The organism is Loktanella sp. D2R18 (assembly GCF_003318235.1).
Classification (GTDB): domain Bacteria; phylum Pseudomonadota; class Alphaproteobacteria; order Rhodobacterales; family Rhodobacteraceae; genus Yoonia.
Genome location: NZ_QOCG01000006.1, coordinates 57672 through 285803, shown reverse-complemented (window position 1 = coordinate 285803; position 228132 = coordinate 57672). Strand labels below are relative to the sequence as shown.

Here is a 228132-nt window from a genome sequence, read left to right as displayed (position 1 = left end):
GCGGATCGCCTCAAAAAGCCCGGCGATTAAACCGCCTGTGGCAAGGGCCGACCTTCGTCCCATGCGATAATATTATCAAGCGCCATTTGGCCCATTGCTTCGCGCACTTCCAACGCGGCCGTACCAAGATGCGGCAACAGCACCACGTTTTCCATCGCACGAAACGCATCAGGAACGGTGGGTTCGTTGGCAAACACATCAAGCCCCGCACCTGCGACCTGCCCCGCTTGCAGCGCCGCGATCAGTGCCGGTTCATCCACCACATCGCCGCGCGCAATATTGATGAAAATGCCGCGCGGTTTCATCTGGGCGAGCAAACCCGCATTGATCATGCTCGCATTACCGCCGCCGCCTGGCACGGTCACTACAACGATATCCGCCCGCGTCATCAACGTAGCAAGGCTATCCACCTGCTGCGCCGGGAAATCAACGGTCTTTTCTGAGCGGTTAAAATAGATCACAGGCATCTCAAACCCAAAATGGCAGCGCTTTGCCACCGCCTGCCCAATACGGCCCATTCCGACGATGCCAACGGTCTTTCCGGTGACATGCGTGCCTAGCATCTGGGTCGGCGCCCAGCCCTCCCATTTATCGGCGCGCACAAGCCGCTCACCTTCGCCCGCGCGGCGACAGGTCGAGAGGATCAGGGTCATGCCGATATCGGCGGTGGCATCGGTGACCACATCAGGTGTGTTCGACAGCGCGACGCCCGCAGCCTTGGCCGCATCTGCATCAATATGATTATAGCCCACACCAAAATTAGCCAGCACGCCGCAGCGTAATGCGCCGTCAAACGCGGGGGCGCTAAAATCATCGCCCAATGTTGTCAGGATCGCGTCATAAGTTTTTAACGCCGCGTTGGCCTCGGCCGTGGTCATGCCTTTGGGGTCATCACGCAGGGTCACATCATAGCGCGCCCTAGCCGCAGCAATCGTGGCTTGCGGAAACACGCGGGTCAGCAGTAGCTTTTTCAATGTAATCTTCCCCCAACAGGAACATTTTGATCCGGCCCAACCAAGACAACCGCGCCATTGTTATCGGGCATACCCAACACAAGAACCTCGGACATGAATTTACCGATCTGACGCGGCGGGAAATTCACCACGGCCAAGACCTGTTTCCCAACCAAGGCTTCGGGCGTGTAATGCACCGTGATTTGCGCCGATGTTTTCTTTTCGCCGATGTCGCCGCCAAAATCGATCCAAAGCTTGATGGCAGGTTTGCGGGCCTCTGGATAGGGTTCGGCGCGCAGAACAGTGCCGACACGCACATCGACTTTTAGAAAATCGTCAAAGCTGATCTCATCCACGGCTCAATTCCTTTGACCGATCCGCAGCCGCCGACACAGCGCGCTGTAACAACGCTGGAAAACCAGCGTCTTTATCCATCAAGACCTCAAGCGCGGCTTGGGTCGTTCCATTGGGTGATGTGACGTTGACGCGCAACTGGGCCGGGTCTTCGTCCGCCGTTTCAGCCAATTCGCCTGCGCCGCCAACGGTTGCTTTGGCCAATGCCATCGCCAGATCAGCAGGCAATCCTTGGGATACACCCGCTGCAGCCAGCGTTTCGATCAGATGGAATACATAGGCGGGGCCGGAACCTGACACGGCGGTCACCGCATCCATTTGGTCTTCGCTGTCAAGGCGCACAACTTGGCCAACAGCGGCAAGCAAAGCCTCGGCCATATCCATATCGGCACTACCCGTGGCCGCATTACCGATCAACGCCGTAATCCCGCGCCCAATTGCAGCGGGCGTGTTTGGCATCGCGCGGATAATTGGGGTGTTGTCGCCCAGCATGTGTTCGAACATCTTTAGTGGCGTACCCGCTGCGACGGATATGACCAATGTCGCGCCGCCGCCCAATGATGTGACATCTGGCAGCGCCTCGGCCATCATCTGCGGTTTAACAGCGACCACAACAATCGCAGGGGATTCCGGCAGGTCTGCGCCGATATTCACGCCTTGCATTTTCAACCAGTCTGACGGGTTCGGGTCGATCACCCAAACTGACGCAGCGGGCAATCCATTGCGCAACCAACCCGCAAGCATGGCCGAGCCCATCTTGCCACATCCCAAAAGAACAAGGCCGCGCTTTGCGACGTCATGCATATCCATCATCTGTACCTAACTGTTTGATTGGCACAAGATTACGCAAAGCGGCGCAGACGTGAAACCCCCAAACGCGCCAGACTTAGGCGCGCCCGTAGGCCCCACCAATGGCAATCTGCACCGCCTCTGCGGGGGTGTTATCCGCCCATGTGACCAGTTGAATGGCTGGATAATACTGTTCGCAGGCATTCACAGCAGCGTTAATCATCGTATCGATTTGATCGGGGCCAGCCACCTGATCGCCCGCGAGCATCAAACCATAGCGATAAACCATTAGTTTTTGCTCGTCCCACCATGTAAACGATCCGGCCCAACAACGATCATTGATCGTGTTCAAGGTCTCGTAAAGCACTGGCAAGCGATCCGTCGGCGGTTCCATATCATAGGTACAAATCAAGCGCAGCGTTTCATCATAGGCGGACCAAGCAAGCGTGATGGAATAGTTGCGCCACTGGCCTTTGACCAACATTGCAATTTGGTCATCATGGACGCGATCGAACTCCCATTGGTGATGCTCTGCAATATGTTCCACCAGATCAATCGGGTGGGCATCTTCGGCCTCAAGATAGTGCTCGGAAAGTGCCATTGTGCCTGCCTCGCTACGTTGGCGCAAAGGTAATGGCAGTCACCTAGCGCTATGTACCTACTCAAGGGGCTGTGTTGTTCATGTTTATCCCCCACTACATATCGTTGCAGCGGATTCAGATTCTGTAAAGGAGATTTTCGGGGATAAGTCGGGGCGCACACGTAATTGTTGTGGATAACAAGACTAAAGTATGCATTCTTAGGTCATGCAACATGCACCCAAACAAGCATATCATGCCAACGCGGCGCCAAACAAAGCGCCGGCAATGACACGGTCGCATCCGGGCAGTGTTTCTCTTCGTGCACTGGCAGATAGTTCGAAGACCAGTGCCGCCACCCAAAAGCTACAAGCTTTACAACAACGTTCAAATCAAAGCAGTATTATTCAGCGGCGCATTAATATCCGCGGAGACGAACGGAGCTTCGATTCTTATGGAGGCAACGCAACTAAGGCGTTGGTCAAAGAAATCGATGAAAGCGGCGTAGCCATCAAACGCGGCTGGAAATCCGAACTACGAGAGATGGCGAAAAGCAGGGTACTCAATAAATTTCCATCGTTAAATGGACTTATCGCAGAGCTTGTTAAGGTGTACCCCCCGCAAACACAAAATGGGCCGTACGGACGCCCGAATTTTTCGCAACGCGCATATAACCTCGCCAAAATTTCAGCGTCGCTGTCTTATCGCGTGGACCTTTTGGATATTGCGCTTGCCGCCAACGATTTAGCATTACCACACCGCATGTCATTCCGCGACATCCGCGAAAGCACACGGCGTTTTGCCGAAAACCAAGAGGATGACGGCGACCTCACACGCTGGACTGAGCGTCTGATCGACGGCACCCTTGCGCGAATAGAACAGTCAACCAACGCATTCGCTGATATCAAATCGGATAGAACTCTCAAGGCTGTATATAAAAAGAAGGCGCAATACATGCGCGATGCGCACTTGTCGGTTAGCAACGCCAAAGCCGCGCGCGACGAACTGATAAAAGCGACGAAGGCAAACGACGACCCTCGAAAAAATGCAGCGATCAAAGAGTTTCTAAAGGCGTTCAATGAAATTCATGGTAACATTCCTGATGTCGGACAGCACACGGCGGTTAATGTTGTTGTTAGCAGTGCGGCACATCTTCACACGCAAGAGAGACAAGGGCGATCACGCACCCGGACCGCCCACCATTCCCAAGAACGCGAACTTACGCCCGGATCTAGGGCTGTACGCGATATGTCGCCGCATCGCCTTGGCCGCGGTATCGCGTTCGACAGTACCGGGCAATCAATCGTCGAGACGAGCGGAAGGCTTTTCACCGATAGCCAACTCAGTCGTGACAGCCAGAAGAAACTCAGGAGACATGCTTACAAGAAAACAAATGTCACGAAAAAGCGTCTAGACGCTGATAGCAAAAAGCGAAAACGCGATTCTTCGTTTGATCCCTCTCAAAGTTCGAGACCATTCAAAAGACGACGCAATATCAATTCTTCGAGCTAATCGCTCCTCATTACGTCGGAACCTCTCAGACGCAGTTGCAAATCGGAAAATTGGCCTTAGGGTTGCCAAAACCTAGGAGCCCCCATGAATACCGACCTACTCAAACGTCTATGTGAAACCTCTGGTGTGCCTGGCAACGAAGACCGGGTGCGTGACCTGATTACATCTGAAATCGACGGGCTGTTTGATGAAATAACGGTTGACCCGATGGGCTCGCTTTTGTGCAAACGCAGCGCAAGCGGCACGGACCCGCTGAAAATCATGCTGCTGTGCCACATGGATGAAATCGGCTTTTTGGTCAGCCATATCGACAAGAACGGCTATCTTTACCTGCAGCCTGTGGGCGGGTTTGACCCGCGCAATCTGTTTTCGCGCCGCGTTTTGGTGTGCACCGACGACGGCGACTATAAGGGCGTGATGAACCCGGGCGGCAAGCCCGTCCACATCGCCTCGCCCGAGGACCGCAAGAAAATCCCCGCCGTGGGTGAATTTTTCGTCGATCTGGGCATGGGTGCCAAGGCGCATGATGTGGTGAAGGTTGGCGATTTTGTCGTGATGGATGAACCGTTCTTGGAAATGGGCGATAAATTCGTGTCCAAGGCGCTTGATAACCGGATTGCCTGCTGGCTGGGTATCGAAGCGATCCGCCAGCTGGGTGACAAAGGCCGCAGCGCCGAAATCCACGTCGCCTTTACCTGCCAAGAAGAGGTCGGCCTGCGCGGCGCACGCACGGCATCTTTTGCAATCAAACCCGATATCGGGCTTGGCATCGACACTACGCTTGCTTGCGACACGCCCGGCATCCCTGAAAAAGACGCAACAACCCTGCAAGGCAAAGGGTTCGGCCTACATATCCGCGATAGTTCTTTCATCGCAGACAAAGCCTTGGTCAAAGAAATCGAAGCTTTGGCCGTAAAAAATAACATCCCCTACCAGCGCACCATGCTTGCCGCAGGTGGCCAAGACGGCGCCGCCGCACAGCAAGCCGCCGCAGGCGCACGCGCGGTCGGGATCGTGGTTGGGACACGTTATATCCACACCGTGACCGAGATGATCGAAAAAGACGACCTCCAAGCCGCATTGGATATTTTGGTGGCTTATTTGTCAGAATACTAAGTTAGGTGGCGAACTGGAACGCGGGCTAGAGCAGTAGGGTTCTCCTGACTTGATTTTTCATCAAGGCGGGCGCACAACACACTGGTCGGCCTTCCTTTTTTTGGGAAGGCCTTTTTAATAGGACGATATAATATGAAACAATTTTTATGTACTTTACCACTCATGGTCTTGGCGCAAACAGCGGCTGCGGAAATCGTTGTGCCGACATATGAATGCCAAGAAAAAGAAGCCGTACAAGTCGCGGATAGCACCTTAAACGCATACAATGATGAACTGATGCTTAGCGAATATGGTCGACCGACGGATGATCATGTCGTCTTGGTGACGCAGCTTGATGCGGCGGTGTGGATGACACTGCCCGAAGTAGAAACATTTTGTGCCACGCCTGAGTATGTCACGGCAATGCAATGCGGCCCTGATGGTGATCTATATCCCTTGCAAATCGTTGCCGGCGACATCACAAAAATGGCAGAACTTGGCATTGATCGGTTTGCGCCAGCAGACGGGCAACGCATATCCGTTGACCCAACCGGAAGCGGGCGCTGGACAGCCGAAACTGATGCGCAACTCGATGAGATATGCGTAGAACAAGACATAATCGCGTTAACGAAATACTTTTGCAACGCAGAAGGCGAAATTCAGACCTTTGTTCAGAACGGAACAAAAGGCCAATTGGAAGCATGGAACTATGCACCTGACATGCCGGATAATGCCACAGGCCTATATTATGACACCCAGGGCCTGATCACGTGGTCAATTTTGTCCCCTCTCGAAATGGCCGTACTTTGCGAAGTTAGCGTTGCGCCAGAAGCCTATGACGGAAATTGGAACATCACGGTCGCCGATTTTGATGGTGGGTCCTGCCCCGCCGAAGTCATGGCCCAAGCGCAAGCGCAGATGGCAACAGGAACTGTCACCCGTAACATTACTTGGCCGTCCCCGTGGTCGCCAACACCATTGCTTGATGACAGCAACGCAATGGGTGGATCATGGCGCAAGGGTGCAGATAGCTGGCATGTCACAATGGTTGACATCCAACAGTCAGGCGCCAACGTCCGGGTGTCGTCAACACTTGATGTGATCAACCCAGAGCAGATCGAATACATGTTGGTTGTTGATATTCCACAGATGAATTGTCGCGCGGAAATAAACGCAACCGCGCAATGGGTATCCGAGTAACCCCGATAAAACGATAAATCCGCCCTTACTTAATCAGTGAGGGCGGGTAACGCTTTGATCGAAAAGATTGCCCCCCTAAAGATCAAGAATGACATTCCTGACCAGCGGATCATACTCGCACCACGCGCGCACGTCGTCGGAATTTTGGTTGGCACCCGCTAGTACGTCACAGTCACTGAGATGATCGATAAAGACGATCTACAAGCAGCATTGGATATGCTGGTCGCTTCCTAATCCTTTGCCAAGCCCAGCAACAGGCAACATACTGATAATAATGCAAATTTCTGTCAAATGGCCATTGACTAAGGACCAGGAAAGCACTGTTAAGTCAGTTGTGCGCAAAGAACATAGATTAAAGTTCGCCTACTCACATTTCATTCAACATATTCATCTATTGGAACATGGCAAATGTAACCACAAATTGCCAAACAAACGATATGGTAGCCGTTAAAATCATTGCGAGCGTCCAGCCAAGCTTTCTGCGGACACCGCAAGAAAAAGCACAGACCCAAGCAATAAACCCGCCGATTACGCAAAAGAAGTATATATAAAGAAACCAGCCCTGCTCTTGGTAAAAGACGACATGTCCCGAACCACTTTTCAGTCCAGTCATTACAGAATGGACAAGCCAGATACCCAGATTAAAAACTGTATCGAACGCGGGTAAAAATATGGCTGCTAAACCCAAAAACCTTAGAATCGTCGCCTTCAGATTCTGAGGCTTTTCATCAATATTATCTGACATTTTTCGTTCACAAATTTTTCTTGACGATCAAATCGTTCTCGCGAGCGCCAATACCCGCAGCCTAAGAAGACTTCCCTTCAAGCGTTGCAATCCGCGCTGCCAGTGCTTCGTTTTCTTCACGGGCTTTTTGGGCCATGGCGCGCACTGCGTCGAATTCTTCGCGTGTCACAAAATCGCGGTCAGCAAGCCACCGGTCCATCATCGATGACATCGCGGTTGATGCCTCATCCTTAGCCCCTTGGGCGACGCCCATAGCGTTTGTCATCAACTGGCTAATATCATCAAGCATTTTATTCTTAGATTGCATCGTCTTCTCCGATCAAGTTGCATCCTATATGGGGCCTGAACAGCCCGTGATCAAGCACCCAAGCTGGTTGACTTCGTCGCAGCCGCGTTAGAGGAATAGCCCCATGTTCGCAGCAATTCCTTTTCCCGATATCGGGCCCGAAATCGTCTCGGTCACTTTGTTTGGCCGCACCTTAGCGCTGCGTTGGTACGCGATGGGCTATATCGTCGGTATTTTCTTAGGCTGGCAGCTGATCAAATACGCGCTGCGCCGCGCCGATATTTGGCGCAACGATCCCCCCATGCAGACCAGCCAGCTAGAAGACCTGCTGACCTATATTGTGGTCGGCGTGATCGCAGGCGGGCGGCTTGGGTATGTGTTGTTTTACAAGCCCAGCGATTTCATCGCCCATCCGCTTGATATCATCAAAATTTGGGAAGGCGGGTTATCATTTCACGGCGGTTTCTTGGGTGTCATCGTTGCGGTTTACCTGTTCAGCCGCCGCAATAAGATTGCCCTTTCAGAACTGGCCGACATCATCGCAGTCGCCGCCACCCCGGCCATTTTGCTGGTGCGCTGCGCGAATTTCGTCAATGCGGAACTTTGGGGCCGCCCGACCGATTTGCCGTGGGGGGTGATCTTTCCGGGGCAAGCTGCGCAATCATGCGCGACGCTCCTCGCGGATTGCGCACGCCACCCATCGCAGATTTATGAGGCCGGGCTTGAAGGCTTGCTGCTTGGCACCGTTTTGATGTTTTTGGCCTTCCGCTTTGGCGCGCTCAAGAAACCTTGGCTTTTGACGGGCGTGTTTTTCGCAGGCTACGGTATGGCACGGTTTCTGGTCGAATTCGTGCGTCAGCCAGACGCACAATTCCAAAGCGTCGGCAATGAATTGGGGCTCGCGTTCCATTACAACGGATGGGGGCTGACGATGGGGCAGACATTGACCCTGCCAATGATCGTCATCGGACTTGCTCTTGTGGTGCGGGCCCGCAGGTCGTGACCCCGCTTGGCACGCAGATGATTGCCCGGATCGGGCGTAGCGGACCGATCACATTGGCCGACTATATGGCTGATTGCCTGATGCACCCTGACCACGGTTATTACGCAACCCGCGACCCGTTTGGCGCAACTGGCGATTTCACCACCGCCCCTGAGATTAGCCAAATGTTTGGCGAATTAATCGGGCTGTCGCTGGCACAAAGCTGGCTGGATCAGGGCGCGCCAACGCCAATCACCTTGGCCGAGCTTGGCCCCGGACGCGGTACATTGATGGCCGATATCTTGCGGGCGACGAAATCGGTGCCCGGCTTTCACGCGGCGCTCACGGTGCATTTTGTTGAAACTTCGCCCGTGCTGCGCAAAGCACAAGCTGCCGCCGTCGCGGATGCCACTTGGCACAATGATGTGACCACCCTGCCCGATCAGCCGCTTTGGTTGGTCGCAAATGAATTCTTTGACGCGTTGCCTATCCGGCAATTTGTCCGCGATGCGGATGGATGGCGCGAACGGATGGTTGGTGTGGCTGATGACGCGCTGACGCTTGGGCTGTCCGCTGCGGCGCCGATTGATCTGCTTGACCACCGGTTGGCCGATACCAAAGCGGGCGATTTGGTCGAGCATTGCCCCGCACTGTCAGGTATCGTGCAACAAACCGCGGATAAGATCGCACGTTTTGGCGGTGCCGGGCTGATCATCGACTACGGGGACTGGCAGTCGCTGGGCGATACGCTGCAAGCGCTCTCGGCGCATGAAATGGTCGATCCGCTGGAGCAACCCGGCCAAGCTGATCTGACCACCCATGTCGATTTCGCTGCAATTGCGGCCCATGCAGCCCCCGCCAAATACAGCCGCCTCACGCCACAAGGCGTCTTTCTAGAACGGCTGGGGATTACGCAACGCGCCCAAAGATTGGCGCAGAAGCTACAAGGCGACGCGCGTGACGCGCATATCAAAGCACATCGGCGCTTGACCCACCCTAGCGAAATGGGCGACCTTTTCAAAATTATCGCCCTTTACCCAGCCACTGCAACACCACCCCCCGGATTAGAACCATGACGCTTGATATCATCACCAGTCCTGATCTTGATGGGGTGACCCACGGCTTTTTTGGTCGCAAAGGTGGCGCATCGTCGGGCGTGTTTGCAGGGCTAAACTGCGGTTACGGGAGTTCAGACCAGCATGAGGTCGTCAACATCAACCGCGCCCGGGTCGCGGATGCAATGGCGCTCGATCCGACACAAATGGTTGGGGTGCACCAAGTGCATTCAGCCGATGTTGTTGCGGTCGAAGCCCCCCTTGACCCACAGCCCAAAGCCGACGCGCTTGTCACCGCCACCCCAAATGTCGGCCTGTCGATCCTGACCGCTGATTGCCAACCCGTGCTATTCGCAGATCGCAAGGCAGGCGTTATCGGCGCTGCCCATGCAGGTTGGAAAGGCGCGTTGAACGGCGTCCTAGAAAACACCGTCGCATACATGGAAACCCTTGGCGCGCGGGCCAAAGATATTACGGCAGTGATCGGCCCCTGCATTAGCCAACGTGCGTATGAGGTCGGGCCGGAATTCATGGATCAATTCCTCGCGAAAGACCCAAAATTTGATCGGTTTTTTGTCGCTGGTGAAGGCGACCGAGTGCACTTTGATCTGCCCGGTTTTGGGCTTCATAAATTGCAGGAATCCGGAGTCAGCACCGCGCGCTGGACGCACAATTGCACCTATACAGATCCCGAACGTTTCTTCAGCTATCGGCGCAGCGTACATCAAAAAGAAGCTGATTATGGCCGGTTAATTGCGACAATCCGGCTGTAGCCAAGCGGATTATTCACGACTACGCCGTAAAAATGCCCATTTTACAACCAATGCTGATAGGCGCAGGGTCGCACGGGCTGCCCCGCGCAACCTAGGAGCATCTTGATGGAGCAACGCTGGCGAAGGGCTATATGCGGCAAACCTAGCACTTTCACTCGCACGTCGCAGGCGGAAAACGGCCAAAAAAAATCAAAACTTTTGACAATTTAGCCGCTAAAGACTTTGAATGAGATAGGAAATTAACCAGTCAGCAGAGCAGCTTGGCTTGCGAAAGCGATTTTGAAAATGATGGGCACGCAAATGAAGACATCCTCTGACACGGAGGCAGACACAACGGTTCAGACGCCTCGGGCATCAGGGGCTTCGACGGCACGCCGTGGATTGCAGCATCAAAACAAAACGCCCACGCGCAAATATGAAATCATCTATCGGAATGCCGCAGGTGAAATTGTTGAAATGGCGCGCGTAGCTCCCGCGCAGCCGACATTTGAAAACGCATTTGGCGCGCTTGGGCGTGGGGCAATGGTTTCGACCGATAATGGCCCGATGACCGTCGAAGACCTATTACCGGGAGATCGCATTCGGCTTGCCAATGGCGAGCTTGAAACGTTGCTATGGCGCGGATCAATGGTGATACGTCCCGACGATCCAAATATAAATTCGGAACATAGCTGCCTGATCCGCATCACTGCCGAGGCGCTTGGGCCAACCCGCCCGATGCCTGATCTTGTCCTTGGGCCAACGGCACATCTGTTGCATCGCGCAGCTGGCGTGCGGACCCTGACCGGTAAGCGCGCCGCCTTTATCCCAGCCCGTGATTTTGTCGATGGCAACCAGTTTATTGCGCTGCGCCCGACAATTCCCGTGCAGGTCTATCAGCTTGGCTTTGACCGGCAAGAAAGCCTACTGGTCAATGGAATCGAGATTGAAAGCCTGCACCCGGGTACATTTTTCGGACTGGGGCTGCGTGGCGACATGCTTACACAATATCTGGCGCTCTTCCCGCATAAGCGAGATTTGCAGGATTTTGGTGAAATGCGAAACCCGCGCTTGCGAATGCGCGACTTAGAATTGCTTGGGTAGACGCATCCAGAACCGCAAGTTCAGCAAGACAGAGGCCACCGCGAGCCCCACAACCAGTCCAAACCATAGACCAATTGCGCCATAGCCGAACCAGAACGCCAAAACATAGCTGGTTGGCAGACCGATCATCCAATAGCTGACCGTCGCCATCACCATCGGCACCGCCGTGTCTTGGACCCCGCGTAACAGCCCCAGTGCCATCACCTGTGCGCCGTCAACAATTTGGAACAAGGCGGCGACAAAGACCATCTGCACACCGACTGACAACAGCAAGCCTCGTGCGGGTTCTTCTGGATCAATAAACAGGCTCACCAAAAATTCAGGAAACAGCATAAACAGCGCGGATGTCGCAAGCGCAAAGATCCCCGACATGGCGCTCGCGGCAATGCCGCCCCGGCGCAACCCAATACGGTCTTTGCGGCCCAGCGCGCGGCCCGCACGCACGGTCGCCGCTTGGCTAAATCCGATGTGCACCATGAACGTCAGGCTTGCCAATTGGATCGCGATCCCATGCGCGGCCAGTTCAATCGCGCCAATCCAGCCCATCATCACAGCACTTGCGCTAAACAGCCCACCTTCGGCCAAAGAGGTCAGCCCGATAGGCCAGCCAAGCATAAAGACCCGGTTCAAAATTTCGCGGTCGCTGCGCCAAAAATTCTTGAAAAGTTGAAACTGCGGCAAGACACGCAGCGTGTAGCCTACCAAGACCAGCATCGACACGATCGTAACCGTCACCGATGCAATCGCGGCCCCGCGGATCCCCAATTCTGGCGCGCCCCAATTGCCAAAGATCAGCGCATAATTGACGAAAATATTCAGCACCGCCGCACCAATCGTCGCCCACAGCAAGATCGCCGTATGCTCAAGCGCCGAAAGAAATGATTTCAACGTCATCACGATCAGCGCCGGGATCATCTGCCAAATTGTGATCTGTAGATAGAAATGCGCAAGCTGTGCCACATCCGCATCTTGGCCAATGGCGATCAAAATATCTTCGGCCCACAAAAACGGCAGGGTCACGCACAGCCCGTAGAATATGGACAGCCAAAGCCCCATACGCGTGACACGGCGCACTTGGGTTTCGTCATCCTCTTCCGCCGCTAGGGCCACCAATGGCGTCACCGCTTGGGCAAAGCCCGCGCCGACGATGAACACCACAAACAGCAGCGTCCCCGCAATCGTCGATGCCGCAAGCGCCGTCACATCATACCAGCCCAGCATGATCGTATCGGTCATATGGATTGCGAATTGCGCGACGTGACTTAGAATCAATGGCATGCCCAATTTGGCAATCGCTTTGACATGTTCCGGGTATGATTGGGTTTGGTGTTTCATTTGCAAATGCTTAGGGGGGATTTGACACCCCGTCCATAGACATCGGCAGCTGCGCCATGACAAGATCGTTGCAAGCAGGAGAATACAATGGGAAACGACATCCAAACACTGGTCAGCGACGCGCAACGGTTTTATGCCCGGCTTGCCGCAAACAACACGCGCGACTGGTGGAATGACAACCGAACCACCTACGATGACCGTCTGAAACCCGGTGCGCTTGCACTTCTTGATGAATTGATCACACCTCTGACAGAGCTTGTGGCCACCCCCGTCAAACCCAAACTTTTTCGTCCCCACCGCGACGTGCGCTTTTCCAAAGACAAAACGCCTTACAACGCTCACCTGCATATGATGTGGCAAATCCAGTCAGACGCCCCGCAAAACCCGGTATTTTTCTTCGGCATCGGGACCGATTATGTCAGCGCGGGCGCCGGGTTGATGGGGTTTGAAAAACCAATGCTCACCAACTGGCGCGAAATGCTTGATCTGGATACCAAACGGATGCTGGGTGTTCTTGAAGGGCTAGAGAAAAGCGGATTTGAATTCCGTGAACCCGCGCTGAAACGAGTGCCATCACCCTATGACAAAGACCACCCTGCCGCGCATTTCCTGCGGATGAAGGGTATCGTTGGCAGCCGGCCGGTGCCCGCAGATGCCCCCCTTGTGCCAACGCTAAGCGACACATTCGCGGCACTTTGGCCGCTAAACGCCTTGTTGATTTCAATCGCCGAAGCTTGACCGCGGTGGATCAAGATCCACCCTACGCCCCGTCACGCGCGAGCCAGCCCCGGTAATGAACGACCGGAGCGCCGGTAAAGGGCGCATGAAGCGCCACGTCAAAATGAAACCGCCCGTCTTTTTCATATTCATGCGACACGCTTTTGGGCAGTGCAAACCCCGGTAACGGGATCAGCCCGATACGCCCGGCAGTCACGGGGAAATGCAGCTGACCATCCGCCACATGCAGCCCAAGCGTAAATTTGAACGGTCCAAACCGTTCGGTTAGCGTATTTTTGTGCTGTCGCAGGTATGATCGGAACTTTTGCCCGTCAAAGTCGCGCTCCCACCGTTCACCGCCATTGAAAGGCGTCATCGTGACCGTTACCGGAATATCGGCGGCGTCGGCTGGAAACCGAAACAACGCACCAAACAGCCGGGACAAGACAGATTTTCCGCGCGTCACCGATCCGCGCCCAACCCACCGTCTTGGCCCGTAGACATCGTGTAAGTCGCGCACCTGCACCGGTAACGTTTCATAGTCTGCCTTCAGGTGGCGGGCGAACAACGGGTGGATATCTTCGGTCACGCATTCGGTTGTGACCGCAAGATCAGACATTCCCTGCGCGATCGCATCTATCGGCATAATGGCCACGGCAGGCCTTGCCCCCTGCAGGATCGCATCGATATCGCGCAAGACGACACGCGCAGCCACTGCCGGGATAAATGGCCCCTCCCCATCCGTGGCGACCAGACGCCAAATACGGCGCTGCCAGCCGTCATCCGTTTGCACGGTCACGGCCACGGACATCCCGCCTTCGTCCGTGCCAAAGCGGTACAGCAGCTTGGCGAGCCAAAGCAAAAGGCTGACCAACCAGCCCGGAATTGGAAAGCGCCAGAACCCGCGCAGCCATGAAAACACGGCCAGTGACCAGTTCATGACGCCGAGTTCCAACCCCGCGCGAAACAAGACTGATCGTGCGCCAAAAGCGTCCGCAAACAAACGGTGATCAGGGACTTCGATCATCCATCCGGGGCGCACGATCCCTTGGCCGATGTGAAACTTTGCTGGGCGTGACCAACTGCGCATCGGGACCTTTGCGCCATCAATCGGCACGTCAAAATCGACCCCACATTGGTGCAAAATACTCGCGACAACTGACCGCCCGCGCGGCGCGCGGTTACCCGGTAAGATCGCGGTGCTGATCGTGTCGATCTGCGCGGCCCCGGCCAGCGCCGCCACCGCCGCCGAAGAAATCGCAGGCACGCTGGACACACCTGAAAGGGCGAATACCCCCGCCGCTTTTGCCTCTGTATCCAGAGCCGTAATCCCCGCGCAAAACGCAGGATCATCGGCCAGATCAAGGTAATGCACCCCCTGTACAATGCAGGCCCGCGCAAAGGCATACGGATCGTCACCATAAGCATGAAATGGCCCGGCCGCATCCACGACAGCATCGGGGTTCGCGGCCCAAAGCGGGGCAAGATCACCGCCGCGGTCGACGACCAGTGGCGTTGCGCCAAATTGCGCGGCAAGTTCTGTAGCCTTTTCCAATGACCGCCCGGCGACAACCACTTCATGCCCATCGCGTGTCAGCAGATCGACCAATTTAGCGCCGAACACGCCGTAGCCACCTAAGACGATAATTTTCATGGGGTTTCACCAACGGGTTGCGCAACGACGCGGCACTTACGCAGGCCAAAACGGCGCGTCAGCTTGGCGGCCTTTAGTGCCTGAACAAGCGCATCGCTCATAAAAAATATGTCCAACAAGCTTGGATCAATCCATAGACCGACACCCTCCAAGGCTGATTTATTGACGGCCGTGTCACCATCGGAAAGTGTAAAATTCAGCCTCCAATATCCGTTTGGTTTAGGGTTCCGCAGAGCAGAAGCGACCCTCACATCCGGCGTTTCATCAGGTTCAAACACGTTTTTCACCTCACCAAAGGCGAGGTGAAAATAATCTCCCTCAACCCGCGTTTTTTTGTCGTACTGAAAAATTTCAACCGGATATAATGCAGTTTGCCCTAGGTCGAACTGGCACAACACGTCCGCGCACGCCGCTGAAACAACCCAAAAGCCGCCTGCCAAGAAAATATCGGGCAGTTTTTTGATATGAACATCCCGGTATTCCCCATGAAGGCGCTTTGGAAAGCGATCTGCCGGCATCGGCTTGCCTTTCCTGCTATTCTCCATGGTTTCGATAATGGGATCGGGGTCGGTTTTAAGCTCATCACAAGTAATCGCTTTGACCAAGGTCGAGTCACTCATCGCGCGACTGACCCAAACGGTTTCTTTTTTCATCAAATTCATCTTTCAAATATCCGCGTTGATAGCGGCGGAAATCTCATGACAACAACCTCGCGCGAAATTTCGGATCGGGCAAGGCGCACATGTCGCCGCGTCCGAACATAGCGTAGCGATTGCGCGCAACCCGGGCATACAGCCAATTGCGGATCGGGCGCGGGATTATCCAGAGCACGGCAAACAAATGCCCAAGCCCACCCGAACGCTGGCCAACACGGATCAACGCATCAAAATCGCGCCACACCCTGCCATTTTCGATAAATAACCAAGTATCCGGGTCCAAAGGGTCCAACCCATTGTCGCGCATCAATGCCGCCCCGGTTTCAGATTGGATCGGGGCGATCTTAATCTCGCCGGTGCGGTCCAATAGGTGGATCATCCGCGCGCCCCAACTGCACAATGTGCAAGAGGCGTCCATGACGGCGATGGGATGATCTTGGGCTGTCATACTGCATCCACTTCACGCAACTTATGGGATGCATTGGCCAAGGGTGCAATGGGCCACAATAGCGCGGGCGCCCTGCCCTTAGATCGCATCCGCCGGGATCTGACGCGGCGATCCGTTATCATCCAACGCCACAAAAACAAATTCGGCCTCGGTGACCTTTGCGCCGGTTTTCCCATAGCGCCCCCGTGCCCAGACATCGACATGCACTTTCATCGAGGTACGGCCAACATGCGTCAGGTTCGCATAAAGCGTGACCTCATCGCCGACCTTTACTGGGCGCAAGAAATGCATGCCCTCAACGGCAACCGTGGCGCTTCGCCCTTGCGACACACGCCCCGCCAGATTGCCTGCCGCCAAATCCATCTGCGACATGATCCAGCCCCCGAAAATATCGCCCGCAGGGTTGGTATCCGCAGGCATCGCAATCGTGCGAATAACAAGCACGCCATCGTCTTGCTGACGACCATGCGAGGCGCGACCTTTGGCCTGTTCAAGCGTGATTTTCATGTCGATGGTCATTTGTGTGGCCTTTTAGGTTGGAATGAAAACAGTAGTAAGAATTCGCTTGGATAATCACAATGCTACTAAGAGGTTCCGACTTCCATGCGACTAGCGCCAAGCAATCGCGATTACATGCGTCCTGCGCGTACACCTGAAAACCAAATCACGCAGTTGACAATGAACAATCCCTTCGGTTGAGTTAACACTTGAACTTGCACACAACTTCCTACTCTATGCCTTGAAATCACGATAGCGCCAGTGCCGGCGCTTAGCACACATCAAAGATCCATTGTTCATGACATTTTCCCGCATCTCAATTTTGGCGACCACCGCAATTGTTTTCACTGCAACAGCCGGACAGGCAGAATGTGTCACTTTAGATCGCTCTCAGACCTACTCGCTGACCCGACATGATCCGTATTTTAGCGTCACGAACACTGTTTCAAATGACGGTACGGTCAGAGAAATCCGTGAATCCCAAATGAACGGAGTAACTGCGCACGTCGAAACGATATATTGGAATGGTGTCATTGCCATCGACCGCCAATCAGACACAAGCCATATTCAAGTTGTTATGGACTCAAGCGCTCAATCGGCGGACCTTAGTCGTGCTTCGCAGGCATATTCCTACCCGATGACACTTATGGTGAATGGCGCGACAGTGGATCACGGTACGTTCACAATGGAAACCATTGAACAAACCTCGCTTTACATTGGCGACTGCGCCTATCCCGTCATGATTGTACGCACGACAATGGAAAGACAAAACGGGTCTCCTATAAATGAAGAAGCTCTTCTCAGCGTGGAAGCGGGAATGCTGTTGGGCAACGTGGCCATGACCGCCGACTGGCAGCCTCGTCATGGCGTCTTTTTTGATGAAATCGCCGTAAAATGATCAACGTGAGACATTACCCTAACACATCGCGCCACGAATGTTGCGGCGCAAAGCCGACCATCTCTTTCGCTTTATCGTTGGCATAAAATGTCTCATCCGGGCGCATTTTGCGTTTTTGCGGCACCCCTTCGTAGAACTGCGCGATAACCGCGTCGGTGGTGATGCCCACGGACATATCGTCGTTGGCCACGTTGAATATCTGATAGCCCAGCCCGTCTGTTTTCAGACAACAATCCACCATATGCCCCAGATCGCGTGCGTCGATATAGGCGAAGATATTACGCCGCCGGCTGGCCGGGTTTTCCATAAACGCGGGGAAGTTTTGCGCGTATTCATGCGGCTCGATCACATTATTGATCCGCAGCCCATAGATATCAATGCCTGAGCGGGCCTGAAACGATTTGGCGGTGGCCTCGTTACAGACCTTCGACATGGCGTAGCTGTCGTGAGGCACCGTGGGGTGGTCTTCGTCGATGGGGATGTAAACTGGCTTGATTTCACCATCCGCAAAACAGACGGCATATGTGGTTTCTGAACTGGCAAAAATCACCTTGGGGATGCCAAGTTTTACCGCCGCTTCGATCACATTGTAGGTGGTGATTGTGTTCTGCCGAAAGCACTCAGCATCCGTGCCAATCATCACCCGTGGAACGGCGGCGAAATGCACGACGGCATCATATTTTGGCACACCGGTCCCCGCGTCCAATTCATGGAAATCGGTGAATTGCGACATAGCCCCAATGACTTGCCCCGCGTCGGTCAGATCAATCAACAGTTCGGACACATCCAAACCTGATGGCACAATATCCGCATTCACTACAGTATGCCCCTGCCCCTGCAAATAGGTAATCGCGTGTTTACCCGCCTTACCGCTACCGCCCGTGAAAAAGACCCTCATGATATGAGAGCTCCTTCTTTAAATTTTGTCTGCAAATCTTCGCCCCAAACGACCACCCCCTTCTGGACGGTACCGTAGCGCAAAGGCAACCAATTGCCTGAAATACAAGAAAGGAGCATTTCCGTAAGATAAATGAAGCGCTCTTGCTGCTCGCGACTTTCGAACGTTTTGAGGCCCCCTAGTTTTTTTATAGGTAAAAAAACGGCCATATCAGCCCATGGGTACGCATCAAAATCAGGCACATCAAGCTGATGAAGGATACTATCAATACGCCAAATTTGGCTTCCGTCAGGTGCCTTATCTTGAAAACTATGAGAAAACATGTGATCCGATTCACGGGTGATAGTTACCTTAACACCATCAAAATGAACGATGAAATAAAAGTGCGAGTAGTCCACATAACTTGCTAGATGGAAGGACAACCAGACATCAGAATTGCTAGTGCAGACTTGATGGTACCGCAGGCTAGGCCAATATTCCAAACCATCGGAGGTAAAGTGGTGTACAACCTTGCTTTCATCGACGGAAGGTGGTTGCTGCTCTACCCAGTCATCCGGCTTTTGGGGCGGAGAGAGAATATCATGAACATTTTTGGATTTCATCTGAGCTTCCTACTAACTGAGATCCCATATTGTCGTTAGACGCTAGAGATCGACGTCGCTCGCGACGGCTTTCCATGACGTAAAAAATGGCGCACCTGCGGCCTCAAAGGCATCATGTAACGCGTCTGACATGGCGTATTCTATTTCAGGTTTGCTATATCGCTTTTCCCGCCAAAGATGGTGACCAGCAGTAACGGCTGGATCAAACGTCAATCGGTGTTGTTCCCGATTCCGCCAGCGGATTTCCATATAGTCGCGCGTACCCGGAAAAGGGTCAGTCTTTATCGCGACCGTTGAACGCTCATCGATGATACTATCAATTGTTTGCGTAACGTTCAGGAAATAATAGTTCCCCTCTGCTGGGGTGCCATCGCGAAACATCACTTCGATTGGAACAATCTGATGTGTGTCAGGCTCAATGCGGCCCAGAACGTCTTTGACGGTTTGGTGAATGATGATTGCGCCATCCGCGACACTCCAAGTTGGCGCAAAGCTTTTCAACCGGTCAGGAAAAATACTCAGCACGCAGTCTTCTGGTATTTCTTCATTAGACAGTATGCGTGATCCGTTCTTAAATACGTTAGAGATTTCGCTGGCGCGCTTTATCCGCACCATTTCTTCTTCGGTCGCCCGAATGCCCGGCCGACTTTGACTGCCCAGAATTCTTTGGCTCCAGCGCGTTAGGTCACTTGGCATATGAAACCGTTCAGGGTCTTCATAGGGGATTTCGACGATGTAAGGCACGGATGCGGAACCTCTTACTTGTTTGTACCAACACGCATGACCAGACGCGTTTACGGCGCTTCCCGCAACCCTAATGTTCCCAACCGCAACCGCAATGGCCGATAAGACGCCAATCCGCGCCCTTTGCCAATTGCCCCAACCGCCGCCGCCTGCCATTATGGCCCAAACCAAAAGAATGAGCAGCACCATGGCCAATGATCTTCTCTCTGGGGGCACAGCAGCGCCCGACGACTATAACGCAAGCAGCATCGAAGTGCTTGAGGATATGGAGCACGTGCGCCTGCGCCCCGGTATGTATATCGGCGGCAAGGACGAACGCGCGCTGCACCACATGGTCGCGGAAATCATCGACAACTCGATGGACGAGGCCGTCGCGGGCCATGCCACTTGGATCGAGGTCGAGCTGCACGAGAACGGCCATGTCACTGTGCGCGACAACGGGCGGGGCATCCCGACCGATCCGCACCCCAAGAACCCCGATAAATCCGCACTTGAAATCATCTTTTGCACGCTCAACGCGGGCGGTAAATTCTCGGGTGATAGTTACCAGACATCAGGCGGTCTGCACGGGGTTGGGTCATCGGTGGTGAACGCGCTGTCAGATCACCTGCGGGTCGAGGTCGCGCGCAACAAAGAACTGTTCATGATGGAATTTTCGCGCGGGGTGCCACAGGCCCCACTGGCGAAAATCGGCGCAGCCCCCAATCGGCGCGGCACAGCGGTGACATTCCACCCGGATGAACAGATTTTCGGGAAACTCACGCTCAAACCCAAAACCCTGTTCAAAATGGCGCGGTCAAAGGCTTATCTGTTCTCGGGCGTTGAAATCCGCTGGAAGACCGGGATCAACGATGGGGACACCCCGCTTGAGGCGACGTTCAAATTCCCCGGCGGCTTGGCTGACTATTTGACCGAAGTCTTCGCGGGTGCCACCACCTATTCCGAAGCCCCATTCGCCGGGACCGTGTCCTTTGCCGATAAATTCAACGTGCCGGGCAAGGTCGAATGGGCCATCAACTGGACGCCCACGCGCGACGGGTTCATCCAATCCTACTGTAACACCGTCCCCACCCCCGAAGGCGGCACGCACGAGGCCGGGTTCTGGTCCGCGATCCTCAAAGGCATCAAAGCCTACGGTGAACTGGTCGGCAACAAAAAGGCAGGCACGATTACGCGCGAAGACCTGACCACAGGCGCAGGCGCGCTGGTATCTTGCTTTATCCGCGAACCCGAATTTGTGGGCCAAACCAAAGACCGGCTGGCGACAACGGACGCGCAGCGCATGGTCGATGCCGCCGTGCGCGACCATTTCGACAACTGGCTGGCCGCCGATACAAAATCCGCAGGCGCGATCCTTGACTTCCTTGTGCTGCGCGCCGAAGAACGGTTGCGCCGCAAGCAAGAAAAAGAAACATCGCGCAAATCCGCGACCAAAAAACTGCGCCTGCCCGGCAAGCTGACCGACTGCACCTCCAAAGACCGGATCGGGACCGAACTGTTCATCGTCGAGGGCGATTCCGCGGGCGGGTCCGGCAAAGGCGCGCGCGACCGCAAAACCCAAGCCCTCCTGCCGCTCAAGGGTAAGATCCTCAACGTGCTGGGGGCCGCGTCAAACAAGCTGACCACCAACGCCGAAATCAATGACCTGTGCGAAGCATTGGGCGTTGGCATGGGCACTAAGTTCAACGTCGATGACCTACGCTATGAAAAGATCATCATCATGACCGATGCGGATGTCGACGGGGCGCATATCGCGGCGTTGTTGATGACATTCTTCTTTACGCAAATGCGCCCGCTGATTGACCAAGGGCACCTATACCTCGCCTGCCCTCCGCTCTACCGGCTGACCCAAGGCGCGCGACGCGTCTATGTCGCCGATGACGCCGAAAAAGATGCGGTGTTTGAAAAGGGTCTGGGTGGCAAAGGCAAAATCGACGTGCAGCGGTTTAAGGGGCTGGGCGAAATGGACGCAAAAGACCTCAAAGAAACCACGATGGACCCCACCACCCGCAAGCTCATCCGCGTCACCATCACCGACGATCAACCCGGCGACACCGCCGATCTGGTAGAGCGCCTCATGGGCAAAAAACCCGAACTGCGGTTCCAGTATATTCAGGAAAATGCGCAGTTCGCGGAGGAGTTGGATGTTTGAGTGACACAAATATAGTACCAGTAGATTTAGACCCAAAAAATTCGAAAGTTGCCCGCAGAACGTTGCTTACCACCGCATATTTCACTCTAATACTTGCGAATTTGAATATCTTATCTGAACAAGTTTCATTCTTCGGAGTGTCAATTGAACTCGATCAAGACAAACTAATTGCTTTGGGTCAGGTATCTACCTTTGCCTTGTTCATAGTTTACATCGTCAAAGAACTGCCGAACCTTAACGTCCTTCTTCATGTACGTACGACAAGAAGAATAAATGCCAGCCATAAGTTCGCACGTAATTCATTGTCCGGCCGTCTAGAGATGGAATATCGTCAACCAGATCAATATGATGACTTACCCAATAGCGATATCCAGGCATTAGAAATACAACTAAAGAATGAAAAGGAATCCGTAGATCAACGCGCAGCAAATCGTTCGGCCAACTTAACGTTCATCTCAGATGTGTTTAGTTGCTATATTGTGCCAGTTTTGATGGCTATACCTGCAATTTCATGCCCAACGTCACTTGGTCAACTTCTTACGTACATCAGTAAACTTTGAGCTCGTATAGAAGCTGTCCAATTCCCAAATGAGGGCGGCGCTCGGACCTCGGGGTGGGTGCGAAGCGCCCTCCCCATGGGGGAGGTCCGGGCGCTGCCCGGCGATGCCGGGCAGGATGTGGATTAGGCAAAGCGGTCCGTTTTCAACCCACCCATAGCACGCACCGTTAACCGCACAAATGCCAGACAAATGCCCGACGCAAGTCCGACGCGCGGCCGACAGCCCAAACCCCATAAAATACAGGCGTTAACCTGCGATTCGTTCGCCGCACCGCGTAGGGTGGGTTTTAACCCACCTGCCCCGCATCACCGCAGATCAATCGGGCCAAGCGCTGCGCGAATAATGCTATCGGTATCGTCGCTATCCGCTGACACGGCCAAGCCAACCAACGCACCCGGCGCACCACCAAAGGCCGCCGCGTAATCCGCCGCCAGATCAACGTTTTCGCTATGTGATCCGGTGCCTGCTTGGCGCAGCGCAATCGTCGCGCCTTGGCCCGCAGGACCATAAGGCGACGGGATCACTTGACCGCGCGCGTGGTTACCGCCCCACGCATATTGGATGATGCGCACCTCATCATTTCCAAGCAAACTCCTGATGTTCGCCCCTTCACTCGCGGCGGCGGATGCCTCGGGTAGGAACACGAAATAGACGGAAACATTACGGTCATCGCCACCCTTTTGGGCAAGGCTTGTTGCAGGCACCGATTGATCCACACGCCAGCCCCAAGACGCATTGCGCGCGCCCCACTGGCCCCGCCCAACCCGCGTCCACGCCAATGAAACAGAGCCTTCAGACACAATCCCAAGATCAGATCCAAAGCTATAATCGTTCGAGCTAAACAACTGTAACCGCTGTTCAGCCCAACCGCTTGAAAACGGCACAGGCTGCGCGATGGCAGGGGTGGCGAGGGCAAAGCAGGCGGCAAGGGTCAGGTAGCGCATGAGAAACTCCAATCACTCAATTGACCCCATGCATACCCCCCAGCATCGCCTGCGCCCACGTGCAAATTCACAATCTCACGCGATTGTCAGCCATTGCTACTGTTGCAATAATTCGATGTAATCTGTCAGCAACAGCAACTTGGTTGGCACAGGCGTGCCTAGGCCGTTATTTTCAACGATCACCGTCTCACCCAGATCACCTGCCCCGAACTCTGGCATGGCAGCGCTAAAGTGGGCGTCGCGTTGCAGCCCATCGATCGTGCTCATGACTTGATCGCGCGGGAACACCCCGCCATTGCGCGCAGCAATCGTGGTCAGATCAGGCGGCGCTGTTTCCAGCCCCCGCGCGTAGGGTCCATCGCCACGCGCATCCGCGCCATGGCAACCCGCGCATTCAGCCTCATACAACTGCGCGCCGCTTTCAGGTTTCTCAACACAAGCGGCCAATGTGAGCGCCGCCACTATCATCATATACCGCATCTGTACTCTCTCCTGTTTTCATCACGCTAGCAGGGCTGCGCGCGATGGCATTGATCTAAATCATTTCTAGCGTGCCGGCGGTCAGCCGCACCTGTCGGTCCATCCGCGCGGCAAGCGTCAGGTTATGGGTCGCAATAACAGCGGCCAGCCCCGTATCACGTACCAGCCCCATCAGCGCATCGAACACCTGATCAGATGTATCGGGGTCAAGGTTGCCTGTCGGCTCATCCGCAAGCAAAAGGGCGGGTTCATTTGCCAGCGCCCGGCAAAACGCCACGCGCTGCTGTTCTCCACCTGACAAGGCAGCGGGGCGGTGTGATGCCCGATCCGCAATGCCAACCCGATTGAGCAGATCAAGCGCGCGCGCATGGGCTGCCGCATCACTTACCCCATTTGCTAACTGTGGAATCACGATGTTTTCGACAGCGCTAAATTCAGGCAGTAAGTGGTGGAACTGATAGATAAATCCAACAGTGCCACGGCGCACGGCCGTGCGTTTACGATCAGACAGATTTGTCATATCGGTGCCGCCAATCGCAACTTTTCCCGCGTCCGGCGTATCAAGCAGCCCTGCGATATGCAGCAGGGTTGACTTGCCAGCCCCCGATGGCGCCACCAGCCCCACGACCTCGCCGGGTTTAACCGCGAGCGATACACCTTGCAACACGCGCACTTCGCCGGGTTTTCCTGCGTTATAGGTCTTGGTCAGATCGCTGACCTCCAGCGTGAAATCATTCATAGCGCAGCGCCTCAACCGGGTTCATCCGGGCGGCACGGCGCGCGGGAAAGATTGTAATGATCCATGACAGACCCAGTGACAGAGAGACGGATTTCAAGACGTCCGACAGGTGTAATTCTGCGGGGATCGCGTAGATTCCGCGAATGGACGGATCCCAAACCCCGCCGCCAGCAACGAAATTCACAAAGCTGAAAATCGTGTCGATGTAGACCGCAAACAGACACCCAAGGATCACACCACAGATCGTCCCCACTGTCCCGATCCCGGCACCGCAGATAAAGAAAATCCGCATGATGGACCCTTCGGTCAGCCCCATCGTACGCAAAATCCCGACATCGCGGCCCTTGTTTTTGACCAACATGATCAGCCCTGAAATAATGTTCATCGATGCGACTAAGACAAGGATCGACAAGATGATGAACATCACGTTGTCCTCGATGGTCAGGGCGCGCAAATAACGACGCACACGGTCCTCCCATGAATAGGCCCATGTGCCTTCGCCCGCCGCATTTGCAATAGACTGCTTAAGCCCTTCGGACAGGGTGATGTCATCAAGCTGCACGGCCAACTCATCGGCCACACCGTCGCGGTTAAAGATAAACTGCGCGACGTCGAGCGGCAGATAGGCGCGCACCTCGTCGATTTGGTAGCGCCCGGTCGAGAAGATAAAGACGACGTCGTAGGCATTGCGCCGCGTCGATTGCCCCATTGGCGTTGACGCCCCGGCGCGGGTTGTAATTTCTATCCGGTCGCCAATTGTCACCCCAAGGTTCGCCGCCAATTCAGAGCCAAGCGCGATCCCATTTGGCAGATCGTCAATATTGCCGTAGCTACGGTCGCTTTCAATGATCGCGTCTGATCTTTTTAGATCCTCAAGTTTGATCCCATAGATATCCGCAAGGCCCAACCGCCCCGACGCGCTTGCCATGGCTTGCCCGCGGACAAGCGGGAACACATCAGTCACATGGTCTTCAGCGCGGACACGGTCGGCGACCACCTCAAAATCATCGATGGTGCCACCGGGTTGCTGCACGGTCACATGCGCATAAGCGCCCGCGATTGTATCAACGAATTCGGCACGAAACCCTGACCGGACGGCCAATGTCGCGATCAGCGCCCATACCGCAAGCGTCACCCCGATCAGACTGATCCAGGTCATCACGCTGATGCCGCCTTCGGCACGTTTGGCACGGATATACCGCCAAGCGATCATCCATTCGAATTTAGCAAAAGGTCGGGTGGACATTTATAACGTCTCTTTCTTGGGAACAATTACCAGTGATTGCCGGCATTTTGGAATTGAGACGGGTCGCGGCCTTGGGCCGCTGATTTGCTTTGCGCAGCCCAAAGCAGCCCACGTTTGATCATCTCGAAGGCCGGACCATTCGCAATCACGGATGCCTGATGGCCCAGCGCATTATAATACACGCGGCCCAACCCCCATTCACGGGTCCATGCGACAGGCATATCTACCGGGCCATTTGCGCTGTGATACCACGTCACGACATCCGTGCGCGTCGTGGCAAGAACCATGTTGGCGGGATCGACGTGCAGATAGTATTGTTCGGTTTCGACATCAAAATCGCCGATCCCGGCAACCAGCGGATCGTCGGAAATGATGTTTACTCGATGTTTCACCCCGTCGCCCCCCGGATGGCCAACCCAATTGGCCCCAGTCATGAACTGCCACAAGGGCGATCCGCGAAACGCGTCGCACATGCCGCCATGACAGCCTGCGATACCCGTGCCCGCCGCGACGGCCTCTGATACATTTGTGGCCGCTTCGCGTGATAGATCGCTCATGGTCCAGACGGGCACGATCAGATCATAGGTTTTCAACTCCGCGCCATCATCAAAACAAGCGAGACTATCCGTGACGGTGGTTACGATCCCGGCATCGTTTAGGATTTTATCAAAAATCGCTGCGACTTTATCTGGTTCGTGACCATCCCAGCCGCCCCACGTAATCAATGCAGTTGTCATCGTTTTGCTCCCGATAGTGGGCGAATGTGGCTTTGTACCTCTGATCGGGGCGTTGGCCGCGCGACCGGAGGATCAGCCTTGATCCGCGCTAGTGTCTGTTTCGGCGCGACTGTGCGTTGGTTGCGCCGAAACGGCAAGGTCAGCAATGACAAAATTGTGCCGATCAGCGCCCAACCACCAATAAACCCGCTGCCTGCAGCGGCGGCCCCTGCGGTGCTGATCGGAACGGCCGGGGTGAAATCCTGCCAAGCCGCCTGAAATGTCTGAACATCAGCCATTCTGTGCGGCATCAACATCCGTTGCATCGCAGAGGCGTCGCGCAAGGCGGCCAGATTGTCACCCAAGCGCACATGTCGCGCAATGGTACGGCGCCACATCGCCTCTTGCCTCTGCGTCAACGGCACCTCGGCCATCGCCTCTAACATCTCTTCGCGCCCAAGCCCGTCTTCGAGCGCCGTCGCATCGAACTCTTTAACCTGACGCGCCAATTCATCGACCTGCCCGCCGAGGCGCTGCATATATTGCTGCGAAAACTCAGGATATTGGGACAATCCCGCAGCCCCAGCAACGCCGCCCACAAGGCAAAGCACCCGGATCATATCCGGCCTTCCTTCATTTCATTGCGTGTCATTTACTGCCTCAACACATTATTTTGGACGCAGCATACCATCAAATGTGCGCGCCGTTAACGCATCATGTAAAAAATGGGCGTCGATCCGCAAGGATCGCGCCCATTTTCAAGTTCACATCGTGGTGTTTTACCTATGCGATACCCTCATAAATCGCGACGATTTTGGCAATTGCTTCTGCAGCGGGCATCTCGGTCGCTTCACCGGTGCGACGACAGGTGACTTCGACAACGCCATTTTTGATCCCGCGTGGACCAATCGTAATACGCCAAGGCAGACCGATCATATCCATCGTTCCGAACTTGGCCCCTGCCCGTTCATCGCGGTCATCATACAGTGGCTCTAGGCCAGCAGCGGTAAACTGTTTGTAAAGGTCTTCGCAAGCCGCATCACAGGCTTCATCGCCCGAACGCATATTCAAAATACCAACATGGAACGGTGTGACACCTTCGGGCCAGATGATACCTTTGTCGTCGTGGCTGGCTTCGATGATCGCGCCCAACAGCCGTGACACGCCGATCCCGTGCGACCCCATGTGGACAGGCACCTTGCCGCCCTTTCCATCATCGACCATCGCGCCCATGCTTTCGGAATATTTAGTGCCGAAATAAAAAATTTGGCCGACCTCAATCCCACGCGCAGTGCGTTTGCGGTCTTCGGGAACCTCGGCGAACATAGCCTCGTCGTGGGTTTCATCGGTGCGTGCGTAGCGGCTGGTGAATTCTTCAAGGACGGCGGCACATGCGGCCTTGTCATCATAGTCGATCTCACGGTCACCGAATTTCAGATCGGTGATCTCGCTGTCATAGAACACTTCGGATTCGCCGGTTTCAGCCAGCACAAGGAATTCATGCGTATCATCGCCACCAATCGGGCCTGAATCCGCGCGCATCGGAATCGCCTGAAGCCCAAGCCGTTCATAGGTGCGCAGATAGCTGACAAGATGGCGGTTATAGGCGTGCAGCGCATCCTCTTTGGTTAGATCAAAGTTATACCCGTCTTTCATATAGAATTCGCGACCACGCATGACGCCAAAACGTGGGCGGACTTCGTCGCGGAATTTCCATTGAATTTGATAAAGCGTAAGCGGCAAATCTTTGTAGCTGGTCACATGCGACCGAAAGATATCCGTCACCAGTTCTTCGGCCGTCGGCGTAAACAACAATTCACGACCGCCGCGATCTTTGATGCGCAGCATTTCTTCGCCGTAAGCATCATAGCGACCAGATTCACGCCACAGATCAGCCGATTGAATTGTCGGCATCTGAATCGCGATATGGCCCGCGCGCGCCTGTTCTTCATGCACGATATTTTCGATCTTACGCAGAACTTTGAAACCTAATGGCAACCACGAATAGATGCCTGCACTGGCTTGTTTGATCATGCCTGCCTGCAACATATAGCGGTGGCTGACGATCTGTGCCTCGCGGGGCGTTTCTTTGAGAACGGGAAGAAAATAGCGGCTCATGCGCATGGGATCGGCCTTCTTGGGATATTCAGTTGCTTTGGGTTTAATCTGGGTGGACGGCCCTCGCAAGCGCAGACATATGCGCAAACGGGTCGCAATTGCACGTTATTTCATCCACAACCCTTGCAAGAATGCGTGTCATACCGCATCTAAATGACCAAGCAACAAGAGGTATCACATGGCGCTGCCGGTCCAACAGCAAGCAAAATACTGGGGAATCGTCACGGCGGTTTTGTTGGTGATCCTGTGGTTTTTAGGCGATGTGATATTGCCCTTTGTCTTGGGCGGCGCGATTGCCTATTGCCTTGATCCCATTGCAGACAGGCTTGAGGCAATGGGGCTCAGCCGCGCCGTGTCGGTCACTATCATCACTTTAGTCGCGGCGCTGGTATTCATTCTTTTGATCTTACTCGTGATTCCGACACTGATCGAACAAACAAGTCAGTTGGTCGATACCGCGCCTGAGCTGTTCAATCGCCTGCAAGCGGCATTGACCGAACGCTTCCCGTCACTGTTGGATTCGGAAAGCACGATTCACAAGCAGCTGCTCGCAATTGGCGAGGCAATCCAATCGAAGGGCGGCGAATTAATGAACAGCTTGCTGAGTTCGGCGATTGGTTTGCTCAATGTTGTCGTTCTTTTGGTCATCGTGCCTGTTGTCGCATTTTACCTACTGCTGGATTGGGACCGTATGACCGCACGCGTTGACGAACTTTTACCACGTGATCACGTTGAAACCGTGCGTAGTCTGGCGCGTCAGATCGATAACACGCTGGCGTCTTTCATCCGCGGTCAAGGTACTGTTTGTCTGATTTTGGGCACCTATTATGCAGTCGCCCTGATGATTGCCGGGCTCAAATTCGGGCTGATCGTTGGATTTATCGCGGGGCTGGTGACTTTCATTCCCTATGTTGGGGCACTTGTCGGTGGCGTTTTAGCAATCGGGCTAGCGTTATTTCAATTTTGGGCAGGCACCGAACAGATTGATGGTGAAACTGTTGAACAGGGAACTAACTGGCTACGCATTGGGATAGTCGCAGGTATTTTTATGCTCGGACAGTTCCTGGAGGGTAATGTGCTAACCCCTAAATTGGTTGGCAATTCGGTCGGGTTGCATCCGGTTTGGCTGCTCTTTGCGTTGTCGGTTTTCGGGTCCCTGTTTGGCTTTGTTGGTATGTTGGTCGCCGTTCCATTGGCAGCGATCATCGGTGTACTGGCTCGCTACGCAATTGAGCACTACAAAAGCGGCCTGTTGTATCGCGGGCAATCGTCGGACGAATAATGATGGCGGAACAACTGACATTTAACTGGCCAACAGGTGTTGCGCTGGGGCCAAATGATTTCTTTGTCTCGGCTGCGAACGCTCAGGCGTTTGCAATGCTGACTGCGCCGCAATCCTGGCCGGACCGCAAGCTGGCCATCGTTGGGCCAAAGGGTTGCGGCAAAAGTCATCTTGCACGAATTTTCCAAATCCAATCTGGCGCGCAAACGCTGAACGCCAAAACGATGCCCGCAGATTTTCAACCAAGCGCCGATTGCGTGATTGTCGAAGATATGGAGACGCTGCCAGACACCGCGCAAGAGGCGATGTTCCACCTGCACAACCATCTGCGCAATACCGGCGGCACGCTATTGATGACCGCGCAAGATGCGCCGACCCGATGGCAAATCCCCCTGCCTGACTTGGCCAGCCGGATGCAAGCCACCACAATCACGCAAATCGCCAACCCCGATGATGCTTTATTGTCAGCGCTGATTATGAAGCTTTTTGCCGACCGTCAAATCATGCCCGGCCCACCGTTGGTGCAATATTTGACAACGCGGATTGAACGCTCATTCGCTGCGGCTGCTGATATTGTCGCCCGGCTTGACGCGGCGGCCTTGGCCCAAGGACGCAAGATCAACAAGGCGCTCGCAGCGGACCTTCTGGACAAGTAGGCGGCAGAGCGCAATAATTGTCACAAAGCCGCAACAACTGTGGCGCATAAGGCCGCTATGAATACCACAAATTTTCTCGAAGGCGCGTTTCCCGCACCGACCGAACTCGACATTGATCTGGCGACACCAGCCCGTTTTGTGAACCGCGAACTCAGCTGGCTTGGCTTTAACTGGCGCGTGCTGGAAGAGGCCGAAAACCCGCGCGTACCGCTACTTGAACGCCTGCGGTTCCTGTCAATTTCAGCTGCAAATCTGGATGAATTTTTTAGCGTCCGCGTTGCGGGGCTGCGCGAATTGGCGAATGCAGGCAATGCCACCCCCGGCCTTGATGGGCTGACACCTGCAGAACAGCTTGTTCTGATCGACGCAGATGCCCGCAAACTAATGACGCGCCAGCAAACCGTATTTACCGCATTGCAAACGGAAATGGGTACGCAGGATATTCACCTGCTTACGCGCGCCGACCTGACCAAAGACGAAGTCCGCTATCTTGAAGATGTGTTTCTTGAACAAGTATTCCCGGTTCTGTCACCGCTGGCGATTGACCCTGCGCACCCGTTTCCGTTCATCCCCAACGAAGGGTTTGCGCTCGCACTGCAGCTTGAACGGACCGGAGATAAACGTACCCTGCGCGCGCTATTGCCTGTCCCCGCGCAGATCGATCGTTTTATCCCCCTCCCAACCGAAGATGGGCAACGTTTTTTGCCGCTCGAAGAACTGCTTTTGCTGCATATCGGTCAGCTTTTCCCGGGCTATAAGGTCAAAGGCAACTGCGCCTTTAAAGTCCTGCGCGACAGCGATCTAGAAGTCGAAGACGAGGCCGAAGATTTGGTGCGCGAATTTGAAACCGCACTCAAACGGCGCCGCCGCGGAGAGGTTGTCAGACTGAAGATTTCCGCAAAGGCCCCAGCCGCGTTGCAGACCCTTGTGATGTCCGAATTGCACGTCACATCCGAAGCCGTCGTCGAAGTTGACGGCATGATCGGTATCGCAGACCTGAGCGAACTGGTCTTGGACAACCGCCCCGACCTATTGTGGCCATCTTTTTCTCCCCGTGTGCCTGAACGGGTCCAAGACCACGATGGCGATATGTTTGCTGCGATCCGCCAAAAAGACATGCTTTTGCACCACCCCTATGAAACTTTTGACATGGTTGTCAGGTTCCTCGCGCAGGCCGCGCGTGATCCCGATGTCGTCGCGATCAAACAAACGCTTTACCGCACATCCAAACGATCGCCCATCGTCGAGGCCCTGTGCGAAGCCGCCGAAGATGGCAAATCCGTCACCGCCTTGGTTGAACTCAAAGCCCGTTTTGACGAAGCTGCCAACATCCGCCAATCGCGCCGTCTCGAACGGGCTGGCGCGCACGTGGTTTACGGGTTCTTGAACTACAAAACCCATGCGAAAATCAGCACCGTCGTGCGCCGCGAAGGTGACAAACTAGTGACTTATACGCATTTCGGCACAGGCAACTATCACCCGATCACGGCGCGGATTTATACCGATCTAAGCTTCTTTACCTGTGACACTAAATTGGGCCGCGACGCGACCAAAGTGTTCAACTACCTCTCAGGTTACGCCCAGCCCGAAACGTTAGAAAATCTGGCGATTTCGCCGATTAGCCTAAAGCAGTCCTTGCTTGATAGTATCGCGGCAGAGGCAGAAAACGCCCGCAACGGGAAGCCCGCCATGATCTGGGCCAAGATGAATTCACTGATTGAATCGGATGTGATCGACGCGCTTTATGCGGCCTCGCAAGCGGGGGTGAAAATCAGCCTGGTGATCCGTGGCATTTGCGGGCTACGCCCCGGCGTCAAAGGGCTGTCCGAAAATATCCGCGTGAAATCCATCGTCGGACGGTTTTTGGAACATTCGCGCATCGTGTGCTTTGGTAATGGGGCAGAGCTGCCGTCCAAAAAGGCGCGGGTCTTTATCAGTTCCGCTGATTGGATGGGCCGGAACCTAAACCGCCGGGTTGAAACGCTGGTCGAAATCAAAAACGCCACTGTCAAGGCGCAGATCGTCGGGCAAGTCATGGCTGCCAATATGGCCGATGTCGCGCAAAGTTGGGTCATGGCCGCCGACGGCAGCTTTACCCGGGCCGAAATCCCCGAAGGCGAATTTGCGTTCAACTGCCACCGTTTCTTTATGGAAAATCCGTCCCTGTCTGGTCGTGGGTCAGCAGGCGCATCCGATGTGCCTACGCTAACGCACACCGACGATTAACACTATAGGCCGCATGCGATGCGCGCGGCTTTAAAGCCTTCATACCCGCGGTAGGGGCGGGAAAACTTGCAGCCAAATGCCCCGTTGTCACGCGACATTTTTTCGAACAAGTCAGCTAAGGCTTTATAATCAGATGACTGGTTATGATATGCGCCACCCTTGATGGCAGCATTCACGCGGGCATGCATATGCGCATTAAACTTGAAATGGCGCAACGGCAAAATAACCTTTTGTGACGCGATTAGATCAACTGCATGAGGGCTTTCCATGTAGGCACCTTTGCGCCAACGCAAAAACGAAGGCTTGCGGATCGCATGTGCGCCAGGTGGTTTTAACCCCATTTTACGCCTAATATTGCGCTTTAACCAATTTCCGCGTCTCTTTACATCATACTGGAATAACAAACGTGATCGACTTCCAGAATACACCATACGTGGTATCGGCCGCCCACTTAACCCAATGTGTTGCCGTGCGTCAAAAAACCAGTCGGCATTCAAATCAATAACTTCATTTTTCTGCGTAGCCGGAAGATCGTTAAGCCGCTCAGGATACAATTCTATCATCACAGCCCACAGCATCTCAACGCCCTCGGCCTCTGCTACGTTAACGAGTTTCTGAACATTCATACCATCCGGTAAGTCTAGAAATTCATCTACGTCGACATGAAGCGCCCATGTGTCACAGGCGAATTTTTCTTGAATCAGCATGCGCCACATAATTTGCATGCGTCTGTTGTCGCTTGGTGGCAGCCATGGCACGTCGACAGACGGGACCTTATCGCCAAAACGCCGCCCTGATTTTAACACAACAACATCATTTTGCGCCTGTAAAAACGCGCGTGAACCATCGTCTGATTGGTCGTCAATAAATACAAAACGATCAACACCTAACCCGCGGTAGTATGGCAAAAACGCAGGTAAAAAATGCATTTCGTTGCGAATAAGGCCAGTAAGTGTAAAACTACTAGGGCGTGCCAAATCACCTGAAATGAGCGAGAGATCATCGAATTTTTGTAGTGGTCCCTCAATCGGTGCCAGTTGCATTTATACTGTCCTTAAAAACGGCGACGTGACATGAGGTTGCAGTATAAGTGAAAACAGAACAGCTAGCAATTGACGGATGGGCCTATTGGCTTCATGATGAACGCTGCAAAACGACGGGGACATCATGACACAGCAACCCGAGACGATTGATTGGGGACCGTTTGGGCGCCCGTTGTTTGACGATGCCGCCGCCAGAGGGTTGAGCCGCGTGGGTGTGATTGATGTTGGCTCGAACTCTGTCCGGTTGGTGGTGTTTGACGGCGCGGCGCGGTCCCCAGCTTATTTCTACAATGAAAAAATCATGTGCGCATTGGGAGCGGGGCTGTCGGAAACCGGGCATCTCAACCCGCAAGGACGCGTGCGTGCCCTATCTGCGATCCGTCGGTTTGCGGCCCTTGCCGAAGGAATGGGCATCCTGCCCCTGACCGCCGTCGCCACAGCCGCCGTGCGCGAAGCCAGTGACGGGCACGATTTTCGTGAAGAGGTCTTGCGCGAAACAGGCGTTAAACTCTGGATTATCGACGGCAAAGAAGAGGCCCGGCTTTCGGCGCAAGGCGTGTTGCTTGGCTGGCCCGGCAGCTACGGGTTGGTCTGCGATATTGGCGGATCTTCGATGGAACTTGCTGATCTATCTGATGGGCGCGTCGGGCAGCGTGTGACCTCGGCTTTGGGCCCACTCAAGCTGCGCGAGATCAAAGGTGGCAAGAAAGCCGTCAAAGCATTTGTCCGCGAAACCATTGCCCGGCTTCATGATGAAATGGGCAATGAAACCGGCATGCGCCTGTTTTTGGTCGGCGGATCCTGGCGGGCCATCGCGCGGGTTGATATGGAACGGCGGGGTTATCCGCTTACGGTTTTGCATGAATACCGCATGTCATCACGCCAGATCAGCAAGACAGCCAATTATATCGATAAGTCAGACCTGCAAGAGCTCCGTACACGCTGCAGTATTTCGGAAAGCCGCGTCGCGCTTGTTCCGCTAGCATCGGTGGTGCTACGCGAATTGATGCGGGTGTTTAAACCCAAAGACGTTGCTGTGTCGTCTTACGGTATCCGCGAAGGGATGCTGTTCGAACAGATGCCGCGCGACCTGCGGGAACGGGACCCGCTAATTGAGGCCTGCCGCTTTGCCGAAGCTAAAGATGCGCGCATGCCCGGTTTTGGCAGGTTACTCTATGACTTTGTAAAACCGCTGTTTCCGCGGGCCAATTGGCAGCGCATTCGAATCATCAAGGCCGCCTGCCTGCTACATGACGTCAGTTGGCGCGCGCACCCCGATTACCGCGCCGAAGTCACATTCGATAACGCCACCCGCGCCAATCTTGGTGGGCTCAAACACTATGAACGGGTGTTTTTGGGCTTGGCGCTGATGCACCGCTACACCAGCAAAACCGACAAAACTCGGTTTGCGCCACTTTTTGCCATGCTAGATGAAGCACAAATCAAAGAAGCACAGATTTTAGGGAAAGCCATGCGTTTGGGCGCAATGCTCTGGCTGTCGGCGGATGAACCGCCGGGCAAGCTAAAGTGGAACTCACGCAAACGCACGCTGACCTTGGTGTTAACAGAACACGCCCGCCCCCTGTTCGGCGAGGTCGCGGAAAACCGCTTAAACGGGCTGGCTGCGGCACTTGACGCGACAGTCGCAATCAAATTTAAAAAATAGAATATGCGATGGCCATGATTTTGCCATTGGGTGTGCATCTGTTGGACAAGTTATCCTTTTAGGATTGTTGAAATACATGCGTTTGAGGGGCTCTACGTGGCGGATACAGATCAAAGCTTAAAAGTAGCATTCCGCTATGACATGGCGACAACAACGCACCAAGGTGCGCGGGACTATCAAGAAGATGCGCTTTTGTCCCAAGCGGCGGGGCCCGATGTTCTTGGAAGCGTGGTGGTTGCCGATGGGCTTGGCGGCCATGCTGCGGGTGACGTCGCCAGCGGCATTGTCAGCGCGGAAGTGTTTCGCCAAATTACCGCACAAAATTCCGACCTGCTGGCCTGCAAGGCGGACATCCCTGCCCTACTGACCACCGCTGCCCGAACGGCGAATACGCAGGTCGGGGTACATGCGAAAGCCCACGCTGAAACATACGGTATGGGCTCGACGCTTTTGGCAACAATCATTGTCGATAACGCATTGTCATGGGCTTCGATCGGGGATTCACCGCTGTATCTATATCGTGACGGCGCGTTGCAACAACTCAGCGCGACGCACTCCATGGCTCCGCAGATTGATATGCTTGTCAAAATCGGCGCACTATCTGAACAAGAAGGTCGCGATCACCCCAGCCGCCATACATTGACCTCTGTCATTCGGGGCCGTGACATCAAGGCAATCGATTGCCCAAAAACGCCCACCATGCTGTGCGATGGAGATATCGTCATCGTCTCAAGCGACGGGCTGCAATATTTGTCAGACCCGCAAATCAGCGACATTTTGGATGCAACATCCCAACAATCAGCCCAAAAAATCGCGGATGCGCTTTTGGCAGCACTCGAAAACCTAGGCGACCCTGAGCAAGACAATATTGCCTTTGCCGTCATTAAATGTGCGCGAGACTAGGTTCTTTTGTTCGGCAATTCCAAAACCACAGGAAAATGATCAGAAGCCTGCAACAGCGCTGCCTGTAGTGACTTGTTTTCATAGCATTCGGGGTGATCGAACGGGTGCCAAATCTGCCATTCAGGGTTCTGTGCACGTAGCCCCGGTGACACCATTATGTAGTCTAACAGGGCCTGAAGATAGGGCTGCCCTTTGCGTTTAAACCGCGAGGTTGTCGGTGCTGCGCCCAACCTGCGGCTTAGCGCCTGCCGCGCGTGCGGATCATACATTTGTGCAGCGCTCCCTTCGCCCAAAACGACTTCGACGCTAGAGCGGCCAAACAGTTTTTCATATTCATCCAGCCCCGGCCCGTCATTAAAATCTCCCAAAATGATCAGGTCATCGCCCTGTGCAAGGTGGGCATCCACCCGACCACGCAGCCATATACATTGGGCCAATTGTTTGCGCCTGTTTTCAATCGAGATGCGGATGGCTTCGGCATCAGAGGTCGCACCATGTGGTGCCTTTGATTTCGCGTGCACACCGATCAGGCGCAACGGCCCCGCAGGCCCATCAAGCGCCAATTCTAGCGGAGGTTTCGACCAGCGTATCGGGTCGGGGGAGGCATCGACATCCAAATCCATCGCAAAGGTCTGGTCAAAACGCGGGTATTTATCATCGCTCAGCGGATCATGGGTGACTTGGACGACATTCGGATCATACAGCAACGCGATTTCTTGCTGGGTATCATTGGCGAAACCGACAATTGCCGCGCTGGCCCGTAGTCCAAAATGGCTGGCAAATGCACCCAGCGCACGCACCGCGCTGCGGGTTGGGCTGGTATCGGGGGCCTCAATGATCATGACCGCATCTGCGTCAAGCGCCTGAAATACCGCGCCAAGCGCCGCCGTCTGCTGCGCCTTGGTCACATCCCAGCGGGCCGACCAGCTGTCGTCGTCAATCAATCCGTCATCATCGTCAAATAGGCGATCAAACCATTCTACATTATAGGTGGCGATCCTCACGCGCGTGCGCCTTGGATGTCTTCCCACGCACGATTTATGGCAACCATACGGCGTTCTGCCAGCTTAACCGCCTCGGGAGGGACGCCGCGCGCGATCATCTGGTCGGGGTGGGTTTCGCGGACCAAATTGCGCCAAGCTTTGCGCACTTGATCCATTGACGCATCAGGGGAAACCCCAAGCACGTCATATGGGTCGCGATCCGCGTCCTTCACAAATTGCGCACGAATGCCGCGAAATCGCCGTTCGTCAAACCCAAAGATGTTTGCGACATTGTGCAAAAAGTCATCTTCGTTCGGGTGGTAGAACCCGTCTGCCATCGCAATTTGAAACAGCCCCTCCATCAGATGGCACAACGGTGTGTCATCATCGGCAAACATTGCTTTGATTTGGCGCGCGTAGGCCTCGTAACCGGCCACATCTTGGCGCGACAGGTTGAACACCCTTGCCGCGTTATCTTCTTCTTCGGGGGGGATCGTGAAGACTTCACGAAAGGCGACAACTTCGTCGCGGGTCACTTGCCCATCTGCCTTCGCCATTTTCGCCCCCAAGGCGATGACAGCGATCGCAAAGGCAACCGTGCGGTCGGGTGCCGTGCGCAATTTTTCAAAAACGGCTGTCAGCCCCTCGCCCGCAGTCAATGCAGCAAGCGCGTCCGCGATACGTGCCCAGATCGACATATGCGTTCCTTTCAGAGCTGTTTTTGCATCAATACCAAATCGATCCAACGATCAAACTTGAACCCGACTTGCCTCAGGGTTGCAACCTCTTCGAACCCAAGTGCGGCATGAAATGGCACAGCACCGGGATTTTCAGCACTGCATCCGGCAAACATTGTATGCATACCAGCGTCTTTGGCATCGGCGCAAAGCGCGGCCATCAAATTCCGCCCCCCGCCCTGCCCCTGCCCGTCGGGGTGCAACATGATCGTATGCTCACAGGTAAACCGATACCCGGCCCCACCGCGAAACTGAAAATAGCGCGCAAAACCCAACATGCGACCGCCCTGTTCCCAAACGAAACAGGCGTTAGCGGTTAGTGACGCGACTTCCGCGACCGATTTTTCGTCAGGGTTAAACGTAATTGTCGTTTCACGAATGGCAAAATTCCAAATATCGGCGATTTGGCTAGCGTCATCTGCGGTTGCCGGACGGATCAACCCAGCACCTTTGTGCCATCGGGCCCTTCAAACGTTGCCCGAAACCCAACAAGACCAGTTTCAAAGCGAATACGTGGATCATCAAGCGCCACCTTGCACCCAATTTCGCGCGCCAAAGGGTTTGAGATACACAAATCAACGAGCTTCAATCCCGTTTGCGGAAGCGACGATGAGGGGTGAACCGTGCCCTCTGCCCAGCGCAGCAATGTTGGAAACGCCCCACCATAAGGCAGACCACCGTCATCAGGCACCGTGATATCCCAATGTAAATCGCCGCGTTGCAGTGCCTGTGCTGGGCCAGAAATCGCCTTATACGCCGCCAAGTCATCAGCCCGACAAATCCAATTCGCCACACGCGGAGCCCCGTCAAATTGATCAAGCCCAAACCAACTGTGCCCGGCTTCGGCGACACAAGCCGGATCTTTTGCGATCACTTCAAGATACAGCCCATCTGCCAGCCCAAGTAGCATGTTATGGGTCCCGTAACGCGGATGAACCCCACCGGGTTCCAGCGTGACACCCAGTTGAGACTGCACCCAATCCACGCCGTGCTGCAAATTGGTCGCGGCTACCGCAATATGATCAAGCGTAAACATGGTGTATCCAACTCGTTAATAAGTATTAACGTCAAGAAAACCCCATTTTTCTCTTGATGCAAGCCCAACAGCTATTAGATGATCACGCAGATATTAGAAAATTAGTCAGGAAACACCAATATGGCACTTCGCGCCGCGCTCGATCGCTTTTTTCGTCACGACGCATTTGGCGGTATATTATTGATGGCATCGGCCGTTGCGGCGCTTATTGTCGCAAACTCGGCGCTGGCACCGTACTATGACCGCTTTCTCGGGGCTTATCTGGCCATCACCGTAAATGGTGAAGGATTAGAAAAACCCGCGATCCTATGGATCAACGACGGTTTGATGGCGATCTTCTTTTTCTTGATCGGGCTCGAGCTAAAGCGCGAAATTCTAGAAGGGAAACTAAAAAACCCACGTGATGTGATTTTGCCGGGCATGGCCGCCGTGGGCGGGATGATTGTGCCAGCGGTCGTGTTCATCATCTTTAACTGGGGCAACGCGGCCACCATCAACGGTTGGGCGATCCCCGCGGCGACAGATATTGCCTTTGCCCTTGGCGTTCTCGCCTTGGTCGGCACGCGCGCGCCTGCATCGCTCAAGGTGTTTTTGCTGACGCTCGCGATTTTGGACGATCTTGGGGCCATCGTGATTATCGCGCTGTTTTATACCGCTGATCTTAAGGTCGATTACCTCTTCTTGGCGATCCTGCCGCTGATCGGGCTAATCGTCCTGAACGCACGCGGCGCCCACCGCCTTGCTCCGGCAATTTTGCTCGGCGCGATCATGTGGTTCTTTGTGCTGAAATCTGGCGTCCATGCGACCCTTGCCGGGGTGATCACAGCGTTTCTTATTCCGATGACGGACCGCTACGGCAAATCCCCCCTTCATGCGCTAGAGCACGGGCTCACCCCTTATGTGCTCTATTTGATCGTACCGATCTTTGCTTTCGCCAATGCGGGTGTCGTGTTGACGGGGCTGTCATTCAGCGACCTGTTTGCCCCCTTGCCCTTGGGCATTGCGTTGGGGTTGATCCTTGGCAAGCAAATTGGCGTCTTTGGGGTCAGCTTTGCGATGGTCAAACTAGGGTTTGCACGCCTACCACATGGCGCAAGCTGGGCACATATCTATGGGATCGCCTGCCTTGCAGGTATTGGGTTTACGATGTCGCTGTTTATCGGTTCGCTTAGCTTTGACGACCCGGAACTGATGAACCAAGTCCGTTTGGGCGTGCTATCAGGCTCTTTGGTATCCGGTGTCTTGGGCTATGCGATATTGATGCTCGCATCAGGCAAAGACGAAGCTGACGATCAGGCGTGACGCGCGATTTTCTCCGGCTCATAGAGTGGTCGCTTGTTTTTAGTGATGCGCGCTAGAAGCTGTTTGGCTTTCTTACCGTCAACGACAGGGCGGGCGGTGGTGATAGGCGTGCAAACACTCTTCATTGCCCCTCCTCCTCCAGCGATGCCTTTCACGTAGGACGTCAGCAAAAGGGTTTCGACAAGCGCGCCATTCGCCGAAATCAGTTCGTGCTGGTCGCATAAGATATGTACATAAGTGATATCCTCGGTTGGGGTCACCACATCAACCCCGTCGCACCCAGCGAGCTTTGCGGCGGGCACAAGGACCTCTCCTGCGTCAACCATGCGCTGTGCAACGGGCGAGGCGATCAGCATACGGTGCTGCCGCGACACAATAAGATCTGTTGCAGGGTAACCGCCCCCCATGCACCCCGCCTTGAACCGAATGGGCTGCTGGTCGCGGTGTTCGGCCATAACATCGGGCGACAATGTCGTTTGGCCAATCCACCGGATCGGTTGAAATCCATGGTCTGCTGTCCAGACCTTATCACCCACGACAAGGTCTTGCGCACACACGTCGCCCTTATCAGTCGAAACGTGCGTCCCGCCTTCAATGCAAAGCACGGAATCGCCATCGTCAATCGTAGCGTAGGTAAGGTTGCCGAAAATATCCCACTGATAGCTTTCACCGTTGGCGACATTTGTGTGCTCAAGAATACTTTCTGAAGTCGCCGTACCGGGTAAGCTTGCGATGTAGGCAGCACCTTCGGACACCGTGAACGCGGGGATATTATCAGCACTATAGAATGACAGAACCGTGCCGCTATCAACATTGGTCAGTGCAATTCCGCTGCCTTCGTCACTGTCGCTCGCCGCATTTCGCACCCCTACAGAAATCACGTAGATCGTAAAGTCAGGGTCGTCGGGGTGTTCCACACCGGTCAGCGTACCAAGGTTCACTTCGCCCCCTACGATGCCCGCATTAGTGTGCAACGTGCCATCGTCGTCATAGACCGACACAACAAAATCGTCCGGGTCGTCATCAGGGCCAAGGGTAATTTCAACGAATTCGCCTGAATTCGCGACACCTGATCCCCGAAAATGTATTTCTGAAATGAACGCCATTTGGCGACTCCACACTGTGAGGCAAAGATCTCTGTGCAGCTATCCTAACGGCAAACCAGCTGTAGCGCGATAGGTTTATCGCGACAACCGGTTTGCCCTGTTTACCCCTTATCGGCAGAAAGCAATTCCAAAATTTCGCTTGCGGCTTTGGGGATATTGGTGCCCGGCCCAAAAATGGCTTTGACGCCGCTATCGTAAAGAAACTGATAGTCTTGCTGCGGGATCACGCCACCGCAAATCACGATGATGTCTTCGGCATCGGCATCCTTAAGCGCCTGCACCAATTGCGGCGCAAGGGTCTTGTGACCCGCTGCTTGGCTGCTAATCCCAATAACATGCACGTCATTGTCGATGGCATCTTGCGCCGCCTCGGCGGGGGTTTGGAACAGCGGGCCAACATCCACATCAAAACCGATATCCGCGAAAGCGGTCGCAATCACCTTGGCCCCACGGTCATGCCCATCTTGGCCCATTTTTACGACCAACATACGCGGACGGCGGCCTTCGGCATCGGCGAAATCTTCGACGTTGCGTTGAATTTCAGCAAAACCTTTATCGCCTTCATAGGCCGCACCATAGACACCCGCCAAGGTTTTGACTTCGGCGCGGTGGCGCCCAAATGTTTTCTCCATCGCCATGCTGATTTCTCCGACTGTGGCGCGCGCGCGCGCGGCTTCGATTGCGGCTTCGAGAAGGTTACCACCTTCGGCAGAACGCCGTGTCAACTCTTCCAATGCAGCGGCAACAGCATCTGAATCACGGGCCGCTTTTGTATCGGCGATCCGTTTGACCTGCCCGATGCGGACGGCGTTGTTATCGATATCCAAAATATCAATCGGGTCTTCTTTGTCTTTACGGTATTTATTCACGCCAACGATCACTTCGGACCCACGGTCGATATCGGCCTGACGGCGGGCAGCGGTTTCTTCGATCCGCAACTTTGGCATGCCCGATGCGACGGCTTTGGTCATGCCGCCCATTTCTTCGACTTCTTCGATCAACGCCCAAGCCTTTTCGGCCAGCTCATTGGTCAGGCTTTCGACGTAATAGGACCCCGCCAGCGGATCTACGACATTGGTAATCCCGGTTTCTTCTTGCAAAATCAGCTGCGTGTTGCGAGCGATGCGTGCGCTGAATTCGGTTGGCAGGGCAATTGCTTCGTCCAAAGCATTGGTATGCAAGGACTGTGTCCCGCCCAATGCCGCCGCCATCGCCTCGTAAGCTGTGCGGATCACGTTGTTATAGGGGTCTTGTTCTTGCAGTGACACGCCAGAGGTCTGGCAATGCGTGCGCAACATGGATGATTTGGGATTCTTTGGTTCAAATTCTTCCATGATCTTAGACCACAGCAGACGGGCTGCGCGCAGTTTCGCGGCCTCCATGAAGAAGTTCATCCCAATGGCAAAGAAGAACGACAGACGGCCAGCAAAGGCATCCACATCCATACCCCGCGCAATCGCAGCGCGCACATATTCACGCCCGTCCGCCAAGGTATAGGCCAGTTCTTGCACAAGGTTCGCGCCCGCCTCTTGCATGTGATAGCCAGAGATCGAGATTGAGTTGAATTTCGGCATCTCATTTGAGGTATATTCGATAATATCCGCAATGATCCTCATCGAAGGTTCAGGCGGGTACACATAGGTATTACGCACCATAAACTCTTTGAGAATATCGTTCTGAATAGTCCCCGAAAGCAGCGCCTTATCGTGCCCTTGCTCTTGACCCGCGACGATGAAATTCGCCAAAATCGGGATCACCGCGCCGTTCATTGTCATTGACACGGACACTTTATCAAGCGGGATACCGTCGAAAAGGATCTTCATATCTTCGACGCTGTCAATCGCCACGCCCGCCTTGCCGACATCACCTTCGACGCGCGGGTGGTCACTGTCATAGCCCCGGTGCGTTGCCAAATCAAAGGCAACCGAAACGCCTTGCTGCCCCGCATCAAGCGCCTTGCGGTAAAACGCATTGGATTCTTCGGCCGTCGAAAACCCTGCGTATTGACGGATCGTCCACGGGCGGCCTGCGTACATCGTCGCCTTCACGCCGCGCGTATATGGTGATTGGCCGGGAATGCCGCCCATATGCGGCAGATCGGCCGTGTCATCAGCCGTATAGAGCGGTTTGACGGCGATGCCTTCAAGCGTATCCCATGTCAGCGCATCAAGCGGCTTGCCACGCAGTTCTTTGGTAGCGATCTGTTCCCACGTTTTCTTATCGGTCATTGTGGCCTCCGGCTTTGCGCGAAATTTATTTCGCTGATTTGCGCTTCGCCCTTAGTATTTGGGCAAGCAGGCGCTATATCGATTGGTATGAAGTTACTGACAAACATTGGGCTTTGCGCCTTGTTCATCGTTTTTGGTGTGGCCACATCCGCCCAAGAGCAAACTGTGCTAGAGCGTTGGGAGGCAGACCGCACCGCGATCTTTGATGCCAGCGACATCACGCTGGATGATTTCCAGTGGCTTGCGCGGCCGCTGATCGTCTTTGCAGACAGCCCCAATGACCCGCATTTCCGCCAGCAAATGGACCTGCTGGCGCTAGGGCTTGATGATCTGGCCGAACGCGATGTGATCATCATTACCGACACAGACCCCGACGCGCAAACATCCGTGCGTTTGGCACTGCGCCCACGCGGGTATTCGATGGTCTTGCTGGGCAAGGACGGGCGCGTCTCATTTCGTAAACCGTCTGCATGGAATGTGCGCGAAATTTCACGCACCATCGATAAGATGCCCCTGCGCCAACAAGAGGTCGAAGATCGACGTCGTATATCGGCGCAGTAAGTCACTTATTCGAACTCCATGATCACTTCGTCAACCGCGAGGCTGTCACCAGCCGCCGCGTTGATTTTCTTGACCACGCCTTTGCGTTCTGCGCGCAGGATGTTTTCCATTTTCATCGCTTCCACGGTGCAAAGCGCTTGGCCCTCTTGGATTTCATCACCAGCTTGTACGTCGACTTTGACGATTAATCCCGGCATCGGGCAGAGCAAGAATTTCGACGTATCCGGCGGCATCTTTTCGGGCATCAGTTCGGCCAGTTCGGCCTGACGCGGGCTGCGCACGTGGACCTTAATGTCGGCCCCACGGTACCGCACGCGGAAACCGCCTGAAATCTTTGCAACTTTCATCACCAGCGGTGTACCATCGACGGACAAACGCGCAAGCGGATCACCCGGTGTCCAATCGCTTTCAACGCGCAACGTGTTATCTCCGATGATGACGTTCGCACCGTTTTGATCGGCATCAATTGTCACCGCGTGCGACGCGCCTTGTAAGTTCACGACCCAATCGGTCCCAACCCGGCGCTCATGGTTCCCCATTGTGCCAGAAATACGGGTGCGTCGAATTTCACCAACCCGGTGCATCGCCGAGGCCGCAGCCGCAATGCGCACGCAAGTGTCGTCGTCCAGCGTCACACCGTCGAACCCATCGGGGAATTCTTCCTCGATAAATGCGGTGGTCATGTTGCCGCTGGTGAATTTCGGGTGGTCATATACGGCCGCCAAAAACGGGAGGTTATGACCAATACCTTCGAGCTCAAACCCATCAAGCGCCAGACGCATTTCTTCAATCGCCGTGGCGCGGTCTGGTGCCCATGTACATAGCTTTGCGATCATTGGATCATAGTACATGCTGATCTCGCCGCCTTCGACAACGCCGGTGTCATTACGTACGGCGCGGTTTTCAAACGCTTCTTCGGCAGGCGGACGGTAGCGGGTCAAACGGCCAATAGACGGCAAGAAGTTGCGATAGGGGTCTTCGGCGTAAAGCCGGCTTTCCATCGCCCAACCGTTGATTTTCAAATCACCTTGGGCAAAAGGCAGTTTTTCACCTGCGGCCACGCGGATCATCTGTTCAACCAGATCAACGCCCGTGATCAATTCGGTCACAGGGTGTTCCACCTGCAAACGGGTGTTCATCTCCAAGAAGTAAAAGTTGCGGTCGCCATCCACGATGAATTCGACGGTGCCTGCGCTGGTGTAGCCAACAGCCTGCGCGAGCGCGACAGATTGTTCACCCATCGCCTTGCGAGTGGCCTCGTCCAAGAAGGGGCTCGGAGCCTCTTCAACAACTTTTTGGTTGCGGCGCTGGATCGAACATTCACGTTCATGCAGATAGACGGCATTGCCATGCCCATCGGCCAAGACCTGAATTTCGATGTGGCGGGGTTGGGTGACAAATTTTTCGATGAAAATCCGGTCATCGCCAAAAGAATTGGCTGCCTCGTTCTTGGATGATTGGAACCCCTCGCGGGCCTCTTGATCGTTCCACGCGATGCGCATGCCCTTCCCGCCACCACCGGCTGATGCTTTGATCATGACCGGATAGCCGACTTCGTTGGAAATCTTGACCGCTTCTTCGGCGTCTTCAATCAGCCCCATGTAGCCCGGTACGGTGGACACGTCAGCGTCTTGGGCGATTTTCTTGGACGTGATTTTGTCGCCCATCTTCTCAATCGCGCCTTTTGGTGGCCCGATAAAGGCGACGCCCGCTGCGGCCAGTGCTTCGGCGAATTTCGCGTTCTCAGATAGGAACCCATAGCCCGGGTGCACTGCTTCGGCACCCGTTTGTTTGATGGCATCCATCACCTTGTCGATGACGATGTAAGATTGGTTCGCGGGGGACGGGCCTATGTGCACGGCCTCGTCGGCCATTTTCACATGCAGCGCATTGCGGTCAGCGTCAGAATAGATTGCAACCGTTTTGATCCCCATCTTGCGGGCAGTCTTAATAACCCGACAGGCAATTTCACCACGGTTCGCAATAAGGATTTTCTTAAACATTAGTTTTCGTCCCCCAAACAAAAAATCGCCGCCGGGGTCCTGCCCCAGCGACGATCCAAAGATTTTAGACGCGCCGGAATGGCACGTGAATTTATACTAGTTGCAGATGCCTGCGTCGTCGCAAAACACGCCTGCGGCTGCGCCAACAGCGGCTGTGCCAACTGGGTCTGTGCCCAGAATTTCAGCGGCGACAAGACCTGCACCCGCGCCTGCAACAGCACGTTCGCCGTCGGTGTCGATACAGCCTGCAAGGCCAAAAGCCGCGACCGCAGCCAGAAGAAGAGATGATTTTTGCATTTTTTACTGCCCTTTAGAATTGTGTTGCGCGGCCAAGAATTGGCCTCTTTCACGCGTAAAGCAATATGCACAATCACGTGATATGCAATAACAGACATTTTTTCGCCGATCCTCGGTTTCGGTCCGCCCTGTGAGAAGGCGAACCGAGAAGGGGAAGGATCAGTATGATAAGGTGGGTCGGCGACATCAAAAGAAGTCTGGCTTATCGCACAGCTTATGATGTCGCCAAAAACTGTCGTTGCATACCCGCGTGTTTGATCCCCCCATTTTTGGGAGGATATCCGCCGTCCAAGCAGCATAGCGCGCCTATGATGTGCAACCAATGTCATTTCTACTTTGTAAAAAGCTCTGGGAAACTGACGCGCGCGACATCGATATCGACACGCAGCATGGCTTCGTAATCAGCTGGATCAAACGGGTCTTCGGCGGGGATCACTTCACGCCCAAACAGCCAACTCAGACGGCCCGCATCCAGATTGCCGCGCACAAATGGTTCATCGCCAAAATTTTCCAACAAAGCCTGCATAAACCCGACATCCGCACGTTTGTCTGGCGGACGGCGATCTGGGTAGCGCTCCCGTTCGGTCAGCGCAGTCGCGCCATCTTTATTCGCGCGCCGCAGAACGAACTGAAAATCAGTCCCGGGCAAGCGTCCCGGAAAGCCGCGATGTTTATCCATATATGGCAGGGCCATGTCATACCTCGGTTATTGTGATCCATCGGGTCGCGATAGATCACGCCAGGCGCTTTGCGACCAGCGTGAACACTCCAGTTATAGCGGAATATTGTCGTGTTTTTTCCACGGATTTTGCAACTGCTTGCCGCGCAAGCTTGCAAAGGCCCGGCAGACCCGTTTGCGTGTGGATTGCGGGCGGATGATTTCGTCGATGAAACCTTTCTCAGCCGCAACAAACGGGTTCGCAAAGCGATCCTCATATTCTTTGGTCTGCTCCGCGATTTCCTCGGCTGATTTACCACGGTGAATAATCTCGGTCGCGCCTTTGGCGCCCATCACAGCAATTTCTGCAGTTGGCCACGCATAGTTGAAATCACCGCGCAGGTGTTTTGACGCCATCACGTCATATGCACCACCGTAGGCCTTGCGCGTGATCACTGTCACCTTGGGCACGGTGGCTTCGCCGTAGGCAAACAGCAGTTTAGCACCGTGTTTGATCACGCCGCCATATTCTTGGCTGGTGCCGGGCAGGAAGCCGGGCACATCGACAAGCGTCAGGATTGGAATTTCAAATGCATCACAGAACCGCACAAACCGTGCTGCCTTGCGAGAACTGTCAATATCGAGACAGCCAGCCAGCACCATTGGCTGGTTGGCAACAACACCAACAGTCGATCCCTCAAGACGGATAAACCCGGTCAAGATATTCTTGGCAAACTCTTGTTGGATCTCGTAAAAATCGCCTTCGTCGGCAAGCTTATGGATCAGCTCTTTCATGTCGTACGGCGCGTTCGGGTTGTCCGGGATCAACGTATCAAGACTGTCTTCAAGACGATCCACATCGTCAAAGAACGGGCGCACGGGCGGTTTTTCGCGGTTATTGAGCGGTAGAAAATCGATCAAACGGCGCGCTTCAGCCAAGGCTTCGACGTCGTTTTCGAACGCACCATCTGCGACACTGGACTTCTTAGCATGGGTCGATGCGCCGCCCAGCTCTTCGGCCGTGACGACCTCATTGGTGACGGTTTTCACAACATCAGGGCCAGTCACAAACATATAACTGCTGTCTTTGACCATAAAGATAAAGTCGGTCATCGCGGGGCTATAGACCGCACCGCCAGCACATGGCCCCATGATCAGACTGATCTGCGGCACCACGCCAGAGGCCATAATGTTGCGCTGAAACACTTCAGCATAACCAGCAAGCGACGCGACACCTTCTTGGATACGCGCACCCCCAGAATCGTTGATCCCAATCACAGGCGCGCCGTTTTTCATCGCCATATCCATGATTTTGCAAATCTTTTGTGCGTGGGTTTCCGAAAGCGAGCCACCAAAAACAGTAAAATCCTGAGAGAACACATAGACCATGCGGCCGTTCACTGTGCCCCAACCGGTGACAACGCCGTCGCCAGCGGGGCGTTCAGCCTCCATACCAAAATCGGTACAGCGGTGGGCCACGAACATGTCAAATTCTTCAAACGACCCTTCGTCAAGCAATAGGTCAATGCGTTCGCGTGCGGTCAGCTTGCCTTTACTGTGCTGCGCGGCAATCCGACGTTCGCCGCCACCAAGACGCGCAGCTTCGCGCTGCGCTTCTAGCTCTTGTAATACATCCATCAGATCGCCCCCAATTCGGTTCTTTGACCAACCCTAGCCCAAGGCAGCCATTTCACGAAGCGCGAATGGGAATATTTGCAAATACCACCATTAGCAAAATCTACAAATTGCAACATTGCAAATCGTATCCATACAATCCCAAGGATAGACAAGACCAGCGTTGCACCCTACCCCTAACCCATGAGCAACTTACCCTTCATCCGCTTTCTTGATCGCAGCACCCCGCCACACATCATGACGCTGGTGCTAATTACAGGCATGTCTGCCCTTAGCATGACGATTTTTTTGCCGTCGTTGGCCAAGATGACCGCCGATTTCGAAACAGATTACGCGATAATGCAGATCGCGCTTTCAGGGTATTTAGCCGCGACAGCGGTGTTGCAAATTTTCGTTGGCCCGATTTCAGATCGCTACGGACGGCGGATCATGATCCTTGGCTCACTTTCGATTTTCATCATCGCATCCATTGGCGCAATGCTGTCTCATTCGATCGAGCTATTTCTGTTTTTCCGCATTCTTCAGGCCGCGGTTGCCACAAATATGGCACTTAGCCGCGCGATTGTGCGTGACATCGTTTCGCAAGAAGAGGCCGCATCCTTGATGGGATATGTCACCATGGGCACCGCATTGGTACCCATGTTTGGCCCGATGATCGGCGGCGTGCTGGACGAAGCGTTTAACTGGCACGCCACTTTTGCGTTCTTAGCGCTTGCCGGGACCGCCACGCTCGTACTGGTCTATTTGGATCTGGGCGAAACCGTCGCCAAGGGCGGTGTTAGCTTTCGCGACCAGATCAAAGGCTATCCTGAGCTCTTTCGGTCGCCGCGATTCTGGGGCTATGCGCTTTGCAGCGCTTTTTCATCGGGTGCGTTCTTTGCGTTGCTTGGTGGCGCCTCGTTTGTGGGCAGCACAATCTTTGGCCTCTCTCCGATGTGGAGCGGTATCGCCCTTGGCGCGCCCGCCGTTGGTTATTCGGTTGGTAACTACCTGTCAGGTCGGTTTTCAGTACGCTTGGGCATCAACACAATGGCCATCATCGGCACAGGTATAACTATCGTCGGGCTGAGCATATCCGCCATTCTTACCATGTCCGGCGTGGCGCACCCGCTCAACTTTTTCGGATTTTGTATATTTTTGGGACTTGGCAATGGGATCGCCCTGCCCAACGTCATGGCGGGGTCCATTTCAGTACGTCCGCATCTGGCGGGCACCGCAAGCGGGCTGAGCGGTGCGATCATGATCGGTGGCGGCGCAGCGCTGTCGCAATTTGCGGGCGGCATGCTGACGGTTGAAACGGGCACCTTGCCGCTGCAACTGCTGATGCTGGGCACCGGGGTGCTTGCGTTGCTTTCAGTCCTGTTTGTGGTCTGGCGCGAATCCCGCATTACTTGACCGCAGGTTTGCAGCAGCTAATCTAACTTAGCTAAGTTGCAAAAGGTGCGTAATGGCCGTTCAAAAACTTTATGCGGGGGCAAAGCTGCGCGAATTGCGCGGGCGGCTGTCGCTGACCCAAAAGGATTTCGCGGCAAAGCTTGGAGTCTCGTTGCCCTATCTGAACCAAATGGAAAACAATAACCGCCCCGTGTCGACCGCGGTGGTGTTGGGCCTCGCGCAGGAATTCGGGTTTGATGTCACTGAACTACAAGCCGGTGACGAGACCCGATTGGTGAGCGACATGCGCGAAGCGATGGCCGATCCGGTGCTGTCAGGCCCCGCCCCGGCGCTTGCCGACTTACGGTTGGTCGCCGCAAACGCCCCTGCCATTGCACGCGCATTTTTAGACCTACACAGCGCCTACCGCCAAACCCATGAACGGCTTGCATCACTCGACGAGGCATTGGGCCGCGAAGATGTCCGCCTGCAACCCAGCCCTTGGGAAGAGGTGCGTGACTTCTTTCATTATTGCGACAACTATATCGACGCGGTTGACCGCAGCGCAGAACGATTTGCGATCCAGCGCAAACCGGATGAAACAATAACCCAAGCTGCCGTTCGCGCACTGTCCGCGCAAAACATTACCGTCACTTTTACCGATAGCAAAACGCTACGCCATTTTGATCCGGCCAGCCGCACCCTGTCGATGTCGCGCGACAGCCATCCTGCGACCCAGTGCTTTCAATTGCTATTGCAACTGGCCCTGATCACCCAAAGCGATCTATTGGACGCGACATTGGATCTGGCGCGGTTTCAATCACCCGAGGCCCGCAGTATCGCCAAGGTTGGTCTGGCCAATTATTTTGCGGGCGCCGCGCTGATGCCTTATGGCGCGTTCCTAAAGGCGGCCCAATCCGACCGCCACGATCTAGAGCTATTGGCAACCCGGTTTGGCGCCTCGATTGAACAGGTGGCGCACCGCCTGTCCACGTTGCAACGCCCCGGCGCAAAGGGCATCCCGTTCTTTTTTGTGCGTGTCGATCAGGCGGGAACGATCACCAAACGCCATTCGGCAACCACGCTGCAATTTGCACGATTTGGCGGTGCTTGCCCGCTATGGAACGTGCATCAGGCCTTTGCCAACCCCGGACAGTTTTTGCGCCAACTTGCCGAAACACCCGACGGGGCACAGTATTTTTGCCTGGCACGCGATGTCAGTAAATCCGGCGGGGCCTATAATGTGCCGACCCGGCGCTATGCGATTGGGCTTGGCTGCGAAGTGCGGCACGCGCCCGCCCTTGTCTATGCTGATCATATGGATTTGGGCGCGCCAAGCGCCTATGCCCCAATTGGGATTTCATGTCGCATTTGCGAACGGCGCGATTGTCATCAGCGCTCAGTTCCGCCGCTTGAACGCCAGCTTAGCGTTGACCCGAACACCCGTGGTGTCCTGCCCTACCAGCTGGATTGAACGGCAAGGGCGCGCACGCCCCTGCCAAAATACTGCTTAGGCCGCTTTGGCCAAAATTCCGGCGATTTCATCCTTGAGCGACATGCGCTGTTTACGCATTTCGGCCATATACAAGTCATCAGTCGGTTCAACATCGGTTTCGGCCCGGTGAATTGCGCGATTCACAACGTGATACTCTTCATACAGCTTTGCGAAATGGGCATCTTCAGCCTTAAGCGCATGCATCGCATTATGCTGATCTGGAAATTCTTCAAGCAGTTCGTGCGGGGTATGTGACATCTTTTTATCCTTAAATAGCTGTCTTGGCCAAAGCTTAGGATGCAGAGATTCGTCCCGCATTGATCCCGATCAACAAATGGATTTTCTTGTTCCTACCGCTGCGCAGTTTCCCAATTTGGATTGATCCACGGCTCAACGTTTTCAGCAGGCAGTGGATGACGTTGCAGCACAAAATCCGCGATTTTTTCGCCGACCATGATCGACGGCCCGTTCAAGTTACCATTGGTAATCCGTGGGAAAATCGAACTATCGGCAACGCGCAAACCTTCAACCCCGATTACCCGCGCCTGTGGATCAACCACGGCCATCGGATCATCGGCCGCGCCCATTTTACAGGTGCCGCAGGGGTGATAGGCGCTTTCGGCGTGGTCGCGAATGAAATCATCCAAGGCCTCATCTGATTGCGCGGCCTCGCCCGGCTGAATTTCATGGCCACGATATTCGTCAAACGCCGCTTGCCCGAAAATTTCGCGGGTCAAACGGATGCATTTACGGAAATCCTCCCAATCTGTGGGGTCGGACATATAGTTGAACGCAATCTTTGGGTTCTCATTGGGATCATTTGATCGCAACGTGACCTGCCCGCGCGACACAGACCGCATCGGGCCAACATGCGCTTGGAACCCGTGCCCTTCGGGCGCGACTTTACCATCATAACTGACCGCAATGGGCAAGAAGTGGAACTGAATATCGGGATATTTCACCCCTTTGTCAGAGCGAATAAACCCAGCGCTTTCGAACTGGTTGGATGATCCTAAACCGGTTTTCCAAAGCAACCATTCGAGCCCAATTTTCGCCTTGCCGCGCAGATTCCAATAGGAAAACAGCGTGACAGGTTTTGTCGCAGCTTGTTGGATATAAAGCTCAAGGTGGTCTTGCAGATTTTGCCCGACCCCCGGACGGTCCGCGACGACATCAATCCCGTGTTCTGCCAAGTGATCTGCCGGGCCAACCCCCGAAAGCATCAACAGCTTTGGCGAATTAAGCGAAGACGCAGCCACAATCACTTCGACGTTTGCCTTGATGATTTCGACCTTGTTGCCGCGGCTGATCTCTACGCCAACAGCACGCCCATTTTCGATCACAATGCGCCGCGCAAAGGCACGGGTGATGTTGCAATTGGCGCGTTTCAGCGCCGGACGCAGATATGCGTTGGCCGCTGACCAGCGATACCCTTTGTAGATCGTCGCATCAAACGGGCCAAAGCCTTCTTGTTGCTGACCGTTGTAGTCACCAGTGACCGGATACCCGGCTTCTTCGCCTGCTTTGACAAAGGCGCGGGTCAATGGGTTTTTGCGCGGGCCGCGCGTGATGTGCAGCGGGCCGTCTTTGCCACGCCAATCGGCGTCGCCGCCGTGGCCACCTTCGTGCCAATGTTCCATCCGTTTGAAATAGGGAAGCACATCTGCATAGGACCAGCCCTGTGCGCCGCTTTCGGCCCAGTAATCGTAATCACAGGCATGACCGCGCACATAAATCATCCCATTGATCGAAGAAGACCCCCCGATCACCTTGCCGCGCGGGGTTACCAGCGAACGCCCTCCAAGATGCGGTTCTGGTTCGGTCTTGAGCCCCCAATCATACATTTTCATGTTCATAGGATAAGACAGTGCCGCAGGCATCTGAATGAACGGCCCCCGGTCTGACCCACCGTGTTCGATGATCAGCACTTGCTTGCCAGCTTCGGCCAGACGGTAGGCCATTGCACACCCTGCTGAGCCCGCCCCGATAATTACGTAATCAGCTTGCATTGAGATACCCAATCGTAAGTGAGATAAAAGCACCCACATGCACAACCATGATCGCACGGTCTTTCCACATAAAGCCGACGGCGAACCACAAGAAAATTCCGACGAGAAATGCATAGACGTTCCACGGCGTATAATTCAGACCCGTGAGCCCGTAACCAATCAGTTGAATAACCGTCGCAACCCACTTGACATAGTCGACGGGTTGCAACGGTTTGTGAGTTGTCGTGGTGGTCATTAAAATGGTGCCTCCACATCGCCCATCGCCACATAGACGCCTTTGATCTGGCTGTAGTGCTCGATAGCAGCTTTGGAGTTTTCACGCCCGACGCCTGACATTTTAGAGCCGCCAAAAGGCGCTTCGACCGGGGCAAGGTTATAGGTATTGATATAGCAGGTGCCCGCCTCAAACCCTGCGGCCATCCGGTGCGCACACGTCAAATCAGCGGTAAAGACGCCCGCAGCAAGCCCAAAATCAGTGGCATTTGCACGTGTCAGCGCCTCTTCTTCTGTTTCAAAATCAAGCACCGACATGACCGGGCCAAAGATTTCATCACGCGCGATCGTCATGTCATCTGTGACATCCGCAAATACGGTGGCTTCTAGAAAGAACCCGTCGCCCGCGACGCGTTTGCCACCAGTGACAAGTGTCGCGCCTTCTTCAATGCCTTTGGCAATGAAACCTTCGACGATTTCGCGTTGGCGTTCAGACACCATTGGCCCGTAGTTCACATCTGGGACTTGCGGGTCGCCCATTTTGATCCCGGCGAGCCGTTCTGTCAGGCGCTTAAGAAAGGCGTCTTTGATACCTTTTTGGACAAACACGCGCGTGCCGTTTGAACAGACCTGACCCGACGAATAGAAGTTGCCCAAAATCGCGCCAGATACGGCGTTTTCAAGATCAGCATCATCAAAGACAACCATCGGGGATTTGCCGCCCAATTCCATTGTCACATGGCGCAGACCTTCAGCGGCGGCGGCATAGACCTTTTGTCCTGTCGGCACTGACCCGGTGAGTGAGACCTTATCGACCCGCGTATCTGTGATCAGCGACGCGCCGACAGCGCCGTAGCCTTGGATCACATTGTAGACACCGGCGGGTGCGCCTGCTTCGACCAAAATTTCTGCGACTTTCAACGCGCAAAGCGGCGTTACTTCGGATGGTTTGAACACCATTGCGTTGCCGCACGCCAATGCGGGGGCCGCTTTCCAGCAAGCGATTTGGGTCGGATAGTTCCATGCGCCGATCCCAACACAGACACCCAAAGGTTCGCGGCGCGTGTACACAAAATCATCACCCAACTGGATGTGTTCGCCGGTGATGCTGGCGGCCAAACCGCCGAAATATTCAAGCGCATCGGCACCAGATGTGGCGTCGGCCACAGATGTTTCTTGATAAGGTTTGCCCGTGTCAAAGGTTTCCAAGATCGACAGATCATGGTTGCGGTCACGCATGATGTCAGCGGCCTTGCGCAGCACGCGGCCACGGTCGGTGGCGGTCCAGCTGGCCCATTCTTTTTGCGCGCGCTCTGCCGATGCAAGCGCACGGTCTACAATTGCGGGCGTGGCCGCGTGCAGGGTCGCAATGACCTTACCGGTATAGGGGTAGATTACCTCAATCACCTCTCCGGCGGTATCTTCGACATATTGGCCATCGATAAAATGGCTAGCGGTGGGTTGTTGGGTCATGATGCGCCTCCGGCGAGAGCAATTGAGGGAAAAAGTTATTCGCCACGCGGAAAGCGTTGGCCGTCTTCAAGAACGTTCAGATCCATGTGATTGCGCATGTAGCGTTCAGACGCTTTTTGCAGCGGTTGATAATCCCATGGATAGTAGTTTCCGTTGCGCAGGGCCTCGTAGACGACCCAGCGGCAGGCTTGGGAATGGCGCACATCGGCGTCGAATTTTTCCAAATCCCAGCGCGCTTCGGATTTGGCACGTAGTTGGGTGATGGTCCCTTGGTGGGCAGGGACATCCGCCAGATTGGTCAACTCGTGTGGGTCGGCATCCATGTCAAACAGTTGCTCCGCATCAAGCACGCAACGGTTATATTTCCATTTACCGTATCGCAGCGACACCAGCGGCGCATAGGACCCTTCGGCGGCGTATTCCATTGCCACAGGCGTATCGCGGGCGCCGCCCTGCCCCAGATGCACAAGGCTTTCGCCAGATGTCCAAGGCATGACTTCGGACATATCCACGCCTGCAATGTCACACAGCGTTGGCGTCACGTCGATACTGCTAACGGGTGCTTTGACCAGCCCCGGTTCCATATCTGGGCTAGTGATCATCAGCGGCACGCGGGCCGAGCCGTCAAAGAACGACATCTTAAACCACATGCCGCGTTCGCCCAGCATATCGCCGTGGTCCGACACAAACATGACCGTCGCCTCTTGGCGGCTGTCTTTGAGCGTTTGCAGAATTTCACCGATCTTATCATCGAGGTAGCTGATATTCGCGAAATACGCCTGACGCGTCCGACGGATATGATCGGGCGTAATATCGAAATTTTTCGCATCCATCGCGTCATACAGACGCTTCGAGTGTGGATCGAGGTCCTCATACGCAATCTGATCCACGGTCGGATCAAGGTGCGCGCAATCATTGTACAGATCCCAATATTTCTTGCGGGCGACGTAAGGGTCATGCGGATGCGTAAAGCTAACAGTCAGACACCAAGGACGTGGATCATGGCCACGTGACAGGTCATAGATTTTGCGGGTCGCATTATACGCAACCTCGTCATCATATTCCATCTGATTGGAAATCTCGGCCACACCAGCGCCAGTCACCGAGCCCATATTGTGATACCACCAATCAATCCGTTCACCAGGTTTGCGATAATCAGGGGTCCAGCCGAAATCGGCGGGATAAATATCCGTAGTGAGCCGTTCTTCGAACCCGTGCAACTGGTCGGGACCCACGAAATGCATCTTCCCCGACAGGCAAGTTTGATACCCTGCCCGGCGCAGGTGATGCGCATAGGTCGGAATGCTGGATGCGAATTCAGCGGCATTGTCATAGACGCCATTGCGGCTTGGCAATTGGCCTGACATGAATGCTGCCCGCGCAGGCGCGCACAAGGGCGAGGCCGTATAGCAGTTTTGAAAACGGGTTGAGCGTGCGGCAAGCGCCTTGAGGTTTGGTGCATGTAGCCAATCAGCAGGACCATCAGGGAATAATGTACCGTTCAACTGGTCGACCATGATGATCAGGATATTAGGGTGATCCATTAAAGCGCTCCCAATTCATCATGCAGTAGCACCAAAACATGTGTGGTGGCATCACGCCCTGCATCGTCGCCTCGGTCAAGCCCTCGGCGGAGATAAAGCCCATCAATCAGCCCCGCGATTCGTTCCGCCACACCCGCGGCACGTTCAGCGACCAAAGGACGTAAGTTATAAATCAGATTGCTGCGCAAACGGCTTTGATAAACATTTAATAGACGGCGCGCATCTGGGCTGGACTGCGCCAGAACATAAAAATTCAACCAAGCGGCGACCACCTCGCGGCGGAAATTTGAATTGGTAAAGCCTGCGCGAATAATCGCTTCAAGTCGGGACTGCGGGCTATCTGCCATCGCAAGGGCACCGCGCACCTCTGCCCCATAAACCGTAAGCGTATGGCGCATTGCAGCCAAGAAAATCTGATCCTTGCCGCCAAAGTAGTGATGCGCCAGCGCCGATGACATGCCCGCCCGCTTTGCGATCTTACTGACCGTGATATCCAACGTCCCCGATGCCCCGATTTCATCAATCGTTGCTTTCACTAGGGCCGCGCGGCGGATAGGTTCCATCCCAAGCTTTGGCATCAAAATCTCACTGTAAGGTTGCCAAAGCAGATTAGATCGTTCTTTATTGACTCGTCAATCAAGAAAAAACGCCACCAACACGGAGAATACTTATGAAACTCAGATCTACTCTTTCTGCTCTCGCGCTGTGCGCAGCCACACCTGCATTGGCTGATTGCGAGCTCGTCACGTTCTCAGACGTGGGCTGGACCGACATCACGGCAACCACTGCGGCAACCAGCGTAGTGCTTGATGCGCTTGGCTATGAGACAGACATCAAAGTCCTCTCCGTGCCGGTGACCTACATCTCGCTTGCCGAGGGTGACGTTGACGTGTTCTTGGGCAACTGGATGCCAACAATGGAAGCCGATATCGCCCCCTACCGCGAAGCAGGCACCGTTGATATCGTGCGCACCAACCTTGAAGGCGCAAAATACACATTGGCTGTGAACAAAGCGGCAATGGAACTGGGCATCAATGACTTTGCGGATATCGCGGCCCACGCAGACGCGCTTGATGGCGAAATCTACGGGATTGAGCCAGGCAATGATGGCAACCGCCTGATCCAAGACATGATCGACAGTGATGCGTTTGGCCTGTCCGGTTTCGAAGTCGTCGAAAGCTCTGAGCAAGGCATGCTGGCGCAAGTTGACCGCAACTCATCACGCGATGAGCCGATTGTCTTCTTGGGCTGGGAACCGCACCCAATGAACGCCAACTTTGAAATGGGTTATCTGTCAGGTGGCGATGATTATTTCGGACCTAACTTTGGCGGCGCGGTTGTCGATACCAACACCCGTGCAGGCTATGTGGCGGAATGTCCAAACGTCGGCAAACTGTTGATGAACCTTGAATTTTCCTTGGCGATGGAAAATGAAATCATGGCAGCGATCCTTGACGATGGCGAAGATGCAGACGTCGCGGCGACAGCTTGGCTTGCCAATAACGCAGATGCGTATACCGCATGGCTTGATGGCGTGACGACCAAAGATGGTGGCGACGCCGTTGCGGCTGTTACAGCAGCGCTTGCTGAATAATCAAAGCCACGAAGAAGACATACCGCCCGGTTTCATCGCCGGGCGGTATGCCGTTGCGCAAGGAGCCTATGAACAATGCTAGACTGGCTAACTGAAACCAAAATCCCCGTCGGGAAAACTGCGAAAGCAGCGTTTGAGTGGTTGCGCGATAATGCGCAGTGGCTTTTCGACGGCGTCGAGAACGGGGCAAACGTCTTGATTGACAGTGTCTTGGCCGTGTTTCAATATCCGCACCCGTTGATTGTGATCGCTGTTTTTGTCGCGATTACATGGGGATTGCAGCGCAATTGGAAAACCTGCGCCCTTGTCGCGCTCGGATTCCTATTTGTTGTGAACCAAGGCTATTGGGAAGAAACCACAGAAAGCCTCACCCTGATCTTTTTTGCTTGCGTCAGCTGTATGGCCATTGGCGTGCCAATCGGCATTGCCGCAGCACATCGCCCGAAATTGTACCGCGCGATCAGCCCAGTGCTGGATTTGATGCAAACCCTGCCCACCTTCGTCTATTTGATCCCAATGATCGTACTCTTTGGGATCGGCATGGTGCCGGGCCTTGTGGCTACCGTTATTTTTGTACTGCCTGCACCGATTCGGCTGACACATTTGGGGGTCTCATCCACCCCACAAGCGTTGCTAGAGGCGGCTGAGAGCTTCGGCGCCACGCCGCGTCAGACCCTTTTCAAAGTCGAATTGCCCTATGCATTGCCGCAGATCATGACCGGGCTGAACCAGACGATCATGCTGTCGCTATCGATGGTCGTGATTGCAGGCCTCGTCGGTGCAGACGGGCTGGGTGTGCCAGTTGTGCGCGCGCTTCAGCAGGTCAATGCGGCCAAAGGGTTTGAAAGCGGATTGGTGATCGTGGTTGTCGCGATCATTCTGGACCGTATGTTGCGGGTGAAAACACAATGAGCGCTGTAGAATTTGACAATGTATCCATCGTTTTTGGTGACAAACCGGAGACCGCCCTGCCCCTAATGGACGCGGGCCAAGACCGGGCCGAGGTGCGCGCAGCCTCTGACCAGATCCTTGGCGTGCACAATTGTTCGCTCAATGTCGAAGAAGGCGAGATTCTGGTTCTCATGGGGCTGTCGGGTTCTGGGAAATCGACGCTATTGCGGGCGGTGAACGGGCTGAACCCGGTGGCGCGCGGTGATGTGCGCATCAAAACCTCTGAAGGTATGACATCTGTCACAAATGCCGACAAAAGCACCCTGCGTGCCTTGCGTCTGCGCGATGTGGCGATGGTATTTCAACAATTTGGCCTGCTGCCGTGGCGCACCGTGCGCGACAATGTTGGGCTGGGTTTGGAGCTAGCCGGACAAGATAAAGCGACACGTAATCAACGCGTCACTGAAGAACTTGCGCTGGTTGGCCTTGATGACCGAGCTGATGCGCTGGTCGGCGAACTATCGGGCGGGATGCAGCAGCGCGTGGGGCTTGCCCGTGCCTTTGCGACCGATGCGCCGATCTTGCTGATGGACGAGCCGTTTTCGGCGCTTGATCCGCTGATCCGTACGAAGTTACAGGATGAATTGCTTGATCTGCAACGTGATCGCAACCGCACGATTGTCTTTGTGAGCCATGATCTGGATGAGGCGTTCAAGATCGGTAACCGCATTGCAATTATGGAGGGCGGGCGCATTGTCCAATGCGGCACTCCGCGCGATATTTTCACCAATCCGGTTAATGAGTATGTTGCAGAGTTTGTCGCACATATGAACCCGCTTGGGGTGTTAACGGCCCGTGACGTAATGGTGGATGGGGTCTGCGATGGGCCGCAGGTTGATATCGAAACCCCCGTCAGCGAGATCATCGCGCGGATCGATGCAAGCGCGCTTCAGGTCATGCAAGATGGCACGCCTGTTGGACAGATCACGCAGGCCTCTCTATTGGCAAGACTGGCACCGCGGGCGGCTTAAGCTAAACTTTGGTAGCGTTTGGCGCTGGCGTCACCTGACGTCGGGCCACGGCCTCGCGCCATGTGATAAAGCTGACTGAGGCCATAATCACAGCGCCACCAAAGACGACCCAGCTATCCACGGCTTCGCCAAAGACGACGGCCCCCAAAATCACAGCCCAAACGAGCTGCAAGAAGGTGACAGGCTGGGTCACTGTCAGCGGAGCGGCTGCAAAGGCGAGCGTCATCGCGTAATGCCCAGCCGTCGCAAAACAAGCGACCAAAAACAACCACCCAAGCTGCGCCAACGTCGGTGTTACCCACACAGCCAAGGCCGCAGGCGCAAGCCCAATTGTCACTGTGATAGATAACATGCCCACCACCACGGCAGCAGAGACTTCACCCGAAAGCTGTTTCGCGATGAGATAGCCAATTGCAAAAAAGACCGCAGTGCCAAGCATCGCAATATGCCCCGGCTCGACTTCCCTAATCCCCGGACGCAAGATGATCAGCGCACCAATCAAGGCCATGACCACCGCCGCCAAACGGCGCGGCGGCAAACGTTCCCCCAAGAACAATGCAGCCCCGATTGAGACATAGACTGGCGACAGGTAATTCATCGCGGTCACTTCGGCGATGGGAATGCGTGCCATCGCAAAGAACCAAAGGATCACTGCACATGTATGCACAACGCCACGCAGCGCAAAGAGCTTAAGCTGGCGGCGGCTGAGATGAGCATCCAAAATCGGTTTGATCATTGGGACCAAAAACACGAAGCCCAACAGATAACGCAAAAAGGCGGCTTGGGCTGCAGGCAAATCGCTACCCACATGTTTGACCACGGCCGTGACGCAGACAAACATCACCCCGGTAAAGATCATCCAGCCAACCCCGATCAACGGGCGTGATTGCGTTGGTTTTTCCATTGCATCTGCGTCGCAGTTTGGCGAAGCAATGGCAATAAGGGACCGCAATGATTTTTTAGCAAAAAATCATCTGGTGGACCCGTCGCGATCCGCATAACAACGTGTGCATGAAAATACTTTTCCTTGGCGACGTGATGGGCCGCGCGGGCCGTGCCGCAATTACCAAAGACCTGCCGCGCTTGCGGGCAGAATGGAATCTCGATTTCGTGATCGTGAACGGCGAAAACGCAACCGCTGGCATGGGGCTTTCGGGTGATCATGCAAAGATCATCCTTGATGCCGGGGCCGATGTTGTCACGCTGGGTGACCATGCGTTTGACCAAAAAGACATGCTGACGTTCATCGCAAACGAGCCGCGCATCATCCGGCCGCTAAATTTCTCCAAATCGGCGCCCGGAGTTGGTGCACGTGTGTTCAACGCACCGGGTGGACGTAAGATTTTGGTCGCGCAGGTCTTGGGACAAGTCTTTATGAAGCGCCCTTTTGACGATCCATTCTCGGCGCTTGATGGCGTGCTCAAACAATTTCCGATGGGCGGTCAGGTCAACGCGAGCCTCGTTGATATCCACTGCGAAGCCACCTCTGAAAAAATGGCCACCGGGCACTTTTGTGATGGCCGCGCAAGCATTGTGGTCGGCACCCATACCCATGTCCCTACGGGTGATGCGATGATCTTGCCGGGTGGCACTGCCTATCTGTCTGACGCGGGCATGTGCGGCGATTACAATTCGGTGATTGGCATGGATAAAGCCGAACCGATGCGCCGCTTTATCACGGGTATGCCTAAGGCCCGGTTTACCCCAGCGGCGGGCGATGCGACCCTTTCAGGGCTTTACGTCGAAACGGATGATCGTACGGGCAAGGCAACCCGCGTAGAGATGGTGCGTCAGGGCGGGCGGCTCGCACAATCTGGACCTGCATGAATGCGCAAACACTTGCGCCGCGCGCGTCAACCCGCAAGACTGTAGCGTATGGGTAATTTTATTCTTCTCAGCCAAGGGCAATCGGCCGTCTTAACCATGGTCGTCGTCGCGGGCATGTTTATCATGTTCCTGCGCGAGGCCTATCCGACCGAAGTTGTCGCGATGATTGGCGTCTCAATCTTGTTGGTTTCAGGGGTGCTTCCCTATGATAGCGCGGTAGCGGTTTTGGCCAACCCCGCCCCTTGGACCATCGCGGCGATGTTTATTATCGTGGGCGCACTTGTGCGAACCGGGGCGCTGAATGCGATGACCCAAGTGGCAGAACGCCAAGCCAAGATCAGCCCTGCCCGCGCCATTGGCGGTAGCTTGATCTTCGTGGCCTTCGCCAGTGCGATCATGAACAACACGCCGCTCGTGGTCGTTATGATCCCGGTTTTCGTGCAACTCGCGCGCACCTTGGGCACATCGGCGTCAAAGCTGCTGATCCCGCTGTCTTATGCCGCGATTGTCGGTGGTACGATGACCCTGCTGGGCACCTCAACCAACCTTTTGGTTGATGGGGTCGCGCGTTCGTCAGGGATGAAGCCTTTTGGGATCATTGAAATTCTGCCCGTCGGCCTTGTGGTTGTCGCGTGGACATTCGCCTATCTTTATTTTGCAGGTCCCCGGCTTTTGCCGGATCGCACCAGCATGGCAACGATGTTGTCAGACCGATCTAAAATGCGGTTCTTTTCAGAGGCTGTGATCCCCCCAGACAGTAACCTGATCGGACGCGATGTGACCGGGGTTCAGCTATTTAAGCGCGAGGGCGTGCGCCTGATTGACGTGGTGCGCGGTGATACATCCCTGCGCCGCAACCTCAAAGACGTAACGCTAAAGGTCGGCGACCGCGTTGTGTTGCGCACCGCGATGGCAGAGCTGTTGTCGCTGCAAGCCACCAAAGACCTGCGCCGCGTCGATCAGCTTTCTGCGGTGGAAACCACCACGGTCGAGGTTCTGATTACCCCGAACTGTAAAATGGTCGGGCGTAGGTTAGGCACATTGCGGCTGCGGCGGCGGTACGCGGTCTATACGTTGGCGGTGCACCGGCGTGACACCAATCTAGGCCAGCAGCTTGAAGATATGATCGTGCGCGTTGGGGATACTTTGCTTTTGGAAGGGGCACCCGAAGACATCCAGCGCCTTGCCGAAGATATGAACCTTGGCGATGTGTCTAAGCCGTCACAGCGTGCCTATCGCCGCGGCCATGCACCGATTGCGATTGGGGTTTTGTTGGCCGTTGTCGCGCTTGCCGCTATGGGTGTCGCGCCGATCCTTATGCTGGCGATGATCGGTGTCACGCTTGTGCTTGCCACTGGCTGCATAGATGCGGACGAGGCCTTTTCGACCATTGACGGGCGGTTGCTTGCATTGATTTTCGCAATGCTTGGGGTTGGGTCCGCGCTTCAAAGCTCTGGCGCGGTGGCGATGATCGCGGATACGCTTTCGCCGGTGATGCTGGTGCTGCCGCCATTCTTTGTCGTACTGACGGTTTACCTGCTGTCGTCCACATTGACCGAGCTTGTATCCAATAACGCCGTAGCGGTCGTGATGACGCCGATTGCAATTGGGCTAGCCGGGGCATTAGGCGTTGATCCTCGGCCCTTGGTTGTCGCCGTGATGGTCGCAGCAAGTGCAAGCTTTGCCACGCCTATCGGTTATCAAACCAATACACTTGTCTACGGGCCAGGGGGATATAAATTCGCAGACTTCCTCAAATTCGGCATCCCACTGAACCTGTCGCTGGCGCCGATTGTTTCCTTTGTAATACCCCATATCTGGCCACTCTAGCCAAGGGTTGCAGGGCCCCGCCCCAATGCCGTATAGAGACCCAAATTCAGATCGATAAAGACGAGGTTTCCAATGGCTGGCCACTCCAAATGGGCGAATATTCAGCACCGCAAAGGGCGTCAGGATAAACTGCGCTCCAAGCTGTTTTCAAAGCTAGCCAAGGAAATCACCGTGGCCGCCAAAATGGGCGACCCGGACCCCGATAAAAACCCACGTCTGCGGATGGCTGTGAAAGAAGCCAAATCCAGCTCTGTACCAAAGGATGTGATCGACCGCGCGATTAAGAAATCGCAAGCGGGCGAAGGCGAAAACTATGACGAAATTCGCTATGAAGGCTACGGCCCCGGCGGCATTGCTGTCATCGTCGAAGCCATGACCGACAACCGTAACCGCACCGCATCAACCGTGCGTTCAACGTTTTCTAAAAACGGCGGCAACTTGGGCGAAACCGGTTCTGTCGGGTTTATGTTCGATCGCACCGGCGAAGTGGTTTATCCCGCGTCTGTGGGCGATGCTGATACCGTGATGATGGCTGCAATTGAAGCTGGCGCAGACGATGTACAAAGCGACGAAGAAAATCACGTCATCTATTGCGCGGACACCGATTTGAATGACGTATCAACCGCGCTTGAGGCCGAACTGGGCGAGTCAGAATCGACCAAACTGATCTGGAAACCCAACATGACCACCGAAGTGGATGTCGAAGGGCTGACCAAATTGATGAAGCTGATCGACCTGCTTGAAGACGATGACGACATCCAACGCGTCACCGCCAACTTTGAAGCCTCAGACGAGGTGATGGCCGCGTTCGCCGAAGAGTAATCTTTAGCAGAGCACGATTACCGGTTCATATGCGATCACAACACCACGGCCGCGCAGCAATTCATGCTGTGCCGCCAAAGCTTCGTCGCCGCCGGGATCGGATATACCAAGCCGTTTTAGGTTCCGCACCTCTAAAAGCGGCGTTAAGTCCGATATGGGTGCATAGCCCAACTCAAGCGTTTCAAGTGCAGGGTGCCCACGCAAAGCGCCCAAACCGGGAAGGTCCGCATTTGAAATATCAAGGGTTTTCAATTTTGGTAGGCTTTGCACAAAACTAATATCCGCAAAGTGCGCTTGGCCAATCGCCAATTCTTCGAGATTGCGTAACGACGTTAGGCCACCGATATCCGTAAAATCGGTGTTCTGAACATGCAACACGCGCAAGTTCGCGAAGTTTGAAAGTGGCGTGAGGTCGGACACACTTGTCGATCCGATGTGCAGCTCTTCCAGCCCAGTCAGCCCGGCGATATCATTCAAATCATTGAAATCCGTGTAGCTGATCATCAGTACCTTCAGGTGACTCATGTCGTTCAGCACTGTATAGTCAGGGATGCCGGCGCCGTCTAAATCCAGTGTTGTACACTGCACGGCAGCGCAGTCCGTGACCTTTGCCATCGCTTCTTCGGCGCGCTGCGCAGCACGCATTTCGACAGTCTCTTCTGGTTGGCAAGCGGCCAAAAATATCACTGCGCCCAATAGGGGGAAATATCGCATATCAAATCCTCGCATCCAAAATATGCAGCGATATTAGCGTGAACCCGGCGTAATGATACCTTTTTCGGTGACGATCAGGTCAAGTGGCTGGTCTGTGGACTCTAACGGCAGTGCGCTATCCTCTTGCGCGGCATAGGCAAATCCGATGGCCATTGTCGGGCGCTGACTGCGCAATAGTTCCAATGTCCGGTCGTAAAACCCACCGCCATACCCCAACCGCCCACCATGCGTATCAAAGGCGACAAGCGGCACGATTACGATTTCGGGCTGCATCCATGCCCCTGTTTCAGGAATTTGCGCGCCAAAGGCCCCTTTGACCATCGCGCAGCCTGGTTCCCACAGCCGAAACTGCAATGGTTGACCATCTGCGATAATCACGGGCACGCCAACCGGCCCATGTGCGGCGGCTTCGTCCATTGCGGGCAGCGGGTTTATTTCGGTGCGCATCGGCATGTAGCCCGCCAACGGCACACCGCGGTAGCCTGCCAGAACTTCGCTCAAATATCCTGCGCTTGCTTTGGCGTTGGCATGTGCGGCTTTGCGCCGTGCAAATGCGGCTTGGCGGGCGGCTGATTTATCCATCAGAGCAACCACATCGCGGCAAGTCCGAGGAAGGCAAAGAACCCAACCACATCAGTGACAGTCGTCACAAAGGCGCCAGAGGCCAAGGCAGGGTCAATGCGAAAGCGTTCTAGCATCACTGGTATCACTGTACCCGCAAGCCCGGCGATCACCATATTGATCACCATCGCAACCCCAATCACCGCACCAAGCATCGGCGAACCGAACCAAAGAACGCCGACCACCCCCATCACGAGAGCAAAGATCAGCCCGTTAATCAGCCCCACTAGTACCTCGCGTCTGATCACCCGCCAAACGTTAGCACCGGTCAAATCGCGGGTCGCAATCGCGCGCACTGCCACCGTCAAAGATTGCGTGCCTGCGTTGCCTCCCATCGACGCAACAATCGGCATCAGTACAGCCAGCGCAACAAGCCCGGCAATCGTATCTTCGAACAATGAAATCACCAGCGATGCAAAAATCGCCGTGACCAAATTCACAGCCAGCCATGGGAACCGCTGTTTGGTCGTCTCTATCACACGGTCTGACAGCGACCCTTCGCCGACACCCGCAAGGCGCAAGATATCTTCTTCGGCTTCTTCTTCCAAAAACGCCATCGCATCATCAATGGTAATCACCCCGACAATCCGCCCGTCGTCATCGACAACAGGGGCGGTAATCATGTGGTAGTGGTTGATCGCCTGGGCCACGTCTTCGACGTCTTGGGTGACATGGAAGGTGCGGAATGTATCTTCGACCAAATCAACCAAGGGCACATCGCGCGCATGGCTCAGGATACGGCCAAGCGTGACGTAGCCGACCGCCTTAAGCCGCGCATCGACCATGATCACATGATAAAATTGATCCGGCAGCACAATGTCCGAACGCATATAATCGATCGCTTCGCCAACCGACCAATGTTCAGGCACGCGCACCAATTCGGATTGCATATGCCGCCCGGCGGATTCTTCGGGGTAGGACAGCGCCTGTTCGACGACCACCCGGTCACCAGCGTCAAGCGCCTCAAGCACGGCCTCTTGCTGGTCATCACCCAGATATTCGACAAGATCTACGACATCATCGCTTTCCAGATCGCGCACCGCGTCGGCCAATTCGGCGGGCGCAAGTTGTTCGATGACTTCTTCACGCAGGCTTTCGTGCAGTTCTGATAGGGTATCCCCATCAAGCCCGCCTTTCCAAACCGTAAGCAAATCGCGGCGATCTCGACCGTCGATCTGTTCGATCAGGTGGGCAATATCGGCTGGATGTAGCGGGTCAAGCAGCGCATCAACGCTCTGCGCATCCTTAGCCTCAACCGCTGCAAGTACATCGGCCAGCAGACGATCGGTGATACCAAAGGTTTCGTCTTCGGAGATATCGGTTTGCTCTGCCATGATCTGCCCTCGCTACCGCGTTCAACATAGCCGATCACGACAAGTCCGCAATGTCATTTCAGCGATTTACCCGGCTCTGGCGCGCCCTTATGGTTGAGCCATGACAAAACAACTTCTTCTTGGCCAAACGCTTGGCTTTTCGGGTAATCCTTTGACCGGGGATTGGCGCGACGCTGTAAATTTCGACAGCGCGGGTGCGGTGCTGATCGAAGGCGACCGGATTGCGCAAATTGGCCCCGCCAGCGCCCTACGCGCTGCCCACCCAGATGCCGCTGTCACCGATTATGGGGATGCGCTGATTAGCGCTGGATTCGTTGACGCGCATATGCACTATCCGCAAACAGGCATGATCGCGAGCTGGGGAAAACAGCTGATTGATTGGCTGAACACCTATACTTTCCCCGAAGAGGCGCGGTTCGGTGATCCGGCTTACGCTGACGATATCGCCGGACGCACGCTTGATCTCGCACTTGATCACGGAACCACCACACTGACCAGTTTTTGCACGATCCACCCTGCAAGTGTGGATGCGTTTTTTGGGGCTGCAGCCGCGCGCAATATGGCCGTGGTCGCCGGCAAAACCTGTATGGACCGCAATGCCCCCGACAACCTGCAAGACACGCCGCAATCGGCCTATGACGATAGCAAATCCCTGCTTGAGAAATGGCACGGCGTCGGGCGCGCGCAATATGCGATCACCCCGCGATTTTCGCCGACATCTACGCCCGATCAACTCGCCACCTTGGGCGCGCTTTGGACAGAGCACCCAAATTGCCTGATGCAAACGCACCTAAGCGAACAGCTTCCTGAAATAGAATGGGTTCAAGGGTTATTCCCGGATGCCCGTGATTATCTGGATACCTACGAATCCTTTGGACTACTGGGTGAAAGGGGGCTGTACGGCCACGCCATCCACCTAAAGTCACGCGAAATTGACCGCTTGCGCGAGGTCGGTGCCGCCGTGGTGCATTGTCCAACGTCGAATACATTTATTGGGTCGGGCCTGTTTGATCTCATGGGGCTGGCAAAGGCCGGACTATCGATTGGGCTGGCGACAGACACTGGTGGCGGATCGTCATTTTCGATGCTGCGCACCATGGCTGCAGCCTATGAAATCGGGCAATTGCGCGGCATAGCACTGCATCCGGCACAGCTGATGTGGTTAGCCACCGAAGGGTCCGCGCAATCGCTACATATGTCTGGGAAAATCGGCCATTTGGGCGCCGGGGCCATGGCCGATATTGCTGTGCTTGATCTTGCCTCGACGCCAGCAATCACCCAACGCCATTCACGCGCCACTGATATATGGGACGCCCTGTTCCCGACCATCATGATGGGCGACGACAGGGCGATCAGCGCAGTTTATGTGGCTGGGAAACAGCGGGCTTAGCAGCCTGCCGCAAAGACAGTAACCCAAGTATTGCCCGCGCGACCAAGACCGTAGCGGATGTAGCGGTTGCCTAACATGTTGGTACGGTGGCCCGCAGAATCGCGCCATGCAGCAAAGACGCTTGCGTCAGTTTGTTGGCCTTGGGCAATGTTTTCAGCGGCGGCTCCCGGGCGACACCCACCAGCACGCATCCGTTGCGACAAGGTCGCCCCATTTGGACCGCCAGGTGAAGCATGTCCGAAGTAATTGCGGCTGACCATGTCTTCGGCATGGGCTTGTGCAATCGCAGTGAGCATCGCGCTCGCATGGATTTCAGCAACGCCATTGGCCGCGCGAAACTGATTCAAATCGCTATGAAATTGTCCCGATACTGGGGCCGACCGGGTCGAAGCCGCAGTGGTTGGTGCGGAAACAGTACAGGCCGCAAGCGATGCAACGGCACATGCCAACAACAATTTTTGAAAAAGCAATGCGCTCTCCTAATCTAGTAGCTTTCGCGCCAAATCGTTTTGACGACGGATCGTCGCGCCCAGATTAACGGTTGTCATTTGACCATCTGACACGACTTGTTTTCCTTCTACAAACAAATCGCGGGTTTTTTGTGGCCCTGCTAATATAAGTGCAGCAGGGTCCCAAGATCCTGCATTTTCAACGGCTTGCGCATCCCAAAGTGCGATATCTGCACGCATACCTACCGCAATCTGGCCACAATCATCACGCCCTAAAACCTGCGCGCCGCCACGCGTCGCGATTTCAAGCGCCTCGCGCGCTGACATCGCGTCGGCCCCGTTTTGCACCCGTTGCAACAGCATGGTTTGGCGGGCCTCTCCCACCAGATTTCCGATATCGTTGCTCGCGGATCCGTCGACGCCCAGCCCAACATTCACGCCCGCGTCGCGCATCGCGCGCACAGGCGCGATGCCAGACCCAAGCCGACAGTTAGAGCACGGACAATGCGCGACGCCCGTGCGACTGCGGGCGAACAGATCAATCTCTTGCCCGTCAAGCTTCACGCAATGGGCGTGCCAGACATCATCCCCTGTCCAGCCAAGGTCTTCGGCATATTGGCCGGGACGGCAGCCGAATTTTTCAAGAGAATAGGCAATATCTTCGTCGTTTTCGGCCAGATGCGTATGCATCATCACGCCCTTGTCACGCGCCAAGATCGCCGCATCGCGCATCAGATCACGGCTGACGGAAAACGGGCTGCAAGGGGCCACGCCCACGCGCACCATCGCACCGGGATTGGGGTCGTGAAACGCGTCAATGACCCGGATACTATCTTGCAGGATGGCGTTTTCATCTTCGACCAAACTATCGGGCGGCAACCCACCGTCGCTTTCGCCAATGCTCATCGCGCCACGCGTCGCGTGGAACCGCAAACCGACCTCTTGAGCAGCGGCAATCGTGTCATCCAACCGCGACCCGTTGGGGTAAAGATACAGGTGATCAGACGTGAGCGTGCAGCCCGACAGCGCCAATTCGGCAAGACCAATTTGGGCCGACACAAACATTTCCTCGGGCCCAAAACGCGCCCAGATCGGATAGAGCCGTTGCAGCCAGCCAAATAGCAGCGCATCTTGCGCGCCGGGTACCGCACGGGTCAACGTTTGATAAAGATGATGGTGCGTATTCACCAGCCCCGGCGTCGCGATCGTGCCACTGGCGTCAACGGTCCGGCCATGCGTTGATAGACCCTGCCCGACCGCCGCAATCACACCATCCTTGATCAAAATATCTGCGCCTTTTAATTCGCGGCGCGCATCATCCATCGTCAGAATGATGTCAGCATTTTTGATCAGCGTTTCAGCCATCGATTGCTTCCTGCAAAATTGCCAGCGCTTGCGCATGGATTTCCAGGTTCGCTGCGGCCAGAACCTGACCACCTTCATGCACAGGATTGCCGGTCCAATCGGTGACAATCCCGCCTGCGGCGTGGATCACTGCAATCGGGGCCTGAATATCATAAGCGTTCAGGCCCGCTTCGATTACCAGATCAACTTGCCCTGCGGCCAACAGCGCGTAGCCGTAACAATCCATTCCGTAACGGGTCAGCTTGGCGCGTTTGGCAACGGTGTGAAATGCTTTTGCTTCGGCCTCAGTACCCACTTCGGGGAAGGTGGACAAAAGGATCGCATCAGACAGTGCGCGCGCGGGCAAGGTCGCAAGCGGTTGGGTGCCCATAGGCCCGGCAACTTCGGCGACACCAAAGCCTCCAGCAAAACGTTCGCCAATAAACGGCTGATCAATCAGCCCAAACAAGGGGCCGTTTTCATCTGCAACTGAAATTAAAACTCCCCAAGTCGGGGTACCACTAATATAGCCGCGGGTGCCATCGATTGGGTCCAAGACCCATGTCAGCCCAGATGTACCAGAGGTTGCACCAAATTCTTCGCCCAAGATCGCGTCACGCGGGCGTTCAGCTTTCAGGATCGCGCGCATTGCTTGTTCAGCGGCACGGTCCGCAACCGTAACGGGATCAAACCCTTGCACGCCCTTGTCTTGCGCAACCAATCCGGGCGTTCGAAAGTGCGTCAGAGTTTCAGGTCGGGCCGCATTCGCAAGCAGATGTGCGACGCGGATTAGCTCGGCCTGAAGGTTGCTATCAATCGTCATATGATCGTCCCGTCTGCAGCTATTGTCACCAAAGCGGTAACGCGCTGCAGATGGGCAGGTCAAGGCGGCTTTAGGCCGCTTCGCTAAGAACGCGCGCCAGGTCAAACAGGCGACGGCGCTGGTTTTCAGGAATTGCATAGTAAGAACGCAGCAATTCAAGCGCTTCTTTATCTGTCAGAATATCGCCGGGCATGTTGCCATTGGGGGCGTCAGCGTCTGCTTCTTGCTCAAGCCCTTCAAAAAAGAAGGAAACAGGCACATCCAGAACATGTGCGATATCCCAAAGCCGCGACGCGCTAACCCGGTTCATACCAGTTTCATATTTTTGGATTTGTTGGAATTTGATCCCAACATTTTCAGCCAATTGTTGCTGTGTCGTACCGTTCATCCAACGGCGATGGCGAATACGCTTGCCAACATGTACATCTACCGGGTGTTTCATCAATCGTTCCTTCGTGCGGTTTTCTGCGGCAAATCACTAACCGCGTTATGAATCTGGAGCGCAATGCAGACGAAAGAACGTCCATATTTTGTCTCCGATACCCATGCATTGCACCTTCAAACAAGAACACGCAACGGTTGCAGCACCCATCCTTACCTTAAGGACAGGTTCAACCAGAAGAATTAGTTACCAAATGGTAAAAAACTGAGCGAATTGAAGAGAGCTCCTTCGGTCTGATAAGCAAGATTTGTTAGTTCATGGGAGTGATTCGAAGTCAGATGCGCGCTTTTCAGGTCAATTCACACCAACAACCGCCACAAATCATCGAAATCCCTGTGCCAACGCCCCAATCTGGCGAGGTTTTGCTCGATATTGCGGCTTGCGGTTTGAATTTCGCTGATCTGTTGATGGCAAAAGGTACCTATCAAGACACCCCCACCCTGCCCTTTACCCTTGGGATGGAGGTTTGCGGTACCGTCATTGCCCATGGTCCCGGCGTCACAAGCCCCGCCATTGGTACCCGCGTTACCGTATTTGGCGGTGCGGGTGGGCTAGCCGAAAAGGGTGTCTTCCCTGCACATCTTTGCACACCGATCCCTGATGCAATGCGGTCCGAGGTCGCAGCCGGATTTATGGTTGCCTATGGTACGTCCCACCTTGCGCTGACCCGGCGCGCCCAATTGCAAGCCGGAGAAACGCTTTTGGTGCTTGGCGCGGCCGGCGGCGTTGGGCTCACTGCGGTTGAAGTTGGCAAAGCAATGGGCGCGACAGTTATTGCGGTGGCGCGCGGTGCAGGTAAATTAAAGGCAGCAAAGGACGCTGGGGCCAACCACCTGATCGACAGCACGTCAGATGACATCAAAGAAGCCGTCAAAGCGCTTGGCGGTGCGGATGTTGTCTATGATCCGGTCGGTGGCGATCTTTTCAAAGCGGCTTTCGGCGCCTGCAACCGCGAGGCCCGCATTCTCACCATCGGATTTGCGAGCGGCGCGGTCCCCCCTATCCCTGCCAATATCTTGATGGTCAAAAACATCAGCGTCATCGGGTTTTACTGGGGTGGATATCTCAAATTCAATCCCGAAGCGCTGACAGACAGCCTGCGCACGTTGATGGAATGGCAGATCGCCGGGCGGCTGAAACCGCATATCAGCGATGTCCTGCCTTTGGCCCAAGCAGCGGATGCGCTTGATTTGCTGCGCACGCGCAAATCTATTGGCAAGGTTGTCGTTACGCCATAGCCGGCGCGCGCATTGTCGCAAATCCATCGCGTATAAACCCCGCAAGGTCCCGGATGACAGGTCCATCATCAAGGCGCGCCTGATACATATTGACGTTCATACTGCGTAGCGTCGGCAAGCTGCCTTGATGATTGATCTGTTCGAAATGACGCGGTTGTGTGCCTTCAAGCATGGTATGCACGGCCATATCGGCACTGACAGTTGCTTCAATCGTGCGGCTTGAATTGCTTTCGACAACCATATCCCAAGGGATTCCGGCTTCGTCCAGACGGCGCTGCACGAATTTGCGGAAAATGCAGTGTTCTTCATAGGCCAGCCGCAACGGCCGTTGCTTCCAAATCTGTCCGCCCGGCGCGCCAACCCAAATCAATGGGATTTGCGTCAATGTTTCGCCGCCCGCGTCCACGGTGTCTTCAGTGGTCAAAATTACATCGACCTTACCTTGCTTAAAATTGGCCACCAATTCGCGGGTGAAGGACGATACAAGATGCACACGCACGCGCGGGTAAGCGGCTGAAAACTGCTTCAGAACGGTAGGGATCACCGGGTAGACAATATCATGTGGCACCCCAAGCGTAATTTCGCATTCATACTGCGTGGCGGTCAGCTTTCCGTATATCTCGTCGTTCAGCGTGAGCATCCGCCGGGCGTAGCTGAGCAATAGCTCGCCCTGCGACGTCAACCCAATGGTGCGTGCAGAGCGGTCCAATAGAGACGCATCAAGCGATTCTTCAAGCCGCTTTAGCTGCATTGAGACAGCTGATTGTGTCAGGTTCAAAAGCCCGGCCGCCTTTGTCACCCCGCCGGTATCAGCCACAGCAACAAACGACCGCAACGCCGTCAGATCAAGATTTCGCGCCATATCAATTTCCTTGATGTGTTATAACTCAAACATTCATTTCCATAATGCACATAGAGCGGGTACTCATCAAGCATAGAAATACAAACACCGCCAAACATCACGAAAGGACATATGATGTCACACGCACTGAACCACACCGCCACATGCCACCCGCGCCAACGTGTTAGCCTGCTGGCACACATCATCACCGCCTTTGGGGTTGCACGCCAACGCCACCAGCTGCGGAATCTTGACGATCGTCTGTTGCGCGATGTCGGCATTACAAGGGCCCAAGCCATGCAAGAAGCCAGCAAAGCACCCTGGGACGCGCCACAAAACTGGAAAAATGGCGACATTTAATCCTGTGATTGTCCGGCATTGCCCTTGAAAAATCGTGCATAGCTGCCAATATTGCCAACAACGGCTCTATTTCCCAGAGCCCAGACATTATTTGGAGGCCACCATGGCAGAATACGATTGGGCAAATGCTGGCGCACAGACGCGCAGCAACGCGATAGACGAAGGTCTGCGCACGCACATGAACAAAGTTTACGCGACCATGTCCATCGGCATGGTCATCACTGCATTGGCCGCTTGGGCGATTGCTGGGCTTGCCGTCACTTCTGACCCAGCGGGAGCACAGGTTGCATTGCGCGAAGGTCAGTATCTGACTGAACTTGGTCGTTTGATTTACACAACACCACTACGCTACGTCATCATGTTCGCACCTCTCGCTTTTGTCTTTGGCCTGAGCGCGATGATCAACCGCATGTCATCTGCAACTGCGCAGCTTGTGTTTTACGCATTTGCAGCCGTCATGGGGCTTTCGCTTAGCTCTATCTTCCTAGTCTACACTGGCGCGTCCATCGTGCAGATCTTCTTGATCACAGCCATCGCATTTGCGAGCCTCTCGCTCTATGGCTATACCACCAAAAAAGACCTGTCCGGCATGGGTACGTTCTTGATGATGGGTCTTGTTGGATTAATCGTTGCGATGGTCGTCAACATCTTCTTGCAGTCCCCTGCGATCATGTTTGCGATCTCTGCCATCGGTGTTCTGATCTTTGCGGGTCTGACAGCCTATGACACGCAGAAAATCAAAACGGACTATATCGCGCATGCCGCCCACGGCGACAGCGAATGGTTGGCCAAAGCCGCAATCATGGGTGCGCTGAACCTGTACCTTGATTTCATCAACATGTTCATCTTCTTGCTGCAGTTGTTCGGTAGCCGCGAGTAAGTTCAGATACATATCTTGATCAAAGGGCTGGCGGAAACGCCGGCCCTTTTTTGTATGTTTTGAACCGCGTTTTTGCGTTCCCTTCTTGGGATCGCGTTGCCATAGTTGAATGGACCGCAAGAATAGGAGCAACACATGCACATTGCAGAGATAGTCGATTTGGACGCTTATCCGCTGAATGATCGCGCGTTCCTTGACCGCTGCAATTCGACCTTGAACGAGGTGGGTGTGCTTGTGCTTGCGGATTTCATTCGCCCCGCTGCGCTCTCTGCTTTGGTTACAGAGAGCCTTGCAGGTCAAGATCAGGCCTATTTTTGCGCCCAAGATCATTCGGTCTATCTGACACCAAACAATCCCGCCTACCCGGCGGATCACCCGGCAAACAAGCAGGTTGTTTCTTCCAAGGGCTGTATCTGCGACGATGTGATCAGTCCGACGTCGCCGCTACGCACCCTATATGATGATCCGTCATTTCGCGATTTCATCAAGCACGCCACAGGTGAAACCGCCCTACATCCCTATGCGGACCCATTGTCATCTATCAACATCCACTACGCCAATCGCGGCCAAGAGCTCGGGTGGCATTTCGACAACTCATCCTTTGCGACCACGCTGCTGATCCAGAAACCCGACGCGGGCAGTCGTTTTGAATATATCAAAGACCTCAGAGACGCCGACGCCGGGGAAATGAATTACGACGGCGTTGCCGCGTTGCTCAATGGTGAGGTCCAGCCAGAGATTCTATCGATGAATCCGGGCGCGCTTGTTCTATTTCGCGGGCGCAACGCAATTCACCGGGTTTCGCCAAATGAAAGCGACAAAACACGCATGCTGGCCGTGCTTGCATATAACGCGGAACCTAGTGTTTCCCTGTCTGAAAGTGCGCGTATGACTTTCTATGGGCGGCTTGATTAATTATGGCTCAGTCGGCTGCGCTGCGCCCTCACGGCACCTGTGACAGCGCTCTCATGATCAACGGGCTGGTAAAAACTCTGTCTTTTCAATTTGCAAAGGTCCACATATGCCCATCATCCGCGCAGCCAAGGCCACGACAGAGCAGCCTGAGCATCCCCACCCAGTTCTGGGTAATTATACCGCCAAGCTGTTCAGCGACAGCGGTGGGCTAGACCAGTTCGGCGCATTCACAGAAACCCTACCGCCCGGATCGAAATCATCGCAGCGCCATTGGCACCAAAACGAAGACGAGATGATCTATATGCTGTCCGGCATGGTCATCGTCCACGAAGGCGATGCAGCGACCCCACTGCACCCCGGCGACAGTGCGGCGTTCAAAGCGGGTGTGCCAATCGGGCATTACCTCGAGAACACCAGCGACTCAGCCGCCACCTATCTGGTCATCGGCACCCGCGCGGACAGCGACGTGGTGACCTACCCCGACCATGACTGCGTGCTTCACTTTGACCGGACAACAGGCGAACGGCGCTATGTGACGTTGGATGGGCAGCCGACTGTATCACCGTATTAAGTCTGGGTTTCACTAACCAGCGCCAGAAGCTCGTGTTCAGATCCGAAGCATGCGCGGGTATCACTTGATGCCGCTGAAACGAATGTCAGCCCCGAGCCCGAATGGCCATTTTTTGCGTTGCGCGAATGTCGGTTATCGCGACGACCGGCCAACGGACATTTGGGCGATGATAAGCCAGCGAACACCGCTGGCCTTTCACTAGTCAGAAACGTTTAACAACGCCCATTGGGGCTACCTGCCAATGCTTGCGCACTTGCTGGGCCATAAATGCCATCAGGCACAAGACCATAAGCACGTTGGAAGCGTACGAGAGTGTTCTGAGTCTGATTTCCCCAAACACCGTCAGCAAAATTTGCAGGGAGGCCTTTGCAGTGCTGTCGTAATTGGGTCTGTATTTCTATAATAGATGTCCTGCTTTTTACGCATGATTGGTTGCTTCCATGGCATTGAACCCGGGCACCTGTATCCGGAGCATTAGCCGGTCGGTTTTGCGCTATGGATTCGGAAGCCATTATAGCTAGTAAAGCAGCGACAATCGTCGTGATGGATATTGTTTTCATTTTGTCATCTTTCGTAACACTCATCTGACTATTCAGATTTTTTTAACCGATCGTTATCTTGAACGATGTTGTCACGAGTTTCCGTCGACCTTTCTGTAAGAAATGCGGGAGCATGTGTTGCAGCGATCAGTTGAAACCACACCGCAGAGCAGACATCAACAAACGCGCTTAAAACGAAAAAGGCCACGCGATTGCGTGGCCTTCAATTCCGTCAAAGTGGCGATCAATTACTTGATTTTGCCTTCTTTGTAATCCACGTGCTTGCGCACAACGGGGTCGTACTTTTTGATGACCATTTTTTCGGTCATTGTACGTGCGTTCTTTTTCGTGACGTAGAAGTGCCCGGTCCCCGCGGTGGAGTTCAGGCGGATCTTGATGGTGGTAGGCTTCGCCATGTCTCATCTCTCCTGGTTGCGGGCCATCATTGGCGCTTCGCATAAATCTATTGAAGCTGCCTTTTACGCCAGCCGTGCCCCGAGTCAACCGCAAAGACGCCGAAATCAGGGATGAATATGCGCGGACGGCTTATAAGCCGGATTTTGTCCTTTGGGTTGCCCCAAATGGATGACCATTCATCTAGACCGCCTGTTACCAGACGGCCTCTAGCTGCCAACCCGGACTGCTCGGGCTCAAGCCCCCCTGCCTTGCGGCGCGCAGTCCCTATTTGGCATTGCTCCCGGTGGGGCTTGCCGTGCCGCTTACGTTGCCGCTCGCGCGGTGGGCTCTTACCCCACCGTTTCACCCTGACCACGACTTTGACGAATGCGCACCATAGGTGCGACCGTGGCGGTCTGTTCTCTGTGGCGCTATCCCTAGGGTTACCCCCGCCGGGCGTTACCCGGCACCGTGCTTTTTGGAGTCCGGACTTTCCTCGGACGTTACCGCCCGCAGCCATCCAGCCATCCGCGCAAGCCCGCAATTAGGCCCAAGTGGCGTTCACGTCAACGGGGAAACGACGGGCAAGTTCGGTGACCATCCCTGCGTCAATATCATCCAGCGGGCCCGTAGCCCAAGGCCGGAACCGCATACGAAACACCGACAGTAGCAGATCAGGATCATCGCTGGCCGTATAGCCAAAGGCCCGCATTTGCGGCACGAACTGCGCGATGTCCTGCGGGGGCGCGTTCTGTGGCCAGACCCCATGCCCCAAACGCGCGAGCCGCAGCCAGTCAAACCGCGCCCCCGGATCAATCTTGCGTCCCGGCGCCATGTCTGAATGGCCAATCACCCGTTCAGGCCGAATTCCCCAGCGCGCCTTTATCCCATCAAGTAGGGTGCACAGTGCATCCATCTGCGGCGCTGCAAAGGGGCTGAAGCCGTCATTCGCGATTTCGACCCCAATGCTATGGCTATTCACGTCGGTGACCGCCCCCCAGCTCCCAGCGCCCGCATGCCAAGCACGCAGTGCTTCAGGCACCAGCGACATGACCTCGCCATCTTCAGCGATCAGATAGTGCGCGGAAACTTCGTTTGCGGAGTTACATAGGGTATCACGCGCGGACGCGGCCGTTTTCATCGCGGTGTAGTGCAGCACGACCATATCCGGGCGCACGCCCCCGCGTCGCGGCCCGCAATTGGGCGAATTATATGTGGTCAGTTTCAGGTGCCCAAAACCTATTTGAACGGGGCTGGGTCCCAGCCGCAGGCGAAACCATCGCCATCCGGATCAATCCCACGCCGGTCACGTTCTGGGCCACCGCGTGCAAGAAAATCTCGCTGCGCATCATCAGCGGTCACGTAATCGGCGCAGTTCCGGCGATACCGATTTTCACTCGATAGCAAGGACCGACTGTACCATTCCTGCCCCTTCACATTAGGCGCATTCACCGCATATTCAACGATGTTTGGCCCTGTGTTGGCGGGGCGCTCTGGCACGGCAGTCGCGGCGATTTGCTCACGAGCGGCGGCTTGGGCCTCGCGGCGTGCGGCGTCACTTTCAATCGTTTCACGGCCAGACACGGCATCAAAATTTTGCTCGTCTGAAATACCCGTGTTGTTCGTCGGCGCGACCGGGGGTACCGCTGCCGCTGTCGTCGGCAAAGGTGTGACCCCCTGTGTGGGAGAAACTGTTGCCTCGAACTGTGTCTGACCAATCCCAGCATTGGCTAAATCCGACGATGAAACCCCTGGTGCCGATGAGGTTGTTCCGGGAATAACATTCACGCGGGCGGGTGGAATGATCGATGTCTGGCCTGATACCAAAGCCGCTTCGCGTTGCGCGCGTTCCAATTCGTAGTTTGAATAATCATCAAAGCCGACACCGCGCGCGCGTGGTTCATTCGACGTGCATGCACTTAATACCAGCGCGCCTAGCGCGATTCCGACGGCTATTCTCATTGATGCTTACCTGCTACTTCGCGTCTTCTTTTCTTGATACTTACCACCACTTGTTCGGTTTGGCTACAAAGCCTGCCGATTGCTCAAGACTATAAGCCACATTCAGCAAATCGGCCTCTTCCCATGGACGCCCGATCAATTGCAAACCTAACGGCAAACCACTGGCATCCGTGCCTGTTGGCACTGCGATACCTGGCAATCCGGCAAGGTTCACGGTGACCGTAAACACATCGTTAAGATACATTTGGATCGGATCGGCATCGATCATTTCACCCAAACCAAACGCTGCCGAAGGTGTTGCTGGTGTCAAAATTGCATCGACCCCATCCGCAAACACGTTGTCAAAGTCACGTTTGATCAGTGCCCGCACGCGGCGCGCGCGGTTGTAATAAGCGTCATAGAACCCGGCAGACAGCACATAGGTGCCAACCATCACACGGCGCTGCACCTCGTGGCCAAATCCTTCGGCGCGGGTCTTTTCGTACATTTCGGTAATGCCATCGCCTGCGGCCAGTTGGGCACGGTGTCCAAAGCGCACGCCATCGTAGCGCGCCAAATTCGAAGACGCCTCTGCTGGTGCGATCACATAATAGGCGGGCAGCGCATATTTGGTGTGCGGAAGGGTGATGTCTTTGATCACAGCGCCAGCATCTTTCAGCATCGCAGTGCCATCTTCCCACAGCTTTGCGATCTCGGCGGGCATGGCGTCCATGCGGTATTCCTTGGGAATGCCGATCACTTTGCCTTTGATATCGCCTGTCAGGGCCGCTTCGAAATTTGGCACGGCCAGATCGGCGCTGGTGCTGTCTTTGGGATCGTGGCCGCACATTGATTCGAGCATAATCGCCGCGTCACGCACGTCTTTGGTCATCGGGCCCGCTTGGTCCAGCGAAGAGGCAAAGGCAACAACACCCCAACGTGACACGCGGCCATAAGTCGGCTTCAGCCCCGTGATACCTGTAAAAGCCGCAGGCTGGCGAATGGACCCGCCCGTATCGGTCCCCGTTGCCGCAAGGCATAGATCAGCCGCCACAGCCGCGGCCGACCCACCGGATGAGCCACCCGGCGTCAATTCACGGTCGTCGACCTTCCAAGGATTCACGGCATTGCCATAAACAGAGGTCTCGTTCGACGACCCCATCGCAAATTCATCCATGTTCAGCTTGCCCAGCATCACGGCACCCGCGTCAAACAATTGGCTGGTCACGGTCGATTCGTATTCAGGTTTGAAACCTTCAAGAATGCCAGAGGCAGCTTGTGACGGCACACCTTTGGTGCAAAACAGGTCTTTGATGCCCAGCGGGATGCCACACATATCCGGCGCATCGCCCGCTTTGATACGTGTGTCAGCGTCGGCAGCTTGTGCGTTCGCGATCTCGGGGGTGTTATGCACAAATGCATTTAACGCGCCGGAGCCTTCGATTGCGGTCAGACAGGCTGCGGTGATTTCCGCGCTGGAAGTATCACCCTTGCGCATGGCGTCGCGTGCGCCGGCAATGGTCAGTTTCGTCAGATCAGTCATTATTCTACTACCTTCGGCACAGCAAAGAACCCTTCGCGGGCATCAGGTGCGTTTTTCAAAACAGCGGCTTGCTGATCGCCATCGGTGACCACGTCTTCGCGGCGTTTAAGACGCTGCGGGGTCACGGATGTCATCGGCTCAATGCCTTCGACATCGACCTCGTTAAGTTGCTCAATAAAGCCAAGGATCGCGCTAAATTCAGCGGCCAAAGCTGGCAATGCATCGTCTTCCACCTGAATGCGGGCAAGTTTCGCCACGCGGCGGGCGGTTTGAGTGTCAATCGACATGGAACGCTCTCCGGTAAATCTTTCATCCGCGTTTATCGCTACATGCCGCAGGTCGCAAGCATGTGCCTGCGGAATTAGAATGATCGTAGCGCGATCAGCGGCGCGCCGCAAAAAAATCCAACAACAATGTCTCACTTTCAGTCGCGGCGATCCCGTCATATATCTCTGGTTTATGGTGGCATTGCGGATGCACAAACACGCGCGGCCCTTGGGCGACGCCGCCCGATTTTGGATCCCCTGCCCCGTAATACAGCCGCGCAATCCGCGCATTGCTGATCGCCGCGGCACACATCGGACAAGGTTCTAACGTCACATACAAGTCATACCCCCCCAACCGTTCTTGGCCCAAAGCAGAACAGGCGGCACGGATCACAAGCATTTCGGCATGGGCAGTCGGGTCATTTAATTCGCGTGTCCGGTTTCCGGCCCGTGCAATCACCCCATCTGGCCCCGCAATCACGGCACCCACGGGCACTTCGCCGCGCGTCGCGGCCGCGCGCGCCTCTTTCAAGGCGATATCCATGTAACTGCGAAAATCCATGCCAATGTGATGCCCCGGCAATGCACCCACTGGCAAGGGCCGATCAAAGCCGCTATGGGCAGTAGTATGACCAATGACACACCTTCGGGCGATCGCATCGCCAAAGTCCTTTCTCGCGCAGGTATTGCCAGCCGCCGCGAAGCTGAACGCATGATTGCGGATGGCCGCGTGACCGTGAATGGCAAGACAATCGACAGCCCAGCGCTGAACGTCACATCCAGTGACAAAATCACTGCTGACGGCAAGCTGGTCGGCGAACCTGATCCACCCCGCATCTGGCTGTATCATAAGCCTGCTGGCCTTGTGACAACCGAACGCGATGAAAAGGACCGCCCGACAGTATTTGGCGCCCTGCCCGAAACCATGCCGCGTGTCATGTCAATTGGACGGCTTGATCTGAATTCCGAAGGGCTGCTGTTGCTGACCAATGATGGCGGCGTGAAACGCAAACTTGAACTGCCCGCTACCGGCTGGCTGCGCCGTTACCGCGTGCGCATCAACGGGTCCGTTAGCGAAGCAAAATTGGACCAATTGCGCGCAGGAATTGTCGTGGACGGGATCAAATACCAACCTATGATCGTAACGTTTGATCGCCAACAAGGCGCAAACGCTTGGCTGACTGTTTCGATCCGCGAAGGTAAAAACCGCGAAATTCGTCGCACAATGGAAGCTATCGGCGTGACTGTGAACCGTCTGATCCGGGTCAGCTATGGGCCGTTCCAATTGGGCGACCTAAAACAAGGTGACGTAGAGGAACTCAAACAGCGTGTTGTCCGCGATCAACTGGGGATTTCAGGCAAACCAACGCCAACAAGGGTCCGGAAACCGGTTAATCGGCCGGCCAAAAGAAAAAATCAGCGCAGCTGAACCCTTGTCCTGTTACAATCGTTGTGCATGCTAGGCAGCAGAGAATTTTCCAAAGGATTTTACCTTGACCGACCTGCTGACACTTGAAAACGCGACCAACCTGCTCATGCTTTGCTTTTTGCAGGCTGTTTTGGGATTTGATAACCTTCTTTATATCTCAATCGAGAGCCAACGCGCGCCCGTTGCGCAGCAAAAATCGGTACGCACATGGGGCATTATCGTTGCCGTAGCACTGCGGGTTGTGTTGCTGTTTGTAATGATCAAACTGATCGATGCGCTTTCCGCGCCGTTTTTCATCATGGATTGGGTCGGCATACTTGAGGGCGGCGTAAACTTTGCGACCATCGTGTTCGTCGTGGGTGGGGTGTTTATTATGTACACCGCCGTTAAAGAAATTGGTCACATGTTGTCGATGGACAACCTTGGCCACGATGTGAGTGGCAAGTCAGGGAAATCGGCGACACAAGTTGTGATCATGATCGTCATCATGAACCTGATTTTTTCGTTTGATTCGGTCCTTTCTGCGCTGGCGATTACCGATGTGTTCCCGGTTTTGGCGATTGCGATCATCCTATCAGGGCTTGCGATGTTGCTTCTGGCGGATGGCGTCACACGTTTCTTGGAAAAGAACCGTATGTACGAGGTGCTTGGCCTTTTCATCTTGTTGATCGTTGGTGTCGTTCTATTAGGCGAAGCTGGCCCTGCCGCGGCACATGCCGTGCATGATGATACGCTCAACATCAAAGTATTTGGCAAAGACATTATCCCAATGTCCAAATCCACATTCTACTTTTCAGTGTTGGTGCTGGTCGCGGTTGAGATCATTCAGTCCGGTTATAGCCGGAAACTGGCTGCTCAGCGCCAAGCCGAACAAAAGCACTAACCCACCAAGGACCCCCTATGCCTCAGACATTTAAGCGCATCAGTTACATCGTCCTATTGATCTTAATGTTTGGCGTTACGTCAGGCTGGCTGGGGGCGTCCTAATGGCAAAACGATTTGGTGGAAAACATAGCCCAGACGGCACAAATGACGCCCCGCGCGAAGCGGTGATCGATGTGCGCCAAGCGCGCGCTGCAAAATCGCCCGCGCGTTTGTTGTTTGTACCAGCCATCATCTTGGTTGTGACCTCGTTGAACGATGGGCCAACCACGTTGGTCACGGCATTGATCGGCGGGGCGATCCTGACGTTGGCCGCTTGGCTACTGCAAGAAGGGTTGGTCGCGCAGGCGGCGTATGACGCACGTAAAGTCGCCCGCCGTCCTGCAATCCCACGCAAGATGATGGCATCAGTGCTGACAGGCATCGGCATCACGATTGCAGCCTATACGGGTGACAGCGGGATCATGGGGTCTGTCCTTTATGGCGTCGCGGCATTGGGGCTGCATGTTGCCGCCTTTGGCATTGATCCGTTAACGGATAAACGCATGGATGGCATTGATGATTTCCAGCAAGACCGGGTTGCGCGGGTTGTCGACAAGGCCGAAGCGCATCTGGAAACCATGCAAGAACAGATCGATATTCTGGATGATCGCAAACTGACAATGCGGGTCGCGACCTTCCAAACGTTGGCACGCAAAATGATCCACACAGTCGAAGAAGACCCACGTGATCTGTCGGGCGCGCGCAAATTCCTTGGGATTTATCTGCAAGGGGCACGCGACGCGACTATCAAATTTGTTGATCTTTATCAACGCAAACCCGACAGTGATGCGCGCGCAAATTACGATGCCTTGCTGGACGATCTAGAAACAAATTTTGCTGCACGCACCGACGTGATGATGCGCGATGACCGCAGCGATATGGACATTGAAATCAACGTATTACGTGATCGCCTCCAACGCGAAGGCGTCGCCATGCAAAACAAAGGAACTGACACATGACCGAGACAACCCGCCAAAAAGCCGAAGCCGCCCTTGCGGATGTCGCGAAAATCACCGCCGTTGTGCTGCCAGAACCAAAGGGTGAGTTGGTCACGTTAGAGGCAGCAGATGCGCCGACAAGTGCAGAAATCACCCGCCGCATCGCTGAAATTGACGTGACAGATACGAATTCCATCGTGTCGTTTGGGTCATCCGCACAGGCCGAATTGCAAGTCATCAGTCAAGAAATGCTGGCCGGTGTACGCAACAAAGACGTGGGTCCAGCAGGTGACAGCCTGCGCAATATCGTCACTACGATCCGTGGCTTTTCTATCTCTGAACTTGATGTGCGCCGCAAGCGTAGCTGGTGGGAAAAACTTCTGGGCCGCGCAGCACCTATGGCAAAATTCGTCGCCCAATTCGAAGACGTGCAGGGACAGATCGACAATATCACTGATGATCTTTTGGGCCACGAACATGTGCTACTTAAAGACATCGAAAGCCTTGATGTGCTTTATGACAAAACGCTGCAATTTTATGACGAACTCGCGCTATATATCGCCGCGGGCGAGGCCAAGATCGCTGATCTAGACGCGACAACCATCCCCGCAAAAGAAGCCGATGTGCAAGCAGCCCCCGAAGACAAAGCCGTGATGATGGCGCAAGAACTGCGCGATATCCGCTCTGCGCGTGATGATCTTGAACGCCGGGTGCATGATCTGAAACTGACCCGTCAGGTGACAATGCAATCGCTACCGTCGATTCGCTTGGTGCAAGAAAACGACAAGTCACTGGTCACTAAGATCAATTCGACCCTCGTCAACACTGTGCCGCTTTGGGAAACCCAATTGGCCCAAGCCGTCACAATTCAGCGGTCTTCTGAGGCCGCAGAAGCCGTGCGTGATGCCAATGATCTGACCAATGAACTGCTGACTGCAAATGCGCAAAACCTACGCCAGGCCAACCGCACAATCCGCGAAGAAATGGAACGCGGCGTGTTTGATATCGAGGCCGTGAAAGAAGCGAACGCCAATCTAATCGCGACAATCAACGAAAGCCTTGAGATCGCGGATGAGGGCAAACGCAAACGGTCTGAGGCAGAAGCCGAGATGAAAAAGATGGAAGCAGAGCTCAAAGATACGCTTGCCGCCGCCAAGGCCAAACAAACAGGTCTGGGCGACAACGTTGGCACTGCGGTTAGCGACTAAATCGAATGGGGTTTGGGGGCATCATGCAGCGGTTTGGCGTGCTTGCCATTGTGGCGGGTACTTCGGCCTGCGTGACGCCCCCACCTGAACCTACCCCTACGCCGCCAGTTGTCGAAGCCCTGCCCCCGCCGCCAGTCGCAGCCACGCCCAGCGCCGAAAGCCAGCGGCTCGCTGTATATTACAATCGTCTTCAGAATGACCTGTTGACCCAAGGCTTGCTGCGTGGCGATGGCGGCGGCCCAGACACCACCTTCACCGACACGATCCTTGCGCGCAATTTCATCCGCATCGCACTGTTCAATGAATACCGCGACGATAGCGATTTTCGGAACGCGCAAAGCACCGTCTCCAACCTGCGTCGTTGGGCACATCCGATCCGCATGAAGATTGAGTTCGGCGACACCGTCCCCTATCCCCAGCGCGCCCAAGATACCGCCAGTGTCGAATCCTACGCCGCGCGCCTTTCGCGGGTGACGGGCGTCCCGATTTCTTTTGATCAACCGCGTCCAAACTATCACGTGCTGTTCTTGGGCGAGGACGACCGCAAAGCGATTGAGCCGCGACTGCGTGAATTAATCCCCACGATTTCGACGGCAACTGTGCGCGCCATTGTTGACCTACCGCGCGATCAGCTTTGCGTCGTCATTGGCACCTTTGATCCCGGCGAATCCACCTATAGCCAAGCCATCGCAATCATCCGCGCCGAGCATCCAAACTTGATGCGCGCGGCCTGCATCCACGAAGAATTGGCCCAAGGCATGGGGCTTGCCAATGATAGCCCCGGTGCCCGCCCGTCGATCTTTAACGATGACGAAGAATTCGCACTACTGACGACGCATGACGAAATGCTATTGCGCATGCTTTACGATCCACGGCTTCAGGCAGGTATGGACCCTGCGACAGCCGCCCCAATTGCACGCCAAATCGCACGCGATATGATGGCCCAAGGGGCCAGTTAAGACTTATAACCACGGAGACCATAACAGATGGGCATTTTTGATTTTCTAACCGGCGAATTTATCGACGTCATTCACTGGACGGACGATACCCGCGACACAATGGTCTGGCGGTTTCAGCGTGAAGACCATGAAATTAAATACGGCGCAAAGCTGACAGTGCGCGAAGGTCAGGCGGCTGTGTTCGTGCACGAGGGCCAATTGGCTGATGTTTTCACTCCCGGTTTGTATATGCTTGAAACCAACAACATGCCGATCATGACGACCTTGCAGCATTGGGATCACGGGTTCCAAAGCCCGTTCAAATCGGAAATCTACTACGTCAACACGACCCGGTTTTCGGACCTAAAGTGGGGCACTAAAAACCCGATCATGCTGCGCGACCCTGAATTTGGACCAACCCGCATTCGGGCATACGGCACCTATACGATTAAGGTCGCAGACCCTGCCGTGTTCCTGCGCGAAATCGTTGGGACCGACGGCGAATTCACCATGGATGAGATCAGCTATCAAATCCGCAATATCATCGTGCAAGAATTCAGCCGCGTGATCGCGTCATCGGGCATTCCTGTGCTGGATATGGCCGCCAATACCGCTGATCTGGGTAAACTTATTGCCACGGCAATTGACGAAACCATGAAGCAATACGGGCTATCAATCCCAGAGCTTTACATCGAAAATATCAGCCTGCCACCTGCGGTCGAGGCCGTGTTGGATAAACGCACCTCGGTAGGGCTTGCTGGAGATTTGGGCAAATACACGCAGTTTTCTGCAGCAGAAGCCATGACAGCCGCTGCCAGCAATCCTGCCGGAGGCGGGATGGCCGCTGGTATGGGGGCAGGCATGGGGCTGGCGATGGCAGGGCAAATGGCCCAAGGACCGTGGGGTGCTGTGCCTGCCGCCGCACCTGCCGCCGTTGCGCCACCGCCACCACCTCCGCCCGTCGAACATGTTTGGCACATTGCCGTCGCTGGCGAAGTGTCCGGCCCGTTTTCAAAGGCTGCGATGGGACGCAAAGTCACCGATGGCACCCTGTCGCGCGACAGCATGGTCTGGACCCAAGGCCAAGACGGCTGGATGAAAGCGGGTGACGTTATGGAACTCGCACAGCTTTTCACCATTCTGCCGCCGCCGCCGCCGGGTGCATAAGATCTAGTGCGGCACCTACACCGGTGCCGCACATTCTCAACGCATTTTAAAAAGTGATTGTAATGAACTCCGAACCTAATTCCGAAGCCGAACACCGGTTTCCGTGTAACAGCTGCGGGTCTGATTTGCGGTTTGACCCAGCGGCGCGCCAACTGACCTGCGACCATTGTGGAAACTCGCAACAAATTCGATTGGCGGGCGGCATAATCGCCGAGTTGGATTATCTTGCAGCCAAAGACAATGTCCTCGGGGCCGAGGACATCGCGGAAACCCGCGTCACATCTTGCCCCAATTGCGGGGCGCAAACCGAATTTGACGCAGATTTGCACGCGACCGAATGCCCATTTTGCGCCACCCCTGTTGTCACGGACACAGGCACCCATCGCCAGATTAAACCGCAAGCTGTGTTGCCGTTCGGATTGGATGAACCGACCGCGCGCGCCGGGGTCACAAACTGGCTGGGCAGCCTGTGGTTTGCGCCAAATGGGCTTAAGGAATATGCACGTAAGGGCCGAAAACTAAATGGTATCTACGTGCCTTACTGGACCTTTGATGCTGATACAAAAAGCAAATATTCAGGTCAACGCGGCACACATTACTACGAAACCAAAACCGTCATGCGAGATGGCAAAAAAACCCAAGTACGCGTGCAAAAAACACGTTGGAAGCCCAAATCAGGCCGGGTTGCACGGTTTTTCGACGATGTGCTTGTACTCGCGTCCAAATCCTTGCCCAAACACTACACTGATGGGCTGCAACCTTGGGATCTGTCTTCGTTAGAACCATATCAGCCGGAATATCTGGCCGGTTTTCGTGCCGAAGGCTATCAGGTCGAAATCAATGACGGCTATGCAGAGGCCCATGCCCATATGGATGCCATCATCCACCGTGATGTAAAATCGGACATCGGTGGGGATGAACAACGTGTCGACAAGGTCAAGACAAACGTTAGCGACGTAACCTTTAAGCATATTCTGCTGCCTGTCTGGCTCGCCGCTTATAAATACCGTGGAAAAACCTACCGATTTGTTGTGAACGGGCGCACAGGTGAGGTTCAAGGCGAACGCCCCTACTCTATGTGGAAGATTGCGGCGCTTGTTGCGGTTATACTTGCCATTATCGCAGGAATTGTTATCGCTAACAGCCAGTAAATATTTTGGAGACCCCTATGATCATCTGCTGTGGCGAAGCCCTTATTGATATGTTGCCGCGCCAGAATGACGCGTGCGAACCCGCGTTCGCCCCGCATGCTGGCGGCGCTGTGTTTAATACCGCTGTGGCGTTGGGACGGCTGGGCAGACCTGTGCAGTTCTTTTCGGGTATCTCGAACGATCTATTTGGCGATATTTTGCGCGAACGGTTGGCAGAATCGTATGTAGATTCTAGCCCTGCCGCCCTATCTGACCGCCCGACAACTTTGGCATTTGTGACCTTGACCGATGGTCATGCCTCATATGCATTTTATGACGAAAACACGGCCGGGCGCATGTTAGGGGTTGATGATCTGCCTGCACCCGGTGCGGATGCATTATTCTTCGGCGGAATCAGCCTTGTGGTCGAACCCTGCGGTGCCGCCTATGAAGCGCTGATGCTACGCGAGGCCCCAGCCCGCGTCACCATGATTGATCCCAATATACGCCCCAGTTTTATCACCGATGAAACCCGCTATCGCGCGCGATTGACCCGCATGTTAGGCGCCGCTGATATCATCAAATCATCCGACGAGGATCTGGAATGGATAACCGGCAATACCGATGGGCCTGCCCTTCTGAAAGCCACAGGCGCCAAAATCATCCTGCTAACACGCGGCAGCGAAGGGGTCACAGTTGTCACGCCGACGGACCAATTTGACGTGCCCGCGCAAAAAGCCACGGTTGTTGACACGGTGGGCGCAGGCGACACGTTCAGCGCCGGTTTCTTGGCCGAATTGGATAGGCGCGGGCTTTTGACCAAAGAGACATTGCACAGCGTCACAAGTGACGACCTAAGAGCCGCCACCGCCTTTGGCGCGCGGGTCGCTGCGATCACCGTCAGCCGCGCAGGTGCAAACCCGCCTTGGGCCGCTGAGCTATGAGAGCACTGATCCAGCGCGTTACCGCAGCATCGGTGCGTGTTGCCGGCGAAACGATCGGAGAAATCGACCAAGGGCTGCTTATCCTGATCTGCGCAATGCAAGGCGATGACGCGACAAAATCGGCGCAAATGGCGGCCAAGATCAGCAAACTACGCATTTTTACCGATGACACCGGCAAAATGAACAGATCGCTTGTCGACACAGGCGGATCGGCCCTGATTGTGAGCCAATTCACTTTGGCCGCGGATACATCACGCGGCAACCGCCCCGGATTTTCGACAGCTGCGCGCCCTGCTGAAGGCAAAGCGCTTTATGAACAATTCATCAAAGACATGGGTGCATTGGGGATCAATACCGCTACGGGCGAATTTGGGGCCGATATGGCTGTGAGCCTCACCAATGATGGCCCCATTACGATTTGGTTGGATATTTAGCAGCGTTTTGCAACGACCATGACCCAATAAGGGCCGTTTTCGCCTTGGGAAATGCCGATACCGAATTCTTCGATACGCGGGTGCAGCATGATTTCGCGGTGACCGGCCGATTGCATCCACTCTCGGATGATACGCGCCGATTCCGGGTATCCCCAAGCAAGGTTTTCACCCACAAGGCATTGCCGATATCCGGTGTTTTCAACCCGCACCAAAACAGTTGATCCGTCTGTTCCTTGATGATCAAAGAAATCATGTTCCATCATGTCACAGGCATGTGCTGCCGCAGCGCGGCCCAATCGACGGTTGATCCGCAACGTGCTTTCACCGTTTGCGCGCCGCGTGGCATTTACGCTTGCCGCAATCTCATCCACAAGCGCATCCGCGTTTTCCGGCACGGCACAATTGCTTGCTAAGGCAGAATGCCCAAATAGCGTTAGAAAAAGGATGCTGATCGCGCGGATAAGATTCGTCATTTTAGATGCCTTAGAAGTCCTGATGCGTCGTATCATAGCAACCAACAGGGCATGATCATGACGACGCCGTGGCAATTGACGGCGCAGGGCCATTTTCGACGCGGTGCCGAAATATCAGATCAGCCCTTCGGCACGCAGCCAGTCGGGGATCTTGCCAATATCGCGCAATACCACATCAGCAAGTGGCGCCAATTCAGCCTGCGGTGCGGGCCCAGTGAGCACTCCAATCGTCTTCATGCCTGCCGCGCGCCCGGCGATCAAATCATGGGTACTATCGCCGACCATTGCACAATGGGCTGCGGCAATCCCGGTTCTCGCACAAAATGCGTCCAATTGGCCCGCATCTGGTTTTGCGCCAAAACCGCTGTCATAGCCTGCGATAAATTCGAAATAATCGTTCACGCCAGCCTGTTCCAAATGTTGCAGCGCCGGGGCCTCTGCGTCATTTGTGGCAATCCCTAGCGTCAGGTTCATCCTCGCAAGTGATGCGAAATATGCGGCCAGCGGCACTGCCTCTTGCTGCGCGACCTGTGCCGCGCCCGTATTCATCCGCGCAATCAACGCGCTCTTGTCCATATCCCCCAGGACCGACAAGATATGGTCCGCCACAATATCCACGGTCGAGGCGATCACGATGCTACCCGGCACAAACCGGTTCGTCTCTGCGTCATATCCCAAGACATCGGCTAGCGCGTCAAACTTAGCACGATCACCGCCCGCTTCAGCGGCAAGCATCTGCCGTGTCCAAGCGCCCCATGTCGCGTTGAAATCGAACAAAGTCCCGTCTTTATCGAAAATGATGCCTTTGATCATGTGCAGCCTCTTTGGGTAATTTCCGCCACATCACCTTGGCCAGAAGGTAAAGTCAATCGGGGACTAAGTCCAATGCACGGCCTCGGCGCCCGGCAGTGCATAACGTGCGTGCAGCGGTTTTTCATAAGCCAAATCAACACTATCGCAAAAGGCCACGACCCAAGCATCATCCATTGTGATGAATTCCAACACCGCTGCCAAAAACGCAGGATCGCCTGCGCGGGCGCGTAGATCATCAACGGACCCGCCTGTTGCGCCCAAGAACACTGGGCAAAGTTCATCATTGCCAACCAACCATGCCAATGCCTGTAATGCGATGACCTGTGCCTGTTCGTGATCCATCTACAATCCTTAATTCTACAGAAACTGTTTCTTAACCAATACCGTTCAAATTGTCTGCATGAAATGGGCGACCTCATGGAGGGTTTGAAAATGCCGGGACGTATATTGATCATCGATTCTGTTGCGACCAATCGTATTGTGATGAAGGTTAAAATGTCCGCCGCGCAGTTTCGCGTAAACACCTGTGCAAGCCGCGCCGAAGCAGATGCCCATATCCTCAAACACCGCCCCGATCTCATACTGGCCAGCTTTGGCAACCCCGCGTTGGATCTAGAAAGCTATTGCCGCTCCCTGAAATCAAATCCGGACACGCAAAACATCACGATCATCGCAATCGGGGTCACCGACTCAAGCCAAGCCCGGTTCGCAGCGCTTAATGCCGGAGCCGATGATGTCATGCCGCGCCCGGTAAATGACGGGCTTCTGCTGGCACGCATCCGCAGCTTGCTACGGGTTCACAGCACCCATCAAGAATTGCATCTGCGCGAAGGGACCAGCAGCGCCCTTGGCTTTGAAGAGGCGACCACTCCCTTTGAGACTGCGGCAAATGTCGCGCTTTTGTCAGCGACCCAACAGCCTGATGGCGCGCTTTTGGCGGCATTGACCCATTGTTTGGGCCATGTTGTACGTGCTATGGATCCCGACCAAGCGCTGCGCACCAGCAAGACACAGCCTTCACATGCGCTTTATGTCATTGACGCAAGTGCCCATATGACGGCCCCGGCGCGTTTTTTCGGGCTCGTGTCCGATTTGCGGGCCCGTCCAGACACCCGTCAATCAACGCAGCTTATTGTCGTGCCTGACGACGCGCCTGATATGGCTGCGATGTTCTTGGATTTGGGTGCTGATGACGTTGTGATCGTCTCTGCATCCGCTGATGAAATCGTTTTGCGGGCGCGCAAACTGATCAAACGCAAACGGTTGCATGACCGATTGCGCGATACGGTGCGTGACGGCTTGCAAGCCGCCGTGACCGATCCGCTAACAGGGCTTTTTAATCGGCGCTACGTTGACCCGCATTTGGCGCGCATGGCGCAACACGCGCAGATGTCTGGGGACGCTATGGCGGTGATGATGGTCGATATTGATCACTTTAAATCCATCAACGACACCTATGGCCATGCCGCGGGTGACAAGGTGCTTAAACAATTGGCAAAGCGGATAAAAGATAATATCCGCGCGGTTGATATGCTGGCGCGTGTGGGCGGCGAAGAATTTCTTGTCGCATTGCCAGACACCACAGCCGCCCAAGCACAAATGACCGCAAATAGGATTCTTTCCCTTATCAACAGCACGCCATTCGACATCGGCGAAGCACACCCTCCGTTACCTGTCACTATTTCGGTTGGCGTCGCGATTAGCCGCGCGAAGCAAACAAAAAACCCACGCGCAGAAACCATCTGCGCGCAAGCAGATGCCGCACTGTACGCAGCGAAGTCCGCTGGGCGTGATCAGGTCGCAATGGCAAGTTAATTCCGCTCTGGCCGTGGGCGCACTTTGGTCAGTTCGTCCTGCAACCTATCCGCAAAAGCAACGCGGCTTTCGTCGGACATCGTTGTGATGTGATCGATCACGACATCTTGGGCCACGTTTTGAATCTGCGTGCCGTGCTCGGCTTGCTCGACAATCAGATCACGCAAAGCTTCCGGGTCAAAAGGCGTCGCGCGCAAGGTCGCGATCATCAATGTGACTTGCCGCCGCGGGTTATATTCACCCATAGGGCGCGCGTGGCGCAACGCGGTACCGATTTCGCGCCGATCTTCTGGCGCCAATGCGCGTGACATCGGGCCAAGCCCAAGATCAAAGCTACGAGGAGGTCCATCCCCAACCCTGCCAGAGGCAAATGACCCGGCAACAAGCCCCACCACAGCAAGGTTCAGCGCCAATGAAACCACCAGCACGATGCGCAAAACACGCCCGTTTTTTGTCTTTTCATCAGCCATCAAAAAAATCTCCTGTCGCGAAAATCGCATCCTCGCTAAATATACTGACGTTGATTTCATCGCCGAAATACGTTGCGGTATAGTTTTCAACCGAAGCAGGCGGTGCAACCCCGATCCAAACCCCTGCGCAGGTCGCAGTGACCAGTCCACTGACTGCCGTCCAACCACCTAAGAGATCAAGCACTTGCTGACCCAGACTGCGGCGCGGCGCGGGTTGTGGTACCGCTTGCGGCACCGTAGCCCCGGCCATCACCCGCGCGATCAAATCATCTGACGGGACCGGTGCAACGGCACGGGCCTGCGCAAAAATATCTTCTAGGATGTCGTCGTTTAGATCAGTCATCATCATACCCCAGTTCTGCCTTGCGCCCGGCCATGATTGCAGCCAGCGCCCGTTTCCCGCGTGCTGTCAGGCTTTCGACTGACCGCACATTTGTGTCCATAATTTCCGCGATCTCAGGGTTGGACAGCCCCTCGAGATGCCGCAAGGATACGGCCTGTGCCTGACGTTCGGGCAAAGCCGCGAGCGCGTCTGACAGCGCCTGCATCCGCGCGTTCGTTTGCATTTTCTGCACCACGCTTGGTGCGCCATCTGTTGGTTCGGCGATCTGATCAAGCGAGACCCCACCGCGCCGTTTACGCAAAATATCGGTGCAAAGGTTTGACACAACGCGGTAAAGCCATGTGCTGACCTGTGCTTCGCCTTGCCGCCAATCGGGTGCCTGTTTCCACAAGCGGATCATCGCTTCTTGCGCAACCTCTTCGGCCTCGGCCTGAATGGCTAGCATCCGCGTCGCTTGCGCCAGAACCCTTGGCAATAACCGTTCGGTCAACGCCTGCGCGGCCTGTGCATCGCCATTGGCAAATGCAATCAGTAGCGCCTCGTCGGGGGCGCCAGCAAAAAGGTCGGGCATCGCGTTCATGAAGTGTAGTGCTACCGATATTTACAGCGCTTCGCAATTGGCGAGGAGAAGCCCCCCCCGCCAAAGCATTTGATTTAGTTGTTGTCGCGACCATGGCCTTCGCCATGACCTTGGCGACGTTCACCGCGTTCTTGCATCTTTTCTTGCGCAGCTTCGAATTCTTCCGCGCTAATTGTGCCATCTTCGTCGGTGTCCACACGCTCGAACATCCGCTCCATGTTACCTTCGCGGCGTTCACCGCCACGGGGGTTCATTTCGTCGGCTTGGATAAGACCATCTTCGTTCTCATCCATACGTTCGATCATACGGGCCACGCGTTCTTCAGAGCGTGCGTTCGCTTGGGCGGTCAGCTCTTCAGCGCTCAATGCGCCGTCGCCGTCCGTGTCAGCCTCTGCAAAGCGCGCTTCGCCGCGTGCTTGCAGTTCTTCCATTGTCAGCGCACCATCGCCATCAATGTCGAGTGTCGCAAAATCTGGGCGTTCACGTTGTTCCGGCTGTGCCGAAACCGCGCCTGCAGTCATCACGACGCCTGAAAGAAGTACTGCCATCAAAATAGTCTTTTTCATTTTCATTCCTCACTTAAGGTTTAGTGCGACTGTTCTTAGCCGCAGACCCTTCTTCAACGCAGACCCAGATCATTTCCGTCGCAAGACCACCGGAAATCTCTTTTGGGGCTACGTGACACGGCGCCGCAACCCGCCCTCTCCCCCTTTTCAAAGCGGCGTGAATAGGCGATGTAATTGCTGAAACCCTGGAGCAACCCCCGATGTCTGACGCACATACTTTCCCGACGGAACGCCCAACCAAACCTGCAATTCTGCGCGGGCTGCGCTGTAAATGCCCCAACTGTGGTGAAGCCAGTATATTCGACGGCTATCTAAAGGTCGTCGACCATTGCCCAGCTTGCAATGAAACCTTGAGCCACCACCGCGCGGACGACGGCCCCGCCTATCTGACAATTTTGTTGGTCGCACATATCATCGGCTTTGCGATCCACTTTATGTGGGTCATGTGGGAACCCAGCCCAATGGTAATGGCCACCACGCTTTCCGTAGGCTCCGTGGCTTTGTCGCTCTTTCTTTTGCCCCGGCTCAAAGGCATGATCGTGGCAATTCAATGGGCACGCCGCATGCATGGGTTTGGACAAGATGGCTAAGCCCCCGGCCAAACGGGGATAAGATGGATAAAATCAGCATCCGCGATGCGGCCACGATTGTTGTGCTGCGCGACGCGCGCACCACGCCATCTGTGCTGATGGGCCAACGCGGCGCGTCAGCGGCATTTATGCCCGGTAAATTTGTTTTCCCCGGCGGCGCTGTTGATCCCGTAGACGCGCAGGTCCCCGTCACATTGCCGCAAACGGAAGCCGCCCGGCTTGCCCAAGACAGCGCGCGCGCGCCTGCGTCGCTCGCCGCAGCAGCGATCCGCGAGCTTTGGGAAGAAACCGGACATATCTTAGGTCAGCGCGCCGAGTGGGCAGACGCCCCAAAAGGCTGGCGCGGGTTTGCCGCATCAGGGCATCAACCCAACGGTTCTGCGCTGCAATTTTTGTTTCGCGCCATCACCCCGCCGGGCCGCCCACGCCGATTTGACGCGCGGTTTTTCTTGGCCGACGCGGATGCGCTGACCACCGATCTTGATGATTTCAGCAATGCCGAGGACGAGCTTGCCCATCTTCAATGGGTACCATTGCACCAAGCGCGCAAGTTCGATCTGCCCTTTATCACCCAAGTCGTACTGGCCGAACTCAACGCGCAAATCGCATCGGGAGAGCGCGCTGCAACCGTCCCTTTCTTTCGCAACAATGACGAGGCAAGATTGGTCAGCCGTTTAGGTGGGAAACCTTTACTTTAAGCAACCAAGACCAGAACCAAGATGCTTATCCCCAAGAATACGATCCCCTGCCATTCGCGCCGTGATATTTTTTCGCCAAAGGCAAGCGACCCGATGGCCAGCGACAAAAGCAGTTCTACCTGCCCCAGCGCGTTCACATAAGCCGCCGTTTGCAGCGTATAGGCATTGAACCAGCAGATTGATCCCACCATGCTGGTCAGCCCAACCAACCCGGCCACCCGCCACGCCCGAAACACGCGGGTTATTTCACCGCGTTCGCGCCAGGCAAGCCAGATCGCCATCGTGACCGTCTGCAACGCCGTCACGATCGCCAAAGTCACGATGGCGCGATAGAATACATCGCCCGCATCCAATGACAGCGACGCGCCACGATATCCATTGCCAGACACGCCGAACAGCAGCCCGGCGCCTAGCCCCAATGCCGTTGCCTTGTTGAAAATCCGTTGGTGCCAGGCCCCTGTTGCATTGGGTGGATCAGAAAGTAAGACCACGCCTATTAGCCCGATAAGCATCGCGCAAATCGCCCATCCGGTGATCGCATCGCCCAAGACCACAAAGCCAATCAGCGCGCTCAGCAGGACTTCGGTTTTCTTAAACGTTATCCCGACTGCAAAATTGCGGTGACTGAACAAGGCCACGACGCACATGGTTGCCAATACCTGTGACGCGCCCCCGGCAATTGCATAGGGCCAGAACGCTTTGGGCACTTGCGGCACACCCTGCCCGGACGTGCGTGCATAAATCACCGCGATCACCATGACCAAAGGCGAAGAATAGATAAACCGCGCAAAGGTCGCGCCCGCCGTAGAAAGCTGCATCCCGCGCAGATGTTTTTGCAGCATAAACCGCAACGCCTGCGCGGTCGCCGCAACCAGCGTGATCGGGACCCAGAGCTCCATCAGCCGGCTAACTGCGCATTAACCCTGCACAGTTGGGTGACTAAATTCATCCGCAGGCACAGGTTCGCCGCGCACAGACGGATCACAGGCGACCATCGGACTGCCTTGGTCACGGATGATCAGACCACCGCGGGCACGACATTGTTCGAATGTCATGCGATTCCCGATCACCAGATGCTCTTGCATGCCGGGGCTTCCGCCCATCGCGCCGCCGGTTTCACAGGCGCCCAAAAACATCACACATCCCAAAACAAGCTTTTTCATGGGGAAATCTCCATCAGTTGGCTAATATCATAGCCATTAAATTCCAATATTTCACGCGCAGCGCGTAACCTATCAGCGGGTATCTCAGGATCGCGGTTCAAAATCCAGCCCGACGTGCCATTTGGGCTGCCGACCACGGCGGTGCGGTAACTTTCGTCCGTCCAAAGCACCCAATAATCCGCCACAACAAACGGCACACCATCAAAACGCAGGGCCAAACGCCCCGGCCCGACAATATCGGCATTGCCTGTGATCCGCGATCGTTCCGACCCGTCAGAATTTCGGCAAATATTCAGCACCGACAGGCTACCATCACTTTGCAAACCATAATCCGCCGTCGCCCGCGCACAGTCTTTTTGAAACGGCACAGGAAAGCGCGCGACCTCATGCCATCGCCCAGCATAGCGCGCGGGTTCAAAAAACGCCTTGGATGAAATTGGTGCGTTGGTATCCCGGTAAGAATGGGAAACGGTGCAGCTTGCCAAGGCAAGCATCAGCGCCAGCGCTCTCATCGTGTCATCCGGTGGCGGGTGCCGAAATCTTCGCTGTTGGTTCTAAACGGCATTCTAGGCTCCGAACGATCATTTTGCAGACAGTCTCGCAAAAACCGGGTGACGACAAGATGCTATTGTTGACAGCGCGCCCCGCTTTCAGGCAAGCCTAGGCAATGAACAACGGAATGCACATCGCAGCACCCTATTACCCCGGCCCCATTTCGCGGCGACCGGATCTTTTTTGATATAGACACCGATACGCCCGCAAAGGGCGTCAGGTAATCTTGTCCCTTTGCGGCACAGCAAAGGAAAACCCCAATGATCACGATCACAAACGTCACACCAACCGATATCCCCGATCTTCGGGACATGATTTACGCGCTTTGCGCGCATCACGGCGACACATGCGCGCGTGGGGATGCGGATGTTCACGCGCAATTCATTGATGGCCCTCTGATTGGGCTCATCGCACGTGACGGTGACAGGCCTGTCGGTTTTGCGACCCTTGTGACCCACTGGCGCCCCATGAATACAGGCGATAGCATCGACATCTTGCATCTGTTTGTCATCGCAGGGCGACGTAGCCAAGGCATCGGTCGCAGGCTGATCGCAGCGGCCCAATCGCACGCGCAAGCAACCGGCGCAATACGGTTGACGATTGGCACAGCGCCCAACAACGCAAGTGCAGCACAGGCCTACCGGGCGATGGGGTGGGATGAAATCACAGCAACAGCCGGGCCAAGGTTTCAAATCAGCCTTTAGGCCCACCCCGTAGGGTGGATCTTGATCCACCCTACTTAATAAGGCATCGGATTGGCGCGATGTGCGCTATCAATCTCAGCGATCAACGCGTCACTCAGCACCACTTCTTTGCCCGCAATAATATGCGCCAGTTGTTCCGATGTCGTCGCGCCGAAAATCGCGGATACTGGGAAAGGCCGCGTGCTTTGCCATGCCATCGCCATATGCACGGGATCGACTCCATGCTGCGCAGCCAAATCTAGATAGGCTTGCGCGACGGGCAACGTACGCGGGGTCATGCGCCCACCCAGTTCTGGGCCGATTGACCGGCGGCTGCCTTCGGGGATCGCGCCGTTTTGGTACTTCCCGGTCAGCAACCCACAGGCCAATGGCGAAAACGACAACAATGTCACGTCCTCATTCACCGCCATCTCGGCCATATCGGTATCATACATACGGCACATCAATGAATATTCGTTTTGCACGGATACCATGCGCGGCAGGCCTGCAGCCTCGGCCAGATCAACCCATTTGGTCATCCCCCAGGCAGATTCGTTTGATGCGCCCACTGCGCGAATTTTGCCTTCGGCAACCAGTTCACCAAAAGTGGTCAGCACACCCATCATATGATCCAGCGTTTGCGCACGGTTTTGGCCGGAGGGATCATAGGTCCAGTTTTGGCGGAACATATATGACCCGCGCTCAGGCCAATGCAGCTGATACAGGTCGATCACATCCGTCTGCAAACGCCTCAAAGATGCCTCAACGGTTTCGCGGATATTGCCTCCGTCGAAGCCCTTGCCGTCACGCACCCAACCAGGGTTGTTTCCAGATACTTTCGTGGCGATGATCACCTCATCACGGCGGCCGGATTTTGTAATCCAGTTTCCGATCACCTGTTCAGACAGGCCCACCGTTTCGGCGCTAATCGGGTTCACCGGATACATTTCGGCAGTATCAAGAAAGTTAATCCCCGCGTCTAACGCCATATCGATTTGAGTATGTGCGTCGCTTTGTGGGGTTTGGTTGCCATAGGTCATCGTGCCAAGGCACCAGTCTGACACCGCAATATCGGTGCGACCAAGGTTAAGCATTTTCATGAGTTCACTTTCAAATCTGCGTTTGAAAGCAAACTAAACTCTAAAACGCAGGTGGCAAGACCCGTCGCAACCGATCTTGCCGTAGTTTGGTTCTAGAAATGATAGAACGCGCCAACACGGGTCGTTGTCACCGCGTCAGTGGTGTGGTCATCCATAAAATCGCGAATGAATTCCGCGCGCAGGCTCACTTTGTTGGTGAAGTCTGTCTGCACCCCAACACCTAAGTTAAAGCCAGACGCGTTCCCGCTATCGCTTTCATAGCTGGTAATTCCGCCAGACGCCAAGGCTTCAACGGCCCCCAAGTCATAGGTTCCCATGGCGCGCAAACGCCGGGTGCTGTAATCTGCGTCGCCCGCGATATGCCCGCCAATTTCCAATTCACCGCCATACCCAAAGGTGCCGTAACCCAAACTAACACCGGCGATCAGCGACGCAGAGGTCTGCGTATCGCCAGAATGCGGGTACGCGTAATCAAGCGCACCGCCTGCGTAAAAATCTTGTGCGGATGCCATGCCCGCCACCGCAGCCAAAGCTGCGCTTAAAATGATCGTTTTCATTGCCTGCCTCACAGTTATTTATTACCGCCATAATACCTCAGGTCGCCCATCAAGACCAGTGATTGCGCAGTATATCTGGCATCTGGGCGCAAGCCCCGTTAGATAGGCCCAAATTGATAGGAAAATCCGATGGCCCGTCACCTCATTACGTCCGCAATCCCCTATATCAACGGGATCAAACACCTTGGTAACCTTGTCGGCAGCCAATTGCCTGCAGATCTATTTGCCCGCTACATGCGCGCGCGCGGTCACGAAGTTTTGTTCCTTTGCGCGACCGATGAACACGGCACACCTGCGGAATTGGCGGCGACGAAGGCTGGCAAACCTGTCGCAGACTACTGCGCCGAAATGCATGATGTGCAGGCCAAAATAGCAGATGGGTTCCGCCTGTCGTTTGACCATTTTGGCCGTTCCTCCAGCCCGCAAAACCAAAAATTAACCCAAGCCTTTGCTGGCCGTTTGGCAGATATGGGCCTAATCCGTGAAGTGACCGAAGAACAGGTATATTCCGTCGCCGACGGCCGTTTCCTGCCCGACCGCTATATCGAAGGCACCTGCCCCAACTGCGGCTTCACATCTGCACGCGGCGACCAATGTGACAATTGCACTAAACAGCTAGACCCCACCGACCTGATCGACGCGCATTCCACGATTTCAGGGTCAACCGATTTGGAAGTCCGCGAAACCAAACATCTGTATCTGTGCCAATCTGAACTCAAAGACGATCTGGCCGCTTGGATCGACAGCAAGACGGATTGGCCGATCCTGACCACCTCGATTGCCAAAAAATGGCTTAACGATGGGGATGGTCTTCAGGATCGTGGCATCACCCGTGATCTTGATTGGGGCGTGCCTGTCAAACGCGGTGACGCGGAATGGCCCGGCATGGAAGGCAAAGTATTTTACGTCTGGTTTGATGCGCCGATCGAATACATCGCCTGCGCCCAAGAATGGGAAGACGCCGGAAAAGGCACCGACTGGGAACGCTGGTGGCGCACCGACAAAGGTGCCGATGATGTGACCTACACCCAATTCATGGGAAAAGATAACGTGCCGTTCCACACGCTATCCTTTCCTGCGACGATCAAAGGCACGCAAGAGCCGTGGAAACTGGTCGATTACATCAAATCGTTCAACTATCTGAATTATGATGGCGGCCAATTCAGCACATCGCGCGGGCGCGGCGTGTTCATGGATCAGGCGCTTGAACTTTTGCCGTCAGACTATTGGCGCTGGTGGCTTTTGTCGCATGCGCCTGAATCGTCAGATGCGGAATTCACCTGGGAAACCTTCCAAACTGACACGAACAAAGACCTCGCCGACGTTCTAGGAAATTTTGTTAGCCGCGTGACTAAGTTCTGTCGGTCAAAATTCTCTGAGGATGTCCCCGCAGGCGGCACCTATGGCGCAGCGGAAACGCAATTGATCGCCGATCTTACTACCCGCATCCGCGCTTATGAAGCGCATATGGAAGCGACCGAAGTCCGCAAAGCAGCCGCTGAACTGCGTGCGATCTGGGTGTTGGGCAATGAATACCTGCAAGCCAACGCACCATGGACCACATTTAAAACAGATCCGGACACCGCAGCGATGCAGATCCGGCTCGCGCTGAACCTGATTCGCATTTACGCGGTATTGTCTGCGCCGTTTATTCCTGATGCGTCTGCGACGATGATTGCTGCAATGCAAACGGATGATGATAGCTGGCCCACCGATGTGGCCGCAGCGCTGGAAACTCTGCCCGCAGGCCATGCATTTACCGTGCCAGAAAACCTGTTCCGCAAAATCACCGACGATGAACGCGAAGAATGGGCGGCACGTTTCGCTGGCACACGCGACTAAGGGGGACGAATATGATCATCGGGCATATCGGCGCACGAGCGGGAAGCAAGGGCGTACCCGGCAAGAATTTTCGCGACTTACATGGCAAACCGCTGATCGATTGGGCGCTGGATCAGCTGTTTGAAAATCCACGCGTCGATCATGTTGTTGTCTCAACAGATTGTCCAAAGATGTATGCACACGGGCTGAAACGTGGCGCGCTTGATATTGGGTTGCGCCCCGATCATCTGGCGACAGACACGGCGGCAAAATGGGATGTCTGGCAACACGCGCTGCTTGAGGTCGAAAAACAGGTCGGCCCGGCTGATGCGTTTTTGGATCTAGATTGCACGTCACCGCTGCGCCTGCCCGAAGATGTCGACGCTGGGCTGGACCTTTTCGCGAAAGAGCAGCCGGACATGGTGATGTCCTGCTGCGAAAGCCGCAAGAACCCCTATTTCAACATGTTAGAAACCGATAATGACGGCGGGCTGCATGTCTCAAAGCCCCTGCCCCACGGCGTCGTCGCGCGCCAACAGGCCCCTATGGTCTATGATCATGTCGGCTTGGTCTATGTGGTTAAACCCAGCTACCTACGCACAGCGACACGCCTGTTCGAAGGTCATGTCATTCCGCTGATCGTACCCAATGAACGCAGCCTTGATGTCGATAGCCCCTTTGACTGGGACGTGATTAACTATCTCATGGGCAAGCAAATTGCAGACGGGCTACGCCCCCCAGCTTAACGCCAGCCCTGCCAGAATTTCAAACCAGCCTGCTTTGTCTCAAAACTTTTGGTCAACGCATCCGGATCATATTCCGTTCTGATCCAGTCATCTATAGCAATGGGTGATTGGGCGTTACGCGCGGCATATACATCCAAAAAGTGATCTAAAATTCCCGTGCTGGTGCGGCGGATATGCAGGTACTGAAAGCTCAACTGCTTTTGCGCGATCTCCAACGGGGTATTTTCATAAAGCATCAGATAAAGTGCGGCCGCCAAACCTGTGCGATCAGCCCCCGATTTACAGTGCATCATAAAGGGCCTTTCAATCGCGGCAAAACTATTCAGCAGCTTTTTTAACGCCTTAACCGTCGGTGCACGACGCGCCGACATCTGCGACGTAACCAATGTCAGGCCAAGCTGTTCGCAGCTTTCGACCTCCAACAAATAATGCGGTTGTTGTGCAGCCCCCCGCAAGTTCAGCACCGTACGGATACCCATCGCCGCATAGCTTGCGAACCGCTGATGGTCAGGGTGGTTTGATCGATAAGCCCCCGGCGCGAATTCATTAAAATTATGCCACCGTTTGCGTAAAATCCCATGATCCAGCCAGTAGTAATGGAACAACGACTTTCGCCGTTCTTTGGGATCAGTAATATCATGCCCAAAGGATTTACGCAGGTTTTGTTCTTTTTTCACCAGCGTTTCCTGAATTTTGCGGAACATCCCAACAACCCAAACTGTTTCAACGACGTTCACATGGCGTATTGTCCGCATGATTGCAATGATGAGGCACCAATTGCTCCGCTGGGCCAAACCAACTAGAAGCATCCCAACACCACCGTGTAGGAGCCCATCATGGACATCGCAGGCCGCAAAATCGGACCAGAACATCCCCCCCTTGTCATCGCTGAAATCGGGATCAATCACGGAGGCGACCTGAACGTAGCCAAGGAAATGGTGCGCCTTGCCGCCGGCGCAGGCTGCGAGATGGTCAAGCACCAGACCCACATCATCGAAGATGAGATGACAGAAGAGGCCAAACAAATCTTTCCGCCCAATGCCGATGTGTCGATCTGGGATGTGATGCAGTCTTGCGCATTATCGTTAGACGAAGAGAAATATCTTAAAGAGTATACTGAATCCCTTGGAATGATCTGGATTTCGACACCGTTTTCACGCGCAGCGGCTGATTTTTTGGCCGAACTTGATGTGCCCGCGTTTAAGATCGGATCGGGCGAGGCAGATAACCTTCCACTGATCCGTCACATCGCGCGGATGGGCAAACCAGTGATCATGTCCACCGGGATGCAAAGCATCGAAAGCTTACGTGCCTCGGTGCAAATTCTTGAAGATGCGGGCATCGAATATGCGCTATTGGAATGCACGAACCTATACCCTTCGCCGCCTGAAATCGTTTCGTTACAGGGCGTGACCGACCTCAAAACCGCTTTTCCAAATGCCGTTGTCGGGTTCTCGGACCACTCGATCGGGCCCGAGATGGCACTGGCCTCGGTCGCGTTGGGTGCGTGTATTTTGGAACGCCATTACACCGACACACGCTACCGCAAGGGCCCTGACATCATCAATTCTATGGACCCTGCAGAGCTGCGTCATATCATTGACCGATCTCGTGAAATCCACATTGCACTACGCAACCCCAAAGAACGCACCCCCGCCGAAGAGGATGTCTACCGCTTTGCCCGCGCGTCCGTCGTGGCAGACCGCGATCTACAAGCAGGCTACGTCATCACAGAAGCCGACATTTGGGCACGCCGCCCCGGATCTGGTGAAATTGCGGGCTATGATTTTGACAAGGTCGTTGGCAAAACGCTCGTCCGTGACGTGACGCGGAACACCCAACTCAAATGGACCGATTTAGATGCCTGAGCACCAGTGGGACTTCGTGTGCCTTGACCCGCGCAAAGCTAAACGCGCAGCAGTTGAACGCGCATTAGGCCCGCTCGGCAAAATTACTTTTCGGAAAACTGCGCCTTTGGGATACAAGACTTACCCAGAAACGGCACAGCGTGTTGTCGAAGCGTTCGCATCGGCGACCCAAAAACCAACGGCAACATTGGCGGTTGCCGCAAAAAAACGTCTACTCGCATTGCAATATAGCGGCTCTCGTACCTATTTCGAAAAGCATCCTGACCGGGTTGCTGTCGCTTGGAATGGCCTAAACGGCACACGCCGTGTTTTCATGGATGCTGCCAAAGATGCGCGGGCGAAAACGCTCTATTTCGAATTGTCGCCGTTCAAGGGGCGTATCACTGTTGACCCTTGCGGTGTAAATTATCGCAATGGACTGCCCCGGACTGCTGCCCCCTATGTGCATTGGGCAAAGAAACACGCGGATGATGACGGTTGGCGCAAGCTTGGCACAACCATCGTCGCACGCACCGGACAGCAAGCCCCGAATGCCGCAGCCACCCCACGTCCGTTGAACGAAAAATTCATATTCATTCCACTGCAAGTTCCAGGCGATAGTCAATTACGCCTCTTCGGCGGTGCATTTCCTACCGTTGAACAGGTGATCGATGCGGTGGCCGAAGCTGCCAAATATCTGCCCGATGGTTGGCACGCCCGGCTGAAAGAACATCCAACATCCCCCATCAAATTTGGCGATCGCATTGCCCAACTTGCCCACCCCCAACTCGTTCTCGACAACGTCACAGACACATTTACACAGGTTGCAGCCGCACGCGCAGTGGTCACTGTGAATTCGTCAGTCGGGCTGGAGGCGATGTTTTTCGAAAAGCCAGTCGCAGCCATAGGGGACTGCTTTTGGGCCATTGATGGCATCGCTAACCATTGTCCGACCCAAGATGCCCTAAACGCGCTTTTCGCTCAACCTGAAACCCTGTCTTACGATCCGCAAGCACGTAACGGATTTCTGAACTTCCTGTCGCAACACTATTACCCAGAGCTTGACCACGACGGGCCTGACGGTAACCTCGCACCTCTGGAAGCCCGCAAAATCAACGCGCGGCTAATGGGGCCAGACAAATTAGGCTTTTGGACCTGCAATAACGGAATAGCCAGATGAAACTTAGTAAATTATGGTCACGCGAAACGCCGCACACATCAACGATGCTTACCGGCTGCCCGACCATTGTGTCCGGCCGTAACGGCCTTGCAATCGTTGCAATCATGAAAAACGAAGCGCGCAATATTGTCGATTGGATTAGGTTTCATGCATTGGCGGGTGTGCAGGACTTTTTTCTTTATGACGATGGATCGACTGATAGCACCGCCGAATTGGCGCGCGGCGTACCCAATGTAAATGTGACGTTGATACCGTGGAAACTTACCGCGTCGTGCCTAACGCCCAAAGTGAAATTTTCGCGTCAAGTTTTGGCTTATTGCCATGCCATTGAAAACTTCGGCGGCCCATTTAGATGGATGGGTTTTATCGACATTGATGAATATATCGTTCCGAAAGCAGATGATACAATCATGACCGTGCTGGGCGGGCTAGAACAGTTCACAAATATATCTTTGCCTTGGACAATGTTTGGACCCAACGGACACGATACACCATCTGATTTACCGGCACCTTTTGCCTTTACAACGCGCGCGCGCGACCGCGCCGCACCACTGCTTAATTTTAAGTGCATCATTGACCCGACCGACACATTGGAAGTACGCGTTCACCGTTTTCGCACGCATCAAATGGGCCGGACGAGCGCAAGCGAAGCAGGCAAAGTGTCCCACTATAAAGAGCGTAATAAGGCTGATTTTCTATCGGATGCTGCGCTTCAGCTTAACCATTATTACACCCGTTCACACCAAGAGCTGCAAGAGAAACTATCAAAAGGCGCTGTGTCCGACTCGCCGCTTGATCGGCGTGGTCGCAAGATCATGGAAAAACTTGAAGTTATTGAGAAAACCGCGGTCGAAGATCGCTGCGCGCTGGACTTCTTACAACGTCACGGAGTGAATGATGGCCAAGGGCTACGCACGCATTCACTTTAATATACAGCACCGCTGATGGCCCAACACATTGCGCGCAAAGCCTTCCAAACGCGACAAACCGCCCATTTTTTAAGCACACTCAGGACTGCGCCTTTAATATGTACAGACCCCGAGATTAATGCTGTGGCCGTGTCTACCACCTTGTGAAAATTCTGATAACTAACGAACTATGGAGCCAGGATTAAAAATTCTCGTTGTCGAGCCCGACGCTGCGCGCGCGCAGGATATTATTGACGCGCTCAAGGATGGCGGCTGGGGCAGCGTATATGTTGTCACTGAAATCTCTGCGTTGGCGCCCAAGTTGACTGAAATTGATCCCGATATCGTGTTGATCAATCTTGCACACCCTGACCGCGACACCTTAGAGCACATCGGTCAAATTTCGCATGCGCAGTCGCGCCCCGTTGCAATGTTTGTGGACCGTTCAGATTCGGACCTGACCCAAGCAGCCATTACCGCTGGGCTTAGCGCCTATGTCGTCGATGGTTTGCAAAAGAACCGCATTAAACCCGTCCTTGAAACCGCAATCGCACGGTTCAAGATGGTGGAACAAATGCGCCACGAATTGAACGCCGCCAAACAAGCCTTGACCGACCGCAAAACCATTGATCGCGCCAAGGGGCTGCTCATGACTGCGCGCGGCATTGACGAAGACACCGCCTATGGCTTGCTACGCAAAACCGCAATGGACCAAGGCCGCAAGGTCATTGATGTTGCCCAAGCGCTGGTCACAGCGGCGGATTTGCTCGGATGAACGTACAGACTGTAAAATGTGGGTTCCTTCCACTTGCCGATGCGGCACCGCTGATCATCGCACGCGAGCTGAACTTTGCGCGCGACGAAGGTGTCGACCTGCAACTTGTCAAACAGCCGTCTTGGGCCGCGCTCCGTGACCTGCTTGCATTGGGACAAATCGACGCCGCGCATATGCTGTCACCGATGCCCATCGCGATGACATTAGGGCAAAGCGGATTGCCGACGACCGTGGACGCCCTAATGGTTCTGTCTGTCAACGGCACCGTGATCGGCGTATCCGATAGTCTGGCGCGTGATATGGAAAACACCGGCTGGCAAGCGGATTTCATCAACCCGGCCACGGCCGCCACCGCACTATTCGCAACCGGACGCACACCAATCCGAATCGGCATCCCCTTCCCATTTTCGATGCACCGCATGCTGATCGAACATTGGCTATCCGCGCATCCGTCGTTTCGCAGCAACCGTGTTGAGATCATCACCGTACCCCCACCACGCATGGCCGCAGCCATGGCGGACGGCACCCTCGATATGTTTTGCGTGGGCGAACCGTGGGGCACCGCAGCCGTGCAGCAAGGGGACGCTGAGCTGATCTTGCCCGGATCCGCGATCTGGCAATTTGCCCCGGAAAAGGTCTTGGGAGCGACCCGCAAATGGATCGATGACAATCCAGACACCTGTCGCAGAATGATGCGGGCGATTTACCGTGCGACGCAATGGCTTGATCAACCACACAACAAGCCGCTTGCTGTCGAAATTCTTGCGCGCAGCCAACATATCGATTTGCCGCACGAAGCAATTGATCCTGCGATCTCGGGGCAAATCGTACCGCGTAAAGGGGCCGCGCCAGTCTCGCCTGCGCATTTCCTGTTCTTTAATGACAGTGCTGGGAACTTTCCGTGGCGCAGTCAGGCTGCTTGGATCAGTGAGCGCATTGCCGCATGGGCCGGCCTCGATATTCAAGATGCCATACGACGCGGATCAGCAAGTTTTCGCAGCGATTTATTTCGGAAAAACCTAGAAACGCGTGGAGTTGATATGCCCGGAGCTTCGGCAAAGATCGAAGGAGCGCTGCGCAATCCCACGGCGGTCGCGTCCACCAAAGGCCAAATGATTCTTGGGCCTGATGCATTTTTTGATGGCGCAATATTCGACTTTGACCTGTCAGATTGATCAAAAATTAAGCAAATTCTGCACTGCCGCATTTTTTGTGAAACGCGTCCCAAAACACAACTTGAACTGGTGCTAACCATCATCATAGTGGGACTTAACAAAGACAATGGCGTCTTTTCGAAATCCCCGTTGATCGGGATTACACGACCTGAGCAAAGCCGCTCGAAACTTCTGCGCACTCCTCCCTGCGCGCTGGTTTCGAGCGGCTTTTTTCGTTTTGACCATGACCTATAAGGACACCGACATGCTAAAAACCCTCCCACTTGCGCTAACTGCCAGCGTTCTTTTGAGCTCAACGGCGATGGCGCAATCGCTTGATCTCGAAAAAGAGGACCTCACATTCGGCTTTATTAAGCTGACAGATATGGCCCCTTTGGCGGTTGCTTATGAAAACGGTTATTTCGAAGACGAAGGCCTGTTTGTGACACTTGAAGCACAAGCAAACTGGAAGGTGCTTTTGGACGGCGTCATCGACGGCCAGTTGGACGGCGCGCACATGCTGGCAGGTCAGCCACTTGCCGCGACAATCGGCTACGGCACCGAAGCCCACATCATCACACCATTTTCTATGGACTTGAACGGCAACGGCATCACAGTATCCAACGAAGTTTGGGAACAGATGAAACCGAACGTCCCATTGATGGAAGACGGTCGTCCGCAGCACCCCATCAGCGCCGCGGCAATGGCCCCGGTTGTCGAAGACTACAAAGACCAAGGCATCCCATTCAACATGGGCATGGTTTTCCCTGTATCCACGCATAACTACGAATTGCGCTACTGGCTTGCCGCTGGCGGCCTAGAGCCCGGTTATTATTCCCCCGATGACATTAGCGGCCAAATTGGTGCTGACGTTCTGCTATCTGTGACCCCTCCGCCGCAAATGCCTGCAACGCTGGAAGCGGGCACTATCTTCGGGTATTGCGTAGGTGAACCATGGAACCAAGCAGCCGTGTTCAAAGGCATCGGTGTTCCGGTCATCACAGACTACGAACTCTGGCGCAACAACCCCGAAAAAGTGTTCGGGATCTCTGCCGAATTCGCTGAAGAAAACCCGAACACGACCATCGCTTTGACCAAGGCGCTGATCCGCGCTGCGATCTGGTTGGATGAAAACGACAACGCCAACCGCGAAGAAGCCGTGGAAATTCTGGCGCGCTCTGAATACGTTGGTGCCGACGCCGAAGTGATCGCCAACTCAATGACCGGTACGTTTGAGTACGAAAAAGGTGACGTACGCGAAGTCCCTGATTTCAACGTATTCTTCCGTTATAACGCGACCTACCCGTTCTATTCAGACGCGATCTGGTATCTGACACAGATGCGCCGTTGGGGCCAAATTGCAGAGCCACAGACCGATGAGTGGTTCTTTGAAACAGCCGAAAGCGTCTACCGCCCTGACATCTATCTTGAAGCCGCACGTATGCTGGTCGACGAAGGCATGGCAAACGAGGCCGATTTCCCATGGGACAGCGATGGCTTTAAGGCCCCGACGCCTGCGGAAGATATCATTGACGGTATTCCCTACGATGGCCGTACGCCAAACGCCTATCTGGACAGCCTGCCAATCGGCCTGAAAGGCAACCAGATCATCGTGGATAGCGAAATCCAAGAATAAGCAAACACGTCTGGCCCCACGCGGGGCCAGACACCATCGTGCCCTAACAGACCACAGGACAACAGCATCATGACCGCAATCGACCCGACCGAACTAAACGCCGAAGCACGCCGCGCCCGGCTGTTTACGCGGATCAACAAGGCAGACGCATGGTTCCAAGTTCTGGGCCTGTCATGGATGACCCCTATTCTTAAGGCAATCGCGGGTGACAATCCGCGGGCGCAAATGTCTGAAATCTGGCGCCTGCTCGGCGTGCCAATCCTTGCGATTGGCATATTTTTGATTGCTTGGGGCACATTGGCCCCAAAGGTGCAAACGTCACTTGGTGCAATCCCCGGCCCTGCCCAAGTTTGGGAACAAGTCGGCAATCTACACGCTGATGCGGTCCGCGAAGGTGAGAAAGAAGTCGCCTTTTACGAACGTCAAGACGCACGCAACGCCGAACATGTTGCCAACGGCGATTTGGACAAGGTGCGCGATCGCCCTTACACAGGTAAACCAACATATTACGATCAAATTTGGACTTCGATCAAAACGGTGTTCTTTGGCTTCTTGATCGCTTCGCTCTTTGCCATTCCCTTGGGGATCATGGCGGGCCTGAGCCCCACGGCAAACGCGGCCATCAACCCGATGATCCAAATTTTCAAACCCGTATCACCACTTGCTTGGCTGCCAATTGTAACCATGGTTGTGTCAGCCGTTTACGCGACCAACGACGGCATGTTCTCCAAATCATTCTTGGTGTCCGCAATTACCGTGACCCTTTGTTCGCTTTGGCCAACGCTGATCAACACCGCACTCGGTGTGGCGAGCATCGATAAAGATCTGGTGTCTGTGTCCAAAGTTCTAAAAATGAACACCTACACCAAGATCACGAAACTTGTGTTGCCATCAGCGCTGCCGCTGATCTTTACCGGTCTGCGGCTTTCGCTGGGTGTGGGCTGGATGGTGCTGATCGCCGCGGAAATGCTGGCGCAGAACCCCGGGCTTGGCAAATTCGTCTGGGATGAATTCCAAAACGGGTCGTCACAATCGCTGGCTAAAATCATGGTTGCGGTTCTGACCATCGGGATCATCGGCTTTATGCTCGACCGGGTGATGTATGCGCTGCAATCCATGTTCACATTCACCGAGCAGCGGTAACATCATGAGCATTCTCAAACTCGAAAACGTCACCAAAAGCTACGGCGAAGGCCTGCACAAGGCGGACGTGTTGAAAAACATCAACCTTGAAGTCCAAGAGGGCGAGTTCCTTGTTCTCCTAGGCTTCTCGGGTACTGGCAAAACAACATTGATCAACCTTTTGGCAGGTTTGGAAAAGCCATCATCAGGCAAGGTCACGTTTAAGGATGCGGAAATCACTGGCCCCGGCCCTGAACGCGGTGTGATTTTCCAAAACTATTCACTGATGCCGTGGCTCACGGTCGCAGGCAATGTGCAACTGGCGCTGGATAGCGTGTTCCCGCACATGCCAAAGGCCGAAAAAGCCGAAAAAGTCGCCCATTTCGTGAAAATGGTTGGTCTCGGCCATGCCATGACGCGCCGCCCGGCGGAACTGTCCGGCGGGATGCGTCAACGGGTCAACGTGGCCCGCGCATTGGCGATGAACCCCGAAGTCTTGCTGCTGGATGAGCCGCTTTCGGCGCTTGATGCGCTGACCCGCGCCAATCTGGCAGATGAAATCGAACACATCTGGGAAGCCGACAAAAAGACCTGCGTTCTGATCACCAATGACGTGGACGAGGCGATTATTCTGGCCGACCGTATCATCGCGCTGAACCCAGATGGCACGCTTGGTGATGAATTCAGCGTCGACATTCCACGCCCGCGCGACCGGACGGAAATGAACAACCACGACGGTTTCAAAACCCTGCGTGCGGATGTCACCAAATATCTAATGGACAAGGGCATCGCATCCAAGGTCGAAGGCACACGCCTATTGCCCGATGTGACCCCAATTCACGGGCTGCCAGTCGCTGTCGCCAGAGCCCAAGAAACTGCGCGCGACGAAGGGTTTTTGACCTTTTCAGGTCTGCACAAAGTTTACCCGACCCCCAAAGGGCCATTGACGGTCGTCGAAGACTTTAACCTTAAGGTCAACAAGGGCGAATTTATCAGTCTCATCGGACATTCGGGCTGCGGCAAATCAACCGTGCTGACAATGGCAGCGGGGCTGAACCCAATCTCGAAAGGTGCAATCCGCCTTGACGGGTGGGATGTGCAAGGCGCTGATCCCGAACGTGCTGTGGTGTTCCAATCGCCCAACCTGTTCCCTTGGCTATCGGCCAAAGAAAACGTCGCGATTGGGGTCGATAAGGTCTACCCCAAAGCATCCCAAGCCGAACGCCAAGACGTGATCGAATACTACCTTGAACGTGTCGGGCTTGCCGATAGCATGGACCGACCGGCAGCAAGCATGTCCAACGGCATGAAACAACGCGTCGGAATTGCGCGCGCCTTTGCGCTGTCACCTAAACTGCTATTGCTGGATGAACCATTTGGGATGCTCGACAGCCTCACACGCTGGGAGTTGCAAGAAGTCCTGATGGAGGTTTGGTCGCGCACCAAAGTCACCGCGATCTGCGTGACCCATGACGTGGACGAGGCAATTTTGCTCGCTGACCGTGTCGTGATGATGACCAACGGACCACAGGCCACCATCGGCAAAATCACCGACGTAAAGTTGCCACGTCCACGCACCCGCAAGGCGCTGTTGCAGCACCCTGATTACTACACCTACCGCCAAGAGGTTTTGGATTTCCTTGAGGAATACGAACACGGGGCAAAACCAAAACCAAAGCCAAAATCGATAGCAGCGGAGTAACCCATGAACGAGAGCCAGATCACACTTGTCCAAGACAGTTTTGCCAAAGTTGCCCCTATCAAGGACGCTGCAGCAGAGATTTTCTACAACCGTTTGTTCGAGGTCGCACCGCAGGTCCGCCCGATGTTCAAAGACGACGTGACAGAGCAAGGGGCAAAACTAATGGCGACGCTTGGCGTTGTTGTGAACGGCCTGCGTGATCTGAATAAAATCGTTCCCGTGGCCGAAGCTTTGGCCGTGAAACACATCGATTACGGCGTAAAGGCCGAACACTACGACACAGTGGGGGCATCGTTGCTCTACACACTCAAAGCCGGGCTAGGAGACGACTTCACCGCCGAAGTCGAAGACGCTTGGGCAACAGCATATACCACGCTTGCGGGCGTGATGATCAATGCAGCGTATAAGCATGCTGCGGAGTAACAAATGACACAAAAACTCATCATTATCGGTGCAGGCATGGCCACAGGTCGCGCACTTGAACAACTGATCGAAACCGCGCCAGATGCCTATGACGTGACCCTGTTTAACGCAGAGCCACGCGGCAACTATAACCGGATCATGCTGTCCCCCGTTTTATCGGGTGATAAGACTTACGCCGAAATCGTCACCCATTCCGCCGAATGGTATGAAGAAAACGGCGTCACCTGCCGCTTTGGCGAACGCGTCGCAAATGTTGACCGCGACCGTAAGGTTGTCGTCGCCGAAAACGGCGATGAATTGCCCTATGACAAGCTGATGTTTGGCACCGGATCGAACCCGTTTATCATCCCGATGCCCGGACATGATCTGGACGGCGTGATTGCCTACCGCGATCTTGAAGACACCGAATTGATGATGTCGATGGGTGATAGCAACAAGGTTGTCGTCATCGGTGGTGGTTTGCTAGGGCTAGAGGCCGCCGCAGGCATGGCCGCACGCGGTGTCGATGTGACCGTGGTGCACATCATGGGCCATTTGATGGAACGCCAGTTGGATGAAGCCGCAGGGTATCTGCTGCGCAAAGCATTGGTCGACAAAGGCATCACCGTGCGTTGTCAGGCGAATTCCAAACAAATTCTTGGTGAGAATGGGAAGGTCCGTGCGCTACAGCTGGATGACGGTACCGAATTACCATGTGATCTGTTGGTCATGGCTGTTGGCATCCGCCCCAATGTGAAACTGGCCCAAGACATCGGTCTGGCCGTTGGCAAAGGTATCCACGTTGACGACCAAATGTTGACCTCGGACCCTGATATTCTTGCGGTTGGTGAATGCGTTGAACATGACGGCGCGATCTTTGGGCTGGTTGCCCCGCTTTATGACCAAGCCAAGGTTGCCGCGAAAACACTGTTGGATGAACCCGCGACATTCGTGCAAAAGGAAATATCGACCAAGCTGAAGGTCACAGGTTGTGATCTGTTCAGCGCGGGAGATTTTGCCGAGGGCGAAGACCGCGAAGACATCGTGTTCCGCGACCCTGCGCGCGGCGTGTACCGCCGCCTTGTACTTCAGAACAACACAATCATCGGCGCGGTGATGTATGGCGATACCGCCGACAGCAACTGGTTCTTTGGCCTGATCAAAGACGCCACCGATGTGTCCGATATGCGCGAGACGCTGATCTTTGGACCAGCCTATCAGGGGGGAACCCCCATGGACCCGTTAGCAGCCGTTGCAGCCTTACCGGATGACGCAGAAATCTGTGGTTGCAATGGCATTTCCAAAGGTCAAATTGTTGCGGCAATCAACGCAGGGGCCGATACACTTGATGCGGTGAAAGCCACATCAAAAGCCGGGTCATCATGTGGGTCATGTGTGGGTTTGGTCACGCAAGTATTGGGGATCACGCTGGGCGATGATTTCAAAATGCCCGAGATAGAAACGATCTGTAAGTGTTCTGATCTGTCCCATGACGACGTGCGCAAACTGATTATCGCAAAAGAGCTCAAATCAATTCCCCAAATCATGCAGGAATTGGATTGGACGTCACCCGGCGGTTGCCACGTCTGTCGTCCCGCGCTGAACTACTATCTGGTCTGTGCTTGGCCCGGTGAAGAAGTTGATGATGGCAAATCGCGTTTCATCAACGAACGCGTGCATGCCAATATCCAAAAAGACGGCACCTATTCCGTGGTCCCACGGATGCTTGGCGGGATCACAACCCCCGACGAGCTGCGTGCGATCGCCGATGCTGCCGATAAATTCAACGTCCCAACGGTCAAAGTCACCGGCGGTCAGCGGATCGATTTACTCGGGATCAAAAAAGAAGACCTGCCCGCAATTTGGTATGATTTGGGCGAAGCAGGCATGATGTCCGGCCAAGCCTATGCCAAAGGGCTGCGCACCGTAAAAACCTGCGTCGGTACTGATCATTGTCGCTTTGGCACGCAAGATTCAACTGGCCTTGGGATCAAGATTGAATCCGCAATGTGGGGGGCTTGGTCACCGCATAAATTCAAACTGGCCGTGTCCGGCTGCCCGCGCAACTGCGCCGAAAGCACCTGTAAAGACCTTGGCATTATCTGCGTCGACAGCGGATATCAGATACTTGTCGGCGGGGCCGCAGGGCTGGATCTGCTAGAGGCAGAAATGCTGGTCACCGTTGCGACAGAACAAGAAGCCATCGACGTGTCTTGCGCGTTCTATCAGCTTTACCGTGAAGGCGCTCAATATCTGCACCGCCCCTATAAATGGATCGCAAAAGTTGGGCTTGATTGGGTGAAAGAACAGATTGTCGATGACCCAGAAAACTGTGCGGCGCTGGCCGAACGGTTCCGGTACTCGCAGCAATTCTATCAGGTTGATCCATGGGCCGAACGCGCGCGTAAGGGCGTGGATGCGCATGAATTCACCCCGCTTGCTGACTTTACAAAGGTAGCTGCAGAATGACTGATTTCATCGATATCGGAAGCGTCACAGACATCCCTGTGCAAGGTGCGCGGCTTGTGCGCACACAACACGGCGACATCGCGATTTTTCACACGGCGTCTGGCAAATTCTATGCGGTAGATGAATATCTTCCCGGCAAAGCCGGCCCATTGTCCAACGGCATTCAACACGGTGAAAAGGTGACAGACCCGATGCGTAATTGGGTGTTTGATCTGGCAACGGGCGAAGCACAAGGCGCGGATGAGGGTTGTGTAGGCACCTATGAAATGAAAGTCGAAGAGGGCCGTCTGTTGTTATCACGTGACGCAATCGCAAACCAAGTGGCGGCGGAATGACAGCCGTAAAAACAACCTGCCCCTATTGTGGGGTCGGCTGTGGCGTGCTTGCACAGCCCGATGGTACGATCAAGGGTGACCCGGACCATCCGGCGAACTTTGGTCGGCTCTGTTCCAAGGGGTCGGCGCTCGGCGAGACCATCGATCTCGATGGTCGTCTTCTCGCACCGCAGATATTTGGCCAAACTGCGGGTTGGAACGATGCGCTTGATCTGGTCGCAAGCCGGTTTCGTGCGGCGATCCGCGATCATGGCCCCGATAGCGTGGCATTTTATGTATCCGGCCAGTTGCTGACCGAAGACTATTATGTCGCCAACAAGTTGATGAAAGGCTACATCGGGTCGGCCAATATAGACACGAATTCGCGTCTATGCATGGCGTCATCTGTGGCGGGGCATAAACGCGCCTTTGGCACGGATACTGTCCCCGGCACTTATGAGGACCTTGAAGAGGCCGACCTGATCGTGTTGGTCGGCTCGAACCTTGCATGGTGTCATCCGGTTTTATTCCAACGTATCGCAGCCGCAAAAGCGGCGCGCCCACAGATGCGCATCGTCAATATTGATCCGCGCAAAACAGCGACCAGCGATTTAGCAGATTTGCATTTGCAGATACAAACAGATGGCGACGTGGCCCTGTTTAACGGGTTGCTGCGCTATTTGGCCGACAATGACGCGCTGGACCAAGCGTATATCGATGCCCATGTGAACGGATTCGATGCCGCCCTTGCCGGTGCGATCGGTGATCCGACAGCGTCAGGGCTGACCGCTGACGAGATCGCGCAATTCTACGAAATGTGGACCGGTAGCAAAAAGGTCGTCACCGCGTATTCACAAGGCGTCAACCAATCCACATCTGGAACGGATAAGGTGAACGCGATTATCAATTGCCATCTGGCCACTGGCCGTATCGGCAAACCGGGCATGGGTCCTTTTTCCATCACGGGCCAACCTAATGCGATGGGCGGCCGCGAGGTTGGCGGGTTGGCAAATATGCTGGCCAACCATCTTGATATTGAAAACCCAGATCACCGTGACGCCGTACAAACGGCATGGAACAGCCCGACAATGTGCACCAAACCGGGGCTCAAGGCGGTTGATCTGTTTCAGGCCTGCGCCGATGGTAAGATCAAGGCACTATGGATCATTTCAACCAACCCTGCTGTGAGCCTGCCTGACGCTGATGGCGTGGCCGCCGCCATTAAAAACGTGCCGTTTACGGTGGTCACCGACATCATGGCGCGCACCGATACCGGCGATTTGGCTGATGTTTTGCTTCCTGCGATCGGTTGGGGCGAAAAGAACGGTACAGTCACCAATTCAGAACGCCGCATTTCGCGCCAACGCGCGTTCCTACCCGCACCCGGCGCGGCCCGCCCTGATTGGAAAATCATGTGTGACGTTGCCGAACGGATGGGCTTTGACGGGTTTGATTTTGAAACCGCCGGCGATGTCTTTGCAGAATATGTCGCGACAACCAAGCTAAGCCAAGTATTCGGCAAAGACCTAGATCTCACGGCGCTTGAAGGCGTCGACTACGAAGCATTCGCGCCCGTGCAATGGCCGGTAGATGGCAAACAGCGGTTCTTTGCGGATGGGGCGTTTTATCATCCCGACGGCAAGGCCCGGATGATTGCAGTCACCCCACCCACGTTGGGTGCTGGGACATTCACGCTGAATACCGGGCGCAACCGCGATCAGTGGCACACAATGACACGCACCGGTAAATCGGCCCGCTTGGGCGCGCATTTGGCAGAGCCATACGTTGAAATTCATCCAAGTGATGCCGCCGATATGGGCGTTGATACAGCCGAGTTGATCAACATCTATGGTCCCAAAGGCAAAGGCACGTTCCGCGCGTTGATCTCGTCAAATGTCGCGCCGGGTAACCTTTTCGCGCCGCTGCATTGGACCCGGCAGCAATCCGCATCTGGTGTCGTCAACAGTGCCGTGGCGACCCGTATTGATCCGGTTTCGGGTCAACCTGCTACCAAAAGCAGCCGGGTTGATGCCGGCAAGTGCCATGTCGCGTGGTACGGGTTTGCCGTGAGCGCCGCGGCAATGGAACCGAGCCGCCCCTACCACGCAATTGCAAGAACCAGCACAGGTTGGCAGACCGAAGTGGCGGGCATGAAAATCCCCGGTGATTGGGAGCTTGAGGCCCGCAATATTACTGCAACCCAACGCGGTGACGCCGCCGTGATGCATGATGCCGCAACGGGCGACGTGCGCGTCGCAATCATCGATAACAACAAAGTCACCGCGCTGTTCTTCGCGAGCACCACACCTGTCGTCGTAGCGCGCCAACATGCCGCTGGGCTGATTGGTTCGGATGTTGCAGGGCTTGCCGCGCTCGCAGGGCGTGTTGCGGCTGATATGCCTGATCCGGGTGCCACAGTTTGCGCCTGTTTCAATGTCGGCGTAAACACATTGCGAGACGCGATTGGCCAAGGTGCCACGACCGTCACCGCATTGGGTAACGCAACATGCGCGGGCACCAACTGCGGGTCTTGTAAACCCGAGTTGGCGACGCTTATCGCCCAGTTCCAAATCCCGGTGGCCGCTGAATGACTCTCACCCCCTTTGTCCAAACTGTTGCCCGTGGCGCGGGTCGCGCCCGGCCCCTGACATTGGACGAAGCAAAGGACGCCATGCACGTGATGCTCGCCGGCAAGGCAGAACCCGAAGCATTGGGAGCGCTGTTGATGGTTTTGCGTGTGCGCGGTGAAATCCCGGAAGAAATTGCAGGGTTTACCGCCGCTTTGCGCGAAAAATCACCCGCGCCGATGACGGCTGATATTGATTGGCCGTCCTATGCGGCGGGGCGCACGCGTGGCGCACCGTTGTTTCTGCTGTCTGCAAAGCTTGTGGCGCAGGCGGGGTACCGCACCGTTTTGCATGGGTGGAATTCACATCAAAGCACCGGCGCATCGGTGCGTGATGCGCTTGATGCATTAAACATCCCGCTGGATGCCAGCGACACACCGATTACCTATTTGCCCGTCGAAACCCATGCTACCGAAGCCTTTGATATCTTACGGTTGCGCGACATTTTTGGTCTGCGGTCCTGTATCAACACTGTCCTGCGGATGTGGAACCCAACCAATGCGCGCGCCACCGTGCAGGGCGTATTCCATCCGTCCTACCGTGGCCTGCAAGCAAAAGCAGCCGCACTTCTGGATCAATCAGACCTCACCGTTATCAAAGGTGGCGGCGGTGAATTTGAACGCAATCCGGCGAAATCCGTACAGGTTTTTGGGCTCCGCGCAGGTACGCACCATCAAACCGACGCCCCTGCCCTGCGCGACGACACGCGCCGCATGAACGAACCCGCCGCCCAGGTCGATGTTTTGGATTTATGGAACGGCAACCAAAGCGATGCCTTTGCCGAGGCCACTGTGATTGGCACCGCAGGTATCGCGCTTTGGACTTTGGGTGCGGCAGAGACGATTGAGAAAGCAAATGAAATAGCAGCCACACTTTGGGACGCACGCAAAGGATAGCATGATGAAAACTTTTCCGATGTTTTTGACAATGACAGACCGCCGCGTCGTGATTGCTGGTGGCGGCGAACAGGCCGCGCAAAAATGTCGGTTGATCCTCAAAACCGAAGCCCAGATCACTGTGCTTGCCCCGACGTTGGACCCAGAACTGGCTGATCTGCATGCGGCAGGTAAAATCAACTGGGACAAATCACCGATCACGCCCACCCAGTTTGCAGATACGGCCTTGGTGTTCATCGCGACTGGCTGTCCCGGTGTCGATTCTTCGTTACATGCGTTGGCCAAACGAGCGGGTGCAACGGTAAATGTCGTTGACCGCCCGGACCTATGTGACGCGATCACACCTTCCATTGTTGACCGCTCACCCGTTGTCGTCGCCATCGGCACCGAAGGCACAGCGCCCGTTCTCGCCCGCCAGATCAAAACCCGCATGGAAGAAATATTAGAACCACGTCTGGGCGATCTTGCCGCTGTCGTTGGGCGACTGCGCGACAGTGCGGCGCAACGGTTGCAACCACGACAACGGCGCGATCTATGGCGGTGGGTATTTAATGGCCCCGCCCGCGACACGCACAAGCGCGGGGCAGAACGCGAAGCTGTGCAACTAATCAAAGACGCAATTTCAACCGGTAATTTTGGCGCCTCTGATACGGCTCCTGTCGCGTTTGTGGGTGCTGGTCCGGGGGCCAAAGACCTGATTACACTCCGTGGCGTTCAGCGTCTGCAAGAAGCAGACGTGATCTTTTACGACCAATCAGTTGACCCACAGATCCTCGAGCTTGCGCGACGCGACGCTGAGCGCGTCAATCTTGAACACGCGAGGGATTGGCCCGCGCATAAGGGTACAGGGTTATTGATCGCGGCCGCACGTCAGGGCAAACGCACCGTCAGACTAAGCGCGGCACATCATGTAGAAACCGCAGCCCTCCAAGCGGCCGATATCACGTTTGAGATCGTCCCCGGTGTGCAGGTCACGCCAGCATGCCTAGCGCGAGCCCTGTAATTGAGCACTTGAACGATCCAAGGCTTGCGTCACCGTAAACAAGAACATAACATGAACAAAAGCCAGCCGAGTCGTGTTCATGTTTACGATCCCCTTACCCCAAACAGGAACGGACATCGCATGGCGCGATGCAGCCAAACGCCTGATGGGCGCAGGCATTCCGCCGCATGAAATCTTGTGGGATTTTTCGGGTGTGTTTGCGCCGCTTTTGGATAGCGCCACGGAGTTACCCGCCCCCAAACGCCGGGTTCAAGCACCGCATAGCTTTCTGCACCTCGTGCAATCGGTGATCTGGCACAAAGCCGATGACCGTTTTACGCGGCTTTACACGCTGCTTTGGCGGTTGCGGGCCGCCCCGAATCTGATGAATGAGAACACGGACCCCGATGTTATCGTGCTACGCCAATACGAAGACGAAGTGCTGCGCGCCCAAGCAAAGATGCAAAAATCCGTCAGCTTTCGGGACATGCGCCAAGGCGGCGCACGCCATAGCTTTGCCGCTTGGTACACGCCGGCGCATCATGTTGTTGAACCCTGCGCACCCTTTTTTGCGAGGCGGTTGCCGCATCTGGATTGGATGATCACAACCCCAGACGTGACGGCGCAGTTCATCGATGGCAATCTTAGCTTTCATCCTGGCCAGCCCAAACCAGACTTGCCGCGTTGCAAGGTGCAGATGGATCATTATCTTGGGGATTTGTTTAACCCATCCGGGGAAATACAGCCCCTGCACGTGAACACCAATGGGGGCGCGTCGCGGAATCACCCGATTAGTTGACGGTGCGGTAAAGAAAATCGTGAAACTGTCTTCTACACGACAACGCGATCACCGAAAACGATGGTAGATAGTCCGCGTGTAACGAGTTAAAATTTACTTAACTTCCGTTGTTTGGAAGCAACTGCTGCCTTAGCCCTGTTTAAAGGGGCTGGGCGGCATTATCATTTCTTCACTCGAATCTATTACTTTGTTTCAAGTGAAGGCCGCCCGCATGAAAAACTCCGCCCGGTTTCCGCATTTACTAGGTTGCGGCTTGCTGCGCGATCTTTCTGACGAAAAGAAGACCGAATTTCTCGAGGCTTGTACCCTCCGTGTATTGGGCGAAGATACCCCCCTACTCACGCAATCGGAATATACCACTGGCATGTTCCTTGTGGCCACCGGGTCGGTTGAGGTGAGCTTTCTGAGCAAAGATGGCCATAAATCAATCATCTATCACGCTGGCCCCAATGAAACGCTTGGAGTGATTGAAGCCATCGCAGATCGGCCTTGCGCCGCAACATGTGTTGCTTTCGCGAATTCAGCAGTCTTGTTCTGCCCAACCGCGCTCTTGTATGAGCAGTTAAAATCGCCGACTTTTATGCGCAACACTGCCGCCGCAACCCATGACATCATGACCCGCGACAACATGTTCAAATCCGCCGACCAGTTTTACACCGTCGAACAAAAAATTTGCCTCTACCTCGAATACCTATCGTCACAAAACTTTAAATTCATGCAAAGCCAGTCTTATCTGGCCAATGCCGTTGGCTGTTCGCGCCAAACGGTCAACAAAGAGCTGGGGCGGCTGCGCGACCTCGGCATCGTCGATGTGTCCAAGGGTGTTATTAGCGTGCTTGACCATGCCGCCTTGGTCAAGCGGATGCACGATCTGGATCCTAACAAGTAATCGCTAAGGTCCAGTATCAAAGCGCCTTTAGGTGTTAAACAAGAAATGCATCACATCGCCATCTTTGACGATATAGGCCTTACCCTCGGCGCGCATTTTACCACCTTCTTTTGCGGCTTGTTCACCACCCAAAGCCACAAAATCATCATAGCCGATCGTTTCTGCACGGATAAATCCGCGTTCAAAATCACCGTGAATGACACCAGCCGCCTGCGGCGCGGATGTGCCTTCTTTGATGGTCCAGGCGCGGGCCTCCTTCGGGCCAACGGTGAAATAGGTTTGCAGATGCAGAAGCTCATAGCCTGCCCGGATCAAACGATCGAGCCCGGCTTCCTCTAGCCCCATTTCACCCAAGAACATTTCTGCTTCATCCGCCTCAAGCTGGCTAATTTCTTCTTCGATACGGGCCGAGATCACAACGTGAGAATTGCCTTCGGCCGCAGCCATTGCGGCGACCCGCGCCGACTGGCTATTGCCTGCACCAGCGCTGTCTTCTTCGACGTTACAAACATACAGAACTGGCTTCGTGGTCAGCAGTTGCAGCAATTTCCATGCTTTCGCGTCATCTTCATCAACGTCCACGGTGCGCGCCGGCTGCCCGTCTTCAAGCGCGGCTTGTGCGGCTTCAAGCAAACGCACTTGTTGCACCGCGTCTTTGTCGCCGCCCTTTACCTTGCGCACAAGGTTTTGCAGACGTTTCTCGATACTTTCGAGATCGGACAACATCAGTTCAGTCTCGATCACCTGCGCATCTTCGACTGGATCAACGCGCCCCTCAACATGGGTGATGTCGTCATCTTCGAAACAGCGCAGCACATGGGCGATGGCGTCACATTCGCGGATATTGGCTAAGAATTGATTACCGAGGCCTTCGCCCTTTGACGCGCCTTTGACCAGGCCTGCGATATCAACAAATGTCATCCGCGTTGGGATGATCTGCTTTGAACCCGCGATGGCGGCCAATTTATCAAGCCGCGCGTCTGGCACGCCCACGTCACCAACATTGGGTTCAATTGTGCAAAACGGAAAGTTTGCCGCCTGCGCCGCAGCCGTTTTGGTCAGCGCGTTGAAAAGGGTTGATTTGCCCACATTTGGCAAACCCACGATACCCATTTTGAAACCCATGTCAGCTCTCCTTGAAACTCCTTGGGCTTCTAGGGGGGGAATGGCCTTGGTGCAAGATAAACAGGGTGCAATTGCCTGCCCCCCATTGATTTTCCGTATTTCTTCGCGCAAACCATGCCTAAGAAGATATCCGGGGACGATCATGAGCAGAATCGACGCAAAATTCGCGCAATTACGTACTGAGGGTAAAAAGGCATTTGTTGCCTATGTCATGGCGGGCGACCCCGATTACGACAAAGGGCTTGAAATCGTCAAAGGCCTACCAGACGCGGGTGTTGATATTATCGAACTCGGGGTGCCGTTTACTGACCCAATGGCTGACGGCGCGACGATCCAACTTGCAGGCCAACGCGCGCTTGAGGCGGGGCAGACGTTAGAAAAAACGCTGCAATATGCCCGTGATTTCCGCAAAACCGACAATACCACCCCGATTGTGATGATGGGCTATTACAACCCGATCTATTCACGCGACGTTGATCTGTTTTTGAAAGACGCGGTTGCCGCAGGCATCGACGGGTTGATCATCGTGGACCTGCCGCCAGAAGAAGACGACGAATTATGCATCCCGGCCCAAGCTGCGGGTATCAACTTTATTCGTCTCGCAACCCCAACCACCGACGATAAACGCCTGCCCAAAGTGCTGCAAAACACCTCTGGCTTTGTCTACTACGTCTCTGTGAATGGCATCACCGGCACCGCCGAGGCCCAACCGGACCATGTCGCCCCAGAGGTCGCGCGGATCAAATCCAAAACCGACCTACCCGTGATCGTTGGCTTTGGAATCAAAACACCCGAAGCCGCCGAAGGCATCGCGCGGATTGCCGACGGTGCCGTGGTTGGGTCCGCCATCGTCGACAAAATCGGCAAAGGCGAAAGCGTCGCTGATGTTCTCGCGTTTGTAAAATCCTTGGCGGACGGAACGCATCGGGGGTAAAGCTTAATTACTGGAGAACGCCCCATGCCTCCACCGCTGTCTGAGCAAGACTATTCAGCAATAGGAAAGGCCGTGACGGCGTTTTCTCAGCTAGAAAACTTACTGGCGCAAATAAACGCGCTATGCGACGTCGGAAACGATACTACCGTTTTAAACGAACATCAGACCATTTTTGTCTGTCATGTCAAAAAATCTTTCCGACAAAGAGTAAATGCTCTTGTTGTAAATCTCGGTCAAAACCCAAACAGAAAATTAGATATAGATACCGTAGAAACCAGCTTAAATACGATCGTTAAGTGGCGAGACTGTATTTGTCACGGTGTATTTACGAAGCATTCAGGTGGTCAATTGGAGCTTGTTTTTTGGGATCGAAAATCCTTTGATGAGGCCAAAGAGGACGAAAAGGGCGACATTCGATCTGGGCCAATACAAAAACTTCTAAAGACTGCTGATCTCATTGCCGTTGCCAAAGAAGCCCAAAGGTTAAAGGAAATCCTCGCGAACGAGTTTTCGATGGAAAAGTTCTTATCGTAAATTTCATACAGGCTTAACGATGTTCTGTGTACTTGCCCACAAACCCCAATATTGGTAACAAGACATAACCAATTTGAGGATTTCAGCCATGCCCGTCATCACCACAATCGACGATCTTAAGCGCCTGCATAAGCGCCGCGCCCCTAAGATGTTTTATGACTACGCGGAAAGCGGCAGTTGGACCGAACAGACGTTTCGCGAAAATACCTCTGATTTCGATCAAATCCGCCTGCGCCAACGTGTCGCCGTGGATATGTCAAACCGCACAACCAAATCGCAGATGATTGGGCAGGATGTGGCGATGCCAGTGGCGCTTGCGCCCGTCGGGCTGACCGGGATGCAATGCGCAGATGGAGAAATTAAGGCAGCGAAGGCCGCCGAAAAGTTTGGAGTGCCCTTCACCCTTTCGACCATGTCGATTTGTTCAATTGAAGACGTGGCCGAAAACACAAAAAAACCGTTCTGGTTTCAGCTTTACGTTATGCAAGACGAAGAATTCGTCGATAACATCATCGAACGCGCCAAGAATGCGGGTTGTTCGGCGCTTGTCCTGACGCTTGATCTGCAAATCCTTGGGCAACGGCATAAAGACCTGAAAAACGGCCTTACTGCGCCACCAAAACTGACGATCCCCACAATGATCGATCTGTCGACCAAATGGCGGTGGGGCCTTGGCATGCTGCAAACCAAACGCCGTAGCTTTGGCAATATCGTTGGCCACGCCAAAAACGTTGGCGACACCAGCAGCCTTGCTTCTTGGACCTCGGAACAGTTTGAACCCAAGCTTGACTGGGGTATGATCGCGAAATTGAAAGAAAAATGGGGCGGAAAACTGATCCTCAAGGGTATTCTTGACGTCGAAGATGCCAAACAAGCCGTCAAAATTGGCGCCGATGCGATTATCGTCAGCAACCACGGCGGGCGGCAGTTAGACGGCGCACTTTCCGCCATTCGCATGTTGCCATCGATTGTTGCCGCCGTCGGTGATCAAGTCGAAGTCCACATGGACAGCGGCATCCGCTCTGGGCAAGACGTGCTCAAGGCGCTCGCGATGGGAGCAAAAGGTGTCTACATCGGACGCGCCTTTATTTACGGGCTTGGTGCCATGGGTGAATTAGGGGTGACAAAGGCGCTAGAGGTGATTCACAAAGAGCTGGATCTGACAATGGCGCTTTGTGGACGGCGTGACGCTAGGTCACTCGATTCTGATGTGCTACTTGTTCCCCAGGATTTCGAGGGGAACTGGCAAAGCTAACTAAGCTAGTCGCAAATTCACTGCAAAACACCTGCTTTTTCGCAACATTGTCAAATTAATCGCCCCGATCTTCACGAAAACGTTGACCTGTGTTGTCAGCAATTTAAAGCTGTCTCGGAATGCGGATCACGCGGCGCTGCTGCCGTCACTGCACTCGTATAGATATGAGACCAACTAGGAGAACCAAAATGCGTTTCACAACTACTCTGGCCGCTGCGACGGCAATCGCCCTGACATCAACAACAGCATTCGCTGGCGGTGTTGCACCTGTCATCATCGAGCCCGTCGAAGTAATGGAAGAGCCAGCAACATCTTCTGTTAAGCCTGCTTACATCGTTCTCGGTGTTCTGGCGGCACTGCTGATCGCGTCACAGCTTGATGACGACGATGACGAAGAACAATTGAACTGATAATTACTATTGGCCCGCAGCGACACTGTTGGTGCGGGCCCCACGATCTACTAGTATGGTGACGATCTGCGTGTTAATATAAATTTTTAAAACTCAAAATCTCACCCACATATATTTTCGGAGAACCAAAATGCGTTTCACAACTACTCTGGCCGCTGCGACGGCAATCGCCCTGACATCAACAACAGCATTCGCTGGCGGTGTTGCACCTGTCATCATCGAACCAGTCGAAGTGATGGAAGAACCAGCAACATCTTCAGTTAAGCCTGCTTACATCGTTCTCGGTGTTCTGGCGGCATTGCTGATCGCGTCACAGCTTGATGATGACGACGACGACAACACCCCCGCCGCCTCTAGTTAAGCACCATTGGCCCGCAGCGACACTGTTGGTGCGGGCCAAACGTATCCCCACACACATTAACGCGACCGCAAACCCCAAGGGCGTTGTTATGAAACCGGGGGTCAACCACGCCACAATTAACGCCTGCAAGGCCCGTGCGCCCAGTTTGCGCTCCAATATCGGTGCCAACCACATCGACGAGACCAAGCCAATCGCAGAGCCCAATAAAAGCGTCCCAAACATCGCGTCCGACACGCCAAGCTGCGCCTCAATATATAGGACATAAGCTGCAAAGCAGCCCCCAAAAGCCCAACAACGATAAAGGCAACAACGGGACGGCGCGAAATATAAAGGGCAGGTAAAATAGACATCCCGCATCGCTGATCGAATTTTGTTCCAAAGCAAGTTTCAAAGTCTCAGCATGCAAACATGTCATTGCTTGCCGCCACCCATTCCCCGCGCTAACCTCGGCCCATGACCATAAAACTTCGGATGCTTTCTGGTGCAGGCTCATCGTTAGAGTTTGACCCCGATGATACCAACCAAGTGCGTGGCGCAATCCATGATTGCTACGGCAAGCCATGGGACCATCAAAACATAACACATATTGATTTTAAGTTTGGCGGGGCCGATTTCATCTTTCTTGACGAGTGGGACGCGCCTTGTTTGATCGCAAGCACGCAAGAAGGCACCAACATCCTACAGGCACTCTACAAAGGTCTAGGCGACTAACCGGCCCTATCGAAATTCGCGCGTTACTTCTATTTTTCCGACGATTGCTGCGTTAAACGCGTCAACATCTTCCGCAGGAATCCAATATTCCAAATGCGCGCGACCACCCGCTTCTTGAACTTCATAGGCATCAAGATACGATTGTAGGATTTCAAAGCGTGTGACGTATCCAGCCCCACTGGCCTTCACGTTCCAATCGCGTGCAATCTTAATGGCGTAGTCTTCGGTCAACACCGGATAGAATATCGGTTGTTCAGGAAGACGAGGCGGAAAAGCCGCCATCTCAGCGTCCTTCATCAGCGCTAGTTCTTTAGGTCCGACGGGTCGCCAAAGGACCACAATTTCTGCTTTATGTGACATACGGTTTGAATAGTAACACCCTAGGTAGATGCAATATCAAAAACCACACCCAGCCATTGCTGGGTGTGGTCACTGCGCTTAGCTCAACACAGCCCGCAATTTCGGGATACGTGCCAAGATGAGCGTGTCGATTGCCAGCACCGTCAGCAGCGCAAGCCCAGCCATTGGGAATGCCATTGAAACGCCTAGGCCAACCAAAGCAGCCCCCTGCCAAAGCGGCATTTCTTGCGGCATGGGAGGTGCTGCAAGACGGCCCGCCTTGGCGGGGCGGCGTTTCCACCATAGCACAAGCGAACTGATGCATAGGAAGATCACAGCAAGGCAAACGGCTGTATTCGCCAACACGCTCCAAAGACCCAATGTCCCCATGTGTAGCGCAATTCCGACAGCCATTGCTTTACCCGCAAGCGAATAATCCGCATAGCGCACATCGGCCAGAACATTACCCGTGTATTGATCCACATGGACGGTCCGGTCTGTCGTCGGGCTGGTGCTATCGACACTCATGGAATCGCGGCTCAGCGTCCAAACCCCGGTATCGCCGGACGGCAAGTTCATCTGATAGCGTGCATCAAAGCCAATCTCACGGGCCAAGGCATCCACGGTGTCGATGGACACGAACCCTGCGACACCGTCAGCGCCCATCGCACTGCCCGAAGCAGGCAACGGCGTTTGTTCAAGCGCCCAAGGCACTTCGCGCCGTTCGTGGTTCATGCTTGCGTGGGTTTTGTCGGAAAGCGGCACATTTGCCCATTTTTCTGCAGGGAATTGGCTCCAGGCTTGGACCATTTTCCCGCCCCATATACCGGCCCATGCAAGCCCCGAGATCAGAAAAAACACCAATACGATAGACACCCACATCCCCACAACGCCGTGCAGTGATTTCCACATGCTTCGGCCTTTGGAAAACGTAGGAATAAACGAGCGGCGCCAGCCACCTTCGCGTGGCCACCACATATATAACCCCGTCGCGACGATCACCAAACACAGCGACGCCGCAGTTTCTATCATCCGGTCCCCAACAACACCAAGCATCAGCCCACCATGAATATTGTCAAAGAAATCGTACCAACCGCTGTGGCGTGGGAAGGTTTCGATGACGGTTGCCGTATAGGGATCGACCGCAACCATGATCGCATCGTCGCCTTGGTCAATCCGAAACAAAGCGACAACATTGTCAGTACGGGGGGCAATATATTGTTTCAGCACACCACCATCTATGGCCGCAAGTGCCGCCTCTGCTTGCGTCGAAACAGGCTGCGAAATCTCTTGTGGGGTCACTTCGGTCCGCGCGCCATCGCGCCCGTCTATCCATGCGATCCACAGCATTGCCATGCCTGTCACGGCAAGGGTCGTGAGAAACGGGATCACAACCAGTCCCGCGTAAAAGTGCCAGCGCCAAGCCGCGCGGTATAGTTTTTGCGCCGCGCCCGCAGGCTGCGCATTCGTGTCAGTCGTCGTCATTTATTGGCTCCAAGCCTATGGTTCTGCCGCAGTCATTGGGCAGATCAGTTGAAATCTTTAGGGTGAAAGAAATCAGGCTTGGGGAGGAGCGCGCGACAGTCGGGCTGGGTCGAGAGCCTGCGCATTACGGACGTTCTGGGCAACCGTTGTCAGGCGGACATAATCATCTTCTAGAATTTTTGGCGTGCCAGTGACCACTGCCGGCAAAACAGCGACCGCGATCAGATGGCAGGCCGGGCAATGCCCGCCGCTGGCTTTGCTCGGGTCTGTCGTATCGCCACACAGGTCAGAAAATGACCCACCTGCGGCAAGATAGGCAATCACATCGTCTGTCATTGCAGGCTGTTTAACAGGCCCAGATAGACCTGCAGCCCCAAGGGCCAACAGGAGCATAAAAGTGGTTAACAACCTAGAAATGATGCCAAACCTGTGTCGCATGACCCGCCTCTTAAACAGTCTTCACCCCCAGCGCGAGAACTGTTTTGTGATCTTTGTTGATCAAAGGCATCCCAAAGAAGCATTGCCTAACCATAAAAGCCACGCCGCAACCGATGAACCCCCTTTCCAAAAAGGCGAATCCCTTCTATAGGCACAGGTCTTACCGGGTCCGCACACCCTTGGAGGGCGGCCCATAACAAACTGGAGAATTACTATGGCTGGACAGATTCCTGATCTGAACGCCAAGGTACGCGCGGGGACAGGCAAGGGGGCCGCCCGCCAAGCTCGCCGTGATGGCGACGTACCTGGCATTGTTTATGGTGGTGGCGCAGAGCCCCAATCCATTAGCATCCCATTCAACTACCTGCTGACTATGCTGCGCAAAGGCCGCTTCATGTCGACGCTTTTCAACCTCAAGGTTGAAGGCCAAGAAGACGTGCGCGTGATCTGCCGCGGTGTTCAGCGCGACGTTGTCAAAGACTTGCCACGTCACATCGACCTGATGCGCCTTAAGCGTACCAGCCGTGTAAAGCTGTTCATTCCTGTTGAGTTTGTGAACGCAGAGACATGCCCAGGTATCAAAAAAGGTGGCACGCTGACTGTTGTGCGTAACGAAGTCGAACTTGACGTTCTGGCTGGCGACATCCCTGATCACCTCACAATCGATCTGGCGAGCCACGAAATGGGCGACACGATCCACATCAGCGAAGTGACGATGCCTGAAGGTGCGAAATCTGTGATCGACCGTGACTTTGTCATCGCAAACATTGCTGCTCCGCGCACAATGGCCGCTGATGATGACGAAGAAGCGACAGAAGACGCGGCTGCTGAGGCACCTGCAGAAGAATAATCCAACGCAACTGCGTGGATCAAAGGGCACCCGTTTCGGGTGCCCTTTTTGTTTGGTTAATCGGCCACACGAAGCGGTTGCGCAAACGCATGCTGCCGCAGCTTGACTTCGTTATTGGTCAGAGCAACGCTCTTGCGCCAATGTTTGCTTTGCATCACGTCGGGATATTTCTGCGCATAGTCGCGGTACAGATCGTTGGTCACAGCAAATGATATCGGCAGTTGATGCAAGCTTTCCAAAATGAAAAAGTCCGCTTGCACCCCACTTGGGACGATATATATTTCGTCCGCCCGCAACCCAAATATGTTGATCAGCAATCCAACTTCGTGCCGGTTTTGCGCAGAAAAAGCGCCATGTTCAATCAGCGTAAAATATATATTCGCATCAAAGAAGCAGACGATACGATACCCTTCTTCACGCAGGGCGTGCGCGAGCATAGCAAGCGGCTGAGCATCAATTTTCTTTTCGTGCCCAAAGTGATAGATATTACTGCCGTCAATAATAGCCGTCTTTGCATCCAATCGCAGATTGCGCATAAACCCCTGACGGTCGAATTTCAGTAATCCGTGTGAAGTGGTCGTGCTGCGCTTTCTTTCGGCAAGCTGCCACAGGATAAACAACACCCAGACGCCCCCAAACAGTATCAAGCCAGTCATGATCGCATCACGCTCGATTTCCCGCGATGGCAATAGGTTGGTCAACATGAGCGTTAAAAAGCAAACAGCAACGAATAGACCTAAATTTCCTAGAAATATCAGAACCTTAAAAATGGCCAAAAGCAACGTCTGCTTAGGTCGTGCCGCCGTGATTAGTGCGAGCTTATCGCCCAGTGTTTTTGGTTCGCTCGTCATACTTCAATTCGTTCACTACCGTCATGCAACACCTAATCAACTACGCGATCATTGCCAACCTATCCTTGTGTTTAACTCCGCAAATCGCCATCAGATTGCAATCATGCTGGTGCGTCATTGGCTATCTGTGACCACCCACTAGCGCCGCACTGCGGCATAGGTTAAGAAAGCGTTATGAAACTGATCGTAGGCCTCGGCAACCCCGGCGCGAAATACGCGCAAAATCGTCACAACATCGGCTTTATGGCTATGGATGTTATCGCAACGGACCATGGGTTTTCGCCCTGGCGCAGTAAATTCCAAGGGCAAATCTGTGACGGGCGTTTTGGCTCTGAAAAGGTCGCACTTTTGAAGCCCGAAACATTCATGAACCTATCCGGCCAATCAGTAGGCGAGGCAATGCGCTATCTCAAAGTTGCGCCAGAAGACGTAATCGTCTTTCACGATGAGCTAGATTTAGCACCCGGTAAGGTACGCCTAAAAACGGGTGGCGGTCATGCGGGCCATAACGGGCTTCGGTCGATCCACGGCCATATCGGCCCGGATTATGACCGCGTGCGCATGGGCATCGGCCACCCTGGCCATAAAGACGCAGTCGCGGGCTATGTGCTGCGCGATTTCCCCAAGGCGGACGCCGAATGGCTTGATGATGAAATGCGCGGGATCAGCGATGGGATCGCCCATCTGATCGCAGGCGATGGCCCTAAATTCCTGAACGCCATTGCCTTACGCGTCGCGCCTCCACGGTCATCAACAACCAAACCAAAGCCCAAACCAGTGGTCTCGCTGCCGACACCCCAAGAAGACAGTCGTTCACCCATGCAAAAGCTGGTGGACCGCTTCCGGTGATCCCGGAACACGTCAAAGACGCATTTACCTATCAGGCCACGGCCTGTGCCGGGCTAGGATCGCCATTTATGGCGCAGCTCATGACTCTCTGCGCGACCCGTGATTGGCCAGCCTGCGCCGTGACAGACCGCATTTTCGGATGGCAAGGCAACCTTCACCCCAGCGGACAATCTGTGCCCTTGCGTCTTGCGGGGGCATTACATGCCTGCAAGTTGGCGGGTGACCCGACGCTCACCGCCGTCTACCCGCCTGTGCAGACCAGTGACGATACGCTCTGGACTGCTGTGTGCGATACGCTGATCAACCAGAAAGCAGCAATCAACGCCCAATTGGACCACGCCCCGCAAACCAACGAGGTTCGCCGATCGGCGGTCCTGATTGCCGTCGGTCACCTGCTTGCGGATCGGTTTCACCTACCGATCCGCCTGTCTGAACTTGGCGCGAGCGCGGGGCTGAACCTGCATTGGGATCACTACGGATTGGAGATTGCAGATGCACAGTTCGGGGCGACCGCCCCTGCTCTGACTTTGCGGCCCGATTGGGCGGGACCACCCCCACCATCCACTGCGCCGAACGTAACGGCGCGCGCAGGCGTTGATCTGAACCCGCTGGACCCAAAGACCGACGCACAGCGTTTGCAATCTTACCTTTGGGCGGATCAGCCCGAACGGATCACACTCACCCGCGCCGCGATTGCGGCTGCAAAGACCCCGGTAACTCAAGGGGATGCCATCGATTGGCTAGAAGACCAGTTGGGGCATACGCCCGGCCAATTGCACCTGATCTACAGCACTGTGGCTTGGCAATATTTCCCGACCGAAAAACAAGTCCAAGGTGCTGCGATGATCGCACAGGCCGGGCGCATTGCAACCAAAGACAGCCCACTCGCGTGGTTCACAATGGAAGGCGACAGCGCAAAACCCGGCGCTGCGTTGACCTTGCGACTTTGGCCCGGCGATCTGACAATTCCGCTTGGACTCGCCGATTTTCACGGGCGTTGGATACAGTGGTCAGGCGAATAAAGCCGCATTGTACCCTATTTCTGAACGCGGCATGATAGGTCAAACAAGGACGCATCAGATATGTACACAGTGACTTGGACAACCGTGATCGCAGCTAGCGTCATCGCCGCAGTTGCAATCGCAAAACGCACAGAAATTAAACGGCTGCGCCATGTGCTCAAACTGTTTTCGGCTGACGCAATCGTGCGTAATTTTTCGCATATGGACGAAACGTTCTTGGCTGATCGGTTGCCTGCAACCGCCACTGCGACACCACTACCGATTGGCACGCCCATGCCAATCACACCTGGAATGCAGGCTTGGATCACCGCACGCAGCATCACTGCGCTGGTCATTCTCAAGGCTGGAAAGCAAGTTTTCGAAGACTATTACCACGGCACAGGGGCCAATGATCTGCGCATCAATTGGTCCGTCTCCAAAAGCTATCTGTCCGCTCTATTCGGCGCAATCATGGCCGAGGGCGCAATCGATAGCATCGACGATCCGGTCCTGAAATACGCACCGACATTGGCCGGCACAGCCTACCAAGCCACAACGATCAAAGACGTGTTGCAAATGTCCTCGGGGCTAAAGTTCGATGAGGATTACCTCGCCTTCTTCTCTGACATCAACCGAATGGGCCGCGTTCTCGCACTTGGTGGATCGATGGACAGATTTGCGCAAAAACAAAAAACCAGTGCGGCCGCCCCCGGCGAGCGGATGGAATATGTATCCATCGACACCCATGTTTTAGGCATGGTTATCCGCGGCGCGACAGGGCGCGGAGTCGCCGAGCTTTTGCACGAAAAAATCATCGCTCCCTTGGGAATGGAACACGCGCCCTATTATGTCACCGATGGTAATGGGGTGGCCTTTGTACTGGGCGGGCTGAACACCACGACACGTGATAACGCGCGGTTCGGGCAAATGATGTTACAAGGCGGGGAATGGAACGGCAAACAAATCGTGCCACGCGATTGGGTTGATGCATCAACCAAAGCCAGCGCAAAAACTGCGCCCGGTGAAATCGGCTATGGCTATCAATGGTGGGTACCGCTGGGCTGTGTCGATGGGCAGTTTTTGGCGCGTGGCATTTACGGGCAATACATCTACATCGACCAAATCAATAACGTCACCATCGCGGCCCATAGCGCCGACCGCGCATTTCGGACGGACGGCGTGAGCCGCGAAAACGAAGTGGTGTTCCAACAAATAGCAGAAAGCCTTGCAACCCATGGATAAAGCCCCATCATTTAACGTCTTAGGCGCCCCGTTGGTCCCTTGTTCATTAGATCCCGTCACCGGCTATTTTCGTAACGGGACATGCGATACATGTGCCGCCGACACAGGCAGCCATACTGTCTGCGCCGTGATGACCGACGAATTTCTGGCCTATTCAAAATACTTTGGCAACGACCTAAGCACACCGCGCCCAGAGTTTGGGTTCAAAGGGCTGAAATCAGGGGACAGCTGGTGCCTATGCGCCAGCCGGTTCTTGCAAGCCCATGCAGAAGGCTGCGCCCCGCAGGTCAATCTACACGGCACACATGTCCGCGCGCTTGAGGTGGTATCAATCGACATATTGCGCGGATACGCACTGCCTGATTAATTACGCTAGTCATGGCAACGCCCCCTAGACATGAGGAGACTACATTTTGTCATCCAAAGTTATTCCGTCACTCGGCATTCTTATTGTATTTCTTGTTTGGGGAGGTACGGAATTAAACAAAAAAAATAATGCCAATAAGCAACACAGAATGTACACTACCCTGTCTCGGATGCGGTCAGAAAGTAGTTTGGATGCGGCAAATACCTATTGTAACGACGGGTTGCCAAATCCCACGCAACTAGAAGCCGGCGGTTTTTCCATCGAACAGCCGGGCCTATGGACTGGAAGCTCTGGTTGGGACGGAATATCAATTAGCTTCGGCGCCCCATTAAGCCCGGGCGCAAAATATCACTGCCTCATATCAGCATTATCCTTGTGGTCCCCCCCCACGGGAGCACAAACACATTTTGTCGAAAAACTAGAAGAAACTATAAGCTCTCGTTTCGCAAGCGACCCGTCTGCCGCAATAATTTGGCACGACGGACGTTTTAATAGATCATTTGTCGTTACATCCACAGAGACCGACGATACCATTTTAGATGGAGCTCTGGTACTGCCGGACCCGGGCGCTCCCCTGTCCATGGGAGGCCTGCTTTTACAATATTATTAACATGTAAATGCAATGATCTCATAGGTTTCATGCAATCCGAACAGCCCACCAGATGGATAAAAATGGTTTAGGCCTTCATGTCAAAGCCAAGGTGCTTGGCGACGGTAAAGATATCTTTGTCGCCACGGCCACACATGTTCATCACCAGCAGGTGATCTTTGGGCAGCGTCGGCGCGATCTTCATCACATGGGCCAGCGCGTGGGATGGTTCCAGCGCAGGAATAATTCCTTCAAGCGCGCAAGACAGCTGGAACGCCTCAAGTGCCTCAACATCCGTGATCGACACGTATTGCGCACGGCCGATTTCATGTAGCCAAGCGTGCTCGGGCCCGATCCCGGGGTAATCAAGACCTGCCGAGATGCTAAACCCTTCGAGGATTTGACCATCATCATCTTGCAACAAGTAGGTGCGGTTGCCATGCAGCACGCCAGGGCGGCCACCAGTCAGCGACGCGCAATGTTCCATCTTGGCATTCACGCCTTTACCGCCAGCTTCGACGCCGATGATATTGACCTCTTTGTCATCGAGGAACGGAAAGAACAGCCCCATCGCATTAGAGCCACCACCAATCGCGGCGATCAACGTATCAGGCAAACGGCCTTCGGTGGCTTGCATTTGCTCTTTGGTTTCCTTGCCGATGATTGCTTGGAAATCACGCACCATCGCGGGGTAAGGATGTGGGCCGGCCACAGTGCCGATGCAATAAAACGTGTCGCGTACGTTGGTCACCCAGTCGCGCAACGCATCATTCATCGCATCCTTCAGCGTGCCACGACCCGAGATCACAGGGACCACTTCGGCCCCCAAAAGACGCATACGGAACACATTGGGCGCTTGGCGTTCAACGTCATGCGCGCCCATGTAAACTACGCATTTGAGACCAAATTTCGCACAAACAGTCGCCGTCGCAACGCCGTGCTGGCCTGCGCCAGTTTCGGCAATAATCCGGGTTTTACCCATGCGGCGCGCCAGAATAATCTGGCCGAGCACGTTATTGATCTTATGTGCGCCTGTGTGGTTTAGCTCATCGCGTTTGAGATAAATCTTAGCGCCACCCAGATGTTCGGACAGCCGTTCGGCGTGGTACAGCGGGCTTGGGCGGCCAACGTAGTTGGTCCACAAATCGTTCATCTCTGCCCAGAAACTATCATCAGTCTTGGCAAACTCATACTGCTCCTCAAGTTCGAGGATCAGCGGCATCAGGGTTTCCGAAACAAAACGGCCCCCAAAATCACCAAAACGTCCCTTTTCGTCGGGACCGGTCATGAAGCTGTTGAATAGATCGTTGGACATGTCACATCTCTTTTTATCGCGCCTGTCAGGACTAGCGCGATTGTTCAAAAGGGTAAAGCAGGCAAGCAGACTATTGGGTAAGATTAGGCGCCGCGGGCCGCGTCGCAAAACGCTTTCATCAGGGCTGCATCTTTGACGCCCGGCGCAGTTTCCACACCCGACGCCACATCAACTTGCAGTGTGCCGGTGTTTGCAATCGCTTGCGCCACATTTTCAGGCTTCAGGCCGCCTGCAAGCATCCACGGCTTGGTCCAGTATTTGCGCCCAGACAGCAAAGTCCAGTCAAAGCTGATACCATTCCCACCCGGCAGCACCGCATCTTTGGGCGGCTTTGCATCCAGCATCAATTGATCCGCAACGACGCTATAGCGATCAATTGCATCAAGATCGTCAGGCCCTGAAACACCCAGCACTTTGATCACAGGCAGACCGTATCGCGCGCGGATTTCGGCAACACGTTCAGGGGTCTCTGATCCGTGCAACTGCAACATATCCAGTGGCACCTTTTCCGTCAGATCATCCAGCAGCGCATCATCTGCATTCACGACAAGCCCAACCTTGGCCACGCCAAGCGGCACATCAATGGCAAGATCACGTGCTTGGTCAAAGCTAACGTAGCGCGGGGATTTGGGATAAAAGTTAAACCCGATATAGGTCGCACCCGCGTCGGTCGCGGCCACGATATCAGCTGCGGTCCGCAGACCGCAGATCTTAATCCGAATATCAGCAGTCATCAGCCCGCGTTTTCCAAAAGTGCCAGCACGTCATCGCTGTCTTTTGCGCCGACGGCCTCACCACGCAGTTTTTGCACTTCGCGGCGCAAGGCATCAAGTTCACGGCTTTTTGCGCGTGAATCGGAACGTACGCGATGCTCGCGCACCCATTCCCACAAGAAACCGATCAGCAACCCCACACCAACGCCAATGAAGATGACGATAAATAGGGGTAGCTGTATGTCAGGCGATAGGCCCAGCATATCAGCAAGCGCCTGTGGCATGGCCCGCACCGTCACCGCGTCCCGGTTGGCGAGCCCGATGATAATCAAGCACAGCCCGGCAATGGCCCAAAAGGCATAACGAATGGTTTTCATGGCATCCTCTTAGTTGCCGTTCAAACGATCCCGCAAAAGCTTGCCGGTCTTGAAGAACGGAACATGTTTCTCTTCAACTTCGACCGCTTCACCCGTGCGCGGGTTGCGGCCAATACGCTGGTCCCGTTTTTTCACCGAAAACGCGCCAAAGCCACGCAATTCGACACGGTCGCCCCGCGACATAGCGTCTGTGATCTCTTCAAAGATCGTATTCACAATTCTCTCAACGTCACGTTGATAAAGATGCGGGTTCTCATCAGCAATTTTTTGAATCAATTCAGAACGGATCATAACGTAGCCTCCCAAAATACACATATCACATCGTCGAGGTTTATCCCCGCTTTTCAAATGACTATAGGCAGTTTCCTGCGCTCAGGAAATAGCGAGTACAGGGTGAAATTGCGCAAAATGTAGGAAGAAATCAGAAAAATCGCCTTGAAATCCATCTACACCCCGGCCTTCGGGTCACGGCACGATTTTCGGCACCACAGACAAATTGAACGATTCGCGCATAGGCCGCGCGCGAATCGTCATTGACCATTTGGTCAATTTTTATAGAGGGTTACATGATACCGCGCAAAGTTAACGCGCGCACGCGCAGTTTTTTCCAGAGCCAGAAGCTACCAATATCTAGTCGAGGTAGGCGTCACCGCGCTGCCCGGCCCGTTCCTCATGAATAGGAAGCGTGCGCCCATAGAGCTGTTTTGTCCGCTCAACACTGCCCACCATTCCCGGTTCTTCAACGTAAGAAAAGATCGCGACATAGCGCGGGCGCTTACCCTCAAGCGGTGCGACACGGTGGAGAGAGTACCGACCGCGAAACAGCTGCAAATCGCCCGGCTCAAGGTTAAGCACATGTATCTTGTCTGACGTACCATCCAAGACGCGTTTCACCTCCGGGAAATTTTCATCGTTTTCGCGAATTTTCGGGGCGTATTCAAATGCGCCGCCAGCATTCGCATTTTGAATTGCGAGTGTCACTGTGAAATTGTTGGTATCAAAGTGCCACGGAAATCCGTTTCCTTCCGACGCCATGTTCACAATCACATCCGCGAGCGGGTCAGCGTAGCGATAAAACTTCTCTTCCTGCAAGCAGTCCTGAATGAACTGATCGAAACCTTCGAAATCATGCACCCGGCGCAACGGACCATCTTTGGCAAAGTTATCCGCCGCAATGAAAGCGTTCGAGCGATCATAAAACTGACGCCGCGGATCATCGTTAGGCAGGCTGGGGTCATCTTGGCTAAAGTAGACGTTGGTTTTGCTGAATGAGCTATGCCCCCGATCGGCAACGCCGTCTGCCTCCTCGGTAAGCGCGGCAACACCCGCAGGCGTCAAGAACCCTTTCAAAACGGCGCACCCGTCTTTTTCTAAATCTGCCCAAACGCGAGCCAAGACTGCGTCGCGTTCTGGACCACAAGTATGGATGGGGTAATCGGCGAGATTGATCAGGTCAGTGTCAGAAATTTGCATTTAGTCCTCCTTGTTTGGCAGGATTAAAAAACCGCAAATGCGACAAGTCTTATTCATTTGCGACATCAGCCCGACGAAAACCAGCCTTTCGCTTCGTCGATGCGACACCAAATTTTAGGGTATGTATATAGCTGATTTAACACAGTTTCATGCGTGAAAATTCACACGAACTGTTCACGGATCAGCCGTTCCTCAAGCCCATGTCCCGGGTCAAATAAAATCCGGTGTTTGATCGTCGGCTCTGACCGAATTTCAACGCTCGACACATCGCGCACAGATTCCCCATCGGCATCGGCCATAACAGGACGTTTGGCCGGGTCGATCACATCGAACCGCACAACCGCCCGCTTAGGTAGCAACGCGCCGCGCCAGCGCCGCGGCCGGAACGCCGACATCGCGGTCAACGCCAATACATCAGACCCAATCGGCAAGATCGGCCCATGCGCGGAATAGTTATAGGCGGTCGACCCGGCGGGTGTCGCCAATAGCGCGCCATCGCACACCAGTTCAGGCAACCGCAGTTTGCCATCAACGGTAATCCGCAGCTTCGCGGCTTGCGGCCCCGCGCGCAGCAGGCTGACCTCGTTGATCGCCAGAGCCTCGTGCATTTGACCATCGACAGTTAGCGCAGTCATCGCCAATGGGTTGATCACCTCTTCCACGGCCGCATCCAGCCGTTCAACCAGATCATCCCCGCCATACTCATTCATCAAGAACCCAACGGTACCGCGATTCATCCCGTAGACGGGCACGTTTAGGCCTTGTGTGCTATGCAAGGTCTGCAACATAAAACCATCACCGCCAAGAGCGACGATAATCTCTGCCTGTTCAGGCACCACATTCCCATGCAGCGCCGTCAATTCGCGCAATGCAATTTGCGCAGTCGGTACAGGGCTGGCGACAAAGGCGATTTTAGGCTGCGTCATTAGCGAATTATTCCTCTTATTCGACCTAGTAGTGAGCGGATCACCAGTGAAACGCAAGACGCCGATAAGAAACCTACATGACGCGCTCATAAAGATCATGGTCGTTTTGATGCTTTAGAACGCGGCAATCCTACGGTATGAGGTGCCATCACTTTGCAATTGGCCCCTGAGACAAGGAAAACACCCATGACCGCAGATGTCCGCGACGCCGGCTTTTTCACCGAAACACTTGATACCCGCGACCCTGAAATTCACGCTGCAATCACAGGCGAGCTTGGTCGCCAGCGCAAAGAGATCGAATTGATCGCGTCTGAAAACATTGTATCGGCCGCTGTCATGGAAGCCCAAGGCAGCGTGATGACAAACAAATACGCCGAAGGGTATCCGGGGCGCCGTTACTATGGTGGGTGCGAATACGTCGATGTTGCCGAAAACATCGCCATCGACCGCGCCAAACAGTTGTTTGGCTGTGAATATGTGAACGTGCAGCCGAACTCTGGATCACAAGCGAACCAAGGTGTCTATAACGCACTGATCAAGCCGGGCGACACCATTCTTGGCATGTCTTTGGACGCAGGCGGTCACCTGACCCACGGTGCGAAACCAAACCAATCCGGCAAAATCTACAACGCAATCCAATACGGTGTGCGTCGCCAGGACAGCCTGCTCGATTATGATGAGGTCCAAACCCTCGCGACCGAGCACCAGCCAAAGATGATCATCGCGGGCGGTTCTGCCATTCCACGCATCATTGATTTCGCAAAAATGCGCGAAATCGCGGATTCTGTTGGCGCGATATTGATGGTCGATATGGCGCACTTTGCTGGGCTTGTCGCTGCCGGCATCTACCCATCGCCCTTCCCGCACGCACATGTTGCCACCACGACCACCCATAAAACCCTGCGCGGTCCACGCGGCGGTATGATCTGCGCCAACGATGCGGATATCGCGAAAAAAGTGAACTCTGCCATTTTCCCCGGCATCCAAGGTGGCCCGCTGATGCATGTCATCGCTGGTAAAGCCGTGGCATTCGGTGAAGCCCTGCGCCCCGAGTTCAAATCCTACCAAGAGCAAGTTGTCAAAAACGCCCAAGCCTTGGCGGATCAGCTGATGAAAGGCGGGCTGGACATTGTATCAGGCGGCACCGACAGCCACCTGATGCTGGTCGATCTGCGTCCCAAAGGGGTTAAGGGCAATGCGACCGAAAACTCATTGGGCCGCGCCCACATCACCTGCAACAAAAACGGCATCCCGTTTGACCCTGAAAAACCAACGGTCACATCCGGTATCCGTCTGGGCTCCCCCGCAGGCACAACACGCGGGTTCGGCGAAGCCGAGTTCCGCCAGATCGCCGATTGGATCGTCGAAGTCACCGACGGTCTTGCCGCCAACGGTGAAGAGGGCAACGGCGACGTCGAAGCCAAAGTCCGCGCCGAAGTCGAAGCGCTCTGCGACAAGTTCCCGATGTATCCGAATTTGTGAAAACATTTAGATAGGCTTTGGCCAAATTAACGAAGGCGGGCTTCGGTCCGCCTTCGTCTATCCAAACAACCAATTAATTCGAAGATTAAATACAGCTTTCCATTGTGGAATTGCATGATGTCATTTTTGATCGTTATCACTTTTCGAATAATCCACGCCTTTTTCTACGAAACCCAAGATTAAGTCTTTGCCAAATATTACAATAAAAATTGCTGACAAGCCAAGAATAGCTGTCAGTTCCCACTTTGAACTCGACATTACCCACAGGACCAAAAAGATACTAAACGCCCCCCATTTTCCGGGTAAGCCTTTTCGTAACGCATCAAGCATTTCTTGTTTATTCACTTTGCCCTACCGCACTGAAAAGTTGTTCGAAATCGCATCCGTACATTTAGAGTATCCTTGTTCGGTGAGGCATATTATCGAAAGTTCCGTTCCAAATATTCACTGTTTCTCACTCCGATCTATACAGAAGTTGAAACCAAAGTCGAAGCGCTCTACAACAAGCTTCCAATGTATCCGAACCTGTAAGAAAATTCAGGTGGGCTTCAGCCCCCCTGATCCCGGGCCGATCCCGAACTTATTGAATGTCTCCTCCGAGCCCAAATTGGCACATGCCGCACGTTCAGCAAATCTCCACTATTGTAGGCACCATTTACCGCCCCCCTGTTGTGCTCAAAAGGAAATTCAGCAATGCTTGATGCGTTAACGTTCAAGGCGGAAATTCTTGAGCCGGTACTTACTGAGTTTAGGGAACAACCCCACTCGCTCCACAAAGGGTTTTGCGCCATTTGGTCATTGGATTCCTACGCGTCACACTGCGCATTCCAATGTCACGATGTGCAAAAACTCAGTAGTTCCCAACGTGGCAAAATCGAAGAGAAGTTCAAGGATCGGCTGCAGGAATCCCACCATGATGATGCATGGAAATTCCGCCTTATCCGACAGGCATCCAATGCAACCAAGCATGCATTGAGAAAGAATACTGACGAAGATGTTCCGGACTCCAAAGGCGTCGCTTCAGAACATGTAGAGGGTATCTCTTGGTATTTTTCCGGGGCATCCCACTGGGGAAATCAAGTTGTAATTGATGTTTCATGGAACTTTGACGAAGAAAGCAGTTCTTGGTTTGATGGAAAGGGTCAAGAAGTGAAGTCTGGTCCAACTTTTAACTGGGTTCCCCTCCTCGACATAATCGATCCATGCACAGAGCATATCGAGCGTGGGCTGGGATCTGAGACGGTTGGTCGGGAAGGTTAGCAGCGGCAACATTGGTAGCTGAAGCCCGCTGCCATTGGGTGGATGGTCCATTTGGGCCGTAGGCGGACCTAGCAAACCTAAGCACAAATGCACGCTTTGTCCGCTTAGTGGACGGGTAAACTCTCATAACAAACTGCACATTTTCTGCATTTTCATTGCCGTTACGCCTGCTACAAAAACCCCATGACCCAAACCCATCTCACTGAACGCCGTCTGGGCGATGCTATGCGCCGCCGTCTTCCCGCTGGGGTGGCGGAATTTGTTATGTTTGTTCTCAAACAAGCATGGGCCTGTTTGTTTGGCGCGTGCCTTTTGGCGGCGATCATCGGGACGAGGATTATCTGGCAGGATCACTGGCCCCTCGCCCGCTATGACGCGCTGTTCTTAATCGCACTTGGCCTGCAAGTCTTATTCTTACGCTTTAAGCTAGAGACATGGGCAGAGGCGCGCGTAATCCTTTTGTTCCACATCACAGGCACCGCGATGGAGTGGTTCAAGGTCAGTGCAGGGTCTTGGGGCTACCCGGAAATTGCGCTGTTCAAAATCTACGGTGTGCCGCTGTTTTCGGGCTTCATGTATGCCGCCGTCGGCAGCTACATGGCGCGGGTCATTCGGTTGTTTGACATGCAATTCGCGCCGTTCCCGCCGATGGTCCTGCACTTTGGGTTGGCAATTGCTGTCTACATCAACTTTTTCAGCCATCACTATATCTGGGATTTACGGGTGATCCTATTCGCGGCCACGGTGGTGTTCTACATCCGCACCCGCATTTGGTTCCGCATTGGGGCTAACTGGTACTGGATGCCACTGCCCGTCGCCGCGTTTCTAAGCAGCCTGTTTTTATGGATCGCCGAAAACATCGGCACGCTTACAGGCACATGGATCTACTCTGGGCAAAACCCGCTGGAACTGGTCAGCTTTGCGAAAATCGGATCGTGGTACCTACTGCTTTATGTGGCCTTCGCCACAGTCACGTTGGTGGTCAAAGACCCGGTCCAACGTAACCCCGTTGCACCAGCACGTAAATCACCAGTGCCACCGTCACCAGAATAGCCAGCGCAATCGCCGCAATCACATTGATCAACCCGGTTATGCGCTGTTCGCGTAGATCAACGCCGTCAAGGAACGCAACCGCATTGCGATGCGCACGCGCGACACGGGCCGTATCAACCATGCGTACCAGCTTGGGGTTTCGGCTCAGCTCTGCGGTCTCAACAAGATAGTTCAGGTCACGGCGCACAGCGCGCGGTAATAGCCGCCGGGCCTTGCGTATCTGCACGGCCAAGGACCCACCGCGCACGCGCAGCTTGGATTCAAGCAGCGCGCGGATGTCAGCAATATTTTGTTCAATCATTTGGCCCATAAACCACCCGGTAATCGCAAACCAATCATCGCTCAATCCCTCTGGCGCTTTGGCGCGACAAAGGGTTAAAACAGATGCATGTTGAACACGGTACACTACGACGGGCCTGCAGGCACACCCCTTTTAATCGCACATGGTCTGTACGGATCCGCACGGAACTGGGGGGTCATCGCCAAACGGCTATCGGCTGAACGCCCGGTGATTGCCGTCGATATGCGCAACCACGGCAGCAGCCCGTGGTTTGATAGCCAATCATACGCGGATATGGCGGATGATTTGGCCGAGGTGATCGACCAGCCTATGGACGTGCTTGGGCATTCCATGGGCGGTAAGGCCGCGATGGTGCTAGCCCTGACCCACCCTGCCAAACTGCGACGGTTGATCGTGGCCGACATCGCCCCAGTCGCCTATCAGCACACGCAGATGGGGCCGCTCAACGCGATGCGCCATGTGGATCCTGCCACCGTTGGATCGCGCAGCGAGGCCAAAGAATTACTTGGCGAATTAGAGCCCGGCGTTGCGGATTTTCTACTGCAAAGCCTTGATCTGAAAGAAAAGCGCTGGCGGCTGAACCTTGACGTGCTCGAAGCCGACATGGCGCAGATCGTTGGTTTTCCGAAGCTCAGGGGGGCTTTCGCAGGCCCGTCATTGTTTTTAACAGGCGCTGAATCAGACTATGTGTTGCCCGAGCACCGCCCCGCGATCAAATCCCTGTTCCCGCAGGCCAAATTTGCAAAAATTCCGGAGGCGGGGCATTGGCTCCACGCGCAAAAGCCGCGAGAATTCGCCGCCGCAGTCACCGCATTCCTGAACATGCCAGACCCATCTTGATAACGCCCTGCCCAGCGGCTAGGGTTTTCGCGAAACCAAAATACTGAGGTCCACCATGATCATCCGCGCATTCCTTGTCCTGTCCGTTCTGGGCCTATCAGCCTGCGAAACCGTCAAAGGCGTTGGCCGTGACATCACCAGCGCGGGCCAAGCCGTCGATAACGCGCTTTAAACAACGCCAGACGTCAAAAACGTCGCGACGCTCAGCCCGCCCATCACGGCGATAAAAACATGTGGTAGATAATACATCGCGCAGCTCCATCGGTTGATGGGTCTGATACGCGCGGGCGTGGCGTTTCCGTCGCTATTTCTTTTTCACAAATTCCGTCAGGATCACAATGCGTTGGCCTTCAACGCGGCCTTCGATGTGCGCCGGATTTTCGGCAACCAATGAAATCCCGCGCACAGCCGTGCCGCGTTTGGCGGTGAACCCAGCGCCTTTCACAGGCAGGTCTTTGATCAAAACAACCGTATCGCCCGCGTTCAAGGTCGCACCATGCGCGTCCTTATGGGCGCTGACAGCAGCGACATTATCGGCCCACGCCCGCGTTTCATCGTCCAAATATTGTTGATCCGCCAGATCAAGCGCCCATGGCGTCCCGATCTTTACCAGCGTGCGCGCGGCAAGCACGGCAATCGCGGGGTCTTCGGACCACATGCTGCTAGCCAGCCCGCGAAAATGGGCTTCCTCGGGCGCGTCCAACTGCGCGATGCAGGCGTCGCAAATATCAACGGTCACGCCGTCGTCAGGGCCGCCGGTGACGGGGAAAGACTGCAAGGTAACACCTTGGGTTTGGCAAAGGGGGCATATCATACCCAACCTCTTACGCCCCCGATTTCACCCTGTGAAGCGGAAATGTCAAAATCACGGGAACCAATTGCGGTGCGACACGTTCATTCACCAGACACAGATAAAACCGCAAAGGACATTCACATGCATAAGATTCTTATTCCTCTCGCCATCGCGGTGTTCACATTGTCAGCTTGTGAAACCGTACAGGGCGCAGGCCAAGACATTTCCAATGCGGGCGACGCGCTGACGGAAGAAAGCCAAGACGTGCAAAACGATATGTAAACACCGCCACGCATGGCACAAAGGGGCTCCACTTATGTGGGGCCTTTTTATTTGATATTTTGGGTAATCGCACGGGCGACGAAATAGCTGACAGGCAGGCCAAGCACCGCCCCCACAACCGCCGCAACAATAATCGGCATCGCCGTATCATAGCCCAAGACCAGCGCCGCAATAATCAAACTACCCGCAAGGCTGGTGCCGATGATGGAATAAAGCGTGGACGCAAGACGCAGCATAATGATCTCCGAAAGGGTTGTTTCTGGGTGGAGACTAGCAGCGACAGGGTGCAGGGGCTTTGATTTGGGTCAAGAGGTCAATCCAGAACTCCGCGCCCGCCCCGTGGGGCAGGAAGCGAAGCGCCCGCCCCGTGGGGGCGGTTCGGGCGCTGCCAAATCAGAGATTTGGCATGACGGTCTTCCTAACTGATGAAGGAACAGTCCGAGACTCATTTAAGCTTTTCTAGCAAACACCCGTGAAACTCTCGATTTTCAGACATAACCTTCGCAAACTGAGCCTCCCATTCTTCTATAGGCCACCGAGCCTTCTCAAATGTAGCGACGGTCATAAATAGCAAACGCGCAGACTTTTCACAGTAGTCTAAAATTTGACCATTTTTGGCATTAAAACTTCGCTCGCCTTGGGTGCCTAAGTCGCGCAATTTTTCGGACTTACGGCGCTTGCCTGAATCTATTAGATTGTGTCCAAGTTCTTCATCTCGGTAGACAAGTAAGCTGTTTTTAATATCAGATAAAAAAAGATCATCATAATTTTTATACCATCTCTCAACGAAAGAACTCGTCAGCTTTGACTGTTCGCCCAGTATTGAGGCATGCTCTCTCTTTACCTTGCAAAGTGACATTTCGTCGCCACGTTCATCCCAGAGCCGCGCGGTGGTTATAACCGCGCACTCTTCACAAGAATGATAAATTTGGTTCGCTGATACGATAGCTTTGTCATATTCATTCGCTTTAGGAAGACGTAGATAATCCCGTGACAAAAATTCCCCACAGAACGCTAAATCACTGATAAGACGGTCAAACTCTCGCTCTAACCTTTGCTGAATATCAGCGATTGTTGGCTTTTCCTGTTTTCGTTTGCTGTTCACGATACGCTCCATCACAACCGAGTGCGGCCGCCATTGGCTACGCCAATCGCTTTCCCGCACGCGCGCCAAAATGGCCAGCTTTTAGCTGTCCATTTTAAGCGCGGAAATAAACGCCTCTTGCGGAATATCCACTTTCCCAAACTGCCGCATCTTTTTCTTACCCGCCTTCTGCTTATCCAGCAGTTTGCGTTTACGTGATGCGTCGCCGCCGTAGCATTTGGCGGTCACGTCTTTGCGCAGGGCAGATAGGGTTTCGCGGGCGATGACTTTGCCGCCGATGGCCGCTTGGATCGGGATTTTGAACATGTGGCGCGGGATCAGGTCTTTGAGCTTTTCAACCATCGCCCGGCCCCGCTGTTCCGCGCGGTCGCGGTGCACCATCATCGACAGCGCATCAACGGGTTCATCATTTACCAGCACGGACATTTTCACCAGATTATCCTGCTGATAGCCGGTCATTTGGTAATCGAACGACGCGTAGCCCTTGGTCACCGATTTCAGACGGTCGTAGAAATCAAACACGACCTCGTTCAGCGGCAGATCATAGACCACCATCGCGCGGGAGCCCGCATAGGTCAGGTCCAACTGCACGCCGCGGCGGTCTTGGCAGAGTTTCAGCACGTCACCCAGATAATCATCCGGCACAAGGATCGTCGCTTTGATCCGCGGTTCCTCAACATGGTCCACATGGGTCAGGTCGGGCATATCGGCGGGGTTGTGCAGGTCGATCATTTCGCCGTCGCGCATATAGACGTGATAGACAACCGACGGTGCAGTTGTGATCAGCTCAATATTATATTCGCGTTCAATCCGGTCGCGGATCACCTCAAGGTGCAACAGCCCCAAGAACCCGCACCGAAAGCCAAAGCCCAGCGCGGCCGATGTTTCCATCTCAAAACTAAACGACGCGTCATTCAGCGCCAGCTTTTCAATCGCATCGCGCAGGTCTTCGAATTCGGCGCTATCCACAGGGAACAGCCCGCAGAACACAACCGGTTGCGCGGGTTTAAAGCCTGGCAGCGCATCTTCGGTGCCCTTCTTTTCCGAGGTGATCGTGTCACCAACGCGGGTGTCGCGCACCTGCTTGATGGACGCGGTGATAAACCCGATCTCGCCCGGACCCAGATCAGCCACATCTTGCATTTGCGGGCGAAACACGCCGATTTTATCGATCCCATGCACGGTGCCGTTTGACAAAAATTTGACCCGGTCGCCTTTTTTCATGGTGCCATCGATGATCCGCACCAGCACGATCACGCCCAAATAACTGTCGTACCAACTGTCGACCAGCATCGCCTTGAGCGGGGCATCGCGGTCGCCTGTCGGCGCGGGCAGCTTGTGGACGATAGATTCAAGCGTCTCAACAATGCCCTCGCCGGTTTTGGCCGACACGCGGATCGCCTCGGACGCGTCGATCCCAATGACGTCTTCGATCTGCGCTGCAACCTGATCGCATTCTGATGCGGGCAGGTCGATCTTGTTCAGCACCGGCACGATTTCGTGGTCCGCATCAATCGCGTGATACACATTGGCCAGCGTCTGCGCCTCGACCCCTTGGGTACTGTCCACGACCAAAAGCGATCCTTCAACCGCGCGCATAGACCGCGATACCTCATAGGCGAAATCGACGTGGCCGGGGGTGTCGATCAGGTTCAGCACATAAGATTCACCGTTTTGCGCGGTGTAATCGATGCGCACCGTGTTGGCCTTAATGGTAATTCCACGCTCGCGCTCAATATCCATACTGTCGAGCATCTGCGCCTTCATATCGCGCTCAGCCACGGTATTTGTCTCTTGGATCAGCCGATCCGCAAGCGTGGATTTACCGTGGTCAATATGCGCAACGATTGAAAAGTTACGGATGTGATCGAGATCAGTCATGAAGGGAAAGCCCTGTGCAAAGTTTGAACCTGTCAATGGCCAAAGAACACGGGTTTTGCAAGGGGATTGCGGTGTAACGCCTGCCCTACCTATTTGCTATCCCCACATGAAGGTCCGCCATATCTGGCCGCATCGGTTCGAACAAGAGTTCCTCAATAGGCGCATTACGTTCGTGGTGGCACAGGCCCGTTGTACGTATATGTGTCATGACAGATTGATAGGAGGAGGCAACTACCTCCAATTCGGCGCACGCAAATTCAGCATCGGGTTCGGAAGTGCAGGCTGCCTGGAACAGGCGATCCAAACGTGCAGTCGGACATAATAACTCTGACACGACCTGTTCGTCTGTTAAAGATGGTTCCATGCCATGCGCTATTACAAGTTCGTGGAACGCATAGGCATCAGTCTTAAACCAGATCATACGGCCCAAATGATAGACACTATGGTCACCATAGACGATGGCGTTGACAAAATACGGGTCAGCGAGTCCAGGGTTTTCATACGCAAGCCCCTCATCCAGATGATCCGCGGCCGCAGCCCACGCACTGGCGTCATACAATGTCGCTGCGGCCCGACGCTTTGTCAAAAGCGCAAGCTGCGCATCTTCAAAGTAGACAGTATGCGAGATCGGCAGGCGGTAACTTCGCAACAAGACATCTATAAAATCAAGACTGTAGGGATCATGTGCAATGCCATCGAGCGCCTCAGCCTGCCATCGTGCGTCAAGCGCAAGCAACTGCTCTTGTACATGATCGCCGGGTTGTAATCGATAGGCCAGATGGGTCGCAAATTGACGATCGGTCAATGGCACCCATGCCAGATAAGACATGACCAGTTCTTCATCGTCGGATCGGCCCGTTCCTGCTGCACGATACAGCCGCGCGCGCAGCAGGTTGGGATGTTCACGATCACCCAAGGGGATTCTTTCGAAGCGCCGCTCAGCGAATGCGATCGCCTCATCCGATGGGCTATTCCCGTAAATCAAACTTACGATACAAATATCTGTTGTGTAACGATCTACATCCACTAGTTGTGCCGCATATTGTTCGCATAAGCTCTCAACACCACGCGGTCCAATCCCGCCCCATCGCCGTTCTGTGAGCCGAGAAACGCGGCTAAGAGATCCCCGGTTCGGGGTCACAGTCATGACATCGTCAACGATAATATTGAAAGCGTCCCAGTCGAGACGTTTGGTTGTCGTTTGATGGCTAAACACCGCGTCCGAGGCTGGCACATAATCAGGTGCGGTTGCGTAGGCTTCAAGCGCAAGGCTCATTCCGCGATATTGCAAATCACGAAACGCATTAAGGGCATCAGGGTGCGTACCTGACACGAAATTATGTCCTCGCACTCTCCACGCTGTATCTTGCATCTGAAAGACACGTAAAGTCTGTGCGTAAGGTGAATCCGGATATTTCACCAACCACGCTTCGACAAAATCGATCACGTCAGGGTGCGTCACAATGAGAGTTGTCACAAGCCGACGTAAGTCATCATATGAGATAGTCCCATCCAAGCTTTCGGCATGTGCCTGCGCAAGCGCGGCTTCGGCACCGTCGATATCACCAGCATACGCCATTTCGCGTAGGGCTTCAGGTGTGACAGCGCCCCAAGTGGACATGGGCTGGAACAGAAATAAACCCAATACGAAAAATAGACGCATCCTAGAATCCTATACAATTTCGGAAAATTGAACATGGGCACTCAACTCAAGCAAGATAAAGTTTCCACAAAAACGCCAAAAAGGAGCCGCACCTAGAGCGGAGCGAGTAATTTCACCTATTGCTACGTAGTTGTTTTCACAGTGAACGCTTGTTCCAAACAGAACCATCACGTTGAGTTGCCTTGATCGGACTAGGTTTCACGTGATCTCGGCTACCCGACTGTATGATCACACACGCGCACTGATTATCAGAATGTTCGATTGCAAGGTTTTACGCCGCGAGTTTAGATCGACAGCAAGCGCAGTGTTTGGTCTTTGTAATTTGTGACAACCAACCTGTCATCGCGTATATCCAACCCATGTGGCATGCTGAAACCCTCAATATGCCGCACAAGTGTCAACTCTGACTGCTCAGACAGCGAGAACACATCAATCCGGTTCAAGAATTGGTTCGCCGATAGCCATGGTCGCCATAGGCTTTGACCGCATCGATATTCCCCTTCCAGCGTGACAAGAAAACAGGAGCGTCGCTGTGCAAGTCTTCAGGGATTTGATAAACATATGCCGTGGCAAACATCTTCCATTTCTTGCTCAGGATATGTGCTTTGCTTTTGCCACCTTTGATGTGGTCATTACGGGCAAAAACAGCAGCCTTATCACCCAAGAACGCAACATCTTGGCATTGTTGATCCGTTTCAAAATGGCGCAAAACCGATCCTGTTGTCAGGTCAAACACCTGATGACAGCTGTTTTTATTGCCGCAATAGGTCAGCCAAACCAGATCATCTGCGCCCGGCACAAACCGTACGCCATGAAGTCCCTTATAGTCGTTGTGGTTGAACTCTTGTTCGAATCGAATTTTTTTCAACAAGTCGAAACAAACTAAATGAGCCTTGATAGAAGTTGCTCACACCAAATCGGTCGCCCAAAATATCCATCAAATCTGTTTGGACAGATGTCCCGTCAGAAATCTGTGTAGGATGTTGGTCTAAGATCACCATATCCTCGCCAGAAACATCGACCAAAAATACAGTTTTTTTCGTTGAAGTCCGCACATAATACAGTTTCATCATCAACGTAGCACACAGACGTTAGTCCGCTGTTGCGGGTTTTATTACGGACAGTCGCCCAATGCGGCGTTTCGGGGTGTGGGAATTGGAATAATTTCACAATGATAACCTGAATTAATAAACAAAACGTCTCTCAACACTGACAGTGTTGAACACAACTGAGTAATGACGCAATAATTTCTTTCCACATTCCCCAATTGCATCGCGCGCCTTCCCCCGCCATAATCCGCGCCAGGAGCAGTATCAGTCGGACCGTCTGCGCAGACAGCGGCCAGAGAGAGGCAATATGCGGTATATTTTGGTCATCGGCGCGTTGGTTGGCATGGCATCATGTGGCGGCGGCGGTCGTAGTAGTGGTGTGCCAAGTGCAACAGGTCAAATCTCAAATGCTTGTCAGGCGGCCAATCGTTCGGCGGCGTCTCCTGAGCTGTGTGGCTGCGTACAAAGCGTGGCCAACCAAACGTTGAGCGGGCGTGACCAGTCGCGTGCGGCTGAGTTCTTTTCCGAACCGCAATTGGCGCAAGACACCCGACAGTCTGACGACCCCAGTTCCGAAGCCTTCTGGCTGCGCTACAAAAGCTTTACAGAATTGGCTGGCCAGATTTGTGTGCCTGTCGCATAGCCCGTGCTGCACCTTCGACAATACCCGTGCCACACAGGTCAGGCACACGTCAACAACAAGACCCGGACGTTCATGCACAACGTAGCGAATGGCGGCAACGAGCCCAAAATGCCCGATGCTGCGCAGCGCATTAACGGCCACAAGTTGCGCAAATCTGCCGTCCGTCCGAAGCTGACGATAAAGGGTTGGCGTAATTCTGCGGTTGTGAACGTTTCCCCAAACCAGTCATTGGCCGTGTTGTTGTTCGAGCATACGGGTCGATCCAGCGTCCGACGACCGCATTAAGCGCTTTGTTCAATGGTGCCAGCTAAGAAGACATTGGTTTGATCAGAATTTAGCCACTATGAGTGGATAGTAAGAGTTCAAATATGCCAAGGAGAACTAATCATGAATTTTGTGCGCAGCATCGCCATGATGGCATTGCTCACCCCTTCTTTTGGAATTGCACAGAGCTACACTCATGCCATCGAAGCGTACGATGAAGGTGACTTTGTTGGCGCATTACCAGCGTTTCTAGCCCTAGCAGAGCAAGGCGATGCACTTGCACAAGTGCGTGTCGGTGAGATGTACGCGAACGGCCAAGGGGCAGAACGGGACTACGTCGAAGCGCGCAAATGGTTCTTGCTGGCTGCAGATCAAGGCGATCCAAATGCTCAGTTTAACCTTGGTGAGGTATACTCGAACGCCCAACGTGTACGGTTAGACTTTTCGGAAGCAGTCAGGTGGTATCGGCTGGCTGCAGAACAAGGGCACGCTGAAGCACAGTTACACCTCGGCATAATGTATGGGAGTGATGGTGTATGGAGCGGGAGCGATCCTGCTGAAGCGGTCAAATGGTACTTATTGGCTGCAGAACAAGGCTTGGCAACTGCTCAATCTTTACTCGGTTCGATGTATGCGAGAAACGAAGGCGTTGAACAAGACTTTGCTGAAGCGGTCAAATGGTATCGGTTGGCGGCTGAACAAGGCGATGATGGTGCGCAACTATCATTAGGTCTGATGTACCGGAATGGGCAAGGTGTTGAGCAAGACGACGCAAAGGCGGTCAGATGGTTCCGACTGGCTGCCGAGCAAGGTCATGGGCAAGCGCAAATCAGCCTCGGTATCATGTACGTAAATAGCCACGGTGTCGAGCGTGACTATGCCGAAGCGGTCAGATGGTTCCGATTGACTGCAGAACGAGACTATTTGATTGCTCAACACAATTTGGGTTTGATGTACGCGAATGGCTACGGTGTTGAGCGAAACTATGTCACTGCCTATATGTGGTTGAACATCGCGAGCTTACGCGGCAAGGAAAATGTTGCCGCGGATTTAGAAACTCTTGAAAATTTGATGTCTCCTGAAGACATCTCTCATGCAAAACGACGGGCCAGCATTTGTATTGAAGCAGATTATCGGGATTGCGGTTAGTGCCTGATATCGACGCTTATCAACCCGAAATTAATTGCAATGGAACATACTTCACGTGATCACCAAGGTAGGTCGCAGGGTGGCTAGTGCAGATGCAGCGAAGGGCGGCAAAGTCCGCTCAGTTGACCTTGGCAACTCGTATAACGAACGGACGCAATAAGGGTACATGTTTGACGCCTGAGTTCAGGCTTGCAGGATCGCACCTGTTGACGGGTTCCAGAAAACCCGCCGCGTCACGACAGTTGCCCCTTGGCCATCCGGTAATGTCCGATGATCGAGGGCATGAAAAACAGCACCCAACCGAACGTCGTGTAGGCAATAATCATCGCGGGAATCCATGCGACAGCAACCACAAGGCCAATCCCACCTGTTGCACGATGCGCTGTACCCGGCCGCAAAAACCGCAACAAAAAGAGATGCAGTAACTTGCCCCCGTCCAATGGCTGCACAGGCATCATATTAAAAATAAACAAGACGAGGTTCAAAAACGCGAATTGCATCAGATAGCCCGCGATGATCATCATCGCTTGCGATGGGTAGGTATCGCCGGACCAAATCATTTTGGCCCCCAGTGAACACAGCGCCCAAAGCGCAAGGTTCACCAGCGGCCCCATCGCAACGATCAATTCACTTTGATACCGTGTTGGGGATCGCGCGGGTTCGCAAAATCCGCCACCACCATTAATCATCACACGGCGCACAGGCACGCCCTGCACAATACAGCCGATCGCATGCCCGAATTCATGCAAAAAGATAGCGGTAACCAGCATGGCCGCGAAAATCAGACTGCGAACAATATCGCCTCCGGAGAACACCACAAGAAACAGCAACAACATCCCTAGAGATTGCCCGACCTCAACCCTCACCCCAAACGGGCCTCTGAATTCAAATATCACAGTGTCATTGGCAAACATATCAATCCGGCCTTGGTTTTTATCTCGTTAGCTTCAACACAAAACGACCGTGCACCGCAACATCTATTGATCGCGGCCAAGCGGCGCACTGGCGAATAAGTTTGCCTTGCACACTGGACAGCCATCTCCGGCCCGATATGAATACGGAATGAACAAAAACATTGATATCGCCGCACTTGCAGATGGGGTCCGCGCAGGACAACGCCGCGCCCTCGCCCGCGCGATTACCTTGGTTGAAAGCGGACGCAGCGACCACCGCGCCCAAGCGCTTGATCTTTTGTCCCGGCTTGGCACGGATCGCCAGGCCTTGCGGATCGGCCTGTCTGGCACGCCGGGCGTCGGTAAATCGACCTTCATCGAAAGCTTTGGGCTGATGTTGACCGGACAGGGATTGCGTGTCGCTGTCTTGGCAGTTGATCCATCGTCTGCGCGATCCGGCGGATCGATCTTGGGCGACAAAACCCGGATGGATTTTCTGGCGCGCGATCCCAATGCGTTTATCCGCCCGTCCCCCAGCCAGACCCAATTGGGTGGCGTCGCCCGCCGCACCCGCGAGGCCGTCGCGCTGTGCGAAGCCGCCGGATATGACATCGTGCTGATTGAAACCGTGGGCGTTGGCCAATCTGAAACCGTCGTCGCACAGATGTCGGACCTGTTCTTGCTGCTTCTTGCACCTGCGGGCGGGGATGAATTGCAAGGGGTCAAACGCGGCATCATGGAAATGGCTGATGTGATTTTGGTGAACAAAGCCGACGGTGATCTGAAACCACAAGCCACCCGGACCTGCGCAGATTACGCTGGCGCCTTGCGGCTGCTGCGCAAACGCCCGCAAGACCCCGATGGGTTTCCCAAGGCAATGACCGTTTCCGCGCTTGAAACCATCGGGTTAGAGACCGCGTGGCAAGAGATGCAAACCCTTGTGGATTGGCGGCGCGACAACGGCATTTGGGAACAAACACGCCAAGACCAAGCCAGCTACTGGTTCACCGAAGATGTGCATCAAGGATTGCTCCAGCTTTTGATCGACGACCCCGCGACCAAAGCCCAAATGCAACGCGCCCAAAACGATGTACGCGCAGGCAAAGCCACGCCAACAGTCGCGGCAGAGGTGGTTCTTGCAAGCGTCCGCGCAGCGCGATTGCCGTAATATGGACAGCGTTATTGACGCCCCGATCTGGCTGCGCGGTGCCTTAAGCCAAGAGGCTCTGCGCGGGCTCGATCCGTTTTTCGACGGTGCCCATCGGCCCGGAAACCGGCTCGCATTGGATGCACGCCTACTGGCTGCGCTGTCCCCTGTGGATGCGCAAATTCAACAAGTCGCAGCAAAGATGCGCCCTGTACATGCGCTTGCGTTTAATAAGACCGCCCAGACAAACTGGGCTTTGCCCTGGCACCAAGACCGGGTGATCGCCATACAAGACAGGCACGATGTGCCCGGGTTTCAAAGTTGGTCGCAAAAACACGGGGCTTGGCACTGCGAACCACCGCTTAAGCTATTAACACGTATGCTTTTTGTGCGGGTGCATATGGATGACACGGATGCAGATAGGGGCGCGATGGAAATCGCGAACGGCAGCCACAAGGCCGGCATTGTAAAATCTGATATGGCGGCGCAGGTCGCCAAGGGCTATCCGACGCAGATATGCAGCGCGGCGCGCGGCGATATTTTGATTCTTCCGATGTTAACCTTGCACCGGTCGCTTGCGGCCCCAAGCCCCACGGCAAGGCGGGTATTTCGGCTCGACTATGCCGCGACTGCACTGCCAGCACCGCTCCGTTGGGCAAATTGATCGCCCATCGGCGGCAAATCGGGTTGACGGGCCAAAGGAATCCGCCTATTTCGCGCTGATCTTATTCACGTCCCTGTTTTGGCAGGGCCATCACCCTATGACCGGACGCCCAACCATTTGGATTGGAGCCGTCCACAAGACAAGGAACACGCCCATGTCGCGCCGTTGCGAATTGACCGGAAAAGGCCCGATGTCGGGCAACAACGTAAGCCACGCTAAAAACCGTACCCGCCGTCGGTTCTTGCCAAACCTGCAGGACGTAACCCTGCAGTCTGACGTGCTTGGCCGTTCGTTCAAATTCAAAATCTCTAACGCTGCTTTGCGCACCGTAGACCACCGTGGTGGTCTGGACGCATTCATGGCGAAAGCCAAAGACGTTGAACTGTCAGCCGATGCGCTGAAAGTGAAAAAAGAAATCACCAAAGCAACTGCTGCTTAAGCGACCTCTTTGCAGATTGATGAAAAACCCGGGTACCGCGAGGTGCCCGGGTTTTTCTATGGACAAAGGTGGATTGAAATCCACCCTACGCCCGTAGGGTGGGTCTTGACCCACCCCTCTTGCATGGTCCGGACACATGCCCCAAACACCTGTCTATGACCGCGCTCCCTATTGATCCTATCCTGCCAGACCTGATTGCCGCGATCCGCGCGCAGGGTTGTGCCGTTTTGCAAGCGCCTCCGGGCGCCGGCAAAACCACCCGCGTCCCACTCGCGATCTTAGAAGCCGCCGTCACGCCTGGTAAAATCATTATGCTTGAACCACGTCGTCTTGCCGTGCGCGCCGCCGCAGATCGGCTTGCAGAGGGGTTGGGTGAAAAGCCTGGTGCATCCGTGGGTTACCGCATGCGCGGCGACAGTAAGCCCGGCAGTAAGATCGAGGTTGTGACCGAAGGCATCCTGAGCAGGATGATCCAAACCGACCCCGACCTAGCGGGCATAGGCGCGATTATCTTTGATGAATTCCACGAACGCTCGCTGAACGCCGACCTTGGGCTTGCGCTCGCTTGGGAGGCCCGTCAAATCTTACGCACTGACCTGATTGTGGTCGTCATGTCCGCGACATTGGACGCGGGGCCCGTCGCCGCAATGCTTGACGATGCGCCTGTGATCACGTCCGAAGGCCGCTCTTACCCGGTCACCACCCATCACCTGCCTAAGTCCTTGCCCAAGGGCACGCGGCCTGAGCCCGCCACCGCCGATTTAATCGTAGATGCCATTTCAAAAACCAAAGGTGGCGTTCTGGTCTTTCTGCCCGGAGAAGGCGAAATTAGACGGGTCGCGCAGAACCTTGCCGGGCGCTTGCCAGCTGATTGCCACATTCGCCCGCTTTATGGGGCGCTGCCGTTCAAGGACCAACGCGCCGCTATCGCCCCTGTTGCAACTGGACGCAAGATTGTGCTTGCGACCTCTATCGCGGAAACCTCGCTCACGATCCAAGACATTCGCGTGGTCGTGGACGCAGGCCGCGCGCGACGTGCCCGGTTTGACCCCGGATCAGGCATGTCACGGCTCGTGACCGAACGGGTCAGCCGGGCTGAGGCCACACAGCGCGCCGGTCGCGCCGGCCGGGTTGCCCCCGGTGACGCCTATTGCCTATGGACCAAAGGCGAAGAAGGGGCGTTTCCTGCTTTTGCCCCAGCCGAGATTGAGGCGGCAGATCTTGCCAGCCTCGCGCTTGAAATCGCATCATGGGGCAGCGATGATCTGCTGTTTCTTACCCCGCCGCCTGCTGGGGCCTTGGCCGAAGCGCGCGCACTACTACAAAGCCTTGGCGCATTGGATGACGATCTTCGGATAACCGCCCACGGGCGCGCATTGGCCGCGCTGCCCTTGCACCCACGCCTTGCACATATGTTGCAGATCGCTGGCCTCCAAGCCGCCCCGCTCGCGGCCCTTTTGGCCGTCCGTGACCCACTGCGCGGCGCACCCAGCGATCTATCTCTGCGTATCTCTGCGTTGCGCGGGCGCTATGACGGGCCGGGGCAAGTGAACCACGCAGCGCTTGCCCAGATCAAATCTGAAATTCCGCGCCTGTCCAAAGGGCTGCCCCAATCCCCACCCATGTCGCTTTCCGCGATGGCGGCCCTGGCTTATCCCGACCGCGTGGGATTGCGACGCAAGGGCGACGACCCGCGCTATGTGCTTTCAGGCGGCAAGGGCGCTATTTTAGACGCGAGCGATCCTCTGGCAGGACAACGGCTGATCGTGGCAACTGATCTCGATGGCGACACCCGCGAAGCGCGCGTCAGGCAAGCGGTGACGATCACCGAAAGCGAATTGCGTGACGTGTTTGGCGACCAGATCGCTTGGGCCGACCTCTGCCTTTGGTCGCGGCGCGAAAATCGGGTTTTGACGCGCAGGCAAGAACGGTTTGGCGCGTTGGTCTTGGATGATCGCAATTGGGCGGAGGCCCCAGATGACGCCGTGGCGCAGGCAATGCTTGATGGGATCCGGCAATTGGGATTGCGGCCAAGTGCTGCGGCGAACCGGTTTCGGGCACGTGTAGCTTTGCTGGACGATCTGCCGGCAATGGATGACGCAGCGCTGTTAGGCGATCTGGAAACCTGGCTTTTGCCACATCTCAACGGCGTGCGTTCTGCTGGGGATTGGAAGGGGTTTGACCTGCTCCCTGCCTTGCGCGCAATGCTGGACTGGCAACAAACACAACGGCTCGACCAAGCCGCACCTGCGCATTTCACCACGCCGTTGGGCCGTAAAATTCCGATTGATTACGATGGGGACACGCCGGGGATCACCTTGCGCTTGCAAGAAATGTTTGGGGTCACCACGCATCCGAAAGTTGGGCAAACGCCGCTGCGCGTCACGCTGTTGTCACCGGGACAAAAACCGGTGCAGGTCACGCAAGATATTGTCGGATTTTGGGCGACGTCATATGCGGACGTGCGCCGTGATATGCGCGGGCGGTATCCGCGCCACCCGTGGCCCGAAGATCCCACCCATGCGGACCCAACATTGCGCGCAAAACCGCGGGGCACATGAACCTAATTTGCATTCCGAATCATATCGTGTTAGAAAATTATTAATAATATAAGACGATTGTCAGGCACAATATGATTTCTATGTTGAATAGTTTTTGGCGGGGCGCCTTGCGTCCGCTCATTAAACGTCCGCCCGCATTGCAGGTCGCCGCGCTCTGTCACCGCGAAGGTGACGCGGGTACAGAGGTATTGCTTGTCAGCAGTTCTAGCGGTCGTTGGATCCTGCCCAAAGGCTGGCCCATCGACGGGCTCACCGCAAGCGAAGCCGCACAACAAGAAGCTTGGGAAGAAGGCGGCGTTAAAAAAACCTCTGTTGGTTCCGCCGGAGTACAGTCGTTTTTAGGAAAAAAGCGGTTCGACAACGGATCTGTAGTTCCCTGCGAAGTCAAAGTATTTCCGCTGAAAGTCAAAAAAATATCGGACGACTACCCCGAAGCCAAACGTCGCGACCGCATTTGGGCGTCTCCCGCGCGGGCGGCTGAACTTGTCGAGGACCCCGGCCTGAAGCAAGTTATCGAAAGCTTTGCACCCCAAGGCATCTTTTCATAAATATATTGTGACATTGACGCAAAATGTTTACCCCGATCCCAATTCACAGTGGGGGACCGTGATGCCTGATTTCGAACCAAACAACCAATGGAAGACGCTTGATCGCGATCTTGGTCGCATTGGTGCTGTTGAATACGCGAACCAATACGTCAGTCGGCCGCTGGTTGGCTTGGGCATCTCACTTGCATTTATCATCGTTGCCGCGCTCGCAAGCACGCTATTTTTCGGCGGTGCTTCAACATCTTACGTCGTGATCGCTGCGGCAGCGTTCGGTGCCTATATGGCCGTGAATATCGGTGCGAATGATGTTGCCAACAATATGGGGCCTGCGGTTGGCGCAAACGCTTTGACAATGGGCGGGGCGATCGTGATCGCGGCACTTTGCGAAAGTGCGGGCGCTTTGCTTGCCGGGGGCGACGTCGTGTCGACCATTTCGAAAGGGATCATTGATCCGCAAAGCGTCGCAAGCAGCGAAGTCTTTATTTGGGCGATGATGGCCGCGCTGATTTCCTCGGCGCTTTGGGTGAATTTGGCAACTTGGGTCGGTGCGCCCGTGTCCACGACCCATTCTGTCGTCGGGGGCGTGATGGGCGCCGGGGTTGCCGCCGCGGGATTTGCTGCGGTGAACTGGCCGACAATGGGGGCGATTGCGGCAAGCTGGGTGATTTCGCCGGTGCTGGGCGGTGTAATCGCTGCTGCCTTCCTTGCCTTTATCAAAGTCGCAATCATCTACCAAGACGACAAAATCGCAGCCGCGCGCCGCTGGGTGCCTGTTCTGATCGGGATCATGGGCGGTGTGTTCGCGATGTATTTGGCCATGAAAGGGCTCAAGCGGATCATCACGGTTGACCTACTAACAGCCTGTATCATCGGGTTTGTTTTAGCGGCGGCAATCTATGCGCTTTCAACCCCGCTTGTCCGTCGCCAATCCGAAGGACTTGAGAACCGAAACAAATCGCTGAAAGTGCTCTTTAAAATCCCATTGATCCTATCCGCTGCCCTGCTTTCATTTGCCCACGGGGCCAACGATGTCGCAAACGCCGTCGGCCCACTCGCGGCGATCGTGCACGCTGAAAGCTTTGGCACCTTCGCGGGCAAGGTTGATATTCCAACTTGGGTCATGGTCATCGGGGCCTTTGGGATTTCATTCGGGCTGATCCTATTTGGCCCAAAGCTGATCCGTATGGTGGGCAGCCAAATCACCAAGCTGAACCCGATGCGCGCCTATTGTGTGGCGTTGTCGGCCGCGATCACTGTGATCATCGCCAGCTGGCTGGGTTTACCTGTATCATCCACGCATATCGCCGTGGGCGGCGTATTTGGCGTTGGGTTCTACCGTGAATGGCATACAGAGCGGCGCAAGCGGACATCTGCGGCAAAGCGCCCCGAAGCCAAACGGATCGCCCCCGAAGAACGGCGCCGCCGAAAACTGGTCCGTCGGTCACACTTTATGACAATCATCGCGGCCTGGGTCATCACGGTGCCCGCAGCCGCCTTTATGTCTGCGGTTATTTTCTTGGGGCTTCACGCCGCTTTTGTATGATCTTAGATATTGCCCAATCCAACTTTACGAGCCACGCAAAACCTGCGCGGTTCCACTAAGGAGACCACAGTGCTTACCATTAACCGCCTAAGCATCGATGAAGCCTATGTATTGATTGCTGGCGCGCGCGCCAAAGCACAAGAAATCAATGTGCCGATGTGCATTGCGGTCACCGACGAAAGCGGCAATCTGATCGCGTTTGAACGGATGGATGATAGCAAGGTCACCAGCATTCAGCTTGCCATCGACAAGAGTTTTACTGCGATCGGCATTCGGAAAGGCACCCACATTCTTGGTGAAGTCAACCAGCCCGGTCAGCCCGCATACGGCATTTCGTCGACTTTGGGCGGACGGATGGTTGCGATTGGCGGCGGGCTCCCGGTTTTAGTGAACGACGCCGTCGTTGGTGGCATTGGCGTCAGCTCCGGATCGCCTGCGCAGGATCTAGAAGTGGCAACGGCCGGTGTCACCGCTTTCACCGACACTCTGAAATAGCTGATCGTTAGAAATCGGAACGGGGCGGTTTCCCGCCCCGAAGTTCTTTATTTTCCGACGCAGTAGCGCATGATCGCTTTTTGCGCATGTAGCCGGTTTTCGGCTTCGTCGAAGATCACTGAATTTTTGCCGTCCATGACGCTACTTGTGGCTTCGTCATCGCGGTGCGCGGGCAGGCAATGCATGAACAATGCATCATCTTTAGCCTTGGCCATCAACGCGTCGTTCACCTGATAGCCACGTAACTGGTTGTGACGGCGTTCACGTGCTGACTGCGGATCATGCATGGAAACCCACGTATCGGTCACGATCAAGTCCGCCCCCTGCACGGCCTTATCTGGGTCGCGTTCAGTTGTATAAAGCCCTGATACCGCCTCTTCTGGGTCAAGCGGCTCTGGCCCCGTGAATACCAGATCAAAATCGAACTGCTTGGCCGCATGTGCAAAGCTCGTGAACACGTTATTGCCATCACCCGACCAGACAACCTTTTTGCCTTTGATCGGCCCATTATGTTCTTCGAACGTCATGATGTCGGCCATGATCTGGCAGGGGTGTGTGCGGTTGGTCAGCCCATTGATCACGGGAACGCTGGCATATTCGGCCATTTCCATCAGCGTTTGTTCTTCGAACGTGCGGATCATGATCATATCGACGTAGCGTGACAACACCCGCGCAGTATCGGCAATCGTTTCGCCGTGCCCAAGCTGCATATCATTGCCCGACAACACCATTGTCTGCCCGCCCATTTGGCGCACGCCCACGTCAAACGACACACGGGTCCGCGTGGACGGTTTTTCAAAAATCAGGGCGACCATATGGTTCGCCAGCGGTTGATCCGCGTCAAGTGTGCCTTTTGGCTGGCCTTTGCGCGCATCTTTGATGGCGCGGCCATTGCGGATAATTTCATGCAGGTCTTCCGCGGGTGTCGTGTGGATATCAAGAAAATGCGTCATAAGTTTCGCTTTATTTGTTGGGCCCTTCGGCCAGTCAGTCAAAGGTGTGTCATCACCTGAACAAGTTTGCCATCGCGCGTAGGCGCGAGGCGTCGGTTATGAAATCCAGCCTGTCGGTAGATTGCGATCGCGCGTGTATCGGTCGTATTCGGTCCCACCGCAACAAGCGTACTTTTGAGACGCAGTTTGCGCACCCATGCTTCGATGAACCCGGTCGCATGACCCGGCCCCAAGAAATCGGCATCGCCAACGAATGTCTCCATTGCGCGCGTCCCAACTGGCAAATCAGTGAATTCCGTCCGGCCCGATGTGCCCGCATCAAAATCGCTGACAAAGGCAAATGGGATATGTGACAATCCGACGATATGCATGTTGATATTGGGATTTTTCATGTCGTCTGTAATGTGTGCGATTTGCCTGTCAGCGTCGGGCCACCATGCCCTAACATGCGCTGTGTTGAACCAGCGGCGAAGTAGGCTTAGGTCGTCCTTGGTTAACAGGCGGAAATCGTAATTACGCATTGGCTCCCTTCAACTGTGCCGCGGCAGCGTCAAGCTTGTCAACGGCATCCGCGATATCAGCATCGGTGATCGTCAGCGCAGGCAACAGACGGATCACATTATCCGCAGCGGGAACGGTCAAGACGCCCTGTGCATAGCCTGCATTCACAACATCCATGTTCACTGCTTTGCATTTCAGCCCCAGCATCAGGCCCGTACCGCGCACCTCTTCGAAAACATCTGGGTGGGCCGCAACGAGACCTTCAAGCTTTTGGCGAAAATACCCTGCTTTGCGGCTCACTTCGGCCAAAAACACGTCGTCCGCTACGATCTCCATCACCTTTGCGCCGACGGCGCAGGCCAACGGGTTGCCGCCATAGGTGGATCCATGCGTGCCCGCCGTCATGCCTGATGCGGCGTTTTCCGTTGCCAGCACAGCGCCCAACGGGAAGCCGCCACCGATGCCCTTGGCAACCATCATGATGTCAGGGGTCACCCCGGCCCATTCATGTGCAAATAACCTGCCTGTCCGGCCCATTCCGCATTGCACCTCATCAAAGATTAGCAAGGCCCCATGCGCATCGCATAGTTCGCGCATCGCCTTCAAATCGGAGTCAGGCACGGGGCGAATACCGCCCTCACCCTGCACGGGCTCGATCATGACGGCGGCGGTTGTGTCATTTATAGCGGATTCCAGCGCAGCCATGTCACCAAATTCCAAGTGGGTAAATCCGGGCAACAAAGGCCCAAACCCTTTGGTCATTTTTTCTGACCCAGCAGCGGCGATCCCAGCGCTTGAGCGACCGTGAAACGATCCAGAAAAGGTGATAATTTCGACCCGATCAGGCTGATCTTTATCAAACCAATATTTGCGGGCCATTTTCACGGCCAATTCGCAGGCTTCGGTGCCAGAATTGGTAAAAAACACCGTATCCGCAAAGGTCGCATCGACCAATGCATCCGCCAGTTTTTGTTGGGCAGGAATGTTATAGAGGTTCGAAAGATGCCAGATAGATTGGGCCTGTGTGGTCAGCGCCTCGACCAAGGCCGGGTTGGCATGACCCAGCGCATTGACGGCAATACCAGCGCCCAAATCCAAAAATCGGCGACCGTCTTGCTCCGTCAACCAAGACCCTTCGCCAGACACGAATGTCAGCGGGGCACGAGAATAAGTTGGCAAAATAGACGCGATCATGGCGATCATCCTTATCAATAGGCCAATTGGTGCAGACCAAGGGCCAAGTGTCAATGTTGAGGAGTTAAAAGAAGACGTGACAATAGGCGGCGCAAATTAGCGTCGGCGTCGGCTTACATATGTCAAATCAGTCTTCATAGGCCGTGCGTAGCGCAATTCATTGTAACAGTGAAGACAAAAACGCACGGAAATTTCTAGCGTTGCAATCCCCATACGCGTGGGGGCAAATGCAACCATGACATTACCCACTCATAACCCGCGCCTTGCGGTTTTGCTGATCGTGACGGCAACCGCATTCATCGCGGGGACCATGTTACTGGCAAAGACCCTTGGCACTAATGTCTTAGGGCCGCCGTTACACCCGCTGCAGGTCAGCCATGGGCGTTTCTTGTTTGCATTCATCGCGATTGGCACGGCCGCCAGCATCATGCGCCCTCGGATCAAAACGCCCAGATTGCGGCTGCATATAGGGCGCACCTTGTTTGGATGGGGCGGGGTTAGCCTGATGTTTGCGGCGGCGGCAAACATGCGTCTGTCAGATGCGACTGCGATCAGCTTCCTGAACCCTGTCTTTGCGATGATCCTTGCGATCCCGTTTCTGGGGGAACGGGTTGGCCCGTGGCGCTGGTTTGCGGCGTTTACCGCGCTGATCGGGGCGCTCATTCTACTGCGCCCCAGCACAGATACTTTCCAGCTTGCGGGCTTACTTGCCGTTGGGGCGGCTATGATGATGGGCGCTGAGCTTATTTTCATGAAAAAGCTCGCCAATAGCGAAGCGCCGTTCCAAATACTGCTCATCAACAACGGACTTGGGTTGGCGATTGCGACGGCAGCTGTTTGGCCGTTTTGGGCGTTTCCGACTTTGGGACAATGGGGCGCGCTGGCTGGCATTGGGGTACTTATGGCCGTCGCGCAAACCTGTTTTATCAACGCAGTCGCACGTGCAGACGCCAGTTTCATCACACCCTTCAGCTATATCACGCTTATCTTCGCGACGCTTTATGATGGTGTCCTATTCAAAGCCTACCCCGACCACGTCAGCATGATTGGGGCAACCTTGATCGTCGGCGGCGCCATCATATTGGGTTGGAGAGAAACGCGCGCAAAACGCTAGGCTTTGAGCCGATAGCCTGTGTGCATCCAACGCAGGCAGATACCAAGGACAAACAGACACGCAACACCAACGACACATAAGCCAACCCAAGGGTTGCTATCCGACACCTCGATCATCCCGAAACGGACACCGTCGATGATGTAGAAAAACGGGTTCACATGGCTAAGCGTTTGCAAAAATCCTGGCAGCGCATCGATGGAATAGAAAGTGCCCGATAGAAACGCGAGTGGCGTGACAAGAAAATTCGAAATCGCCGAAAGCTGATCAAATCTATTGGCAAATATCCCTGCGATCATCCCCAAACCGCCCATGAGCACAGATCCCAACAATACAAATAGGACCGCCCAAGCCGGATTTTGCATGCCAACGCCTAGAAAAAGAAAGGACCCAAGCGCAATCACAACCGCGACCAACGCTCCGCGTGCAACCGCACCGCCGATGTAGCCAAAGACCAATTCGCCAGCCGAAAGCGGCGGCATCAGCGTATCAACAATATTGCCCTGCACCTTGGCAGAAGCCAAGCTGGAGGATGTATTCGCAAATGCGTTTTGGATCACCGTCATTGTCAAAATCCCCGGCGCAAGAAACGTCATAAACGGAACGCCCATCACGTCCCCGCGCTGCGGCCCTATGGCGATGGTGAAGATCATCAAGAACAGGCCCGCGTTAATCAGCGGGGCCATCACGGTCTGCGACCATACATTCATAAAGCGTTTGATTTCACGGCGCACCAACGTCCAAGTGCCCAACCAGTTCACACGGCCAAAGCGGCGCACACCCATTGCAGATTTTATAGTCATGTGAAGGTTCCTTTGCTTGCCCCGTGACATAGTCTATTTGTCAGAATTAACCAGTCCTGACGGCATGAAACTGCGCCCGATCTGCCATAACGCACGAAAACCTTGATCACGTGCTTCACATCCCTGCGCACAAAGACTATTGTAAGGCTTGAACAGATTTTTAGGCCCGATAAATCACCTTATCCGGCCCACTGAACCAAAGGAATCCATATGTCCTGGACAGACGAGCGCGTTGAGACGCTCAAAAAGATGTGGGGCGAAGGCCAGTCCGCGAGCCAAATCGCCAAAGAACTGGGCGGCGTGACCCGCAATGCTGTGATCGGCAAGGTGCATCGCCTTGGCCTGTCAAACCGGGCTGCCGCCAGCGGTGCCGCGGCGACCAAAGCCGCACCCAAAGAAAAACCTGCCGCAGCAGCCAAACCGGCAGCGCCCAAACCAGCGCCTAAAGCAAAACCTGCGCCTGCGGCCTCTGTGCCTGCAGTCAAAGAAGAGGTTGAACTGGACGAAAACGGCATTCCGATTTCAGCGGCCCGCCGCGCGATTATTCCTGCGGGTCAACCGTTGCCGCCGCAACCTTCGGCCAATGAAATCAGTCCAGAGGCTTTGGCCAAAGTCAGCGAAGTCGAAAAAGGTGCCAAGCGCATCAGCCTGATGGAGCTGACCGAGAAGACCTGTAAATGGCCTGTCGGTGATCCGGCAACAGATGATTTTTGGTTTTGCGGGCTACCCGTACAGGCTGGTAAACCGTACTGCGAAGCCCATGTCGGCGTCGCATTCCAACCCATGTCATCGCGCCGCGACCGGCGCCGGTAATATTTTATGGTTAGGTGGATCAAGATCCACCCTACGCAAAAAGCCGTCCCTTACGGGGCGGTTTTTCAGTCTGGAAGGTATGCAAGCGCAAACTTTGCACGCCTGCGCATCTGAGTGTCTGAAGAATTTGCGCGCGCCCGCAATGCGTCCCGAAACGGCGCATCATCCACATAGTGGATAAGCTTGCACAGATGTCGAAAGTTGCGGAGTGCTTTTGTCTCAATCCGCTTCAAGATTGTACGTTGGATTACACCTTTTTCAAATTCCGACAGCGACAGCTGTTTTACCTTCGGCAACAGCTGTTCCAGGATATACCCTGATCGATAAAAATATGGATCACATTGAATGTAAGCAAAGACAAATGCGCGCAATTCAGGCGCACTTTTTATACCAAAGCGGCGGCATTGGTCGGCCAGTTCGAAAACAGGTGAATCATACGCGCGGAATGCCTTTGCAGCCCTTACCCATTTTTCGCGATGGCTGGCAGATTTTTCCCGATCCTCCAATGTTGCATGTAACGCCCCGTGCAACGTATTCAACTCGTGTTCGCAGGTGATGATCAATTCCAAATAGTTCATAACACGCAAACTACGCCAGCCGCGGCGGAAATGTGAATACTGTTTGGCTACGTCCGCTCATACGTCAAAGCGGCATCTAACATGTGCCGTAACTGCGCACAGTAAACGTCCGCAGACACATCCGCCATTCCAGGTAACCGCAGCGTATGGCGCACCATCGCAAACTTCGGCGCGGCCTCTGCCCCGCCCATCCGTTCCAGCATCGGATCAATGAGCATATCGCGCAACCGCACGCGTAGTAGACACCAACCTCAGGGTCGGCGCAGTTCACGACGATCATACCGAGAGGATTTTTCAACGCGGTCAAGAAATCACCTTTAGAAAAAATGTCATTACCTTCCACCATCCCCTTACATCGGGCAAGCTTTGGCTTATCTAAAAACGGCAGATAGCTTTGTCATGTCAGGATTCGCGTGCCCTTTACCCCCGCCTCTCGGAAAACCATCATGCGCGGCCTTTGGTTGTTGCTGGGGTGGGCTGCATTGGGTCTAGGCGCGATCGGGGTGGTGTTGCCGGTTTTGCCGACCACGCCGTTTGTGATCCTCGCGGCTTTTGGGTTTAGCAAAGGCTCCCCGCGCATGCATCGCTATCTTGAAGATCACCGCATTTTTGGCCCGATCATAGCGGATTGGCGCGAAAACGGCGCGATTGCCCCGCGGTATAAAGCCATCGCCGTTGTGATGATGAGCGCCGCGCTGACGGGCAGTATCATCGCGGGTCTGCGCCCTCAACTGATCCTAATCCAAGCCATCTGCATGATCGGCGCGGCCACCTATGTGCTCTCGCGCCCTAACGGTCCGCGCAAATAGGATGCTTTCAAAAACGCGGCCATCAGACGCGACATGATCAAGGTCATTCCAACATGACCAACAAAAGATGACTGTGTATAAGTGCCAAAATCCATCATAAAGCTACGCCCAATAAACGGGGCAAGCATGCCTTGCGCGATAAACCAAAGAGCTAAACCAGAGACCAAACCGGTCATCCAAACCCGTGCAGGCATCACGCAGCGCACAAGATAAACAAACAATCCGAACCCAAGTGATCCAATGGTAAAGTGAATCGCAAATGCGGCCCCATGCGATAACGTCAAGCCGAATATTTTTTGCGTGATCGCAATGACAAGATTCGATGGCTGCAACGTCACGCCAAACAACAACGGTGACAAAAGCCAAGCATAGGCTTCGAATATTATCTCACCAATCACCCCCGCGAGGGCAACAGATAAGATGATCGTTTTTCGGGATAGAGAATGGGTCATTTCAGGCTTTCTTGCGGTAAGTTCATTCAGATGAACCGCAGCTATGGCCTCCCAGTCCCGCCAACAAGGAGTGCAGAATCACAGTTGCTCGCATGCGCGCGAGGCCGGTGAAATAATCGCTGCCTGCCGTCAGGCGTATCACGACGCCCCCCAAACCAGGCTTACACATCGCGACCTAAACCGCCTGCGCAGCCCCAGGCCATCGTGCGGGAAAATTCTGTGGCAGCCCCCCACCGTGCGTCGCAATCAGCACGACCCGTCTCGCGTCACGCAACACCCCATTCCCAACGCCCCCGCCCCGCGCTATAGGGCAGGCATGACCCAGAACCCGCCAAACCTCCGCCCCGACTTGGCCCCCAAGGCCAAGATGACCGACGCCAGCCGCCCCGGCCAACCAACCATCGGCATGGTAAGCCTTGGTTGCCCCAAAGCATTGGTCGATAGCGAACGCATCCTGACCCGGCTGCGCGCCGAAGGGTATGCGATTTCGCCTGATTACAGCGGTGCTGAGGCCGTGATTGTCAACACCTGTGGTTTTCTAGACAGCGCCAAGGCCGAAAGCCTTGATGCGATTGGCGAGGCCCTGATCGAAAATGGCAAGGTCATCGTCACAGGCTGCTTGGGCGCGGAACCCGATTACATCCGCGAACACCATCCCAACATTTTGGCCGTCACCGGGCCGCACCAATACGAACAGGTGCTTGACGCCGTGCACAGCGCCGTGCCTGCGAACCCTGATCCGTTCATTGATCTGCTGCCCGCGACAGGCGTCTCGCTGACCCCGCGGCACTACAGCTATCTTAAGATATCCGAAGGCTGTAACCACAAATGCAAATTCTGCATCATCCCCGATATGCGCGGCAAACTGGCGTCACGGCCTGCGCACGCGGTCCTGCGCGAGGCGGAAAAGCTGGTGAATGCTGGTGTCAAAGAACTCCTCGTGATTTCGCAAGATACCTCAGCCTACGGGCTGGACCGTAAATATGACGTAAATCCGTGGAAAGACGATACGGTGCGCAGCCATATCCTTGATCTGACACGGGAATTGGGGAAACTCGGCGCTTGGGTGCGGCTGCATTACGTCTACCCCTACCCGCATGTGCGCGACCTGATTCCGCTGATGGCGGACCCAAACAACGGCATCCTGCCCTATCTTGATATCCCATTCCAACACAGCCACCCCGATGTGCTGCGGCGTATGGCGCGGCCTGCGGCGGGTGCCAAAACGCTGGATGAAATCCGGGCGTGGCGCGAAATCTGCCCTGATATCACCCTGCGATCCACCTTTATCGTCGGCTACCCTGGTGAATCCGAAGACGAATTCCAACACCTGCTTGATTGGCTGGATGAAGCCCAGTTGGACCGCGTTGGCTGCTTTCAATACGAAAACGTCGAAGGCGCGCGGTCCAACGCCCTGCCCGATCACGTCGCGCCAGAGGTCAAACAAGACCGCTGGGATAGGTTCATGGCCAAAGCCCAAGCCATTTCCGAAGCCAAACTCGCAGCCAAGGTTGGCAAAACGCTCGAAGTCATTGTCGACGACATCGACGAAGACGGCATCGCCACCTGCCGCACATGGGCCGACGCACCAGAGATCGACGGGAACCTGTTCATTGATGAAGGGGTTGACGGGTTGGCTGTGGGAGATGTGGTGAAGGTTGTGGTTGAGGAGGCGGGGGAGTATGATTTGTGGGCGCGCTTGAATTTATAGAAATCTTAGAGGCGCAATTTTGAAACCAAAAAACGATTGAGCCGATATGTTTAGAATACTCATAGCAACAGTCATCTCAATTTTTGCGTCCCAAGCCAGTGCTGAATATCATAGCCCCCCACTCGACATTTGCCTTCAATATCTCGAATTCTTGGACAGATCTAACCCGACCGACCTGTCGGACTGCGACGAAACGACAACATGGGTCATCGAAAATCGTGACCTAAGTTCATCAGAATTTCTTACCAGCTATCTATATAAAGTGGGCACAAGAAGCTTCGTCGCAAAGAACATTGCTGCAATTCGCAGTGAGCTGGCGGGCAGCCCAATGAGAACGCTTTCAATCGCTGACGAAGCAGGACGGGTGGCCTTTTATGTTTTCCAATCTAATCAAGATTTTGCCCGCGCTGAAATTTATTCAAAGACGGCATATGCGTTGGAACTACAGTCTATTATCGCAATGTGTGGGACAACGCCCGAGTGCGGATATTTCACCGACGAACTGCTTGCTACTGTTGAGGCGTTGCCGCCAATGCGACATCCCCAGCAACGAGCGGCCCCATCTAAAATCCTTTTATGTCTCACGCGTTTAGATAATTTTGTGGTTCCGATTGAGCACCTTTTGTTGAGCGATAGATTCGCGGATTGTTTGCGAAGTTGATTTCATACAGCAGTTAGTTTGATACGTATCAACCGCCATTGACCCCGCCCGGCAAAGCCGGGCAGCGCCCGGGCCGGGGCTTCGCCCGTTTTCGCCTGAATTGATCCACTGGATCAATTCCGAGACGGCGCAAACCCTCCCCATGGGGAGGGCGCTTCGCACCCCCTGCGCTTCGCGCGTTCACCGCTGAAACTGTCCACTGGACAGTTTCCTAGACGCGGCTCACCCCCTCGGTCCAAGCGCTCCACTACTGATAGGCACCATACAAACGCTTCATCCCTCTAGGCCCCAACCAACCGTTAACAACAGTCCATCGTACACCCCTTAAACCAAGCAAATACAGCAAAGCTGCCATACGCAAATTCGACGCTGCGCCGACGCAATGCCGACCGCGCAAAACCTAATAAAATAAGACATTCATCAAAGATTCGGTCAAATCACCCAAACGCCCACGTACGCGCGGTTAATCCATCGCCGCGATATAGGTCCGCACGCAGTCCTGCACATGCCGGAACCGATCTCCGCCAAGGTGCTTGCCGCCGTACCAGCGTGTCACAACGATGATATGGTTTTGCAGGTCTTCGCGCTCCAACATCCGCAAGATCACCATGCCCGCACCGCTTTCGCCGTCGTCGTTTTTGAGGGGCGCATCGGGCAGGAGAACGGCCCAAGTATTATGCGTGGCCTTGGCGAATTTCTTGTTGCGACACAGGGCTTTAATGAAAACACGCGCCTCATCCGCAGACCCGACAGGCCCGCCCGAAACCGCATATTTCGACCCGCGATCACTGACAACATTCTGGATAATTTTCAAAACAGGCGCACCGTCAAATCAAGAGGTATGGAATCCATGACCTGACTCCCATTCAGAATTCAGCTAAAAACATAACATATTCGGTTGATAGTTACAGGCCCACCAAGGTTATTTCGAACCAGACTTGGGCCATGTTACAAAGGGTGTCGCAAATTATGGGCGGCACCCTTTTTCGTTTCGCAACAGCCGCTTGCACCCCATCAAACGCCGCGCTAGGCTTTGTTCATGTTTACCATCGAACACGATTATGACGCGACCGTTGTGACCCTTGTTGATGAAGGGGCTGCCCCGCTTCTCGATGATGTCATTGTACATGCTTTAGACGATTGCATCACTGTCACCCAAATCGATCCGCGCAGCGATGAACCCGTACAAATCACCATATCATTCAGCCAGTTACGCGATCTGCAGGCGGCGCTTGATCTTCCCGAAGGCGTTTATCAATTGCGCAAAACATGACCACAGGATTTTTCTGGGATGAACGCAGCTTTTGGCACGGTGGCGGAAATTATGCGGGCATGTTGCCTGTTGGCGGCTTGGTGCAACCGCTTGATGGCGGTCTTCCTGAAAGCCCCGAAACCAAACGCCGCCTTAAAAACCTGATCGAAGTCACTGGGCTTGCCCGTGATCTTGAAATGCGCAGCGCTGACATCGCCACCCGCGCTGATTTGCTGCGCGTACACCCCGCGCATTATCTTGATGAATTTAAAGCATTATCTGACGCAGGCGGCGGCGAATTGGGACGGCGCACGCCCTTTGGCCCCGGTGGGTATGAATTGGCGGCACTTTCGGCAGGGATCGCGAAATCCGCGCTTTCAGCCGTGTTAACCGGGCAACTACGCAATGCCTATGCCCTCTCACGCCCGCCCGGCCACCACTGTCTGCCCGATTTCCCTAATGGGTTCTGTTTGTTCAACAATATTGGTATCGCAATCGAAGCCGCCCGTGCCGCTGGTCAAGCCAAGCGCTTTGCAGTGCTCGATTGGGATGTGCACCACGGCAATGGAACTGAGGCGGTGTTTTATGACCGCGATGACGTGCTGACCGTGTCGATCCACCAAGACCGAAATTACCCAATGGACACCGGTGCTTTTGTGGATCGAGGCACAGGTGCTGGCACTGGGTTTAACCTGAACATTCCGCTGCCCCCAGGCACCGGACACACAGGGTACCTTGCTACGATGGAACGGCTGGCCCTGCCCGCGATCCATAGCTTTGCACCCGATGTCCTGATCATTGCTTGCGGGTATGATGCGGCCGCCAATGATCCGCTCGGACGCATGTTGGCCACCGCCGACACCTTTGCGCAAATGACCGCACAGGTAATGGCGCTGGCTGATGATGTCTGCGGCGGCAAACTCTTGATGGTCCACGAAGGCGGCTATTCCGAAACCTATGTGCCCTTTTGTGGCCATGCGGTCCTACAAACCATGTCCGGTAGCGATACCAGCGCCCCCGACCCGTTCGCCGAGGTGTTTCCGCTGCGCCAACCCGACGCCGGGTTTGATGCTTATCTGGGCGGTGTGATTGGGGCGATGGTGGACGCGTTGTAGCAAATTGCTATCGCGGCTTTTCACCACGTTCGAGCATATCAAGTAGCTTCGCCATCCGATCCGCCCGCGTTTGTGGGCGTTTCGCGGAATGCAGGCGGTGGTAGATTACAAAGATACTGCTGCGGTTCAAGGTTTCATAGAACGCCAGCGCTTTGGGGTTATCCGTCAATGCCGCAAGGAAATCCGAGGGAGTTTCCATCGTCGCAGAGCCAGCATAGGCAGCATTCCAGCGCCCATCCGTCTTGGCGGCTGTAACGTGGGTTAGCCCCGGCGCTTGCATCCGACCTTTCACAATCAAATTTTCTGCATGTTCACGGTTCTTTTGCGACCAGTTCGACCGGGCGCGGCGCGGTGTGAACCTTTGGTAATAGGACAGCGTATCACAAGACTTCTTAATCCCGTCGATCCAGCCCCAAGCAATCGCTTCGATCACGGCCTGTTCCCAATCAATCGATGGGATTTTTGACGCCTTCTTGAAGATTTTCAACCAAATTTCGGGGGCCTGTGCGTGGTTCTGCGCCAACCAATCACAAAATTCAGCCGGGTTTTCGAAGGCTTTTACCCGGTCGAGATTAACGTCCAAAGCGTCCTCCCTAGCTGCTGTGTTAGCACCTTAGCAAAGCCCACGCGGCGCGCAATGCCGGTTGTCAGCGCGACCGCTCACACATATCTGTAGATCAAGCAAATGCAGGATAAACCATGCCCACACCGAACCAAGCGGCCCTTGATTTTCTTTTGACCCGGCGATCGCGTCCGGCCAAGACGCTGACAACACCGGTCCCGGATCGCGCAACGCTCACGACATTGCTGACGGCTGCGGCTCGTTCGCCTGACCATGGCAAGCTAGAGCCTTGGCGGTTTATTGTACTTTCGAAACCTGCGCTGAACCGTTTGGCTGAACTTGTTGAAACACGCGGGGCCGCGCTTAGCATTGATCCAGATAAGATCGCGAAAAACCACGCACAGTTTGCCAACTCAAATCTCGCGGTGGCGGTCGTTGCATCACCCGTCATATCTGAAAAAGTGCCCGAAATCGAACAAATCTATTCCGCAGGCGCTGTCTGTCTGGCCCTTGTGAACGCAGGGCTTGCCGCTGGCTGGGGAGCCAATTGGCTGTCAGGCTGGGCCAGCCATGACCGCGCATTTATCCGCGACGGGCTTGGGCTTGAACCCCATGAAACGGTCGCGGGTTTTATTCATTTTGGCACCGAATCAAACAGCCCCCCGGAACGGCCACGCCCTGATCTCGCTGCAATCACAACATGGCTTGAAACATGATTTTCACATCGTTTTCCAAAGGTATTTCCCAGATGAATGACCCGCGTTTTCAATCGGTCCTTTGGCGCGGGATTGGGATTACGATTGCGCTGCTTATTGGCTGCTATGCTGGCCTGTTGGGGATCATTGATTGGCTGGCATCAGAGCCAATCACATTACCCGACGGCGCTGAGATCACTTGGTTCGGTGATTTGCTGGGATGGGGATCGTTGATCTTGATGATCATTCTGTCCGTCTTTTTGATGGTGCCCGTCGCGTCGGTGATTACCTCACTTTTTTTGGATGAGGTTGCCGATGCTGTCGAGGCCAAACACTTCCCCGACCTACCCCCAACGCCTGCTGTGGGCTTTTTTGAAGGCCTGCGCGATACCGTTAATTTCTTTGGAATATTGGTGGCCGCAAACATCTGCGCCTTTGTGCTTTACGCCTTCTTACCCTTTGCGGCCGTGTTCATATTTTATGGCATGAACGGATATCTTTTGGGGCGTGAGTATTTTCAGCTTGCTGCGATGCGCCGTGAGGGGCGTGCGCGCGCCAAGGCAATGGCCAAACGACACCAAGGCACGATCTGGGCAGCGGGCTGCTTGATGGCGCTACCGCTCACCATTCCTTTGCTGAACTTGATCATTCCGATCTTAGGCGCTGCGACGTTCACTCATTTGTATCATGCGTTGTGTCACCGGGAAGATCAGGCGTCGCCATCCGGTTGAACCAGTCCATGTCGCGGACCGAAATTGCACCAGATAGAATTGTCCCTGCAATCACGGCCCAAATTGGCACCGCCCAAAGTGTCGTGATGAAGGCCTTGCGCTTAATTTGCGGGTCCGCAGGTGCAGACGAAGGGGTGCCCGGTGTGACCTCTCCTGCTTCGCCTTGGGTTTGCATCCGCAGCGGCAACACGATGAAAAATACCATTGCCCAAACGACGGCAAAAAGAACGATGGCTGACGTGGGGCCCATGGGTGATCCTTTCAAAGACTACAAGGCTACATAGGTATTACTGCCGGTTAGGCAAGCACCTTAGACCTGTTCCAGCTCGATCAGGCAGCCTTGGAAATCTTTCGGATGTAAAAACAAGACAGGTTTGCCATGCGCCCCGATTTTCGGCTCTCCATTTCCCAAAACGCGCGCGCCCTCAGCGACCAAATGATCACGAGCTACAATGATATCATCAACTTCATAACACATGTGATGAATGCCACCCGCCGGGTTTTTATCTAAGAACCCTTGGATCGGAGAGGCATCGCCAAGCGGATACAAAAATTCAATTTTTGTATTGGGAAGCGTGACGAACACAACTGTCACCCCGTGGTCGGGCTCGTCTTGAGGCGCGCCAACATCTGCCCCCAACATGGTCCTGTATTGTGCGCTCGCGGCTTCTAGGTCCGGGACAGCAATGGCGACGTGGTTCAAGCGACCGATCATTTCATATTCTCCTCATTTCGCGCAATATCGCGAAACACGTTTACGAGCGCAATGTCCTATCGCAAATTAACCCCCTGTTCACCTTGTCCTGTGCTCAATGGTCGCGCCCGCTTCCAAGGAGAGAATCGCGATGGATGACTTTATGCTCAAGCAAACGCCCACATCGGACCGCCCGCTGTTAGGAATCACCGCACTTGTCGTCGAAGACAGTCTTTTCGCCTGCGAGGCGTTGCGCCTACTTTGCCAGCGTTCGGGCGCCCGGCTGCGACGCGCAGATAGCATTGAACACGCGCGCAAACATCTTGGCGTTTATCGGCCTTGCGTCATCATGATTGATGTGGGGCTGCCTGATGGGTCTGGGCTTGATCTGATCGCAATGTTAGCGGCGGCATCCCCCCGGATTGAGGTGATCCTTGGTATCAGCGGCGATCCAAATGCAGAACACGACGTGATAAAAGCCGGCGCCGATGGGTTTATCGCCAAACCGATTGCCAATCTGGCGGCCTTTCAGGATGCAATCCTACGTCACCTGCCAGCGCACCGCCAACCGCCCGGCCCGCGAATGGTTAGTAACGAAACCATCAACCCCGATTTGGTCGCATACCGCGATGATCTGCACCATATTTCAGAAATTCTGAACCGCCCGAAAAGCACGGTAAAAATCAGCTATGTCACGCAGCTTTTGGATGGGATCGCGCGCAGCGCTCAAGATGACGCGCTTGGCAAGGCGGCAAAATCGCTCGCTGCGCTGCATTCTACAGGGGATGACACCACCGGTGGTGTCACGGCCCTGTCCGATATGGTCGAACAACGCATTGCCGCTGGCGGGCCGCTTTAGCCGCCCACCAGCACTAATTTCTTTAGCTTTCAGCCGGGATCGTGCGCAGGTGCAATTCGCGCAGCTGTTCATTCATTGGCTCGGATGGTGCGTCCATCATCAGATCTTCCGCGCGTTGGTTCATCGGGAACATGATGACCTCACGGATGTTCGACGCATCAGCCAGCAACATCACAATCCGGTCAATCCCAGCCGCACAACCACCGTGGGGTGGCGCACCATATTGAAACGCGTTGACCATGCCGCCAAAGCGTTTGTTTACTTCCTCTTCGCCGTAGCCTGCGATCTCAAAGGCTTTGAACATAATTTCAGGGCGGTGGTTCCGGATCGCGCCAGACACCAATTCATACCCGTTACACGCCAGATCATATTGGTAGCCCAACACCTTTAGCGGGTCACCTTGCAGGGCCTCCATACCACCTTGTGGCATTGAGAACGGGTTATGTTCAAAATCGATCTTGCCGGTTTCTTCGTCTTGCTCGTAAATCGGGAAATCCACGATCCAAGCAAAGGCAAAGCGGTTCAAATCTGTCAGGCCAAGTTCTTCACCGATGACATTGCGGGCCTTGCCTGCGACACCTTCGAATGCTTTTGGCTTCCCACCAAGGAAAAACGCCGCATCGCCAAGCCCAAGACCCAGTTGCTGACGGATCGCCTCGGTACGCTCTGGGCCGATGTTTTTAGCGAGCGGGCCAGCGGCTTCCATGCCACCTTCAACTTCGCCTGATTTCAACTTCGCTTGCGCTTCTTTAACCGTGATGCCCAGTTCTTGCGCCACAGCATCCGCTGTTTTTTCGCGCCAGAAGATATAGCCCATGCCGGGCAGACCTTCTTTTTGTGCAAAGACATTCATCCGGTCACAGAATTTACGCGACCCACCTTTTGGCGCCGGAATCGCACGCACTTCGGTGCCCTCTTGTTCCAGCAATTTTGCGAAAATCGCAAAACCGGAACCAGCAAAATGCTCAGACACAACTTGCATCTTAATTGGGTTCCGCAGATCGGGCTTGTCAGAGCCGTACCAAAGCGCGGCATCACGGTAAGAAATCTGTTCCCACGTCTGGTCAACCTTACGACCTTTGCCGAATTCTTCGAAGATACCTGTGATCACTGGTTGGATCGTGTCGAACACGTCTTGCTGTTCAACAAAGGACATTTCCAAATCGAGCTGATAGAAATCTGTCGGTGAACGGTCAGCGCGCGGGTCTTCATCGCGGAAACAGGGCGCGATCTGGAAATACTTGTCATATCCCGACACCATGATCAGCTGTTTAAACTGCTGTGGGGCCTGCGGCAGAGCGTAGAATTTACCGGGGTGCAAACGCGACGGCACAAGGAAATCGCGGGCACCTTCGGGGCTGGACGCGGTAATGATCGGGGTCTGGTATTCGCGGAAACCGCCATCCCACATCCGGCGGCGCATGGATGCCACCACATCAGAACGCAGCTTCATATTGTCCTGCATCGCCTCGCGGCGCAGGTCCAAATAGCGGTATTTCAGCCGTGTTTCTTCAGGGTATTCTTGGTCACCAAAGACCATCAGCGGCAATTCGTTTGATGCGCCAAGCACTTCAATCGCGCGAATGAAAACTTCGACTTCGCCGGTTGGCAGTTTGGCGTTGATCAGTTCTGGATCACGCGCTTTGACCTCACCGTCGATGCGGATACACCATTCTGAGCGCACTTTTTCGACGTCAGCGAATGCGGCTGAATCCGGATCACACAACACCTGCGTAATACCGTAGTGGTCGCGCAGGTCGATAAACAAGATGCCGCCATGATCGCGGACCCGATTTACCCAGCCCGACAAGCGGACAGTATCGCCAACATTGGCGGCGGTCAGATCGGCACAGGTGTGGCTGCGGTATGCGTGCATAATGTCATGGTCCTATGGGTTCAAAGGTTGTTGCGCCGATACACTAGGTTGCACGCCTGATGTCAAGGATGCACACCTATTTGAGCGCGGTTTACCGCTGAAATTTGGCACAAATGGCCCCACGCAATGCATTGCCAACCCCGATCCAATGCGCCGCTTCGAGATCTGCCAAACGAAGCACCGCCTCACGGCACGCGCCACTGTCTAACTGTTCTTGGCGGTAAATGCCGGGCAAACAGCCCGACGATAAAGGCGGGGTGAGCATCTCTCCGGTCTGCGTTTCGACGAAAATATTGGTGATCGCCCCCTCACAAAGCTCATCACGTTCATTGAGAAAGATCAGCTCGTCAACGCCTGCGGGCAATGCGGCGCGCGCATCATCATATAGCGCCCGGTTTGTCGTCTTGTGACGCAGCCACGGATCGGCAGCATCCAGGCGCTGCGGCGCAATTTGGATCATCCAAAACGGCTTACGCTGCGCCATCGGGCTGCGCGTTACTTCTATGCGACCATCACAGGCCAATGTCAGACGGCAACGCATCTGCATATCGCTCTCATAAGTGGCCAAGGCCGCGCGTATCGCGGGGATATCGCAACGAAAGCCTAAAATCGCCGCGCTGTGCGCCAATCGGCGCAGGTGGCGATCAAGCCGCGGATACCCCTGCCCCGGCTCCCAGCCGAAAGTTTCGATCAGCTTTGTTTCGGCAGGGATGCGTAGCGTGCTTTCCACAAGGCCTCCTCATATTCTGAATGGGCGGTGCTATCCCACACAACGCCGCCCCCAACATTGAGCGTGGCGCGTTTATTTTCGAGCATCAAGGTACGAATGGCCACATTAAACCATGCCCGCCCGTCAGGAGCCGCCCAGCCAATCGTGCCGCAATAAGCATCGCGCGGAGCTGTTTCGATATCTCGAATGATTTCCATCGCCCGCAATTTTGGTGCACCAGTGATCGAACCGCACGGATACAGCGCGCGAAAAATCGCACCTAAACCGACATCAGGCCGCAATTCTGCGGTCACTGTCGATGTCATCTGGTGGACGGTTTCATAGGTCTCAATTGCGAATAACTGCGGAACTTTGACCGATCCGACCTGCGCCACACGGCTGATATCATTACGCAAGAGATCCACAATCATCAAGTTTTCGGCGCGATTTTTAGGATCATTTTGTAAAAACACACGCGCGTCCGCGTCTTGCGCAGGTGTCGTGCCACGCGGTGCGGTGCCTTTCATCGGGCGGGTAGTGATCGTCGCCCCATCTAATGTAAAGAACAGCTCGGGAGATCGGCAAAGCAAATCGGGCAAGTCATCTTGTATAACCAAAACGCCATACCCAACAGCTTGCGCCCGCATGAGCGCCTCATAGATCGCCTGCGGATTTCCGGTCACTTGCGCGTGCAATGGAAAGGTCAGGTTCGCCTGATAAATATCGCCTGCCCCGATGAAATCATGGACCCACGCAAAGGCGCGTTGATAGTCATCCTGATCCCAGCCCGCATCTAATGCCCCAATATTTGCGGGGCCAGCCGCGATTTCGGCAGCAATAGGCGCATCGTAAACGCCGAACCGGATCAGTGGCAGGCGCCGGTCACGCGGCATGAGATCATGCAAGCGCGGCTCTAACGCGTAGCCCAATTCATAACTGGCATAGCCTGCAACCCAATTCCCCTGCGCCAATGCCTGTTCGACGGCAGTAAGCGCACCCGCAACTTCGGCAATGGAATCAGCTGTAATGATCCGTATGGCCCGATCAAACACGCCCGCACCGTCTGGCCCATGATCAAATTGCAGCCGCAAATCAAAATCTCCTAAGTTTGTTATTAGCTAAATACCGTTGCCATCGAAAAATTCACAGATCGATTGCGACAACCCAAGCCCTTTCTACGAAGGCCCTTGCGCCTTGGGCGCTGTTGTCTATAACCCACGAAAATTTACCTTCCGAAGGGGCCCGCCATGCCAAAGCGTACTGACATCAAGTCGATCATGATCATCGGTGCAGGGCCCATTATTATCGGACAAGCCTGCGAATTCGACTATTCCGGCGCACAAGCCTGTAAAGCACTGCGCGAAGAAGGTTACCGGGTGATCTTGGTGAATTCTAACCCCGCGACGATCATGACCGATCCGGGACTGGCCGACGCGACATACATCGAACCGATCATACCTGATGTCGTCGCAAAAATTATCGAAAAAGAACGCCCCGACGCGTTACTGCCAACAATGGGTGGCCAGACCGGCTTGAACACGTCGCTGGCGCTTGCAGATATGGGCGTGCTGGAAAAATACGGCGTCGAAATGATCGGTGCGAAACGCGAAGCCATTGAGATGGCCGAAGACCGGAAATTGTTCCGCGAAGCGATGGACCGCCTAGGGATTGAAAACCCCAAAGCGACGATCATTACTGCACCAAAAATGGAAAACGACAAATTCGACATCAAAGCGGGCCTGCAATTGGCCATCGACGCAATCGAATATGTCGGCCTGCCCGCGATCATTCGCCCAGCATTCACGCTTGGCGGCACTGGTGGCGGCGTTGCGTATAACCGTGAAGAATACGAACACTATTGCCGCACGGGGATGGAAGCATCGCCTATGGCGCAAATCCTCGTCGACGAATCTCTGCTTGGCTGGAAAGAGTTCGAGATGGAAGTCGTGCGCGACAAGGCCGACAATGCGATCATCGTCTGTGCGATTGAAAACGTGGACCCAATGGGTGTGCACACAGGCGACAGTATCACCGTCGCCCCGGCACTGACCCTGACTGACAAAGAATATCAGGTGATGCGGACACATTCGATCAACGTGTTGCGCGAAATCGGCGTCGAAACCGGCGGATCGAACGTGCAATGGGCCGTAAACCCTGCGGATGGCCGGATGGTCGTGATCGAAATGAACCCACGTGTGTCGCGGTCTTCCGCGCTGGCGTCTAAGGCAACCGGGTTCCCAATCGCGAAAATCGCGGCGAAACTGGCCGTAGGTTACACATTGGACGAGCTCGACAATGACATCACAGGGGTCACACCCGCGTCATTTGAGCCAACAATCGACTATGTCGTCACCAAAATTCCACGCTTTGCCTTTGAGAAATTCGCAGGGTCTGAACCACATCTGACCACCGCAATGAAATCCGTCGGCGAAGCCATGGCAATTGGCCGGACCTTCCACGAGAGCATGCAAAAAGCGCTGGCATCGATGGAAACCGGGCTGACCGGCTTTGATGATATCGACATTCCGGGTGCGCCAGAAGCCGCCGCGATCACCAAAGCACTGGCCAAACAAACGCCTGACCGCATCCGCGTCATCGCCCAAGCGATGCGCCACGGGCTATCCGATGACGACATCCACGCAGTCACCAAATTTGACCCATGGTTCCTTGCACGCATCCGCGAAATCATCGTCGCCGAAGCCGCAGTCATCGCCGATGGTCTGCCGGTCACCGAAGAGGGTTTGCGCCGCGTGAAAATGCTCGGGTTTTCTGACGCACGTTTGGCAAAACTGACCGGACGCGACGAAGATCAAGTCCGGCGCGCACGCCAGAACCTCGGCGTGAATGCCGTGTTCAAACGGATCGATACCTGCGCGGCCGAATTCGAAGCACAAACGCCTTACATGTATTCTACCTATGAAAACCCAGTGATGGGCGAAGTGGAATGTGAAGCACGGCCTTCAGACCGCAAGAAAGTCGTCATTCTTGGCGGTGGTCCAAACCGGATCGGTCAGGGGATCGAATTCGATTATTGCTGTTGTCACGCGTGCTATGCCCTAACAGATCAGGGCTATGAAACTATCATGATCAACTGTAATCCCGAAACCGTGTCGACCGATTACGACACCTCGGATCGGTTATATTTTGAGCCACTGACATTCGAACACGTCATGGAAATCATGCGTGTCGAACAGGAAAACGGAACCCTGCACGGGGTCATCGTACAGTTTGGCGGGCAAACGCCGCTCAAGCTTGCCAATGCGCTCGAAGAAGCTGGTATTCCGATTCTTGGCACCACGCCGGATGCGATTGATTTGGCCGAAGACCGCGAACGTTTCCAAGACCTTGTAAACCGTTTGGGCCTGAAACAGCCTCATAACGGCATCGCATCAACAGACGCCGAGGCTTTTGAAATTGCTAAAGACATCGGCTTCCCGCTGGTCATCCGCCCCTCTTATGTTTTGGGTGGTCGTGCGATGGAAATCGTCCGTGATCAGGCGCAATTGGAACGCTATATCTCTGATGCCGTGGTCGTCTCAGGCGACAGCCCTGTATTGCTCGACAGCTATCTGTCTGGCGCGGTTGAGGTCGACGTGGACTGCCTGTCTGACGGAAAAAACACCCATGTCGCGGGCATCATGCAACACATCGAAGAAGCTGGCGTACACTCTGGCGATAGTGCCTGTTCGCTGCCGCCATATTCACTGTCTGACGCAATGATCGCAGAAATCCGCAAACAGACAGAGGCGCTGGCACTTGCACTGAACGTCGTCGGATTGATGAACATCCAATTCGCCGTCAAAGACGAAACCGTCTATCTGATCGAAGTAAACCCGCGGGCATCGCGCACCGTGCCATTTGTGGCAAAGGCCACCGATTCAGCCATCGCATCTATCGCCGCCCGTTTAATGGCTGGTGAGCCGCTAACAAACTTCCCTCTGCGCGCCGCCTACCCCAAAGCCGAAGATCCGATGGATGTACTGCCGCTTGGCGATGCCTTCACCTTGGCCGATCCGAACACACCATGGTTCAGCGTCAAAGAGGCGGTATTGCCCTTTGCGCGTTTTCCCGGCGTCGACACGATCCTTGGTCCAGAAATGCGGTCCACCGGCGAAGTCATGGGCTGGGCGCGTTCATTCCCGCGGGCATTCCTCAAGGCGCAGATGGGCGCAGGCACCGAATTGCCAACGACGGGCACCGTATTCTTGTCAATCAAAGACATGGATAAAACAGCCGAAATGATCGAAGCCGCGCAAATTTTGACAGAACTTGGCCTTTCTATCACGGCGACACGCGGCACGGCAGCATGGTTGGCAGATAACAATGTCCCATGTGAAAACGTGAACAAAGTCTACGAAGGTGGGCTCACAATCGTAGATCGGCTCAAAGATGGGCACATCGCTTTGGTGATGAACACGACCGAAGGCGCGCAAGCGGTTGAAGACAGCCGCGAAATCCGCGCCGTCGCGCTCTATGATAAAATCCCCTACTTCACGACAGCCGCCGCATCGCATGCAGCAACGCTTGCCATGCAAGCGCGCGCTGAAAGCGACGTGAAAGTACGTAGTTTGCAAGGGGCTTAAGCATCAAATTCTCCCCGGCGCCGCCGGGGACGGACCTAACAACAGCGGTCTGTCGCAAGGTCATAAGTCTACGACTGTGGACATCTGTCAGCGCCGCGCAATATGGTGCCCCAACGCAAAACGAGGGTTGTCATGCATAACGTCGCCATCACCGGAACCGGGCTGTTCACGCCATCCGAAATCATCACCAATGACGAATTGGTCGTGGCGTTTAACGCCTACGCTGATCTTTGGAATGCCGAAAACGCCGCCGCGATTGATGCAGGCTTAGTGCAAGCAAAACCCCATTCCTCGTCCGAATTCATCGTCGCTGCCTCCGGCATTGAAAACCGCTACGTACTTGATAAAGCAGGTGCGCTTGATCCAACCCGCATGTTCCCCCGGCTTGCCCAACGTGCAGATGATACCCCCGGATATATGGCCGAAATTGGCGTTGATGCCGCGCAAAAGGCAATCGAAGCCGCGGGCCGTAGCGCCGCCGATGTTGATCTGGTGATCTGTGCCGCGTCAAATATGGAACGCGCCTACCCCGCTGTGGGCGTCGAAATCCAGCAGCTTTTGGGCGCGGGCGGCTTTGCCTTTGATATGAATGTTGCCTGTTCCAGCGCGACCTTTGGTATCCAAACCGCCGCCGATATGATCCGTGCCGGGTCCATCCGCTCTGCCATCGTTGTGAACCCAGAAATCTGTAGTGCCCACCTCGAATGGCGCGACCGTGATTGCCATTTCATCTTTGGTGACGTGGCCACCGCAACCTATCTTGAACGCGACGAAGGGCTCGCGGGACCACATTTCAAAGTACTGTCGACCCGCTGCGCCACGCAATTCAGCAATAACATCCGCAATAACAACGGTTTCTTGCGCCGCAGCCATGACGCCATGGATGACCGCCGCGATATGCAGTTCATGCAAAACGGCCGGAAGGTATTCAAAGAGGTGTTGCCATTGGTCAGCCAACACATTGCCGATCACCTGACCGAAACGGGCGTCGAAGCCGGCGACTTGCGCCGTCTTTGGCTGCATCAGGCCAATAAGTCGATGAATGACTACATCGGGAAAAAAGTTTTGGGCCGCCCCCCCGAACCCGAAGAGCAACCCAACGTCTTACAAGACTATGCAAACACCTCTTCAGCGGGGTCGATCATCGCGTTCAACAAATACTCAGGCGATCTTGCTCCCGGCGACAAGGGATTGATTTGTTCGTTTGGCGCGGGCTATTCCGTTGGGTCAGTGATCGTTGAACGCAACTAATTCTTGATTGGAGCACCAATGCAAAAATTCTTCATCCTCGCGGCCTTCTTTACACTCGCGGCCTGTGGCGGCGTCCCAATTGTGCCGCTGATCTAACTACTCACGCGTTTATGCACATCTTCTTGGGTCTCGACCCGTTCAGAATACCGGTCGGTTAACATCGCAGAGCGCCCGCGCGTCATCAAGGTAAAGCGCGCGAGTTCCTCCATCACATCAACGATCCGGTTATACAGTGATGACGGCAGCATCCGCTCATCTTCGAACTGCTTCCATGCCATCGGCACCGAAGATTGATTTGGTATCGTTATCAAGCGCATCCAGCGGCCCAATATGCGCATTTGGTTCACCGTATTAAAGGACTGCGATCCGCCCGACACCTGCATCAAGGCCAAAGTCTTGCCTTGGGTCGGACGTATTCCCCCGATAGGCGAGAGCGGAATCCAATCAATAATCGTTTTCATAATCCCCGTCATCGCGCCGTGCCGTTCAGGGCTGGACCACACCATTCCCTCGGACCACATGACAAGTTCGCGCAACTCCACGACCTTGGGGTGGGTGGCCTCTGCGTCGTCGGGCAAGGGCAAACCCGACGGATCGAAAAACCGCGTTTCACACCCAAGTGCGCGCAGGACCCGTGCGCCTTCCTCTGCGCAAAGCCGCGAATAGCTAGTTTCGCGCAACGAACCATAAAGCAGCAGAATACGTGGCGCGTGACCCGGATCGTCCGCCGACACAAGCGCCGAGATATCTAGCGCCTGTAACGCATTTTTTGCCATATTTGGCATGTCTTTTTTATCCATGTCCGACCCTTCGTTTCACTTTATGACTGCGCGATTTTCGCCCAAACGTCGATGCTGCCGCTGTTATTCTCTCTCCACTAAATGGAGACATGAATGCTGTCACAGGAAAACTAGTTCATCTCGACATAAATACCGGGCCGCGTTCCAAAATTCTGCGCCATGTTTTGGCGTATATCCGCTTGTGTCTTGCCAAGCCATCGGCCCCGGCGGTAATGAAGTCGCATGGCAAAATTATACTTTAACTTTTCAACGATGAACGCGGGCAAATCGACCGTGCTTTTGCAGGCGTCCCACAACTATATTGAACGCGGCATGCAAACCTACCTCATGATCGCACAGTTGGACAATCGTGCAGGTGCTGGCCGTATCGGCAGCCGTATCGGTATCGGCGCGGATGCAGATACATTTGCCCCCTCCGAGGACCTCTTTTCAAAAATCAAAGCACGTCTTGACGCCGGGCCCTGCGCCTGTGTCTTTATTGACGAAGCGCAATTTCTAGAAGCCGATCAAGTTTGGCAATTGGCACGCGCGGTTGATGATCTGGGCGTCCCAATCATGACTTACGGGCTACGCGTGGATTTTTTGGGGAAACTGTTTCCCGGCTCTGCTGCTCTGTTAGCTTTGGCCGATGAAATGCGAGAAGTGCGCACAATTTGCCACTGCGGAAAAAAGGCGACTATGGTCGTGCGCAAAGACGCAGCCGGTAATGTCATGAAAGACGGCAATCAGATCGTGATCGGCGGGAACGACCGCTACGTTTCACTTTGTCGCGGCCATTGGCGTAAAGAAATGGGCGAAACGACATAAGCCTAGCTCGCCATTCTATTGTGCGTCGGCGGTGCAAAACGGAAACCCGAAAGCGCCCCAGATAGCCCAGTCGCACCCTGCGCCAACTGATGCCCCATTGCCGTCATTTCTTCGCACATCGCAGCATTGTGCTGCGTCGCACTGTCTAACGTTTGTACGGCGTCGTTTAGATCGTGCACCACACCTGCCTGGTTGTCGACCGACGTGGTAATGTCACCGATCATTTCACTGGCCCGCGAGACTTGTTCGACGATACCGGCGAGCGCTTCACCAGCCGCATTCACAAGCTCAGACCCGCTTTCAACCTCTTGTGAACTTTTGAAGATAAGCTGTTTAACCCCCTGAGCCGCCTCTGATGTCCTTTGCGCCAATGCCCGCACTTCGGAGGCTACGACTGCAAACCCCCGTCCAGTTTCACCCGCTCGAGCGGCTTCGACGCCGGCATTCAAGGCCAACAAATTCGTTTGAAACGAAATATCTTCGATCAAGCTAATAATATTAGAAATCTCTGACGACGATTGCTCAATGCGCATCATTGCATCAACTGCACTTTTGACGATTCCGCCGTTTTTGGCAGCGCTATCGCGCGCCTCTGACGCGGTGGTATTGGCTTGTTTTGCGCCATCAGCGGTGTCGCGCAACGTTTTTGTCAGTTGCTGCAGGCTTTCCGCGGTCTTAGAGAGCGTGCCAGATTGCACCTCTGTCCGTTGCGCCAAATCATCCGCAGCACCCGAAAGTTCACGCGCGCTCACGTTATATTCTTCGGACGTCTCTGTCGCCGTCTGAAGAACGTCCCGCAGGCTGTAGACCAATTCATTGAAGTGTTGCCGCAAATCTTCGAATTGCGCAGGCAGCTCTTCATCAAGTGTTTGCGACAGGTCTTGTTCTGACAATGTCTTAAGCCGCGCATTTAACAGTTGCACAACCGATGTAGCCGCGCGCCGTTCTTGGGTCGCGTTTTGTTCAGCCAGTTCGCTGGCACGTTGCGATTCTTGCATCGCATCGCGTTGCAGCAGTAATTCATTATCGACCGTATTGCGATGTAAGATGGACATCCCCAAGATAACCGTTTCCATGACGACAATGACGGCATGGATCATCGTGCGTGCAATATACCCTTCGCTCATTTCAGGATAAAGCAAAGTCGGCATCGTCAGGCTCATCCCAAGATGGTGTACAGCAATAAACGCCGCGGACCCGAGCAAAACTTTGATATCATACATAACGGCCGTCACGGCAAGCACCGCAAAATACATCATATGCGTATCAATTTGCCATGGGTGCCCCTTAAACGCGACCGTCAGCGCCATGTTGAGAAGAAGAAGCACCGCTGCGAGCATTCCCTTTGCAGCACCCGGCAAGAAATAGACCGTCGCGACAGCAGCCCCAGCGGCAGCAATCGAAAAAAACACCAAGCCCAATCGCTGCATTGCCGATCAATAGTGCGCTCACGGGTGGCAATGGCGTAAGAACAGCCAAGAACCACAGCGCAAGGCGCACACCGCTTTGGTCTTTTGGATGCTGCATCGAATCACTGTGCATTTGGGTCACCTATCTGTTGACAATCGCCGCCGAAATTCAGGCGTTCGCCAGTTTATGGCCCAACAGATTTTAAGATTAGGTGAACCGCACTAGTAAAAACTCTGTGGGTCAATATCGATCGTGAGGCGCAGGTTTGCAGACAACCGAAATTGCCCCGCCCATTGCGCAAGCGCTTGTTGCAGCGGTGCGGCCTTATCGGCCTTGACCAGAAGCCGCACCCGGTGCCGTCCACGCACACGTGCGATGGGCGCAGGTGCTGGACCAAAGACCTGCGCACCAATGCGGCGCAACGGTTCGTCACGTCGGGCCATTTCGGTCCCAAGATCAAAGACTTCTTGTACATTTGGACTGCTCAAGATGATCCCAGCCATGCGCCCATAAGGTGGCACCCCCGCCGCTTTTCGCTCGGCGGCTTCGGCGGCCCAAAATGCCTCTTCGTCGCCAGCTAAAATTGCGCGGATCACAGCATGTTCGGGCTGGTAGGTTTGCAACATCGCTTCGCCCGGTGTTTCTGCGCGCCCGGCCCGGCCAGCAACCTGCCGCATCAGTTGGAACGTGCGTTCCGCCGCGCGTAGATCGGAACCTTGCAGCCCCAAATCGGCATCGATCACCCCGACTAAGGTAAGCTTGGGAAAGTTATGCCCTTTGGCGACCAGTTGTGTGCCAATAATAATATCTGTGCCGCCTTCGGCGATCTCTTCGATATGGGCCTTCATCGCGCGCGCAGAGCCATAAAGATCCGACGACAACACCGCGATCCGGGCCTCAGGGAACAGCGCCGCTACCTCTTCCCCCATCCGCTCAACACCTGGGCCAACAGCGCTCAGTCGGTCTTCTGCCTCACAATGAGGGCAGACGGTCGGCATTGGTTTGGTTTCGCCACATTGGTGACACATCAGACGTTTCAAAAACCGGTGTTCAACCATCCGTGCATCGCAGTGGTCACAGGCAATTTGGTGCCCACAAGCGCGACAAATCGTGATCGGCGCATATCCACGCCGATTCAAAAACACGAGCGATTGCTCGCCTTTTTCCAAACGCGCCGCAATGGCCGTGCGTAATGACGGAGACACCCATTTCCCGCCGGGCAGGTCCTCGGCACGCATGTCGATTGCCGTCATTTTTGGCAAAACGGCCGCTCCAAAGCGCGACTTCAGTTCAAGCCGTTTGTATTTACCCGCCTCAACATTCGCCCAGCTTTCTAAGCTTGGGGTCGCAGATGCCAAGACCACCTGCGCGCCATTAATCGCGGCCCGCAGCACGGTCATATCACGTGCATTATACAGCACACCGTCTTCTTGCTTATAAGAGGTGTCATGTTCTTCATCGACCACGACCAGGCCTAGGTTTTGAAACGGTAAGAACAGCGCTGAACGCGCACCGACAACCATCTGCGCATCGCCTTGGCCAACCATGCGCCAACAGCGACGACGTTCGGTCATGGTCACGCCAGAATGCCATTCGGCAGGTTTCATCCCGAACCGCGCCTCGACCCGGTTGATAAATTCACCCGACAGCGCGATTTCGGGCAAGAGCACCAGCGCCTGTCGCCCCATACGCAAGCATTCGGCGACGGCCTCAAGATAGACTTCGGTTTTCCCCGACCCGGTCACGCCCTTCAGCAACGTGGTGCCGTATTTATCTGTCCGCAGGGCCGCGCGTAACATTTCTGCGCCGGCGGCCTGATCCGCGCTGAGCGCCTTGCCATCATAGTCAGGATCCAGCTTTGGATATGGCGTGCCGCGCGGGGCTTCCTCCTCGCGGATCGCCCCATGTTTGACCAATCCTTTGACCACGGACGTGCCAACCCCGGCCATCTCGGCCAGTTCTTTTAGCGTGAACGACAGCCCGCCATAGTCGCGCAGCACCGTCAGCACCTTTTCACGGGCATCGGTCATGCGATCAGGGACACCATCCGACAGACGATAAACCTTGCGCATCGACGGCGCGTCACCAAGGCCCGGCGCACGGGTGGCAAGGCGCAGCATCGCATGCAACGGGGTCAGCGTATAATCAGCGGCGCGGGTTAAAAACACGCGCATTTCGTCGCGCATCGGGGCCACATCCAAAACCCGGATCACCGGCCGAATTTTGCTGTGGTCATAATCGCCCTGCCCGGGTCCCCAAATCACGCCCAATACCTTGCGCGGGCCTAACGGGACCTCAACAAACGCGCCGAGATGACAACCGCCTTCGGGGGCTTTGTAATCCAACAAGCGGTCAAGCGGTTGCGCCGTCAAAACCCCAACCAAATCGCCTTCGTGGAAATAGCTATCTGTCATAACAACCTTTTGCGGGTTCACGGCTTGCCTGTCATCAGGTAAACGCTGTCACAACAAACACCAACCCATAGGCGGAGTGAACCCATGAAGTTTTTTGTAGATACAGCCGAGATCGACCAGATCAAAGAATTGAATGACCTAGGCATGGTCGATGGGGTCACAACGAACCCCTCGTTGATCGCCAAATCGGGCCGCGATATCCTCGAAGTCACCAAAGAAATCTGTGATTTGGTTGATGGCCCGGTATCTGCTGAGGTCGTCGCACTCGACGCCGAAGGCATGATCGCCGAAGGCCGCAAGCTCGCGAAAATCGCGGATAACATCGCCGTGAAAGTGCCACTGACATGGGCGGGCCTTAAGGCGTGTAAAACACTTTCCGACGAAGGCACCATGGTCAATGTGACCCTGTGTTTCTCAGCGAACCAAGCACTTTTGGCCGCCAAAGCTGGCGCCACATTCATCAGCCCGTTCATTGGCCGTTTGGATGACATCAACATCGACGGTCTCGAACTGATCGAAGACATCCGCACAATCTATGACAACTACGGTTTCGACACACAGATTTTGGCCGCGTCGATCCGCAACGCCAACCACATGTCAGATTGCGCCAAAATCGGCGCCGACGTCGCAACCGCACCGCCAGCCGTGATCAAAGGCATGGCCAACCACGTGCTGACCGACAAAGGTTTGGCTGGCTTCATGGCCGACATCGAAAAAGCAGGCATTAAAATCCTGTAAGAAGAACATTGCCGCCAAGTCGCACTGATTTGCGCTTGGCGGCGGCGCGTCCATTCAATTAGGCTGGGCCGTGAACACCACCTCAAAATAGTGCGACTGCTACTTTAGTCAGCCTTTTACTGGGAAACATTCGAATTTGAAGGGTTATCGAATTGTTTAGGTCACAACTGACGTGGGTCTCCGCTTTCGGCGGGCTGTTATTCGTCCCAAACTCTGCATTGGCGTTCAATTTTGGTTTTGTCCGCGCGCCAGATTACCTTGACCAATATTTCATTGTGCTATTGCTGGCAGCGGTGCCAGCATGGATCGCCGTTACGATCACTAAGCCCCGCAATGTACCATTCAATGAGCTATACCGCACTAAGATGGATCGCTTGCCGCACGCCTATTTTCGCATTCTTCAGTTGATCGTAGGCGCCATATTTATCTTGCTCTTTGTCGGAATGGGTCTTGCCCGCATGCACGAAGCTAACGGCGGTGCACTCTAGATCCACCCCTAGCAATGCCGCTCTCACGCTGTTTTAAATGCGCCATGGTGTTAGTATTGGCCAATCGCTGACGGGAAGGCTGCCACGATTTCTGCAAGCGCGGAAACCGCGATGAAGGATGCGTCGCGCAGTGATGGAACCAGCCCGATCGGGCCGCGCAGCCGTGACAGGGCACCTTCAGACACACCCATTTGGCGCAGGGTCTCGCATCTGAGCGCATGGGTTCTTTGGCTGCCTAAACTACCAATAAAATGCGCATCGGTGGCAAGCGCAGACTGCAAAAGCCCCGGTTCCCAATCGTGATCGTGAAACAGCGTTAAAAACGCTGAATGCGCATCCAATTGATCCAAGATACCGGCCTGATCATGCGTCGTCAGATGCACTGGCGGGTGCTTGGCAAGATGACCAATCGCGTCAAGGTCGAAGCGATCGGGCGAAGCAAGGCCAATGTGAAACCCGGTTGCGTGCCCCGCTTGCGCGAGGGTGCGAAAAATTGCACCCCGCCCTGCAAGATAAAGCTGAACAGGCGGGGTGTAAGTGAACCGACGGGTGACAAGATCTCCTTGCACATCTGCCGTGAATACAAGCGTCACAGCACGGCGCGCGTCAAAACCTTGCTTTGCTGCCAAAAGCGCATCGATGTTGGGGTTCGGGTCAATAAGTACGTCCAGCGCACCACCACATGGCAGCTTAAGATCGGCAAAACGCGATCCATCGCCGTAGCGGATCAGGGTTTTATCCCCCGATTGCAAGGCGGCTACCCCATGCAGTTGAATATCGCGGTCAATACAACCATTCGACAAATACCCGGTCATCGCGCCGCTTTCAGCGACCAAGGCTAAGGAACCGACCTCGCGAGCGGCCCCTCCTTTGATGGCTAGCGAAGTGATCAAGGCGAACCTTTGCCCGTCCTTGATCAGCTCTGCGGCTTTGTTGATGATGTCAGCCGCGTGTTCGGCGTAGGTTAACACCTCAGACAGAGACGTCTTCATTCACAACATCCGCGAAGGATTTAAAGAACTTCGCCGCTAGTTTTTTCGCCGTGCTTTGGATCAAACGGCTGCCCAATTGGGCCAACTTGCCGCCGATATCGGCCTTGGCCTCGTAGCGCAGGGTCGTTGTCTCAGCATCAGTCGCGATCAGCGTGACGTCTGCACCGCCTTTGGCGTGTCCGGCCGTGCCACCATTTCCTTGGCCCGTCAATGAAAACGCATCAGGTGCCCCGCCGGTATCCAATTGCACATTACCGCTAAAGCGAGCTTTGACGGGTCCGACCTTCAGCACAACTTTTGCTTCCAATTCCGTGTCTGAATGTTTGATCAGCTCTTCGCAGCCCGGAATGCACTGTTTAAGAATTTCAGGATCATTAAGTGCCGCATACACCCGTTCTTGTGATGCGTTGATGACGATTTCGTCCGAGAGTTCCATGCATGGGTCCTTTTCTTAGCAACAGGGAAATTTGATGGTCGCAAGCGTCTCGATCTGCTCTGGCGTCGGGGCGAGTTTGCGACGCAGACGTGCGATTGTGCGTTTAAGTTTCTTCATACTGTGGCCTCCTTGAATGTTCTGTGCAACGCCGCATAGGCGGCTGACGTATCGACATCGGCGTAAAAACCGGGGTTTGGCAGCGCGTGAAACTGAACCTGTTCAGGATATGCACGGGTGAATTTCTTGCAGCCCGGGGCGCGCGGGTCTTCAAGCAAGCGCGCGCGCAGGCTCGTAGGAATAAGTATCGGGTTGCCGCGTTGCCCTTGCCATTGCGGGATAGAAATTTTGTCCCCACTCGCCGTGTCATGTGCATCGATCAGTTCCCCAAGGTCCTTAGGTTGCAATCGCGGTTGGTCGCCTAAGCCGATTAACAACCTTCGCGCGGCAGGCGCATGCTGCAATCCGCACGCAACAGAGCGCGCCTGTCCTTGTTCGAAATCTGGATTGAAACAAATAATGGCAGGGCTGTCGCGCAAGGCATCTTCGATTTGGTCCGCCTCGTGCCCGGTGACCACCAGTACGGGTCGCCCGGTGGCACCGGAGTAAATTTCAACCATATGTCGGATCATAGGCACCCCGGCGATGGGTAACAGCAATTTATTGCGTGCACCCATCCGAGCGGACAGGCCTGCAGCCAATAGGATTGTGCCAATCTCATTCATGATCGGGCACCACGGCTACGCGGCGCACCTGCACAAGCTCCGCCAAGATAGACAGCGCGATCTCTTCGGGGGTGACCGCATCTATATTCAGGCCTGCGGGTGCTTTGACACGCGCGACGAGATCAGCGTCCAGACCGGCAGCCATCAATTTTTCGGAAAGTGACGCAAATTTGCGGGCGCTTCCGACAAAGGCAACATAGGTAAATGGCCGCGCCAGCACGGTCTTCAACGCATCTAAATCGCCCTGCCCTTGGGTCGCGACGACAACGCATTGCGCCTGTGGTACAGCGTCGCCGGTTGCCTCATTTTCGACAGCCCAATGAAACCGAGGCGCGAGTTCAGCAAGCGCCTGTGCCACCGGGGAGGCCCCCAACACAAGAAGCTGCGGCGTGGGCAGGCAAGGTTCTATGAATATATCGACGGTCCCACGGGAAGGGCATCCGTTGCGGGCAAACCGCGTGCCGTCGACCTCTTCACCCGGTGTGACCCCCATCTGCTCCAACATATCTTCCGGGGTGACGGATACCAATTGTGGTCTCCCCTCTTCTAAGGCGCGCAAGGTCGCTTGTTTCACCGCGCCGCGCGTGCAGCCCCCACCAAGCCAGCCGCGCAAGATCGCCCCATCCGCGCCGAGCAAGGCTTTGGCCCCCGGTTTCGCCGCAGTGGACCCCGCCGTGCGTACGATGGTGGCAAAGGCAAAGGGTTCATCTTTGGCGCGCAAGGCTTGTGCCGCTTCGGCCAAATCAAACGAGAGAACTTCTGCAGGGGTCATAACGCACCTAATTCACGGTCAAGGGCAGCCAAATCATCCAAGGTGTTGGCCGCGTTAAACAGATCTAGATGTGGCACGGCAGCTGCCATGCCGGTCGCCACGGGCGCGTAATCTTTCCAGCCTTTCAACGGGTTGAGCCAGATGATTTTGCAGCCACGCTTCTTTAGCCTCTTCAGTGCCGCACTGATAATCTCGGGCGGCTCCGTATCATATCCATCCGATAAGATCATCACCACAGAGCGCCCATCCACAAAACGTTTCGCATAGGTCTGCGCAAATAAATCAAGCGACGGGCCGATCTTTGATCCTCCGCCAAACCCATCCGCCATCAAGGACATCCGCCCTATCGCACGCATCGCATCTTTGTCGCGCAGTGCTTCGGTGATCCGCACAAGCCGAGTGTGAAACAGATAGGCATCTGCGGTAGTATCGGCGCGCATCAACCCTGATAGAAATGCCAAGAAAACCTGCGCATAGATAGTCATCGACCCCGAGACATCGCAAAGCGCCGCGATTTTACGTGGCCGGTCAGGGCGGCGCTTATGGAGCAAGTGCAACGGCTCTCCGCCCGTTGCAAGACTGCGGCGGATGGTCTTACGAAAATGCAGCCTGTCGCCTTTGCGCGCGGCAATCCGGCGCCGTGACCGACGGTCGCGCAACGCAGCGCCAAGCCGACGCGCGACAGCTTCGGCCTCGGCGATATCTTCGGGGCGCACAAGATCACGCAGGTCTTTGCGCGATAGGTTACGCAACTCGGTCGCGATTAGCTTTCCGGTCCCGTCGCTTTCAGCGTCACCATCGCCATCGTCAGGCGCATTAGCGCTGCCTGCGGCACCAGCATCTTCGCCCTTGGCATCCCGGGATGAATGCACATCGTCGCTGATGGGGTTGGATTTGCTTGGGACGATCTTTTGTTTGACCCGCCCTGCATCCATCCAAAAACTATCGAACAAGGCATCAAATTGTTCGGCCTCATCCTTGCAACCCGTACAGACAGCCCGCAGGGCGCGCCGGGCCTCTTCTGAGGCGCTGGCGTTGACGAGGCGAAGTGCGCTCAGCGCCATTTCCGTCTCGGCCACACCAAGCCGCAAGCCGTTGTCGCGCAAATGCCCGATAAACCCGGCCACCCGCGCACGCGGTCCCGGATCACGCCCTGCGAATTTGGTGACCCGGCTCATGCGGCTTTACCTGCGATACGCCCGGCGACTTCGGGTGTGATCTGCGCTTGATCGCTTTGCGTCTTAAGCAAGGTTGTCAACGTCGCCTGCAACGCAGCCGGGTCGCTGGTTAAATCCGCAATCCCCAGCCCCATCAAAGCCGCAGCGAAATCCAGCATTTCAGCCACGCCAGGGGTTTTTTCCAGTTCTTCTTCACGCAGCTTTTGCACAAATCCGATCACTTGCGCGCCGAGCTGCGCATCGATCTGCGGACAGCGTGCCTTCAGGATCGCTACTTCGGTTTCGCGGTCAGGATATTCCACGTAGGTATAAAGACAACGCCGCCGCAACGCATCAGACAGGTCGCGGGTACCGTTTGATGTCAGGATCACGATGGGCCGCGTCGTGGCCGTGATCGTGCCAAGTTCAGGAATGGAGACCTGAAACTCTGACAGGATTTCCAATAAATAGGCTTCGAATTCTTCATCAGCACGGTCGATTTCATCAATCAGCAAAACCGGTGGCACCTCTTGGCTGATCGCGGCCAGCAACGGGCGTTCGAGCAAAAATTCGCGCGAAAAGATACGATCTTCGACCGTTTTGCCGGTTTCACCCGCCTCTGCTGCAGCACGGATGCTAAGTAATTGGCGCTGGTAATTCCATTCATAGATAGCTTGGGACGCATCCAGACCTTCATAGCATTGCAGACGGATCAGCTGCGTGTCTTTTACCGCTGACAAGGTGCGTGCAATTTCAGTTTTGCCGACGCCAGCAGCGCCTTCCAACAGCAAAGGCCGCCCCAGTGACAAGGCCAGTTGCAAAGCAACGCTCAGGTCGTCAGATGCGACGTATCCTTCGCGCCCCAGCGCGGTTTGTAGGTCAGTCCAAGTCATCAAAATTCTCCGCGTTGGGCGGGGCGTGCGCCCCACCCAAACTTTGGTTTAGTCGTGCAGGCCCAGTTCATTAGCGGTTTTCCAAATCCGCCAGTGATCATGCGGCATATTGGTATGCGTGTTGCCAAAGGCACGGAACGCATCCTGCACCGCGTTTGAGAAACATGGCACGCCGCCGACATGCGGGCTTTCGCCGACGCCCTTTGCCCCAATCGGGTGATGCGGGCTGGGGGTGACTGTGTAGTCTGTCTCGTAGTTGGGGACCTCCCACGCGGTTGGCAGGAAAAAGTCCATCAATGTGCCCGTTTTGCAATTGCCCATATCGTCATAGGCAATCTCTTGGCCCAAGGCGACGGCCAGCGCTTCGGTCAAGCCGCCATGTATTTGACCTTCGATAATCATCGGGTTGATCCGTGTCCCACAATCATCAAGCGCGTAGAAACGCCGGATATCTGGCACGCCGGTATCCACATCAATATCCATGACACAGATATAAGCCCCGAACGGATAGGTCATATTGGGCGGGTCATAATAGCTCACCGCCTCAAGTCCCGGTTCAATCCCCGGAATGGCCTGATTATAGGCGGCAAAGGCGATTTCCTTCATTGTCTTGAACTTTTCAGGCGCGCCTTTGACAACAAACCGATCCACGTCGAATTCCACATCATTGTCGTGAACTTCCAGCAGGTAAGCCGCGATCATCTGCGCCTTGGCACGGATTTTACGCCCCGCCATGGCGGTGGCGGCACCGGCCACCGGGGTAGAGCGAGACCCATAGGTGCCAAGCCCATAAGGCGCGGTGTCAGTATCGCCTTCTTCGATGGTGATACTGTCGGCAGGCAGCCCGATTTCCGAGGCTAGGATTTGCGCAAATGTGGTCGCGTGCCCTTGGCCTTGGGAAATCGTGCCTAACCGTGCAATCGCGGACCCGGTCGGGTGGATCCGGATTTCACAGCTGTCGAACATGCCAAGCCCAAGAATATCGCAATTCTTGACCGGGCCAGCGCCGACAATCTCAGTAAAGAATGACAGGCCGATGCCCATCAGTTTGCGGGTTTTACCCGCCTTGAAATCTGCGACACGTTGCGCCTGCTCTGCGCGTAGCCCACCGTAATCAACGGCTTTTAGCGCCTTATCCCATGCGGTGTGATAGTCACCGGAATCGTATTCCCAGCCCAGCGCCGCAGTATAAGGGAATTGTTCCTTTTTGATAAAGTTGATCCGGCGTAGTTCGGCCGCGTCCATGTTCAACTTAATCGCCAGAACTTCGATCATCCGTTCAATGAAATAGACGGCCTCGGTCACTCGGAATGAACAACGGTACGACACGCCGCCGGGGGCTTTGTTGGTGTAGACACCATCCACCGCCAGATAGGCCGTTGGGATGTCGTAAGACCCTGTGCAGATATTCATAAAGCCCGCCGGGAATTTGGTCGGGTCCGCGCAGGCGTCAAAACCGCCGTGATCGGCCGTCACATGGCAATGTAGCCCTGTAATTTTACCTTCGGGGGTCGCGGAAATCTTGCCTTTCATCCAATAGTCACGGGCAAAGGCCGTTGTCATCAGATTGTCCATCCGGTCTTCGATCCATTTGACCGGTTTGCCCGTCACGATAGATGCTACAACCGAACAGACATAGCCCGGATAAGCGCCAACCTTGTTGCCGAAACCGCCGCCTATATCAGGGGAAATCACACGGATATTGTGTTCTTCAATGCCCGAAATAAGCGAGACAATTGTACGGATCGCATGCGGTGCTTGGAAGGTTCCCCAAAGCGTTAGCTTACCGTTGACCTTATCCATTGACGCCACACAGCCGCAGGTTTCAAGCGGGCACGGGTGGGTACGGTGGTAGTACATCTCTTCTTCTGCGACGACATCAGCGTTCGCGATAACCTCTTCGGTCGGGGCTTTATCGCCAGCTTCCCATGTGAAAATATGGTTGGGATGCTTACGGGGGCCGTGGGCACCATCGGTGGCTTTGCCGTTTTCATCAACCGTATCGGGGCGCAAGATCACATCTGATTGCAGCGATTTAAACGGGTCTACAATGACCGGCAGTTCTTCATAGTCGACCACGACGGCTTCGATCCCGTCGGCGGCAGCATAGCGATCTTCGGCCACAACATAGGCGACCTCTTGGCCCTGAAACAGAACTTTGCCGTCAGCCAACACCATCTGTTTGTCGCCCGCCAATGTCGGCATCCAATGCAGGCCAAGCGGTTCCAGGTCAGCCGCCGTCAGCACGGCCAAAACGCCGGGCACTTCTAATGCAGCTGCAGTGTCAATGTTCGTGATCCGGGCATGCGCGTAGGGAGAGCGCACAAAATCGCCGAACAGCATCCCGTCAAGTTTCACGTCATCGACATAGTTGCCTTTGCCTTGGGTAAAGCGCGCGTCTTCGACCCGTTTGCGTGAACACCCCATTCCTTTGAGGTTATCAACGCGTTCCTCGCGTGTAATTTCGTCCTTCATTCTGCGGCCTCCTTGGCTGCATTCATTTCAGACGCAGCGGCCTGAATGGATTTCACAATGTTCTGGTATCCCGTGCAGCGGCAGATATTGCCGGCCATGCCGAACCGGATTTCTTCTTCGGTTGGGGTGGGGTTTTCTTCCAGAAGCTTGGTCGCGCGGGTGATCATACCTGGCGTGCAATAGCCGCATTGTAGCCCGTGGTGTTCTTTGAACGCCTCTTGCAACGGGTGCAGATCATCGGGGCCACCGATACCTTCGATGGTGGTAATCTCTTTACCGTCGGCTTGGGCTGCGAACATGGTGCAGGATTTGACAGATTTTCCGTCAATCGTGACCGTACATGCGCCGCAATGGGACGTCTCGCAACCGATGTGCGGGCCAGTGATGTTCAGCCGTTCGCGCAGGGTATAGATCAACAATTCGCGCGGCTCAGCGAGAAATTCCTCGGCCTTACCGTTCACATTCAATTTGATGTGCATCTTATTCGACATAATAAATCTCCCTTACGCCCGCGACCAAGCGCGTGTGATGGCACGCCGCAAAATGACGCCCGCCACATGGTTTTTGAATGCGATCGGACCACGGTTGTCTTCGACCGGGTCGATGTCGCCAAGCATGGCGTCAATCGCGGCTTTGATCGCAGCATCATCCACCGTCGTGCCAACCAATGCGGCAGAGGCCCCTTCGGAATAGACCGGGACGTCGCTCAGGTTTGTCATCGCGATGGATGCAGATGTGCAGTTTCCACCGTCCTTGGTGATCTGCACCGCAGCGGCCGCCGTCGCGTAATCACCAATCTTACGTTTTTGCTTTTCATAGGCATAACCACCGCTGGGCAGCGGGATCGTCACGCGGGTCAGAACTTCGTCATCTTCGCGGGCCGTCATATAGGCAGCTTCGTAAAAATCTCGCGCTGCGATGTCGCGTTCGCCGTCCGGACCGACAACGGTAAACGTCGCATCCAAACATTGCATGAGCCCCGGCATATCATTGCCCGGATCGCCATTGGCGACATTGCCGCCGACAGTGCCCATGTAGCGCACCTGAGGATCAGCGATTTGCAAAGCCGCTTCGCTGAGGATCGGGGCTTTGGTTCCCAGCTCTGCGTGATCAATGATCTGCGCTTGTGTGACCATCGCGCCAATCACAATTTTATCCGCACCAATCGCAATGTCAGACATGCCGCCCACGTCTTGCAGATCGATCAGATGTGGCACATCGGCCATGCGCAATTTCATCATCGGGATCAGGCTGTGGCCCCCCGCCATGACGCGCGCATCATCACCGTGTTCTTCAAGAATCGACAGCACGCCGGCCATGTCCTTGGGTCGATAATAATCAAATGCCGCTGGAATCATTGGCTCTCCTCCCTAAAAAGCGTTTGTTCTGGCTAAGGAGAAGTAGGGCATACGTTGGTATGCGATGGCTTTATAAAATCAATGAAAAACAGGTATTTTGCACGAAATGCGCGTCAGGTCGCACGAACTGCACCCACTTGCGATGCCAAGGCATCTTGGATCACCTTTAGCTTAGAGCGGCTAACCGGCGCGGGCGGCACATCGGCGCCAGCGAACACACAGCGCCCCTTATCTTTGGTCCGCTCAAACCGCGCGACCCGGTCCGGGTTCACCAGATAGCTACGGTGCGTTTGCAAAAATCCCATTGGCAAAAGACGTTTCGTCGCCTCTGTGATCGGCCAAACGCAAAAAAGATGCTCTTGGTCTGTGTAGACCTGTGTGTAATGGCCATCTGCACGCACGAATGCCACCTCACCCGGCGAAATGAAGATTTTACCGCCGTCCCGTTCGCAAGGGATTTGCAGGCGCGACGGTTGGTCGAGGTCGTGTTCAGCTGTGGCCGGCCTAGAATCTGCAGGCACGATCAAATAGGTGACGCTGCCCCATAGACACGCCCCGAAAATGACAAAGCTAAAGAAAATAACGCCAAGTGCCAGCGTCTCATTGCTCATCGAGGGGCCAAATTCAGCACCGCTTGGAACGGCGACAAAGTTGGTGCCCGCCATCGCTAAAAAATGAACAGAACAGACCGCAATCGCAAAGCATAACGTACCCAGCAAAATGTTGCGGTTTGTGCGTTTGCCGTAAGCAATCCAAAAGGCCAAGATACAAAGCCCAATCGCAACGATAGAGGACAACCCGACGCCTATGGGGGAATAAACCGCGCGGCATAACTCTAGCCCGGCCATTCCGATATAATGCATCACCAAAATACCAACGCCGACAATTGCCCCGGCCAGCGTGATCGTCGCGGGGGTGCGGGGCGCGAAATGCAAAATGATCAGCGCGGCACCGACGATCAAGATCGCCGTCAATGCAGAAACAAGCGTGATTGCCGCATCATAATAAAACAATGTCGGAAGCTGCAGCCCCAGCATCGCAACAAAATGCATCGCCCAAATACCGCCGCCAAGCGCGACAGCTGCAAGTGTGATTAAAGCCTTTTTATGGATCTCGGATTTCGTCGACAGCGCGCGGGTCATCGATAGACCGGTAAACCCCGCTGCCAAAGCAACCACACAGGCCATAACAACCAAAAACGCGTTATGATCAACGTCAAGAAGTTCCATGTTCGCAACTTGACCAAAAAACATGCACTTGGCAAATGCTATAGTTGAAAAGCCTTGCTCGTTTTCAATATCGCACCGTACCCACGCCATAACCGCGTGTACGGCTACATCCCCGATGTGCGCCCCAAAAGTCACCCTTTAATACCTCGCAAAAATAGTTGCAGAACCGCGCGCCATGACCTGCTACAGTTTGGAAAAACATACTAGCAGCCTAATGAGTACACCCGAGATGGATGAGCAAACCCGCGAAAAGATCATCGCGAACCCCAACCTCTTGCTAGAGGATCATGACATTATGCGCGCCCTTGTGGGCGGTAATGATGACAATATGGGCGGCAATATTGTTGACCTGCGCGGCATCGCAATGGAACGGCTTGAGGCGCGGTTTGATCGGCTTGAAGACACGCACCGCAACGTCATTGCCGCAGCCTATGACAACCTAGCTGGCACCAACCAAGTACACCGCGCCATTTTGCGCATGATGGATGCCCAGACTTTTACCGCCTTCCTCGAAGATCTGACAGGCGATGTGGCCAATACCCTGCGTGTCGACGCGATCCGGTTGGTTCTCGAAAGCGCAGATCCAGAGACCGACAGCGAAATGGGCCCCGCCGTTGCCGTGGTCCCCGAAGGGTTCATTGATGATTACATCACCCTTGGTCGCAACATGCCGGTCCGCCAAATCACCCTGCGCAAATTCGATAATTCCGGTGCCAGCCTTTACGGCGAACGCGCGGGCTATATTCACTCCGAAGCCTGCTTAAAGCTGGACCTGGGTGAAGGTAACCGCCCCGGAATGCTGATTATGGGCTCCGAAGATCCGCAGCAGTTCAGCGCCCAGCAAGGCACTGATCTGCTGACCTTCTTTACGGGCGTCTTTGAGCGGGTCATGCAACGCTGGCTGGGGTAGCTGCAATGATCTCTGCGGCGCTTACGGATATGTTGGGAAAGTGGCTGGACCATCAGCGCGCTTTGTCAGGCGCGGCGCATAACACGCTCAAAGCCTATCAGACGGACGTGATGGGGTTCTTGGCTTTTATGACACACCACCATGGTGGCGGTATGGGGCTGGAACCAATCGCCGCGATTTCAACGCGCGACATGCGGTCATGGATGGCCCATGAACGCGGGCGCGGAGTGGGTGCGCGGTCGTTGGCGCGGTCATTGTCGGCGGTGAAATCATTCTACCGCTGGCTGTCCGAACGCGAAGATTTTGAACCTACCGCCGTTCTTTCCACACGGTCACCAAAGTTTCAAAAGAAGCTCCCCCGCCCCTTGGCCGAAGACGCCGCGGCCGCGATGATCGACACCGTTGAACTGCAAGCCCGCGAGCCTTGGGTCGCTGCCCGCGATAGCGCAGTGATCACCCTGCTTTACGGCTGCGGTTTGCGGATTTCCGAGGCGCTCAGCCTGACCGGCGCGGACGTGCCCTTGCCCCCGGTCCTGCGGATCAAAGGGAAAGGCGATAAAGAACGGATCGTTCCCGTCATCGATGTCACCCGCGAAGCCGTGGATGCCTATGTTGCGCAATGCCCCTACCCGCTTGAACCACACGCGCCGCTGTTTCGTGCGGTACGTGGCGGGCCGCTCGCCCCGCGTGCGATCCAAAAAGTTATGGCACAAACGCGCATGCAGCTTGGCCTGCCTGCAACCGCCACGCCCCACGCGATGCGGCATTCCTTTGCGACGCATTTGCTGTCCGCGGGCGGTGATTTGCGCACGATCCAAGAACTTCTGGGACATGCGTCCCTATCGACCACCCAAGCCTATACGGCTGTCGATTCCGCACGCCTGATGGAGGTCTACGACAAGGCCCACCCTAAGGCATGACTAACCGATTGCCCTGCGGTTGAATTTCGACCATATCGTCATGATGGATATTCGCACCAAAGCCCTTTCTGTCCACTTTCTCACAGCCACCGGCGCGGTATTTGCCATGTTGGCAATGCTGGCGGCCGTTGATGAAAAATGGAATCTGATGTTCCTCTGGCTTGTCGTCGCGTTTTTTGTCGATGGGATCGATGGGCCCTTGGCCCGCCGCTATGATGTGAAAAAGAACGCGCCGATCTTTGATGGGGTGCTGCTGGATCTGATTATCGACTACCTGACCTATGTCTTTGTACCCGCCTATGCGCTGTTCAAATCAGGGCTATTGCCGGGCTGGACGGGGTGGTTTTCAATTATCATCATCACCTTTGCCTCTGCGATGTATTTTTCGGATACACGCATGAAGACGAAAGACAATTCTTTCTCTGGCTTTCCGGGCTGCTGGAATATGCTAGTGCTGGTGATCTTTGCACTCACCCCGGATTTTTGGGTTTCACTCTTGCTTGTGGCGAGCCTCGCAATTGCGATGTTCTTGCCATTAAAGTTCGTCCATCCGGTGCGCACCGAACGCTGGCGTGTCGTGACATTACCGATGGCGCTGGCCTGGACGGCATTTGCGGGCTGGGCAGCTTGGGTGGATTTTCATCCTGACAGCGCCGCACATTGGGGGCTGATCGTGACATCAGTCTACTTGCTTTTGGTAGGGGTCGCGCAGCAAATATTGCCGGAAAAACCTACAAACTAAATTTCCCTTAGGGAACCGTTATCTTTCGTGCTATAGTTGCATAATTATTATACGACTTCTCGGATTGAGAGATATTTTGATGAAAACCCAAAAGCAGATAGCGCCTCAACGTGCCGCGCGGCCGCGCGCACCCAAAACTGGCGGACCGTTGCAGCGCGCGGCAGATGACAGCGCAGCTTCCCAATCACTCACAGAACTCCAACTGATGGCCGATTCCCGCCCTACTGTTCAGCGGGCAGAGGACGCTGAATTTCAAGCAAAATTCATACAACGCGCCGAAGCACCCGCGCCGAAGGCAAACAATACCGGGCTGCCGGACAACCTGAAATCCGGGATCGAAAACCTTTCGGGCATGTCGATGGACCACGTACGCGTCCACCGCAATTCTGACAAACCCGCCACCGTTCAAGCGCACGCCTATGCGCAAGGCAGCAACATCCACCTTGGCCCCGGCCAAGAAAAGCACCTCCCGCACGAGGCTTGGCATGTGGTGCAACAGGCACAAGGCCGAGTAAAGCCAACCATGCAACTGAAAGGCGTGGCGGTGAATGACGATGTGGGGCTGGAAAGAGAAGCCGATGTGATGGGGGCGAAGGCCGCCCAACTAAAAACCGTCCCAAACGCTGACGTCAGCAAGGTACACACCCGTGGGACCATGCCTATGCAGCTAAAGTTAGCAGATGGATGGGGAGAGCCGCTTGATGACGCAGCTTTAGAAAAATTGAAGCAGCTATTTCAATACCGGCATGGCGATCAGGACTATGGCAACTTCAAGTCTGTTATCGAATTTCATCAGAAGCAGGGAGGAGTAACCACCATACCACAACTTGTGGCTGAACTAAAAAGTCGGGCCGACGATGAGACGAAAGAATGGAGACGCGTCGGGCTTCTACTGGAGTTAATCGTCAATCAGTTTGAAGATTGGGCGGGGACTACAAAAGACGGACCGACGGGAAGAGAAGCTTGGAACGATGTCGGAAACGCCTTTTCCTTCATTTCGAAACTCTGCAAAAAGTATCCTAGTTTTAATACAGACGTCAGCCACGACGAATATGTGCCGCTGTTGGCCGATAGTCCAGATCATCTATTTAACACGATTGGTCAGGATCAATGGCAGGCTGCAGCCGTCAGCGCAGTAAGAGCGGGAAAGCTTACCCAGACGGGTTTTTATGGCCTCTGTTACATCCTCGGCAAGGGTTTGAACGGCGTCACCTTACGTGAAACCAAAGACTTGGTTCACGAGTTTGACCTTCAGGACAATCCAGATTCAATTGGTACAATGGAAGTACCTGACTATATAAAGACCGAGAAAACCCTGAATAGCGCACTGAGCTTTTTTAGTACAACATCTGCGTTCAAATCGGGCGGCTACTCCAAAAAACTCAAGGTAATTTTCAAGGATCTGGATGTCGGCCACAAGCTTGTCGATTGGTATGAAAACATGGCCCATCGGACAGAAGGCAAGCAAGTTGACCCTAACGTCAGCTTTAATTTCCTCGCCCTGCTATCCCCCAAGGATGGTGAGAACGACGTAATCGGTGCAAATGGTCAAGTCTTGGGCGACGGTTCATACATGTACACAATCGATCCCTCTTTGCGAGTTAGGTACATGGCTGCTGCGAACTTTGTTGGAGAGGGGGGCGTCGCGAAAAACTTCTTCCAATTCATACCGCATTCGCAACTGGCATCACTTGGCGCGGTTGTTGCCGCAGGCAATTTCGTTATTTCGGGCGGTAAGCTTGTTTGGCTGGACAACGGAAGTGGCCACTACAGGGTCGACTCCTCGGTAAACAACGCCAACGCTTCTGCCGCGCTGAAGAACATAGGTTACGATTTGACTGGGGTAGCGCTCTTGGATCGTGGCAAGGGCGATCTGGATGAGCGGTACAAAGAAGGAAACAAGAACCTGGACGGATTGCCAAAGGGCGAGGAACGTCCCGAAATGACGCCAGAGATTCGCATTATCCAACATGTTATGAAATTCATGTCCGGTTGATGATGCGTGTAGCTGAGTTCAAGGTAGTGAGAGTAAAGAACGCCAATGAGTGGTAATTTAAAAACGTTCCTAGACGAAAAACACTTGGATAATCTGGCAAATTTGCGAGCAGACCTCACTGAATTGACGCCGGAGCAGGAAGATCACATACGTTTGGTCGTTCAGCAGTGGGCAGATATACAAGCCGTGTCAAACCTACTTTTTTACCCATCATTGGTTCCAGCGGACATCAGATTACCACTAATTCATAAGGGTCTTTGCGAACGCACAACCAACTACTTGGTGTTGGCGGCGACGGTCGGGCTTACCGATTTGAATATTACCGACTTGACCGAACCCGATCGGCTTGCCATCGCCGATGAATTGATCGCCGTCATCGAAGACAAGGTCGCAATTGCCGCCGATCGGGCATCGATTGCGATCCGGCCATTCCTCAAAGCGAATGATGCCGAGCGAGTTGTTGGATTGCTTGGAAACCCGACGGAGACCGTTCGGCACAATCTACTCGGATGGCTAAGCCAAACCGAACGGAATCTGGACGAAAGCGTATTAGCGGCGCGGATGGACGAAAAAGGTATCGCAACCGAAATCAGACGGGACTTAGGTGATGCATTGGCCCGAGATCGACAGCGCATCAAGAAGGGTCTCGTCAGCATGTTGTCGTCGCCTCGCGCCGTATACGTCCCAAACCTAACAGATTGCTAGGACAAGCCATTGATTCATCTCATTGATCTACGGCGCTTATCACTGAACTTTGCAACATCATCTCAAAATAGGTGCCATAGTTGCTATTAACGCAGCCGACCGGCCTCAAAGCCCGATCAAATCAACAGCCCAGCCGCCCCTTCCAACCGCAATATCGCCACTTTCGCCTCCACCCCACCTGCGCCTGAAAACCCACCTAACCCTGTCGCCCCCAAGACCCGGTGACAAGGGATCAAGATTGCGATTGGGTTGGCGCCGCAGGCTTGTCCGATGGCTTGGGCAGAGACACTCAGCGATTTGGCTAAGTCTCCGTAGGTCTGTGTTTCGCCGTAGGGGATGGCACATAAAGCTGCGTAGAAAGCGTGCTGAAACGGCGTCCCGCGTGGTGCGAGGGGCACGGTAAATTCAGTCAACTTACCGGCAAAATATGCAGCCATTTCGGCGCGTGTTTGATCATAAAGCGGCCCCTTTCTCAGCGTCCCCGCCCGCCCCCAATACAGCGCAGTAATCGCGCCATCCTCCGCGTCGACACCCAGCGCGCCGACAGGCGAGGTTTCACAAATCAACCCGCTCATATTAGTTTCCTTTGGGTCGCCGCGACCCACGCCTTGATAACATCGACGGCGGGCTTAGGTACAGATTAAGGAGTACCTTATGCAGCAGTTTTCTCTACTTGACCTGTCCCCCGTGCCCGAGGGTAAGACCACGGCGGAGGCGCTTGCAAACACAGTCGCGCTTGCGCAATTGGCCGAAAAGGCGGGCTACCATCGGTACTGGTTGGCCGAACACCACAACATGCCCGGCATCGCGTCAGCGGCAACCTCTGTCGTGATCGGCCATGTTGCAGGTGCGACCAAGACAATCCGCGTTGGTGCAGGGGGCGTGATGCTGCCTAATCATGCACCGCTGATCATCGCCGAACAGTTCGGCACTTTGGCCACACTTTACCCGGACCGGATCGATCTTGGTCTTGGGCGTGCACCCGGCACCGATATGAAGACCGCCCGCGCGCTGCGCCGCCATATGACACCAGAGGAGAGTTTCCCACAAGATGTGCAGGAATTGATCGCCTATTTGGGAGCGGCGCCAACACCGGTTCAAGCAGTGCCGGGGAAAGGCACGCAGGTCCCGATTTGGATATTGGGGTCCAGTCTTTATGGCGCGCAGCTCGCCGCGCAATTGGGGTTGCCTTACGCGTTTGCATCACATTTCGCGCCTGCAATGCTGGCAGATGCGCTCGCCACCTACCGCCAGTCATTCCAGCCGTCGGAATTCTTGGAACGCCCCTATGTCATGATGGCCGCAGGGGCTTGCGCTGCCGATACTGACGCCCAAGCACATTACTTGCGCACCTCACAGCAGCTGGCATTTGCGCGGCTCATTGCGGGCAAACCCGGCAAACTTCCTTATCCGGTCGACGATCTGCCTGCGCAGGTCGCGCCCCCTGTTTTGGCACAGGTGAACGCCGCGCTTGGATGTTCGGCAACAGGTGGGCCGGATAGGCTTCGGGCGCAGTTGCACGCGCTTATCGAAACATATCAACCTGATGAATTGATGGTTACGGGCATGATCCATGATCACACAGCGCGACTAAGATCGTTCGAGATTGCAGCGCAAGTGTTGACAGATTTGCGCGCGCCCTAGCGACGATACCAGATGAACGCGGCTACCGCAATTAACAGACACATCGACAACGTTGCATCCGGTCGCGGAGAAATCCAAAGGCCGTTACGAATGATAACCAAATCTGCGGTCATAACGAGCGGCCACATTATCGCATTTGCGCCACCATGCGCAACTACCGCAGGCCAGACGCTGTTGGTGCGTTTGCGCGACACGCCATACCATACTGCCATCGCAAGTGTCTCGATCAAATAGATCGGCATGAACAGGTAAAGCGGGATGTCGGCGACATTTTCAAATGTCATCAAATAAGGAATATGCCAGATCGTCCAAATCAATCCGACGAGCAAATGCCGTTTTAGATCTGGCACACCCAAGATTTCCAGTTGCGGTTCGAGATAGCCGCGCCAGCCGAATTCCTCGAAGACTGCATATAGCATGGTGATCGGCAGCATTGCCAAGATCGCCGGCAAATACAGCGCCACAAACCCATCGGATAATGTCAGCGTGCCTAGCGCCGCCCCCAAAGCAAGCGACAGGGCAACCAACGCAGGAAACACCAAAAGCGCCAACGCGTAATCGAACGCGTGACCTGCGAATTCGGGGCGAAACCCCGCGGTTTTCCACCCATCTCCGCCGAAGGCCCGCAACAACACAGCCATAAGAATTGGGCTTACGACAAAGACCAATCCACCCACGTCATGCCCCCAAGCGACAAACAAGCAGCCCAACACCGACAGCGCATAAGCGCCCGTCACATAGATCGCGATATTACGTTTGCTTGCCTTCATTTGAGTGCCTCAAGTGTTTCATCGATCCATAGGATTTCCGCTTCGACGTGGCGCAATCCGCTAAGCAACGTGGCCCGGCGCAACACCGTGTTTAGGTCCCCGCTCTCTGGGATACTTGCCGCGATGCCCTGAAATGTGGCGCGCAGTGCCTCCGCCTCGCCCCGCCGGGCCAGTAGAAGCGCGCACACATCCGCTGCACCGATGCAGCCCCCAAAAAACATTTTTATCAAGAAAGGTTCGCGCGAATCTTCGACGGGGTGGATTGTGCGCAGCCAATCGTCAAGTTCCGCCAATCCCGCGGCGGTCGCGAAGTGCAGTTTGCGCTGGCGCGTGTCTCCATCAACCTCTTGCACATCCACCAGCCCTTCAGCGACCAAGCGCGTCAACGTCCGGTAAATCTGCGCCTGATCCGCAGGCCAAAAATGCTGCACAGAGGCATCCATCGCCTTGCGCAGATCATAGCCGCTTAGCGGTGTAGTGGATAAGAATCCGAGGATGGCGTGACGAAGTGACATGATCCGGCTCATATAGGATAAGTCCTATATGACAAGTCCTATACTATTAGGTAAAAAAACCCGGCACGCTTGGCCGGGTTTCCTTAGTTTAGCTTAGCGCGTCGTTACAGCGGCCGCAGACGCCGGGATGACTGTAGCTTCCAACGTCAGGCAGGATCTTCCAGCAGCGTTGGCATTTCTCGCCGTCTGCACGGGCAAAGAGCACGGCCACATCGGCGACATCATCCAAGGTAAACGCGTTCGCAGGCGCGGTCTGGGTTGACAGGATGATACCAGAGGTGATGCACAGGTCGTCAAAGTTCACTGTTTCCAGCACCCCAGCCACATCAGCCGACACATAAACCGTTGGGGCTGCCTCAAGCGAGGCACCGATGACCTTGTTGGTGCGCTCAATCTCTAGCGCGCCCGTCACGACCCGGCGCACCTGACGAACAGTCGACCATTTTGCAGCCAAAGCATCGTCGCGCCATGCGGTTGGTGTCTCTGCAAAGTCTTCAAGGTGAATTGAGCTATCATCCCCCGGGAACCGTTCAAGCCAGACTTCTTCCATTGTAAACGTCAGCATCGGCGCGAGCCATTTGGTCAAACGGTGGAACAAGATATCCAGCACCGTGCGCGACGCGCGGCGGCGGTCCGTGTCACCATCGCAATAGAGCGCATCTTTGCGGATATCGAAATAGAAAGCAGAGAGTTCAAGCGTCGCAAAGGTAAACACCGCTTGGAACACCCCTTGAAAATCGTATTTCGCATAGCCCGCGCGCACCTGTTCATCCAATTCGGACATGCGGTGCAGCATCAGCTGTTCCAATTCTGGCATATCGGCGGGTTCAACCCGGTCGGCTTCGGTAAAGTCAGCCAAGGACCCCAGCATGAACCGCAGCGTATTGCGCAAGCGGCGATAGCTATCCGCCACGCCTTTCAGGATTTCGTCGCCGATGCGGTGATCGTGTTTATAGTCGGTGGTCGCCACCCACAGGCGCAAAATATCAGCGCCGTATTGTTTAACCACCTGTTCCGGTACGATCGTATTGCCCAAAGATTTGGACATCTTTTCCCCTTTGGCATCAAGTGTAAACGCGTGGGTCACAACCGCACGGTACGGCGCGTGCCCAATGGTCCCGCAGGCCTGCAACATGGAAGAATGGAACCAACCGCGGTGCTGGTCGGTACCTTCCAGATAGACATCCGCCATCCCGTCATCCGACCCATCCGCGCGGTCGCGCAGAACGAATGCGTGGGTTGATCCAGAATCAAACCAAACATCCAAAATATCAAACACTTGGGTATAGGCATCATGATCCACGTCATCGCCCAAGAACCGTGCTTTGGCTCCTTCCGCATACCATGCATCGGCACCATCCGTTTCAAAGGCAGCCAGAACACGTGCGTTGACCGCCGCGTTGCGTAGCAAGAAATCGGGATCCGTGGGCAGTGCGCCATTCTTGGTAAAGCAGGTCAGCGGTACGCCCCACGCACGTTGACGCGACAACACCCAATCCGGGCGGGCTTCGATCATGGAATAAAGCCGGTTACGGCCCGTTTGCGGGGTCCATGTCACCAGTTCGTCGATAGAGCGCAACGCGCGTTCGCGGATCGTCGTGCCATAAGTATCTTGGCCATCACCGACAGCGCGATCTACGGCGGCAAACCATTGCGGCGTATTGCGGTAGATTACGGGCGCTTTGGAACGCCAAGAATGCGGGTAGCTGTGCTTGATCACACCACGCGCAAACAACCCACCGACTTCGGATAGTTTGGACATAATCGCCGTATTGGCGTCACCTTCCCACGGGTTGTTTTTGTTCTTTTTGTTGGCCTTGTCGCGCAGGATTTTTGTGCCACCAAAGAACGGCAGATCGGCCCGCAAAGACCCGTCTTCCATGACGTTGTAAGTAATCATCCGCTCTAGCATGCCAAGATCGCGGTAGAACTCAAATTCATCCATCCCATGCGATGGCGCACAGTGGACAAAGCCGGTGCCTTCATCCTCGGTCACAAAGGGGGCTGCGCGAAAATCGCGGGCATCGTCCCATTCGCCGTTGCCGTCTTCGGCACCGGCCAGTGGGTGTGACAGCGTTGTGTCGGTCATATCGCCCGCGTCGCTGACGCGCGTGAACGCCTCAATGCGGGCCTTTGCAAACACGGCTTCGGCTTGTCTGTCAGCAAGGATATAGCGTTCGCCTTTACGCACCCAATTGTCCTCGGGCGCGTCAGACACTTCGTAGACGCCATAAGAAATCGTCTCTGAGAAAACGACCGCTTTGTTTGACGGAATGGTCCAAGGCGTTGTTGTCCAGATAACGACGCTAGCCCCTTCAAGAGCAGCATTACCCGTTACACGCACGGGGAACTTCACCCAGATCGCAAAGCTTTCTTTATCGGCATATTCCACCTCAGCCTCAGCCAACGCGGTTTGTTCAACAGGCGACCACATCACAGGCTTAGACCCTTGATAAAGTGTGCCATTCATCAGGAATTTCTGGAATTCCTCTGCGATGGTCTTTTCCGCGTGGAAATTCATCGTCAGATATGGCTCGTCCCAGTTGCCTTGGACACCCAAGCGTTTGAATTCTTCGCGCTGCACATCGACCCAACCTTGGGCGAATTTACGGCATTCTTGGCGAAAATCGACGACATCAACATCGTCTTTGTTCTGACCTTTGTTGCGATACTGTTCTTCGATTTTCCATTCAATCGGCAGCCCGTGACAGTCCCAACCGGGGATATACCGCGCGTCGCGCCCCATCATCTGGTGCGACCGTACAACCATATCCTTCAAGATTTTATTCAGCGCGTGGCCGATGTGCAGGTGACCGTTCGCATAGGGCGGGCCATCATGCAGGGTGAACGGTTTGCGGCCTTCTGCCTTGGCGCGCAATTTGTCGTAAACGCCGATTTGGGCCCAACGCGCGAGCCAATCGGGTTCGCGTTTTGGCAATCCAGCCCGCATTGGAAAATCAGTACGTGGCAAGTTCAGCGTGTCTTTATAGTCTGTCGTTTCGGCGCACATGTGGGGCGTCCTTTGAATATCTGGAATACATATAGGTAAGGAGCGGTGCGCATAGGCGGACACCTTTTCCCGGCTGGTTTGGTTTGATCAAACCGCCGGGCAGATAATGTCTATGATCATCATGCTCAACTTCATGGGCTGCTTATAGGCAGCGCATGAAGAAGCGTAAAGAGCGGTGTTCACCGAATGTGTCTGCACAAACCCCCATAAGGGTTTGCTGTCTGTTTCATACGAATAGTGACTTCGCTTACCCGTGGTCAGGGCAAAGCGCGCCGTGGCAGACAACTGTATCTGCGTGAATTTGGACCCGGCCCATTTCTTCGGTCAGTAGAATGTATATGTTGTTTTCATAACGAATAAGTTCGCCTGAAATAGAAGATTGCCCGTCATGTGTTTGCAAGACAATTGTTTGTAGCTCTGCTGCGGTTACAGCATTTGCATTAATCGCCAATAAACCGGCGGCACAACCAAAGGCTATCGCAGCTACGGATAGGTTCGCCTTCATACTCTTCAACATATTCTTTTCCCATTTAAAAACTACGGCAGTAGCGTGAAGCTGTGTATAAAGAGGTAAGCAATCGCCCGATGCGTGTAAATCTATACCTTTGTATAGGTAAGCCGCCTTAGACCGCCCCGCCTATGCGTAAGCAATCGCCGAATAACGCTTGCCAGAATGTCCGCTAATTGCTACCCAGCCCGCCATGACCAATTTGATGACGACAACCATGACAAAGATGACCACCGCTGAGGCGGGGGAATATTTGGCATGGGCGCATCGCATCTAACCTAAGCCAAATAAAACCCCGCCGGATCGGACGGGGTTTTGAATTGCTAAGCCCCGTCTTCCGAAATCACCAAAGGAAGACCACCCATGAATGCACATGTCCCCCCTGCCCCCGCACCCGTTGTCGCGATTGTCGGCGCAACCGGCGCTGTTGGCCTCGCGCTTATCCATAGCCTTGAACAGCGTAACTTTGTTGTCGGCGCTTTACGCTTGCTGGCCTCGGCCCGTTCTGCCGGGCGCAGCCAGTCATTTCGCGGTCAATCGATTGTGGTAGAAGAGCTAACAGAGGACAGCTTTGACGGCGTCGATATCGCGTTCTTTTCGGCGGGCGCTACAATTTCGCGCAGGTTCGCGCCCATCGCAGTGGCGGCCGGCGCACAGGTGATCGACAATTCATCGGCCTTCCGTATGCAAGACGATGTGCCTTTGATCGTCCCCGAGGCAAACGGCGCAGCCCTACAATCCGCCCCGCGCATTGTCGCCAACCCCAATTGTATCGCAGCCATTTTGACAACTGCGTTGGCCCCGCTACATCAACGCTGGTCAATCACCCGCCTATCGCTATCCACCTATCAAGCCGCATCCGGTGGCGGCGCCGAGATGATGGAAGAGCTGCGCGAAGGCACCCGCGCGCATTTGAATGGCGAGGATTTTGAACCGCAAATTCTTCCGCATTCTTATGCGTTCAACGTGTTTAGTCATAACTCTGACATTGATCCTGAAACCGGTTACAACGGTGAAGAATTGAAAGTCATCGCCGAGACCCGGCGCATTCTGTCACAACCCCAACTGCCGATCAGTGTGACCTGCATCCGCGTGCCGATTCTGCGCGCACATGGGATTTCCTTGTCGATCCGTTTTGATGAACACGTCAATATTGACAGCATCCGTCACGCATTAGTGGGCGCGCCCGGTATTCGGCTTGTCGATGACCGTGAAGCGAATCATTTTCCGATGCCATCAGAAGCGTCAGGCGAACAAGATGTCCTTGTCGGGCGCATCCGCGATGATCTTGGTGATCCATCCGGGCGCACTGTCTCCATGTTTATTGTTGGTGATCAGCTTCTAAAAGGGGCAGCGCAAAATGCCGTACAAATTGCCGAAGCCTTGCATGCACAGGCTGCAGTTTAACGGCAATAAGACCCGCTACGATACCGCGCGGTATCAAAGTGGAAATGATCTGCATGAAATCGGTTTGCTTCGGGGCCAAGAACGGTCCCGAAGGGGCCGCAGGCCGCCCGCCACATCTGCCGCAATTGCGCACCATCATCTTCGGTGCCCCAGCCAGACAGTACTGTGATCTCAGACCCGTCTTGCAAACCGATCCCCGCGATATCAATTGCCCGCCCATAGGCATGTTCGGACAATCGGCCAGTGGCAAAATTATTGCGGTTGCGACAGGCGTAATGCGACACGACGCGCAGGCTGGCAACGCCGCCACCTTCGGCCCGCACCGCAGGGATTGCGCCACGGTTCACCCATGTTTTTAACGCGGCAGCGGTGCGACAATCCATCGTCGCGGCTGGGCGCAGGACCACGCCCGACACCGACCGCACGCGCACCTCATCAGACACGCCACAAGCACCGGCGCCCTCAACGCGGCCCAACGTATCCCCTTGAATCGCGATATCGCCGCAGACCTGTCCGCGCAAACGTGCAAGACGGCGTTCCTCAGCGGCCGCTTCGATTGACGCGGGACGGACGGCGGGGCGCAACGAAACCAATACGGCGTAAGGACTTGGGGGTGGGCGCGTGACGGGGCGAATTACCGGGGTATCAGTCGCGACCACCACTGGTGGCACAACAAGCGGAAAGCCCTGCGCGAAAGCTGTGCTAGCCCAAAGGGCCAGCATGAACGCCACAAGGCGGATCACTCTGACTTGATCTGACTACGTCCAAAATCAGGGGCATCAGTATCTTGGCCCGCTTCGACGATGGACCGCCGGATCGCGCGTGTATGTGTAAAGTAGTCAAACAAGTGATCGCCGTCACCCTGGCGGATCGCACGTTGCAGCGCAAAGAGCTCTTCGGTGAAGCGCCCCAAGATTTCAAGCGTTGCGTCCTTGTTGTTCAAAAACACGTCGCGCCACATGGTCGGGTCTGACGCCGCGATGCGGGTAAAGTCGCGAAAACCAGCCGCCGAATATTTAATGACTTCACTGTCGGTCACGCGGCTCAGATCATCGGCGACGCCGACCATCGTATAGGCAATTAGGTGCGGCGTGTGGCTGGTGACGGCAAGCACCAGATCGTGGTGATCCGGGTCCATTTCATCAACGTTACTGCCCATCCCGCGCCAAAGGTCAGACACGCGATCAACCGCTGCACGGTCCGCCCCTTCGACAGGCACGATGATGCAAAAACGGTTGTCGAAGAGTTCAGCAAAACCGGAACGTGGCCCCGAGTGTTCAGTCCCAGCCAAAGGGTGGGCCGGAATGAAATGCACGCCGTTGGGGATATGCGGCGCCACCGCATCAATGACCGTACGCTTGACGGACCCAACATCGCTGACGGTTGCACCTTGCTTTAGCGCTGGCCCGATTTCAGCGGCAACAGCACCCATGGCCCCAACGGGCACGCAAAGCACGACCAAATCAGCGTCTTTCACGGCTTCAACGGCGGAATCGTAAATCGTATCGCAAAGATTGATTTCGCGCGCAACGTCCCGCGTTTCAGCAGATCGCGCATAGCCAACAATTTCGCCAGCCAGTCCAGCACGGCGCATTGCGTGGCACATCGAAGACGCAATCAAGCCCAGACCAATCAGGGCAACGCGATTGTAAATCTGGGTCACGCGATGGCCCCTTTGAATTGGGCAACCGTATGGACCACACGGCGACATGCGCTTTCGTCACCCACCGTGATCCGCAAACAATGCGGCAGTTTATATCCCGCGACTTGACGCACGATGATACCCACATCACGTAGCGCCTGATCGCAGGCTTGTGCTTCGGCAGTGTCGGCAAAACGCGCCAGCACAAAATTTGCAGTCGATGTGTCGGAAGGCACGCCAAGTTCAGCCAGTGCTGTTGCCATCCATTCGCGCAAACGTGCGTTTTCGACGCGGCATTTTTCGGTGTAATCGGTATCACGCACGGCCGCTTCGGCAGTTTCGAGTGCCGCAGAAGACATGTTGAACGGTCCGCGAATACGGTTCATCACATCAATAACCGAACGGGGGCCATAGCCCCAGCCAATGCGCAAGCCACCAAGCCCGTAGATCTTGGAAAACGTGCGCGTCATCACAACGTTCTCGCGCGCTTCGATCAGGGCCAGCCCCGCGTCATAGGCCTCTACGTATTCGGCATAAGCCCCATCAAGCACTAAGATAGCCTGCGGTGGCAACCCTTCGGCGAGCCGGGCCAATTCGCTTGGGCCGATCATTGTGCCGGTTGGGTTATTGGGGTTCGCGATAAAAACGAGTTTGGTCCGCTCAGTACAAGCGGCCAGGATCGCATCTACATCGGTCGTCCGTTCACGCTCACGTACCTCAACTGGCGTGCCGCCTGCTGCAAGTGTCGCAATTCGGTAGATCGCAAACCCGTGTTCCGTGTGTATCACCTCATCGCCCGGGCCGACATAACACTGGCACATGAAATGTAGGATCTCATCCGACCCGACGCCGCAAATCACACGGTCTGGGTCAACATCCCAGACCTCACCAATTGCGGTGCGTAGTTTACAATGGTCCGCCGACGGGTAGCGATGCAGCTGATGCACGGCGCGCGAAAACGCTTCCTTTGCCGCGTCGCTTGGGCCCGCTGGGTTTTCATTGGACGACAGCTTGAGCACATTCGTGACTCCATCAAGCGTCGAAACACCACCTTCATAGAGTGCAATATCCATAATACCCGGTTGTGGTTGAATATCGTCTGCCATGGTGCCCCCACCTTTGTTTAGTTGCCCGTTTCTAGCGCCCTGAATGCAGCGTGACCAGACGCTAGGGGCGGGCACTGGAAATATGGGCAAAAAAGTCGCAGCAACACCCCCTTTATTTAACATATTGGTTTATTAACGATAGCATGAATCAGCACATCCAACTTGATAGCGCGTTTGCAGCGCTCGCCAATCCGACGCGGCGCGCAATCCTTGCGCGGCTCGCCACAGGTGAAGCGACAGTAAACGAACTTGCAGAGCCGTTTGAGATGAGCTTGCCAGCCGTCTCAAAGCATATCCGCGTTTTAGAAGATGCTGGTTTCATTTCACGCGGGCGCAACGCGCAATTTCGCCCTTGTAAGATCGATGGAGCCCCTATCGAAGCCATTGCAACATGGGCCGATCAATACCGGCATATTTGGGGTGACAGGTTTGATATGATGGCCAAATTAATGGCAAATACAGAGGATGAAAAATGAAGAACGCAGAAAATTCAGTCGTGATCACGCGCGATTTTACCGCCAGCATTGACGCCGTGTGGGACATGTGGACGGATCCAGCCAAATTCAGCCAATGGTACGGCCCGAATGGTATGACGGTTCCTGTCGCCGAAATGGATGTAACTATCGGCGGCATCCGCAAAATCTGTATGGAAATGAAGATGCCAGAGCGCACAATGACCATGTGGTTCACTGGCACTTACAAGGAAATCGCGGCCCCAAATCGGTTGGTTTATAGCGAAAGCATGTGTGACGCCGATGGCAACCTGATCTCGCCCGCCAGCATGGGGATGCCCGAAGGCACGCCAGAGGTCACAGAAGTAATTGTTGAATTACAAGAAGTCGATGGACAGACCCGCATGACCATGACGCATGTTGGCGTCCCTGCAGGATCACCCGGCGAAGGCGGCTGGAACCAAGCGTTCGACAAATTGGCTGCGCTATTCAACTAGCTTTCAGCACGGCTAGCCAGTGACGCCCTCGGTTTGTGGAAGCGGATCTGGGGTCGTCACGTTTTCGGGGCGTCGTTTTTCGTAAAAAGCATTGCCGCCAGCTGTGACCACATAGTGAATATTGTTGTAGTTGGCGTCATACCACGCGGCATGGAAAAACTTTGCGCTGGCGACATGCGGGTGCCGTTCACCCGCCAGCACGGCTGTCGCTGATATCTCTGCCAGTGCCCGCCCCTGACCGTCCATCGCTTTGGTCATCACACCCGGTGCAAATTGATTTCGCTGACCAACAACGGCGCATACGTTGTCGGGGAATGCATCTGATTGCACGCGGTTCATCACAACGCTGCCCACTGCAACCATTCCATCGCGGCTGGACCGGTTTGTTTCAAAATACATCGCGCGCGCCAAACAATCGATATCTGACGCTGAGGCGCGCGTGGCCTGCGGTTCGCGTGAACACCCTGCGACACCGCACACCGCGACGCAGGCCCCGATGAGCAACATTCTAGATCTCATTAGCTGCATATCTGCGCTCCTTTGCGCATGCATACGCGTCTAATTTATTGATCTCAAGTTAGAGTTCACGTGAACGTAATTCTGCGCGCAAGAATTTCGCAGCCGATCGAAAATGGCTCGGTCCGGCCGCTTCAGCCCAGCGCCCCGGCGTCCATTTGTTATTGGCGCCTTTCATCGGACCACCGTAAAGCTCTGCCTCGGACTTCGAAGTGATAAATACAATCAAATCGTCATACCTCGATACCAACGCAGATTTCGCGCCACTCCAGTCTAGGTCGCTCTGGCGCTGGCGTAGATCGGCGTTGTAGCGTTTTAGATCGTTCCACTTGTACCCTTCAGCGGGAAAGAACACAGCCTTTCCTGCTTGCCCGTTTGCATACCACCCTAAGAATAGGCTGATCCAGTGGGCGCGGTGCGCGATAACGTCCTTGATTGAGGTATCTTCATCACCCTTCCTCATTGCCATATTGGCATCAATCGCACCGACAAGCTTTGACAGCTTGGCGAATTCTTTTTGTGAAATCTCAAGGAGTGCTGTTTTGGTTGTTGCGGCCATTGGGGGCTCCCTTCCAGTGCAACCTTACCGCGAAACGCACATAGGGGCCTTGTGGTAGATCAAACCGCAAAACGCAAAAGGCCGCACCAGATGGCGCGGCCTTTGAAATCGCAATTGCAAGAACGATTAGTTCTTGGCGTAGAATTCGACCACGAGGTTTGGTTCCATTGTGACCGGGTAAGGCACATCGCCCAAAGTTGGTGTGCGTACGAATGTCGCTACCATCTTGGAGTGGTCAACTTCCATGTAGTCAGGAACGTCACGCTCTGGCAGTTGTGAAGCAACCAAAACCAGTTCCAACTGCTTAGACTTCTGACGCACTTCGATCACGTCGCCTTCTTTCACACGGTAGGAAGGAATGTTCACTTTCTTACCGTTCACTGTGACGTGGCCGTGGTTCACGAACTGACGTGCGGCAAAAACAGTTGGCACGAATTTCGCGCGGTAAACGACAGCGTCCAAGCGGCGCTCGAGCAGACCGATGAGGTTTTCACCTGTATCGCCTTTAACACGCTCGGCTTCGCCGTAGATGCGGCGGAACTGTTTCTCGGTCAGGTCACCATAGTAACCTTTTAGCTTTTGCTTTGCGCGCAGCTGTGTACCGAAATCGGAAAGTTTGCCTTTGCGGCGCTGACCGTGCTGGCCGGGGCCGTATTCACGACGGTTTACTGGGGATTTCGGACGACCCCAGATGTTTTCGCCCATCCGGCGGTCAATTTTGTACTTGGCAGCGGTACGTTTAGTCATACGCTGATCTCCTTCTTTAGTTTGCGAAGGGCGTTGTCCTTTTTCCCGGATTTTGCCGGAACGACAGGGTTCCTCTTGCGAGGTCCACCAACACCAATGAAAGCGCGCTTATAGTGGTGATCTGATTGCTGTCAATGACTAATCGAATTGTGACCGAATTGAGCACACCAGAGTCTTAGGAATGCACAAATTACGTCAAATTCTTAACATATCGATGGGCTAAAAACCGCTCATGGCACTGATGAATGTCAGTTTCCATGCGTAACGAGTAATTTGTTTCTGATTAGTCTGTATTGTGTTTACGATTTTGGCGCGCATGTGGCGGTTCTATTTAACCCGACATGCGCGCAATCTGCTCTTGCTCCTGCAGTACAAAACCGCAATGCAGTGCAAATGACAGATTTGGCGCGCGGTACACAACTTTTCCACTTTGCAGCGGCTTTTGGGGCCGGCGGCTTGTTGACCCTGATGGTCTTATGCAACGGGACCCTCGCAGCCCATGGATCACTGTTTTTTGCATCATGGGTGCCACATCTGACAGGTAGCGGCGTGGCGCTATTTCTTCTGATTATATTACGCCCGAAACGCGCCACCCCTATCCGCCCGCCGCTTTGGGCCTATTTGGGCGGAATTTCAGGCGGCGTGACCGTGATGTTAACCTCGGCGACGATGAACACTGCGCTAGCGCTTTCAGGGACCATTGCGCTGGGGTTGGCGGGGCAAGTCGTCTTTAGCCTTTTTGCGGATGTGCGCGGGTTGTTTGGCCTGCCCAAACGTCTGCCGAAACAGCGTGATTATCTTTCGCTCGCACTGATCTTGGCCGGGAGTTCGATTTTGATCTTTTTGGGGGGCGACGCATGATGATCTATGCGGCACTTGCAGTCCTTGCAGGGCTGTTGGTTGGGCTTAGCCGGCAGATCAACGGGAGACTTGCGCTGTCGACCTCTGCGCTTGAATCATCATTTTGGAACCATTTTGTTGGGCTTTTCTTTATCACTTGTATTGCCCTGGCTGTCGGCGGGTTGTTCGCCGGATCCCCCGGCAACGCCCCATGGTGGGCTTATCTGGGCGGCCCAATCGGCGTCGTGTTTATCGCGGCCGGCAGTTGGCTAATTCCACGAATCGGCGCTGCGCATACGGCGATGCTTATTATCGCGGGCCAGATGATTTCGGGGGTACTTCTCGATATTATTTTCAAAGCCCCCGGCAGTACCTCCGCGCGCGTCATCGGTATTTTGTGCATTTTGGTTGGGGTTTGGGTGGCACGCAGCCCCACAAAGCGCGGCAAAAAAGGGTGATAAAAAGTACAATCAAAAATCCGTGATGCGCGAAATAAATGCGCCTATAAGTTGAATTTTAGGCGGCATTTTGCCAATCTAAAAATGCCTATGGACAGCGTTCATTTTTTGGAACAGATAGCCACTGTTCGAAACTTAAAATAGGAAAAACCTAAAATGAACAACGTGTTAAAAATCTCAGCCGCTATCGCATTCGCATCAATCGCAACAACTGCATCTGCTGAGTGCACGGAAGCATCCATTCAAGAAAAGACAATGGAAATCTCAACCGGAATGCAAGCTTTGGCTGCAACAGACCCCGAAATGATGATGGAAATTTCAACTGAGCTTCAGACTGCGATCGCAGCTGCTGCCGAAGCTGACGACATCGAAGCCGTTTGCACATCACTTGATGAAATTTCTGCAAAAATGGACAGCTAAGCCTGTCTTGGATTTGCCCCGACCTTGCATCGGGGCAAATCTATTTTAATTTTCTTTACGGTCATCCACGACACCCAACGCGGCAACACCGGAATTCCCCAAATCAACCGTTGCGAACGGCCCACCGATGCACAGGTTGGCAAGGTCCTTGTTATCCAATGGCGGCGTGTCGGCCAGAATTTCTTTGGCAAAGACTTCGGCGTTATCTTTCGGGCGATAGCCCAAATGCGCGGCCTTGGTGTTGTCGACAACGACGCGGTCGTTGTTGGAAATCCCCCAAACCTTCGTGAAGCCCACAACTGGTGAATCGATGGATCGTTCGACCAGATGGATCAGGTCATCATAGGATAGCCACGTCCCAAGCGACCGCGCGTTATTCGCCTGTGCACATGAGAAAATTCGCATACAGACCGATTCCACGCCGCGTTTGTCCCAGTACAGGCTCGCTAGGTCCTCGCAAAAGCATTTCGCCAGCCCGTAGTAAGTGTCCGGCTTATGCGGCGCATCTAGATCAATCACGTCGGTTTTCAAATGCATCCCTACAGCGTGGACAGAGCTTGCGTAGACAACACGGCGCACGCCTTGACGGTAGGCGGCCTCCCAGACGTTATAGGCCCCGATGATGTTAGAATGCAGGATATCGTCCCAGGCGGCTTCATCCCCGATGGCGCCAAAATGCACCACCATATCAGCACCCTTTAGGATCGCTTCAAGCGCAGCAAGATCGCCAAGGTCAGCCTGCACATAGGTCTCGCCGGGCAATGTGTTGCCAATGTCTGCTGCCAGATCGGTCGACACCAGTTCGTCGCACATCTTTGTCAGCGGTTCGCGCAAATATGACCCCAAACGGCCAGCGGCCCCGGTCAGAACAAGTTTCTTCATGTGTTTTCCTTATTGGTGGATTGGCGCATCTGCGCCATCAAACTATCAGTGGATTTCGCCAGCACACCGATATCAGTGGCACAGGCAACAAATGTGAACCCATCATTAATCAGATCAGCCGCAAACGCCGGGTCAGTGACCAACGTGCCTACAGGCACGCCCAAATCCATCAGTTTGCGCGCAGCAGGCATGATCCGCGCCCAGACATCAGGATGCAACGGCTGGCCCAGCAGCCCCATATCAGCCGAAATATCCGCAGGCCCAAAAAACACGCCATCAACCCCATCGACAGTGCCAATCTCGACCGCTTGATCAAGTGAAGCGCAGGTTTCGATTTGCAAGATAACGCTGGTTTGCGCTGCGACGTTTTCATAATAGTCTGTGACGCGCCCAAACCGATTGCCCCGTGCGATCCCAGCCACGCCACGGATACCGTGCGGCGGGTAACGGGTTGCAGCCACAGCGGCGCGGGCTTCATCGGCCGTTTGGATCATTGGGAACAAAATCCCATCCGGCCCCAGATCAAGCAGCCGTTTAACGATCACTGGATCATTGACCGGCGTGCGCACAATCGCAGTTGCGTGGTAGGGCGCTATGGCCTGCAACTGCCCCAGCACATCCTGCATATCACCCGGCGTATGCTCGAGATCAACAACCAGCCAATCAAAACCGGCGCCCGCCACAACTTCGGTGGAATAGGCATTGGCAAGGCTTATCCAGCAACCGATCTGCTTTTCACCCGCTTGCATCGCTGCGAGGAACTTGTTGGTTTGCATTTTCATATCACGGCCTTTTCTTCAAAACGGATGCCGCTCTCGATGCGGTCAAAGTGAAACGGGGTCAAATCCAAATTAGAATATGCGCCTGCGGTAATCCACTCTGCTACGCCGCGCCCCATTGCGGGGCTTTGCTGGAACCCATGTCCTGAAAATCCATTCACGAAGATAAAGTTTGCAACGTCGGGATGCGGCCCAACAATCGCGTTTTGATCAAAGACGTTGTAGGCGTAGTGCCCCGCCCAAGAGTTGCGCAATTTAATCGCCTCAAACTGTGGAATACGCGTCGCGAGGATTGGCCAAACCTTTTCCTCCCAAAGACTATGATCTTGCACGAAATCATCGTGGCCTACGGCCGGATCATCATCGGGCGGGCAGCCAGCAAGATAATATGTGCCTTCAGACCGCATATGCACGCCCGATGGATCAATGGTCAACGGCAGGTCACGATCCAGCGGTTTTTCCGCCTCGAATATATAGGTGTAGCGCTTGCGCGGCTCCACGGGGATATTGATGCCCGCCATCTTTGCCGTCAGCGCCGCACGCGGGCCGCTGGCGTTGACCACAGTGCCGCAATTGATCACTTCGCCGGATTTCAACGTCACGCTTTCAATGCGTGTGCCGCTCGCGTCTTTTGTCATCGCGACCACTTCATTTGTGACATATTCCGCTCCGCGTTCCCGCGCTGACCGTTTCCACCAATCAAACAAAGTGTTGCCGTCGAAATAGCCTTCGTCGATCAGATTGTGGTTCGCCGCAACGATATCATCGAGATTATAAAATGGATAGGCGGCGGCGATTTCATCACGTGTCATATGTTTGGTGCCCGCGCCGCAAGCGGCTTGGAGCTTTTGGCCTTCTCGCAACGTGTCCGCAAACGCGGCATTGTCGGCCAAATACATGTAGCCATAGCTTTGCAGCACGACTTCTGGCACGCGCGGGTCATCGCCCATGTAGCTGCGGAAATTCTTGACGAAATCAGCAGCGAATTGCGAGATGCGTATGTTAATCTCTTGGCTGAATTGCTGGCGCATGCACGAATTCGTGTGCGAGGTTGACGTGAATTCATAAGTCGGATCACGTTCCACCACGAGGATCGACCCGTCAAAGCCGCGGTTATCGGTAAGAAACCAAGCCACAGACGAGCCGAGCATCGCCCCCCCGACGATCACGACATCATAGCTGGATTTAAGCGGCGCTTGCGTCATGCGGTTTCTCCTTTTGCTACAGCGTCCAAAATTGCGGCCACAGTCTGTTCCGACAGCCCGTAGTCGTCCATCGCAGATTGCGCAGAAATATAGCCACGCGTCAGATCGCGTTTGACCCGTTCAGGATCACGGGCTGAGGCATCACCATAACCTGCACCCCCAGGCAGACCAAGGATCACCCGTGCGCCATCCGGTACAAATTGTTTCCCCTTGCCCTGCATTGCGGCACCATCATCGCGTGAAATTGTGGTGGGGCCGCCGCTTTCGCCGCCCCGCCGCCCGCGCGCGGGGTGACCAACCCGGTCAAACATCGCTGAAAAATCAAACTCATAGCCCTTGGTCGCGCCGACCTCCATATATTGGCCCAAGCCGCCGCGAAATTGCCCCGCGCCGCCGCTATCAGGCCGCAGTTCTTTACGCCAGATGATCACCGGGCCGGTATGTTCTGTGGCCTCGATCGGCATGGTCATGA

The 228132-nt window shown here is 54.8% G+C and carries 247 protein-coding genes and 1 other RNA gene (2 of these 248 running past the window's edge); 117 read left to right on the top strand and 131 right to left on the bottom strand.

What is annotated here, in order from left to right; all coding sequences use genetic code 11:
• Positions 1-30, top strand: the end of a protein-coding gene (locus DS901_RS04160) for a hypothetical protein (RefSeq protein WP_113775660.1). The gene continues 375 nt to the left of window position 1, outside the view; only the last 30 of its 405 coding nucleotides appear in the window; its start codon lies off the left edge, out of view; its stop codon occupies positions 28-30.
• Here DS901_RS04160 and DS901_RS04155 read toward each other — a convergent pair.
• The 4 genes from DS901_RS04155 to DS901_RS04140 form a co-directional block, all read right to left on the bottom strand.
• Positions 27-974 carry a 2-hydroxyacid dehydrogenase gene (locus DS901_RS04155; RefSeq protein ID WP_113775659.1) on the bottom strand — a complete coding sequence of 316 codons (948 nt, stop codon included), beginning with the start codon at positions 972-974 and terminating at the stop codon, positions 27-29. The genes DS901_RS04160 and DS901_RS04155 overlap by 4 nt on opposite strands.
• Positions 971-1309, bottom strand: a complete 339-nt coding sequence (locus DS901_RS04150; RefSeq protein WP_113775658.1) for a tRNA-binding protein — start codon at positions 1307-1309, stop codon at positions 971-973. The genes DS901_RS04155 and DS901_RS04150 overlap by 4 nt, the downstream gene beginning before the upstream one ends.
• Positions 1302-2117: a pyrroline-5-carboxylate reductase gene (gene proC / locus DS901_RS04145; protein WP_113775806.1), complete on the bottom strand. Its 816-nt coding sequence runs from the start codon at positions 2115-2117 to the stop codon at positions 1302-1304. The genes DS901_RS04150 and proC overlap by 8 nt, the downstream gene beginning before the upstream one ends.
• A gap of 76 nt (positions 2118-2193) precedes the next feature.
• Complete coding sequence (locus tag DS901_RS04140) at positions 2194-2697, bottom strand: YbjN domain-containing protein (RefSeq protein WP_113775657.1); 504 nt, start codon at positions 2695-2697, stop codon at positions 2194-2196.
• Between the two features lie 205 nt (positions 2698-2902).
• Between DS901_RS04140 and DS901_RS04135 the strand changes: the two genes are divergently transcribed.
• The 3 genes from DS901_RS04135 to DS901_RS04125 all read left to right on the top strand — a co-directional run bounded on the left by DS901_RS04135 (position 2903) and on the right by DS901_RS04125 (position 6481).
• Entirely contained in the window at positions 2903-4186 is a 1284-nt protein-coding gene (locus DS901_RS04135) for a hypothetical protein (RefSeq protein WP_113775656.1), read from the top strand.
• Between the two features lie 84 nt (positions 4187-4270).
• On the top strand, positions 4271-5302 hold the full coding sequence (locus DS901_RS04130) for a M42 family metallopeptidase (protein WP_113775655.1): 1032 nt from the start codon (positions 4271-4273) through the stop codon (positions 5300-5302).
• Positions 5303-5434: 132 nt separating this feature from the next.
• Positions 5435-6481 carry a hypothetical protein gene (locus DS901_RS04125; protein ID WP_147249847.1) on the top strand — a complete coding sequence of 349 codons (1047 nt, stop codon included), beginning with the start codon at positions 5435-5437 and terminating at the stop codon, positions 6479-6481.
• 391 nt (positions 6482-6872) lie between these two features.
• Here the strand turns inward: DS901_RS04125 and DS901_RS04120 are convergent, their stop codons facing one another.
• Both DS901_RS04120 and DS901_RS04115 read right to left on the bottom strand, forming a co-directional pair.
• Positions 6873-7226: a hypothetical protein gene (locus tag DS901_RS04120; protein WP_113775653.1), complete on the bottom strand. Its 354-nt coding sequence runs from the start codon at positions 7224-7226 to the stop codon at positions 6873-6875.
• Positions 7227-7287: 61 nt separating this feature from the next.
• Positions 7288-7533, bottom strand: coding sequence for an accessory factor UbiK family protein (locus DS901_RS04115; RefSeq protein WP_113775652.1), 246 nt, complete (start codon positions 7531-7533; stop codon positions 7288-7290).
• A 103-nt stretch (positions 7534-7636) separates the two neighbouring features.
• On the opposite strand from DS901_RS04115, the gene lgt reads away from it, so the two are divergent.
• The 4 genes from lgt (at position 7637) to DS901_RS04095 (ending at position 11405) form a co-directional block, all read left to right on the top strand.
• Positions 7637-8515, top strand: coding sequence for a prolipoprotein diacylglyceryl transferase (gene lgt / locus DS901_RS04110; protein WP_113775651.1), 879 nt, complete (start codon positions 7637-7639; stop codon positions 8513-8515).
• Positions 8512-9570 carry a class I SAM-dependent methyltransferase gene (locus tag DS901_RS04105; protein ID WP_404932332.1) on the top strand — a complete coding sequence of 353 codons (1059 nt, stop codon included), beginning with the start codon at positions 8512-8514 and terminating at the stop codon, positions 9568-9570. The genes lgt and DS901_RS04105 overlap by 4 nt, the downstream gene beginning before the upstream one ends.
• Positions 9567-10322 (top strand): peptidoglycan editing factor PgeF, encoded by a 756-nt coding sequence (pgeF, locus tag DS901_RS04100; RefSeq protein ID WP_113775650.1) that lies wholly within the window; start codon positions 9567-9569, stop codon positions 10320-10322. The genes DS901_RS04105 and pgeF overlap by 4 nt, the downstream gene beginning before the upstream one ends.
• A gap of 300 nt (positions 10323-10622) precedes the next feature.
• Entirely contained in the window at positions 10623-11405 is a 783-nt protein-coding gene (locus DS901_RS04095; protein ID WP_113775804.1) for a Hint domain-containing protein, read from the top strand.
• On the opposite strand, the gene DS901_RS04090 is transcribed toward DS901_RS04095, so the two are convergent.
• Entirely contained in the window at positions 11388-12740 is a 1353-nt protein-coding gene (locus tag DS901_RS04090) for an MATE family efflux transporter (RefSeq protein WP_113775649.1), read from the bottom strand. The two genes, DS901_RS04095 and DS901_RS04090, sit on opposite strands and share 18 nt — an antisense overlap.
• An 87-nt stretch (positions 12741-12827) precedes the next feature.
• Here DS901_RS04090 and DS901_RS04085 point away from each other — a divergent pair, with 87 nt between their 5' ends.
• On the top strand, positions 12828-13478 hold the full coding sequence (locus tag DS901_RS04085; protein ID WP_113775648.1) for a DUF2461 domain-containing protein: 651 nt from the start codon (positions 12828-12830) through the stop codon (positions 13476-13478).
• A gap of 22 nt (positions 13479-13500) precedes the next feature.
• Here DS901_RS04085 and DS901_RS04080 read toward each other — a convergent pair whose 3' ends face one another.
• The 4 genes from DS901_RS04080 to DS901_RS04065 form a co-directional block, all read right to left on the bottom strand.
• Entirely contained in the window at positions 13501-15111 is a 1611-nt protein-coding gene (locus tag DS901_RS04080) for an SDR family oxidoreductase (RefSeq protein ID WP_113775647.1), read from the bottom strand.
• On the bottom strand, positions 15108-15764 hold the full coding sequence (locus DS901_RS04075) for a hypothetical protein (RefSeq protein ID WP_147249846.1): 657 nt from the start codon (positions 15762-15764) through the stop codon (positions 15108-15110). Before DS901_RS04075 ends, DS901_RS04080 begins: the two co-directional genes overlap by 4 nt.
• Before the next feature lie 43 nt (positions 15765-15807).
• Positions 15808-16215: a thiol-disulfide oxidoreductase DCC family protein gene (locus DS901_RS04070; protein WP_113775645.1), complete on the bottom strand. Its 408-nt coding sequence runs from the start codon at positions 16213-16215 to the stop codon at positions 15808-15810.
• Between the two features lie 78 nt (positions 16216-16293).
• On the bottom strand, positions 16294-16734 hold the full coding sequence (locus tag DS901_RS04065; RefSeq protein WP_113775644.1) for an acyl-CoA thioesterase: 441 nt from the start codon (positions 16732-16734) through the stop codon (positions 16294-16296).
• Positions 16735-17011: 277 nt separating this feature from the next.
• On the opposite strand from DS901_RS04065, the gene DS901_RS04060 reads away from it, so the two are divergent.
• Complete coding sequence (locus tag DS901_RS04060) at positions 17012-17611, top strand: hypothetical protein (RefSeq protein ID WP_113775643.1); 600 nt, start codon at positions 17012-17014, stop codon at positions 17609-17611.
• 13 nt (positions 17612-17624) lie between these two features.
• Here DS901_RS04060 and DS901_RS04055 read toward each other — a convergent pair whose 3' ends face one another.
• The 3 genes from DS901_RS04055 to DS901_RS04045 are packed head-to-tail and all read right to left on the bottom strand — an operon-like array spanning position 17625 to position 20044.
• Positions 17625-18509: an NAD-dependent epimerase/dehydratase family protein gene (locus DS901_RS04055; protein ID WP_113775642.1), complete on the bottom strand. Its 885-nt coding sequence runs from the start codon at positions 18507-18509 to the stop codon at positions 17625-17627.
• Positions 18506-19111: a hypothetical protein gene (locus DS901_RS04050; protein WP_113775641.1), complete on the bottom strand. Its 606-nt coding sequence runs from the start codon at positions 19109-19111 to the stop codon at positions 18506-18508. The genes DS901_RS04055 and DS901_RS04050 overlap by 4 nt, the downstream gene beginning before the upstream one ends.
• Before the next feature lie 42 nt (positions 19112-19153).
• The gene (locus DS901_RS04045; RefSeq protein ID WP_113775640.1) at positions 19154-20044 is read right to left on the bottom strand and encodes an imm11 family protein; all 891 of its coding nucleotides are present in this window, start codon (positions 20042-20044) and stop codon (positions 19154-19156) included.
• On the opposite strand from DS901_RS04045, the gene parE reads away from it, so the two are divergent.
• A complete protein-coding gene (gene parE / locus DS901_RS04040; protein WP_113775639.1) occupies positions 20043-22007 on the top strand; it encodes a DNA topoisomerase IV subunit B in 1965 nt (654 codons plus the stop codon). The genes DS901_RS04045 and parE overlap by 2 nt on opposite strands.
• Positions 22004-22567, top strand: a complete 564-nt coding sequence (locus DS901_RS04035) for a hypothetical protein (protein ID WP_147249845.1) — start codon at positions 22004-22006, stop codon at positions 22565-22567. The genes parE and DS901_RS04035 overlap by 4 nt, the downstream gene beginning before the upstream one ends.
• Before the next feature lie 305 nt (positions 22568-22872).
• Here DS901_RS04035 and DS901_RS04030 read toward each other — a convergent pair whose 3' ends face one another.
• From DS901_RS04030 to proS, 7 genes are all read right to left on the bottom strand, one after another.
• On the bottom strand, positions 22873-23511 hold the full coding sequence (locus DS901_RS04030; protein ID WP_113775637.1) for a DUF3047 domain-containing protein: 639 nt from the start codon (positions 23509-23511) through the stop codon (positions 22873-22875).
• A gap of 96 nt (positions 23512-23607) precedes the next feature.
• Complete coding sequence (locus DS901_RS04025) at positions 23608-23991, bottom strand: c-type cytochrome (protein ID WP_113775636.1); 384 nt, start codon at positions 23989-23991, stop codon at positions 23608-23610.
• Between the two features lie 55 nt (positions 23992-24046).
• On the bottom strand, positions 24047-24730 hold the full coding sequence (locus DS901_RS04020; RefSeq protein WP_113775635.1) for an ABC transporter ATP-binding protein: 684 nt from the start codon (positions 24728-24730) through the stop codon (positions 24047-24049).
• Positions 24723-25976 carry an ABC transporter permease gene (locus DS901_RS04015; protein ID WP_113775634.1) on the bottom strand — a complete coding sequence of 418 codons (1254 nt, stop codon included), beginning with the start codon at positions 25974-25976 and terminating at the stop codon, positions 24723-24725. The genes DS901_RS04020 and DS901_RS04015 overlap by 8 nt, the downstream gene beginning before the upstream one ends.
• Before the next feature lie 26 nt (positions 25977-26002).
• On the bottom strand, positions 26003-26713 hold the full coding sequence (locus DS901_RS04010; protein WP_113775633.1) for a ThuA domain-containing protein: 711 nt from the start codon (positions 26711-26713) through the stop codon (positions 26003-26005).
• On the bottom strand, positions 26710-27312 hold the full coding sequence (locus tag DS901_RS04005) for a DUF2937 family protein (RefSeq protein WP_113775632.1): 603 nt from the start codon (positions 27310-27312) through the stop codon (positions 26710-26712). Before DS901_RS04005 ends, DS901_RS04010 begins: the two co-directional genes overlap by 4 nt.
• Before the next feature lie 163 nt (positions 27313-27475).
• Entirely contained in the window at positions 27476-28816 is a 1341-nt protein-coding gene (gene proS, locus DS901_RS04000; RefSeq protein WP_113775631.1) for a proline--tRNA ligase, read from the bottom strand.
• 172 nt (positions 28817-28988) lie between these two features.
• Here proS and DS901_RS03995 point away from each other — a divergent pair, with 172 nt between their 5' ends.
• Genes DS901_RS03995 through DS901_RS03985 form a run of 3 tightly spaced genes read left to right on the top strand, consistent with a single transcriptional unit; the run spans position 28989 to position 32974 of the window.
• Complete coding sequence (locus DS901_RS03995) at positions 28989-30092, top strand: AI-2E family transporter (RefSeq protein ID WP_113775630.1); 1104 nt, start codon at positions 28989-28991, stop codon at positions 30090-30092.
• Complete coding sequence (locus DS901_RS03990) at positions 30092-30748, top strand: DnaA ATPase domain-containing protein (protein WP_258546643.1); 657 nt, start codon at positions 30092-30094, stop codon at positions 30746-30748. Before DS901_RS03995 ends, DS901_RS03990 begins: the two co-directional genes overlap by 1 nt.
• A 57-nt stretch (positions 30749-30805) precedes the next feature.
• Positions 30806-32974 carry an RNA degradosome polyphosphate kinase gene (locus DS901_RS03985; RefSeq protein ID WP_113775802.1) on the top strand — a complete coding sequence of 723 codons (2169 nt, stop codon included), beginning with the start codon at positions 30806-30808 and terminating at the stop codon, positions 32972-32974.
• Positions 32975-32976: 2 nt separating this feature from the next.
• Here the strand turns inward: DS901_RS03985 and DS901_RS03980 are convergent, their stop codons facing one another.
• Positions 32977-34017 (bottom strand): glycosyltransferase family 2 protein, encoded by a 1041-nt coding sequence (locus DS901_RS03980; protein ID WP_113775629.1) that lies wholly within the window; start codon positions 34015-34017, stop codon positions 32977-32979.
• Positions 34018-34141: 124 nt separating this feature from the next.
• Between DS901_RS03980 and DS901_RS03975 the strand changes: the two genes are divergently transcribed.
• Together DS901_RS03975 and DS901_RS03970 are read left to right on the top strand one after the other, a co-directional pair.
• Positions 34142-35683 (top strand): Ppx/GppA family phosphatase, encoded by a 1542-nt coding sequence (locus DS901_RS03975; protein WP_113775628.1) that lies wholly within the window; start codon positions 34142-34144, stop codon positions 35681-35683.
• Between the two features lie 96 nt (positions 35684-35779).
• Positions 35780-36586 (top strand): PP2C family protein-serine/threonine phosphatase, encoded by an 807-nt coding sequence (locus DS901_RS03970; RefSeq protein ID WP_147249844.1) that lies wholly within the window; start codon positions 35780-35782, stop codon positions 36584-36586.
• On the opposite strand, the gene DS901_RS03965 is transcribed toward DS901_RS03970, so the two are convergent.
• From DS901_RS03965 to DS901_RS03950, 4 genes are read right to left on the bottom strand one after another with little or no spacing between them, the layout of a single operon-like run.
• Positions 36583-37590 (bottom strand): endonuclease/exonuclease/phosphatase family protein, encoded by a 1008-nt coding sequence (locus DS901_RS03965; protein ID WP_113775626.1) that lies wholly within the window; start codon positions 37588-37590, stop codon positions 36583-36585. The genes DS901_RS03970 and DS901_RS03965 overlap by 4 nt on opposite strands.
• The gene (locus DS901_RS03960) at positions 37587-38267 is read right to left on the bottom strand and encodes a molecular chaperone DjiA (protein ID WP_113775625.1); all 681 of its coding nucleotides are present in this window, start codon (positions 38265-38267) and stop codon (positions 37587-37589) included. Before DS901_RS03960 ends, DS901_RS03965 begins: the two co-directional genes overlap by 4 nt.
• Before the next feature lie 11 nt (positions 38268-38278).
• The gene (locus DS901_RS03955) at positions 38279-38746 is read right to left on the bottom strand and encodes a GNAT family N-acetyltransferase (RefSeq protein ID WP_113775624.1); all 468 of its coding nucleotides are present in this window, start codon (positions 38744-38746) and stop codon (positions 38279-38281) included.
• Complete coding sequence (locus DS901_RS03950; protein WP_113775623.1) at positions 38743-39342, bottom strand: VOC family protein; 600 nt, start codon at positions 39340-39342, stop codon at positions 38743-38745. The genes DS901_RS03955 and DS901_RS03950 overlap by 4 nt, the downstream gene beginning before the upstream one ends.
• A 120-nt stretch (positions 39343-39462) precedes the next feature.
• Between DS901_RS03950 and nhaA the strand changes: the two genes are divergently transcribed.
• Positions 39463-40644, top strand: a complete 1182-nt coding sequence (nhaA, locus tag DS901_RS03945; RefSeq protein ID WP_113775622.1) for a Na+/H+ antiporter NhaA — start codon at positions 39463-39465, stop codon at positions 40642-40644.
• Here nhaA and DS901_RS03940 read toward each other — a convergent pair.
• Complete coding sequence (locus DS901_RS03940; RefSeq protein WP_113775621.1) at positions 40635-41750, bottom strand: Hint domain-containing protein; 1116 nt, start codon at positions 41748-41750, stop codon at positions 40635-40637. The two genes, nhaA and DS901_RS03940, sit on opposite strands and share 10 nt — an antisense overlap.
• Positions 41751-41851: 101 nt before the next feature.
• Positions 41852-43978, bottom strand: coding sequence for a methylmalonyl-CoA mutase (gene scpA / locus DS901_RS03935; protein WP_113775620.1), 2127 nt, complete (start codon positions 43976-43978; stop codon positions 41852-41854).
• A gap of 87 nt (positions 43979-44065) precedes the next feature.
• Between scpA and DS901_RS03930 the strand changes: the two genes are divergently transcribed.
• Complete coding sequence (locus DS901_RS03930; protein ID WP_113775619.1) at positions 44066-44539, top strand: DUF4174 domain-containing protein; 474 nt, start codon at positions 44066-44068, stop codon at positions 44537-44539.
• Between the two features lie 5 nt (positions 44540-44544).
• On the opposite strand, the gene DS901_RS03925 is transcribed toward DS901_RS03930, so the two are convergent.
• The 4 genes from DS901_RS03925 to DS901_RS03910 all read right to left on the bottom strand — a co-directional run bounded on the left by DS901_RS03925 (position 44545) and on the right by DS901_RS03910 (position 49138).
• Positions 44545-46542, bottom strand: a complete 1998-nt coding sequence (locus DS901_RS03925; protein ID WP_113775618.1) for an acetyl-CoA carboxylase biotin carboxylase subunit — start codon at positions 46540-46542, stop codon at positions 44545-44547.
• Positions 46543-46638: 96 nt separating this feature from the next.
• Entirely contained in the window at positions 46639-46839 is a 201-nt protein-coding gene (locus DS901_RS03920; protein ID WP_113775617.1) for a hypothetical protein, read from the bottom strand.
• 331 nt (positions 46840-47170) lie between these two features.
• On the bottom strand, positions 47171-47533 hold the full coding sequence (locus DS901_RS03915) for a hypothetical protein (RefSeq protein ID WP_113775616.1): 363 nt from the start codon (positions 47531-47533) through the stop codon (positions 47171-47173).
• A gap of 78 nt (positions 47534-47611) precedes the next feature.
• Positions 47612-49138 (bottom strand): acyl-CoA carboxylase subunit beta, encoded by a 1527-nt coding sequence (locus tag DS901_RS03910; protein ID WP_113775615.1) that lies wholly within the window; start codon positions 49136-49138, stop codon positions 47612-47614.
• 177 nt (positions 49139-49315) lie between these two features.
• Between DS901_RS03910 and DS901_RS03905 the strand changes: the two genes are divergently transcribed.
• Entirely contained in the window at positions 49316-50527 is a 1212-nt protein-coding gene (locus tag DS901_RS03905) for a multidrug effflux MFS transporter (RefSeq protein ID WP_113775614.1), read from the top strand.
• Positions 50528-50579: 52 nt separating this feature from the next.
• Complete coding sequence (locus tag DS901_RS03900) at positions 50580-51980, top strand: helix-turn-helix domain-containing protein (RefSeq protein WP_113775613.1); 1401 nt, start codon at positions 50580-50582, stop codon at positions 51978-51980.
• Between the two features lie 36 nt (positions 51981-52016).
• Here the strand turns inward: DS901_RS03900 and DS901_RS03895 are convergent, their stop codons facing one another.
• The 6 genes from DS901_RS03895 to betI all read right to left on the bottom strand — a co-directional run bounded on the left by DS901_RS03895 (position 52017) and on the right by betI (position 57818).
• Positions 52017-52259, bottom strand: coding sequence for a YdcH family protein (locus DS901_RS03895; protein ID WP_113775612.1), 243 nt, complete (start codon positions 52257-52259; stop codon positions 52017-52019).
• Positions 52260-52351: 92 nt separating this feature from the next.
• Entirely contained in the window at positions 52352-54010 is a 1659-nt protein-coding gene (gene betA / locus DS901_RS03890; RefSeq protein ID WP_113775611.1) for a choline dehydrogenase, read from the bottom strand.
• The gene (locus DS901_RS03885) at positions 54000-54245 is read right to left on the bottom strand and encodes a DUF6552 family protein (protein ID WP_113775610.1); all 246 of its coding nucleotides are present in this window, start codon (positions 54243-54245) and stop codon (positions 54000-54002) included. Before DS901_RS03885 ends, betA begins: the two co-directional genes overlap by 11 nt.
• The gene (gene betB / locus DS901_RS03880) at positions 54245-55696 is read right to left on the bottom strand and encodes a betaine-aldehyde dehydrogenase (protein WP_113775609.1); all 1452 of its coding nucleotides are present in this window, start codon (positions 55694-55696) and stop codon (positions 54245-54247) included. The genes DS901_RS03885 and betB overlap by 1 nt, the downstream gene beginning before the upstream one ends.
• A 35-nt stretch (positions 55697-55731) precedes the next feature.
• On the bottom strand, positions 55732-57240 hold the full coding sequence (gene betC, locus DS901_RS03875; protein ID WP_113775608.1) for a choline-sulfatase: 1509 nt from the start codon (positions 57238-57240) through the stop codon (positions 55732-55734).
• Positions 57240-57818, bottom strand: a complete 579-nt coding sequence (betI, locus tag DS901_RS03870; RefSeq protein WP_113775607.1) for a choline-binding transcriptional repressor BetI — start codon at positions 57816-57818, stop codon at positions 57240-57242. Before betI ends, betC begins: the two co-directional genes overlap by 1 nt.
• 92 nt (positions 57819-57910) lie before the next feature.
• Here betI and choX point away from each other — a divergent pair, with 92 nt between their 5' ends.
• The 3 genes from choX to choV all read left to right on the top strand — a co-directional run bounded on the left by choX (position 57911) and on the right by choV (position 60756).
• On the top strand, positions 57911-58834 hold the full coding sequence (gene choX / locus DS901_RS03865) for a choline ABC transporter substrate-binding protein (protein WP_113775606.1): 924 nt from the start codon (positions 57911-57913) through the stop codon (positions 58832-58834).
• Positions 58835-58909: 75 nt separating this feature from the next.
• Positions 58910-59746 (top strand): choline ABC transporter permease subunit, encoded by an 837-nt coding sequence (choW, locus tag DS901_RS03860; RefSeq protein ID WP_113775605.1) that lies wholly within the window; start codon positions 58910-58912, stop codon positions 59744-59746.
• Positions 59743-60756 carry a choline ABC transporter ATP-binding protein gene (gene choV, locus DS901_RS03855; protein ID WP_113775604.1) on the top strand — a complete coding sequence of 338 codons (1014 nt, stop codon included), beginning with the start codon at positions 59743-59745 and terminating at the stop codon, positions 60754-60756. Before choW ends, choV begins: the two co-directional genes overlap by 4 nt.
• Before the next feature lies 1 nt (position 60757).
• Here choV and DS901_RS03850 read toward each other — a convergent pair whose 3' ends face one another.
• Complete coding sequence (locus DS901_RS03850) at positions 60758-61660, bottom strand: DMT family transporter (protein ID WP_113775603.1); 903 nt, start codon at positions 61658-61660, stop codon at positions 60758-60760.
• Between the two features lie 107 nt (positions 61661-61767).
• Here DS901_RS03850 and DS901_RS03845 point away from each other — a divergent pair, with 107 nt between their 5' ends.
• The 3 genes from DS901_RS03845 to DS901_RS03835 all read left to right on the top strand — a co-directional run bounded on the left by DS901_RS03845 (position 61768) and on the right by DS901_RS03835 (position 65235).
• A complete protein-coding gene (locus DS901_RS03845; RefSeq protein ID WP_113775801.1) occupies positions 61768-62583 on the top strand; it encodes a TIGR00282 family metallophosphoesterase in 816 nt (271 codons plus the stop codon).
• Between the two features lie 48 nt (positions 62584-62631).
• A complete protein-coding gene (locus tag DS901_RS03840) occupies positions 62632-64413 on the top strand; it encodes an SLC13 family permease (protein WP_113775602.1) in 1782 nt (593 codons plus the stop codon).
• 72 nt (positions 64414-64485) lie between these two features.
• On the top strand, positions 64486-65235 hold the full coding sequence (locus DS901_RS03835) for a YebC/PmpR family DNA-binding transcriptional regulator (RefSeq protein WP_113775601.1): 750 nt from the start codon (positions 64486-64488) through the stop codon (positions 65233-65235).
• 3 nt (positions 65236-65238) lie between these two features.
• Here DS901_RS03835 and DS901_RS03830 read toward each other — a convergent pair whose 3' ends face one another.
• Genes DS901_RS03830 through mgtE form a run of 3 tightly spaced genes read right to left on the bottom strand, consistent with a single transcriptional unit; the run spans position 65239 to position 67904 of the window.
• A complete protein-coding gene (locus DS901_RS03830) occupies positions 65239-65949 on the bottom strand; it encodes a leucine-rich repeat domain-containing protein (RefSeq protein ID WP_113775600.1) in 711 nt (236 codons plus the stop codon).
• A 33-nt stretch (positions 65950-65982) separates the two neighbouring features.
• Entirely contained in the window at positions 65983-66531 is a 549-nt protein-coding gene (locus DS901_RS03825) for a 5-formyltetrahydrofolate cyclo-ligase (RefSeq protein WP_113775599.1), read from the bottom strand.
• Complete coding sequence (gene mgtE, locus DS901_RS03820; protein ID WP_113775598.1) at positions 66531-67904, bottom strand: magnesium transporter; 1374 nt, start codon at positions 67902-67904, stop codon at positions 66531-66533. Before mgtE ends, DS901_RS03825 begins: the two co-directional genes overlap by 1 nt.
• A gap of 100 nt (positions 67905-68004) precedes the next feature.
• Between mgtE and guaD the strand changes: the two genes are divergently transcribed.
• Entirely contained in the window at positions 68005-69294 is a 1290-nt protein-coding gene (gene guaD, locus DS901_RS03815; protein WP_113775597.1) for a guanine deaminase, read from the top strand.
• Here the strand turns inward: guaD and DS901_RS03810 are convergent.
• The 4 genes from DS901_RS03810 to DS901_RS03795 form a co-directional block, all read right to left on the bottom strand.
• Positions 69291-69764 carry a CAP domain-containing protein gene (locus DS901_RS03810; protein WP_113775596.1) on the bottom strand — a complete coding sequence of 158 codons (474 nt, stop codon included), beginning with the start codon at positions 69762-69764 and terminating at the stop codon, positions 69291-69293. The two genes, guaD and DS901_RS03810, sit on opposite strands and share 4 nt — an antisense overlap.
• Before the next feature lie 9 nt (positions 69765-69773).
• Positions 69774-71108, bottom strand: a complete 1335-nt coding sequence (locus DS901_RS03805) for an 8-oxoguanine deaminase (protein WP_113775595.1) — start codon at positions 71106-71108, stop codon at positions 69774-69776.
• Entirely contained in the window at positions 71101-71910 is an 810-nt protein-coding gene (locus DS901_RS03800) for an inositol monophosphatase family protein (protein WP_113775594.1), read from the bottom strand. Before DS901_RS03800 ends, DS901_RS03805 begins: the two co-directional genes overlap by 8 nt.
• Positions 71911-71980: 70 nt before the next feature.
• Complete coding sequence (locus DS901_RS03795; RefSeq protein ID WP_113775593.1) at positions 71981-72352, bottom strand: helix-turn-helix domain-containing protein; 372 nt, start codon at positions 72350-72352, stop codon at positions 71981-71983.
• Positions 72353-72630: 278 nt separating this feature from the next.
• On the opposite strand from DS901_RS03795, the gene DS901_RS03790 reads away from it, so the two are divergent.
• On the top strand, positions 72631-73590 hold the full coding sequence (locus DS901_RS03790; RefSeq protein WP_113775592.1) for an NADPH:quinone oxidoreductase family protein: 960 nt from the start codon (positions 72631-72633) through the stop codon (positions 73588-73590).
• On the opposite strand, the gene DS901_RS03785 is transcribed toward DS901_RS03790, so the two are convergent.
• The gene (locus DS901_RS03785) at positions 73580-74452 is read right to left on the bottom strand and encodes a LysR family transcriptional regulator (RefSeq protein ID WP_113775591.1); all 873 of its coding nucleotides are present in this window, start codon (positions 74450-74452) and stop codon (positions 73580-73582) included. The genes DS901_RS03790 and DS901_RS03785 overlap by 11 nt on opposite strands.
• Positions 74453-74563: 111 nt before the next feature.
• Here DS901_RS03785 and DS901_RS03780 point away from each other — a divergent pair, with 111 nt between their 5' ends.
• From DS901_RS03780 to DS901_RS03765, 4 genes are all read left to right on the top strand, one after another.
• Positions 74564-74791: a DUF1127 domain-containing protein gene (locus tag DS901_RS03780; RefSeq protein ID WP_113775590.1), complete on the top strand. Its 228-nt coding sequence runs from the start codon at positions 74564-74566 to the stop codon at positions 74789-74791.
• 103 nt (positions 74792-74894) lie between these two features.
• Complete coding sequence (locus tag DS901_RS03775) at positions 74895-75671, top strand: Bax inhibitor-1/YccA family protein (protein WP_113775589.1); 777 nt, start codon at positions 74895-74897, stop codon at positions 75669-75671.
• 135 nt (positions 75672-75806) lie between these two features.
• Positions 75807-76586 (top strand): HalD/BesD family halogenase, encoded by a 780-nt coding sequence (locus tag DS901_RS03770; RefSeq protein WP_113775588.1) that lies wholly within the window; start codon positions 75807-75809, stop codon positions 76584-76586.
• Between the two features lie 106 nt (positions 76587-76692).
• Positions 76693-77157, top strand: coding sequence for a cupin domain-containing protein (locus DS901_RS03765; RefSeq protein ID WP_113775587.1), 465 nt, complete (start codon positions 76693-76695; stop codon positions 77155-77157).
• A 212-nt stretch (positions 77158-77369) separates the two neighbouring features.
• On the opposite strand, the gene DS901_RS19110 is transcribed toward DS901_RS03765, so the two are convergent.
• From DS901_RS19110 to DS901_RS03725, 8 genes are all read right to left on the bottom strand, one after another.
• Positions 77370-77669, bottom strand: coding sequence for a peptidoglycan-binding domain-containing protein (locus DS901_RS19110; protein ID WP_404932335.1), 300 nt, complete (start codon positions 77667-77669; stop codon positions 77370-77372).
• Between the two features lie 275 nt (positions 77670-77944).
• Positions 77945-78112 (bottom strand): 50S ribosomal protein L33, encoded by a 168-nt coding sequence (rpmG, locus tag DS901_RS03755; RefSeq protein ID WP_107890459.1) that lies wholly within the window; start codon positions 78110-78112, stop codon positions 77945-77947.
• Between the two features lie 117 nt (positions 78113-78229).
• An RNA gene (rnpB, locus tag DS901_RS03750) (RNase P RNA component class A) lies at positions 78230-78624 on the bottom strand.
• A 12-nt stretch (positions 78625-78636) separates the two neighbouring features.
• Positions 78637-79257 carry an N-acetylmuramoyl-L-alanine amidase gene (locus tag DS901_RS03745; RefSeq protein WP_113775585.1) on the bottom strand — a complete coding sequence of 207 codons (621 nt, stop codon included), beginning with the start codon at positions 79255-79257 and terminating at the stop codon, positions 78637-78639.
• A 74-nt stretch (positions 79258-79331) separates the two neighbouring features.
• Positions 79332-80054 (bottom strand): hypothetical protein, encoded by a 723-nt coding sequence (locus tag DS901_RS03740; RefSeq protein ID WP_113775584.1) that lies wholly within the window; start codon positions 80052-80054, stop codon positions 79332-79334.
• Between the two features lie 40 nt (positions 80055-80094).
• Positions 80095-81576, bottom strand: a complete 1482-nt coding sequence (gene gatA, locus DS901_RS03735; protein ID WP_113775583.1) for an Asp-tRNA(Asn)/Glu-tRNA(Gln) amidotransferase subunit GatA — start codon at positions 81574-81576, stop codon at positions 80095-80097.
• Positions 81576-81863: an Asp-tRNA(Asn)/Glu-tRNA(Gln) amidotransferase subunit GatC gene (gene gatC, locus DS901_RS03730; RefSeq protein ID WP_113775800.1), complete on the bottom strand. Its 288-nt coding sequence runs from the start codon at positions 81861-81863 to the stop codon at positions 81576-81578. Before gatC ends, gatA begins: the two co-directional genes overlap by 1 nt.
• Positions 81864-81957: 94 nt before the next feature.
• Positions 81958-82404 (bottom strand): nucleoside deaminase, encoded by a 447-nt coding sequence (locus DS901_RS03725; protein WP_113775799.1) that lies wholly within the window; start codon positions 82402-82404, stop codon positions 81958-81960.
• Between the two features lie 66 nt (positions 82405-82470).
• Between DS901_RS03725 and DS901_RS03720 the strand changes: the two genes are divergently transcribed.
• The 9 genes from DS901_RS03720 (at position 82471) to dtd (ending at position 90954) form a co-directional block, all read left to right on the top strand.
• Positions 82471-83271 (top strand): pseudouridine synthase, encoded by an 801-nt coding sequence (locus tag DS901_RS03720; RefSeq protein WP_113775582.1) that lies wholly within the window; start codon positions 82471-82473, stop codon positions 83269-83271.
• A 64-nt stretch (positions 83272-83335) separates the two neighbouring features.
• Positions 83336-84154: a TerC family protein gene (locus DS901_RS03715; RefSeq protein ID WP_113775581.1), complete on the top strand. Its 819-nt coding sequence runs from the start codon at positions 83336-83338 to the stop codon at positions 84152-84154.
• Positions 84155-84257: 103 nt separating this feature from the next.
• A complete protein-coding gene (locus DS901_RS03710) occupies positions 84258-85154 on the top strand; it encodes a 5-bromo-4-chloroindolyl phosphate hydrolysis family protein (protein ID WP_113775580.1) in 897 nt (298 codons plus the stop codon).
• The gene (locus DS901_RS03705) at positions 85151-86341 is read left to right on the top strand and encodes a toxic anion resistance protein (protein ID WP_113775579.1); all 1191 of its coding nucleotides are present in this window, start codon (positions 85151-85153) and stop codon (positions 86339-86341) included. Before DS901_RS03710 ends, DS901_RS03705 begins: the two co-directional genes overlap by 4 nt.
• A gap of 23 nt (positions 86342-86364) precedes the next feature.
• Positions 86365-87300, top strand: coding sequence for a DUF2927 domain-containing protein (locus tag DS901_RS03700; protein ID WP_181820752.1), 936 nt, complete (start codon positions 86365-86367; stop codon positions 87298-87300).
• A 27-nt stretch (positions 87301-87327) separates the two neighbouring features.
• Entirely contained in the window at positions 87328-88446 is a 1119-nt protein-coding gene (locus DS901_RS03695) for an SPFH domain-containing protein (protein ID WP_113775577.1), read from the top strand.
• Between the two features lie 62 nt (positions 88447-88508).
• Positions 88509-89597: a primosomal protein N' (replication factor Y) - superfamily II helicase gene (locus tag DS901_RS03690; RefSeq protein ID WP_113775576.1), complete on the top strand. Its 1089-nt coding sequence runs from the start codon at positions 88509-88511 to the stop codon at positions 89595-89597.
• Between the two features lie 17 nt (positions 89598-89614).
• On the top strand, positions 89615-90520 hold the full coding sequence (locus DS901_RS03685; protein ID WP_113775575.1) for a carbohydrate kinase family protein: 906 nt from the start codon (positions 89615-89617) through the stop codon (positions 90518-90520).
• Complete coding sequence (gene dtd, locus DS901_RS03680) at positions 90517-90954, top strand: D-aminoacyl-tRNA deacylase (RefSeq protein WP_113775574.1); 438 nt, start codon at positions 90517-90519, stop codon at positions 90952-90954. The genes DS901_RS03685 and dtd overlap by 4 nt, the downstream gene beginning before the upstream one ends.
• Here dtd and DS901_RS03675 read toward each other — a convergent pair.
• From DS901_RS03675 to DS901_RS03665, 3 genes are all read right to left on the bottom strand, one after another.
• A complete protein-coding gene (locus tag DS901_RS03675) occupies positions 90951-91427 on the bottom strand; it encodes a CAP domain-containing protein (RefSeq protein WP_113775573.1) in 477 nt (158 codons plus the stop codon). The two genes, dtd and DS901_RS03675, sit on opposite strands and share 4 nt — an antisense overlap.
• Positions 91428-91541: 114 nt before the next feature.
• Entirely contained in the window at positions 91542-92240 is a 699-nt protein-coding gene (locus tag DS901_RS03670) for an HAD family hydrolase (RefSeq protein ID WP_113775572.1), read from the bottom strand.
• A gap of 63 nt (positions 92241-92303) precedes the next feature.
• The gene (locus tag DS901_RS03665; RefSeq protein ID WP_113775571.1) at positions 92304-92582 is read right to left on the bottom strand and encodes a DUF3572 domain-containing protein; all 279 of its coding nucleotides are present in this window, start codon (positions 92580-92582) and stop codon (positions 92304-92306) included.
• Between the two features lie 90 nt (positions 92583-92672).
• Here DS901_RS03665 and DS901_RS03660 point away from each other — a divergent pair, with 90 nt between their 5' ends.
• Positions 92673-94055, top strand: a complete 1383-nt coding sequence (locus DS901_RS03660) for a diguanylate cyclase (RefSeq protein WP_113775798.1) — start codon at positions 92673-92675, stop codon at positions 94053-94055.
• Here the strand turns inward: DS901_RS03660 and DS901_RS03655 are convergent.
• From DS901_RS03655 to DS901_RS03640, 4 genes are all read right to left on the bottom strand, one after another.
• Positions 94052-94525, bottom strand: a complete 474-nt coding sequence (locus tag DS901_RS03655; protein WP_113775570.1) for a periplasmic heavy metal sensor — start codon at positions 94523-94525, stop codon at positions 94052-94054. The genes DS901_RS03660 and DS901_RS03655 overlap by 4 nt on opposite strands.
• Entirely contained in the window at positions 94518-94874 is a 357-nt protein-coding gene (locus DS901_RS03650) for a hypothetical protein (protein ID WP_113775569.1), read from the bottom strand. Before DS901_RS03650 ends, DS901_RS03655 begins: the two co-directional genes overlap by 8 nt.
• Entirely contained in the window at positions 94861-95448 is a 588-nt protein-coding gene (locus DS901_RS03645) for an RNA polymerase sigma factor (protein ID WP_113775568.1), read from the bottom strand. The genes DS901_RS03650 and DS901_RS03645 overlap by 14 nt, the downstream gene beginning before the upstream one ends.
• 74 nt (positions 95449-95522) lie before the next feature.
• Entirely contained in the window at positions 95523-96014 is a 492-nt protein-coding gene (locus DS901_RS03640) for an EF-hand domain-containing protein (RefSeq protein WP_113775567.1), read from the bottom strand.
• A gap of 200 nt (positions 96015-96214) precedes the next feature.
• Here DS901_RS03640 and DS901_RS03635 point away from each other — a divergent pair, with 200 nt between their 5' ends.
• On the top strand, positions 96215-96604 hold the full coding sequence (locus DS901_RS03635; RefSeq protein WP_113775566.1) for a DUF983 domain-containing protein: 390 nt from the start codon (positions 96215-96217) through the stop codon (positions 96602-96604).
• Between the two features lie 23 nt (positions 96605-96627).
• Positions 96628-97302 (top strand): NUDIX hydrolase, encoded by a 675-nt coding sequence (locus DS901_RS03630; protein ID WP_113775565.1) that lies wholly within the window; start codon positions 96628-96630, stop codon positions 97300-97302.
• Here the strand turns inward: DS901_RS03630 and DS901_RS03625 are convergent.
• Genes DS901_RS03625 through DS901_RS03615 form a run of 3 tightly spaced genes read right to left on the bottom strand, consistent with a single transcriptional unit; the run spans position 97299 to position 98977 of the window.
• Positions 97299-98201 carry an EamA family transporter gene (locus DS901_RS03625; protein ID WP_113775564.1) on the bottom strand — a complete coding sequence of 301 codons (903 nt, stop codon included), beginning with the start codon at positions 98199-98201 and terminating at the stop codon, positions 97299-97301. The two genes, DS901_RS03630 and DS901_RS03625, sit on opposite strands and share 4 nt — an antisense overlap.
• 18 nt (positions 98202-98219) lie before the next feature.
• Entirely contained in the window at positions 98220-98465 is a 246-nt protein-coding gene (locus DS901_RS03620; protein ID WP_113775563.1) for a hypothetical protein, read from the bottom strand.
• Complete coding sequence (locus DS901_RS03615) at positions 98462-98977, bottom strand: lipocalin family protein (protein WP_113775562.1); 516 nt, start codon at positions 98975-98977, stop codon at positions 98462-98464. The genes DS901_RS03620 and DS901_RS03615 overlap by 4 nt, the downstream gene beginning before the upstream one ends.
• Before the next feature lie 300 nt (positions 98978-99277).
• Here DS901_RS03615 and DS901_RS03610 point away from each other — a divergent pair, with 300 nt between their 5' ends.
• Entirely contained in the window at positions 99278-99721 is a 444-nt protein-coding gene (locus DS901_RS03610) for a GNAT family N-acetyltransferase (protein ID WP_113775561.1), read from the top strand.
• A gap of 35 nt (positions 99722-99756) precedes the next feature.
• Here the strand turns inward: DS901_RS03610 and DS901_RS03605 are convergent, their stop codons facing one another.
• Complete coding sequence (locus DS901_RS03605) at positions 99757-100800, bottom strand: aldo/keto reductase (RefSeq protein ID WP_113775560.1); 1044 nt, start codon at positions 100798-100800, stop codon at positions 99757-99759.
• A 92-nt stretch (positions 100801-100892) separates the two neighbouring features.
• Positions 100893-101357, bottom strand: coding sequence for an outer membrane protein (locus DS901_RS03600; RefSeq protein WP_113775559.1), 465 nt, complete (start codon positions 101355-101357; stop codon positions 100893-100895).
• A 129-nt stretch (positions 101358-101486) separates the two neighbouring features.
• Here DS901_RS03600 and metG point away from each other — a divergent pair, with 129 nt between their 5' ends.
• Both metG and DS901_RS03590 read left to right on the top strand, forming a co-directional pair.
• A complete protein-coding gene (gene metG, locus DS901_RS03595) occupies positions 101487-103199 on the top strand; it encodes a methionine--tRNA ligase (RefSeq protein WP_113775558.1) in 1713 nt (570 codons plus the stop codon).
• Positions 103200-103210: 11 nt separating this feature from the next.
• Positions 103211-103924: an acylneuraminate cytidylyltransferase family protein gene (locus DS901_RS03590; protein ID WP_113775557.1), complete on the top strand. Its 714-nt coding sequence runs from the start codon at positions 103211-103213 to the stop codon at positions 103922-103924.
• Here the strand turns inward: DS901_RS03590 and DS901_RS03585 are convergent.
• Complete coding sequence (locus DS901_RS03585; protein WP_258546642.1) at positions 103921-104679, bottom strand: tyrosine-protein phosphatase; 759 nt, start codon at positions 104677-104679, stop codon at positions 103921-103923. The genes DS901_RS03590 and DS901_RS03585 overlap by 4 nt on opposite strands.
• Positions 104680-104760: 81 nt before the next feature.
• Here DS901_RS03585 and DS901_RS03580 point away from each other — a divergent pair, with 81 nt between their 5' ends.
• From DS901_RS03580 to DS901_RS03505, 16 genes are all read left to right on the top strand, one after another.
• The gene (locus DS901_RS03580; RefSeq protein ID WP_113775556.1) at positions 104761-105792 is read left to right on the top strand and encodes an N-acetylneuraminate synthase family protein; all 1032 of its coding nucleotides are present in this window, start codon (positions 104761-104763) and stop codon (positions 105790-105792) included.
• Entirely contained in the window at positions 105785-106951 is a 1167-nt protein-coding gene (locus DS901_RS03575) for a capsular polysaccharide export protein, LipB/KpsS family (RefSeq protein WP_113775555.1), read from the top strand. The genes DS901_RS03580 and DS901_RS03575 overlap by 8 nt, the downstream gene beginning before the upstream one ends.
• Positions 106948-107880 carry a glycosyltransferase family 92 protein gene (locus tag DS901_RS03570; RefSeq protein ID WP_113775554.1) on the top strand — a complete coding sequence of 311 codons (933 nt, stop codon included), beginning with the start codon at positions 106948-106950 and terminating at the stop codon, positions 107878-107880. The genes DS901_RS03575 and DS901_RS03570 overlap by 4 nt, the downstream gene beginning before the upstream one ends.
• A gap of 169 nt (positions 107881-108049) precedes the next feature.
• Positions 108050-108634 (top strand): ANTAR domain-containing response regulator, encoded by a 585-nt coding sequence (locus tag DS901_RS03565; RefSeq protein ID WP_113775553.1) that lies wholly within the window; start codon positions 108050-108052, stop codon positions 108632-108634.
• Entirely contained in the window at positions 108631-109809 is a 1179-nt protein-coding gene (locus tag DS901_RS03560; RefSeq protein WP_113775552.1) for a CmpA/NrtA family ABC transporter substrate-binding protein, read from the top strand. Before DS901_RS03565 ends, DS901_RS03560 begins: the two co-directional genes overlap by 4 nt.
• A gap of 244 nt (positions 109810-110053) precedes the next feature.
• Positions 110054-111424: a CmpA/NrtA family ABC transporter substrate-binding protein gene (locus DS901_RS03555; RefSeq protein ID WP_113775796.1), complete on the top strand. Its 1371-nt coding sequence runs from the start codon at positions 110054-110056 to the stop codon at positions 111422-111424.
• A 69-nt stretch (positions 111425-111493) separates the two neighbouring features.
• Positions 111494-112567, top strand: a complete 1074-nt coding sequence (locus DS901_RS03550) for an ABC transporter permease (RefSeq protein WP_113775551.1) — start codon at positions 111494-111496, stop codon at positions 112565-112567.
• A 4-nt stretch (positions 112568-112571) separates the two neighbouring features.
• Positions 112572-114248: an ABC transporter ATP-binding protein gene (locus tag DS901_RS03545; protein WP_113775550.1), complete on the top strand. Its 1677-nt coding sequence runs from the start codon at positions 112572-112574 to the stop codon at positions 114246-114248.
• Positions 114249-114251: 3 nt separating this feature from the next.
• The gene (locus DS901_RS03540) at positions 114252-114671 is read left to right on the top strand and encodes a globin family protein (RefSeq protein ID WP_113775549.1); all 420 of its coding nucleotides are present in this window, start codon (positions 114252-114254) and stop codon (positions 114669-114671) included.
• A 3-nt stretch (positions 114672-114674) separates the two neighbouring features.
• Positions 114675-117119: a nitrite reductase large subunit NirB gene (nirB, locus tag DS901_RS03535; protein WP_113775548.1), complete on the top strand. Its 2445-nt coding sequence runs from the start codon at positions 114675-114677 to the stop codon at positions 117117-117119.
• The gene (locus tag DS901_RS03530; RefSeq protein WP_113775547.1) at positions 117116-117454 is read left to right on the top strand and encodes a nitrite reductase (NAD(P)H) small subunit; all 339 of its coding nucleotides are present in this window, start codon (positions 117116-117118) and stop codon (positions 117452-117454) included. The genes nirB and DS901_RS03530 overlap by 4 nt, the downstream gene beginning before the upstream one ends.
• Positions 117451-120024 carry a nitrate reductase gene (locus DS901_RS03525; RefSeq protein WP_113775546.1) on the top strand — a complete coding sequence of 858 codons (2574 nt, stop codon included), beginning with the start codon at positions 117451-117453 and terminating at the stop codon, positions 120022-120024. Before DS901_RS03530 ends, DS901_RS03525 begins: the two co-directional genes overlap by 4 nt.
• Positions 120021-120956, top strand: coding sequence for a glycosyl transferase family protein (locus DS901_RS03520; RefSeq protein ID WP_113775545.1), 936 nt, complete (start codon positions 120021-120023; stop codon positions 120954-120956). Before DS901_RS03525 ends, DS901_RS03520 begins: the two co-directional genes overlap by 4 nt.
• Position 120957: 1 nt before the next feature.
• The gene (locus DS901_RS03515) at positions 120958-121959 is read left to right on the top strand and encodes a siroheme synthase family protein (protein ID WP_309472523.1); all 1002 of its coding nucleotides are present in this window, start codon (positions 120958-120960) and stop codon (positions 121957-121959) included.
• A gap of 79 nt (positions 121960-122038) precedes the next feature.
• Positions 122039-122737 (top strand): DUF4130 domain-containing protein, encoded by a 699-nt coding sequence (locus DS901_RS03510; protein WP_113775544.1) that lies wholly within the window; start codon positions 122039-122041, stop codon positions 122735-122737.
• A gap of 211 nt (positions 122738-122948) precedes the next feature.
• Positions 122949-123626, top strand: coding sequence for a Crp/Fnr family transcriptional regulator (locus DS901_RS03505; RefSeq protein WP_113775543.1), 678 nt, complete (start codon positions 122949-122951; stop codon positions 123624-123626).
• A gap of 27 nt (positions 123627-123653) precedes the next feature.
• Here the strand turns inward: DS901_RS03505 and ychF are convergent, their stop codons facing one another.
• A complete protein-coding gene (gene ychF, locus DS901_RS03500; protein ID WP_113775542.1) occupies positions 123654-124751 on the bottom strand; it encodes a redox-regulated ATPase YchF in 1098 nt (365 codons plus the stop codon).
• Between the two features lie 142 nt (positions 124752-124893).
• Here ychF and trpA point away from each other — a divergent pair, with 142 nt between their 5' ends.
• The 6 genes from trpA to DS901_RS03465 all read left to right on the top strand — a co-directional run bounded on the left by trpA (position 124894) and on the right by DS901_RS03465 (position 128956).
• Positions 124894-125685, top strand: a complete 792-nt coding sequence (trpA, locus tag DS901_RS03495) for a tryptophan synthase subunit alpha (RefSeq protein WP_113775541.1) — start codon at positions 124894-124896, stop codon at positions 125683-125685.
• 24 nt (positions 125686-125709) lie between these two features.
• Positions 125710-126219: a hypothetical protein gene (locus DS901_RS03490; RefSeq protein WP_113775540.1), complete on the top strand. Its 510-nt coding sequence runs from the start codon at positions 125710-125712 to the stop codon at positions 126217-126219.
• Between the two features lie 88 nt (positions 126220-126307).
• Positions 126308-127474 (top strand): alpha-hydroxy acid oxidase, encoded by a 1167-nt coding sequence (locus DS901_RS03485; RefSeq protein WP_113775539.1) that lies wholly within the window; start codon positions 126308-126310, stop codon positions 127472-127474.
• A gap of 188 nt (positions 127475-127662) precedes the next feature.
• Positions 127663-127884 carry a hypothetical protein gene (locus DS901_RS03480; RefSeq protein ID WP_113775538.1) on the top strand — a complete coding sequence of 74 codons (222 nt, stop codon included), beginning with the start codon at positions 127663-127665 and terminating at the stop codon, positions 127882-127884.
• A gap of 130 nt (positions 127885-128014) precedes the next feature.
• A complete protein-coding gene (locus DS901_RS03475; RefSeq protein ID WP_113775537.1) occupies positions 128015-128245 on the top strand; it encodes a hypothetical protein in 231 nt (76 codons plus the stop codon).
• Positions 128246-128698: 453 nt separating this feature from the next.
• Positions 128699-128956, top strand: coding sequence for a hypothetical protein (locus DS901_RS03465; protein ID WP_113775535.1), 258 nt, complete (start codon positions 128699-128701; stop codon positions 128954-128956).
• Between the two features lie 6 nt (positions 128957-128962).
• Here DS901_RS03465 and DS901_RS03460 read toward each other — a convergent pair whose 3' ends face one another.
• The 3 genes from DS901_RS03460 to DS901_RS03450 all read right to left on the bottom strand — a co-directional run bounded on the left by DS901_RS03460 (position 128963) and on the right by DS901_RS03450 (position 131173).
• Positions 128963-129316, bottom strand: a complete 354-nt coding sequence (locus DS901_RS03460) for an ADP-ribosylation/crystallin J1 (protein ID WP_113775534.1) — start codon at positions 129314-129316, stop codon at positions 128963-128965.
• A gap of 78 nt (positions 129317-129394) precedes the next feature.
• On the bottom strand, positions 129395-130780 hold the full coding sequence (locus tag DS901_RS03455) for a PepSY-associated TM helix domain-containing protein (protein ID WP_113775533.1): 1386 nt from the start codon (positions 130778-130780) through the stop codon (positions 129395-129397).
• A 72-nt stretch (positions 130781-130852) separates the two neighbouring features.
• Positions 130853-131173 (bottom strand): hypothetical protein, encoded by a 321-nt coding sequence (locus DS901_RS03450; protein WP_113775532.1) that lies wholly within the window; start codon positions 131171-131173, stop codon positions 130853-130855.
• 259 nt (positions 131174-131432) lie between these two features.
• Here DS901_RS03450 and DS901_RS03445 point away from each other — a divergent pair, with 259 nt between their 5' ends.
• Positions 131433-132068: a 50S ribosomal protein L25/general stress protein Ctc gene (locus DS901_RS03445; protein WP_113775531.1), complete on the top strand. Its 636-nt coding sequence runs from the start codon at positions 131433-131435 to the stop codon at positions 132066-132068.
• A 56-nt stretch (positions 132069-132124) separates the two neighbouring features.
• Here the strand turns inward: DS901_RS03445 and DS901_RS03440 are convergent, their stop codons facing one another.
• A complete protein-coding gene (locus tag DS901_RS03440) occupies positions 132125-132919 on the bottom strand; it encodes an NYN domain-containing protein (protein WP_113775530.1) in 795 nt (264 codons plus the stop codon).
• 174 nt (positions 132920-133093) lie between these two features.
• Between DS901_RS03440 and pth the strand changes: the two genes are divergently transcribed.
• The 4 genes from pth to DS901_RS03420 are packed head-to-tail and all read left to right on the top strand — an operon-like array spanning position 133094 to position 136378.
• The gene (pth, locus tag DS901_RS03435) at positions 133094-133768 is read left to right on the top strand and encodes an aminoacyl-tRNA hydrolase (protein WP_113775529.1); all 675 of its coding nucleotides are present in this window, start codon (positions 133094-133096) and stop codon (positions 133766-133768) included.
• Positions 133765-134790 carry a DUF2332 domain-containing protein gene (locus tag DS901_RS03430; RefSeq protein WP_113775528.1) on the top strand — a complete coding sequence of 342 codons (1026 nt, stop codon included), beginning with the start codon at positions 133765-133767 and terminating at the stop codon, positions 134788-134790. Before pth ends, DS901_RS03430 begins: the two co-directional genes overlap by 4 nt.
• A 60-nt stretch (positions 134791-134850) precedes the next feature.
• Complete coding sequence (locus tag DS901_RS03425; RefSeq protein WP_113775527.1) at positions 134851-136011, top strand: serine hydrolase domain-containing protein; 1161 nt, start codon at positions 134851-134853, stop codon at positions 136009-136011.
• Entirely contained in the window at positions 136004-136378 is a 375-nt protein-coding gene (locus tag DS901_RS03420; protein WP_113775526.1) for a DUF2237 family protein, read from the top strand. The genes DS901_RS03425 and DS901_RS03420 overlap by 8 nt, the downstream gene beginning before the upstream one ends.
• Positions 136379-137055: 677 nt before the next feature.
• Here the strand turns inward: DS901_RS03420 and trpB are convergent.
• From trpB to DS901_RS03390, 6 genes are all read right to left on the bottom strand, one after another.
• Positions 137056-138282, bottom strand: coding sequence for a tryptophan synthase subunit beta (gene trpB / locus DS901_RS03415; RefSeq protein ID WP_113775525.1), 1227 nt, complete (start codon positions 138280-138282; stop codon positions 137056-137058).
• Between the two features lie 83 nt (positions 138283-138365).
• Positions 138366-139016 (bottom strand): phosphoribosylanthranilate isomerase, encoded by a 651-nt coding sequence (locus DS901_RS03410; protein ID WP_113775524.1) that lies wholly within the window; start codon positions 139014-139016, stop codon positions 138366-138368.
• On the bottom strand, positions 139016-139372 hold the full coding sequence (locus DS901_RS03405) for a LapA family protein (RefSeq protein ID WP_113775523.1): 357 nt from the start codon (positions 139370-139372) through the stop codon (positions 139016-139018). The genes DS901_RS03410 and DS901_RS03405 overlap by 1 nt, the downstream gene beginning before the upstream one ends.
• 9 nt (positions 139373-139381) lie before the next feature.
• A complete protein-coding gene (ihfB, locus tag DS901_RS03400; RefSeq protein WP_113775794.1) occupies positions 139382-139663 on the bottom strand; it encodes an integration host factor subunit beta in 282 nt (93 codons plus the stop codon).
• A 339-nt stretch (positions 139664-140002) separates the two neighbouring features.
• Positions 140003-140845, bottom strand: coding sequence for a HalD/BesD family halogenase (locus DS901_RS03395; protein ID WP_113775522.1), 843 nt, complete (start codon positions 140843-140845; stop codon positions 140003-140005).
• 161 nt (positions 140846-141006) lie between these two features.
• Positions 141007-141771, bottom strand: coding sequence for an NAD kinase (locus DS901_RS03390; protein ID WP_113775521.1), 765 nt, complete (start codon positions 141769-141771; stop codon positions 141007-141009).
• Positions 141772-141957: 186 nt separating this feature from the next.
• Between DS901_RS03390 and glyA the strand changes: the two genes are divergently transcribed.
• Positions 141958-143253, top strand: a complete 1296-nt coding sequence (gene glyA / locus DS901_RS03385; RefSeq protein ID WP_113775520.1) for a serine hydroxymethyltransferase — start codon at positions 141958-141960, stop codon at positions 143251-143253.
• A gap of 120 nt (positions 143254-143373) precedes the next feature.
• On the opposite strand, the gene DS901_RS03380 is transcribed toward glyA, so the two are convergent.
• Positions 143374-143598: a hypothetical protein gene (locus DS901_RS03380; protein WP_147249841.1), complete on the bottom strand. Its 225-nt coding sequence runs from the start codon at positions 143596-143598 to the stop codon at positions 143374-143376.
• A gap of 348 nt (positions 143599-143946) precedes the next feature.
• On the opposite strand from DS901_RS03380, the gene DS901_RS03375 reads away from it, so the two are divergent.
• On the top strand, positions 143947-144513 hold the full coding sequence (locus DS901_RS03375; protein WP_113775518.1) for a hypothetical protein: 567 nt from the start codon (positions 143947-143949) through the stop codon (positions 144511-144513).
• A 183-nt stretch (positions 144514-144696) separates the two neighbouring features.
• Positions 144697-145566: a DUF817 domain-containing protein gene (locus DS901_RS03370; RefSeq protein WP_258546641.1), complete on the top strand. Its 870-nt coding sequence runs from the start codon at positions 144697-144699 to the stop codon at positions 145564-145566.
• On the opposite strand, the gene DS901_RS03365 is transcribed toward DS901_RS03370, so the two are convergent.
• Positions 145496-145912: a hypothetical protein gene (locus DS901_RS03365; protein WP_258546640.1), complete on the bottom strand. Its 417-nt coding sequence runs from the start codon at positions 145910-145912 to the stop codon at positions 145496-145498. The genes DS901_RS03370 and DS901_RS03365 overlap by 71 nt on opposite strands.
• Before the next feature lie 42 nt (positions 145913-145954).
• Between DS901_RS03365 and DS901_RS03360 the strand changes: the two genes are divergently transcribed.
• Entirely contained in the window at positions 145955-146707 is a 753-nt protein-coding gene (locus DS901_RS03360; RefSeq protein ID WP_113775517.1) for an alpha/beta fold hydrolase, read from the top strand.
• A 55-nt stretch (positions 146708-146762) separates the two neighbouring features.
• Entirely contained in the window at positions 146763-146879 is a 117-nt protein-coding gene (locus DS901_RS03355) for an entericidin A/B family lipoprotein (RefSeq protein WP_113775516.1), read from the top strand.
• A 132-nt stretch (positions 146880-147011) separates the two neighbouring features.
• Here DS901_RS03355 and DS901_RS03350 read toward each other — a convergent pair whose 3' ends face one another.
• Entirely contained in the window at positions 147012-147521 is a 510-nt protein-coding gene (locus tag DS901_RS03350) for an alkylphosphonate utilization protein (protein ID WP_113775515.1), read from the bottom strand.
• Positions 147522-147641: 120 nt separating this feature from the next.
• On the opposite strand from DS901_RS03350, the gene DS901_RS03345 reads away from it, so the two are divergent.
• A complete protein-coding gene (locus DS901_RS03345; protein WP_113775791.1) occupies positions 147642-147782 on the top strand; it encodes an entericidin A/B family lipoprotein in 141 nt (46 codons plus the stop codon).
• A 47-nt stretch (positions 147783-147829) separates the two neighbouring features.
• Here the strand turns inward: DS901_RS03345 and DS901_RS03340 are convergent, their stop codons facing one another.
• From DS901_RS03340 to DS901_RS03320, 6 genes are all read right to left on the bottom strand, one after another.
• Positions 147830-148018 (bottom strand): CTP synthetase, encoded by a 189-nt coding sequence (locus DS901_RS03340; protein WP_113775514.1) that lies wholly within the window; start codon positions 148016-148018, stop codon positions 147830-147832.
• 209 nt (positions 148019-148227) lie between these two features.
• A complete protein-coding gene (locus DS901_RS03335) occupies positions 148228-148887 on the bottom strand; it encodes a hypothetical protein (protein ID WP_147249840.1) in 660 nt (219 codons plus the stop codon).
• Positions 148888-148968: 81 nt separating this feature from the next.
• A complete protein-coding gene (gene lepA / locus DS901_RS03330; protein WP_113775512.1) occupies positions 148969-150768 on the bottom strand; it encodes a translation elongation factor 4 in 1800 nt (599 codons plus the stop codon).
• An 85-nt stretch (positions 150769-150853) separates the two neighbouring features.
• Positions 150854-152431 carry a DUF4034 domain-containing protein gene (locus DS901_RS03325; protein ID WP_113775511.1) on the bottom strand — a complete coding sequence of 526 codons (1578 nt, stop codon included), beginning with the start codon at positions 152429-152431 and terminating at the stop codon, positions 150854-150856.
• A gap of 284 nt (positions 152432-152715) precedes the next feature.
• The gene (locus DS901_RS18650; RefSeq protein ID WP_181820750.1) at positions 152716-152874 is read right to left on the bottom strand and encodes a hypothetical protein; all 159 of its coding nucleotides are present in this window, start codon (positions 152872-152874) and stop codon (positions 152716-152718) included.
• The gene (locus DS901_RS03320; protein WP_147249839.1) at positions 152871-153299 is read right to left on the bottom strand and encodes a hypothetical protein; all 429 of its coding nucleotides are present in this window, start codon (positions 153297-153299) and stop codon (positions 152871-152873) included. The genes DS901_RS18650 and DS901_RS03320 overlap by 4 nt, the downstream gene beginning before the upstream one ends.
• A gap of 488 nt (positions 153300-153787) precedes the next feature.
• On the opposite strand from DS901_RS03320, the gene DS901_RS03315 reads away from it, so the two are divergent.
• Positions 153788-154123 (top strand): arginine transporter, encoded by a 336-nt coding sequence (locus tag DS901_RS03315; RefSeq protein ID WP_113775509.1) that lies wholly within the window; start codon positions 153788-153790, stop codon positions 154121-154123.
• A 387-nt stretch (positions 154124-154510) separates the two neighbouring features.
• Positions 154511-155536: an SEL1-like repeat protein gene (locus DS901_RS03310; protein WP_113775508.1), complete on the top strand. Its 1026-nt coding sequence runs from the start codon at positions 154511-154513 to the stop codon at positions 155534-155536.
• Between the two features lie 233 nt (positions 155537-155769).
• On the opposite strand, the gene DS901_RS03305 is transcribed toward DS901_RS03310, so the two are convergent.
• Positions 155770-156450 carry a metalloprotease gene (locus DS901_RS03305; protein WP_113775507.1) on the bottom strand — a complete coding sequence of 227 codons (681 nt, stop codon included), beginning with the start codon at positions 156448-156450 and terminating at the stop codon, positions 155770-155772.
• Between the two features lie 148 nt (positions 156451-156598).
• On the opposite strand from DS901_RS03305, the gene meaB reads away from it, so the two are divergent.
• The 7 genes from meaB to DS901_RS03270 all read left to right on the top strand — a co-directional run bounded on the left by meaB (position 156599) and on the right by DS901_RS03270 (position 163826).
• Positions 156599-157597, top strand: a complete 999-nt coding sequence (gene meaB, locus DS901_RS03300) for a methylmalonyl Co-A mutase-associated GTPase MeaB (RefSeq protein WP_113775506.1) — start codon at positions 156599-156601, stop codon at positions 157595-157597.
• Between the two features lies 1 nt (position 157598).
• On the top strand, positions 157599-158240 hold the full coding sequence (locus DS901_RS03295; RefSeq protein ID WP_181820749.1) for a phytanoyl-CoA dioxygenase family protein: 642 nt from the start codon (positions 157599-157601) through the stop codon (positions 158238-158240).
• 154 nt (positions 158241-158394) lie between these two features.
• Positions 158395-158679 (top strand): 50S ribosomal protein L28, encoded by a 285-nt coding sequence (gene rpmB, locus DS901_RS03290; RefSeq protein ID WP_113775790.1) that lies wholly within the window; start codon positions 158395-158397, stop codon positions 158677-158679.
• Positions 158680-158834: 155 nt separating this feature from the next.
• On the top strand, positions 158835-161240 hold the full coding sequence (hrpB, locus tag DS901_RS03285; RefSeq protein ID WP_113775504.1) for an ATP-dependent helicase HrpB: 2406 nt from the start codon (positions 158835-158837) through the stop codon (positions 161238-161240).
• A 107-nt stretch (positions 161241-161347) separates the two neighbouring features.
• Positions 161348-161788 (top strand): NUDIX hydrolase, encoded by a 441-nt coding sequence (locus DS901_RS03280; RefSeq protein WP_258546639.1) that lies wholly within the window; start codon positions 161348-161350, stop codon positions 161786-161788.
• Between the two features lie 61 nt (positions 161789-161849).
• On the top strand, positions 161850-163331 hold the full coding sequence (locus DS901_RS03275; RefSeq protein WP_113775502.1) for an inorganic phosphate transporter: 1482 nt from the start codon (positions 161850-161852) through the stop codon (positions 163329-163331).
• Between the two features lie 69 nt (positions 163332-163400).
• Complete coding sequence (locus DS901_RS03270) at positions 163401-163826, top strand: GlcG/HbpS family heme-binding protein (RefSeq protein WP_113775501.1); 426 nt, start codon at positions 163401-163403, stop codon at positions 163824-163826.
• 47 nt (positions 163827-163873) lie between these two features.
• On the opposite strand, the gene argF is transcribed toward DS901_RS03270, so the two are convergent.
• Genes argF through DS901_RS03255 form a run of 3 tightly spaced genes read right to left on the bottom strand, consistent with a single transcriptional unit; the run spans position 163874 to position 166474 of the window.
• The gene (argF, locus tag DS901_RS03265) at positions 163874-164779 is read right to left on the bottom strand and encodes an ornithine carbamoyltransferase (RefSeq protein WP_113775500.1); all 906 of its coding nucleotides are present in this window, start codon (positions 164777-164779) and stop codon (positions 163874-163876) included.
• A 38-nt stretch (positions 164780-164817) separates the two neighbouring features.
• Positions 164818-165300, bottom strand: coding sequence for a GNAT family N-acetyltransferase (locus tag DS901_RS03260; protein ID WP_113775499.1), 483 nt, complete (start codon positions 165298-165300; stop codon positions 164818-164820).
• A complete protein-coding gene (locus DS901_RS03255; protein WP_113775789.1) occupies positions 165293-166474 on the bottom strand; it encodes an aspartate aminotransferase family protein in 1182 nt (393 codons plus the stop codon). Before DS901_RS03255 ends, DS901_RS03260 begins: the two co-directional genes overlap by 8 nt.
• A 235-nt stretch (positions 166475-166709) precedes the next feature.
• Here DS901_RS03255 and DS901_RS03250 point away from each other — a divergent pair, with 235 nt between their 5' ends.
• Positions 166710-167588, top strand: coding sequence for a DMT family transporter (locus tag DS901_RS03250; protein WP_113775788.1), 879 nt, complete (start codon positions 166710-166712; stop codon positions 167586-167588).
• Here the strand turns inward: DS901_RS03250 and DS901_RS03245 are convergent.
• Positions 167585-168388, bottom strand: coding sequence for an ABC transporter permease (locus DS901_RS03245; RefSeq protein WP_113775498.1), 804 nt, complete (start codon positions 168386-168388; stop codon positions 167585-167587). The genes DS901_RS03250 and DS901_RS03245 overlap by 4 nt on opposite strands.
• A gap of 210 nt (positions 168389-168598) precedes the next feature.
• On the opposite strand from DS901_RS03245, the gene DS901_RS03240 reads away from it, so the two are divergent.
• On the top strand, positions 168599-169201 hold the full coding sequence (locus tag DS901_RS03240; RefSeq protein ID WP_113775497.1) for a GcrA family cell cycle regulator: 603 nt from the start codon (positions 168599-168601) through the stop codon (positions 169199-169201).
• A gap of 65 nt (positions 169202-169266) precedes the next feature.
• On the opposite strand, the gene DS901_RS03235 is transcribed toward DS901_RS03240, so the two are convergent.
• Positions 169267-169779 (bottom strand): hypothetical protein, encoded by a 513-nt coding sequence (locus tag DS901_RS03235; protein ID WP_113775496.1) that lies wholly within the window; start codon positions 169777-169779, stop codon positions 169267-169269.
• A 47-nt stretch (positions 169780-169826) separates the two neighbouring features.
• A complete protein-coding gene (locus DS901_RS18645) occupies positions 169827-169997 on the bottom strand; it encodes a hypothetical protein (protein ID WP_181820747.1) in 171 nt (56 codons plus the stop codon).
• 228 nt (positions 169998-170225) lie between these two features.
• Here DS901_RS18645 and DS901_RS03225 point away from each other — a divergent pair, with 228 nt between their 5' ends.
• The gene (locus DS901_RS03225; protein WP_113775494.1) at positions 170226-170588 is read left to right on the top strand and encodes a YbaN family protein; all 363 of its coding nucleotides are present in this window, start codon (positions 170226-170228) and stop codon (positions 170586-170588) included.
• On the opposite strand, the gene DS901_RS03220 is transcribed toward DS901_RS03225, so the two are convergent.
• Positions 170552-171040 (bottom strand): hypothetical protein, encoded by a 489-nt coding sequence (locus DS901_RS03220; RefSeq protein WP_113775493.1) that lies wholly within the window; start codon positions 171038-171040, stop codon positions 170552-170554. The genes DS901_RS03225 and DS901_RS03220 overlap by 37 nt on opposite strands.
• 316 nt (positions 171041-171356) lie before the next feature.
• Between DS901_RS03220 and rimO the strand changes: the two genes are divergently transcribed.
• Together rimO and DS901_RS03210 are read left to right on the top strand one after the other, a co-directional pair.
• Positions 171357-172751: a 30S ribosomal protein S12 methylthiotransferase RimO gene (gene rimO, locus DS901_RS03215; protein WP_113775492.1), complete on the top strand. Its 1395-nt coding sequence runs from the start codon at positions 171357-171359 to the stop codon at positions 172749-172751.
• Between the two features lie 46 nt (positions 172752-172797).
• A complete protein-coding gene (locus tag DS901_RS03210; RefSeq protein ID WP_113775491.1) occupies positions 172798-173412 on the top strand; it encodes a hypothetical protein in 615 nt (204 codons plus the stop codon).
• Positions 173413-173875: 463 nt separating this feature from the next.
• On the opposite strand, the gene DS901_RS03205 is transcribed toward DS901_RS03210, so the two are convergent.
• On the bottom strand, positions 173876-174226 hold the full coding sequence (locus tag DS901_RS03205; RefSeq protein ID WP_113775490.1) for a YigZ family protein: 351 nt from the start codon (positions 174224-174226) through the stop codon (positions 173876-173878).
• A 225-nt stretch (positions 174227-174451) separates the two neighbouring features.
• On the opposite strand from DS901_RS03205, the gene DS901_RS03200 reads away from it, so the two are divergent.
• Together DS901_RS03200 and DS901_RS03195 are read left to right on the top strand one after the other, a co-directional pair.
• On the top strand, positions 174452-174685 hold the full coding sequence (locus DS901_RS03200; protein WP_113775489.1) for a hypothetical protein: 234 nt from the start codon (positions 174452-174454) through the stop codon (positions 174683-174685).
• Positions 174682-175779, top strand: a complete 1098-nt coding sequence (locus tag DS901_RS03195) for a class II histone deacetylase (RefSeq protein WP_113775488.1) — start codon at positions 174682-174684, stop codon at positions 175777-175779. Before DS901_RS03200 ends, DS901_RS03195 begins: the two co-directional genes overlap by 4 nt.
• A 7-nt stretch (positions 175780-175786) precedes the next feature.
• Here the strand turns inward: DS901_RS03195 and DS901_RS03190 are convergent, their stop codons facing one another.
• Complete coding sequence (locus DS901_RS03190) at positions 175787-176362, bottom strand: YdeI/OmpD-associated family protein (RefSeq protein ID WP_113775487.1); 576 nt, start codon at positions 176360-176362, stop codon at positions 175787-175789.
• A gap of 116 nt (positions 176363-176478) precedes the next feature.
• Here DS901_RS03190 and DS901_RS03185 point away from each other — a divergent pair, with 116 nt between their 5' ends.
• Together DS901_RS03185 and DS901_RS03180 are read left to right on the top strand one after the other, a co-directional pair.
• Positions 176479-177057 (top strand): nitroreductase family protein, encoded by a 579-nt coding sequence (locus DS901_RS03185; protein ID WP_113775486.1) that lies wholly within the window; start codon positions 176479-176481, stop codon positions 177055-177057.
• Entirely contained in the window at positions 177054-177767 is a 714-nt protein-coding gene (locus DS901_RS03180; protein WP_113775485.1) for an EI24 domain-containing protein, read from the top strand. Before DS901_RS03185 ends, DS901_RS03180 begins: the two co-directional genes overlap by 4 nt.
• Here the strand turns inward: DS901_RS03180 and DS901_RS03175 are convergent.
• On the bottom strand, positions 177709-178017 hold the full coding sequence (locus DS901_RS03175) for a DUF1467 family protein (RefSeq protein ID WP_113775484.1): 309 nt from the start codon (positions 178015-178017) through the stop codon (positions 177709-177711). The two genes, DS901_RS03180 and DS901_RS03175, sit on opposite strands and share 59 nt — an antisense overlap.
• Before the next feature lie 60 nt (positions 178018-178077).
• Positions 178078-178482, bottom strand: coding sequence for a methylmalonyl-CoA epimerase (gene mce, locus DS901_RS03170; protein ID WP_113775483.1), 405 nt, complete (start codon positions 178480-178482; stop codon positions 178078-178080).
• Positions 178483-178612: 130 nt separating this feature from the next.
• Between mce and DS901_RS03165 the strand changes: the two genes are divergently transcribed.
• The gene (locus tag DS901_RS03165) at positions 178613-179320 is read left to right on the top strand and encodes a response regulator (RefSeq protein ID WP_113775482.1); all 708 of its coding nucleotides are present in this window, start codon (positions 178613-178615) and stop codon (positions 179318-179320) included.
• Positions 179321-179342: 22 nt separating this feature from the next.
• On the opposite strand, the gene aspS is transcribed toward DS901_RS03165, so the two are convergent.
• The 3 genes from aspS to DS901_RS03150 all read right to left on the bottom strand — a co-directional run bounded on the left by aspS (position 179343) and on the right by DS901_RS03150 (position 182996).
• Complete coding sequence (aspS, locus tag DS901_RS03160; RefSeq protein WP_113775481.1) at positions 179343-181196, bottom strand: aspartate--tRNA ligase; 1854 nt, start codon at positions 181194-181196, stop codon at positions 179343-179345.
• 91 nt (positions 181197-181287) lie between these two features.
• Positions 181288-181926: an aminotransferase class IV family protein gene (locus DS901_RS03155; protein WP_113775480.1), complete on the bottom strand. Its 639-nt coding sequence runs from the start codon at positions 181924-181926 to the stop codon at positions 181288-181290.
• A complete protein-coding gene (locus DS901_RS03150) occupies positions 181887-182996 on the bottom strand; it encodes an aminodeoxychorismate synthase component I (RefSeq protein WP_113775479.1) in 1110 nt (369 codons plus the stop codon). Before DS901_RS03150 ends, DS901_RS03155 begins: the two co-directional genes overlap by 40 nt.
• 156 nt (positions 182997-183152) lie before the next feature.
• Between DS901_RS03150 and carB the strand changes: the two genes are divergently transcribed.
• Both carB and DS901_RS03140 read left to right on the top strand, forming a co-directional pair.
• Positions 183153-186488 (top strand): carbamoyl-phosphate synthase large subunit, encoded by a 3336-nt coding sequence (gene carB / locus DS901_RS03145; RefSeq protein ID WP_113775478.1) that lies wholly within the window; start codon positions 183153-183155, stop codon positions 186486-186488.
• A gap of 132 nt (positions 186489-186620) precedes the next feature.
• Entirely contained in the window at positions 186621-187739 is a 1119-nt protein-coding gene (locus tag DS901_RS03140) for a beta-ketoacyl-ACP synthase III (protein WP_113775477.1), read from the top strand.
• A gap of 92 nt (positions 187740-187831) precedes the next feature.
• On the opposite strand, the gene arsH is transcribed toward DS901_RS03140, so the two are convergent.
• The gene (gene arsH / locus DS901_RS03135; RefSeq protein WP_113775476.1) at positions 187832-188539 is read right to left on the bottom strand and encodes an arsenical resistance protein ArsH; all 708 of its coding nucleotides are present in this window, start codon (positions 188537-188539) and stop codon (positions 187832-187834) included.
• Positions 188540-188761: 222 nt separating this feature from the next.
• Between arsH and DS901_RS03130 the strand changes: the two genes are divergently transcribed.
• A complete protein-coding gene (locus DS901_RS03130) occupies positions 188762-189346 on the top strand; it encodes a thymidine kinase (RefSeq protein WP_113775475.1) in 585 nt (194 codons plus the stop codon).
• A gap of 2 nt (positions 189347-189348) precedes the next feature.
• Here DS901_RS03130 and DS901_RS03125 read toward each other — a convergent pair whose 3' ends face one another.
• Complete coding sequence (locus DS901_RS03125; protein ID WP_113775474.1) at positions 189349-190776, bottom strand: methyl-accepting chemotaxis protein; 1428 nt, start codon at positions 190774-190776, stop codon at positions 189349-189351.
• Between the two features lie 201 nt (positions 190777-190977).
• Positions 190978-193170, bottom strand: a complete 2193-nt coding sequence (locus DS901_RS03120) for a primosomal protein N' (protein ID WP_113775787.1) — start codon at positions 193168-193170, stop codon at positions 190978-190980.
• A gap of 84 nt (positions 193171-193254) precedes the next feature.
• Here DS901_RS03120 and fsa point away from each other — a divergent pair, with 84 nt between their 5' ends.
• A complete protein-coding gene (fsa, locus tag DS901_RS03115) occupies positions 193255-193908 on the top strand; it encodes a fructose-6-phosphate aldolase (protein ID WP_113775473.1) in 654 nt (217 codons plus the stop codon).
• Between the two features lie 152 nt (positions 193909-194060).
• Positions 194061-194396, top strand: coding sequence for a hypothetical protein (locus tag DS901_RS03110; protein WP_113775472.1), 336 nt, complete (start codon positions 194061-194063; stop codon positions 194394-194396).
• Between the two features lie 50 nt (positions 194397-194446).
• Here DS901_RS03110 and DS901_RS03105 read toward each other — a convergent pair whose 3' ends face one another.
• The 10 genes from DS901_RS03105 to DS901_RS03060 form a co-directional block, all read right to left on the bottom strand.
• Positions 194447-195388, bottom strand: a complete 942-nt coding sequence (locus tag DS901_RS03105) for an XdhC family protein (RefSeq protein ID WP_258546638.1) — start codon at positions 195386-195388, stop codon at positions 194447-194449.
• Positions 195369-195824, bottom strand: coding sequence for a CoxG family protein (locus DS901_RS03100; RefSeq protein ID WP_113775471.1), 456 nt, complete (start codon positions 195822-195824; stop codon positions 195369-195371). The genes DS901_RS03105 and DS901_RS03100 overlap by 20 nt, the downstream gene beginning before the upstream one ends.
• 113 nt (positions 195825-195937) lie before the next feature.
• Positions 195938-196546, bottom strand: a complete 609-nt coding sequence (locus DS901_RS03095) for a nucleotidyltransferase family protein (RefSeq protein WP_113775470.1) — start codon at positions 196544-196546, stop codon at positions 195938-195940.
• Positions 196539-197318 (bottom strand): XdhC family protein, encoded by a 780-nt coding sequence (locus DS901_RS03090; protein WP_113775469.1) that lies wholly within the window; start codon positions 197316-197318, stop codon positions 196539-196541. Before DS901_RS03090 ends, DS901_RS03095 begins: the two co-directional genes overlap by 8 nt.
• The gene (locus tag DS901_RS03085; protein ID WP_113775468.1) at positions 197315-198496 is read right to left on the bottom strand and encodes a vWA domain-containing protein; all 1182 of its coding nucleotides are present in this window, start codon (positions 198494-198496) and stop codon (positions 197315-197317) included. The genes DS901_RS03090 and DS901_RS03085 overlap by 4 nt, the downstream gene beginning before the upstream one ends.
• On the bottom strand, positions 198493-199368 hold the full coding sequence (locus tag DS901_RS03080; protein ID WP_113775467.1) for an AAA family ATPase: 876 nt from the start codon (positions 199366-199368) through the stop codon (positions 198493-198495). Before DS901_RS03080 ends, DS901_RS03085 begins: the two co-directional genes overlap by 4 nt.
• A 48-nt stretch (positions 199369-199416) precedes the next feature.
• The gene (locus DS901_RS03075; protein ID WP_113775466.1) at positions 199417-201843 is read right to left on the bottom strand and encodes an aerobic carbon-monoxide dehydrogenase large subunit; all 2427 of its coding nucleotides are present in this window, start codon (positions 201841-201843) and stop codon (positions 199417-199419) included.
• A complete protein-coding gene (locus DS901_RS03070) occupies positions 201840-202334 on the bottom strand; it encodes a (2Fe-2S)-binding protein (RefSeq protein WP_113775465.1) in 495 nt (164 codons plus the stop codon). Before DS901_RS03070 ends, DS901_RS03075 begins: the two co-directional genes overlap by 4 nt.
• 12 nt (positions 202335-202346) lie before the next feature.
• Positions 202347-203201: an FAD binding domain-containing protein gene (locus DS901_RS03065; protein WP_113775464.1), complete on the bottom strand. Its 855-nt coding sequence runs from the start codon at positions 203199-203201 to the stop codon at positions 202347-202349.
• Positions 203202-203314: 113 nt separating this feature from the next.
• Positions 203315-204430, bottom strand: coding sequence for an MHYT domain-containing protein (locus tag DS901_RS03060; RefSeq protein ID WP_113775785.1), 1116 nt, complete (start codon positions 204428-204430; stop codon positions 203315-203317).
• 214 nt (positions 204431-204644) lie between these two features.
• Between DS901_RS03060 and DS901_RS03055 the strand changes: the two genes are divergently transcribed.
• The 5 genes from DS901_RS03055 to DS901_RS03035 all read left to right on the top strand — a co-directional run bounded on the left by DS901_RS03055 (position 204645) and on the right by DS901_RS03035 (position 209703).
• On the top strand, positions 204645-205340 hold the full coding sequence (locus DS901_RS03055) for a DUF484 family protein (protein ID WP_258546637.1): 696 nt from the start codon (positions 204645-204647) through the stop codon (positions 205338-205340).
• Positions 205341-205345: 5 nt separating this feature from the next.
• Positions 205346-206260 carry a tyrosine recombinase XerC gene (locus tag DS901_RS03050; RefSeq protein ID WP_113775462.1) on the top strand — a complete coding sequence of 305 codons (915 nt, stop codon included), beginning with the start codon at positions 205346-205348 and terminating at the stop codon, positions 206258-206260.
• Between the two features lie 43 nt (positions 206261-206303).
• On the top strand, positions 206304-207002 hold the full coding sequence (locus DS901_RS03045; RefSeq protein WP_113775784.1) for a CDP-alcohol phosphatidyltransferase family protein: 699 nt from the start codon (positions 206304-206306) through the stop codon (positions 207000-207002).
• Between the two features lie 79 nt (positions 207003-207081).
• Complete coding sequence (locus tag DS901_RS03040; protein ID WP_113775461.1) at positions 207082-208998, top strand: eCIS core domain-containing protein; 1917 nt, start codon at positions 207082-207084, stop codon at positions 208996-208998.
• A gap of 84 nt (positions 208999-209082) precedes the next feature.
• The gene (locus DS901_RS03035; protein ID WP_181820745.1) at positions 209083-209703 is read left to right on the top strand and encodes a hypothetical protein; all 621 of its coding nucleotides are present in this window, start codon (positions 209083-209085) and stop codon (positions 209701-209703) included.
• Positions 209704-209819: 116 nt separating this feature from the next.
• Here DS901_RS03035 and DS901_RS03030 read toward each other — a convergent pair whose 3' ends face one another.
• On the bottom strand, positions 209820-210278 hold the full coding sequence (locus tag DS901_RS03030; RefSeq protein WP_113775459.1) for a methylated-DNA--[protein]-cysteine S-methyltransferase: 459 nt from the start codon (positions 210276-210278) through the stop codon (positions 209820-209822).
• Between the two features lie 79 nt (positions 210279-210357).
• Between DS901_RS03030 and DS901_RS03025 the strand changes: the two genes are divergently transcribed.
• Entirely contained in the window at positions 210358-211347 is a 990-nt protein-coding gene (locus DS901_RS03025; protein ID WP_113775458.1) for an LLM class flavin-dependent oxidoreductase, read from the top strand.
• On the opposite strand, the gene DS901_RS03020 is transcribed toward DS901_RS03025, so the two are convergent.
• The 4 genes from DS901_RS03020 to DS901_RS03005 form a co-directional block, all read right to left on the bottom strand.
• Complete coding sequence (locus DS901_RS03020) at positions 211344-212117, bottom strand: CPBP family intramembrane glutamic endopeptidase (RefSeq protein ID WP_113775457.1); 774 nt, start codon at positions 212115-212117, stop codon at positions 211344-211346. The genes DS901_RS03025 and DS901_RS03020 overlap by 4 nt on opposite strands.
• Positions 212114-212632 carry a PadR family transcriptional regulator gene (locus DS901_RS03015; RefSeq protein WP_181820744.1) on the bottom strand — a complete coding sequence of 173 codons (519 nt, stop codon included), beginning with the start codon at positions 212630-212632 and terminating at the stop codon, positions 212114-212116. Before DS901_RS03015 ends, DS901_RS03020 begins: the two co-directional genes overlap by 4 nt.
• Positions 212633-212720: 88 nt before the next feature.
• On the bottom strand, positions 212721-215642 hold the full coding sequence (ileS, locus tag DS901_RS03010) for an isoleucine--tRNA ligase (RefSeq protein ID WP_113775455.1): 2922 nt from the start codon (positions 215640-215642) through the stop codon (positions 212721-212723).
• Between the two features lie 247 nt (positions 215643-215889).
• Complete coding sequence (locus tag DS901_RS03005; RefSeq protein WP_147249838.1) at positions 215890-216159, bottom strand: hypothetical protein; 270 nt, start codon at positions 216157-216159, stop codon at positions 215890-215892.
• 354 nt (positions 216160-216513) lie between these two features.
• Here DS901_RS03005 and DS901_RS03000 point away from each other — a divergent pair, with 354 nt between their 5' ends.
• The gene (locus tag DS901_RS03000) at positions 216514-217557 is read left to right on the top strand and encodes an aspartate-semialdehyde dehydrogenase (protein ID WP_113775453.1); all 1044 of its coding nucleotides are present in this window, start codon (positions 216514-216516) and stop codon (positions 217555-217557) included.
• Here the strand turns inward: DS901_RS03000 and DS901_RS02995 are convergent.
• The 3 genes from DS901_RS02995 to hisC are packed head-to-tail and all read right to left on the bottom strand — an operon-like array spanning position 217554 to position 220305.
• On the bottom strand, positions 217554-218300 hold the full coding sequence (locus tag DS901_RS02995; protein WP_258546636.1) for an extensin-like domain-containing protein: 747 nt from the start codon (positions 218298-218300) through the stop codon (positions 217554-217556). The genes DS901_RS03000 and DS901_RS02995 overlap by 4 nt on opposite strands.
• On the bottom strand, positions 218297-219268 hold the full coding sequence (locus tag DS901_RS02990; RefSeq protein ID WP_113775452.1) for a prephenate/arogenate dehydrogenase family protein: 972 nt from the start codon (positions 219266-219268) through the stop codon (positions 218297-218299). The genes DS901_RS02995 and DS901_RS02990 overlap by 4 nt, the downstream gene beginning before the upstream one ends.
• Positions 219217-220305, bottom strand: a complete 1089-nt coding sequence (gene hisC / locus DS901_RS02985) for a histidinol-phosphate transaminase (protein ID WP_113775451.1) — start codon at positions 220303-220305, stop codon at positions 219217-219219. Before hisC ends, DS901_RS02990 begins: the two co-directional genes overlap by 52 nt.
• Before the next feature lie 143 nt (positions 220306-220448).
• Between hisC and DS901_RS02980 the strand changes: the two genes are divergently transcribed.
• Both DS901_RS02980 and DS901_RS02975 read left to right on the top strand, forming a co-directional pair.
• A complete protein-coding gene (locus tag DS901_RS02980; protein WP_113775450.1) occupies positions 220449-220781 on the top strand; it encodes an ArsR/SmtB family transcription factor in 333 nt (110 codons plus the stop codon).
• Positions 220778-221254: an SRPBCC family protein gene (locus DS901_RS02975; protein WP_113775449.1), complete on the top strand. Its 477-nt coding sequence runs from the start codon at positions 220778-220780 to the stop codon at positions 221252-221254. The genes DS901_RS02980 and DS901_RS02975 overlap by 4 nt, the downstream gene beginning before the upstream one ends.
• A gap of 12 nt (positions 221255-221266) precedes the next feature.
• Here DS901_RS02975 and DS901_RS02970 read toward each other — a convergent pair whose 3' ends face one another.
• The 3 genes from DS901_RS02970 to rpsD all read right to left on the bottom strand — a co-directional run bounded on the left by DS901_RS02970 (position 221267) and on the right by rpsD (position 223076).
• Positions 221267-221773 carry a cell wall hydrolase gene (locus tag DS901_RS02970; RefSeq protein WP_404932331.1) on the bottom strand — a complete coding sequence of 169 codons (507 nt, stop codon included), beginning with the start codon at positions 221771-221773 and terminating at the stop codon, positions 221267-221269.
• A gap of 58 nt (positions 221774-221831) precedes the next feature.
• Positions 221832-222329, bottom strand: coding sequence for a ClbS/DfsB family four-helix bundle protein (locus tag DS901_RS02965; protein ID WP_113775448.1), 498 nt, complete (start codon positions 222327-222329; stop codon positions 221832-221834).
• A gap of 126 nt (positions 222330-222455) precedes the next feature.
• Positions 222456-223076, bottom strand: coding sequence for a 30S ribosomal protein S4 (gene rpsD, locus DS901_RS02960; RefSeq protein WP_113775447.1), 621 nt, complete (start codon positions 223074-223076; stop codon positions 222456-222458).
• A gap of 393 nt (positions 223077-223469) precedes the next feature.
• Here rpsD and DS901_RS02955 point away from each other — a divergent pair, with 393 nt between their 5' ends.
• The 3 genes from DS901_RS02955 to DS901_RS02945 all read left to right on the top strand — a co-directional run bounded on the left by DS901_RS02955 (position 223470) and on the right by DS901_RS02945 (position 224794).
• Positions 223470-223937 carry a DMT family transporter gene (locus DS901_RS02955; protein ID WP_113775781.1) on the top strand — a complete coding sequence of 156 codons (468 nt, stop codon included), beginning with the start codon at positions 223470-223472 and terminating at the stop codon, positions 223935-223937.
• Complete coding sequence (locus tag DS901_RS02950; protein ID WP_113775446.1) at positions 223934-224374, top strand: DMT family transporter; 441 nt, start codon at positions 223934-223936, stop codon at positions 224372-224374. Before DS901_RS02955 ends, DS901_RS02950 begins: the two co-directional genes overlap by 4 nt.
• Positions 224375-224530: 156 nt before the next feature.
• Complete coding sequence (locus DS901_RS02945) at positions 224531-224794, top strand: hypothetical protein (RefSeq protein ID WP_113775445.1); 264 nt, start codon at positions 224531-224533, stop codon at positions 224792-224794.
• Positions 224795-224839: 45 nt separating this feature from the next.
• Here DS901_RS02945 and DS901_RS02940 read toward each other — a convergent pair whose 3' ends face one another.
• The 4 genes in view from DS901_RS02940 to DS901_RS02925 are tightly spaced (each overlapping or abutting the next) and all read right to left on the bottom strand, a layout consistent with a single transcriptional unit that may run on beyond the window.
• Positions 224840-225676, bottom strand: a complete 837-nt coding sequence (locus tag DS901_RS02940) for an NAD-dependent epimerase/dehydratase family protein (RefSeq protein WP_113775444.1) — start codon at positions 225674-225676, stop codon at positions 224840-224842.
• Positions 225673-226458: an HpcH/HpaI aldolase family protein gene (locus tag DS901_RS02935; protein ID WP_113775443.1), complete on the bottom strand. Its 786-nt coding sequence runs from the start codon at positions 226456-226458 to the stop codon at positions 225673-225675. The genes DS901_RS02940 and DS901_RS02935 overlap by 4 nt, the downstream gene beginning before the upstream one ends.
• The gene (locus DS901_RS02930; RefSeq protein WP_113775442.1) at positions 226455-227660 is read right to left on the bottom strand and encodes an NAD(P)/FAD-dependent oxidoreductase; all 1206 of its coding nucleotides are present in this window, start codon (positions 227658-227660) and stop codon (positions 226455-226457) included. The genes DS901_RS02935 and DS901_RS02930 overlap by 4 nt, the downstream gene beginning before the upstream one ends.
• Positions 227657-228132 carry the final stretch of a hydantoinase B/oxoprolinase family protein gene (locus DS901_RS02925; protein WP_113775441.1) on the bottom strand. It continues 1219 nt past the right edge of the window, so only the last 476 of its 1695 coding nucleotides appear in the window; its start codon lies off the right edge, out of view; its stop codon occupies positions 227657-227659. The genes DS901_RS02930 and DS901_RS02925 overlap by 4 nt, the downstream gene beginning before the upstream one ends.

Coding starts and splice junctions, on each gene's coding strand:
- glyA (WP_113775520.1), top strand. CDS start 141,958: ATGACCGCAGATGTCCGCGACGCCGGCTTTTTCACCGAAACACTTGAT.
- DS901_RS03060 (WP_113775785.1), bottom strand. CDS start 204,430: ATGGAACTTCTTGACGTTGATCATAACGCGTTTTTGGTTGTTATGGCC.
- carB (WP_113775478.1), top strand. CDS start 183,153: ATGCCAAAGCGTACTGACATCAAGTCGATCATGATCATCGGTGCAGGG.
- DS901_RS03895 (WP_113775612.1), bottom strand. CDS start 52,259: ATGTCACATACCCCGCACGAACTGCTTGAAGAATTTCCAGATCAGCAT.
- DS901_RS03105 (WP_258546638.1), bottom strand. CDS start 195,388: ATGAAGACGTCTCTGTCTGAGGTGTTAACCTACGCCGAACACGCGGCT.
- DS901_RS03185 (WP_113775486.1), top strand. CDS start 176,479: ATGCCCACACCGAACCAAGCGGCCCTTGATTTTCTTTTGACCCGGCGA.
- DS901_RS03565 (WP_113775553.1), top strand. CDS start 108,050: ATGGAGCCAGGATTAAAAATTCTCGTTGTCGAGCCCGACGCTGCGCGC.
- pgeF (WP_113775650.1), top strand. CDS start 9,567: ATGACGCTTGATATCATCACCAGTCCTGATCTTGATGGGGTGACCCAC.
- DS901_RS03770 (WP_113775588.1), top strand. CDS start 75,807: ATGCACATTGCAGAGATAGTCGATTTGGACGCTTATCCGCTGAATGAT.
- DS901_RS03120 (WP_113775787.1), bottom strand. CDS start 193,170: ATGACAGATAGCTATTTCCACGAAGGCGATTTGGTTGGGGTTTTGACG.
- nirB (WP_113775548.1), top strand. CDS start 114,675: ATGACACAAAAACTCATCATTATCGGTGCAGGCATGGCCACAGGTCGC.
- DS901_RS03420 (WP_113775526.1), top strand. CDS start 136,004: ATGGATAAAGCCCCATCATTTAACGTCTTAGGCGCCCCGTTGGTCCCT.
- DS901_RS03785 (WP_113775591.1), bottom strand. CDS start 74,452: ATGGCGCGAAATCTTGATCTGACGGCGTTGCGGTCGTTTGTTGCTGTG.
- DS901_RS03245 (WP_113775498.1), bottom strand. CDS start 168,388: ATGACTATAAAATCTGCAATGGGTGTGCGCCGCTTTGGCCGTGTGAAC.
- DS901_RS03020 (WP_113775457.1), bottom strand. CDS start 212,117: ATGAAGGCAAGCAAACGTAATATCGCGATCTATGTGACGGGCGCTTAT.
- DS901_RS03180 (WP_113775485.1), top strand. CDS start 177,054: ATGATTTTCACATCGTTTTCCAAAGGTATTTCCCAGATGAATGACCCG.
- DS901_RS04140 (WP_113775657.1), bottom strand. CDS start 2,697: ATGGCACTTTCCGAGCACTATCTTGAGGCCGAAGATGCCCACCCGATT.
- DS901_RS02930 (WP_113775442.1), bottom strand. CDS start 227,660: ATGACGCAAGCGCCGCTTAAATCCAGCTATGATGTCGTGATCGTCGGG.
- DS901_RS03355 (WP_113775516.1), top strand. CDS start 146,763: ATGATCATCCGCGCATTCCTTGTCCTGTCCGTTCTGGGCCTATCAGCC.
- DS901_RS03250 (WP_113775788.1), top strand. CDS start 166,710: ATGACATTACCCACTCATAACCCGCGCCTTGCGGTTTTGCTGATCGTG.
- DS901_RS03525 (WP_113775546.1), top strand. CDS start 117,451: ATGACAGCCGTAAAAACAACCTGCCCCTATTGTGGGGTCGGCTGTGGC.
- DS901_RS03030 (WP_113775459.1), bottom strand. CDS start 210,278: ATGAGCGGGTTGATTTGTGAAACCTCGCCTGTCGGCGCGCTGGGTGTC.
- DS901_RS03550 (WP_113775551.1), top strand. CDS start 111,494: ATGACCGCAATCGACCCGACCGAACTAAACGCCGAAGCACGCCGCGCC.
- DS901_RS03015 (WP_181820744.1), bottom strand. CDS start 212,632: ATGTCACTTCGTCACGCCATCCTCGGATTCTTATCCACTACACCGCTA.
- DS901_RS03050 (WP_113775462.1), top strand. CDS start 205,346: ATGATCTCTGCGGCGCTTACGGATATGTTGGGAAAGTGGCTGGACCAT.
- DS901_RS03475 (WP_113775537.1), top strand. CDS start 128,015: ATGCGTTTCACAACTACTCTGGCCGCTGCGACGGCAATCGCCCTGACA.
- DS901_RS04055 (WP_113775642.1), bottom strand. CDS start 18,509: ATGAGGGTCTTTTTCACGGGCGGTAGCGGTAAGGCGGGTAAACACGCG.
- DS901_RS04085 (WP_113775648.1), top strand. CDS start 12,828: ATGGGAAACGACATCCAAACACTGGTCAGCGACGCGCAACGGTTTTAT.
- DS901_RS03130 (WP_113775475.1), top strand. CDS start 188,762: ATGGCAAAATTATACTTTAACTTTTCAACGATGAACGCGGGCAAATCG.
- DS901_RS03200 (WP_113775489.1), top strand. CDS start 174,452: ATGTTTACCATCGAACACGATTATGACGCGACCGTTGTGACCCTTGTT.
- choX (WP_113775606.1), top strand. CDS start 57,911: ATGAAACTCAGATCTACTCTTTCTGCTCTCGCGCTGTGCGCAGCCACA.
- betI (WP_113775607.1), bottom strand. CDS start 57,818: ATGCCAAAGCTTGGGATGGAACCTATCCGCCGCGCGGCCCTAGTGAAA.
- DS901_RS03055 (WP_258546637.1), top strand. CDS start 204,645: ATGAGTACACCCGAGATGGATGAGCAAACCCGCGAAAAGATCATCGCG.
- DS901_RS02940 (WP_113775444.1), bottom strand. CDS start 225,676: ATGAAGAAACTTGTTCTGACCGGGGCCGCTGGCCGTTTGGGGTCATAT.
- DS901_RS03255 (WP_113775789.1), bottom strand. CDS start 166,474: ATGATCGCGTCTATTTTGCCAACTTATTCTCGTGCCCCGCTGACATTC.
- DS901_RS03390 (WP_113775521.1), bottom strand. CDS start 141,771: ATGACGCAGCCTAAAATCGCCTTTGTCGCCAGCCCTGTACCGACTGCG.
- DS901_RS03660 (WP_113775798.1), top strand. CDS start 92,673: ATGCCGGGACGTATATTGATCATCGATTCTGTTGCGACCAATCGTATT.
- DS901_RS03460 (WP_113775534.1), bottom strand. CDS start 129,316: ATGTCACATAAAGCAGAAATTGTGGTCCTTTGGCGACCCGTCGGACCT.
- DS901_RS03640 (WP_113775567.1), bottom strand. CDS start 96,014: ATGAAAAAGACTATTTTGATGGCAGTACTTCTTTCAGGCGTCGTGATG.
- gatC (WP_113775800.1), bottom strand. CDS start 81,863: ATGTCGATTGACACTCAAACCGCCCGCCGCGTGGCGAAACTTGCCCGC.
- DS901_RS03885 (WP_113775610.1), bottom strand. CDS start 54,245: ATGACCACCACGACAACTCACAAACCGTTGCAACCCGTCGACTATGTC.
- DS901_RS04010 (WP_113775633.1), bottom strand. CDS start 26,713: ATGACAACTGCATTGATTACGTGGGGCGGCTGGGATGGTCACGAACCA.
- DS901_RS04070 (WP_113775645.1), bottom strand. CDS start 16,215: ATGACAGCCCAAGATCATCCCATCGCCGTCATGGACGCCTCTTGCACA.
- DS901_RS03670 (WP_113775572.1), bottom strand. CDS start 92,240: ATGATCAAAGGCATCATTTTCGATAAAGACGGGACTTTGTTCGATTTC.
- DS901_RS02935 (WP_113775443.1), bottom strand. CDS start 226,458: ATGAAAATGCAAACCAACAAGTTCCTCGCAGCGATGCAAGCGGGTGAA.
- DS901_RS03995 (WP_113775630.1), top strand. CDS start 28,989: ATGGCGCTGCCGGTCCAACAGCAAGCAAAATACTGGGGAATCGTCACG.
- DS901_RS04005 (WP_113775632.1), bottom strand. CDS start 27,312: ATGATCCGGGTGCTTTGCCTTGTGGGCGGCGTTGCTGGGGCTGCGGGA.
- DS901_RS03350 (WP_113775515.1), bottom strand. CDS start 147,521: ATGATATGCCCCCTTTGCCAAACCCAAGGTGTTACCTTGCAGTCTTTC.
- DS901_RS03375 (WP_113775518.1), top strand. CDS start 143,947: ATGCTTGATGCGTTAACGTTCAAGGCGGAAATTCTTGAGCCGGTACTT.
- DS901_RS03615 (WP_113775562.1), bottom strand. CDS start 98,977: ATGAGAGCGCTGGCGCTGATGCTTGCCTTGGCAAGCTGCACCGTTTCC.
- DS901_RS02965 (WP_113775448.1), bottom strand. CDS start 222,329: ATGGCCGCAACAACCAAAACAGCACTCCTTGAGATTTCACAAAAAGAA.
- mce (WP_113775483.1), bottom strand. CDS start 178,482: ATGATCGGTCGCTTGAACCACGTCGCCATTGCTGTCCCGGACCTAGAA.
- DS901_RS03225 (WP_113775494.1), top strand. CDS start 170,226: ATGCGCGGCCTTTGGTTGTTGCTGGGGTGGGCTGCATTGGGTCTAGGC.
- DS901_RS03655 (WP_113775570.1), bottom strand. CDS start 94,525: ATGGCTGATGAAAAGACAAAAAACGGGCGTGTTTTGCGCATCGTGCTG.
- DS901_RS02950 (WP_113775446.1), top strand. CDS start 223,934: ATGATGATCTATGCGGCACTTGCAGTCCTTGCAGGGCTGTTGGTTGGG.
- DS901_RS03635 (WP_113775566.1), top strand. CDS start 96,215: ATGTCTGACGCACATACTTTCCCGACGGAACGCCCAACCAAACCTGCA.
- DS901_RS03370 (WP_258546641.1), top strand. CDS start 144,697: ATGACCCAAACCCATCTCACTGAACGCCGTCTGGGCGATGCTATGCGC.
- DS901_RS03070 (WP_113775465.1), bottom strand. CDS start 202,334: ATGTCGAATAAGATGCACATCAAATTGAATGTGAACGGTAAGGCCGAG.
- DS901_RS04065 (WP_113775644.1), bottom strand. CDS start 16,734: ATGACCATCGACATGAAAATCACGCTTGAACAGGCCAAAGGTCGCGCC.
- fsa (WP_113775473.1), top strand. CDS start 193,255: ATGAAGTTTTTTGTAGATACAGCCGAGATCGACCAGATCAAAGAATTG.
- DS901_RS03480 (WP_113775538.1), top strand. CDS start 127,663: ATGCGTTTCACAACTACTCTGGCCGCTGCGACGGCAATCGCCCTGACA.
- DS901_RS04090 (WP_113775649.1), bottom strand. CDS start 12,740: ATGAAACACCAAACCCAATCATACCCGGAACATGTCAAAGCGATTGCC.
- DS901_RS04115 (WP_113775652.1), bottom strand. CDS start 7,533: ATGCAATCTAAGAATAAAATGCTTGATGATATTAGCCAGTTGATGACA.
- DS901_RS03520 (WP_113775545.1), top strand. CDS start 120,021: ATGACTCTCACCCCCTTTGTCCAAACTGTTGCCCGTGGCGCGGGTCGC.
- DS901_RS04135 (WP_113775656.1), top strand. CDS start 2,903: ATGCAACATGCACCCAAACAAGCATATCATGCCAACGCGGCGCCAAAC.
- DS901_RS03125 (WP_113775474.1), bottom strand. CDS start 190,776: ATGCAGCGATTGGGCTTGGTGTTTTTTTCGATTGCTGCCGCTGGGGCT.
- DS901_RS03930 (WP_113775619.1), top strand. CDS start 44,066: ATGAAGTTACTGACAAACATTGGGCTTTGCGCCTTGTTCATCGTTTTT.
- nhaA (WP_113775622.1), top strand. CDS start 39,463: ATGGCACTTCGCGCCGCGCTCGATCGCTTTTTTCGTCACGACGCATTT.
- DS901_RS03560 (WP_113775552.1), top strand. CDS start 108,631: ATGAACGTACAGACTGTAAAATGTGGGTTCCTTCCACTTGCCGATGCG.
- DS901_RS03000 (WP_113775453.1), top strand. CDS start 216,514: ATGAATGCACATGTCCCCCCTGCCCCCGCACCCGTTGTCGCGATTGTC.
- rpsD (WP_113775447.1), bottom strand. CDS start 223,076: ATGACTAAACGTACCGCTGCCAAGTACAAAATTGACCGCCGGATGGGC.
- DS901_RS02970 (WP_404932331.1), bottom strand. CDS start 221,773: ATGAGATCTAGAATGTTGCTCATCGGGGCCTGCGTCGCGGTGTGCGGT.
- DS901_RS03465 (WP_113775535.1), top strand. CDS start 128,699: ATGACCATAAAACTTCGGATGCTTTCTGGTGCAGGCTCATCGTTAGAG.
- betC (WP_113775608.1), bottom strand. CDS start 57,240: ATGGATCACCCTAATATCCTGATCATCATGGTCGACCAGTTGAACGGT.
- DS901_RS03695 (WP_113775577.1), top strand. CDS start 87,328: ATGGGCATTTTTGATTTTCTAACCGGCGAATTTATCGACGTCATTCAC.
- DS901_RS03900 (WP_113775613.1), top strand. CDS start 50,580: ATGGCCGTTCAAAAACTTTATGCGGGGGCAAAGCTGCGCGAATTGCGC.
- DS901_RS04080 (WP_113775647.1), bottom strand. CDS start 15,111: ATGAAAATTATCGTCTTAGGTGGCTACGGCGTGTTCGGCGCTAAATTG.
- DS901_RS03600 (WP_113775559.1), bottom strand. CDS start 101,357: ATGAAAACGATCATTTTAAGCGCAGCTTTGGCTGCGGTGGCGGGCATG.
- DS901_RS03260 (WP_113775499.1), bottom strand. CDS start 165,300: ATGCGTAATTACGATTTCCGCCTGTTAACCAAGGACGACCTAAGCCTA.
- DS901_RS03775 (WP_113775589.1), top strand. CDS start 74,895: ATGGCAGAATACGATTGGGCAAATGCTGGCGCACAGACGCGCAGCAAC.
- DS901_RS03705 (WP_113775579.1), top strand. CDS start 85,151: ATGACCGAGACAACCCGCCAAAAAGCCGAAGCCGCCCTTGCGGATGTC.
- DS901_RS03745 (WP_113775585.1), bottom strand. CDS start 79,257: ATGGTCGTGCTGCACTACACCGCGATGAAAACGGCCGCGTCCGCGCGT.
- ychF (WP_113775542.1), bottom strand. CDS start 124,751: ATGGGTTTCAAAATGGGTATCGTGGGTTTGCCAAATGTGGGCAAATCA.
- DS901_RS04050 (WP_113775641.1), bottom strand. CDS start 19,111: ATGAAATCCAAAAATGTTCATGATATTCTCTCTCCGCCCCAAAAGCCG.
- DS901_RS03790 (WP_113775592.1), top strand. CDS start 72,631: ATGCGCGCTTTTCAGGTCAATTCACACCAACAACCGCCACAAATCATC.
- DS901_RS03100 (WP_113775471.1), bottom strand. CDS start 195,824: ATGGAACTCTCGGACGAAATCGTCATCAACGCATCACAAGAACGGGTG.
- DS901_RS02980 (WP_113775450.1), top strand. CDS start 220,449: ATGAATCAGCACATCCAACTTGATAGCGCGTTTGCAGCGCTCGCCAAT.
- DS901_RS03440 (WP_113775530.1), bottom strand. CDS start 132,919: ATGACGAGCGAACCAAAAACACTGGGCGATAAGCTCGCACTAATCACG.
- DS901_RS03725 (WP_113775799.1), bottom strand. CDS start 82,404: ATGGATTTTCGCAGTTACATGGATATCGCCTTGAAAGAGGCGCGCGCG.
- DS901_RS03940 (WP_113775621.1), bottom strand. CDS start 41,750: ATGGCGTTCATTTCAGAAATACATTTTCGGGGATCAGGTGTCGCGAAT.
- DS901_RS03990 (WP_258546643.1), top strand. CDS start 30,092: ATGATGGCGGAACAACTGACATTTAACTGGCCAACAGGTGTTGCGCTG.
- DS901_RS03065 (WP_113775464.1), bottom strand. CDS start 203,201: ATGATTCCAGCGGCATTTGATTATTATCGACCCAAGGACATGGCCGGC.
- DS901_RS03085 (WP_113775468.1), bottom strand. CDS start 198,496: ATGAGCCGGGTCACCAAATTCGCAGGGCGTGATCCGGGACCGCGTGCG.
- DS901_RS03915 (WP_113775616.1), bottom strand. CDS start 47,533: ATGGCCCTGCCATATATGGATAAACATCGCGGCTTTCCGGGACGCTTG.
- DS901_RS03025 (WP_113775458.1), top strand. CDS start 210,358: ATGCAGCAGTTTTCTCTACTTGACCTGTCCCCCGTGCCCGAGGGTAAG.
- gatA (WP_113775583.1), bottom strand. CDS start 81,576: ATGACTGATCTGACGAAACTGACCATTGCCGGCGCACGCGACGCCATG.
- DS901_RS03220 (WP_113775493.1), bottom strand. CDS start 171,040: ATGACCCATTCTCTATCCCGAAAAACGATCATCTTATCTGTTGCCCTC.
- DS901_RS03805 (WP_113775595.1), bottom strand. CDS start 71,108: ATGGCTGAAACGCTGATCAAAAATGCTGACATCATTCTGACGATGGAT.
- DS901_RS03240 (WP_113775497.1), top strand. CDS start 168,599: ATGTCCTGGACAGACGAGCGCGTTGAGACGCTCAAAAAGATGTGGGGC.
- proC (WP_113775806.1), bottom strand. CDS start 2,117: ATGGATATGCATGACGTCGCAAAGCGCGGCCTTGTTCTTTTGGGATGT.
- DS901_RS03845 (WP_113775801.1), top strand. CDS start 61,768: ATGAAAATACTTTTCCTTGGCGACGTGATGGGCCGCGCGGGCCGTGCC.
- DS901_RS03360 (WP_113775517.1), top strand. CDS start 145,955: ATGTTGAACACGGTACACTACGACGGGCCTGCAGGCACACCCCTTTTA.
- ihfB (WP_113775794.1), bottom strand. CDS start 139,663: ATGATCCGTTCTGAATTGATTCAAAAAATTGCTGATGAGAACCCGCAT.
- DS901_RS03585 (WP_258546642.1), bottom strand. CDS start 104,679: ATGCGGACAATACGCCATGTGAACGTCGTTGAAACAGTTTGGGTTGTT.
- DS901_RS03555 (WP_113775796.1), top strand. CDS start 110,054: ATGCTAAAAACCCTCCCACTTGCGCTAACTGCCAGCGTTCTTTTGAGC.
- mgtE (WP_113775598.1), bottom strand. CDS start 67,904: ATGGCAGAGCAAACCGATATCTCCGAAGACGAAACCTTTGGTATCACC.
- trpB (WP_113775525.1), bottom strand. CDS start 138,282: ATGTCCAACGATCTATTCAACAGCTTCATGACCGGTCCCGACGAAAAG.
- DS901_RS18645 (WP_181820747.1), bottom strand. CDS start 169,997: ATGCTCATTGATCCGATGCTGGAACGGATGGGCGGGGCAGAGGCCGCG.
- DS901_RS03530 (WP_113775547.1), top strand. CDS start 117,116: ATGACTGATTTCATCGATATCGGAAGCGTCACAGACATCCCTGTGCAA.
- DS901_RS03795 (WP_113775593.1), bottom strand. CDS start 72,352: ATGAAACACCCGGTAGATGTACATGTTGGCAAGCGTATTCGCCATCGC.
- lgt (WP_113775651.1), top strand. CDS start 7,637: ATGTTCGCAGCAATTCCTTTTCCCGATATCGGGCCCGAAATCGTCTCG.
- rpmB (WP_113775790.1), top strand. CDS start 158,395: ATGTCGCGCCGTTGCGAATTGACCGGAAAAGGCCCGATGTCGGGCAAC.
- DS901_RS03490 (WP_113775540.1), top strand. CDS start 125,710: ATGCCTCCACCGCTGTCTGAGCAAGACTATTCAGCAATAGGAAAGGCC.
- DS901_RS03650 (WP_113775569.1), bottom strand. CDS start 94,874: ATGATGATGACTGATCTAAACGACGACATCCTAGAAGATATTTTTGCG.
- DS901_RS03800 (WP_113775594.1), bottom strand. CDS start 71,910: ATGACGATTGATAGCAACCTTCAGGCCGAGCTAATCCGCGTCGCACAT.
- DS901_RS04120 (WP_113775653.1), bottom strand. CDS start 7,226: ATGTCAGATAATATTGATGAAAAGCCTCAGAATCTGAAGGCGACGATT.
- DS901_RS03825 (WP_113775599.1), bottom strand. CDS start 66,531: ATGGATAAATCAGCCGCCCGCCAAGCCGCATTTGCACGGCGCAAAGCC.
- DS901_RS03445 (WP_113775531.1), top strand. CDS start 131,433: ATGGCTGGACAGATTCCTGATCTGAACGCCAAGGTACGCGCGGGGACA.
- DS901_RS04030 (WP_113775637.1), bottom strand. CDS start 23,511: ATGCGCTACCTGACCCTTGCCGCCTGCTTTGCCCTCGCCACCCCTGCC.
- DS901_RS19110 (WP_404932335.1), bottom strand. CDS start 77,669: ATGGCTTCCGAATCCATAGCGCAAAACCGACCGGCTAATGCTCCGGAT.
- DS901_RS03515 (WP_309472523.1), top strand. CDS start 120,958: ATGATGAAAACTTTTCCGATGTTTTTGACAATGACAGACCGCCGCGTC.
- DS901_RS03630 (WP_113775565.1), top strand. CDS start 96,628: ATGGATAAAATCAGCATCCGCGATGCGGCCACGATTGTTGTGCTGCGC.
- DS901_RS03975 (WP_113775628.1), top strand. CDS start 34,142: ATGACACAGCAACCCGAGACGATTGATTGGGGACCGTTTGGGCGCCCG.
- DS901_RS03710 (WP_113775580.1), top strand. CDS start 84,258: ATGGCAAAACGATTTGGTGGAAAACATAGCCCAGACGGCACAAATGAC.
- DS901_RS04075 (WP_147249846.1), bottom strand. CDS start 15,764: ATGAAAAAAGAAACCGTTTGGGTCAGTCGCGCGATGAGTGACTCGACC.
- DS901_RS03275 (WP_113775502.1), top strand. CDS start 161,850: ATGCCTGATTTCGAACCAAACAACCAATGGAAGACGCTTGATCGCGAT.
- DS901_RS03765 (WP_113775587.1), top strand. CDS start 76,693: ATGCCCATCATCCGCGCAGCCAAGGCCACGACAGAGCAGCCTGAGCAT.
- DS901_RS03645 (WP_113775568.1), bottom strand. CDS start 95,448: ATGAACGCGATGCCCGACCTTTTTGCTGGCGCCCCCGACGAGGCGCTA.
- DS901_RS03540 (WP_113775549.1), top strand. CDS start 114,252: ATGAACGAGAGCCAGATCACACTTGTCCAAGACAGTTTTGCCAAAGTT.
- DS901_RS03590 (WP_113775557.1), top strand. CDS start 103,211: ATGATCATCGGGCATATCGGCGCACGAGCGGGAAGCAAGGGCGTACCC.
- DS901_RS03095 (WP_113775470.1), bottom strand. CDS start 196,546: ATGAATGAGATTGGCACAATCCTATTGGCTGCAGGCCTGTCCGCTCGG.
- DS901_RS03345 (WP_113775791.1), top strand. CDS start 147,642: ATGCATAAGATTCTTATTCCTCTCGCCATCGCGGTGTTCACATTGTCA.
- pth (WP_113775529.1), top strand. CDS start 133,094: ATGAAACTGATCGTAGGCCTCGGCAACCCCGGCGCGAAATACGCGCAA.
- argF (WP_113775500.1), bottom strand. CDS start 164,779: ATGACGCATTTTCTTGATATCCACACGACACCCGCGGAAGACCTGCAT.
- parE (WP_113775639.1), top strand. CDS start 20,043: ATGGCCAATGATCTTCTCTCTGGGGGCACAGCAGCGCCCGACGACTAT.
- DS901_RS04045 (WP_113775640.1), bottom strand. CDS start 20,044: ATGGTGCTGCTCATTCTTTTGGTTTGGGCCATAATGGCAGGCGGCGGC.
- DS901_RS03580 (WP_113775556.1), top strand. CDS start 104,761: ATGGACATCGCAGGCCGCAAAATCGGACCAGAACATCCCCCCCTTGTC.
- DS901_RS03165 (WP_113775482.1), top strand. CDS start 178,613: ATGGATGACTTTATGCTCAAGCAAACGCCCACATCGGACCGCCCGCTG.
- DS901_RS03310 (WP_113775508.1), top strand. CDS start 154,511: ATGAATTTTGTGCGCAGCATCGCCATGATGGCATTGCTCACCCCTTCT.
- DS901_RS03780 (WP_113775590.1), top strand. CDS start 74,564: ATGATGTCACACGCACTGAACCACACCGCCACATGCCACCCGCGCCAA.
- aspS (WP_113775481.1), bottom strand. CDS start 181,196: ATGCACGCATACCGCAGCCACACCTGTGCCGATCTGACCGCCGCCAAT.
- trpA (WP_113775541.1), top strand. CDS start 124,894: ATGAGCAGAATCGACGCAAAATTCGCGCAATTACGTACTGAGGGTAAA.
- metG (WP_113775558.1), top strand. CDS start 101,487: ATGGCCCGTCACCTCATTACGTCCGCAATCCCCTATATCAACGGGATC.
- DS901_RS03075 (WP_113775466.1), bottom strand. CDS start 201,843: ATGAAGGACGAAATTACACGCGAGGAACGCGTTGATAACCTCAAAGGA.
- DS901_RS03665 (WP_113775571.1), bottom strand. CDS start 92,582: ATGGATCACGAACAGGCACAGGTCATCGCATTACAGGCATTGGCATGG.
- DS901_RS04125 (WP_147249847.1), top strand. CDS start 5,435: ATGAAACAATTTTTATGTACTTTACCACTCATGGTCTTGGCGCAAACA.
- DS901_RS03570 (WP_113775554.1), top strand. CDS start 106,948: ATGAAACTTAGTAAATTATGGTCACGCGAAACGCCGCACACATCAACG.
- betB (WP_113775609.1), bottom strand. CDS start 55,696: ATGACCCAACAACCCACCGCTAGCCATTTTATCGATGGCCAATATGTC.
- DS901_RS03920 (WP_113775617.1), bottom strand. CDS start 46,839: ATGCAAAAATCATCTCTTCTTCTGGCTGCGGTCGCGGCTTTTGGCCTT.
- dtd (WP_113775574.1), top strand. CDS start 90,517: ATGAGAGCACTGATCCAGCGCGTTACCGCAGCATCGGTGCGTGTTGCC.
- arsH (WP_113775476.1), bottom strand. CDS start 188,539: ATGGATAAAAAAGACATGCCAAATATGGCAAAAAATGCGTTACAGGCG.
- DS901_RS03830 (WP_113775600.1), bottom strand. CDS start 65,949: ATGCGATATTTCCCCCTATTGGGCGCAGTGATATTTTTGGCCGCTTGC.
- DS901_RS04015 (WP_113775634.1), bottom strand. CDS start 25,976: ATGTCCACCCGACCTTTTGCTAAATTCGAATGGATGATCGCTTGGCGG.
- ileS (WP_113775455.1), bottom strand. CDS start 215,642: ATGTGCGCCGAAACGACAGACTATAAAGACACGCTGAACTTGCCACGT.
- DS901_RS03235 (WP_113775496.1), bottom strand. CDS start 169,779: ATGAACTATTTGGAATTGATCATCACCTGCGAACACGAGTTGAATACG.
- DS901_RS03835 (WP_113775601.1), top strand. CDS start 64,486: ATGGCTGGCCACTCCAAATGGGCGAATATTCAGCACCGCAAAGGGCGT.
- proS (WP_113775631.1), bottom strand. CDS start 28,816: ATGCGCATGAGCCGCTATTTTCTTCCCGTTCTCAAAGAAACGCCCCGC.
- guaD (WP_113775597.1), top strand. CDS start 68,005: ATGACAAAACAACTTCTTCTTGGCCAAACGCTTGGCTTTTCGGGTAAT.
- DS901_RS03455 (WP_113775533.1), bottom strand. CDS start 130,780: ATGACGACGACTGACACGAATGCGCAGCCTGCGGGCGCGGCGCAAAAA.
- DS901_RS03425 (WP_113775527.1), top strand. CDS start 134,851: ATGTACACAGTGACTTGGACAACCGTGATCGCAGCTAGCGTCATCGCC.
- DS901_RS03925 (WP_113775618.1), bottom strand. CDS start 46,542: ATGTTTAAGAAAATCCTTATTGCGAACCGTGGTGAAATTGCCTGTCGG.
- DS901_RS03395 (WP_113775522.1), bottom strand. CDS start 140,845: ATGCAAATTTCTGACACTGACCTGATCAATCTCGCCGATTACCCCATC.
- DS901_RS04060 (WP_113775643.1), top strand. CDS start 17,012: ATGACATTTTCCCGCATCTCAATTTTGGCGACCACCGCAATTGTTTTC.
- DS901_RS03850 (WP_113775603.1), bottom strand. CDS start 61,660: ATGGAAAAACCAACGCAATCACGCCCGTTGATCGGGGTTGGCTGGATG.
- DS901_RS02955 (WP_113775781.1), top strand. CDS start 223,470: ATGACAGATTTGGCGCGCGGTACACAACTTTTCCACTTTGCAGCGGCT.
- betA (WP_113775611.1), bottom strand. CDS start 54,010: ATGCAAGCTGATTACGTAATTATCGGGGCGGGCTCAGCAGGGTGTGCA.
- DS901_RS04025 (WP_113775636.1), bottom strand. CDS start 23,991: ATGCGGTATATGATGATAGTGGCGGCGCTCACATTGGCCGCTTGTGTT.
- DS901_RS03905 (WP_113775614.1), top strand. CDS start 49,316: ATGAGCAACTTACCCTTCATCCGCTTTCTTGATCGCAGCACCCCGCCA.
- DS901_RS03210 (WP_113775491.1), top strand. CDS start 172,798: ATGTTTAGAATACTCATAGCAACAGTCATCTCAATTTTTGCGTCCCAA.
- DS901_RS03175 (WP_113775484.1), bottom strand. CDS start 178,017: ATGGGCCCCACGTCAGCCATCGTTCTTTTTGCCGTCGTTTGGGCAATG.
- DS901_RS03485 (WP_113775539.1), top strand. CDS start 126,308: ATGCCCGTCATCACCACAATCGACGATCTTAAGCGCCTGCATAAGCGC.
- DS901_RS03405 (WP_113775523.1), bottom strand. CDS start 139,372: ATGAAAACCATTCGTTATGCCTTTTGGGCCATTGCCGGGCTGTGCTTG.
- DS901_RS03960 (WP_113775625.1), bottom strand. CDS start 38,267: ATGTCGATCTGGGCACGTATCGCGGACGCGCTTGCTGCATTGACTGCG.
- DS901_RS03315 (WP_113775509.1), top strand. CDS start 153,788: ATGCGGTATATTTTGGTCATCGGCGCGTTGGTTGGCATGGCATCATGT.
- DS901_RS04020 (WP_113775635.1), bottom strand. CDS start 24,730: ATGAATGATTTCACGCTGGAGGTCAGCGATCTGACCAAGACCTATAAC.
- DS901_RS03980 (WP_113775629.1), bottom strand. CDS start 34,017: ATGCAACTGGCACCGATTGAGGGACCACTACAAAAATTCGATGATCTC.
- DS901_RS03045 (WP_113775784.1), top strand. CDS start 206,304: ATGGATATTCGCACCAAAGCCCTTTCTGTCCACTTTCTCACAGCCACC.
- DS901_RS03295 (WP_181820749.1), top strand. CDS start 157,599: ATGGACAGCGTTATTGACGCCCCGATCTGGCTGCGCGGTGCCTTAAGC.
- DS901_RS03005 (WP_147249838.1), bottom strand. CDS start 216,159: ATGTTGAAGAGTATGAAGGCGAACCTATCCGTAGCTGCGATAGCCTTT.
- DS901_RS03040 (WP_113775461.1), top strand. CDS start 207,082: ATGAAAACCCAAAAGCAGATAGCGCCTCAACGTGCCGCGCGGCCGCGC.
- DS901_RS03675 (WP_113775573.1), bottom strand. CDS start 91,427: ATGACGAATCTTATCCGCGCGATCAGCATCCTTTTTCTAACGCTATTT.
- DS901_RS03545 (WP_113775550.1), top strand. CDS start 112,572: ATGAGCATTCTCAAACTCGAAAACGTCACCAAAAGCTACGGCGAAGGC.
- hrpB (WP_113775504.1), top strand. CDS start 158,835: ATGACCGCGCTCCCTATTGATCCTATCCTGCCAGACCTGATTGCCGCG.
- choW (WP_113775605.1), top strand. CDS start 58,910: ATGCTAGACTGGCTAACTGAAACCAAAATCCCCGTCGGGAAAACTGCG.
- DS901_RS04130 (WP_113775655.1), top strand. CDS start 4,271: ATGAATACCGACCTACTCAAACGTCTATGTGAAACCTCTGGTGTGCCT.
- DS901_RS03720 (WP_113775582.1), top strand. CDS start 82,471: ATGACCAATGACACACCTTCGGGCGATCGCATCGCCAAAGTCCTTTCT.
- DS901_RS03985 (WP_113775802.1), top strand. CDS start 30,806: ATGAATACCACAAATTTTCTCGAAGGCGCGTTTCCCGCACCGACCGAA.
- DS901_RS03450 (WP_113775532.1), bottom strand. CDS start 131,173: ATGCTCCTGTTGGCCCTTGGGGCTGCAGGTCTATCTGGGCCTGTTAAA.
- rpmG (WP_107890459.1), bottom strand. CDS start 78,112: ATGGCGAAGCCTACCACCATCAAGATCCGCCTGAACTCCACCGCGGGG.
- DS901_RS03685 (WP_113775575.1), top strand. CDS start 89,615: ATGATCATCTGCTGTGGCGAAGCCCTTATTGATATGTTGCCGCGCCAG.
- DS901_RS03410 (WP_113775524.1), bottom strand. CDS start 139,016: ATGACTGCTGATATTCGGATTAAGATCTGCGGTCTGCGGACCGCAGCT.
- DS901_RS03700 (WP_181820752.1), top strand. CDS start 86,365: ATGCAGCGGTTTGGCGTGCTTGCCATTGTGGCGGGTACTTCGGCCTGC.
- DS901_RS03950 (WP_113775623.1), bottom strand. CDS start 39,342: ATGTTTACGCTTGATCATATTGCGGTAGCCGCGACCAATTTGCAGCAC.
- DS901_RS03340 (WP_113775514.1), bottom strand. CDS start 148,018: ATGCTGCGTCTTGCGTCCACGCTTTATTCCATCATCGGCACCAGCCTT.
- DS901_RS03325 (WP_113775511.1), bottom strand. CDS start 152,431: ATGCGTCTATTTTTCGTATTGGGTTTATTTCTGTTCCAGCCCATGTCC.
- DS901_RS03305 (WP_113775507.1), bottom strand. CDS start 156,450: ATGTTTGCCAATGACACTGTGATATTTGAATTCAGAGGCCCGTTTGGG.
- DS901_RS03605 (WP_113775560.1), bottom strand. CDS start 100,800: ATGAAAATGCTTAACCTTGGTCGCACCGATATTGCGGTGTCAGACTGG.
- DS901_RS02990 (WP_113775452.1), bottom strand. CDS start 219,268: ATGTCGCCGTGTGGTCCATACGGTTGCCCAATTCAAAGGGGCCATCGC.
- DS901_RS03575 (WP_113775555.1), top strand. CDS start 105,785: ATGCCTGAGCACCAGTGGGACTTCGTGTGCCTTGACCCGCGCAAAGCT.
- rimO (WP_113775492.1), top strand. CDS start 171,357: ATGACCCAGAACCCGCCAAACCTCCGCCCCGACTTGGCCCCCAAGGCC.
- DS901_RS03195 (WP_113775488.1), top strand. CDS start 174,682: ATGACCACAGGATTTTTCTGGGATGAACGCAGCTTTTGGCACGGTGGC.
- DS901_RS03840 (WP_113775602.1), top strand. CDS start 62,632: ATGGGTAATTTTATTCTTCTCAGCCAAGGGCAATCGGCCGTCTTAACC.
- DS901_RS03505 (WP_113775543.1), top strand. CDS start 122,949: ATGAAAAACTCCGCCCGGTTTCCGCATTTACTAGGTTGCGGCTTGCTG.
- DS901_RS03690 (WP_113775576.1), top strand. CDS start 88,509: ATGAACTCCGAACCTAATTCCGAAGCCGAACACCGGTTTCCGTGTAAC.
- DS901_RS03090 (WP_113775469.1), bottom strand. CDS start 197,318: ATGACCCCTGCAGAAGTTCTCTCGTTTGATTTGGCCGAAGCGGCACAA.
- DS901_RS02975 (WP_113775449.1), top strand. CDS start 220,778: ATGAAGAACGCAGAAAATTCAGTCGTGATCACGCGCGATTTTACCGCC.
- meaB (WP_113775506.1), top strand. CDS start 156,599: ATGAACAAAAACATTGATATCGCCGCACTTGCAGATGGGGTCCGCGCA.
- scpA (WP_113775620.1), bottom strand. CDS start 43,978: ATGACCGATAAGAAAACGTGGGAACAGATCGCTACCAAAGAACTGCGT.
- DS901_RS04095 (WP_113775804.1), top strand. CDS start 10,623: ATGAAGACATCCTCTGACACGGAGGCAGACACAACGGTTCAGACGCCT.
- choV (WP_113775604.1), top strand. CDS start 59,743: ATGAGCGCTGTAGAATTTGACAATGTATCCATCGTTTTTGGTGACAAA.
- DS901_RS03080 (WP_113775467.1), bottom strand. CDS start 199,368: ATGACTTGGACTGACCTACAAACCGCGCTGGGGCGCGAAGGATACGTC.
- DS901_RS03510 (WP_113775544.1), top strand. CDS start 122,039: ATGTTTACGATCCCCTTACCCCAAACAGGAACGGACATCGCATGGCGC.
- lepA (WP_113775512.1), bottom strand. CDS start 150,768: ATGACTGATCTCGATCACATCCGTAACTTTTCAATCGTTGCGCATATT.
- DS901_RS03140 (WP_113775477.1), top strand. CDS start 186,621: ATGCATAACGTCGCCATCACCGGAACCGGGCTGTTCACGCCATCCGAA.
- DS901_RS03620 (WP_113775563.1), bottom strand. CDS start 98,465: ATGAAAAAGCTTGTTTTGGGATGTGTGATGTTTTTGGGCGCCTGTGAA.
- DS901_RS03740 (WP_113775584.1), bottom strand. CDS start 80,054: ATGAGAATAGCCGTCGGAATCGCGCTAGGCGCGCTGGTATTAAGTGCA.
- hisC (WP_113775451.1), bottom strand. CDS start 220,305: ATGGCAGACGATATTCAACCACAACCGGGTATTATGGATATTGCACTC.
- DS901_RS03625 (WP_113775564.1), bottom strand. CDS start 98,201: ATGGAGCTCTGGGTCCCGATCACGCTGGTTGCGGCGACCGCGCAGGCG.
- DS901_RS02945 (WP_113775445.1), top strand. CDS start 224,531: ATGAACAACGTGTTAAAAATCTCAGCCGCTATCGCATTCGCATCAATC.
- DS901_RS03610 (WP_113775561.1), top strand. CDS start 99,278: ATGATCACGATCACAAACGTCACACCAACCGATATCCCCGATCTTCGG.